This window comes from Rhodococcus sp. DN22 (genome assembly GCF_036669995.1).
GTDB lineage: Bacteria > Actinomycetota > Actinomycetes > Mycobacteriales > Mycobacteriaceae > Rhodococcus_F > Rhodococcus_F erythropolis.
Genome location: NZ_CP133326.1, coordinates 5,183,536 through 5,412,271, shown reverse-complemented (window position 1 = coordinate 5,412,271; position 228,736 = coordinate 5,183,536). Strand labels below are relative to the sequence as shown.

Here is a 228,736-nt window from a genome sequence, read left to right as displayed (position 1 = left end):
AGGGACACCCGCTGGGCGCGACGGGCTTGGCGCAGTGCGCCGAACTCACGTGGCAGCTCCGCGGGACCGCGGATGCGCGGCAGGTCGAAGGCGCTCGTATTGGCTTGCAACACAACCTCGGACTGGGCGGCGCGTGCGTCGTGACGGTCTACCGAGCCGGAACTTTGGAGAACTGATGGCTATCGATCTCGAGGTGGCGTTGGCCGCCGAACCGACTGTGCGCGAGGCGTCGTGGACCGATCGCGACGTCATGCTCTACCAATTGGGACTCGGGGCAGGGGCGAATGCTCTCGATCCCGCCGAACTGACCTGGGTGTACGAAAAGGGGCTGAAGGTACTCCCGACGTTTGCAATGGTTGCAGGCCAGGGAGTTTCGGCGGGTGTACTGCCCGCACCGTCGATGAGTATGCCGGGAATCGACATCGATCTGCGAAAGATCCTGCACGGTGGGCAGTCGCTGGCACTTCACGCGCCCATCCCGTCGACGGGTGCTGCCCGTATTTCCTCTCGGGTCGCCGATGTCTGGGACAAGGGTAAGGCAGCTGTGATCGTTCTCGAGACGGCGGCCGAGGACCTGGACGGGAATCCGTTATGGACCACCGGAATGCAGATCTGGGCGCGCGGCGAAGGTGGATTCGGCGGCAACGCCGGACCCGAAGTTGTTGCCGGGGTGCCTGATCGAGCGCCCGACAAGGTACTGACGTCGAGCACGAGTCCCTCACAGGCGCTGGTGTACCGACTCAGTGGAGACATGAACCCGCTGCACGCTGATCCCTCCTTCGCGAAGATGGCGGGCTTCGATGCACCGATTCTGCACGGCCTCGCGTCGTACGGCATCGTCTGCAAGGCCGTGGTAGACGGGATTCTCGACGGAGATCCGACGCGGGTGAAGAACTACTCGGTGCGGTTTGCCGGTTCGCTTTTCCCCGGCGAATCCATCACCACCTCGGTATGGCAGGACGGCAACACACTGACGTTGGCGGCGACGTGCCCCGAACGCGAGAACTCCCCGGTTCTCACGCACGCAACAATGGAGATCAACTGATGGACCTCGGTTCGCACCCCACAGCAGCGACACATCCGGGCGGCACGATTCTGACGTCGCCGCCGCAGGACGCCCCGGTCGACCGGGCCACGGCAGCAGCGCGTCGCGTTGTCGACGCGATGCTGCGCACCGACCGCGGAAACGCCAATTTGGACCGGGTTGCGGAGGAGCTCAACAGCATTGCCGAGCATCTCGAACAGCACTCACCCGAGGTGGCCGAGCGGTTGATCGACATGTGGAACGGTGAGGGCGTGACTCGTCACGACCCCGTGACCGGCCCCGAGAACGCCATCGCGCCGCCGCTCGTACTGGAAGGGCTCGCTGACGGGTCGGTGCAGGGAGTGGTCACGTTGACGCTGCCGTACCAGGGCCCTCCCGGCCATGTGCACGGCGGTGTTTCGGCGCTGCTGCTCGATCACGTTCTCGGCGTCGCGAACGCCTGGGGTGGAACTTCCGGCATGACAGCACAATTGAGCACTCGGTACCATCGCCCGACTCCGCTGTTCGAGCCACTCACGATCAGCGGCAAATTCCTGTCCAAGGACGGCCGCAAGATTCACACCGTCGGTGAGATCAAAACTGCGGACGGCGAATTGTGTGTGTCGGTAGAGGGACTGTTCATCGACAAGACCGTGCCGCGCCCCAGGTAGGGGCTTCGCCCCCGTGCGCCTTTTTGGTAGTGGGAACTACCAAAAAGGCGCACAGGGGTTCTGACGAAGGAGGGCCCAGTGGGCAAGCTCGACGGACGTGTAGCAGTGGTCACCGGTGCCGGTATGGGCATCGGGCGCGGAGTGGCGGGCGCGTTCGCGCGTGAAGGCGCGTCGGTGTTGGTTGCCGAGATCGACGAGGCAGCGGGCCTCGAAACCACCCAGTGGTTGCGGGACGAATGGGGCGCGGAGGCGGAATTCGTCCGGACCGACGTCACTGACAAAGCTCAGGTTGTTGCCATGGTCGACAAGTCCGTCGAGCGGTTCGGACGCCTCGACATCCTGGTCAACAATGCTTGGCGGACTTTCGGTTTCGCTCGGCTCGAGAAGATGACCGACGAGCAATTGCGCGGCGGTTTCGACATGGCAGTGATGGCGGCATTCTGGGCGATGCAGGCTGCCCTGCCGGAACTGGAGCGTCACGGCACGGGCCGCGTGATCAACATGTGCAGCCTCAACGGCGTGAATGCTCACATGTACTCGGTGCAGTACAACGCGGCGAAGGAAGCATTGCGAACCCTGACTCGCACTGCCGCCCGCGAGTGGGCTCCCAAGCAGGTGAACTGCAACGTCATCTGTCCCGGTGCGCAGAGTGCGGCGTACAAGCGTGTCGCCGAAGCCAATCCGGAGAACGTGGCAGTGATGGCCGCACAGAACCCGATGGGGCGGATCGGCGATCCCCTCGACGACATCGGCCCCGTTGCGGCCTTCCTGGCAAGTGACGACAGCCGTTACGTCACCGGCAACACCCTCTTCGTCGACGGTGGTGGGCACATCAACGGCGTGCAGTGGGCGCCGACCGTCGACTGATCGACGGCGACGCAGCCGGTGTATCCGGCGTCTATTTGGCCGTGAACCCGGCGTCGACCGGCAACGCGATACCTGTGACGTATCGAGCCTGATCCGAAACCAGCCAGGCTATCGCGTTGCTGACGTCGGCAGCTTCGATCAACTCGACGTTCAAGAGGTTGCCCACGTCGGCTCCGCTCGATGTCGGGGAGTCCGCAAACAGCTTCGCGACCGCGTCGTTGACGACCATCGGTGTATTCGCGCCAGTCGGGTGCACGGAGTTGACACGAATATTGTGGGGAGCAAGCCAGTGCGACCACGTGCGCCCAAGCCCCACGATGGCGTGTTTACTCGCGCAGTAGCCGTCGGATCCGCCGGTGCCGTCACCTCCACGACCGACAAGTCCCAGAGTTGATCCGGTAAGTACTATTGCGCCACCTGTACCTTGTTCGATCATCGCGGGCGCTGCGGCCTGGACGGTATTCCAGACGCCGAATAGATTGACCTCCATCTGGTCGCGGAAGGCGCGAGCATCGTCGATATCCGGGGACATCATGCCGATACCGGCGTTGGCCAGGACGATGTCGACGCTGCCCAGCTCCGCAATTCCTTCGGATACCGCAGTTCGCAGTGCGGACAGATCGCGAACATCCACTTCTCGCGCGACGATACTTCGTCCCAGGTTCTCGACCGCTGCTGTTGTCTGCCGCAAATCGTCGGCGGTTCCCATCGGGTAGGCCACCGATTCGATCTGACGGCAGATGTCGAGCGCAATGATGTTCGCGCCCTCCTGCGCCAATCGCACGGCGTGGCTCCTGCCCTGACCTCGGGCGGCCCCGGTGATCAGTGCGGTTTTGCCTTCCAACTGTCCGGGCATGCGTGCTCCGTCCGTCGTGAATCATGATTACTCGGTCATGAGTACTGACCCGAGGGGACGGCGAAATTCGTCGCCGGCGACGTAGTCTGAGTTCAGTTACAGCGGGAACTCGCTTCGGAAGAGAAGAGGCTCGGGATGTCCGATTGGGTGAAGAAGGTCGAAGCTGAAGCCAAAGGGCTCCTCGCCGAGGCGGAAGAAGAGCTGACCGTCCTCGAAGGTGTCGACACCATAGATCCGCTTGCCGACGACGATCCGGCACCAGAAGACGGCACCAAGCCGACGTCAGACTGACCCTGCGACCCGTCGGCGCGCCTCGACACCGCTCGGTATCTCAGAACGGTGGCGGGTCGTCCCCGTAGTCGATGGGTTCTCGGCGGGCTCGCGGTGATTTCCGCCGCTTATATTGAACGTGCTCCTCTGCTCGTTTCTGTATCCGTCGGCGCTGGCGATTGCGTTCACTCTGGATACGGGCAGCTTTGTTCTCCGCCTGGGTCCGCCGATTTCGACCGCCCTGGGGCGGTGTCGGTTCGTGCGATCCAGCCATCAATCCTGCGGGTCGCGTTCGGTAACAATGCCCGGTCGGAGACGTCAGCGACATGGTCCGATCCTCGTTCGACGTGAACCGCCACCGGTCGGAATGCTTGAGGCGATGATGGTTGCGGCAGAACGCACTCATATTCGACGCGATCGTTTTACCGCCGCGTTCGGGGTCGCCATGATGGAACGGTTCATTGTGGTCCAGATCGGAATTCCAGGCCGGGACATCACAATGCAGCCATTGGCAGCTGCCCGCGATGATCCGTAACCAGGTATCGAGAACGGCGCCCGGTCGGTAGACGCGCGCCGAAGCAGACACCGGCTCTACGACGTCATCAGCAGGTGCTCGGACGTTTCGAATTACGGCGTCACGGGCGATATCGCGAGCATGCTCAGCGCTGATCACCCCGTACCCGTCGAGGTGGGCGGGCTCGCCGCCACCGTGCAGAGTGGAATCAGTCATCACGACGTGAACCACGGGCCGACGAACGACAACACCACCGCTACGATCCTGCGGGCAATCAGCTCGGCCACAGTTGCACGGCAAGAATTGTGATCCGTTGGTCAACTCGAAGAGCGCGTCGGCTCGTCGCTGCTCGTACGTTCGTGAGTCGTTTCGGCATACCGACACTGCCAACTCGCGTAGTCGGCCGTCGAATGCCCGAGCCTGCTCTGCCGGAACGCTTCCCAAGATCTTTGCCATCCCGTCCTCGGCAGCGCTGACTCCGACGAACCGATCGGTGAGAGCACGGCGTCGGCGTTCTCGCATACCTTCCGGGTCCACCATCGCCACGATCCGATCGATCGCCGCTGTCAGTCGTCTTCCCGTCAAGCCCGTTCCGCCTGCTACTGGTGGGGCGAGAACCTGCTCGAGCAGTAGTCGTTCCACCTCGTCGATCAATTCGTCTTTCACGTTCGCGGTCGCGGAATCGATCAAACCAACTCGGTACAGATCCAACTCGCCACGCGCCATCGCCGCTCGAGTGCGATGCAGACGAGTCTTTAACGAGAACCCCAACCCGATCAGCTTGCCGGCAGCCGCGCGACCCATCGTCAGTGACGCACCGACTTCCGATTCAGCCAACTCGTGTGCGGTCGACGACCACGCACCACTGGCGACATGCTCCGAGCTTCGCCGCGAAAAGAACTCGGCAATCACAGCGAGCTTGCGTTCGACCAGCATCGCCTCGCATGCATGCAGATCGGTCATGAGATCAACCAGCGCACAATCAGTTTCGGTACCAATCAGCTGTGCTGAGATACCGAAGAGCTCTGTTGTCGGGTTGAACATGCATCGATCTTATTCGAATATGCGTTCGAATGGCGTCGAATTCTTGAATCAGTCGGAATAGTCGGTTTCCTGAATTTCAGTGCATCTCAAGGGTTAGTCGTAATGCTGTCAGCGGATCCGAGGCATCTCGACGCCCACGCGGACCAGGCCCTTCGGGGTTGACGAAGCGGCCCTCGTCCGAGCGAGTCCACTCGCGTACGGCCCATCTCTCCTTGATCGCCCAACGGCCGTCGCGTCGCTCCATGTGGTCGATGAACCGCGCACCACTGGTGAAGTTGATCATTCCGATGTCTTCGGGCCCGCCCCAGTGTGTGGACATCGAATATGCCTCGCTGATCGCGTGGTCGCCGTGCAGTTCGACCAGGTGGTTGCCGATGTGGTGCATCGTGCCGCCGATCGCGGAGAGTTTTGTTGTGGCCCAGGCGATGTACTCGTCGATGGTGCCGTCGAATCCGGTGTGATGGTCGATCGCGTCCGGGTGGTAGGCGCTGCGGACGAGATCGAAGTCGAGGCGATCGATGCCGCGGCAGTACGTCAGAACCACCTCACGAATTGCCTGCTTGTCGATGAGATCCTGCAGTGCCTGGTCCATGTCACGCCTCCTTGATGCTGGTCATCCAGTCGAGTAATTCCGGTAGTTCTTCGGCAGCGCAATCGAATACGGCAGGCCGAAGCACGACGGCAGACGCGCCGCGGTCGGACCAGTCCAGGACCTTGTCAGCGGTTGCCGAGAGGTCGACGGACCGATTGTCGCGCCGAACCGGCGCCGCAGACACTTGCACACGTGCGGTATCCGGCTCGCGGTCGTGGGCTTCGAACGTGTTGCGCAGCAATGTGACACTGTCGGTGAACGTTCCCAGGTCGGTCGGGTTCACGGTCCAACCGTCGGCGACGCGTGCGATGCGGTCGAAGTTCCGCCGGCTTGGTCCGAAACCGAAGAGCACCGGTATTCGGGGTTGGATCGGCAGCGGGAGGCTGTGGTAGTTCTCGAAGGCGAAGTCGCGTCCCTTGAAGGTGGCCGGAGCATTGGTCCACAGTTCGCGACACGCTGCGACAGCCTCCTCCATGCGCCCGAATCGCGCGTCGAAAGGCATGTTGGTAGCGGTGTATTCGGCTTCTTGCCAACCGACGCCGAAACCCATGACGGCTCGACCTTCGGACAATGAGTCGAGAGTTGCAACCTGTTTGGCAAGCACGGCGGCTGGGCGAACAGTGGCGATCAGAACCGATACTCCGAGGCGAGCACGTTCGGTCACCGCGGCGATGGAGGAAAGAAGTGAAATCGGTTCGTACCAAGGGTGATCCAACGGGAACAGGAAGTTGTGTTCGGCTACCCGCTGAGCGTGTGCTTCGGCATTGAACCCGAGATGATCGCCGGTGCAGATCAGATCGATCCCGGCACGGTCAGCACGCGCGGCGAAGTCCAGAACCGGGCGAATCTTGCCGTCGAACAGGGCCTCGAGGCCCAAGATGTTGACGCCGATTTCCACAGTCGTCGTTCCTCTACAGTGCCCGCTTGGCATGCGCGGACATCTCGCCCATATTGTCCAGACAGAAGAGTCTCGAGCTGAACTGCCACGACCCGTCGACGCAGGTGAAGCGATCGAAGTAGCGCCCCGCCAGAATGGGTTGCAGGGCAAGATCTTCGGTACCTTGGATGACCGTGACGTACGAGAGTGCCGTCGCTGATTCACCGTCGACTGCGATTCGCGTGTTGGTCAGCAGATGTTTGGTTCGTGGAACCGGCGGATCACCGTACATTCGAATGAAGCCGCTGCAGGCTGCGAACACTGCGTCGGCGTCGGACGAAATGAGCGTGGTGGCAACCCCGTCCGGCCCGCACTGCCCGTAGTCGGACGAGGCGAACAATGCAGCGACTTCACGCAATCGGCCCTGATCGATCAGATGCGTGTACTCGCAGAGCAGGTCACGGATCGCCGACTCGGCGACGATCCGTGACAGCTCCGCGGTCATACGGTGATCTCGCGCCGAACCATCTTGCCGGTTGCATTGCGAGGCAGCAGATCGCTGGTGATGCGCCACTTCGACGGCACCTTGAAATAGGACAGTCGCTCGGCGGCGTAATCACGCAGCTCCGCCTCCGTTGTGGCGGCTCCGGGACGCAGGACAACCACGGCGGACACTTCCTGGCCGAGGTCGGGGTGCGGCATGCCGATGACAGCGCACTCGATCACGTCGGGGTGTTCGTCGAGCGTCTGCTCGATCTCGGTGGGGTAGACGTTCTCGCCGCCGCGCAGGATCAGGTCGGAACGGCGACCGGTGAGACGGAGACGCCCGTTCTCGATGACGCCGAAATCGCCGGTGCGGAGCCAGCGTCCGGGGGCAATTGCCGACTCGGTCGCCTCGTCGTTCTCCCAGTATCCGAGCATGACGAAGGGGCTGCGTACGCACACTTCACCTTCGATGCCGTCCGGCAGCCATTCGCCGAAGGGATCGCGAATCTCCATCGAGACGGTGATGATCGGACGCCCGAGAGTGCCTGGGAATTCTTCGAGTTCGGCGCCGACGGCGACCGCAATGGCGGTGCTGCATTCGGTGAGGCCGTAGCTGTCGACCAGAGCATTGCGTGCGAACGGCACCTGCTCCTTGAGGCGTTCTTTGAACGCGGGCGACGACGGCGCGGATGCCAGCGAGAATGCAGTCAGCGAAGAGACGTCGTACTTGGCGATGTTGCCGTGCTCGAGTAGCCGCGATGCCATCGTGGGGACAGCACCCCAGTTGGTGACACGCTCGCGTTCGACCAACCCGAGCACCTTGTCGACGTCGAATCCGCCCTCGGTCAGGATGACGGCACTGCCCGTCGCGAGACGGGGAACCACCAGATTGTGAAGGCTGGCGATGTGGAAGAGCGGGGAGGTGAGTAGATAACGCAGTGGGCTCGGCTTGGAAGCGTCGTACTCACGGCCGGTGAATGCGGCGCCGATCGCGTCGCTGTACTTGTGGTAGTCGACGACGGCCATCACGTTGCGGTGCGAATGGAGTGCGCCCTTGGGGCGGCCGCTGGTACCACTGGTGAACAAGATGACGGCGGGGTCGTCCTCGTCGATGTCGGTGCTCGGCACGTCGGAGCCTGCATATTCCGCGATGAGCGCGGGCAGATCCTCTTCCATGGTGAGGACCGTGATGTCTGCCGGCAGTTCGGGGAGGGCGGCGCCGCGCTTGGCGTCCACGACCAGAACCTTCGGACGTGAGAGCTCGATCCCGTGGGTGACCTCGCGCGGAACCCACCAACCGTTGAGACCGACTGCGATCGCGCCGAGCGCCTGCGTCGCGAAGAACGTCATGACCCATTCGGGAGTGTTGGCAGCGAGGATGCCCACACGGTCGCCCTTGCGGACTCCGTACTTGTCCCGCAGAGCAGTTGCCAGCGCGGCAACGGAATCGGCATGCTCGGTGAACGAGATTCGACGATCGCTGGTGACGAGATAGTCGCCGTCGCCCCAGGCGCGAGATGCCGAGATCAGTTCACCGATGGCGTGACCGCGGTTCTTCATCACAGGCATGACGGTGCCGAGAACCTCTTCTTCGACGATCTCGAATGGCCCACCTGGACCGGTGAGGCGTGAGACCGCCTGGTCCAGAAGCAACTGCGGATCTGCGGGGGCAGTCATGGAATGGCCTTTCGTATTGTGGCGCTTTTCACGTCACAAAATCTCACGAGAAAATCATATCTGTGGCGGCGGTTACCACTGAGCGAGACTGGGACCGTTCCGGCTCTGAGGCGTCGATACGTTCGAGTCGTATCGCAGTTGGAGTAATCGACATTCCGATATCGACTAGGACACAGGACACGATGACGAACACCGCCACCGAAGCATCTTCGAATGCAGCTCTTGCAGCTCCTCAGCGCGAGGACGTCGCGCAGATGTTGATCGACCGTCTCGGTGATCAGCACCTGGGCCTGCGGACGCGGACGCAGGACTGGAGCTGGGACGAGGTGGTGCGCGAGAGCGCAGCGCGCGGCTCGCTGGCGAAGTCGCTTCGCGCGCCCGGACCGTTTCACATCGGAGTACTTCTCGAGAACGATCCGGAGTTCCTGTTCTGGCTCGGCGGCGCGGCCCTGATCGGGGCCACGATCGTCGGCATCAATCCGACCAGGCGTGGAGCTGAACTCGAGGCTGAGGTCCGGTACGTCGACTGCCAGCTGATCGTCACCGACAAAGCAGGCTACGAGAAGCTTGCCGGCCTGGACCTCGGGCTGACCGAAGATCGTTTCGTCCTCGTCGACGACGCGTCGTACCCGGACAAGATTGCAGCACATCACGTCGAGTCGCCTCAGATCGACCTCGGTGTCGACGCGTCGACGCTGTTCTTGCTTCTCTTCACCTCGGGCACCACCGGAATGTCCAAGGCAGTGCGGTGCAGCCAGGGGCGTCTGACGCGGTTGGCCTACGCGAACTGCGCCAAGTACGACATCGACCGCGACGACGTCTGCTACTGCTGCATGCCGCTCTTCCACGGCAACGCGTTGATGGCTCTGTGGGCGCCGGCCCTTTCGCAGGGAGCTACGGTCTGCCTCGTTCGTAAGTTCACGGCCTCGGGATTCATGCCGGACGTTCGGTTCTACGGCGCAACATATTTCACCTACGTCGGTAAGGCCTTGGGGTATCTCATGGCGACGCCGGAACTGCCCGACGACATCGAGAACACCCTCACCCACGGCTTCGGGACCGAGGCGTCGCCGGGGGACAAGGCAGAGTTCATCCGTCGTTTCGGTGCACAACTTTTCGAGGGATACGGTTCGAGTGAAGGTGCCGGATCAGTAGTGCTCGATCCGAACCAACCTGCCGGAGCGCTGGGCCGTCCCGCGAGCGAGAACATCGTCATCGTCGATCCAGATACGCGCGAAGAGCGACCCCGCGCAATTCTCGACGAGCACGGTCACGTGCTGAACCCCGACGAATCCATCGGCGAGATGGTCGACAAGGCCGGATCGAAGAAGTTCGAGGGGTACTACAAGAACGAAGACGCGATCGCCGAGAAGATTCGCCACGGTTGGTACTGGACAGGCGATCTCGGCTACGTCGACGAGGCCGGCTTCATCTACTTCGCGGGACGCAAGGGCGACTGGATCCGCGTCGACGGTGAGAACACCTCGGCTTTGATGATCGAGCACATCCTGCGTCGGCACCCCAAAGTGATTGCCACGGGTGTCTTCGCGGTACCGGATCCGCGTTCGGGTGATCAGGTCATGGCTGCGATCGAGGTCGCCGATCTCGCCGATTTCGATCCGGTCGAGTTCGCCGACTACCTTGCCGCGCAGGCGGATCTGGGTACCAAGGCAGCGCCACGATTTGTTCGCGTTTCGACCGACCTGCCCGTCACGGGCTCCAACAAGGTACTCAAACGTGAACTTCAAGCCGATCGCTGGCGGACCGACGAACCAGTGTTCCACTGGGTGGGCCGAGGCACTCCCGAATACACGTTGATGACCGAAGCTGACGTGGTGAACCTGGAGAAGGAGTTCGAGACGCACGGCCGCACGCGGTTCCTGTGAGTGAAGTTGCGCTGGTGACCGGCGCTTCCCGGGGGATCGGCCGAGAGTGCGCGCTGGCATTCGCGCGCGCCGGATTCGACGTTGCAATCACTGCTCGCACCGTTCGTGAAGGAGAGGGGCGGGCAGCCCCGCGAACGAGGCAAGGCGAGCAAGTGATTCCGGTGCCCGGCAGCCTGGAGACGACGGTTGCCGAGATCGAGTCCTTCGGTGTGCGCGCATTGGCCGTTCCGATGAACCTGCTCGATCTGGCATCCGTCCGCGGCGCCGGTGAACGGGTGCTGGCCGAGTGGGGACGTGTCGACGTGCTGGTGAACAACGCCTATGCGCAGACTGTCGGAAACATGGACCGGGTGCTCGACATCGAGATCGACGACGCTCAGGCGATGGCGATCGGGAATTATCTGCACCAACTCGCTCTGGTCCAGGTGATACTCCCGTCGATGATCAAGAGCGGCAACGGCGTAGTGGTCAATCTGGCATCGGGCTCGGCGACCATGGATCCGCCTGCGCCTCCCGGCGAGGGTGGTTGGGGTCTGTCGTACGCCGCGTCGAAGGCGTCGTTCGGACGTATTGCCGGAGCGATCAACTCCGAGTACCGAGACGCCGGAATCAAAGCGTTCAACCTGAGTCCGGGATTTGTCATCACGGAATCAGGGAAAGCCCGTGGTGGCGCGGACGCAATCGTGGACGCCGGATTTGCGGCCACACCGGCATCCGTACCCGCTGCAGCGGCGGTGTGGCTTGCAACAGATCCCGATGCGGACCGGTACCTCGGTCGCGTCGTGGATGGTCCGAAATTGATGGCGACACTGGAGGAAACGGTATGAAGCTCGGCGTGGTCGTTCCGGTCGAACTGGGTCGAAGCGGAGACCCTGATTGGATTCTGCAATTCGCCCGTGCGGCCGAGTCGCTGGGTTTCGACGAGATCTCGGCAGTGGAGCACTCGGTGGTCATCGCCGACACCGAGAGCGAGTACCCCTATTCTCCGACCGGCAAATCGCATCTTCCCGATGACTGCGACATCCCGGATCCGCTCGAACTGCTTTCGTTCGTGGCGGGTGCCACAACCACTTTGGGCTTGTCCACTGGAGTTCTGGTACTGCCCAATCACAATCCGGTAGTGCTCGCCAAACGATTGGCGACGCTCGATCGCCTTTCCGGTGGGCGATTGCGCATCTGCCTCGGCCTGGGGTGGATGAAGGAAGAGATCGAGGCGTGCGGCGGTGACTTCGAGCGCCGCGGCAAGGTAGCCGATGAGGCCATCGCGGTGATGCGTTCACTCTGGGCGGGCAAGGAAGCGGTCGATTTCGACGGCGATTACTTCTCGTTCAAGGGTGCATACAGCTGGCCGAAGCCGCACCGCGAATCCGGAGTTCCGCTCTACATCGGTGGACACAGTCTCGCTGCTGCTCGGCGAGCAGGCCGATTGGGTGACGGTTTCCAGCCGCTGGGACTGGCCGGTGAAGATCTCGACAAGGCCGTAGCAGCGATGAAAGCTGCTGCGGTGAAGGCAGATCGAGATCCTGCCGACGTCTCGCTGGTACTCGGTGCGACACTGCCCAGGCTCGACGAAGCGAAACTCGAGTGGGCACGCGGGTTGGGAGCCGATCGAATCGTGCTGTCCGCCAGTCGTCGTGGCACGTCGCTGGAACTGATCATCGACGAAATGGCCGAATGCTCGAAGCGGCTGGGGCTGAGTAACTAGGAGTGCGGGCGTGACCGGCAGCCATCGGAGCGGCTGCCGGTCATTGCTGTCGGAACGTCGATCAGTTATTGCTTGGTCAGCAATTTGCTCCGGAGCTTTGCGATCGTGTCGGCGTCAAGTTTCAGCACGTCCCGCGAAAACTTCTCCCACCCACCGAACTGGTCGCGAATCTTGTCGAGTACTGGCTGAATCTGGCTGGGACGCTGCTCCATCAACGGTTTCAACAGATCGACATCGATTCCTTTCGAAGACAGAAACGTGTAGGTCTGTTCGTTCTTGGCTTTGTTGTAGGTGTTCGACAGGACGAAGTCGTCGACGATGGTCTTGTCAGGAACACCCAGAATGCCGAGAAGTAGAGCTGTCATCAGTCCAGTGCGGTCTTTGCCTGCCGTGCAGTGGTAAGCGACTGCGGACTCGGAATCGGCGATGGTCCGTAGGGCTTGGGAATACCCAGCCATTCCGTCAGGCTTGGACAGTTGGTCGACGGCGCCGGTGTCGCTGATCCGGACGGCTTCACCGCCCCCGAGCACCTGCTCCACGATTGCAGGGTCACCAGATTTCAGGGCACTCGTAATCGCTGTGGCAAGAGCCTGAGTGCCGGCATCCAGGACTGCCGTGTTGACCACTTTCACGTTCGCGGGAACCTTGTCTGCTCCGTCCTTTGCGATCTCGCTGTCACCTCGGAAATCGACAACGGTCCGGATGCCTGCGTTCTCGATCGTTTGTTGATCGTCAGCAGTCAGATCGCTCAAGCGGTCGCCACGAAAAACCAGGCCCCACTTGACTGATCGGCCGTCGGCTGTCTCGTATCCGCCGACATCACGCACGTTGGCTGCGCCCTGCAGCGTCACGTGGCGGGTTGACGCGATGGTGGAAGTGCCGTCCTCGTCTATGACCTCGAAGTACCAGCGTGACAGTGGGTCGAGGCCGTCGACCTCAGTGGAGAAGCCGTCGACCGTGCCAATTTCCTTTCCTTCTGCGGCTGGGTTTTTCGGGTCGGTGGCGGCGAATACACGCACCTTTTCCGAGCCGCCGTGTTCCCAGACCAGTGAGTAGTGTCCGGCGGACGCTGATGTCACGTCGAGGTCGGTCGGCGTTTTCGCCGACTCGGCCTTGCTGCATGCGCCGAGTACGAGCATGAGTCCTGCCGCCGACAGCGCAAGAACTCGAGTTTTGCAAGTAGCCATGGGTCCTCCGAATCCAATTGGAAATCGGAGGCTACGCACCAGTGATCACTGTGTCGTGACCGTGTTGTGCAGAGCGGGAAAACTGCAGGCTGGAGTGCTTGTCGCCGATGATGATCAGGGATGGGCCAGCCCGTTCAGGAGCATCGCGCCGACAAAGATGGCACTGCTTGCGCGGGCGCTGCAGGACGGGTTGATCGCAATCGACGAACTCTGATCGAAGCGCGAGCGATCGGGTGCGTCGATCCGGGAGTCAGTCGAGGGCGGTGGCGTCGGTTGTCGGCGTCTTGGTGCCGGGAGTCGCTTCGATGTCGAGAACGACCTGGCTGTCGGTGGCTTCTTCGGGGAAGACGTACCGACGCATGGCCCACCAGCGGAAGGCCGTCGCCAGCAGGGTCCCGATGATCGATCCGCTGATGAAGTCCGCGAAGTTTTCCATCAACACCGACACCTCGGGTTGACGCAGATGGAACACGTACCGGGAGGTCCAGAGTGGTACCTGGTTGATGGCCAAACCGATACCCGCGACGATGAAGAACAGAGCGGCCTCGTGATGGCGCTGTCGACCACCGCGCTGCGCAAACGACCATTCGCGGTTGAGGACGTAGGACAGAACCGTCGCGATCAGGACCGCAAGGATGTTGGCCGTCACCGGGTGCTGAGGCAGAACCGTCCACTTGATGCCGAAGAACAGCACCGTGGTGACGATGAAGGCGATGCCGCCGACCACCAGGAACTTGAGCATTTCTGCGTGCGGCAGGACGCGCACGAGAACCCGCTCAGGAAGCCTATTGACCATCTTTTCGACAAACGCCATTGTTCGAGGCTAACCCTGAATACGACCGACGGCACAAATCGTCGATGCCCGTGTCGGCAAGATCATCAGAATCCGTACCCGAGAATTGCGGGCTTCTGCGCGTTGAAAGCGAAGTCGAAATTCAGGATCTCCTGCGGATCGGACGCGTGGAGTCGGTGCGCCGCCGCGAAGGTCTTGGCCTGGTGCTCGCCCAGGTACAAGCTGCTCAGGACATCAGAGGGCATCGTGATCGCAGGCACCGCGTCAGTGGCCGTACAGGTGGCCTTGCCGCCCTTGACCTGAAGTGCGAAGGTTCCGCCGGCCTTCAGGAACGGATCTTCGACCTTGACGACTGTGTCCAGGTCAGCAGCATATTCACGAGCCTCGAGAGCCGCGGGAACGTCCATGATGCGCAGCCACAGTCGATCGGAGCGCGTCGTCGTCCGGGCAAGGCGGTAGTCCGTGAGCATCAGCCGGAGTGGATCGGCAGGATGCTGGCGTGTCTCGATCCGGGTGACGAGGTCGAGGCCGCAGATCGTGCGCCACAGCGCCGCGTGCGCATCTTCGGTGATCGTCACGAACTCGTCGATCCGGGCGATGCTGTCGCGGCCCTCGCTCGTGTGCCGGTAAGCGATGTATCCGTCCGCGTGTGTCAGAAAGAACAGTCCGGAGGCGCCGTCACGATCCTCCGACGGGTCGGCGAACATGTGGTCCCAGAGTGGTTGCGGACGGACCTGCGCGCCGGGAGTCTGCAGTCGCCAGCGGTCGTAGATCTCGGGAAGAAGCGTCGAGGCAGCTTTGATGTCGACGATGGACACGCCACCGTTGTCGGGCACCTCGGGGCGGAATCGCGCGAAGCGGCGATCGAGGGTGATGCCTTCGCTGAAGGTGGCCGGGCCGTATCCGAAGCGGTTGTAGATGCCGGCCTCGCTGGCCGTCAGGGCGGCAAGCGGTGCTCCGGTCGACTCGATGTGGGCATGAAGCGCAGTGAACATCGAGCGTAGGACGCCACGACGACGGTGAGTCGGGGCGACGGATACCCAGGTGATTCCGCGCGTGGGGAGTTGGCGTCCGCCGGGCACGGTGAATTCCATGTCGATTTCGATGGCCACGCCGACGGGTAGGTCACCGTCGACGGCAAGGATGATGTCCTCGGGCTTGTAGAGCGCCTTCGTCAGTTCGCTGACCGCGGGAGACGGGTGAAAACCGAACCCCACCGAGTCGAGTAGTTGGAGAGCCGGCCAGTCACTCTCGGTAGCGGTGCGGATGGTGATCTTGTTTTCGGGGCTCACGTGTATCGACTCTGGCATAGATTGCGTGAAGACGCACATGAATATCGGGGCTGACGTTTCCTCACCGGCTCCCAGGGGTACCGCCCGACGGACCAGTCCTGCGGCACGGAGAAAACCGATACGGAGAAACACTGTGGCGATCACCGACATCAAGGAATATGCCCATCTGACCGAGGAAGACGTCGAGGCACTCGGGCGCGAGCTGGATGCCATTCGGCTCGACATCGAGGAGAAGCGCGGCGCGCACGACGCTCGATACATCCAGCGGACGATCGCGTTTCAGCGCTCTCTGATGGTGGCCGGCCGCATCGTCTTGTTCGCCAGCAAGAAGAAGCCTGCCTGGATTCTGGGGACTGCGCTCCTGGGGGTCGGCAAGATCATCGAGAACATGGAACTCGGCCACAACATCATCCACGGCCAGTGGGACTGGATGAACGATCCCGAGATTCACTCGAGCAACTGGGAGTGGGACAACACCTGCCCGTCCTCGGGATGGAAGCACTCGCACAACTTCACCCATCACAAGTTCACCAACATCGTCGGACTGGACAACGACGTGGGCTACGGAATCATGCGCGTCACGCGCGATCAAAAGTGGCACGCCGACTACCTCTTTCAACCGATCACGAATTTTGTGCTCGCGACCCTCTTCGAGTGGGGAGTGGCACTGCATCACCTCGAAACGGACAAACTCCGCAAGGGTGAGGTGAAGTGGTCCGAGAAATCGGAGATGGCCAAGGACGTCGGTAAGAAGATCGCGCGTCAGGTGGCGAAAGATTACATCCTGTTCCCCGCCCTGACCGGCCCCGCGTGGAAGACCACGTTGACGGCGAACGTCGTTGCGAACCTCATCCGAAACTACTGGAGTTACGCCGTCATCTTCTGCGGGCACTTTCCCGACGGTGCCGAGAAGTTCACGCTCGAGGAATTCGAGAACGAATCGCGCGCTCAGTGGTACCTACGACAGATGCTGGGCTCTGCCAACTTTCATGCCGGTCCCGTCATGGCCTTCATGAGCGGCAACCTCTGCTACCAGATCGAGCATCACTGCTTCCCGGATCTGCCGAGCAATCGGTACTCGGAAATCGCGGTGCCGCTGCGGGACTTGTGTGACAAGTACGACCTCCCGTACACGACCGGGCCGCTGTGGAAGCAGTACGGATTGACTCTGCGCACCATCTGGAAGTTGTCGCTGCCCAACAGGTTTCTCTCGGCTTCCCAGGACGACGCTCCGGAGACGCACTCGGAGTTGAAGTTCCGCATCCGAGGCGGAATCAAGGAAGTGTTCGGCGTCGATCCGCAGACCGGTAAGCGGCGCGGACTGCGAACAGCGATCGCGATGGTCTCGAGCTGATCAGTTACCGCTTGTGCGCCATTGAACGAACCACGAGATCGCCGGTCGACTGGATTGCCTGCACCAGCACGATCAAGATCACGACTGCGACGAACAGCACCGGTGTGTTGAATCGTTGGTAGCCGTACTTGATTGCGAAGTCGCCGAGTCCACCGGCGCCGATGGCACCTGCCATGGCCGAGAAGCCGATCAGCATCACCGCCGTCAGGGTTGCTCCTGCTACCAATCCCGGTACGGATTCGGGCAGTAGCACCTTGGTGACGATGTCTTTGTCGGTGGCGCCCATGGACCGCGCTGCTTCGACGCGTCCGGAATCGACTTCACGCAAGGCGTTCTCGACGACGCGCGCAAAGAAGGGCACCGAACCGATGGTCAGCGGGACGATCGCTGCCGTGGCGCCGAGCGCTGTTCCGACGATCGCCCTCGTTGCCGGGATGAGGAGCACCAACAAGATGACGAACGGCAGCGAACGGCCGATGTTCACCACGGTGCCCAGAACCGAATTGAGGACGCGGTTGGGACGGATTCCGTCGGGCGCGCTCGCGTGCAACAGAACACCGAGAGCGATACCGATGATCACGGTGAGCACGAACGAGACACCGACCATGTAGAGCGTGTCGAGTAGGGCTTCCCATGCTTCGCCCAGGGAATCCTGCCAGGACGTCTTGTTCATGAGAACGTCACCTTCACTCCGCGCTGCGAAAGATGTTCTTCGACAGACTTTCTTGTCTCTTCGTTGCTGACGAGTCCCGTGTGTGAGGCGAACTCCACGCGAAGGCGACCGACCTGATGGGATCCGATGTCCTCGATACCGCCGGAGATCACGGTGACGTCGACGTCGAGATCTCGTGAGAGTTGGGAAATCACGGGTGAGGTGGACAGTGAATCGACAAAGGTGAGGAGCGCCGGAATTCCGGTCTTGGACGTTCGTACCGTTCCGGTCGGCAGTAGCGCCTCTCCGAGGGGTGAGTCCGGGTCTGCGACCAGTTCGGTGAGCGTTCCCTCGTCGACGATGCGGCCCTGATCGATCAGCGCAGCGCGATGGCAGATCCGTCGAACCACGTTGAGCTCGTGGGTGATCAGAACAATGGTCACACCGAGTCGTCGATTGAGATCGGCGAGCAGGTCGAGGATCGAATCGGTTGTGTCCGAGTCGAGGGCGCTGGTGGCCTCGTCGCACAGGAGGACGTCGGGTGAAGCCGCCAAGGCTCTCGCGATGCCGACGCGTTGTTTCTGGCCGCCGGACAGTTGCGAGGGGAAGGCGTCACGTCGGTCTTCCAAGCCCACCAACTCGATCAGCTCGTCGACGCGGGCACGTCGATCTGCCCGCGAGTATCCCGCCACTTCGAGAGGGAAGGCGATGTTGGCGGCGACCGAACGGGAATGCAGCAGGTTGAAATGCTGGAACACGACACCGATCCGCTTGCGTGTGTCGCGCAGTTGCGCTGGGCTCAACGCGGTCAGATCGGTGTCGCCCAACAGAATCCGGCCACTGGTCGGGCGTTCGAGCAGGTTGAGGCAGCGCAGCAAAGTCGACTTGCCGGCGCCGCTCTTGCCGATGATGCCGAAGATTTCGCCGTCTTCGATTTTCAGGGATACGGAATCGAGTGCATGCAGAACTTGTGTGCCGCTGCGGTATTCCTTGGAGACCGATTCGATCGAGAAGACCATGACGGGTCTCGATCAGGTAGCGCTGGCCGGAATGACCGAGCCCTGATAGGTCTGCTCGATGAACGTCGCGACGTCGGCGGACGTCAATGCCTCGGCCAACTTCTGTACTCGCGCATCGTTTTCGAGCGAGGTGCGTACGGTCAGGACATTGGCGTACGGGTTGCCCTCGGCCTTCTCGAGCACCAGGGCGTCCTTGGCCGGGTTGAGGCCACCTTCGATTGCGTAGTTGCCGTTGATGATTGCGAGATCGACATTTCCGTCGTCGAGCGTGCGCGGCAGCTGCGGGGGATCGACCTGGGTGAACGTGAGTCCCTTGGGGTTGTCGATGATGTTCTTCTCGCTGATCTGCGTGATGTCGGTGCCGGGGGCGCCCAACTGCTGATCGAGCTTGATCAAACCGGCCTGCTGCAGCAGGTACAGCCCACGGGCGAAGTTCGTCACGTTGTTGGACAAAGCGACCGTTGCGCCCTGGCGCAGGTCGGCCACGTTGGTGACCTTCTTGGAATATGCACCGAGGGGCTCGACGTGGACCTTCGCCACGGCGACCAGGTCGTCGACACCCTTTTCCTTCGACCACGATTCCTGGTACGGCACGTGCTGGAAGAAGTTGGCATCGGTGTCTCCGGCTTCGAGCACCTCGTTGGCGTCGAGATCGCCGGTGATCTCGCTGACCTCGATCTTGGTGTCACCGAGCAGGCCCTTTTCTTCGACGAACTTCAGGATCTCGGCGTGCGGAACCGAAGAAGCGACGATGCGAAGAGGTGCGTTCTCGTCGGAGGAGTTGTCGCTCGAGCACGCGGCTACGGTTCCGACTGCGACGGCGGCCACTGCGAAGGCAGCGAGGAATCTTCTGGTGCGCGAGCGTGACATGTGAATCTCCAAGACATAGCCGAACGCACGCCGAGATGGCGTGACAGTTGCTGAACGCTAGCCCGGTAAACCTCCCGTGAGGAGATACAGAATCACCGCGATTTTTTCATGTACCTATTGTCCGAGCAGGATGACCGGAACGTCCTCGGCAAAATCGACTACCAGTTCGCGACGCGAGAACAGCCAGGTGCCGTCGATCTTTTCGAAGCTGTCCTGGTAACGAATCTCGATCCGGTTGTCCCGGTGGCCCTCGCCCCGCGGATAGATGTGGTGAGCGGAGCAGTAAGCCTCACCGTGTGCGGTGGTGGGGCCGTCGAGGTCGAGGATCTGCTGCTCGACGATGTGCCGGGTCGAGTGCAGATGTGAGACGGCATCGACCACCGAACTGCTGACGACGGAGTTCCCACGTATCTCCGTCGGCGCACCCGTTCCGTTCAGTGCCGGCGGCAAGACGAATGCCACGTCGTCAGTGAAGAGAGCCGCAAGTGCAGTGGTGTTTCGGCGGTCGACGGCCTGTGCGTACCTGGCGGCCAAGTCGGTGAGAGCGACGCGATCCGAGGAGTCCATGCGCATATCTCACCCTATGTGACGCCGCTCATGTTTCGGCTTCCCGCTCATCGAGACACTCACAGCGCCCACCTGGGCATCTGGTTAGCGTCCAGGCCAAGAGTTGCCAGCCATGAATGCCATAGGAGAAACAGCGATGGATCTGAGGGAATCGCCCGAGCAGCAGGAGCTCCGCAAGGAGTTGCGCGCGTACTTCGCGGCGCTGCTGCCGGAAGAGAAGCGTCGCGCGGCCGGCGAGCAAGGTGTGGGTGGCGAGTACTTCCGCGAGATCGTGAAGTTGCTGGGCAAGGACGGTTGGCTCGGTATCGGCTGGCCCAAGGAATTCGGTGGACAGGGACGCTCCATCGAAGAGCAGTTCGTGTTCTTCGACGAGGTTCAGCGCGCAGGTCTGCCGTTTCCCTTCGTGACGGTCAATACCGTCGGACCGACGTTGATGAAGTACGGCACCGAAGAACAGAAGGAACGTTTCCTGCCCGGCATCCTGGCCGGCGACATCGTCTTCGCAATCGGGTACACCGAGCCCGAGGCCGGCACCGACCTTGCGTCACTCAAGACTCGTGCGGTTCTCGACGGTGACGAGTGGATCGTCGACGGCAACAAGATCTTCACCAGTGGCGCCAACACTGCCGACTACGTGTGGCTGGCCTGCCGCACCGACGCGGATGCCCCCAAGCACAAGGGAATCTCGATCCTGATCGTCCCCACCGAGGATGCAGGCTTCGAGTGGTCACCGATCAACACCGTCGGCGGTTTGATGGTGACGTCCACGTACTACTCCGGCATTCGAGTTCCGTCGAAGGACGTTGTGGGCGAGGTCAACGGCGGCTGGCAGCTCATCACGGCTCAGCTCAACCACGAGCGAATCGGCCTGGCGGCCATCGGTGGTCGCACGTACGGTCTGTGGAACCTGGTCCTGGACTGGGCCAAGGAAAACGGCGCCATCAACATCCCGTGGGTGCAACAGGACTTCGCTCGCACACACGCCAAGCTCGAGGCCATGCGACTGCTGAATTGGAAGATGACGGCAGCCGTCGCACAGGACACGCTCTCCGGAGCCGACGCCGGTGCCACCAAGACGTACGGGACCGAGACTCACGTCGACGTCTACCGCACCCTGCTCGGAATTCTCGGCTCCGCCGGTCGCATCCGCCCCGAGTCTCCGGGCGCTCTGCTTGCCGGTCAGATCGAGCAGATCTCGCGTCAGGGTGTCGTGAACACCTTCGGCGGCGGCGTCAACGAAGTTCTGCGGGACATGGTCGGCACCATCGGCTTGGGACTCGTTCGCGAAAAGAGGGTCAAGTGAGCGACATTTCGGCGCAACTCGACGCTTTTGTAGGCCAGACGCTTGTTCCCACCACCTGGGGGCCAGACGAGGTCAACATCCCCATGATCCGGCATTGGGCCGAGACCATGGGCGATATCAACCCCGTCTACCTCGACGACGACGCTGCCCGCGCCACCGGTCGTGACGGCGTCGTCGCTCCCGCTCAGATGCTTCAGGTCTGGATCATGCGGACCTTTACCGACAAGATGGCGGGCAACGACCCGTCGCAGGTGTGGACCGATCTGATCGCCACCCTCGACGCAGCCGGCTACAGCTCTGTCGTGGCCACCGATTCCGATCAGGAGTTCTTCGCCGAACTGCGCCCAGGCGATCGCGTTAACTACACCGAGGTCATCGAGTCGATTTCGCCGGAGAAGAAGACCGGCCTCGGTGTCGGACACTTCGTCACGACGCTCAAGACCTACCGCAACGGTGACGATCAGGTTGTCGGCACCCAGCGGTGGCGGACGCTGCGGTTCAAACCTCAGGAATCTGCTGCGCCCGAAGCTCCTCGTGCACTGCGTCCGCGTCCGGCTCTCAACGCGGACAACGCTTTCTGGTTCGAAGCGGCCAAAGAGCACCGTCTGGTGATCCAGCGCTGCACGTCCTGCAAGACGTTGCGTCATCCCACCGGCCCGATGTGCGGCGAGTGCCAGTCACTCGAGTGGGACACGATCGACGCGTCGGGGCGTGGCACGGTGTACAGCTTCGTGGTCAATCATCACCCCAAGATCGACGCGTTCGACTACCCGCTCATCGTTGCGGTAATCGAACTCGAAGAGGGAACCCGATTGATCGCCAACATGGTGGGTATCGCGCCCGAAGATGTCGTGGTCGACATGCCCGTGGAACTTGACTGGATCGACGCCGACCCGGATCTGACGCTTCCCGCGTTCCGGCCGGCCGTACGCGAGGAGCACTGATGGACTTCAATTTCAGCGAAGAGCAGGAAGCAATTCGCGCACTGGCCGACGAGGTCTTCACCAGCAAGGCAACGATCGAGCGCACCAAGGAGATCGAACTCTCCGCTGAGCGCGTCGACCGTGAACTGTGGCGTGAGCTCGCGAGCACCGGGTTGCTCGGTATCGCCCTGCCGGAGGAGTTCGGCGGCGGTGGCCTCGGCTTGTCCGAGCTGTACGCACTGCTCGAACAGCAGGGACGTCACGTTGCGGCCGTGCCGATCTGGGAAACGACCCTTGCAGCATTGGCTGTCAACGAATTCGGCTCTGATTCCCTTCGCGCCGAACTCCTTCCGGGAGTTGCCGACGGCAGTCGATTCCTGACCGTCGGTCTCGAAGAGTTCGGTCCGTACACTGGCGGCGACCCACTGACCACGGCTGAGCAGGACGCCGACGGCAATTGGACTCTGACGGGTGAGAAGGCAGTAGTGCCGATGACTCACGTCGCGAACCTTGCTCTCGTTTCGGCAACCGCTTCCACTGGTACGGCACTGCTGCTGGTCGACCTGAGTGCCGAGGGAGTGACGCTCGAACAGACGCAGTCCACCAGTTGGGAGATCTGTGCCAACGTCACCTTTGCCGGTGCCCCCGCGCAGCTGATCGGTGCGGCTGACGGCACCACGGTTCCGTGGCTGATCGACCGCGTTCAGCTGGCATTGGCCGCAATCCAATGGGGCGTCGGGTCGGGTGCAGTCGCGCAGGCCGTCACGTACCTGAACGGCCGCAAGCAGTTCGGCCGTCCGCTGGCGACCTTCCAGGCCGTCAATCATCAACTCGCTGACTGCTACATCGATCTCGAAGCGATGCGCGTGACACTGTGGCAGGCCGCCTGGCGCATCTCCGAGGGACTGGATCTCGGCACCTCGGTACTGGTCGCCAAGTGGTGGGCTACCGACGGCGGACAGCGCGTCGTGCATCGCACCACGCATGTTCACGGCGGCATGGGCGTCGACACCGACTACCCGGTTCACCGTCACCTGTTGTGGGGCAAGCAGATTGCTGCCACCCTCGGTGGTTCCAGCTCCGATCTGGCGCGTCTGGGTGCGCAGCTCGCATCCGGTGTGGAGGTGCTCGCATGACCGTACTTGCCGGTCGCAGTTACGCAGACGTCGTTGTCGGAGAGGCATTGCCCGAGTTGGCGATCCCGCTGACCCGCACGTTGATCGTCGCCACGGCAATCGCCACTCGCGATTTTCAGGACGTGCACCACGATCCGAGCCTGGCCCAGGAGCGTGGCTCGAAGGATGTCTTCATGAACATCCTCACGAGCAACGGTCTTGTCGGTCGATACGTCACGGACTGGGCCGGATCTGCATCGACCCTGCGCCGCATCGCCATTCGTCTCGGGGCGCCCAACTACCCGGGTGACACCATGACGATGACCGGTGAGGTCGTGTCCAAGGAAGACGGAGTGGTCGTGGTCAAGGTGCAGGGTGCAAACAGCCTCGGCAACCATGCATCCGGCACCGTCGCAGTCGCTTTCAAGGAAGAGGAGAGGCCCTGATGGCGATCAGCCCACTCTCGGGAGCCGCCGCCATCGTCGGCATCGGATCCACCGAGTTCTCCAAGAACTCCGGCCGCACCGAACTGCAGTTGGCGTGTGAGGCCATCGTCGCGGCACTCGCTGACGCCGGTATCGATCCGTCCGAGGTCGACGGTCTGTCCACCTACACGTCGGAGACGAACGGCGAAGCGATCGTGGCTCGCAACTGTGGTCTCGGCGAGCTGAAGTTCTTCTCGCGCATTCACTACGGTGGCGGCGCTGCGTGTGCCACCGTGCAGCAGGCGGCCATGGCAGTTGCGACGGGTGTTGCCGACGTCGTGGTTTGTTACCGCGCCTTCAACGAGCGCTCCGGTGTGCGCTACGGCCTAGGGCAGCACGATCGCCCCATGGACAGCACCGCGGATCGCGCGGCATATGCGTGGATGACTCCGCAGGGATTGTCGACTCCCGCTCAGTGGGTCGCCATGTTCGCCCGCCGCTACATGCACCAGTACGGTGCGACGAGTGAGGACTTCGGACGAGTTGCAGTGGTGGCGCGCAAGCATGCCGCCAACAACCCGGCTGCTTGGTTCTACGAGCGTCCGATCACGCTCGAGGACCATCAGAACTCGCGCTGGATCGCCGAGCCGCTGCACCTGCTCGACTGCTGCCAGGAAACCGACGGTGGCCAGGCATTGGTCATCGTCTCTGCCGAGCGCGCAAAGGATCTGGCCAACAAGCCCGTCGTCATCAAGGGCGCCGCTCAGGGCAGTAGCAAGGATCAGCACATGATGACCAGCTACTACCGGCCCGACATCTCCGGTATCCCGGAGATGGGCCTGGTTGCTCGTCAGTTGTACGGCCAGAGCGGCCTGACCCCTGATGACATCAACGCCGCGATTCTGTACGACCACTTCACTCCGTTGGTGCTTCCCCAGCTCGAAGAACTGGGCTTCTGCAAGCCAGGCGAAGCAAAGGACTTCATCCGCGAAGGCAACCTCGAGATCGGTGGACGCCTGCCGTCCAACACTCACGGTGGTCAGGTCGGCGAGGCGTACCTGCACGGTGTCAACGGAATTGCCGAAGGTGTGCGACTGGTGCGAGGCACGTCGACCAACCAGCCCGAGGGCGTCGAAAACGTATTGGTCACAGCCGGAACAGCAGTACCCACCAGCGGTCTCGTTCTCGGCGCTGTTTGAGAGAGGAAAAGACAGTGACAACTTCGAAAGCTGCGAAGACCGCCGGCGATTGGCGTGGAGCCGATCTCGGGACCCGCACCGTGTCGTACACCGAGCGCGACGCGATCCTGTACGCACTTGCCGTGGGCGCCAAGGCGACCGAGCTGGACCTCGTCTTCGAGGATCAGCTTCGGGTACTGCCGACCTTTGCTCTGACGCTGGCGCAGTGGGCTCCCGACGCTCTGGGTTCGGCGGGCGCCTTCGACACCTCGACGGCACTGCACGGCTCGCAAGAGCTGAAAGTGCTTGCTCCGCTTCCGCGTAGCGGTGACGTGACCTTGAAGGCTTCGGTCGGCGAGGTGTGGGACAAGGGCGCAGCGGCCGTGTTCGAAGTGAAGGTGGAGTGCGAATACTTCGTCGCGACCTGGTCACTTTTTGCCCCCGGTGCCGGTGGATTCGGCGGAGAACGTGGACCCTCACGTCCGGCGGAGCCGACCGGCGAGCCTTCGTTGACCGGTGTGTTGACCACAGCGGAGAACCAGACGGCGATGTACCGGCTCCTGGGCGACAAGCACCACATCCACATCGATCCCGAGGCTGCGGCGCGGATCAACCAGCCGCGTCCGATCATGCACGGCCTGTGCACGTTGGCCGCGAGCACGCTCGAGCTTGCCCGGGTCGCCGGAGTGCATCCGGCGGACCTCGTGAGCCTCGAGGGTCGATTCGCTGCGGCAATCCATCCGGGTGAAGCGCCGTCCATCGTTGCGTGGGGAACTCCCGACGACCTGGCCTTCCAGGTCACCAAGGGTGATCAGGTAGCGATTTCCGGTGCACGAGTGAGCTTCTCCGCTCGCTAGTCCCTCCAGACTCAACTGCGGGGTGCTTGACCCCTCGTCGCGCCCCGCAGTTGTTCACACGAAGAAGCAGCCCCCGAGCGAATCCGCTCAGGGGCTGCTTCGTATTTGTTTCAATCCTGGTGGGTCGCCATGTAGCGAGCCGGGTACTCACCGCCGCCGTGAACGGCGATGTCGGCGCCGTTCACGTACGAGGAGAGCGGGCTCGCCAGGAACAGGCAGGAGTTGGCGATATCGGCCGGCACGGCCATGCGCTCCATCGGAATGGTCCTGGTGACCGCAGCGCCGCCGTCGGCGCCGTAGACCTCGGCGGCAGCCTCGGTACGGATCAGGCCGGTGGTGATGTGGTTGATCCGGACCTTCGGCGCCCATTCGAGGGCCAATGCCTTGGTCAGAACGAGGAGGCCTGCCTTGGCTGCGCTGTACGCCGCGGTTCCGGGCTGCGGGTCGATCGCCGAGACACTGCCGATGTTGATGATGGCACCGCCGTCGTCCTGAGTCTGCATCACTGCATTTGCGGCCTGGGCAACGTTGAAGGGTGCCAACAGGTTCAGGGCCACGATCTTCTCGACGAAGCGGGGTGACACCGTCGCAGCATCGGCATCGGGGGAGCCGCCGGCGTTGTTGACCAGGACGTCCAGACGGCCGAAGCGCTCGACGGCATCCTGGACGAGGGCTGCGGCGTCGGCGGGATCGCGGACGTCCGTGGCGCGAAAGGCTGCGCTACGACCGTCGGCGGTGGGTAGGTTTTCGGGCTCGTTACGGCCACAGACCAGCACGTTCGCACCCGCGGCGAGGAAGGTTTCGGCGATGACGTAGCCGATGCCTTTGGTGCCGCCGGTGACGATCACCGAGCGTCCGCTGAAATCGACGGGGTTGGGCAGTGTCACGGTGGAGCCTTCCTGGTGCGGTGCCGAGCTGAATTGCCGCCCAATGTGATTGACGCGACGTGGTCGCACACCTTAGGGTCAAGCAAGTGCTTGGTTGTTTTGTAGGTCGAGTGTAGACGACAAACAGCGGCAGTCACCAGAATCGACCGGTCCCTCCCGCAAAAGGGACCTCTGCGTCGACGGACATTGGAGTAGTCACATGGGCAAGCTCGAAGGCAAAGTCGCACTCATCACCGGTGCGGGTCAGGGAATCGGGCAGGGGATTGCCCTGGCCTTGGCCAAAGAGGGCGCCGTGATCGCCGTTGCCGGCCGCACCGAATCCAAGTTGCACACCACGTGCGGACTACTGGCTGACATCGGTGCGCGCGGTGAGGCGGTGGTCTGCGACGTCAGCAAGAAGGACGACATCACCGACGCCGTGGACCGTACCGTCGAACTGTTCGGCGGAATCGACATCCTGGTCAACAACGCCAACGACTGCAAGCCCGGCCCACTCTTGAGCGTGCTCGACGAAGACTTCGAGCGTTCCTTCGCGACGGGGCCGCTCGCCACCCTGCGCATGATGCAGGCGTCGTACCCCCACATGAACAGTCGTGGCGGTGGCGTCATCATCAACATGGTCACCTCGGCGGCGGTGCGCTGGGATGCCAGTAACTACGGCGCTTACGGTTCCATCAAAGAAGGCATGCGCTCGTTGACCCGCGCTGCGGCCTGTGAATGGGGCAAGGACAACATTCGCGTTCTCAATGTTGCCCCGCACGCCAAGACTCCCGCGTTGCAGTGGTGGATGGACAAGAATCCCGAAGAGGCAGCGGCATTTGTCGCAGGTATTCCGCTGGGACGCGTCGGAGACCCCGAGACCGACATCGGTCGTGCCGTCGTCTTCCTCGTCAGCGAAGACGCCGGGTACCTCACGGGTGCCACGATCCCGCTCGACGGCGGCCAGTCGCGCTGGGGCTGACCGCCATCGACCCGATCAGGTCATCACGGCGCCGCCGTCGACGGCAATCGTCTGGCCGGTGACGTTGCGAGCCTTGTCACTGAGCAAGAAGGCGACCATCTCGGCGATGTCTCCGGGCGTCTGAGCTCGACCCATCGGAACCATCTGTGCGACAAAAGAATCGAAGACGTCAGCATCGGAAACATCTGTGAGCGAGGGATCGCGTCGACGCAGTTCCTTGATGGTTCGAAGCCACATGTCGGTGAGGATCAGGCCGGGCATGACCGTATTCGAGCGAAGTCCTCGAGTCGCACCGATCCGGGCGACGCTGTGACTCATCTCGATCACGGCGGCCTTCGACGGTCCGTAGTGCGCGAGCATGTCACCGCCCAAGCGGGCACCGATCGACGCGATGTTGACGATCGCTGCCGGACCCTCGGTTCTGCTCACGAATTCGCGGCACATCAGGAAGCTGCCCTTGGTGTTCACCGCAAAGGTGTTGTCCCACTGGTCTTCGGTGATCTCGAGGAACGGAGTGAAGACGCCGATTCCGGCGCCGTTGACGAGTGCAGTCGGGCTTCCGGCCGATGCAGCCACGTCGAAGGCGTTCTTGACGTCACCTTCACGTCGAACATCGCATCGTGCCGTGTGGACTGCTACGCCAAGGCTTTCCAGGCGTGCTGCGGTGTCGGCGAGTGCGGCCTCTTCGATGTCGAGGAGAAGCAGGGTGCCGAAGTCCTCCGCAAGGCGCTCGGCAATAGCGGCGCCCAACCCGGCAGCTGCGCCGGTGACAATGGCTACGGGCGCGCTCACGGCAGGTGCGTTTCGAGCAGTGGGGCAAGCAGTTCGGCTGCGCGCGCCGCCGTGATGACTTCGCTCGGGTCCACCTTGGTCACGACTTTCGAAGCAGAATCTTCGTAGACATGCTCACCGATGAGTCGCCCCTGCTCGTCGTACGGCCAGACAAATGCCAAGGTCCGACGCACGAGATACCAACCGTCGGGGTCGATGTCCGACGACTGTTCGGGGGCTGCGGGGGTGGATCCACCCGATTCGTGCACCGCGCCGAACACCCCGTCTCCCAGAATCGATCCTGGGACGAATTGACTGAAGAGAGTCTCACCCGAGAATCCGCTGTCGGAGACCGCGAAGTCGGACTGTCCGGTCCACATGACAAGGGTGTCCGTCTCGGCGAGTGACTGGTAGAAGTTGGTGACGGCGTCCATGCCGTCGAGGACAATCGACTGCCCGTCTTCGAACAACCGGTAGACGGGTTCTTCGACGGTCATGTCGGGCGAGAGGATTTCCTTGTAACGACCGGAGACCTCGAGCAATGCGTGGCGCCGGTAGTTTCGGAGGATCTTCTGGTGCCGCGGATTGTCGATGGTTTCCAATTGCTTTTCGACGCCATCCATCATGTGGACGAATTCGTGCTCGTACTTGCTCATCACATCTCCTGGTTTCGCGGATTCGGCGGGCTGTCCGGATCTGCGACAACTGTGACCTGACGTGGCATTCGCTGTACATGTAGAACTTCGTTCGACAATTGCCGGTTTGCTTAACTCCGCTGTTCAGATACCGTGATGGTCATCACTTTGCTGGCGAACAGCGGCCTAAGACAACCGAATGGACGGTAATGAAAAAGGCGAGAAGAGGTGAAGATCTGAATCTGCGGTTGGTGTCCTCGTTGCTCGTCGTCGTGGCGGAAGGGCACTTCGGCCGAGCGGCAGACCGGTTGTTCGTCACGGCGCCTGCTCTCAGTCAGCAGATTCGTCGACTCGAGGAACAGGTGGGTGTCGAGTTGGTTGATCGCAGTTCGCACCCGGTGGTGCTCACCGCCGCGGGTGAGGTGTTCGTCGCGGATGCGCGGCCCGCTCTCGAGTTCGCCGTTCGCGCGATGAACGGGCTCGACGCACTCGAGCGTCGGCGGGCCAGGCGGTTGCGGATCGGATTCATCAACGGGGCGGCCGGAAGTTTGGGACGTGCGGTGATCGATTCGTTGCATGCGGAGGTGGAGCTGGTCCAATTGGACTGGTCCCAACAGGTTTCCGCGGTGGCGAGCGCGACCGTCGATGCCGCCTTCGTGCGCCCTCCACTGCCGGTGCTCGACGGTGTGGTGCTCGAACGGATCGGCGTCGAACCGCGGGTGGTGGCCCTGCCTCGAGGACACCGACTGGCGGGCCGTACGAGTATCGAGATTTCTGAAATAGATGGGACTGTGCAGGTTTCGAGTGACGGTGCGCCACCCGAATGGGTGAAATGGTGGTCGGTGGACCCGCGCCCGAGTGGTGTACCCGTCCGGTACGGTCCCTCTGTCCGCACGATGGACGAAGCGCTCGAGGTTGTCGCCAACGGTCGGGCGGTGGTGATAACGGCAGCAACCATTGCCGAGTACTACACCCGCTCGGATATCAGTTTCGTGCGCATTTCCGACATCGAGCAGTGTTCGATCGATCTGTGTACCCGCGAGGGCGACAGCAGTCTGGCAGTGATCGAGCTACGCAAAGCTGTTTCAGCCCTCGGTACCGCCAGGTGATTGCCGTGTCCTGATGTGATGCGCATGTACTCGGATGAAATACGCATTCTTGCCGTCTTCGTTTTAGTCAGATAGACTAAAACTATGAAAACGATCAGCACGGCACTTGAAATCGTCGAGGCAGCACGAGTTTCGGCCGATGTGTTCGGGGGAGACTCCAGCGATCTCGACACCCGTCGCGCTGCAAAGCGTCGTTTTCATCGGCTCGCCTCCGCCATTCATCCGGACCGGGCGAAGCCCGAAGATCGGGTGCGATACTCGGCCGCGACATCTCGGTTGAACGAGCTATACCGCAGTTGGACAGCGGAGTTCGAGCCGGCAGATTCTCGGCCCGTTTATGTCGGCGAGCGGGGCGAGTACACGTTGGGTGGACTGGTAGCGCGCGGCTCGGTCGCTAACCTGTACCGGTCCGATGCCGGTGTCGTACTGAAGATTCCGCGAGACCCTCGGGCGAACTCGATGATCGAGGCCGAACGGAATGTGTTGACGGACATCGAGAATTCGTGCGAAGCCGGTTGGGCAGTCTCGTACTTCCCGCGATTGATCGATCAAATCACCCATGTGGGCAGCGGCACGAGACGTCAGATCGATGTGTTGGACGATCTGACCGAAGGTTTTGTGAGTCTCGCCGACGTCCGTGAGGCGTATCCAGGTGGCCTCGATCCACGGGACTGGGCGTGGATGCACCGACGGCTACTTCGGGCTCTGGCAGCAGCGCATGCGACTGGTTGGGTGCACACGGCGATTACCGCGGAGAACGTGCTGATCGAGCCTGATCGGCACGGGGTGGTGCTGGTCGGCTGGTCCTTTGCCACCCGTACGGGCAGCCGCCCGGTGGCGACGATCGGTTCCGATCGTGATTCGTACCCACCGGAACTCGGCGAAGGAGCGTCTCCGGCCTGGGACGTCTACATGGCTCATCATTTGATGCTCCGAATGCTGGGCGAGCAGACCCACGAACGGATGAAGGCGTTTGCCGACGGCAGCATGCAGGACAACCCGAGATTGCGTCCCGACGCGGTCGACCTACTGGGTGAGTTCGACGAACTCCTCGATCTTCTCTATGGCCAGCGGACATTTCGTCCGTTCGCAGTTCCATCCACGAAAGGACAGTGATTGTCATGGGCTACGGATACTGGGACGACAACACCTATTTGGCGGGCAAGACTTTTCGTGCCGCACGCGGTGTCGACGATTTCGGTTACACCGATTCGCTTCGGTCGCGTCCGCGAAGCAGTTGGAAAGCGGACCCGACCCTCGACCCCTTCGGCGTCGACAAGCGTGAATGCCGAGACTCGGCCGGGCACCCCGATTCTCTCCCGATAGCAGTGCTTTTCGATGTCACCGGCTCGATGGGCGCTGTTCCGCGAATCATGCAGGACAAGCTCGGAAAGCTGCACGGGCTGCTGCAACGCAAGGGATACGCGGATGATCCGCAGATTCTGTTCGGTGGTATCGGCGACGCCGATTCCGATCAGGTGCCACTACAAGTCGGTCAGTTCGAGTCGGGTAACGCGATGGACGAGCAGCTTCGGACGATCTTCCTCGAGGGCAACGGTGGCGGACAGAAGTCGGAAAGCTATGAATTGGCAGCATATTTCATGGCGCGCCACACCAGTACGGATGCCTGGGAGAAGCGCGGAAGGAAAGGCTACCTCTTCATCATCGGCGACGAGCTGAACAAGCCGCGGCTCTCGGCTCGTCACATCCGTTCGGTGATCGGGGACAAGGTACGTCAGGACGTATCGGTCTCGTCGATCTACCGTGAACTCGAAGAAAGATGGAATGTCTACTTCGTTCTGCCAGATCAGTCGTCGTACTTCAACGATCCGGAAATCGCGGATCACTGGAAGAAGTTGCTCGGTGAACGCTTCGTCAAACTCGACGACCCCGCTGCGGTGTGCGAACTGATCGCGCTGACGGTCGGAATCGGCGAGGACCGCATCGACCTGCGTGACGGACTGGCGGATCTCCGCGACATCGGTTCAAGAGCTGAAGCCGAGACCGTCGGCAAGGCTCTCGCTCTAATTCCAGGGCGCAGCACCGCGACGGTGGCCGGGTTGCCCCACGATCTCGGAACCGATACGGACGATGTCGATTTCGCATAGAAGGAGAGCATGATGGAGCCGTTTGAAGACCGCGATATCGTCGTCGTAGACCTCGGGTTCGGAGATGCGGGGAAGGGAGCAACCGTCGATTGGCTTTGCTCCGACCAAGCCGATTTGGGTGTGGCCGCAGTGGTCCGGTTCAACGGTGGGGCACAGGCAGCGCACAACGTGACGGTCGGCGAGCGCCACCACACGTTTTCGCAGTTCGGTTCGGGAACGCTGTCCGGCGTCCCGACGTTTCTCTCGAGATTCGTGTTGGTCGAGCCCATCGCGCTCGCCCGGGAGGCGCGTGCTCTGGAAGCGCTCGGAGTTCGAAATCCGTTCGATTTGATACGGATCGACGCGCGCGCATTGTTGACGACGCCGATTCACGTGGCCGCCAACAGGGCTCGTGAGGATGCTCGCGGCGGTAACCGACACGGCTCGTGCGGCAAGGGGATCGGTGAGACCGCGGCGTATGCGCTCGAAGTTGCGAATGCGCCTACGGTGGGAGACTGCCGGCGACCTGACTCCTTGCGTCGTAAGTTGTCGACGATGGCCACATTTTACGGACCGTTGATCGCGGAGAGTCGCCACGGTTTTCCGCCGATCGACGACATGGTCGACATGTACGCGGAATTCGGTGCCGTCGTGGACATCGCCGACCCGGATGCGCTGGGCGCGTTGGGTGCCCGTGGTCGTCTGGTATTCGAGGGGGCACAAGGTGTCCTTCTCGACGAGTGGCGGGGGTTTCACCCACACACCACGTGGTCGACGGTCGAACCGTCCAACGCGCGAGCGATGATCGACGAGTTGGGCCGGGACAGTTACGTACTCGGCGTCACCCGCACGTACATGACACGACACGGAGCTGGGCCCTTCCCGACGGAGGATCCGGAGCTGGCGAAGGTGTTGCCCGAGCTGCACAACGGGACGGGTGAGTATCAAGGCGGATTCCGGATGGGCCACCTCGACGAGTTGTTGTTGCACTACGCAATCGAGGTGAGCGGTGGCGTCGACGGTTTGGCGCTTACTCATCTCGACGCGATGGATCGCGCGCGGGCTGCAGGCGTCCCGATCCACGGGGTGCACGCGTACGAAGGATTGCCGTTCGTTCCGGTCGGAGAGTGGAAGGATCTCGATCACCAGCAGGCGCTGACAGATTCCCTGAAAGCCGTAGGGGTCGTGCCGAAGGAACTTCCGGCCGACCCGGAGGATTTCGCCCGGTATCTGAGCGAGGAAATGGGTGCGCCGGTAGTGCTGACCGCGAACGGTGCCGACCGGGTCGATCGTCAGATGCGATGCCCAGTGCCTGCATGATGGACGGTGTGGACCAGTCACTTGTCTCGATCGATGTCATCGCGCTCCGGTTCGGCAATCCGGAACCCGGGATGTTGCGATTTGCCGTCACTCCGCGGCAAGCGGAGCCGTACACCGGGCAGTTGGCGCTGCCCGGTGTACTGCTGGGCGCCGGTGAGCGGTTGCAGGACGCCGCCAGGCGAGCCGTGACCACCAAGCTCGGAATTCCCGACGAGAAGATCCTCGTCAGCGGTCAATTGACCGTGTTCGACGAACCCAATCGAGACCCCCGCGGTCCGACGCTCTCGGTGACCATGTGGGCAGTGATCTCGTCGGACGAGGTGCCGGGTTCGGCCGAATGGGTGAGCTGGGACAACCCGGGGGACCTTGCGTTCGACCACAATCGGATAGTCGCCGATACCCGCCCGATCCTTGCTGACACCCTGTTGTGGCGAGATCAGGCATTCACGCGGGCACTACTGGGTCCGTCGTTTCCGGCGTCGTACGCGCTGGCCGTGGCGGAGGAGCTTTCCGGTGTGCGTCCGGACCCGGGCAATTTGAACCGGACGCTCAAAGCGTTGCCAGGGCTGGAACGTACGGACGAACGAGTCCGGGTCAGTGCCACCGGGCGACCCGCGGTGGTCTGGGCGTGGACCGAAAACAGCTGACCTACTTCAGAAGTTGCCCCGCGCGGCCTGCTCACGCTCGATCGCTTCGAACAGGGCTTTGAAGTTTCCCAGTCCGAATCCCAGTGAGCCGTGGCGTTCGATGATCTCGAAGAACACGGTGGGACGATCTCCGATCGGCTTGGTGAAGATCTGAAGAAGATAGCCGTCCTCGTCGCGGTCGACGAGGATGCCTCGCTTCTGCAATTCCTCGATCGGAACTCGAACCTCTCCGATACGCGCGCGCAATTCGGGATCCTCGTAATACGAAGCCGGAGTAGAGAGAAACTCGATTCCTTCGTCGACCAGAGCATCGACTGCTCCGAGGATGTCGTTGGTCGCAAGCGCGAGATGCTGAGCGCCGGGACCTTGATAGAACTCGAGGTACTCGTCGATCTGTGACCGCTTCTTCGCGATGGCAGGTTCGTTAAGTGGGAACTTGACTCGGTGATTGCCGCTCGAGACGACCTTGCTCATCAGCGCGGAGTAGTCGGTGGCTATGTCGCCGCCCACGAACTCGGCCATGTTGGTGAATCCCATGACCCGGTTGTAGAAGTCGACCCACTGGTCCATCTTGCCGAGTTCGACGTTGCCGACGACGTGGTCGAGGGCCTGGAAGATGCGCTCGGGCGCGCCGTCACGCTTGCGGTACGACGACGTCCGTTCGACGTATCCGGGAAGGTAAGGGCCGGTGTAGCGGGAACGGTCGACGAGGGTGTGCCGAGTCTCGCCGTACGTCGCGATGCTGGCCAGGCGAACGGTGCCGTGCTCGTCGGTGACGTCGTGCGGTTCGCTCAACACCGTCGCGCCTTGGGTGATGGCGTGTGCGATGCACTTGTCCACGTCAGGGACGCTGAGCGCGATGTCGCGGATACCGTCGCCGTGACGGCTGTGATGTTCGATCAGCGGACTTGCCGGATCCACAGCACCTTTGACGACAAACCGCACGGCCCCGCTTTTGAGTACAAACGCGTGGTGGTCGCGGTTTCCCGTCGACGGGCCTGAATAGGCCACCAATTCCATGCCGAACGCAGACTGGAAGAAATGTGAAGTCTGCGTGGCATTTCCGACGATCCATTCGAGGCCGTCCCAACCGCTCACGGGGAAGGGATCGTGATCGCTGTCGTACTCGACCAGTCCGACCAGCTGGCGTAATTGCTCCAGATCCAGGCCGGCCAACTGTTCGTCGTCGGTGAGAGTCTGTTCGACGGTCATGGTGAGTCCCCTCTGAGTGCGATGTACACAGCGCGGTGCTCGAGTTATGTTCGGCACTGCCAGTACAAACAGATAAGTCCTTCAGAGGTTGGGTAGTCAACGGAGGTAGTTGAAAGTAGACACAGCGCCGGAATGCGAAGATGGTGGCACTGTTTTGTAGGCAATTTGCATAGTTGAACGACGAGTGGAGCAGACGTGAATCTCGACGCAGTGGATCTGGCTCTGTTGGACGCGATGAACAAGCACCCGAGAGCCGGTGCGTTGGAGCTTTCGCGTCAGGTCAAGGTTGCGCGGGCGACAGTGCAGGCGAGATTGAAAAGGATGGAAGATGCGGGCGTCATCGCCGGATACGCGCCGCACATCAATTTGGCTGCAGCGGGTTTCGGAGTACAGGCATTCGTGACTTTGCAGATCGCCCAGGGGGCGCTCGACACCGTCACAGCGGAACTCGAGGCAATCCCCGGTGTGCTCGAAGCCTTTGCCACCACCGGCTCCGGCGACGTGCTGTGCCGGATTGCCGCTGCGTCGCACGAGGATTTGCAAGCGACGCTGCTCGAACTGAATCGGTCGGGGATAGCCACCCGGTCGACCAGCGTCATGGTTCTCTCGGTTGTGGTGCCACTCCGGTCGATGCCCCTCCTGCAGACTCTGCAGTCGGAGCAGACGACCAAGGCCCCGGCGTACCGACGAGGCGGTCAGTCTCGCTGACGACCCGGAGCCCAGAATCCCAGAACGATCGCGGATACCCACATGATCGAAGCGAGCGTGAGTGCTCCTTGATCCATGCCTTTGATGAAGGCTTCACGGGCGAATTCGGCCAACTGGGCACCCTGCGGCCCGGCTGCTTCGGCGACGTGGAGAGCGGCGGCCAGAGAACCGGATACCGGCTCCTTGGCCGGTTCGGGTAGCAAGTCGACCGCGGGCTGGACGTGATTTCCGTAGCCGGCGGCGAGGATACTTCCCGCCAGTGCAACGCCGATGGCGGAGCCGATCTCACGGGTTGCGTCGTTGACTGCTGAGGCAACCCCCTGTTTGGAGTCCGGTGCGTTGGAGACGATGGCAGCAGTGGCGGGGGTTGTCGACAAACCCAATCCAATGGCGGCCACTACCAAGGGAACACAGACTTCGGCATAGGTCGAACTGGCATCCAAGCGCGTCAGGAGTGCAATTCCGGTTCCGAGGAAGGCAACCCCGGTGGCGGTGAGAGCGCGAAGGCCGATACGCGGAATCAGTAGGGGAGCAACCACGGACAGCGCCATCACCGGCACAGCGATCGGCATCAGGGCGAGCGCCGATTGCAGGGGGGAGTAGTCGAGCACCAGTTGGAGATACTGCACGATCAGGAAGAACAAGCCGAAAGTCGCCAGGAATTGCAGGGTCAGTGACGCTGCGCCGCTGCCGAATGCGCGATTGGCGAACAGTCTCACGTCCAGAAGTGGATGGCGAGTACGTAATTCGACCCAGCTGAATACCGCGGCCATGGCAATTCCGCCGACCAGCAACGCGAGAACTACCGGATCGAGCCAACCACGGGCCGGCGCCTCGATCATCCCGAGGACGAACAGCCCGATCGAGCCGGCGATCAGCGCTGTACCAGGTAGATCGAGTGGAGTTGCCTCCGTGTCCTTCGACGTCACGATCGTGAACGACACCACGAGGATGAGAACTGAGACGACGGCCAGGCTGACGAATATCGAATGCCACGACCATTTTTCGAGGAGCAACCCGGAGACGACAAGTCCGGCGATTGCACCGGACCCTGCGACGCCGGACCAGACTCCGACGGCGCGGGCACGCTGCGTCGGCGGGAAACCTGCAGTGAGTAGAGACAGCGTCGCCGGCATGACAAATGCGGCGCCGACGCCGGAGATCACGCGGGAGACGATGATCCACGACGGTTCGTCCGCGAAGACCGGAATCGACGAGCCGGCAGCAAAAACGAGTAGTCCGAACATGAGCAGTTCTCGTCGACCGTATCGATCGCCGAGTGCGCCCGCCGGCAACAAGAGACAAGCCAGCGTGAGCGTGTACCCGTCCACGATCCACGTGAGCTGGCTCTGTGTTGCACCGGTATCGCGGGCCAAGTCGGGAAGGGCCGTGTTGAGAGCGGCCATCGCTGCGACGACCAGCGCGACGGCGCAGCACGCGACCGTCAGCATCCAGATCTGTCGGATGGTCCACGTGGACTGTTCGAGCGTCGTATCGCTACTCACGAAACCTCCCGATAGAAACAAGACCATCAGTATCGTTACAAGAACAGCAGTTCCACAACCCCCAAGTGGGTATAACTGAAGTTGTGACGGTGGGAATCGACAAGCAGGGAATCGAACAGCAGGGAAACGACGAGGACCCGCGCAAACAGCGTTCCAGGTCCAGGTTGCTCGACGCAGCGACCACGCTGCTGGCAGAAGGCGGCGTCGACGCCGTGACGATCGATGCCGTCACCAAGTTGGCCAACGTCGCGCGTGCGACGCTGTACCGCCATTTCGACAGCGGCACGGAGTTACTCGCCGCGGCATTTGCACGTCTACTGCCGCCGGTGCCGGAGATGTCCGGTGAAGGCGATCTCCGCGCGCAGTTGCTCGAGTTGTTGACCAGTCAGGCCAAGGCCATCGAAAGCGCACCGATCCAGGTGACGGCGATGTGCTGGCTCGGCTTGGGGCCGGAACTGAAGGGTTATTCGAGCGTCGATGCTCTGTCCACGGACAAGCCCGAATTGCGATCGCTGCGCCAGACGGTTTTCGAGCAGTACCGACACGCGTTCGATCGGATCCTGCGCTCGCCGGACGCGATCGACGCGTTGGGGGAGTACGACTACGACGTCGCACTTGCTCAGTTGGTCGGACCTTTGGTGCTCACCAAGCTGGCCACGCTGACGCCTCTCGGGGAGGCTGCGTGTGAGCAGATCGTGGACGACTTTCTGGCTGCACGCGGAGTGTCGAGCTGAGAGCTCACGGCTCCAGATTGCGGCGTAGCACGTACTGCTCGAGCCTGTCGATGCCGCGCACTCGTCGCGGACGTAGGTGCCGCAGTTTGAAATTGGCGTCCGAGCCGAGTTGGGTGGCCAACTCGGAGTCGATCAGCACGGTGCCGGGACGAGCAGAGCTGGTGAGGCGCGCGGCCTTGTTGACCACCGAACCGTAGAGATCTCCGAAGCGAACCAACGTCGGCCCCATGGCCAGGCCCACCCGAAGCTGCGGATCGTCGTGATCGGCGAGGACCGCCTGCTGGATCTGCAAAGCGATCTCGGCTGCGTGATGAGGACTCTCGGCGGCAAACATGACCTCGTCACCGACGGTCTTGACCACCCAGCCGTAGTTGCGACCGATGATTTCGGTGGACGCGGACTCGAACCGCTCGAGCAGATCGTTGAGTTCGGCGGAGTCGAGGCCGCGGGTCAGCGAGGTGTACCCGACGATGTCGGCGAAACCCACGACCAGAACACGACTCGCTACTTCTTCGCCCGGGTTTCCGACGTTGCGGCCCGTCGACGACGCGACGTGGCGCTTCCACACGTACGTCTGCAGAGATTCGACAGCAGGAATGATCTCGGCGCCGAGGCGCAGAACGATCTTCCGGATCGCTTCGGGCTCGTGATCTGCCGAGTCGGCGAGCTGGTCGATGATGTGTGTGCTGATCAGCGAGACCTGCCACTCAGCCAACCTCGACATCGACTGCCCCAGTGAACGGGCGGCAGCCACCTCACTGCTCTGCGAGATGACTCCTCGATTGACCATGTCGATGATCGTCTTGAGGGCGTTGGCGTCTTGCTGGGTGAACATGACGGCGTCGGGATCCTCGTCGACGGCAAAGCCCATCGCGACCCACAAACGATCGGCACGCTCGCGTGTCACACCGGCGAATTCCGCGATCTGCGATTGCGTGAAGCAGCGCGGTCCGCCGAGGAGGGACTCCTCGATGTCGGCTTGAATCCGGCTGAGCAGATGAGCATCGACGTCGACCGGATCAGCAGTGTGAGGTTCGGCAACGTGAGATTCAGCAGGGGCGGGTTCGGTGACCTCGTCGATCCACTCTGACTCCGAACTGCTCACCGTGCTCCTTATTGCCGCAACGAATTTCTGTCCACCATCTTCCACGCGGTGCCCCGAGAACAGTACTGAATTGGCCGAACCGTCTACGGATCCTCGGGCTCAGGCGGGCGGTGAGAGTCAACACGTCGGTGGCTTGTGCAAGAGTTGCCCCGAGAAAAGCACTGTCGATACCGAAATGCACGAGATACTTCTGAAAGGACCTGCGCATGCCACCCCGTAGACGTTCCGGCGCTGCCGCATCAACGCCGGATCACCTCACTGCGGACAATCTGGCAGCGCTCGCCACGGCTGTCGCCGAAGGCAAGCGCGCCACCGTCTATCTGCGCGAGGCGACTCCCAGCTTGGGGATCGAAGCCGGTACCTCGGCGAAAGTCGTGTCGGTGGACGGCAACACCGTGATGATCCGCCCCAAAGGCGTCAACGACGAATTGCCTTTCGAGGCAGAGGAATTGCGCATAAACCGCGTCTCCGCGGCACCGGCCAAACCGGCGCCACGGCCCAAACCAGTTGTGGAGTCCGAGCCCCTGATGGAGCCACTCGTAGAGCCTGTTCGACCGAAGCCGCGTGCGCAGCCTGCACCCGCTCCGGTACCGACTGCCACTGCTGCCCCTGCCGCGACACCTCGTCCGGCCGTCAAGCGTGCGAAGAAACTGCCGGCCGGTATCAGCGTCACCATCCATGCCGGCGCGGACAACGACTGGAGCGTGACGGTCACACAGGGCGCCAAGCGTCCGGGCAAAGCAGTTCCGGTCGCACCCGATGCGGTCGAGCGAGCTGTCCGCGAGTTGGGTGAGCCCACCGCAATCGAGGCTGTCGAGTCCATCATCGTCGCTGCACGGGACATGGCTGCAGCGCGAGTCGACGAGTTGAGTCGTCAGCTCGAGGAGGCACGCAAGATGCTCGAAGCGCTCGGAGCTACCGACTAGAAACGCTGCGTAGGTCCGCACTTTCCGGGGTATGCGTTTTTTGCAGCGGGGAGATTACCGGCGGAGAGATTGTGATGTTGCAGCGAATTGTTTCGGCTCTGGCAGCGTTGGTCTTGGCACTCGGACTCGGGTTCATCGTCAGCAGCAACGCTGTTGCTGCACCCACGCCCATGGGTGGTGGTTCGGGCATCATCATCGACAATCAGCTGGTCTGTACGTTGACCACTATCGGTCACGACAACGGCGGCAGACTCGTAGGTATCACCGCAGGTCACTGCGGTGGTCCTGGATCGTTCGTGATCCCGGAAAGCAACGAGGACGCAGGCGTGGTCGGCACGTTCGTCGAGTCGAACCCGGACCTGGACTACGGGGTCATCCAGTTCGATCCGGGCAAGGTCACACCAGTTCGAACGGTGGGCGCGGCAACCATCACCTCGATCGGCGCTCCAGCCAGCTTCCCGGCTACAGCCTGCAAGGAAGGCCGTACGACGGGCACGACCTGCGGCGTCGTCTGGGGAGACCTGAGCGCCGACGCATCCACCTGGACTCAGATCTGCGTCGACCACGGTGATTCGGGAGCCCCGGTCACGGTCGGGACGACGCTGGTCGCGATGGTCAACGCCTACCTCTGGGTGCCGTGCCTGGGGCCGGAACTCGGCACCAACATGACCTCCATCGTGGACACGATCAATGCCCACGGAGGTGTCGGCGCCGGGTACCGGCCGATCTAGCGGCGGGCTGGGATCAGCCGCACACTGCTCCACCCGAGGCTGATCCCACGAGCTTGGAGTACTTGGCCAACACACCACGTGTGTAGCGAGGCGGCAACGGCTCCCAGCCCTTCTTGCGGGCTTCCAATTCGGAGTCGTCGACCAACAATTCGAGTTGTCCGGTACCCACGTCGAGCCGGATCTGATCGCCGTCGCGAACGAACGCGATGGGACCGCCGTCGACGGCCTCGGGCGCAACGTGTCCGACACACAGGCCGGTGGTGCCGCCCGAGAATCGTCCGTCCGTCAGCAGCAGGACGTCCTTGCCGAGACCCGCGCCCTTGATCGCGCCCGTGATGGCCAGCATCTCGCGCATGCCGGGACCACCCTTCGGGCCTTCGTAGCGGATGACGACAACGTCACCGCCGGTGATGGTGCCGTCCTCGAGAGCATCCATCGCGGCGCGCTCGCGTTCGAAAACCCGTGCAGTGCCGACGAATACATCAGACTCGAATCCTGCCGACTTGACCACCGCGCCGCCGGGCGCGAGTGACCCCTTCAAGATCGTGATGCCTCCGGTGGGGTGAATGGGCTTGTTCATCGCCCGCAGGACCTTGCCGTCGGGATCGGGCGGGGTGATGTGCGCGAGATTCTCCGCCACGGTCTTACCGGTGACGGTCAGGCAATCTCCGTGCATGAGTCCCGCGTCGAGCAATGCCTTCATGATCACGGGGACGCCGCCGATACGGTCGACGTCCGTCATGACGTGCTTTCCGAAAGGCTTGACGTCGGCGAGGTGCGGGACCTTCGCGCCGACGCGAGCGAAGTCGTCGAGCGTCAGCGGGACGTACGCTTCGTGCGCGATCGCGAGGAGATGGAGCACCGCATTGGTGGATCCGCCGAATGCCATGACGACTGCAATGGCGTTCTCGAATGCTTCCTTGGTGAGGATGTCCCTGGCGGTGATGCCTCGACGCAGGAGCTCGACAACGGCTTTGCCGCTCTCGCGGGCGAAGCCGTCGCGGCGACGATCCGGTGCGGGCGGTGAAGCGCTGCCGGGCAGCGACATTCCCATGGCCTCGGCGGCGCTGGCCATCGTGTTTGCCGTGTACATGCCGCCGCACGCGCCTTCGCCCGGGCAGATCGCCCGTTCGATGGTGTCGACGTCGGCGCGGCTCATCAGCCCACGCGAGCAGGCGCCAACCGCCTCGAACGCGTCGATGACGGTGACTTCCCGCTCACTGCCGTCGGAAAGTTTGGCGACGCCGGGGAGGGTGGAGCCGGCGTAGAGGAACACGCTGGCGAGGTCGAGGCGGGCCGCCGCCATCATCATGCCGGGCAACGACTTGTCGCAGCCGGCGAGAAGGACCGATCCGTCGAGACGCTCGGCCTGCATGACGGTCTCGACGCTGTCCGCGATCACTTCACGGGAGACGAGGGAGAAGTGCATGCCCTCGTGCCCCATCGAAATGCCGTCGGAGACGGAGATAGTGCCGAATTCGAGAGGGAACCCGCCGGCTTCCCGTACGCCCTCCTTGACGGCCTTGGCCAGGCGATCGAGGGACAGGTTGCATGGCGTGATTTCGTTCCAGGACGAGGCGACGCCGATCTGCGACTTGACCCAGTCGTCGTCGCCCATTCCTACTGCACGCAACATGCCGCGCGCTGCGGTCTTTTCGAGTCCGTCGGTGACGTCACGACTTCTGGGCTTGATGTCGGGTTCGGTCATTTTCCAAGCATAGGCGTCAGCGGGGTGTGTTTCCGGCAGACGAGCGACTCGACTTGCCGACAAACGCCGTCCGTCGTGAATAGACTCGTCGCATCGCAGTTGGGGCTGAGTGTGCAGGTGATTGACGTACAGGGGGATTCACGTGGAGTCGGAACTGACTTCGGCTTTCGGATTTGCAGTTCTGGCCGCCTTCTTGACCGGTAGTGGTGTCTTCCTGGTCGTTCTGACGGTTCTGCACGAGATTGCCCGGTGGAAGGGCCGCTTCGTATCGGTGTGGGTGACTTTCTTTGCCGCTCTGCTGATACTGCCCATCCTGTTCGGCGCGTTGATCGCAGGTTATTCCGCGTTCTCCGAGGTCGACGGGTCCGAGGCTCTGCTTCCGCCGGCGTTCTGGATCCTGATCGCGGCCGGGGGTGCACTCGGCGGTTACATCGGAGTCAAGGTCGGTGTGGTTCGAGGCTCGGCCCTCGATTACCGGTTGTAATCGGGATCGACTCGATCAAACTTCCAGAGAAGCGCAGGCGAAGCCTGGGTGAACATCCCGAAGCTCTCTTGAACGCCCGTTCAGGTGCGGGTTCACTCCTAGCGTGCACACGAATGCCTTCGATCGAATATCCAGACGTGGCCTGCTGCAGGGATCGGCGGCCCTCGCCGGCGCAGTAGGTCTCGGTGTCGCTTCGGCGAGCCACGCCGGTGCCGAGGTTCCGGGTGGCAGCCCGGGCTTCGCGCACGGCGTGGCATCCGGTGACCCGTTGCCGGATGCGGTGATCATCTGGACCCGCATCACCCCGACGGCAGACGCGACGCCCGGTTCCGGCGTCGGGCCGGCGGTGACTCTCAACTGGCAGGTCGCGACCGATGAGGGGTTCGCGAGCGTCGTTGCGTCCGGAAGTGTTGCTGCTTCGGCGGATTCCGATCACACCGCGAAGGTCGACGTCACCGGACTCGATTCGTCGACGACGTACTGGTACCGATTCACTGCGGGTTCGGCTGTTTCTCCGGTGGGCCGCACCCGCACGGCTCCGTCGAACTCGGCAGATCTCGATCGTCTCCGCTTCGGCGTGGTGTCCTGCTCCAACTGGGAGGCGGGGTATTTCGGTGCCTATCGTCACCTCGCATTCCGCGAAGACCTCGACGCGATCATCCACCTCGGTGACTACATCTACGAGTACGGGCAGGGGGAGTACGGCGCGAGAAACGGATCCGTTCGCCTTCACGAGCCGGCCCACGAGATCATTTCGCTGGCCGACTACCGAATTCGGCACGCGCAGTACAAGACAGACCCGGATCTGGCAGCTCTGCACCTGAAGCTCCCGTTCATCACCACGTGGGACGATCACGAATCGGCCGACAACGCGTACCGGGACGGCGCCGAAAACCACACTCCCGGTGTCGAAGGTGACTGGGCAGATCGAAAGGCCAACTCGGCCAAGGCATATTTCGAGTGGATGCCCGTCCGCCCGTCGGGTAGTGGTTCGAGCGTTCAGCTGTATCGTCGGTTCCGCTTCGGGAATCTGGCCGAGATCTCGATGCTCGATCTGCGTACTTACCGCGACGAGCAACCGACCATGAAACAGGTCGACGATCCGTCGCGCACCATTACCGGACGCGCACAGATGGATTGGTTGACCAACGGAATCGTCACCTCCCCGACGCAGTGGAAGGTCGTCGGCAATCCGGTCATGATCACGCCCTGCGTGTTCCCGCCGCTGGAACCGGCGACCACCGCGGCGTTGACCGAACTGGTGGGTGTGCCGCAGGCCGGTGTCCCGTACAACACGGATCAGTGGGACGGGTACACCGCCGACCGCACCAGGCTTTTCGACGCGATCACCTCGAACGGTGTGGACAACACCGTCTTCATCACCGGTGACATCCACACGTCGTGGGCCTGCGACCTACCGACCAACGCCGCCAACTATCCGGGTGGGCCGACCGTCGGCGCCGAGTTCGTCGTCCCGTCGGTGACGTCGCCCAATATCGACGACATGCTGAAAGTGCCACCGCGCACGGTAACCGTTGCGGCAGAAGAAGCATTCAAGGCCGTGAACCGACACGTGCGGTACGTCGAACTGGATTCGCACGGCTACGGCGTATTCGAAATCGCCCGCGAAGGTACTCAGATGGACTGGTACTACGTCGACGATCTCACCAATCCGCAGAGCAATGCGCACTACGCCGTGAGCTACCGTCTTCCGGCAGGCGCGGGCAGTAGAGTCTCACCCACCTCGGCCGCCCTCGATCAGGCCTCGTACCGACCAGGAGTCGACCAGTGAGTATCGAAGTTTCGCGTCGTAGCGTTCTGATCGGTGGAAGTGTTGTCGCCGGAACGGCATTGCTCGGAACGCCCGCTCGCGCGAGTGTTCCCACCAGCGCCGGAATCCCAGACCTGGACGTGCATGTCATAGTCGTAGACGGCATGCGGCCGGACGAGCTGCGATCGGAGCTCACCCCGACGCTGACCGGGCTTGCGGCCGGCGGTATCCACTACCCGGACGCCAGTGCCATCACGATCGCAGAGACGCTGCCGAACCACACGGCGATGATGACGGGAGTGCTGCCGGCGCGTTCGGGTGTACCCGCCAACTCCGTCTACGATCCGGCCATCGACAAGAAGCGTGACCTCGATCGGCCTTCCGACCTGCAGGCATCGACGGTTCTGGATCGGGTGCGCACCGAACTCGGATTGACCACTGCGAGTGTGCTGTCGAAGCGCTACCTGCACGGGTTGTTCGGTGACCGCGCCTCATTGGTGTGGGATCCGCAGCCGCTCGTTCCCGGTACCGAGCATGCGCCGGACAACTTCACGATCGACGCCTTGATCCGTATCGTCGGCGGGAACTCGCCGCGGCTCTCGTTCACCAACCTCGGTGACGTCGATCGGGTCGGGCACCTGGATCTGTCCGGTCCGTCCATCCGGATCGCTCGCACGGCTGCACTTCAGAACACCGACAACCAGGTTCGCCGCTTCGTCGACTTCCTTCATGACACGGGTCGCTGGAATCGGAGCATTCTGATCGTGTTGGCCGACCACTCCATGGACTGGTCGGAGCCCGCGCGGCTCATCGGCTTGGATCGACCGCTGAACGCGGACCCGTTGCTGGCAGGCAAGATTCGAATCGCCCAGAACGGTGGCGCAGACCTGATCTACTTCATCGGACCCGATGGCGAACGGGCGGAAGCCGTCAGCCGGATTCAGCAGATCGTGGATGGTGTGGACGGCGTCGAATCCAGCCACCTCCCCGCCGAATTCGATCTCGGCACCAATGCCGGTGACGTCGTTGCGTTTTGCGCTCAGGGCTGGCGGTTCAGTGATCCGACTCCACTGTCCAACCCGATTCCCGGCAACCACGGCCACTTCGTGACACTGCCCATTCCGTTCTTCCTCAGCGGCGGACATCCCGCTCTGGACGGTGGACGGAAGATCGACACGCAGGCTCGCACGATCGACGTCGCGCCGACGGTTGCGGCTCTGCTCGGCCTCGGTGCACCTGCCGGCGGCTGGGACGGCGTCGCCCGCACGACGGGTGTGTCGCTGAACGTCTAACGAGGATCGCGACCGGTCAGGGCAATCAGCTTGTCCTGCAACGACGCATCGTCCGGGAGGTCGACGGGATCGGAGAAGAGTCCGCTCTCGGCGAGCATGTCGCGCTGCCCGTCGAGGTCGGACCAGACGGCCTCGACGAGGTCTGGATCGAGCCGCTCGTCTGCTCCGACCGCTCGCGCAAGGTCCCAGGTGTGGATCGTGACGTCCGAGGTCTGCTGGCGCAGATAGGGTTCCACCTTCACCGTGCCGTACGAGAGGTGAACGTGGGCACTGAGGTCCGTCGATTTCCACGCTTTGATTGCGGCATCGGAGTACTTCTGCCATTCGGTCCACAGGTCGTCCCCGACGGGAACGATGTCCGGTGTCGCCTCGCCGACCGTCAGTCCGGCCAGGAGCGGCGGTACCCACTGCTGCTCCTCGATGACGTGGCGGACGAGGTGTTCGACGTGCCAGTCGGAGTCGGGCGTGGGTGCGTTCCAGTCCTCGACCGCAGCGAGTCGTGAACCGAATTCGCGGTGGGCGGTGAGTACGAGTTCGAGCCAATCGAATGCCATCACTCGAGGGTAACCCGATCAGCGTGACGTTAATCGGTGCGTGAGGCTTCGATTCGGTGAAGACTGTCGGGGTTGTCGCTCAGTCGAATCGAGGAGTTTTCATGACCGTCCCCACCGTCACTCTGGCCGAAGGTCTCACTGTCAGCGCCCAGGGATACGGCGCGATGTCCGTCGCCCCGGTCTACGGCCCGGTGGATCCGGCCGAGGCGCTCGCCACGCTGCACCATGCGGTGGACATCGGGATCACGTTCATCGACACCGCCAACGTGTACGGCGAGGGCTCGAGCGAGCGTGCGGTGGGAGAGCTTCTCAAAGACCGCCGGGACGAAGTGCAGTTGGCGACCAAGTTCGGTCTGGTCGGCAACATCGCCAACGGTCAGCGCGGGATCAACGGAGACCCGGCTTACGTGCCGCGGGCACTCGACGAGTCTCTGGGACGACTCGGCGTCGATCATGTCGACCTCTACTACTTGCACCGGGTCGACCCGAACGTGCCGATCGAAGACACCGTCGGCGCGATCGCGGAGCAGGTGAAGGCGGGCAAGGTCCGCAACATCGGCCTGTCCGAGGCGACCGGCGATGAACTGCGTCGTGCGTACGGGGTGCATCCGATCGCGGCGATCCAGTCGGAATGGAGCATCTGGAGTCGGGACGTCGAGAACAAGGTAGTACCCACCGCCGCGGAACTCGGAGTCGGATTCGTGCCCTTCTCACCTGTGGGCCGAGGCTTCCTGGCGGGATCGTTCGATGCGGAGACGCTCGGTGACAACGACCTGCGCCGACGCTTCCCCCGCTTCTCGGACTCCGCACTTCCCGCCAATCAGAAGGTTCTCGACGTGGTCCGCGCCGTCGGTGAGGAGCTCGGCGCGACGCCTGCACAGGTTTCCCTGGCATGGCTCGATGCCAAGGGCCGCCAGTACGGGTTGCCTTCCGTTTCGATTCCCGGCACTCGGTTCGCTGCACGAGTCACCGAAAACGCCGGAGCGTTGGACATCGTTTTGAGCGAAGACCAGATCGCTCGCCTCGACTCCCTCGCCGCGATCACCGAAGGCTTCCGTTCGGCCGATCTGAATTGGGTGTCTCAGGGCCGCGAATAATCATGTCCTGAGCCTTGCGAAAGACAGGAGTAACATACAGACCCGATGAAAAAAGTGTGGTTGGTCTGGGGTGTCGGTGTTTTTGCCTACGTGATCGCCGTGCTTCACCGCACTTCGTTCGGCGTCTCGGGTCTGTCTGCTGCTGATCGGTTCTCGATCTCGCCTAGCGTTCTGTCGAGCTTCGTCGTGCTGCAGATCGTCGTGTACGCCGGCATGCAGATTCCGGCGGGAGTCCTCCTCGACCGCTACGGTTCGCGGATCATGATCGCAGTCGGTGCGTTCATCATGATGTCCGCGCAGTTGGCTCTCGCCTTCACCGAATCGCTGCCCGTCGCGATCGGTGCACGTATTGCCGTCGGTGCCGGGGATGCACTCACCTTCATCTCGGTGTTGCGGTTGGTACCGCAGTGGTTCCCGCCCCGGCAGGTGCCGTTGGTCTCGCAGTTCACGGGCATCCTCGGTCAGCTGGGCCAGGTGATGTCTGCGCTTCCGTTCATGTTGCTGTTGTCCGGACCGGGCTGGACTTTTGCCTACGGCAGCGCTGCCGCTGTCGGACTGTTGGCGTTTGCACTGGCGTTGAGTGTCATCCGCGACGCGCCTCCCGGTGCCGACGTGGTCGCCGTGCCGGCCGGCGCCAAGGAGATCGGGCGACAGATCAAGACGGTGTGGATGCGGCCCGGCACCCGACTCGGGTTCTTCAGCCACATGGGGACTCAGTTCTCGATCACGACGTTCGCGCTGCTGTGGGGTGTGCCGTACCTGAAATCGGCTCAAGGCCTCGACTCCAGGACGGTCGGCTCGCTGCTGACGCTGTCGGTCATCTCGGCAATCGTGGCCGGCCCGATCCTCGGTATTCTCACCGGTCGCTATCCCATGCGTCGATCGTGGTTGGTTCTCACCATCATGGTGGCCAGCGCGCTCATGTGGACGATCGTGCTTTCACGAAGCGAACCGTCTCCGCTCTGGTTGTTGACGATCCTGGTGGTCGTCATCTCGGTGGGTGGGCCGGGTTCGGTGATCGGCTTCGACTACGCGCGTACGTCCAACCCGAGTTCGGCGATGGGCACCGCGCAAGGCATGGTCAACATCGGGGGATTCCTCGCTTCCCTCATCGTGATTCAAGTGATGGGCGTCATCCTCGGACACATGGGCGGGTACACGTTCGACGGATTCCGTGTCGCCTGGATGGTGCAATATCCGGTTTGGATTCTCGGTATCGTCGGTGTGCTCGTCACCCGAGGCAAAGCCCGGCGAGCCCTCGCAGCAGAAGGCGTACACGTACGGCCGATTCGCGAAGTCATTCGTCGTAACAAATAACTCGATCGCATCGGGTAATTCATCCCCTGCGGGTGAGGTTCCCAAGCGTCCGAGCCACCAGGCTTGATGGATGAACGACGCAATGAACATCGGACCGGTCGAGCTCGTGGTGCTGGCATTCCCAGGTTCAACTGTGGATCCTGAAGCTGTCGCCGCGCTGCAGAACGTGGTGGAACGAGGTTTTGTCACTCTGCTCGACCTCGTGTACATCGCCAAGGACGCGGACGGACAGGTGTCGCAAATCGATGTCGACGAAGATCTCACCGACATCGGACTGGCGATTCTGTCCATCGAAGCCAAGGCATTGATCAGTGACGAGGACCTGGACGTGGTCCGTGAGTCACTCGAACCAGGAACGTCCGCCGCAGTCATCGTCTACGAGCAGACGTGGGCGCGTGAGCTCGCGTCGACGGTTCGCGGTGGCGGCGGCGACGTAGTCCTTCACGTTCAGATACCGCGCGAGGTAGTCGTCGCAGCGGTCGAAGCAGCATTTCAGTAGCGACAATTACCCAAGGAGTTCGGCATGGTTTTTCGAGGTGGACGCAGAGGGCGGCCGGGGTTGCTCGGCACGGTGGCGCGCACGGCGGTAGTGGCTGGAACCGCAAAGGCGACGTCCAACGCCATGGATCGACGGAGTCAACGAAAGGCCAGCGAGCAGCAGCAGGAATATCAGCAGGAGTACCAGCAGCAACAGCCGCCGCCGCAGCAGCAGGTCGCCCCCGTGCAGTCCGTTCCCCCTTCAGGCGCAGACGATCTGGTCTCCAAGCTGCAGGAGTTGGGACAGCTTCATCAGTCCGGCGTGTTGACCGATGCCGAGTTCGCGGCGGCAAAGGCGCAGTTGCTGAGCTAGCCCTGCTGTTCTCTTCAATTGCGGCAATGCGCATTGCCGCAATTCGGCGTGAAAGGCTGACTTATGATCGACCCACGTGCGGCATCGGCCGCAATCGAAGCCGCGAACGCCCGAGTCGCCGAGACTCTACCGTTCTCCGACGACGCCGACTTCACCGAGGCGAAGCGGGGTTTCGTCGCCGCGCTCGATCCGGGGCTGGTTGCCGATTCGGACGGGAAAGTCCTGTGGAACAACGATTCCTACGCCTTCCTTGACGAGGACTGCCCGCCAACGGTCAATCCGAGCTTGTGGCGTCAGTCGAAGTTGGTCGCCAAGCAGGGACTCTTTGCGGTGACGGATTCGATCTATCAGATTCGCGGACTTGATCTGTCGAACATGACGTTGATCGAGGGAGATACCGGAATCATCGTCATCGATCCACTGATCTCCCGGGAAACCGCTGCTGCCGGGCTCGCGTTGTACCGGGAACACCGTGGTGATCGACCAGTAGTCGCGGTGATCTACACGCATTCGCACATCGACCACTTCGGCGGGGTCAAAGGTGTGACCACCGACGACGACGTCGCCGCCGGGCGATGCGTGATCGTCGCACCCACCGGGCTCGTGGAGCACGCGGTCGAGGAAAACGTCTATGCGGGAACGGCAATGGCTCGACGTGCGGCCTACATGTACGGAGCGGCCTTACCCCGAGGTCCCCGAGGTAGCGTCGGAGCCGGGTTGGGGCAGACCACCTCAACCGGCACACCGACGCTCATTTCGCCGACGGTGTCGATCTCGAAGACAGGTCACACGGAGACGATCGACGGCGTTCGGATCGAATTCCAGATGACGCCCGGAACCGAGGCCCCGTCCGAGATGAACTTCTACTTCCCGGATTTGCGCGCACTGTGTATGGCGGAGAACGCAACTCATACTCTCCACAACCTGCTCACGCTTCGCGGTGCCCTGGTACGAGATCCTCACGTCTGGTCTGCGTACCTGACGGAATCGATCAATCGTTACGCCTCACGATCCGACGTTCTGTTTGCGTCCCACCACTGGCCGACGTGGGGGACCGAACGGCTCACCGAGTTCCTGTCATTGCAGCGCGACCTCTACGGGTACCTTCACGATCAGACACTTCGTCGAATCAATCAGGGGTGGACCGGTCTCGAGATCGCCGAATCGATCGAGCTGCCACCTGCATTGGCGCAAGCGTGGCACACGCACGGGTACTACGGTTCCGTCAGTCACAACGTCAAAGCCATCTACCAGCGATACATGGGTTGGTTCGACGGTAACCCTGCGCATCTGTGGGAGCATCCACCCGTCGAATCGGCCAAGCGTCACGTGGAGTTCATGGGCGGATCAGCAGAAGTGTTACGGAAAGCTCGGGAATCGTACGAGCGCGGCGACTTTCGCTGGGTTGCGCAGGTGGTGAACTACGTGGTCTTCGCTGAACCGGACAACGTCGAGGCCAAGAATCTGCAGGCCGATACCTTCGAGCAACTCGGGTACGGCGCCGAGAACGGCACCTGGCGGAACTTCTACCTCACCGGTGCATACGAACTGCGCAACGGCTCAGTGGGGACGCCCACGGTTGCCGCGGCGCCCGACATCACCGCAGCGCTGTCGGTAAGTCAAGTCTTCGATGCAGTATCGCTGCGCGTGGATGGAGTGCGCGCAGCGGGCTCGCACATCGTCGTCGATTGGAACATCACTGACGAAAACATCGTTCACCGAACGGAACTCAGCAACGGAGTTCTGATCCATTTCGACGTGGAAGGTGGGTCTGCAGATGCTGGGTCTGTGGATGCGATGTTCAGTTTGAGTCGTCTCGGCTTGCTCGGTGTGCTGCTCGGTGGTGCGGACTTGGGTGCCGAGATTGCGAATGGAACCATCTCGGTTTCCGGCGACCCGGCGAAGCTCGCAGAACTTGCCGGATACCTCGACGAGCCGGATCCGAACTTTGCGATAGTCACTCCGACCTAGCGCTGTATCAGTCGTGAACGAGCCTGTACTTCAATAGGTCTCGAGCCACCCACCTGTTTGAAGTTGTCCGGTTTGTCTCTGGTTATCGAAAGTATGTTCGATTAAGCTTTGAGTATGGACAGTCGGGGAGCGTGGCAGCTGGACGGTGAGGGCCTCAAGAGTGAGGTTCTGGCTCTGGTGCGCGTCCGGCACGAGCTGCAATCGCGGATGGTGTTGCTGATCGTGGAAATGTTTTCCCGTGAGGTTCTCGGCGGGAAGGGTTTTCGGGCGATCGCGCAGTGGTTGCACGGGTCGACGAATCTGGAGATCGGTGAGTGCAGTCTGCTGGTCGGGTTGGCGCGGTTGTTGATGCTCGAACCCGTTGTGGGCGATGCGTTTCACCGTGGTGACGTGGATGCGTTGAAGGCGCGGCAGGTTGCGTCGTTTTGTCAGCATCCGCCGAAGAACATGACGCCGGCGGATGTGGACAAGGCTCGCGGGATCCTGCTTGGCCTGGCGTCGCAGAACATCGCCGATTGTGATGCGGTGCGAGCAGCGATCCGCCGAATCGAGAAGCAGTACGGCAAGCGCGAAGACGGGGTTCCGGTGGGTGAGGATTCGGAGCGTAACGAGTTCTACGCGTCGAAGGGCCTGTACGGGCGGGTGACCGTGAAGGGTGATCTGGATGCTGTGAACGGGGCGCGTCTGATCACGTTGTTGTCGAGTCTGTCTGCGCCGACGCCGGAGAAGGACGGGGTCAAGGACACCCGCACGCCGGCGCTACGGCGGGCGGACGGGTTTTGCGAACTACTGCGGCGGTACGAGCGGGCGGGGTTGGGTCCGATCGAGGGCGGGGTGAAACCGCACATCACTGTGACTGCGTCCGCGAAAGACATGACAGACCGCAAGGCGCTGAAAGACCTCTTGCCGTCGACTGAAGAACTGGGTTTCGCGTGGGCGGATTGGGTGGGTCCGATCAGTATCGACACGGCCCGGATGTTGGCGTGCGACTGCACGGTCACCCGGATCTTGTTGGACGAGAGTGGTGTTCCGCTCGCCTGCGGTAAGGAAGCGAGAACAGCAACGGTGCCGCAGCGGCGGGCGTTGGCGGTTCGTGATGGTCGGTGTGCGTTTCCGGGATGCGGGGCACCATCGGGGTGGTGCGATGCCCATCATATCGTTCACTGGAACGATGGTGGCCCAACGGATCTCGAAAATCTGGTCTTGTTGTGCGGTCACCATCATCGGACGCTGCACCACACCGAATGGCGGGTCGAGATCGGCCCCGATCGGAAATCGGTGTTCTATCCACCGATGTCGATCGATCCGTTCCAGCGGCCGATCGGCGGGAACAGCCCACCGACAGCGGCGTGAACCGCGACAACTGACGAATACGCCGGGGCACAACCATGCCCCGGTGCTTGCTCAATCCAGTATTTACTCAAGACAACGTGATGTCGGCAATCAGGCCGTAGTGATCGGATCCCTCGATCTCGATCCGTTCCAAGGATGTCGCCACGGCGCCTTTCGTGATGATGTGGTCGATACCGACCACCGCCGGATACCGCTTGTCGGTCGGATAGGTCGGGATCAGGCCGGAACCCAATTGGTCGGCGGCGCTGGTGTATCCGTTCGTGAGAAGATTCCGGAACTGTTTGTTCGAGTACGACGCGTTGAAGTCGCCGCTCACTATCACGTTGTCCCGCCCGGCGACTTTGTCCATGTAAGACCCGAGCCTTCGCTGCTCGTCCGCCCACACCGAAGCCGGTGAGATGTACGCCGGTGCCGGATGCACGGCGAACAATGTGACTGGCTGCGCCAAGCCGACATTCAGTTCTGCGGACAGCGTTTCGGGTGAGAATCCGTCGAGGCTACGCGGATTGGAGAGTGGAAAGCGACTGTAGATTCCTGCCCCGCCACCACCGTCGGTGTACGGGACGAGGAATTGGTGGCTCAGAACCTCGTCAAGCCCGGCGGCTTCGAGCGCGTCGGCTTCCTGGTACGTCAACTCCTGGACCGTCACCACGTCGACCTCGCGTTCGCGGACCATCGCCACAAGCGACTCCGGATCCGCTGCACCGACCATCAAGTTGGCCTGCATGATTCGAATCGATGGACCGTTCGCAGACGTCGACTCCCCAGTTCCGCCGATGTACAGCGGGCTCACAGACCATCCGAACAACCCAAGGACGAGGATCGAGGCGGCGCACACGATCCACTGACGCCCGATACCCGAGACGACGGCACCGATCAGCGGAGCAATCATCAACAAGGGCGCCACTGACGCGAGAACGATCACGATGTTGTGATCGACGTCCAACTGAGTTGCGATCAAGGCAACCAAACCAGTCACGATGCCGGCCACACCGGCCACGGCCGAAAGGCGGCGAAGAACCAGTCGACGAGGGGTCACGGCATCGGGTTGCATGACGTCCATGGAAGCAGAAGAGCGTCGTAGCTCCGGGAAACTGCAGGTGGAGTCGGTGTGCCCTACTGTTTGCGCCCTATTGTTGCGGATACGGAAGGTGGCTGCTGCTGTTCTCACTGACGGAGATCGAGCGGCCGAGTTGGGGGAAGGCGCGTTGAGAGCACGCTGGCCTGTCACAGACTTTGCACCCCGCGCCGATCGGCACGATGGTCGCGGGGTCGTCCGTCTGAATTCCGTGTGAGTAGACCATGCGATCGGCGTAGCCGATGTCGCAACCGAGTCCGACGGCGAAGTTGCGCTCGGGTGCGAGGTACCCGAGTCCGCCGCTGTGGGTAGTGCGCGCCACCCAGAGGTATGTCCGGCCGTCGGGCATCTTCGCGACCTGAGTGAGGATGCGACCTGGGCTCGCGAATGCCTCGTGGATGACCCACAGCGGGCAGCTGCCTCCGACTCTGGAGAAGTGAAAGGCGGTAGCAGACTGACGCTTCGAGATGTTTCCGGCGCGATCGGTTCGGACGAAGAAGAAGGGGATGCCGCGTTGGCCATGACGCTGGAGAGTGGACAACCGGTGGCAGACGGTCTCGAAGCCGACCTCGAACTTGAGGCTGAGCAGGTCGATGTCGTACCGCAAGGCCTCAGCGGATTGCAGGAATTGGGTGTACGGGAGTAGCAGTGCGCCGGCAAAGTAGTGTGCGAGTCCGACGCGAGCCAGCGCTGCGGACTCGGCGCTCAATGATTCATCCTCGGCGACAAGGGAATCGATCACGTCGGCCTGCGTGAAGAAGGCCAACTGCATTGCGATCTGGAACGCGCGTTGTCCTGCCGACAGACGACGGGCGAGTGTGAGGACCGACTTGTTCGGATCGTAGTAACGCTTGGGGCCGAGCTTGTCGGGTTCGTCGGTACGGATCGTCACGGTGACGCCGTGCTGATCGCGAAGTAGTCGTGCCAGTTGCAAATCCACTGCGCCCACGGACAATCCGTTGTCCAGGAACATCTGTTCGGCAGCGTCGTCCAGAACGGCGATGTGATTCTTTCGGTCGTAGAAGAAGTCCCGAACTTCCTCGTAGGGCATCGGTACGAGTGACACATCGGATGCTGGTTCGCCGGACAACTGCGTCGAGAACTGGTCCAACTGCTCTGTCGCGGCGTGAAGGCGGCGGTGCAACATCACGAGGGTGCGTCCGACCGCCGGCATGCGGGCCACCAATTCGTCCACCTCGGCCAGAGATACGTCTCCAGATTCCGAAGTTTCGGCCAAGGCGTGATGAACGTCCGCAACCAGGCGTGCGTCGGAATCGGAGGCGAAGAATTGCACGTCGAGATCGAACTCGGCGTTGAGCTTGAGAAGGACGGGCACCGTCAGCGGTCGTTGATCGTTCTCCAGTTGATTGACATAGCTGGGGGAGAGTTCGAGTGCCTTCGCCAGTGCGGACTGTGACAGGTTTCGTTCCTCCCGCAGCCGTCGCAGCCGCGCTCCCGCGTACATCTTCTTCATCGAATCTCCTCGGTGCCGATCGCGTTCACCCTACCGAGAAGCTATTCGCAACATTCGCAACATTGCAGCATTGTCATTGCACAAATAGGCAATTGCGAGGGCCTATCCCGAGGTGAATGAGCTGCGTAGCGTGCAAATAGATACCGAAGAACGTGAGAAGAGGACCGATGAAGACGCATCTCGTACGCACTCACCGCTCTGCCGAAGAGTTCCCCAAGGAAGACCACCTCGCGTGGAAGATCGCGGAAGTTGCGACGGATTCCGTCGACGTCACCGACGCCACATCCGACATGATCGTCAACCGGATCATCGACAACGCGGCAGTTGCCGCAGCTTCCCTGGTACGCCGTCCCGTGGTGAATGCGCGGGCGCAAGCACACTCGCATCCGTATACGCCGGGCTCCACCGTGTTCGGTATCCCCGGTACGTTCTCGCCTGAATGGGCCGCCTGGGCCAACGGTGTCGCGGTTCGTGAACTCGATTTCCACGACACGTTCCTCGCCGCCGAGTACTCGCACCCCGGAGACAACATCCCGCCGATCCTCGCCGTCGCTCAGCACACCAGCCGTGACGGTCGAGACCTGATTCGTGGTCTGGCGACCGGCTACGAGATCCAGATCGACCTGGTTCGGGCTATCTGCCTGCACGAGCACAAGATCGACCACGTCGCACACCTCGGCCCCTCGGCTGCGGCAGGTATCGGAACTTTGCTGGGCCTGGGGACCGAGACGGTCTACCAGGCAATCGGCCAGGCGCTGCACCTCACGACGGCGACACGTCAGTCCCGCAAGGGCGAGATCTCCAGTTGGAAGGCGTACGCGCCTGCGCTGGCAGGCAAGGTTGCCGTAGAGGCGGTCGACCGCGCGATGCGCGGTGAGGGCGCACCGTCACCGATCTGGGAAGGCGAAGACGGCGTCATCGCCTGGTTACTCGGTGGCCCGGACAAGGAGTACCACGTTCCGCTGCCCGGTTCGGGTGAGGCGAAGCGCGCCATCCTCGACTCGTACACGAAGGAACACTCCGCGGAGTACCAGAGCCAGGCGCCGATCGACCTCGCTCGCCGGATGCGTTCTCGCGTCGGTGATCTCGACCAGATCGCGTCGATCGTCCTGCATACCAGTCACCACACCCACGTCGTCATCGGCACCGGTTCCGGCGATCCGCAGAAGTTCGACCCGACCGCCTCGCGTGAAACCCTCGACCACTCGGTGATGTACATCTTTGCCGTTGCGCTACAGGACGGTACGTGGCACCACGAACATTCCTACGCGTCCGAGCGTGCACAGCGCGCGGACACGATCGAGCTGTGGAACAAGATCTCCACGCGCGAAGATCCCGAATGGACACGCCGTTACCACTCGACGGATCCGGACGAGAAGGCTTTCGGTGCTCGCGCCGAGATCACCTTGAAGAGCGGCGAAGTCATCGTCGACGAGCTTGCGGTGGCCGATGCGCACCCGCTCGGCGCACGTCCGTTCGCTCGCGATCAGTACGTCGCGAAATTCCGCACCCTCGCCGAGGGCGTCATCGAGCCGAGCGAACAGGACCGCTTCCTCGATGCGGCTCAGCGCGCCGCCGAATTGAAGGCAGGCGAACTCGATCAGCTGACCTTCACCGTTTCCGAAGACGTTCTCGCTCGGGCTCCCAAGGTCGCCAAGGGACTTTTCTGATGTCGGGCCTCATCGCAGCAGCGACGTCTGCAGCCGACAAGCGGATTGCCTTCCGGGCGGGGCTGACGTCCGGAAAGATTCAACGACTCCCGGGTGCGATCAATCCGCTGACAGCCAGACTGATTCAGGAAATCGGGTTCGAGGGTGTCTACGTTTCAGGTGGTGCGTACTCCGCCGGATTGGCGCTTCCCGACATCGGACTGACCACCTTGACCGAGGTCGCCGGCCACAGCAAGCAGATCGCGCGCGTCACGGACCTCCCGACGCTCATCGACGCCGACACCGGTTTCGGTGAACCTATGAGCGCGGCCCGCACGGTCACGATCTTCGAGGACGACGGAATAGCCGGTCTGCACCTCGAGGATCAGATCAACCCCAAACGCTGCGGGCACCTCGACGGCAAAGCAATTGTGCCCACCGAAGACATGGTTCGCCGTGTTCGTGCTGCAGTGTCGGCGCGTCGTGACCCGAACTTCGTCATCTGCGCGCGCACCGATGCTGCCGGAATCGACGGTATCGACGCGGCGATCGAGCGAGCAAAGGCCTATGTGGATGCCGGTGCCGATCTGATCTTCACCGAAGCTCTTGCCACCGAGGCCGACTTCGAGAAGTTCCGCGCAGCAGTCGACACTCCGCTCCTCGCCAACATGACCGAGTTCGGGAAGTCGAACCTCATTTCGGCGAAGACATTGGAAGAGATCGGTTTCAACGCCGTCATCTACCCCGTGACCACCCTTCGGCTGGCGATGTTCGCTATCGAAAAGGGTCTGCGCGAGATTTTTGCGGAGGGCACGCAAGAAGGACTGCTCGGCGAAATGCAGCATCGCAGCAGGTTGTACGAGATTCTCGAGTACGAGCGCTACAACGAATTCGACAGTGGCATTTTCAATTTCAGCTTGGAGGGGAGTAGGACATGACCGAACAGATTCCGACGATCTACAAGGGCTTGGCCGGAGTTGTCGTCGATACGACGGCTATCTCCAAGGTAGTGCCCGAGACGAATTCGTTGACGTATCGCGGTTACGCAGTGCAGGACCTTGCCGCGAACTGCAGCTTCGAAGAAGTTGCGCACCTGCTCTGGTACGGCGAACTGCCGACTCCCGAGCAGCTCGAATTACTCTGCCTGCGTGAGCGTGCGGCCCGCCGTGCCGACCGCTCACTGCTCTCGCTTCTGACCAAGATGCCGGACAACTGCCACCCCATGGATGTTGTCCGCACGGCGATCAGCTACCTCGGCGCCGAGGATCCGGCGGAGGACGACAACTCGGAGAAGGCCAATCTGGCCAAGGCGCTGCGGATGACAGCTGTGCTGCCGACCATCGTCGCAGCCGATTTCCGCCGCCGGCGCGGTCAGGATCCCATCGCGCCGCAGTCGGACCTGGGTTTCGCCGAAAACTTCTTGAACATGTGCTTCGGTGCTGTTCCGGAGCCGGCGATCGTGAAGGCCTTCGAGGTCTCGCTGATCCTATACGCGGAGCACTCCTTCAACGCCTCGACGTTCGCCGCTCGTGTTGTGACGTCCACACTTTCGGACATCTACAGCGCAGTGACCGCTGCTATCGGCACGCTCAAGGGCCCGTTGCACGGCGGTGCAAACGAAGCTGTCATGCACGACATGCTCGAGATCGACGACCCCGACCGCGCCGAAGCCTGGATGTCGGAGAAGTTGGCTGCCAAGGAGAAGGTCATGGGCTTCGGGCACCGCGTCTACAAGAACGGTGATTCGCGTGTTCCGACCATGAAGCAGGCCCTCCTCGACGTCGCGGCAGCGACCGACGGCGAGAAGTGGGTGCAGATGTACGAGATCCTCGAGAAGACCATGGTCAGTGCCACCGGAATCAAGCCGAATCTCGATTTCCCCACGGGCCCTGCATATTTCCTCATGGGCTTCGACGTCGAGATGTTCACGCCGATCTTCGTGATGAGCCGCATCACCGGATGGACGGCGCACATCATCGAGCAAGGGCAGTCGAATGCACTGATCCGGCCGCTGAGCCAGTATTCGGGCGTGCCACAGCGCACAGTCGTGGCATGACACTTTTTGCTGTCGTGGCATGACGCCCCTTTGATACTGCGTCGGCGAGGTTCGGTTCTGGCATCACCGTCTCCTGGCCTCGTCGACGCTTCTCCGTTCGCACTATCTGCAACTTTGCATCGAGAATTCGCAAAGATATTCAAGTGCAATGTGTTTCGACTTTTCTCTACCGGAAATAACGTGAGTGTCATGACTGAAACGCACGAAGAAATCTTGATCATCCGTCGTGGCGAGACCCTCGACGTCGTGTTCAACCGGCCGGAAAAGCGCAACGCATTGACCCCGCAGATGTACGACGCCATTGCCGGAGCCTGCCGGCGCGCCGACTCCGACCGCGAGATTCGGTTACTCACTCTCCGAGGTGCTGGGGGAGAGGCGTTCTCGGCGGGTTCCGACATACGCCATTTTCAGACCTTCTCGAGTTTTCACGACGGGCTCGACTACGAAAGCCGGTTCGTCGGCGTGCTGACCGAACTCGAGAGAGTGCGGGTTCCCACGCTGGCGGTCATCGACGGTGTGTGCGCGGGAGCCGGGCTGTTGTTAGCGGCAGCGTGCGATGTGCGGATCGCGACGCACGGGTCCCGCTTCTGCCTCCCGATCGCGCGCACGCTCGGAAACTCGTTGTCGGTCCATTCCGTGGCGTTGCTGGCGGACAGGATCGGCAGTTCGCGTCTGATGTCGTTGGTGGCTCGGGCGGGGGTCATGTCGAGCGACGAGGCTCTGCGGAACGGCTTCCTCAGCGACTGTGCAACAGAGACCGAGTTCGCGAGCCTGACTGCCCAGGTATCTCGCGATCTACTTGCCGCCGCCCCGATGACCGTCTGGACTATTCGGGAGTCCCTGCGACGCATCAGAACCCGAGTGATTGCCGACAACGATGATCTGATGAGCATGATCTACAGCAGTGACGACTTCAAAGCCGGCGTCGACGGTTTCCTTCGCGGGGAACGACCTCTCTGGGCCGGCGTGTAGTGCGTCAGTAGAAGCAACGCTTGCGTTGGAGCGCGCTCTAACCCCTAGCGTTGCCGACCATGACAACAAAGACCTGGATCATCACCGGAGTTTCTCAGGGTTTCGGCCGTGAACTCGCACTGTCTGCACTTCGATCGGGGGACGCGGTAGTCGCTGCAGTTCGTCGTCCCGAGTCCGTTGCAGATATTGCGTCGGCGAATCCGGATCAGTTCTCGGCGGTGACGTTCGACGTCAGAGACACCGCAGCGGCTCCGGGCGTCGTCGAATATGCGCTCGAGCGTTTCGGTCGCATCGACGTGCTGGTCAACAATGCCGGTCGTGGGATGGTCGGCGCGGCGGAGATGGTGGACGATTCGACCTTGCGGGATCTCATGGAACTGCACCTGATCGGACCCGCCGCGATGGTGCGCGCCGTCCTCCCGTCGATGCGAGTGCAGGGCAGCGGGACGATCGTGCAGATGAGCAGTCAAGGCGGCCGTATGTCGTTTCCCGGTGTCGGGGCGTACTCGGCGTCGAAGTTCGCTCTCGAGGGTTGGTCGGAGGCTCTCGCCGGTGAGGTCGCGCAGTTCGGCGTTCGGGTGATGATCGTCGAGCCCAGCCGATTCCGTACAGCATTCAACACGCCTGGCGTTCTGAGCTTCGCCGAATCATCATCGGAATACCGTGATTTGCTGGATCCCGTTCTGCGGGACATGGCGGCCGCAGACGGTGTTCAGGAGGGTGATCCGGAGAAAGCAGCACAGATCATCACCTCGCTTGTGCACAGCGAGAATGTGCCACTTCGTTTGCCACTCGGAAAGGAAGCCGTGGAGCGTGTCTCCGCGTCGTATCGGAAGAATCTCGCCGAGGTATGCGTCTGGGCCGACCTGGCTCGCAGCGCCGATTTCGCGGATGCTGCCGGACCCGTCCGTCCGTTCTAGGCTGAGAAGATGGCTACCGAAGACTTGATGCGTAAGGCACTCGAGGCACTTGGGGAAGTGGACGGGCCCATGTCGATCGAGGTGATTCACCGACTCGTCGATGCAGGGGACGTTCAGGAGCCGATGTCGATCGCCGAAGTCTCGGACCTGCTGGATGTCTCGGCACATACGCTGCGCTACTACGAGAAGATCGGTCTGGTCGAGGTCGATCGTGACTCGAGCGGACATCGTGTGTACGGTCCGGAATCTGTTCGCAGGCTGGTGTTTCTGACCCGCATGCGCATCTCGGGTATGGCGATTCGCGACCTGCAGCACTACGTCGAACTGGTCGACGCCGGTGAAGGGACAGTTCCGGAGAGGCTCGACATGCTGCTCGAACACCGGGACACCGTTCGTCGGCAGATCAAGGAGCTCACGTTGTCTTTGGCTGCGACGGAGTACAAGATTGCGACGTACGGCGGGCGGACCGGAGAGCAGGAGTGATCCGTTCAGTGGATGTGAGTGGCTGTTTTCGTGACTCGCCCTCTTCTGATTCCGATCGAGACGAACGCGCCAATCAGGGAGACGATGGCGCCCACCCACATCGTCGTCTGCAGCCCATACATGAATGCAGTCTCTGTCGCTGATCGCAGTGTGAGGGAAAGAGCCGGGTCAATTTCTGTCACGACTGGTGTGGTGCCCTGGGCGACGGCGCGAACCGCATCTTCCGAGACTCGATCGACTATGAAGTCGGGAATGACGTTGCCCAGTAGTGTTTCGTGGAACTTTGCTGCGGATGCCGCCGCCATCACGGCTCCGAGCACTGAAGTTCCGAGGATACCGCCAACTTGAAGTGAGGTCTGATGGACGCCCGCGGCAGGTCCGGCGTCTGCGACGTTCGCATTCCCTAGGATCGCTTGGACTGACGCAGTCATCACAAACCCGATTCCCAGGCCCAGTACCACAAACGGAATGGCCAGAGAAAGGTAGCTTCCGTGTGGTTCGATGGTGGTGAACAGTAGGAATCCCACTGCGCTGAGCAACATTCCCATAAACAAGGGCGGACGTGCGCCGTACCGTTTGATGATCCAACCGCAACTGCTCGAAGCGATTACATTCGCGATACTCATCGGGAGGATGTGGAGTCCAGCGGCCATGGGGGAGTCACCGTTGATCTGTTGCAAGAACAAGAGAATGAAGAACAGTGAGCCGACAAGCGCAAAGAAGGAGATGATTGTCAGGATGACTCCGAGTGTGATTGACCGGTCAGCGAATAGCCGAAGCGGCACCAAAGGATCCGATGCGCGTCGCTCCGCTTCTACGAAGGCCAAACCAGTGACGGTTCCACCGACCAGCCACCCGATGACATGCCAATCAGTCCAACCACTTTCGGGGGCTTTTATAAGTCCATAGGTTATGGCGAGGAGTGAACTCGTCAGCAAGATCGAACCCAGGACGTCGAACTTTACAGTCCGTACGACCCGGCCCTTGGGGAGCAGAAACAATCCTGTAGCGAGGGAAATCGCCGCAACGGGGACGTTGATCAAGAAGGCCCATCGCCAGCTGGTGTGCTCGATCAGCAATCCGCCGATCAGGGGGCCGGCGGCGGATGAAGCGCCGATCAGCGATGCGAAGACCGCAAGCGCCTTCGGAAGTGTTGCCTCGGAGAAGAGGGACCGAAGCAACGCCAGAGCGTTGGTGACGATCAGTGCGCCGAAAATTCCCTGGCCGAGTCTCGAGAAGATCACCATTTCTACACTGTGCGCCAGGGCAATTCCCGCTGATGCCAGCCCGAAACCGACGATCCCTGAAAGGAATACAGATCGTCGTCCGAAGCGATCGCCCAACCTTCCCGCGAGAACGAGCGTTGCCGCCATCGCGAGCAGATAGATGTTGGTAATCCATTGCAAACCAGAGAGACTCGCGCCTAGATCGACGACAAGAACCGGATTGGCCACTGCCGTTATCGTGCCGTCGAGCGAAACGATGAGAACGCCGAGTGCGATCGCAGTCATGGCGACCCAGGGATTGGAGTCTCGAGGTGGATCGGTGACTGGGAGTGCGTGGATTTCAGTACTGCCAGTAGATGTCACTGAGGTCTACTACTTTCTGATCGATCGGAGTTCTTCAGAGGTTGATCATGTGGCCGGCGAGGCCGTGGATCGCTTCCTGCAGTGCCTCACTGAGCGTGGGGTGGGTGTGGACGTTGCGTGCCAACTCGTTGACCGTGAGGTCCCACTTCTGGGCCAAGGTCAGCTCGGGCAGCAGTTCCGAAACGTCCGGTCCGATGAGGTGCCCGCCGAGCAGTTCGCCGTACTTCTTGTCGGCGATCAGCTTGACGAAACCGGTCGGGTCACCGAGACCGTGTGCCTTGCCGTTGGCAGCGAACGGGAAGTTCGCGACCTTGACGTCGTAGCCCTCGGCCTTGGCCTGCTCCTCGGTCAAACCGAACGAGGCGACCTGCGGCTGACAGAACGTCGCACGCGGCATCATCCGGTAGTCACCGAGTGTCTGCGTCTCCGCGCCGCCGATGGTCTCGGCAGCGACGACAGCCTGAGCTTCTGCGACGTGCGCGAGCTGCAGCTTGGCGGTGACGTCACCGATGGCGAAGATGTGCGGGACGTTGGTGCGCATGTAGTCGTCGATCGCGATGGCGCCGCGATCGGTCAACGCGACACCGGTGTTCTCGAGACCGAAGCCCTCCACGCGCGGTGCGAAGCCGACGGACTGCAGAACCTTGTCGACGACCACGGTCTCGATCTCGCCGGACTTGTTGTCCTTGATCGAGACGGTGACCTTGCTGCCGTCGTCGCTGATGGACTGCACAGCGGCACCGGTCTTGATGGTGACGCCGAGCTTCTTGTACTGCTTGGCGATTTCCTTCGAGACGTCGGCGTCCTCGTTGGGCAGTGCCCGATCGAGGAACTCGACGATCGTAACGTCGACGCCGTAGTTCTTGAGGACGTAACCGAACTCCATGCCGATCGCGCCGGCACCGACGATCAGGATCGAACCCGGAAGGTCACGGGTGAGGATCTGCTCTTCGTAGGTCACGACGTTCTCGCTCAGCGAGGTGCCGGGCAGCAGCTTGGTGTACGAACCCGTCGCGATGATCGCGTTGTCGAACGTGATCGTCTCGGTGCCACCCTTGCTCAGCTCCACGCTGATGGTGTTGGCGTCGACGAACGTGCCCTTGCCGTCGTACTCCGGGATCTTGTTCTTCTTCATCAAGAAGTGAATGCCCTTGACTCGCCCGTCCGCGACCTTGCGGCTGCGATCGAAAGCGGAGCCGAAATCGAAGGACACGTCTCCGGACATGCCGAACGTCTTCGCTTCTTTCGTGAAGATGTGCGCGAGTTCGGCGTTACGGAGAAGCGCCTTGGACGGAATGCAGCCGACATTCAGGCATACACCGCCCCAGTACTTCTGCTCGATGATGGCGGTGCTCAGGCCCAGTTGTGCCGCGCGGATAGCAGCGACGTACCCACCGGGGCCGGCTCCGAGGACAACGACGTCATAGTGTGAGGTCACGATAATTCTCAGATAGTCGATTCAGATCAGGTCAGTGCTTCCACAGACTGGGGCTTTCGGCCGTGCGGCATGAGGAGAGTCGCGGCGAGTCCGACTATCGCCAGACCTGCTGCAACGAAATAGACTGTTGTGTAGCCAATTCCAGCGTAAATAGGCGTTCCGTCGGCAACCGTTGCAATGTTCAGGGCGAGGATGGCAAAACCAATCTGTACAGCAACAGCACTGCCGACGGATCCCACCACATTGACCGTCGAGGCTGTGACGGCCTGCAGTCGAACCGGCGCGGCGGCGATCACCAGGTTGGGTATTGCCGCACTGATCAGACCGGCCCCGAATGCATATACCAAGTATCCCAACAGTATCGGCCAGAATTCCTTGTGGGAGAGGGCGAGTGATGCGGAGCCGATCGCCATCAAGGCGAAGCCGATCCAGTTCGGCAGGCGTGCGCCCCGACGTTCTGCGATTATGCCGACAAGCAACCCCATTGCGACGGTGGCCACGCCGGCCGGTGTGGTCAACCGCGCCATGTAGCTTGCGCTTTCCCCCAACCCGTAGGTAACGCCGAGGGCGATGGGTGTCTGAACGATGAAGGACAACAAGACGAATTGGAGAACGATGACGGCCTGGCCGGTAAATTGCGCGACCAGTGTCGTCACGACAGCGCGACCACGCAGCACCGCAATGTCGATCAGTGGGTTCTCGATTCGCTTTTCGTATCGAGCCCATCCGATGAAAATTGCCACCGCGGCGATGGCGCAGAGAAGTGTCTTCCACGACGTCCAGCCCCACGTTCCGCCTTCGCCGATGCAGTACAGGAGGAGTGCGATCGAGAGCCCGAGCATGATCCCACCAACCCAGTCGATGGACGTTTTCACTCGGATCGGGGACTCGGGAACAACGAGCATGACCAAGGCACCCAAGAGCACAGGGAAGAGTGCCAATGCGAAGAACACTCCGCGGAATCCGAAATTGTCGATCAAAACTCCGGCAATGACAGGACCGGTGATCGTGGTGACACCAATTCCAGCGGTTGTCATGCTGACCGCCATCGCCAGCATCCGCTTCGGGAAGATGTCGCGCATCAGCGAGTAGGTTATCGGCACGATTGCAAGACCGAGTCCTTCAACGGTACGACCGACTAGTACTACGGAAAAGGTCGGCGCGATTGCGACGATCAGCGAGCCTGTTGCCATGCAGGCGGTTGCGATCAGAAGCCATTTCTTCTTGCCGTCTCGATCTGCGAGCTTGCCGATCAACGGTGCGCTGATAGCGCCGGAGAGTGTGAACAGTGTTGACACCCAAGCGATGTTCGAGGTCTCGAATGAACCGGCCATGCTGGGGAGTGCAGGCGTCACCAGATTGAACGCGTATGCGACTTCTTCGGACAGAAGGCAGAGGATCAGGAGGATTCCGACCCAGCCGGCGGTTGATCGATTTCCCACGCCTTCTATCGCGAGAGTGGGGTTTTCGGAGGAAGACTCCGATGGAGTCGAGGAAGGATTATCCGTGGATGGAGCGGTCATCGTGGCTCCTGCATCTTTCTGACGGGAAGACGGGGCAGTGAGCGGGACAGTCGGCGCGGCGAGTGTGCAGACCCACTGAAGCATTTTGTGATGTGAGGCACAGTAAAATGGATCGATTGATTCTGTCAAGTGATCCACTAAATTTTTCCCGAGAAAATTGCAAAAGCGCGCACGGAGACGGCGCGTTCTGTGGGTGGTGGATCCGCAACCCTACCCGGGAAGATCCATCCACAAAGCTAGGTCCGGGTTGGATCCATGAGTGACTCGAGTCCGCCTGCGACAAAATCCGCCAGTGTGTCGAATCGACCGTTGGATAGCGCGCGAGATCCCTCGATGCTTGCGTCCGACCATCGTGCCGCCATCACGATCAGCGTGTTCACGGTGAGTGACCAGTTCAGTTCGATCGCGGTGTCGTCGGCTGAGGGGTAGGCGCGTTCGAGTAGTTTGCGCAGCAACTCTGCTGTGTCGTCCTTGACGGGGAATAGCCGAGGATCGTTGGCGAGGCTGAGTTGGCCACAAATAGTCAGCCACCGAACACCTTTGTCAGGTTCCTGATCGAGGAACTGGCGATACGGCAGTGCCAGGAGATCGACGATCTGCCTCGCTGTCGGAACGGTGTCGGAATCGACCATGTTCTTGGCCAGGCGATGAATGTGCGCGAGCACTTCGGCGCCGGAGTCGAGGAGGACGGCGTCGAGGATCGCGTCCTTGGATCCGAAATGATAGTGCGCGGACGCTGCTCCCAATCCGGCTTCGGCATTGATCGCTCGAATCGAGACGGCCTCGACTCCCTCTGCTGCGAACAGCTTTGCCGCTGAGTCGATCAGAGCACGGCGAGTTGCTGCGCCGTCGCGTGGACTGGATCGTGGCATTTCCGCAACCTTTCGGTTTGTTGACCCCATCATATCGCGATGTCGCGGCCTGATTTCCGGCCTGCTGACCCGGTGATGTCTGAGTAGATCTCAGTCGATTTAGAGAATGCACTTGATTGAATCATTTGATCCACATATGGTGATGTGACAGCAGCCACACGAATGGCAATCGATGCCGGGTTGTCAAAGGCGCGAACCTCGTACTTGCATGTCGGACTGTCAGAAGGAGATCGGAATGGCCACGCACACAAGCGAACAGCTGACCGAAGTAGTGGAACCGGAGTCACTCGACCCACGGTTGGCGATCGACATTTTCACCGTCATGGCCCGTGCGCGTGCGATCGAGGACGCGGTGCAGATTCACATCCGGGACCACGGATTTGCCGGATTTTGGCATCCGGGCAAAGGGCAGGAAGGTGCTGTCGCTGGAGCGGTGGCAGCCATGCGAGACGACGACTATCTGTTCTATCAGGGAAGAGGAGCCACATGGCCGCTTGCCAAAGGGATGGCGATGGGGCCGATCATCGGTGACCTGCTTGGAAAAGTGACAGGTTCTACCGGCGGAAAAGGCGCCGGGGTTCCTCACTGGGCAGATCCGGCGCTCGGAATCATGGGGGAGGGGGCGACGCTCGGATCGGTGTATCCGGTGGCAGCAGGCGCGGCGTTGTCGGCGCAAATGAGAGGCACCGGGCAAGTTGCGCTGGCTGACTTCGGCGACGGAACGGCGGCACGTGGCACCTTCCATGAAACTCTGCTCGAGGCATCGCGGTGGAAACTACCGCTGGTCTACTTCTGTGAGAACAATGGAATCTCGGTAACCACCTCTTTTGAGTCTGTAAGTCCGACAAGCACTATCGCCGAACGGGCGTCTGCATACGGGATTCCGGGAGTTCGCGTCGACGGTCACGACGCCGTCGCTGTCTACCATGCGACACAGACCGCGATCGATCGAGCGCGCGATGGTCATGGGCCGTCGTTGATCGAGGCAGTCGTCACCCGGGTCGGCGGACACTGGGAAGGCGACGCGCAGAAGTATCGCCCGGAAGACTTCCTGTCGACGTACCGAGATCCGTTGGACATCATGCGTTCTCGACTCGATGCTTCACTGGCCGACCAGATCGTCGCCGCAGCACGTGCGGAAGTTGCCGAAGCGCTCGCCGAGGCAGAAGCCGCTCCTTTGCCTGACCCCTCCGTTATCATGAAGGACGTTTTTGCATGACTATCACTGACGACACGTCTGTCAACCGCACGGCTCCGGAAACTACGGTGCAAAGCTACGAGGCCGCACAGGGTGCGGCGATTGCCGAAGAGATGCGCCGTGACCCCTCGGTGTTTCTCATGGGGCAGGACATTGCCTCAGGCGGGTTCTTCGGCGGAACCCGAGGCCTGGTAGAGGAATTCGGCCTGGACAGGATCCGAAACACCGGAATCACCGAAGCATTCATGGTGGGTGCAGCTGCCGGTGCCGCCATGACCGGAATGCGTCCGATCGTTCAGTTGGGGTTTGCAGACTTCAGTTTGATCGCCGGGGACGAGATCTTTCAGAAACTGGGTAAGTGGCGCCATATGCACGGTGGTCAATTCGAACTTCCCGCTGTGATCATCATGCCGATCGGGCCGAGCGGTGGTGCAGGACCAGAACATTCGGGTTCGATGGAGATGCTACCGATGCATTTTCCGGGACTCAAAGCAGTTGTCCCGTCCAATCCTGCCAACGCGAAAGCCCTACTCAAGGCCGCAATCCGGGACCCAAATCCTGTTCTGTACTACCCAAGCAAGCAGCTCAACTTCAAACGGGGTGAGGTATTCACCGATCCCGAGTACGTAATGCCCTTGGGTAAAGCATCGATTCCACGGCGTGGCGACACAGTGACCGTCATCAGCTATGGATGTATGGTGCCTCGCTCGCTCGAAGCAGCACTCGTGCTGGCTGCGGAGGGTATCGAACTCGAGGTCGTCGACCTGCAGACGCTGGTTCCGCTGGACCACGACACGATCATCGCGTCGGTGATGCGGACCGGGCGGGCGATGATCGTTCACGAGGCGCCGAGAACCGCTGGTCCTGGCGCCGAGATCGCTGCGCTCATCCAGGAGCGTTGCTTCTACTGGCTCCACGCTCCGATCGCGCGTCTCGGTTCTGTGGATGCGCCTATTCCGGCGAGTCGGTTCCTCGAAGATCATTGCTTCCCAAGTGTTTCCGACATCATCGAGACGGCCCGTCACCTGGTTCGCGACTAATTACTCGACTACGAGGACATTCACCATGCTCACACTATTCGACGTCCACATGCCCCACATGGGGTCGGTGGAATTCGCGTTGCTCACCGAATGGCTGCTCAAGCCTGGGGACAGGGTCGCCGAGGGCGATCCGCTTTGTGAGGTGTCGACCGACAAGGTCGACACCGAAGTCGACTCGCCAACTTCGGGAATCCTCATCAGCTACGTTGCCGCAGTGGATCAGGAGGTTCCTGTCGGTGACGTCATTGCTCGATTTGCCTCACTCGACGCCGACCCGGTAGCCGTCGCGCAAGCCATTGCCGGTGAAGATGCAGTCGGTGAAGATGTCGCGCCGGCGGCGCCGACATCGGGTCCGATCGCGGGTCCGTTCCCGATCTCGCCGGATCGGGCTCTCGAGAGCGCGGCCCCGACAGTCGCCGCCGAGGGTTCTCGCCCACCCAACGATTCACTGGTGTTGGCTGCGTCGTGGTTCTCTCCGGTCAATCGTCCGCCCGAAGGAAGTCGACGCCTCCGCCTCGATTCGGGCTCGACTGATATGTCGCTGGAGAGCAAGAGCGAATTCTTGCCGGGAGCCAGGGATCGAGTACCGGAAGATGCTGACACCGTGGCGATTCCCGCCGGATACGAGGCGGTGACCTACACGGCTATCGAACACACTCGCCTGCGTAGGGCAATCGCCAAGAATCTGACAGAATCGTGGAATACGGCTCCTCAATTGACGGCGCAGGTTGATGTCGATTTCACTGCGGTCTCAGTAGCCCGAGCGAAGATCAACCGTGAGAGATCAGCTCGAGGTGAAGGGAAACTCAGTTTCCTTCCCTTTGTCGGTCACGCACTGTGCCGGGCGCTCGCAGACCACCCGGATGCCAATGCCACGTTCACGGACAAGCACCTCGTGCGATGGAACACTGTCAACCTGGGAATTGCCGTGGACACTCCGGACGGACTGATCGTCCCCGTCATACGTGATGCGCAGAATCTCGAACTGGAGGCACTGTCGGACGCAATAGTCGCGACCAGTAGTGCGATACTCTCGGGTTCCGCGCAGCCGGAGGATCTTTCGGGCGGAACAATTACGATCAGCAACTCGGGAAGTGTCGGCGGCGTGGTCTCGACTCCGATCCTGACTCGTCCGCAAGTTGCCTCGATCGGTCTCCCAGCCATCGTGCGTACCCCCGTCGCGCGAAAGAGCGTCGACGGTGAATCCGAGCTCCTCACCATCAGGCCCATTGCACGACTCGGATTGACCTTCGACCACAGGGCATTCGACGGCGCCGAAGCCTTGCGCACGCTGATGTCCGTACAGAAGTATCTCGAACAATGGCCGACAAAATCGTAGGCACTTCTCGACGTGAGGACATCAGATGAGGGCAGCAGTGCTTCGAGGTGGAGACGTCATACTTGCCGACATTCCGGAGCCGTCACCGGGACCGAATCAGCTTCTGGTGGAGCCGATAGCCACCGGGATCTGCGGCAGTGATCTTTCGGCCTGGCAGCACACCGATGATTTCCTGGCTGCGCATCGTGAGGCGGACGTGCCGGGAGCGCTGTTCGATCCGGCGCACGATGTTGTATTCGGACACGAGTTCACTGCAACGGTGACCGAGTTGGGAACCGGAGTGGTCGACTACGCAGTCGGTGACCGTCTGGTGGTTCTGCCGTGGGTCGTTGACGACGATGGATTGACTCATACAGTCGGATACTGCAATTCGAAGCCGGGAGGGCTGGCTGAAAGGGTTGTTATCCAGGCTGGAGGGCACCTGCACATCCCTCCGGACGTGGATCCGGTTACCGCTGCAGCGACCGAACCTCTCGCTACTGGTGTTAACGCCGTGCTGCGTTCACGAATCGTTGCCGGCGCCGCCGCAGTGGTGACCGGTTGCGGGCCTGTGGGACTCGGCGCAGTCATCGAATTGGCGCAACGTGGCGTTCACCCCATCGTCGTATCCGACCCTTCGGAACTTCGACGAACTGTGGCTTTGGCGTACGGGGCCGATGTGGCAGTCGATCCGAGGCACTCGGATCCACTGAGCACACTTGCAGGAATGATTCCGGCAGATACCGAAGTATTTGTCTTCGAAGCATCCGGAGCGCGGAATCTACTGGGTTCCTTGATGTCTGTCGTTCCACCGTTCACACGCATTGTGATTGTCGGATCGGCAATGGAGCACGAGTCGATTCGACCCGTAATCGGGATTCTCAAGAATGTGAGTTTGGAATTCGTGGGTGGTCCGGGGCGTGGAGAACATACGTACCAAGCGTTTTCCCGAACTTTCGAACATATCGTGGAGCGTCGTTTCGATCCGGGATTGATGGTCACGGGCTTTGCCGGGCTGGATGCGGTGAGTGAGGTGTTCTCTGCGCTGCGCCCGGCCGCGGGTGACGAGATAGAGCACGTGAAGGTTTTGGTTCGGCCCGACCTGCCCGCCGGTGCGGGTGTGGTGCGTTGTGGCGTCGAGTAACGGACTATGGGATGAGGACGTTGTAATGAATGAGGTTGAATCAATAGCGGAGAGCGAGCAGTTCAACGCCGACTTGGTTCGGTCCAGGTTGGTCGAGATGGGCGAGTTGGGTACGGGCGAGGAACTGACTGTGCGACTATTGGCAGGCGGTCGATCCAACCTGACGTTCGAGTTGGCGAGTAAGTCGAGAAGATGGATTCTGCGTCGTCCGCCGATCGGTCACCGTCTGGAGACTGCTCACGACATGGGTCGGGAAGTGACCGTTCAGCGAGCCCTCGCGGAAAGTGCTGTCCCGGTTCCGCGGATCGTGTTCTCCGAGGAGTTCGACGCGACATCGGGTGGAAGTTTCTACGTCATGGACAAGATCGAAGGTCAGGTGTTGCGAACCGATGACGACTTCGCTTCCGTGGACGAGGGCAATCGCTCCGAGTTGGCGCATCGCTACGTCGATTGCCTGGCTGCACTGCACACGCAAGACTTTCGTAGCCTGGGTTTGTCTGGTTTCGGTAGGCCGGAGGGTTACCTCGAGCGCCAGGTACGGCGATGGAGCAAGCAGTTGGCGTCGTCGAAGTCCCGCGATCTTCCGATGTTGGAAAAACTGGGGGCGCGGGTCGCGTCGTCGATTCCGGGGCAGTCTGCAACCTCGATCGTTCACGGCGACTTTCGATTCGACAACATGATTGTTCGGTTAGGTGCCCCGTCGGACATTGTCGGAGTGCTGGATTGGGAGATGTCAACACTGGGTGATCCGTTGACAGACTTGGGTTTAGTCCATCTGTTCTGGTCGGGATGGGCGGGTATCGATAATCCGATTGCCGGGACGCCCTCTGCGCATGAGGGTTTCCCCTCGTTCGACGACCTTGTCGAAAGATATTCCCTAGGTACCGGGTTCGATACCGATGCGCTGCAGTGGTATTCGAGCTTCGCATTCTACAAGATGGCAGTGATTCTGGAAGGCATCCATCTTCGCTTCGTCAATGGGGAAACAGTCGGCGACGGTTTCGAGGACATCGGCTCGATGGTCGTTCCTTTGGCAGAGCGCGGGCTCTCGGCACTTGCGTAGCCGAAAATTGTTGTGAAACAGTAATTTCTGATCTCGGTCGTACTCGGCCCACGAAGGGTGAAGGTGTGTGACATGGACTTCGAGTTCGACGCGAAGACTATTGATTTGAAGGAACTCGCGTCGGCATTCATGGACGAGTTCGTTTTTCCTGCAGAGCATTTCTTCCACGACAACCCGGAAGCTGGGGATCGGCAGTGGGAGCGTCCGGCGGTGATGGCGGAGCTGAAGGAACACGCGAAGGCGCGGGGGTTGTGGAATTTGTTTCTTCCGCACGATCCGCGTGGTGCGGGACTGTCGAATCTGCAGTACGCACCGTTGGCCGAGGTAACGGGTTGGAGTCCTGAGGTTGCGCCGGAAGCGTTCAACTGCAACCCGCCCGATACCGGGAACATGGAGTTGCTGACGCTGTTCGGGACTGAGGCGCAGAAACATCGGTGGCTCGATCCGTTGTTGAACGGTGACATCAGGTCGGCGTATTGCATGACGGAGCCGGATGTGTCGTCGTCTGATCCCGCGAACTTGACCTGCTCAATCACTGATGAGGGTGATTGTTGGAGGATCAATGGACGTAAGTGGTGGTCGACCGGCGCGATGAGCAGCGATTGTGCGTTGTTGATCGTGATGGGGGTGTCAGATCCTGATGCGGATCCGCGGTCGCGCCACAGTTTGGTTCTGATTCCGCGTGAGACTCCCGGCGTGCGTATTGTCCGGGGGCTGAAGATGTTCGGCTTCACTCACGGTGCCCATGGCGGTCACGCGGAGGTGCATTTCGAGGACGTGCTTGTTCCCAAGGACCACATGCTCGGCGAGCGTGGTCGGGGGCAAGCGTTGGCGCAGGCCAGGCTTGGTCCGGGGCGCATTCATCACTGCATGCGCATGATCGGGATGGCAGAGCGTGCGATCGAGTTGATGTGCCGCCGGGCGAACGAGCGTGAGGCCTTTGGTAGGTCTTTGGCGGATCAGGGGATCATTCAGCATTGGATTGCGCAGTCCCGTGTGAAGATCGATCAGTTGCGGTTGTTCGTTCTGCGGACTGCGTGGTTGATCGACACAGTTGGGGCGCGTGAGGCGCGTACGGAAATTTCGGCTATCAAGGTGGCTGCCCCGGATGCTGTGGGTTGGGTGATCGACAAGGCAATTCAAGTGCACGGCGCCGGCGGAATGACGCAAGACTATCCGCTGGCGATGTTGTGGGCGCAGGCTCGGACCATGCGTTTCATCGACGGCGCTGACGAGGTTCATCGGATGGTTGTCGCGTCACGAGAATTGCGCCTTCATCGATAGCGGTCCGGGTTTCACGAATGACGAATCGATGCCGAATGGGGATAACTGGTGGGAATGCAACTCCCATTCGATATCGGTGAGATTCGACGGCGTCTGATCGACTGTGGCGAGTTGGATCGGTACTCGCGATTCAGTGCTAACAAGGTTTCCAGTTCGCCGCCGGGTCAGGCCTACTCCTTGACCAGCGGTGAAGGAGCATGGATCTTGCGCTGTTCGTCGAGCAGTGATGACAGTCTTGGAACACGAGGAATTCGAGCGGAGGCCACTGCGCTGCACATGCTCGAAAAGAGCAGCATTCCAGTACCTCTCCTTGTCTACCGGGACGAAGTCTCTGGATTGGTCGTCTCTCGACGGGTGCATGGATCATCTCTCCGGACCGACATTCAGTTAGCCGACGTCGAGATCGGCGCGAGAAGCCTGGTAGCGAACTCATTTGCCGACACGCTTGCCGGGATTCATTCGCTCGAAGTCGGCCTCAACGGTGTGAGTGCTCTCCCCGGGATGTGCGGGGAACTGCACAACTACTTGTCCGAGATTGGAATAAGGCTCGCTCGGCACGAATTGAGTGTGAGGCCTGCGTTGAACGCGCTCCTCGATTCCCTCGCGCGATCGGTGCCGGCGCCGCAGAAGCCCTGCTTGCTCCACGGCGAATATCGTCTGGATCGAACGATTTTCGACCTCGCCGACTCCCCACTATTGCGCGCAGTGACAGATTGGCGTCGAGTAGGTTTCGGTGACCCGCTGTTGGACGTTGGTATCGCTTACGTTTTCTGGGCAGGTTTGAGAGGAATTCGCAGCGTTGTATCGGGTTGCCCTTCAGTTCATTTCGGATACCCGGCATTCGAGCAGTTGTTGTCCCGGTATCGAAGGTCAGTTACCTTCGATGTCGATACACGCGTGTTGCCGTGGTTCTACTCGGTGGGGTTTCTCGAGGTTGCTGCACGTGTGCTCGAACTGTGCGATGAGAGACGCGAATGGCTCTCGAGCACAAATAGATTCGGCGATGTGTCGGCCTTGGTGACACCATTGATCACCCGCGCAGTTGCAGCCTTGGAAGGCAGTCACCTTGCCGCATCTTTTGTGCTCACGCGATGACAGAGACCCAACGAATGCTTGGAGGAAAGTCGTGACGCACGACAATCGAACCACCGGGGAGGGGCGCAAGCTGCTCCGTCTCGAGATCCGAAACGCGGAGACGCCCATCGAACGCAAACCCAACTGGATCAAGACCCGAGCAAAGATGGGCCCCGAGTACACGGAGCTCGAGGGCCTGGTCAAGCGTGAAGGTTTGCACACCGTCTGCGAGGAAGCGGGCTGCCCCAACATCTACGAGTGCTGGGAAGACCGCGAAGCCACGTTCCTGATCGGCGGCGAGCAGTGCACACGCCGCTGCGACTTCTGCCAGATCGACACCGGCAAGCCCGAAGCCCTCGACCGCGACGAGCCCCGTCGCGTCGCGGAAAGCGTTCAGGCCATGGGCCTTCGGTACTCCACGATCACCGGCGTCGCCCGCGACGACCTCCCCGACGGCGGCGCCTGGCTCTACGCCGAGACCGTCCGCAAGATCCACGAACTCAACCCGGGCACCGGCGTCGAGAACCTGGTTCCGGACTTCAACGGCAAGCCCGAACTGCTCGACGAGGTCTTCGCCTCACGCCCCGAGGTCCTCGCACACAACCTCGAGACCGTCCCCCGCATCTTCAAGCGGATCCGTCCGGCGTTCCGGTACCAGCGCAGCCTCGACGTCATCACCGCAGCACGCGACTACGGACTGGTCACCAAGTCCAACCTGATCCTCGGCATGGGCGAAACCCCTGAAGAGGTCACCGAGGCGATGGCAGATCTCCACGCCGCCGGTTGCGACATCCTCACCATCACCCAGTACCTGCGCCCCTCGCCCCGGCACCACCCCGTCGAGCGGTGGGTCAAGCCCGAGGAGTTCGTCGCACACTCGAAGGCTGCAGAAGAGATGGGCTTCGCCGGCGTCATGGCCGGTCCGTTGGTTCGCTCGTCGTACCGCGCCGGCCGCCTGTATGCGCAGGCCATGGCACATCACGGCCGTGAACTTCCCGAGGCGCAGCGTCATCTGACCGAGGGCGGCGACGCTTCCTAGGAGGCCAGCTCACTCATCGCACGCCTCGTCGTCGATATCTAGTGCGCCGACGTCAGTTCGATACAGGAATTGGGCGACTCAGGTACGCGAACGGGCATCGCTCATCCGATCGAGCCCACTTTCCATGGATACTGCCAGTCGCTCGAGTGCGGCAAGGACCTTCCCCCGGTCCCGGCCGAGTTGGGTGAACAATTCACCGTGAGCGGCGAGTTCGCGAGGAAAGACGTCGTCGACGACAGCGTTTCCCTGGACCGTCATCGTGATCAGTGCAGATCGCCTGTCTTCGGGATTGCTTGTGCGGGAGACGAGTCCTCGCTTCTCGAGTCGCGCGAGTGCCTTGCTGACCCCGGCCCGAGACATACCGAGGCGTTCGGCGAGACGAATCGCGGTGACCGGTTCCTCGGCGTATCGCAGTGGCACAAGCAGTTCCACTTCCGACACGGTGAGATCCGCGGTTTGGTATACCGGTTCGACTGCTAGTTCGAGAAGCGCCGTAATCCGTTTGAGTTGCGCGACTACTTCCATGGGCGAGGTGTCGAGGTCGGGATTGTTTTCGGCCCAGAGGTTGCAGGTACGGGAGCGGAGTGTTGGTTCGTTCACGATTCCTCAACGTTGTTAACCGGTAAACAAATTTGCTAGATTGCCAGAATAGCCCACCGTCTCGGGTGGGACGATCTGCGGACTGGGGGAGCACATGAGGTTCGACGTGGTGATTGTCGGTGGCGGTGCGGCGGGGTTGAGTGCCGCGCTTGTTCTGGCTCGGGCTCGGCGGCGAGTGATGATCGTCGATGCAGGTAACCCGCGCAATGGTGTCTCCGAGCACCTGCACGGGTACCTGACGCGGGATGGTGAGAGTCCTACGCAATTACTTGCGGCCGGCCGCAAGGAGGTTCTCGAGTACGGCAGCGAAATGACGACTGGCACCGCAATCCGAATCGAGCGCACGGACGACGGTGGATTTCTTGTGCAAACCGACGCGACTGCGTCGCTGGAGGCACGGACTGTTCTGGTTGCTACTGGGTTACGTGACGAGCTGCCGAACATCGCTGGGCTGCAAGATCGCTGGGGCGTCGACGTTCTGCATTGTCCCTACTGTCACGGGTACGAGGTTCGAGATTCCCCGATCGGTGTGCTCGGTGGTGGCAATAGGCCGTTCACCATTCATCAGGCGTCGTTGGTGCGTCAATGGTCGGAGGATGTCGTCTTCTTTCCCAACCGTATCGAGCTGACGGGAGCCGAACGGGAGCGGCTGATTGCCAGGGGGATTCGCATTGTCGAAGGCGATGTGGCTGGCGTGTCGGTTGGCGATGGTCGATTGGACGGCGTCGAACTGGCCTCCGGTCAGGTAATTCCGCGAAGCGTAGTGTTTGTCGGCCCACGGTTTGTTCCGCGAGGCGATCTGTTGACTGACCTGGGGTGTGAAGCCGACGAAAATGGTTGGGTGGTAACTGATCCTGCAGGCAGCACAAGTGTGCCTGGAGCCTGGGCCGCGGGGAATGTGTCGGATTCTCCGGCGCAGTTGATCACCGCCGCCGCTGCCGGATCAAAGGCTGCGATTGCACTGAATCACTATCTGCTCGAGCAGGATATCGTGCGAGCGGTTGCGATCGCAGCCGAACTTCAGCCGAGTGAAACCGGAAGCAACCCTCGCGGGGTCTCTTGAGCGATCTGGTTCAGCGCAGACTCCAACGTCGGAAATTGATACTGGAAGCCGCTGTCCGCGAGCACCCCTGGTGAAACCCAGCGACTCTTCGTTACCAGTTCAGCCTCGGTGCGGATGATTCGTGCGCCGAACTCGAGCATCCAGCCCGGCGTCGGAAACCCATATTGTCGGCCAAGTTTCGCTCGTACCATCCGCATCATGTCGGTGTTGGTTACCGGATACGGGGATGCGATATTGACCGGGCCTGAGATCTCCGGATTCTCGTAGACGTGGATGATCGCGCGAATGACGTCGGCGATGTGAATCCAGCTGAACATCTGTCGGCCGTCGCCCATTCGTCCGCCGAAGCCCATTCGGGCGAGGTTGACGAACGGATTGATCGCCCCACCGCCGGCTCCGAGGACGATCGACATCCGAAGTGCCACTTTGCGAACAGGCGTTGGGGCTGAGAACAATTCGTGTTCCCACGCTCGCGCGACCGCTACGGAGAATCCCTTTCCCAGCTCTCCGTTCTTCTCGTCCATCGGTCGATCCCGCGCGTCTCGATAGATCGTGCCGGTACTGGCATTCGCCCAGAGCGAGGGTGGCTGCGGTGTACGGGCCAGTGCGCGACCCAACAGTGCGGTCGTTTCCACGCGGGAGGAGAAGATGTCGTCGGCATTGCGCTTGTTGTAGCGGCAGCTCACGGAGCGGCCGGCGAGGTTGACGAGCAGATCCGTGCCGCTGAGTACATCGGCGACGCCGTGCTCGTCGGACCACGTGGCATCGCTCGTTCCTCCCCGGCCGATCGTCCGAACGTCGACCCCGTTGGATTCGAGCGTTCGAAGAAGGTGTTGGCCTACGTAACCCGACGCACCACAGACAACAACGGTCTTCATGGTTTTGTGTTCCCCTCTGCAGAAACGACTTTTGTCATCAGGGCGGCGACATCGCCGACCAGACCTCGTGCCACTGGCAGCCGGGCGAGTGTGAGCGCTTTGGCGATGATCGGTACCAGGCCGTCGACCAGGGATCGGGTGCGCGTTTGCCCCGGAGATGAGTCGGTAACCCAGTGCAGCGTCACGCCCAGATAGCTGAGCCACAAGAGTGTGGGGAGCTGGGTCTCCAATGACGACGGCGTCTTCTGCTTCGACGCCGCCAGTGCTTGGCGCATCAATTCGACGGCGATCGATCTCGCATCGGTCGACTCGGCCGAGAACGGGCTGGACTGTGATGTGGTGGGCAGGGCAACGTGCAGAAACGTGCTGCCGAAGCCGTGATAGGGCCCCATGACATCGAGTCCGGTGTGCAGAACAATCCTGAGATTTTTTGTCAGTGACCCACCTTCGCGAAGGAGTGGAAGCGCCCGCGCGCGGTGATCGCGTTGGATGACGAGATACAGCTCGTGAACCAGTTCGTCTTTACTGGCGAAATAGTAGTAGGCGTTCCCGAGCGAGACCTCTGCCTCATTTGCGATCTTGCGCATGGTCGTCGCTGCGAAGCCTTCGTCGCGGAAGAGCCGCAATGCTGTTTCCACCAGCTTTTCCCTGGTCTCGATCCCGCGACTACTCATCGACACTCCTTCTTTGAACATGTTCAAGTGCAGCGTACGCCCTGGAGTTGAACACGTTCAAGAGTGGATCTGTTGCGGGAAAGATAATAAGCGCGCATACTAAATGTATGAATGAATGTGCTTTCGGTTCGCCAGGGGGCCGGCGATGAATGCCTGGTTAGGGGTTGTCTCTGCCGAACATGTGCGTCGCGCAGTGGATCTCGGTATCGCACAGATCGGGCACGGAAAGAGAGCTGGTTTGGTACGGATGAAAGCAGGTGACGTGCTTGTCTATTATTCGCCGGTCGAGTCCATGGGCGACCGAGATCCGTTGCGCGAGTTCACAGCTCTCGGTGTGATCGAAGAGGGTGAGATCTGGCAGGCGGACGAGGGGTGTTTCAAGCCGTTTCGGCGGCGAGTTAGGTACGAACAGTTCAACCCCGTTCCTCTCGACGCAGTCCGGAGTCGATTGGCGCTGACCTCGGCACCGAATTGGGGGTATCAACTCCGGCGTGGCTTGATTCCGTTGGATGACAACGACGTCGAGGTTCTGCGTTCGACGACGAGCTGACACACTGGCGCTGTGGCGAAGAAACTGGAAACCGACTTCGAGGACGCGGACGAGAGTCCCGGTCTGATGTTGTGGCGTGTCACCAATGCTTGGCAAGCCTCGATTCGCGCGGCGCTGCGACCTTTCGACCTGACCCACGTGCAGTTCGTTCTGCTCGCCGCACTGACCTGGCTGGATGCAGAGACGCCGATAACTCAACGCGGTCTTGCCGAGTACGCGCGCACCGACGCGATGATGACGTCACAGGTGATTCGGACCCTCGAATCCAAGGGGTTTGTCGAACGACGTCCACATCCGACCGATGCTCGTGCTCGCTCGCTTGCCGTCACGCCGGTGGGTGCGGCCTTGGCCGGCAGGGCGAACCGCGCGGTGGAATCTTCGGACCGGGAATTCTTCGCCGCTCTGGGGGATCGTCAGGCGGCCTTCGTTGCGATGCTCGGCGCGCTTGATCGACGGTAACAACCCTCAGTTTCGAGGAGGTTGCTCTGTAGTTCTTTGCAGCAGTGCGTATTTGGCTTCCAGTCCGTCCAGTAGGGATTCCAGCGCGAGTTCGAAACTGGCACCGTCGATTTCCGCAGCACGCTCACGCAACAGATGTGCTCGCGTGAGGTGCGGGTAACGCTCGGCGTAGATCGCAGGATCGTCCACGAATCCGCCGGAGAACGTCGCCGTCGCAGCACCCATGACCACGTACTTGACGGAAGCGCCGATCAGCGTTGCCGTGCGCTGTGGCCATCCGGCGCGCACCAGTCCGCCATGGATGGCGTTCGCGCGATCGAGGGCGATGGGCCTGACGCTCGGACCGTAGGCCAAGTAGGGAACGATATTGGGATGCTTGCCCAGGGCGGCGTGGTAGGACCGCGCCCACGTGCGTAGCGCGCCGCGCCAATCGTCGGAGTCGAAGCCGCTCACGTCGACGGACTCCATGATGACGTTCGCGACGTCGTCGAGTAACTCGTCCTTGTTGGCGTAATGGCTGTACAGCGACGGTGCCTGTACGCCGAGAACAGTGGCGAGTTTGCGCATCGAGAAGTCGGTCAAACCGTGCTCGTCCACCAGTTTCAGGGCGGTGTCCCTGATGATCGGCTTACTCAGTAGTGGAACCCGCGGTCGCGCCATCGCCCAGAACCCTTTCGTCTGAAAGTACTGGACAACCTTACACTGTGAGTTTATTATCCAATTAACCTAACAGTGTTCGGGAACGTGGAGGATCAGATGACACGGGTGTTCGAGAACAAGTCCGATCTCCTGGGGGCGGTCGGTGAAACGCTGGGCTCGAGCGAGTGGGTCGAGGTCACCCGCGAGATGGTCCATCAATTTGCCGACGCGACCGGTGACCATCAGTGGATTCACGTCGACGACGTAAGGGCAAAGCGTGAATCACCTTTCGGTGGACCAATTGCGCACGGGTATCTGACGCTCTCACTCCTGCCGCTTCTGTCGAAGTCCGTGTATCGCATCGACGGCGCGAAAATGGTCGTCAACTACGGGTCCGACAAGGTTCGATTCCCGAGTCCGGTGCCAGTCGGGGCCAAGGTTCGAAATACCGCAGTGCTCTCCGCAATCGAAGAATTGCCGAACGGTTCACTACAGAGTCAGATCACCAACACCGTCGAGATCGAAGGCGTGGGCAAACCTGCCGTCGTTGCGCAGACCGTCGCGCGAATCTTGTTCTGAAATCCTGCAAGAAGAAAGCAGACTCCACATGAATCTCGAACTGACCACTGAGGAAGTTGCGTTCCGCGAGGAGATGCGAAAGTTCTTCACCACCGAATTCTCGCCCGAACTTCGAGCACGTGCAGCCGGATTCGGAAAGCTGACTCGTGAGGACATCGTTGCGGGTCAACAGATTCTGAACGCACACGGGTTGGCGGTTCCACACTGGCCGGTCGAATGGGGTGGCAAGGACTGGACTCCGGTTCAGCGCCACATCTATTCCGAGGAAATGCAGTTGGCGTCGGTACCCAACCCGTTGCCGTTCAACGTGAGCCTGGTTGGGCCCGTTATCGCTGCCTTCGGTTCGCAGGAGCAGAAGGAGAAATTTCTCCCCGCTACGGCCAACGCCGATATCTGGTGGTGCCAGGGTTTTTCGGAACCAGAAGCCGGTTCGGATCTCGCTTCACTCAAGACGGCCGCTGTCCGTGACGGCGCGGATTACATCGTCAATGGTCAGAAGACGTGGACTACTCTCGCGCAGCACGCCGAGTGGATCTTCTGTCTGGTTCGTACAGATGCCAGTGCTCAGAAGCGGCAGGCCGGAATTTCGTTCTTGCTCATCGATCTGGCAACTCCCGGCATCACGGTTCGCCCCATCAAACTGATCGACGGCAGCGTCGAGGTCAACGAGGTGTTCTTCGACAACGTCCGCGTCCCTGCGGAGAATCTTGTCGGCGAAGAGAACAAAGGCTGGGACTACGCCAAGTTCCTGCTCGGCAACGAACGCACGGGCGTCACGCGGGTCGGGTTCTCCAAAACTCTTGTCGCCACGGCAAAAGAGAAGGCGCGGGAAGTTCGCGTTGGAACCGGCACCCTCCTCGATGATCCGTTGTTCGCGGCTCGGTTGGCTGAGCTGGAAAACGAACTGCTTGCACTGGATCTGACTCAACTGCGAGTTGTGGCGAGTTCGGCAGACGGCAAGCCGAACCCGGCGTCCTCGCTGCTCAAGCTCCGCGGCTCCGAATTGCAGCAGGCAGCAACGGAATTGCTGATGGATGTTGCGGGTCCGGACTCGTTGCCGGTGAATACGGTCGAGATCGACTCGCCGGAGTGGGCGCAGCAAGCGGCGCCGCGCTACCTGAACTACCGGAAGGTTTCCATCTACAGCGGATCAAGTGAGGTGCAGCGCTCCATCATTGCCTCCTCGATTCTCGGATTGTGAGCATCTGACATGAATTTCGAACTCGACGACGAGCAGACGATGCTTCGCGACACGACGCGTGAATTGCTCAACCGCAGCTACGACGCGGAGAAGCGTAACGCCACCTCGGCCACTGACGAGGGATGGAATGCCTCGGTGTGGAAGCAGTTCGCCGAGCTCGGGCTGCTCGGCCTGCCATTCGCGGAGGCCGACGGCGGGATGGGCGCTGGGCCGGTCGAGACCATGGTCGTGATGACCGAACTGGGCCGCGCGCTTGCACCCGAGCCGTATCTGGGTGGTGTTCTGATCCCCGGCGGTTTGATCGCGGCTGTTGGTTCGGCAGATCAGCGGGCGCGGCTCCTGCCGGCGCTCAGCGACGGGACCACTCTGTCGGCCTTCGCGCATACGGAACCCGGCACGCGCTGGCCGGTCGCCACTGTCACGACCAATGCATCGCAGGAGGGATCGGGGTGGACGATCACCGGCGTCAAGAACCCAGTTCTGCAGGGCGACAGCGCGCACGTCGTGATCGTCAGCGCCACACTTCCAGGCGGCGGCCCCGGGCTCTTCCTGGTGGATGCGGAGGGCCCAGGTGTCACACGGAGCACGTACGCCACCCACGACGGCCGTCGCGGTGCGCAGTTCACGTTCACCGATGCCGCGGCCGAACAGCTTGGTGAGGGCGGCGATGTCACGGAGGCGATCGTCGAAGCAGAGGTTCGGGCGCAGGCAGCTCTGTGCGCCGAGGCGATCGGGATCATGACCGAAGCTCTGCGACTGACGACGGAATACCTGAAGCAGCGCAAGCAGTTCGGTGTTCCGCTCGCGAAGTTCCAGACGCTGACTCATCGTGCGGCCGACATGTACGTGGCGCTTGAACTGGCGAGCAGCATGAGTCTGTACGCCACCATGGCCATCGCCGACGGAGTGATCGATCCGACCATCGCGTCGCGAGCGAAGCTGTCTGTCGGTCGCGCCGCGCATCAGATCGGTCAGGAAGCAATTCAGATGCACGGTGGTATCGGTATGACAGCCGAGTATCCGGTCGGGCACTACGTCTCGCGGCTGGTGGCCATCGAACACACTTTGGGCGCATCGGACGATCACCTCAGGGTGCTGGCCGCCGGCGTCTCGAACTATTCGATGGTGAACGTCACCGAGTAGATCGGTGGTGAAGATAACGGGAGGTCACGCGCAGGTCGCGTGACCTCCCTTTGTCCGTGCGGGCGCCGACCCCCGGTATTCGAGGTCAAGTAAAATTCCTGTGATCAGTCCGAGAAGAGAAAGGGATCGAAGTGACCGCGCATACCGAGCAGCTCGAGTTCCAAGCAGAAACACGTCAGCTGCTGGATCTGATGGTTCATTCAATCTATACGAACAAGGACAGCTTCCTTCGTGAGTTGATCTCCAACGCTTCGGACGCGCTGGACAAGCTCCGCCTCGAGTCTTACCAGGACAAAGACCTCAACGTCGACGTCTCCGATCTGCATATCGTGATCGACATCGACAAGGCAGCACGCACCCTGACCATCCGCGACAACGGCATCGGCATGTCGCGTGACGAGGTCGTCGACCTGATCGGCACGCTCGCCAAGTCCGGCACCGCCGAGGTCCGTCGCAAGCTCAAGGAAGCCAAGGATGCAGCGGCATCCGAAGAACTGATCGGTCAGTTCGGCATCGGCTTCTACTCCACGTTCATGGTCGCGGACAAGGTCACGCTGCTGACCCGCCGCGCCGGTGAAGATCACGCGACGCGCTGGGAATCGACCGGCGAAGGCACGTACACGCTCGAGCATGTGAACGAGGCACCGCAGGGTAGCTCCGTGACCCTGCACCTGATGCCCGAGGATTCCGAGAACGGCCTGCACGACTACACGTCGGAATGGAAGATCAAGGAACTGGTCAAGAAGTACTCCGACTTCATCGCGTGGCCGATCCGCATGGATGTCGCTCGTACGTCGACGCCGGCCGAGGGCGAGGAGCCCGAGGTCACCATCGAGACCGAGACGATCAACTCGATGAAGGCGCTGTGGACTCGCTCCAAGGACGAGGTGTCCGAGGACGAGTACAAGGAGTTCTACAAGCACGTCAGCCACGCCTGGGACGAGCCTCTCGAGGTCATCCCGATGAAGGCCGAAGGTACTTTCGAATACCAAGCGCTGCTGTTCATTCCGTCGACGGCGCCGTTCGATCTGTTCATGCGTGAGCGCAAGGCCGGCATCCACCTGTACGTCAAGCGCGTCTTCATCATGGACGACTGCGAAGAGTTGGTGCCCGATTACCTGCGCTTCGTCAAGGGCGTGGTCGACGCACAAGACCTCTCGCTCAACGTCTCTCGTGAAATTCTGCAGCAGGACCGGCAGATCGCTGCCATCCGTCGTCGTCTGACCAAGAAGGTCCTCTCGACCATCAAGGACATGAAGGCGAACGAGCCGGAGAAGTACTCGACTTTCTGGACCGAGTTCGGACGCGCGCTCAAGGAAGGCCTGATGGCCGATGCCGACAACCGCAAGACGCTGCTCGACATCTCGTCCTTCGCCTCGACCAACAGTGAAGAGGGCGTGACCACTCTCGCCGAGTACGTGGAGCGCATGAAGGACGGTCAGGAACAGATCTACTTCATGACCGGCGAATCTCGTCACCTCATCGAAAGCTCGCCGCACATGGAGGCTTTCAAGGCCAAGGGCCTCGAGGTTCTGGTACTCACCGACCCCGTGGACGAGATGTGGGTCGACGCAGTCTCGGACTTCGACGGCAAGACCTTCCAGTCGATCGCCAAGGGCGAGGTCGACCTCGACACCGAGGACGAAAAGAAGGCGGCCGAGGCCGAGCGCGAAGAGAAGGAAAAGGAATTCGGCGCGCTACTGACGTGGCTGACCGAAACCCTGTCCGACGACATCAAGGAAACGCGTCTCTCGACGCGCCTGACCACGTCGGCTGCCTGCATCGTCGGCGACGCGTTCAGCATGTCGCCGACACTCGAGAAGATGTACAAGGCTTCGGGTCAGCCTGTTCCACACAGCAAGCGCATTCTCGAGCTCAACCCGGAGCATCCGCTTGTCTCGGGTCTGCGGGAGGCGCAGGCCGCCAATGACAATGCAGAGAACCTGACGGAGACGGCTCAGTTGCTCTACGGCATGGCGTTGCTTGCCGAGGGCGGTGAACTGAGCGATCCGGCGCACTTCACGCGCCTGCTGGCCGATCGTTTGGCTCGCACAGTCTGATCTCGTCTAGCTCGCTCGAACTCCCGGCACTCACCTTCATCGGTGGGTGCCGGGAGTTTTTTCTTGATCGTTTTCTAATGAGGACCGTTTCTGTCCGCAATAACTTCTAACGTAGTTCTCACAGGGCACGAACCCACGAGCGAAGGAAACATCATGAACGCACCGATCACCACCGTCACCGGCGAGCGCGCGGATCTCCTCCAGAGCCTGCGTCGGCATCGTGAATTCCTTCTCTTCACCGTCAAGGACCTCACCGACGAGCAGGCCGCTTCGAGGCCGACCGTGAGTGAACTGTGCCTCGGCGGATTGATCAAGCATGTGGGTCAGGCGGAAAAGGGATGGGTCGACTTCATTCTGGAAGGGCCGGCCGGACTTGGTGGGGACTTCGACCCGACCCAGTGGTCGGAAGAGATGCAACAGGAACGAGCGAACGAATTCGCCATGGTCGAGGGTGAAACCTTGGCAGGCATCGTTTCCGAGTACGAGGGGATCGCGGCCAGGACCGACGAGTTGGTGGCCTCGCTGGACAGCCTCGACATCTCGCATCCACTGCCGTCGGCGCCGTGGTTCGAAGCGGGAGCTCGCTGGTCAGCGCGGCGCGCATTGCTGCACATCATCGCCGAGACGGCCCAGCATGCGGGCCACGCGGACATGCTTCGCGAAGCCATCGACGGTTCCAAGACGATGGGTTGATGGATGGATTGATCCACCGGGATGTTTACACATCACACAAATATGTAACACTAGTGTCTATGAGCACCGAAAAGTCTGCCTTGCAACCGCCGATGCAGTGGGACGCCTGGGGCGATCCGGCCAAGAAGCGTGAACTGTCGGACGCAGTCACATCATTGTTGACCGGATTTCTCGGTGTCTCCGCACCGACTCGATCGCGTCTCGCCATCGAAGACGTCCAGGTGGCTCCGTCCGCTATGGCCCAGTCGCATGTCGAAGCGCTGTCCGGGCTGGTCGGGGCCGAGTACGTCAGTACCAAGGATTCCGATCGAATCCTTCGGGCCGGTGGCAAGAGCACCCCGGATCTGCTTCGCCGTCGTAGCGTCGAGCCGCAGGACGCACCGGACGCAGTCGTCACTCCAGGGACAGACGCAGAGGTCGAGCAGGTTCTCCGATACTGCTCTGCCAACCGGATCGCAGTGGTCCCGTTCGGTGGTGGCACCAGCGTCGTCGGCGGGCTCGATCCCATTCGTGACGGGTTCGACGCAGTTCTTTCTCTCGATCTGCGCAGGTTCGATCAGCTTGTCGGGTTGGACGAGGAATCGGGCATTGCGACGTTCGGCGGCGGAACTACCGGCCCACGGGCCGAGGAGCTTCTGCGTGAGCACGGTTTCTCGGTCGGGCACTTCCCGCAGAGCTTCCTGTTCGCCACTCTGGGCGGGTTTGCCGCAACCCGGTCTTCGGGGCAGGCGTCGGCTGGATACGGGCGCTTCGAGGACATGGTCCAGGGCCTCACTGTTGTCACTCCGAGTGGTGTGATCGAGACCGGGCGTGCGCCGGCATCTGCCGCAGGCCCCGATCTGGGTGAGCTCTTTGTCGGCTCCGAGGGCACCTTCGGCGTCATCACGCACGTGCGTGTGCGGGTTCACCGTCTGCCCGAGAGCACCGTGCGCGAAGGGTGGAGCTTCCCCGACTTCGCCACCGGCGCAGCCGCATTGCGTGAGCTGGTCCAGGAAGGATCGGCTCCGACAGTATTGCGGTTGTCCGACGAGGCCGAGAGTGGCGTGAATCTGGCGACCACCGACAAGATCGGCGAGAACGCCTTCACCGGTGGTTGCCTCGGCATCACTACCTACGAGGGCACCGCTTCGCACACCGCTGAACGGATGGCGGAGGCCCGCGCAATTCTCACCGCTCACGGCGGCACGTCGCTCGGTGAGGAGCCCGGAAACAGCTGGGAACACGGGCGATTCGATGCGCCGTATCTGCGTGACGCTCTGCTCGACGTCGGCGCACTGTGCGAAACCCTCGAGACGGCAACCACCTGGGGTAACCTCGCGAACCTGCGCTCCTCGGTCACCGAGGCGCTGACCAAGGCTCTCGTCGAGCAGGGGACTCAGCCGCTCGTGATGTGCCACATTTCGCACACCTACAAGACCGGTGCTTCGCTGTACTTCACCGTTGTCAGCGCGCAGACCGAGGATCCGATCGCTCAGTGGCACAAGGCGAAAACTGCCGCTGGCGATGCGATCATCGCCGCCGGTGGCACGATCACCCATCACCACGCTGTCGGCGCCGATCACCGCCCATGGATGAAGGACGAGATCGGTGAACTGGGCGCGAACATCCTTCGCGCAGTGAAGAATGCAGTGGACCCTGCCGGCATCCTCAATCCTGGAAAGCTGATTCCGTGACCGAAACCCGCAGTCAGATCGAGAAGGTTACCGTCCTGATCAATCCGATGGCGGGACATGGTCACGCGCCTGCGGCAGGACGCAAAGGTGTTGCGCGACTGCGCGCTCGGGGAGTTGCCGTCACCGAGATCATCGGAACCGACGCCGACGACGCCAAGAAATTGGCCCGTCGTGCGATCGAAGACGGTACCGACGCGCTGGTGGTGGTCGGCGGTGACGGTGCCATCAGCATCGGACTGCAGGCTGCCGCGTTGACCGAGACGCCCATCGGGCTCATTCCGGCAGGCACCGGCAACGATCACGCCCGTGAGTTCGGCATTCCCACAGTCGATCCCGAAGCAGCCGCCGATGTGATCGCCGACGGCGTCGTGCAGCAGTCCGACCTGGCGAAGATCACGCTGGCCGACGGTTCCGTCGTCTGGTCGGGAACGATCATCGCGAGCGGATTCGATTCGCTGGTCAGTGAACGGGCCAATCGGATGTCGTGGCCCAAGGGACCGATGCGCTACAACTTGGCGATGCTCGCCGAGTTGGCGAAGATGAAGCCGCTGCCGTACCGGATCGAACTCGACGACGAGGTCATCACGGTGGACGCGACGCTCGTGGCTGTCGGCAACGGCCGCTCGTACGGTGGCGGCATGCTCATCACTCCGGGCGCGTCGAAGTCTGATGGGTTGCTGGATCTGACCGTCGTCGGGCACGGTTCGAGGTTGCGTCTGGTGCGCCTGTTTCCGCGGGTGTACAAGGGAACTCACGTCTCCTTGGATGCGGTGCAGACGTATCGGTCGAAGAAGGTGCGGTTGGTCTCCGAGGGCATCATCGCCTACGCGGACGGCGATCGGGTGGGGCCGTTGCCCATCACGATCGAGGCAGTTCCCACGGCGCTCAACATCTTGACGCACACTCGGATCTGAGTCGGTTCTGCCGGGCACTAGGTAGCGGTGGTGTCAGACTTCTCGGATGAACGAATCGACGAAGTCGGCGCACCGCCGCGCTGCGTGGACGTTGGAGAAATGGCAGCTAGCCATCGACATCCCGTTGACCGCTGCGGCCTGCCTGTTCTTGGTGGCGTACGCGTACCAAGTGCTGGCGCAACCGACGGGCCTTCCACATCGTCTGACCGAATGGACGATGTGGGCTGCGTGGGTCGTTTTTGCCGTCGACTACGCAGTTCGCCTGTGGTTGGCACCTGCCCGCGGTCGCTGGTTCGTCAGGCATCTCTTGGACTTGGCGATGGTGGTGTTGCCCATGCTGCGTCCGCTGCGCCTACTTCGGTTGGTCACACTGCTTGCGATAGTTCACCGCTCGAGCGGGCAAAGCTTGCGTGGACGGGTGGTTATTTACGCCACTGGTGCCACGGCCTTGCTGATCGGTGTCGCGGCGCTGGCCATGCTCGATGCCGAGCGTCACGCGCAGGGCGCTGCCATCACGTCGTACGGAACGGCATTGTGGTGGGCGATGGAGACGGTCACGACCGTCGGTTACGGAGACATGGCGCCCGTTACCACGACCGGGCGCATGATCGCCGGAGCATTGATGATCGGCGGAATTGCGTTGCTGGGCATCGTGACTGCCACACTCGCTTCCTGGTTGGTCGAGCGCGTGGCGGAACAGGACGAGGCATCCCAGGCCGCGACGCGTAAGCAGGTGGCGGACCTGTCCGAGGAAGTCCGAGCCTTGGCTGCCCGCACGCACCGGGTTGATCTCGCGTCTGTCGATACCGATTCGCTGCGTCGTGAATTGGCGTCGAGGGGAGTCGTGGCGCAGCACGCGTCTTCGGACAACTGACATGCATCGCAGCGAACAATAGAACGATGGTCTGATAATCTTGCGTGATGGTGGCGACCCACGGATTTCAGCGCGCGCGCAGGCCTGAGCAGATCGAAGCGCGTCGGTGCGCGATTCTCGATGCGGCCCGCGCGATGCTCGGGTCCAGGCCCGTCGCCGACATCAGCCTGCGTGAGCTCAGTGAGAGCGTCGGACTGGCGAAGTCCAACGTGCTTCGCTACTTCGACAGTCGCGAAGCCATCTTTCTCGAAGTGCTCGACGAGAACTGGGTAGCTTGGTTGGACGGGTTGTCCGAGTCGTTGACTCCGGCCGGTGACGAGTCACCGTTTGCCACTGAAATCCATGTGGCATCGACGGTTGCGGAATCGCTTGTCGCACAGCGTTTACTGTGTGAGTTGATGAGCGTCATGGCAGGTGTCCTCGAAAGAAACATCTCCGTCGACTTCGCCCGTGACTTCAAGAGGCGGGCGACGGTCAACTCGGGAAGGTTTGCGTCGCTGGTTCATTCGCAACTGCCCCATCTCTCGGAGGGCGACGTCGCTCAATTCGCCAAGGTGACCCTGGTGATTGTTGCAGGCTTGTGGCCGACTGCCGAGCCTGCCGAATCCATGGTCGTCGTACTGAACGAGATGCAGGCGCCCCCTGCTGCCGACATGTTCGCAACCGGCCTACGTGAAGGTCTGATCAATCAGCTCGTCGGGCTGTCGGCGCGAGCGGCAACCCGAACGAGCTGAGCCCGTTCAGGCGCTGTGCAGCGTCAGGACGGTGATCTCGCTCGGTGCGAACACGCGGAATGGTGGACCCCAGAACCCGGTTCCGCGGCTTGTGTACAACTGCGTGCGGTCGCCGTGACGGGTGAGCCCGTGCACCGACGGTTGATCGAGTTTGACCAGAAGGTTGAACGGCCAGATCTGTCCGCCGTGGGTATGACCGGCGAGCTGCAGATCCACTCCCGCGGAAGCGGACTGAGTTACCTGCTTCGGTTGATGGGCGAGCATCAGGATCGGCAAATCGGGGTCGGTGCCGGCAAGGGCCATATCGAAGTTCGCGCCGTGACCGTCGAGCTTTGATCCCAGAGCGGTGGCGTCGTCGACTCCGGCGATGACCAGGTTGTCGCCGCCCTTGGTGACGACGAGGTGCCGGTTGTGCAGGGCATCCCAGCCGATCGAGGTCATGTAGTCGAGCCACTCCTGAGCCTCGTGGAAGTACTCGTGATTCCCGGTGACGTAGACACGAGCGAGTCTGGCTTCCACCGACGCGAGTGGGGTGGCTTGGCCGAGGCGCTGCTCCACTGTTCCGTCGGCAATGTCGCCGACGTGGGCCACGATGTCGGCGTCGAGTTCGTTGACTGCCGCGATCACGCGCTCGGACCACTTCTCGCGATTGATCGGGCCGAAATGGGTGTCGGTAATTGCGACTACCCGAAGCTTGTCCATTCCCGCTCCGAGGCGAGGGATGGTGACGTCGACGTGCTTGATCCGTGGCAGTCTCATGGCTTCCCGATAGCCCCAGATCAGCAGAACGGCCGAGGTGATCAGTGCCGCAACGGCGACGATTCTCGATCGAAGCGGGTCATCCACGCCGCCGACGAGCAATCCGAGCCTCAGGACTTCACCGAGCAGGGTCCACACGAACACGACCCAGATGATTCCGAGGAGGGCGTCGCCGACCAGGCGAACTGGATCGCGGTCAGTGTGTCCGTGGCTGAGCATCATGGTGGCAGGCAGGGTGATCAGGAGGGCGGCAAATAGAACGGTGCCGAAAACTGCCACCGCTGTCGGCCAGTCCGGCCGGACGAACAAGCTCCACCACGGGTACACGAACAACAGAGCCAAGATCGACGCGACAATCGCGGATATGGCAACGATCCGCAACGGTCTGCGGCGCGGAACTCGAGCGACGTCGGTCGCCTGGGGTGTAGTCACCCCGTCCAGAGTAAAAGTCCACTGGTCTATTAACAAGGGGACGGTGGTCCGCTATCGGAATGTCGGTGTTCTCGGATAGGTTTCCGAACGTTGAAACTCGGCCAGTGATCAGGTGGGTGGCGCATGGAGAAGTACGACGTCAAGAAGGCATACAAGGATCTCTATTCCCCCGGGCGCCGCGATTTTGCCCTCGTGACCGTCCCGCGCTTCGGCTACTTCGCCGTCGACGGTCACGGTGATCCCAACACTGCCACCGAGTACTCCGAGGCGCTCGAAGCGCTGTATTCGGTGTCCTACGCGACCAAATTCGCGAGCAAGAAGGAACTGGATCGCGACTTCGTCGTGGGCCCGCTGGAAGGGTTGTGGCGGGCAGATGACCCCGAGGTGTTCGTGACGCGGGACAAGTCGTCGTGGGATTGGACGATGATGATCTCGCAACCGGAGTGGATCACGGAGACGGAACTGTCTGCGTCGATTGACGCAGTCCGGGCCAAGGCAGTGCGGGCCAAGAAGGAGATTGCCGCTCTCGACAAGGTCAGGTTTCTCGAGTTGGAGGAAGGTCTGTCCGTCCAGATTCTTCACGTCGGCTCGTACGACGACGAAGCTCCCACCCTGGACCGGCTGCACAACACGTTCATCCCGTCGAACGGCCTGAGCTTCAACGGCGATCATCACGAGATCTACCTCAGCGACGCTCGCCGGACGCCGCCCGAGAAACTGAAGACGGTTCTGCGTCAGCCTGTTTCGAGGTAGTGATTACGGCTCGAGGCCGCGCAGCTTCTCGAGGTCGCGTCGCTCGCGTTTGGTCGGTCTGCCGGCGCCACGATCACGTCGCGGAATGGACGCGATCAGTTCGGGCGGTGGTGGGGGCGGCGAATTGTCCTGCAGGCAATCGGCGGCCAGCACGGCGCTGACTCGCTTCGTGATCGGCTTGACCACGACGACGATGCGCTCGATGCCGGATACACGCACCCGCACCTCGTCGCCGGCTTTCACCTGCTGAGCTGCCTTTGCCGACGTTCCGTTGACCCGAACGTGTCCCGATCGGCAGGCGGTCGCCGCCTGCGAGCGTGTCTTGAACAGCCGAACCGCCCACGTCCAGCTGTCCACACGAACACTGATCGCGTCGGAAGGGAGATGAGCTGGCACGCACTCCAGCCTACCGACGAGTGCTCACAGACCCTGCGCGCGGATGCCCGAGTAGGCGCGCGGCGCGTACCGCAGTTGTAGCGGCAGCAGATGCCAGAATCGATCTGGACGGCCATCGTGGGGCGTGAGGTCAGACGCCACAGCCACGTCGGAACCTTCGGAGCCGGTGCGATGTCGTGCTCGGCGATGCGCGTCGACCATTTTGTGGTGTGGGTGTTGATCAGGTGGTTGTCGAGCATGTCTTCCCAGTACGTGCGAAAACTCGCGTAGTCGTCGAAAGCCGGTCGATCGGTGAGACCGTAACAACGCCACCAGGTTACGGCCTCACGGACAAGCTGGTCCTTCTGCTCCGGTGTGAACTTCTTGTATGCAAATCGTTCGTTGAAATCGAGTATCACCTCGAAGAACGTGACGTGAGTCCACCAGAAAGTGTCAGGAGCGAGGGCGTGGTAGCGCCCGCCGGTTTCGTCTGTTCCTTTGAGATCGGTGTGGAAGTTGCGAACGAGCGTGCCTGTGCCCTCTTCGGTCCGGTCGTACACGACCCCGTAGATGGGAGGAAGTGAGCGGAACAGGCGGTCGAGCGGATTGTCGAAGAAGTTCGAATGATCTTGCAGCGCTCCACTTACCGCGGGGTGCATGTTCTGCAGTGTGCCTGCGCGTCCGAGATACAGCAGACCGCGAACGTCGCCGAAGTGTGTCCACGTCAGGGAACCGGGGCCGATCGGATCGGCTCGTAGTTCCCGGGGCTCTGGTCGCGCCTGGGGCTTAGGTCGACGAGTATCGGTGTCCGGATCGCTGCTCATCTGGTTGACCCTCCGCCTGCGCTCATGTGACAACGGTTGTTGTCACATGATGACTTTTGCTGCGCCGCGCGAATTTGTCAATGGATTCGGCTAGATCTGCCCGAAAACAACTCCGGCCCCTCACCTGCAACAGGTGAGGGGCCGGAAGAGTGAAGCGGTCGGACTCAGGCGTATTCGTAGAAGCCGCGACCGGTCTTCTTGCCGAGGCGACCGGCGTCGACCATGCGGCGAAGCAGCGCCGGCGGAGCGTAGTGCGGTTCTGCGAATTCCGCGTACAGCGACTCCGCTGCTGCGAGAGCGATGTCGAGACCGACGGTGTCGAGCAGCGTCAGCGGGCCCATCGGGTAGCCGCAGCCGCCCTTCATGGCCTCGTCGATGTCTTCTGCTGTGGCGTAGCCGGATTCGAGCATCCGGACAGCCTGGCACAGGTACGGGATGAGCAGAGCGTTGACGATGAAGCCCGAACGGTCGCCCGCGCGAACCGTCTTCTTGCGCAAGGTGTTCTTGGCGTAGTCGGTGACGGCGAGAACGGTCTCTTCGGACGTCGTCAGGCTGACCACGATCTCCACGAGCGGCATGACCGGCACGGGGTTGAAGAAGTGAACGCCGACAACCTGGCCGGGGCGCGAGGTGGCCTTGGCGATCTTGATGACGGGGATCGACGACGTGTTGGTCGCCAGAATGCCTGCAGGCTTGACGATCTTGTCGAGCTTGCCGAAGATCTCGTACTTGAGAGCTTCGATCTCGGGAGCAGCTTCGATCACCAGATCGCGATCGGCGAACTCTTCCATGTCCAAGGTGACGCGGACGCGTGCGATCGCGGCGTCGGCGTCTTCCTGGGTGATCTTGCCCTTGGCGACGCCGCGGTTGATCGACTTGGCGATCCGTTCGCGAGCAGCGGCGGCAAATTCTTCTTTGGTTTCGAGCACCAGTACCGAGCTACCGGCTTTTGCACAAACTTCGGCAATGCCGGCACCCATGGTGCCGCCGCCGATTACGCCTACGAGTTCCACAATTCTCCTCAAAAATTAGGGGCAAGCCCCTGTGCGCCGTTCCGGTAGTCAGAACTACCAGAAAGGCGCACAGGGGCGCGAAGTGCCTTACTTCAACAGCGCACGCGACATCACGACGCGCTGAATCTGGTTGGTGCCTTCGTAGATCTGCGTGATCTTGGCGTCGCGCATCATGCGCTCGACCGGGAAGTCGGTGGTGTAGCCGGCGCCACCGAACAGCTGCACGGCGTCGGTGGTGACCTCCATGGCAACGTCCGAAGCGAAGCACTTCGCCGCAGCGGAGATGAAGCCGAGGTTCTTCTCGCCACGCTCGGCGCGTGCTGCGGAGGTGTAAACCATCAGACGTGCGGCTTCGACCTTCATCGCCATGTCCGCGAGCATGAACTGAACAGCCTGGAAGTCGCTGATGGACTTGCCGAACTGCTTGCGATCCTTGGTGTACGCCAGCGCCGCGTCGAGTGCGCCCTGGGCCAGGCCGACAGCCTGAGCACCGATGGTGGGACGCGTGTGGTCGAGGGTCTCGAGTGCCGTCTTGAAGCCGGTGCCCGGTTCGCCGATGATGCGGTCGCCGGGGATGCGGCAGTTCTCGAAGTACAGCTCAGCGGTGGGGGAGCCCTTGATGCCGAGCTTCTTTTCCTTCGGTCCGACGACAAAGCCCTCGTCGTCCTTGTGGACCATGAAAGAGGAGATGCCGTTTGCGCCCTTGTCGGGATCGGTGACAGCCATGACGGTGTACCAGGTGGACTTGCCGCCGTTGGTGATCCAGCACTTGGAGCCGTTGAGGATCCAGTCGTCGCCGTCAGCCTTTGCGCGGGTACGCATCGAAGCGGCGTCGGATCCGGCTTCACGCTCGGACAGTGCGTACGACGCCATTCCGCCGTTCACGAGGTCCGGGAGCACCTTGGACTTGAGCTCTTCGGAACCCTTGAGGATCAGGCCCATGGTGCCGAGCTTGTTCACAGCGGGGATCAGCGAGGAGGATCCACAGACGCGGGCGACTTCCTCGATGACGATGCAGGTGGCGACGGAATCGGCGCCCTGGCCGTCGTAAGCCTCGGGAACGTGGATGGCGTTGAAGCCGGACGCGTTGAGAGCGGTGAGCGCTTCCTCGGGGAAACGTGCGTTCTCGTCGACGTCCTTGGCGTACGGCGCGATTTCCTTCTCGGAGAGTCCGCGGATAGCAGCCCGCAGTTCGTCGTGCTCTTCGTTCAGTGCGAAGAGATTGAAATCCGGGTTTCCTGCCATGGGAACGCTCCTTGGTGAAGGTGGCTTGAAGGCGGTCGGTGCGGCTCCGGCGTTACCAGCGAGATTCGCGGACAGACCGGTGCCAATGACCCCAGTCAAACACGGCACTGAGTGCCAGGTCAAGGGATGGGTGTGTGAAGTTTCGGTGCACGAGCAGTGTCAGCCGAGTTGTTCGTGGATTTTTCTGCTGATCTCATCAGCGGACGTGCCCGGGGCAAAGGCTACTACCAGCACGGACTTCGATTCTGGCGTGCTGGTCTTGGACCCGGGTGCCACGCCGTACGTCCGCCGAACGTCGAGCAATGCCTGACTTAGTGCATCAGCTGTGGCGTCCTCGTCGCCTTTGATCATGCTTCGCAAGAGGTAGTTGTGGCACGCGGTGACAGCTGCGGCAAAACCGACAACCTCGAGGACAGGTTCGCGGGGCACAGCGCTGCGCAGGTAGTCGACGAAGAGGCGCTCGTAGCGGAATCCGGTGACGAGTTCGCGGTCGCGAAGAGCCGGAACATGCTGTACGACGCGGTATCGCCGCATCGACAGGTCTCGGTTCCTGCGGAAGAAATCGAACACCAGTCCCGCGGCCTCGCACACGGACGCCCAGGGGTCGGCGGAATCGGACGCGAGGAACTCTGCGACGTGTTCGAGGAGGGACTCGTGATCGGCGAAGATCACGTCTTCCTTGGAGCGGAACTGCCGGAAGAACGTCCGACGCGACACACCGGCGGCAGCGGCGATCTGCTCGACGGTGGTGGCTTCGTACCCGTTCTCCGAGAACAACCGGATCGCTTGAGACGCGACGTGTACCCGAAACTGTGCGGGGTCAGTTCCGGGTACATCGGAGCGCTCGGTCATGGATGCAAGTATCCAGGTTTCGTCGGCGTCAGTTGTCGGCGCGTAGCTGGAACTTGAGAACCTTGCCGGTGGGGGTGCGAGGAAGGTCGAGCGGGAAGACGATGTCGCGGGGAACCTTGTACCCGGCCAGCAAAGTGCGGGTGTGCTCGACGATGTCTTCGGCGGATGCCTGTAATCCCTTGCCCAGCACCACGAATGCCTTCGGGCGCTCGCCCCACTTCTCGTCCGGAACGCCGACGACTGCCACGTCGATCACCGCGGGGTGACTCATGATCGCCTGCTCGACCTCGACGGTGGAGATGTTCTCGCCGCCTGAGATGATGATGTCCTTCGCGCGGTCCTTGAGCTGGATGTATCCGTCGGGATGCATGACGCCGAGGTCGCCGGAATGGAACCAACCACCGGCAAATGCTTCGGCTGTCGCGGCCTCGTCGCGGTAGTACCCGAGCATCACGTTGTTGCCGCGGAGCACGATCTCACCCATGGTCTGGCCGTCGGCGGGGACGTCGTTCATCTCGGCATCGACAACGCGAGCATTTTCGGCCTGCACCATGCCGACTCCCTGACGCGAGAGAAGTGCGGCGCGCTCGGACTGCGGCTTGTCGTCCCAGGCTTCCTGGTATTCGCAGATCGTGTAGGGGCCGTACACCTCGGTGAGGCCGTAGACGTGAACCACGGTGACACCGATGTCTTCGAGTTTTCCGATGATCGTCGGTGACGGGGGAGCGCCGGCGGTGGTGATGCGCAAGGCGTCGACCTTGTGGGCCTGGTCTGCGTCGGCGATGGTGGAGCAGACGGTAGGAGCGCCGCACAGATGTGTCACGCCCAGATTGTCGATGGCGTCCCAGATCGCATCGGCGCGGACCGCGCGCAGGCAGATATGTGTGCCCGCGGCCTGAGTGACGGCCCACGGCGTGCACCACCCGTTGCAGTGGAACATCGGCAGTGTCCACAGATACTTCGTCGCTCCGTCGAAGCCGTTGTGGAATGTCTCGCCGAGCGAGTTCAGGTACGCCCCGCGGTGGGAGTACATGACGCCCTTGGGTTTTCCGGTGGTACCCGAGGTGTAGTTGATGGCGATGCACTGCTGCTCGTCGTCGACGCCCCAGTGCAGTGGCTGATCGGAGAGAGCTTCGCCTTCGGCAATCAGATCGGCGTACTGCCCGGTGACGATTCCGGTGGGAACGTCCGGATAGGGGACGGTGGAGTCCGGGATCTCGACGATCTCACGCAGGCTCCCCACGTTTGCCTTGGACGAGGTGACCGAACCGACGAATTCGGAGTCCACGAACAGGATCGTGGTTCCCGAGTGATCGAGAATGTATTCGAGTTCGGGACCGGCGAGGCGTGAGTTCAGGGCGATCAGGACCCCGCCGGCGAGGGGGACGGCAAAATGCGCGAACAGCATCTCGGGTACGTTCGGCGCCAGGTATGCAACGCGGTCACCGGGCTGAATGCGTTCACGCAGGACGCGGGCCAGAGCCGCGACCTCGTCACCGAACTCTCGGTACGAGTAGGTCCGGTCGCCGTGAACGACGGCGGTGCGCTCGGGGAACACCGCGGCGCTGCGCTCGAGAAAGCGCAGCGGACTGAGCGGGGTGTTGTTGGCTGCAACAGCTGTCGGGACAGACACGGTTCCTCCGAAGGCGACGTGGCACGGTTGGTGTCACGATAAGTGTGATCGGCACTACAAATGGCCTGGATGCACGCTATTGCCCAGCCAAAGGTGCCGCTACCCTCTGAATTGGGTACGTGGAGGTGAGAGTGAGCAGGGTACTGAGACCGAGCGACGACGACGCGTTGCGCGCCGAACTGCGTCGGCTGCACCCCAAAACCGAGTTGCCGGTTCTGTTCGGCGGCTGCGTCAGCGACCGGTCGCTGACCATCACCGGTCACGTCGGCACGCGCAGCAACATCCTGCGAAACCTGCGGATCGACGCCGAATGCGGACTCGGCGGTCGGGCGATCGCAGAACAACGACCGGGCGCGGTCCAGGACTACGCGAACTCGTCGCACATCACTCACGACTACGACTATGAAGTGGGTACCGAAGCGATTGAATCCTTGATGGCAGTCCCCATCGTCGTACGCGGGGTTACTCGCGGAGCGATCTACGGAGGACTGCGTGCCAACCTGCCGATCGGCGACGTGATCGCAGAGACGATGATGCGATCGTCGTACGCGTTGGCCCGAGAATTCGAGATTCGCGACGAAGTGGATCGTCGGGTGGCGATGCTCGATACCGCTGCGGTGGAACATGGTTCGAACCGCGATGCCCAGATATCCGAAGGGTTGACCGAGAGCGTCCTGGCGCTCGGCGAGATCGCGGCGAACCTCGAGGACATGGCTCTCAGCGCGCAGGTCCTCGCGGTCGAGGCAAAGTTGCGGGCGTTGGCGTCGCCGAAACCTTCCGCGAACACTCCAGTCGCGAACACCGTTGTCCTGTCGCCACGCGAGCGGGAGGTGATGGGGTACGTCGCTCTCGGACTGCGCAATGCCGAGATCGCCGAGAGGTTGTCCCTGAGCGTCGAAACGATCAAGACGTACATGAGGAATCTGATGGGAAAACTCGACGTCCGCAGTCGTCACGAAGCGGTCGTGGAAGCGCGGCGGCAAGGTTTGATTCTGTGAGGGCTTGATTCTCTGATCGGTCCCGCCAAGCGGAATTTCGGAACTGCGTCGCCACTCCGGTTGATATGACGGACCTCACTATCGGCAGAGTTCGACACGAGTGATGAGGGCATCGATGCAGGATTTGTTCGACAACAACGACATGACCGGCCTGGCCGAAGCGATCAAGAGCGGCGACGTCTCCGCCAAGGAAGTCCTCGAGTTCAGTCTGGACAGGCTCGACGAGCGCAACCCGGCAGTCAACGCGGTGATCAGTGAGCGCCGAGAGGAAGCGCGCAACGAGGTATCAGGCGGCCTGCCGGATGGTCCACTGCAGGGCGTCCCGTTCGTGATCAAAGACCTCGGCATGGACGTCGCAGGATTGCCGAGCACCAATGGATCTCGATTGTTCGCCGACGCTGTGGCAGAAAAAGATTCGACGCTCGTCGAGCGCTACCGCCAGGCTGGTCTGGTTGTCATCGGCAAGACGAACACCCCGGAGTTCGGCAAGAACGCGAGTACCGAACCTGCGCTGTTCGGACCCACCCGTAACCCTTACGCCCTTGATCGTTCGCCCGGCGGATCTTCGGGTGGCACGGCTGTAGCTGTTGCCGTCGGGATCGTGCCAGGCGGGCATGCCAGCGACGGTGGTGGATCGATCCGTATTCCCGCATCGGCCTGCGGCCTGGTAGGCCTCAAGCCGAGCCGAGGACGTACTCCGACGGCACCGGCGCGCACGCTCTTCTCGTCGCCGATGAGTGTTCATCACGCGCTCACCCGAAGTGTCCGCGACACTGCGCTGCTTCTCGATCTGTCCGCCGGGCCGACAGTGGGCGATCCTTACGTGATCCTGGCGCCGAAGCGGCCGTACATCGAGGAAGTGGGTGCCGATCCCGGACGGTTGCGGATCGGTCTGAGTAACGCTCTTCCTGACGGCACACCGGTGGACCCGGAGTGCTCGGCCGTCGCGACCGGTGTTGCCGGCCTGCTCGAAGAACTCGGTCACGATGTCACCGAGAGTGCCCCGAACTTTCCGCTCGATGCGCTCACTGCCGGGCTGTCGGTGTTGATGGGCATTCCGATGACGATCGAGGTCGACGAACGACTCGACGCCCTGAACCGCGCGATCCGCGACGACGACCTCGAGCCGATGGCGCGGATGATCTACGACCGCGCGAAGTCCGAAAGTGCGACGAACGTCGTCAAGGCGTTGCAGGAACTCGAGCGGGCCGCCCAGGTGATCGGTGCGTTCTTTGTCGATCACGACCTGTTGCTGACTCCGACGATGGCTCGGCCGGCAGCTCCGCTCGGTCTGCTCGATACGGCGAATCCTATGTCGATCTGGGAGCATTCGGCCGGGTACAGCGGCTTGACCAGTCCGTTCAACAGTTCAGGTCAGCCGGCGATTTCCTTGCCGATGGGTCATGACTCGGCCGGCGTTCCGATCGGCGTGCAGTTGGTCGGCGCGTTCGGCCGTGAAGATCTGCTGATTCAGGTTGCGTCGCAGCTCGAAACAGCCCGGCCGTGGTCCATTGCGCCGGTGTGGCCGCCGGTCCCGGCGTAGCGCGCGGTCGTCCGAGCCGGGGAGGACGTCAGGCGATGATGCGAATCGGCCACTGGCCGTTCACATCTGCCACGTCCCTCCCTTGGCTGAGAAGGTACTCGGCGAAATCGCGTTGCCGCTCTGCGTGCCAATCGGCTTGATCGACCATGAGATCGAGCCCCAGGATGTCGGGGAACCTCACGGCCAACTCGCGGGCCAACGCTGCCGCAGCTTTGGCATCGGCCTCGGCTTCGTGCGCCGACTCCAATGAAATTCCGTAGTGCTCGCACACGGCCGCAAGCGTTCGCTTGCCCTTGCGCAACGTATCCATCGCCCGATCGATTACGTACGGATCGATCACCAACCCCGGAACGAATGCAGGCTTGCCGATGCGCAGACCCTCGGCATGCATGACCGTCAGATCATAGGAGGCATTGAACGCCACGACGGCGTGATCGCGCGCCCAGGAATTGTGCAGAGCCTCGCGAATCTCTTCGTAGCCCTCGGAATAATCCTGGCCGTGTTGCGCCGCGAACTCGGTGCTGATGCCGTGAATATCCGAGGCGCCGGCGGGGATCTCGACGCCGGGATCGAGTAGCCACGTGCGTGTTTCGACACTCGAACCGTCGATCACCGCGACGCAGGCACTGACGATACGAGCGGTCGACGGATCCCGCCCCGTGGTCTCGAGGTCGAACGCGCAGATCGGGCGATCGGACCAGCTACTCATCGGGGGCCTTTCGGTGCAGAACGTCATGTCCGAATCACTATGCACCTCCCTACCGACACAAACGACGAACAGCCACCTCCGGGGTGAAGGTGGAGGTGGCTGCTGCGTGACTGTGTGACGGACCTACAGAATCTCGGTTCCGACCGTGAAGCGATCCATGACGTCTTCACGTGGAGTCACACCGAAGCCCGGTCCCTGCGGCACAGCGATGTGGCCGTCCTCGATGACAAACGGTTCGGTGATGTCCTCCTTGTAGAAGCGATCGGAAGCCGAGATGTCGCCGGGCAGCGTGAACCCGTCCAGCGCCGCGAGGGCCGCGTTGGCGGCGCGGCCGATTCCGGTCTCGAGCATTCCGCCGCACCACACCGCAATACCGTGTGCCGAGGCGAGATCGTGGATGCGCTTGGCTTCCAGATATCCACCGACACGGCTCGGCTTGATGTTGATGACCGAAGCGGCACCGAGCGTGATGGCATCCGCCGCATCCTTGGCCGACTCGACCGACTCGTCGAGGCAGATCGGAGTCGAGAGGGACTGGGCGAGCTTGGCGTGCTGCACCAAATCGTCCTCGGCCAGCGGCTGTTCGATGAGGAGCAATGCGAATTCGTCCAGGCGGCGCAGCAACTGCGCGTCGACGAGGGTGTACGCGGCATTCGCGTCGACCTGCAGAGGAACGTCGTAGCCGAACTCCTTGCGCACCGCAGCCACGGGAGCGATGTCCCAGCCCGGCTTGATCTTCAGCTTGATTCGCACGTAACCCTGCGACAGATAGTTGCCGACGGTTTCGAGTAGCTGCGGAATGCTGTCCTGGATGCCGACGGACACTCCCGAGGGCACCCGAGTGCGAGTGGCACCGAGGTACCGAGCGAAAGACTGTCCACGAGCCCGCAATTCAGCATCGAGGATTGCCATTTCGATAGCCGACTTCGACATCTGGTGACCCACGACGTGGTGAAGTACGCTGCCGACCGTCTCGGCCGAGAGCGGCTGATCCGACTGCGACTTACGCAGCGTCGGAACGAGATACTCGCGAAGCATCGCCCGCGCACCAGCGGTGTATTCGGAGTTGTAGTACGGATCGCTGAGCGAGCCGCACTCGCCCCAGCCGACGGTCTCCACCGGACCGTTGGGGCCGTCGGTGGTGCCGCTCACTTTCAGGACGAGGGTGTTGCGCTCGAGCTGGGTGCTGAATGACGTGGTGAAGGGGGAGACGAGAGGGATGCGCAGTTCGCGCAATTCGACGGACTCAATGTGCATGGACTTGCTCTTCTCCGGTTGTCTCGCAGATTTTCGTGAACATGTAATAGCCGCTGGGGTCGAAGCCGGTCGATTGCCATTCCTTCGAGGCGATCAGTGGTTCGAGGTACTCGCGAAGCGCGTGTCGCCAGGCAAAGGCAGAGGCGCGGTCGACTGTTCTCAGATGCTCGATGTCTCTGGGTATTCCGACTGCGATATCGACGCAGTCGGGTGGGATCGGGAGCATTCGAGGCGTACCGTCTTCGGTGGGTTGAAGCACCTTGAATGTATCATTCACGGCCACAGTAGAACTCGGAGATCCACCGACGTCGAGGTCCCAACTGACGAGCATACGATCGCTGGCGTCGCCTGCATTGATTCCGTCTGCCATCGACCCGTAGAAATCCGGGTTGTATTCGGCCGGTTCGGCTCCGAGACGCTGAATGTTGAAATAGGCATTTCGTGCGACCAGTGGATCGAAGGTCCACCGGATCGTCTTGACGCCGCGCTCGATGCACCAGTCTCGCTGATGATGCTTGAGGGCGCGGCCGATTCCCTTGCCTGCGTGTCCCGGTAGTACTCCGGCGATGTGTGAGTGCAGAACCTCGCCGAGAGGCTCGACGAAGAATCCGACGCAACCACCGATCATTTCGCCTTCGGAAAAGGCTCCCACCACGTAGTGACCACCGTGGTGAAGCGCAACCAACATCGCAGTGCCGAAATGAGCCGGTCCGGGACTGGTAGCCCAGATCTCGTCGAAAACGGCGGATAGATCGGCTATTTCGCGGGTATCGACCAGTTCTCGAAACTCAACCGCTTTGCTTTTCGACACGAGGGCCCCCTTCAGACGTGATCGAACGAATAAGGCCCGCAACCAACGCCGTCCTCGGAGCGATTGCGGACACGAGCGCATGCTCGGTCTCGGCGTGTGCACCGCCGCCGACGCCACCGAGGCCGTCGAGGGTGGGGATACCGATACCGGCAGTGAAGTTTCCGTCCGAGGCTCCGCCTACGGCGAGGCCGACGGGCGGAGTCAGATCATGCTCGAGCGCAACGCGTTCCGCCAACGCCAGCAACGGTGCGGACATCGTCCCTTCGAGAGGTGGACGGTTGACACCACCCGAGACCGTGACTACGGCTTCGGGGTGGATTGCCTGCAGGGCTCGGATATTCGCATCGACGCGCTCCTGCTCGGCGGCGCTGGTTGCGCGCACGTCCACGTCGACGAAGGCTTCTGCCGGAACGGTGTTGGTTGTGGTTCCGGCTGAAATGACAGTCGGGGTGACGGTGGTTGCCTGTGCCGGCGAGGACAAGTCGTTGATCGCGATCACGAGACGAGCCAGTTCTACTGCAGCGTTGATGCCTTTTTCCGGCTCCAGCCCGGCGTGGGCGGCGCGACCGGCAACATGGATCCGATACAGCGACACTCCCTTGCGGACAGTCTTCAGTTCGCCACCGTCACCGCCGGCCTCGAGAACCAGTACCGCGCCTGCCGCAAGTTCCTCGATGAGGGACCGCGACGTGGGTGAACCGATTTCTTCGTCACCGGTCACGAGGAGTGTGATTCCGTCGAGTGCATCGTCGCCGTGCAGCTCCCGGACGATAGCGAGGGCGTGGATTGCCTGAACGACACCAAGTTTCATGTCGAGTCCGCCCGGACCTCGGAGCGCTCCGTCGGTGACGGCTGCGGGCAGGCGTGTCAGGGTGCCGATCGGCCACACGGTGTCATGATGACCGAGCAGCATCAGCCGCGTCGGTGAGCTGCCGAAACGGGTCACCAGATGGGTACGGCCTTCCGTCACTATCGACTCCGGTGTCACGCCGAGTCGTTCGTGGACAAGGTCTGACGTCCACTTCGCGCTGCGGGCAACAGCTTCGAGATCGTGTGACGGCGACTCGACTTCGATGAGCGCGATGGCGTCTTCGAGGATCTGAGGAAGTTGGCGCTCGGCCAGATCGCGGAGAATGGTCATCGGTTGTTCACTCGCGGATACGCGCGGCTTCCGACGTGTAGCAATTGTGTACTCCCGTTGTCGAAGAAAGTGATCCGGATCCAACCCGCTGATTGAGGTAGTTGGGTCGCGAATACTCCAGGGTGAACTTCGATCAGGCTGAGAGAGACGGACTCTGCGCTTTCGGCGGTGACCGAAGGGTCGATGTGATCGGTGCGGCGGGCGGTCAGGGAACCGCCGGTCCTTTCCAAGACGAAATCGGCTGCGGCATCGCGGTACAGGCCGCACAGCGCATCGAGTTCTTCAGGTGAGGACGTGACGCGGGTGTGGGGGTCACCAGGCGAGAATGCCGGTGTCACACTGACGCCGCCTATGGAACCGATTACTTCAGCCAGAAGATCGCCGGAGAGAGCGTCCATTGCTCCACCGTTGGCCATCAGGACCACGGCTAGACCGCACGACGGCACCACTCGCAAGAACGACTGCTGGCCGAGAGTTCCGCCATTGTGGCCATGAGCCAGTACCCCGCCCCAATTATGCAGCAGCCACGTGGTTCCCATGATGTCCGCTGACGACACGTCACCGATCTGGCGGCGCTCCTCGAGCATCGCCAGATGGGTGGACCGCTGAAGCAGAATCGGATCCTCGCGCATCGAATCCTGCGCGAACAGAAGAAGGTCCTCGGCGGTGCTGTTGATGAGACCGGCGGGGCCCATCGAGCGAGGGATGAGGAATTGTGGTGTCTGCTCGAGGTCGTCGGCAGCGCCGACGTGCCCGACTGCAGCGCGGTGCAGTGCCGTCTCCTCAGGCAGGGTCGTGGTTTTGGTCAGGCCGAGCGGTTCGATGATCCGCTCGCGCAGAACCGCGTCCCAACTCTTACCTCGGAGAACCTCGATGATTCGTCCGGCGATCACGAAGCCGGTGTTGCAGTACGACCAATCGGTGCCGGGGGCGAAGAGCTGCACCGTTGATTTCAGTGATGCGACGTATCGCTCGACGCAGTCGTCGCCGCGCCCGCCGTCGATGAAAAGGTCACCGTCGATGCCACTGGTGTGAGTCAACAGGTGGCGAGTCGTGACCGTTTCGGTGGCTACCGCGTCGGCAACTGCGAAGTCCGGCAGGATGTTCCGGACAGGTGAGTCGAGATCCAGCAATCCTTCTTCGACGAGCTGCATGATCAGGGTGGCCGTCCAGACCTTGCTGATCGAACCCATCTGGAACAGCGTGTCGGGCGTAGCCGCGACGCCGGTGCGGGTACTGACGACACCGGACGTGACCACGGTGCGGGAGAATCCGCTGCGGGTTGTGGTCAGAATTCCCAGTGAGGCGCCGGGCACCCCGTACTTCGCACTCAGGGTGTCGAGTCGGTACTGCCAGTAGTCGGGATCGACCGTGGTCAGTGCGGGCTTGGGGGAGAGGTGCCGTTCGATCCAGTCGACGAGACGAGTGCTGTACTCCAGTCGGTGGGACGGCCGACCCGTCAACACGAAGGCATGTGACGCGTCCGGGAAAACCACCAACTCGGTCGGGGTGCCGGCCAAACGCAGTCCACCGAACCACTGTTCGGCCTGGTTGACCGGGCAACGGACGTCGCTGCCGCCGTGAAGGATCAGCGTCGGTGTCGTCACCTGGGAGACTCGCCCCAGCGGCGAAAGTTCCTGTACCCGAGATGACTGCGGGTCGAATTCGACCGTCTGCAGCAAGATGCCCTCGTCCGAGGGGCCGGCCGTGTTCGCGATGTCGCAAACGAGACCACCGGCGACTGCGACGGCAAACCGATCGGTGACGGACGTCAGGGCGCACGTCATGAATCCGCCGTAGCTGTAGCCCGTGAGCACCAGTTGCTCCGGATCGGCCATCCCCTCGGTGACAAGGGTTTCGACCGGTTCGAGCAGGTCGGCACGATCCGCCTCACCCCAGCCGTCCCGCACACCGTCGAAGAAGTCGTTTCCGTAGCCGTCACTTCCGCGCGGATTGATCATCAAGACCGTGAATCCCAGCGCGACCAGTTCCGCGTGGTATGCGTGCATCACGGTGGGCGTTCCGGTCCAGGCATTGTGTGGTCCGCCGTGGACGTCCAGAACCAGCGGGCCGGCGCCCGTGACGTTCGGGTCGCGCAGGATCCAACCCTGAACACGGGTGCCGTCGCTGATGTCGAACCAACGCTCGGAGGCGACTGGAAACGCGACGGAAGTTGTCAGTTCCGTGTTCAATTCGGTGACGGTTTCGACTGCACGAGTCTCGAGGTCGATGACGGCGACCTCGCCGAAGGATGTCGCCGTTGCCAGCGCGACGACGGCTCGCCCGGACGTCAGGGCAAGGCCTGAGACCACTGTCTGCTCGCCGGTGAGAAGTGGTGAGACGGAGCCTGATCCGAAATCGACCTTGTGCAGTTCGGTGGAGCCGTGGTTGCGGATGCAGAAGACGATGTCGCCGTCGGCGGTGAAACTCGGTGCGCCACCGGGATAACCGGTCCCGCCCGGCATGACGTTTCGGTCGAGTCCGGACGTCAGGCTGCGGTCTTCCACTCGCTGGTCGCGGTGCAGGACAAGAAGTTCGTTGTTGTGAATGATCGGTGTGTACCAACCGACGGCTACGACCGCGTCGCCGGCAGGTGTCCATGCAAGTGGTCCTGCGAGGCCGCGTGCGTGCCCCAACATCCGCGGAGCGGAGGCGAGATCAGTCAGCGATACGGTCCAGGCGGAACTCGCCCGCGTCAGATCGGCGTCGCCGTCCATCGCCGCGGTGAAAGCCAGTTCGGTGCCGTCGGGACTGTACGCGGGATGCGAAGCGTCCCAATCGCCGTCCGTCAGCTGCCGTAGTGAGCCGGCGGCCAGATCGAACTCGAACAAGTGCGCCCGAACGCTGCCCCGGACACCGGATCCGTCGACCTTGTAGTTGAGGCGCTTCGCCACCAAGAGGCATGACGATCCGGCGGCAGTGCGGTCGACGGGGGCGCTGAAGGCGATCCGAGCGCCGTCAGGAGAGAACACCGGTGCCCCCGCGCCGAGCGGGAGCTGCGCCGTGGTGGTCAGCTGTGTTGCCGGACCCCCGGTGGCGTCGACCTTCCACAGTTGTGGTGTGCCCGAGGAATCCGGCCGAACGAAGACCAACAGCGTCGAAACGGGATGCCAAGCCGGCGAGGTGTCGGCAGGTCCCGCGGTGAGCTGTAGTTGCGGGGAAGCCAACCAGATCGAGTGCTCGTTGGTATCCGCAGCCGGATTCGATTCGGTACGTACGTATGCAATGCGTCCCGACGCCGATACGGCGATGCTGGTCGGTGTAACCACGGACGCGTAATCCTGGATTCTCGCCGAACGACGTTCTTCGGCACGGGCTACGGCTGCGGGAGAGTCGAGAGTGGTCGGCGTTGTCATTGGAACATCGGCTCCCCGAATGTCGGGATCGCGGACAACAGCTTTGCCGTGTACGGCTCCTTGGGCGAATCGATCACGTCGAGAACCGGCCCGTGCTCGACGATCTCGCCGCCGAGCATGACTGCGACGTGGTCACAGACGTAGCGGATCACCGCCAGGTTGTGACTGACGAACAGAACCGTCAGACCAAGCTGCTTCTGCAGATCCACCAACAGATTCAGAACCGCGCCCTGCACGGACACGTCCAGAGCGGAGGTGATTTCGTCGGCAAGCAGAACTGCCGGTGCGGCTGCCAAAGCCCGCGCGAGGGCAACGCGTTGGCGCTGACCACCCGACAACGACGATGGGTATTCGTGCGCCTTCTCCACCGGCAGTTGGACGGTGGTGAGGAGTCGAGCGACCTCGGCAGCGCGGTCGCCGCGGCTGCGCCGAGCTTTGTCACGACGCTCGGTGGACCGCAGCGCCTCGGCGAGTGACTGGCCGATGGTCATTCGCGGGTCGAGGCACGAGTACGGATCTTGGAAGACCATCTGGATCCGGTGGCGCAGACGAGCCGTCGCGCCGCGGGCGTGAGCGACGTCCACACCGTCGAGAAGGATCTGGCCGGAACTGGGCTCGGCCAGGCCGACAGTTGCTCGCGCCAGTGTCGACTTTCCGGAACCCGATTCACCGACGAGACCGACCACCGATCCGGAGGGGATGTCGAGATTGATGTTCTTGACGGCGTGGAATTTTTTCGAACCGCTACCGAGGTGGACGTTGACGTCACGGAATTCGAGTCTGCTCATCGGATCTCCTCTGCAACAGCCAACAGTTCTTCCAACTCGATGTCGGCGGTGCTCTCCTCGGCGTCGAGGCTCTCCACCTGCCAGGCTTCGTCGACGGTGGCAAGCGGCTTGTCGCGATCGGTGCTCATGGTGGGGACCGCGGCGATCAGCGCGCGGGTGTACGGATGCTTTGCACGGCCGGCAATCAGATCGTCGACTGCGATGTCTTCGACGATTTCGCCGGCAAACATGACGAGGACACGGGTGCACATGCCGGTGATGACGGCCATGTCGTGCGAGATGAGAAGGATTGCGGCGCCGGTTTCTTCGCGAACCTCGTGGAGCAGCCCGAGGACCTCACGCTGAACGGTCACGTCGAGCGCAGTGGTGGGTTCGTCCGCGATGATCAGAGCGGGCTTACCCATCAGACCCATGGCGATCATCGCGCGCTGACGCATACCGCCGGAGAACTCGTGGGGGTACTGCTTCGCACGCCTGGGCGCGTCGGGGATCTTGACGGCGTTCAGTCGCTCGACTGCCGCCTTCTTCGCGTCGGCCTTGCTCATACCTTCGTGGAGCCAACCGATCTCGGCGACCTGGTATCCGACCTTGAGAGACGGATTCATGGACGACATCGGATCCTGGAACACCATCGCCATACGTGTGCCGAGTTGGCGGGCAACCTTGCGCGAAGCCGCGTCGTCCGGCCGCTTGCCGTCCTTCATCAGCACGGTGCCGTCGAACTCGATGAGCCCGGCGTCGACCACGGTGGGGTGGTCGGTCAGCTGCGCGATTGCCATGCAACTCAGTGACTTTCCGGACCCGGATTCACCGACGATGCCCACGGTTTCGCCGCGGTGAACTGTAAAACTGATGTTGTCGACGGGGCGACGCCAGTCGTCACCCGCGGGGACTGCGACGGACATGTTGCGGACGGTCAGTACCGCGTCTTCGTCGGTGGGCGCCGAATCGGCCTGGGCAGTTTTCCGGTTGATCGGCTTCCACTTCGGCAGGCGACTGCTGATCGGGCTGCGAACTCCCGCGCCGCGAGCAATGGCCTCGCCGAGCAGCGTGAAGGTCAAGCCGGCGAGCACGACGGCGATGCCGGGGGCGAGTGCGGTGGCCGGGTTGACGAAGATCTTCGACAGACCTTCGTTGAGCATCCGGCCCCAGTCGAATGCAGGCGGCTGAATGCCCAAGCCGAGGAACGAGAGTCCGGCGAAGACCACCAGGCCGCTGCCGACAGCGATGCTGGCATTGACGATGAGTGGTTCACGGATATTGGGGAGAATGTGGCGGAACAGCAGCCCCGGCTTGGTAACCCCGAGGATGCGTGCTGCGTCGATGAAGTCGCGTCCGTTGACCGACGAAGCCAGTGCGTACGTCAACCTCGCGAACGGCGAGGCCAGGGCGAGACCGATGGCGATCACCGCGCTGCCAGCACCCTGTCCGAGAACGACCAACAGGAAGATCGCGAGGAGCAGTCCGGGGAATGCGATGGCGAAGTTGAGGAATGCCACGACCATTCGTCCGACCCAGCGGGGAGCGAGCGTCGGGAGCGTACCGAGTATCAGGCCAATTGTGACACCGAGTGCGACGGCTCCGAGAGCCATGAGCACCGACAGTCTCGCGGCGGTCATCGTGCGGGCGAAGACGTCACGCCCGCCGGCGTCGGTGCCGAAGATGTGCTCGGAACTCGGTCCCTGAGAGAGTGCCTTCGGGTTGGCTGCGACAGCGGCGTCACCCCAGATCATCGGTCCGAAGATGACGAGGGCGATCAGAGCGGTCAGGAAGGTGAGGGCCAGGATTCCCAATGGGGTGCGGAACGTTCCGACGATCCAGTGTCGTCGCGGGGGCGTCTTGGGGGCCGCAGTGGGGGCCGTAGGTGAGGTGCTCAACTCAGTTCTCCCGAATTGTGGATCGTGGGTCGATGAGAGCGAGCACCACGTCGACGATGAAATTGATGAGAAGGACGATGGCGCCGTAGATCACGACCAGTGTCTGGGCGAGCGGGTAGTCCTTCTCGGTGATGGACTTGACCAGCGCCATGCCCATGCCGGGCCAGGCGAAGATGCTCTCGATGAGCACGGTGCCGGCAATCAGACCACCCAGGAGGAGTCCGGCGAGCGTCAGCGTCGACGTCATGAGGTTGGGCATTGCATGACGGAAGTAGATTCGTGCCACGGGCATTCGCTTGGCGCGCGCCGTACGGATGTAGTCCATGTCCAACACGCCGAGCGCCTCTGCACGGACGATGCGCGACATCGAGGCGATGGCACCGATCGACATGGCCGCGACCGGGAGGATGTAGCTTTCCGGTCCACCTCGGCCGGCGACGGGCAGAACAGGGAACGTGACGGCAAAGAGGTAGACCAGCGCCGTACCGAACATGAACTCGGGGATCACGGCGATGGTGCCCGACGTTGCGGTGTAACCGATCTCGACTCCGCGTCGTCGACCGTTGCGGGTCAGTGCAGCGAAGATGAGGCCGATCGGAATGCCCACTAGCAGCACCGTGACGACTGTGAGTACAGCCAGTTCGAGTGTTGCCGGTAGGCGGGACGCGATCACCTCGAAGACCGGAGTCCTCAAGGTGATCGAGTCACCGGGATTCCCGCTCAGCAACCCGCCGACGAATCGGAAGTACTGCTGCCACAAGGGAAGGTCGTAACCGAGCTGAGACCTCGTTGTCTCGACCAGTTCGACCGGTGCGTTCATTCCCAGTGCCAACCGAACCGGGTCTCCCGGAATCAGTTGGAGCATCAGGAACGCCGCAGTCACCAGCGCCCAGAGTGAAATCACGAAGGTGCCGAAACGACGCAGAAGATATGCGGGCCAGCTGTCGGACTCGAGCCACTTTGCTCGAGCCTGAGGCGCCGCTTCTGGTTTCGCGGCTTCAATAGTTTGACTCATGGGCTGTCTTTCCGGAGGGCGGGATGCTGGGGCGGGAAGATATTTCAGAGTGGGCGGACGGCCTACTGGTAGAGACGCAGCGCAGAACCGTTGAGCGACTTGCCGAATGAGAGTCCGGCCTTGTTGAAGTACACGTTCATGACGGAGTCTGCGAAGGGCACGGCCGCGATCGTCTTGGTGAGCTCCGACTCGGCGTCGGCCCAGGCGTCACAAGCGTCGCTACCGGTCAGACCGGAAGCCTTGGTGGCTGCTGCTTCGTAGGCGGGGTTGCTGACCGATCCGAAGTTCTTGCCTGCTGCGGGAACCGGCCCGGCAAAGTACGCAGTGAAGGTGCTGGGCAGCGAGGAGTTGACCTGGACCCAGGCGATGTCCCAGGCAGAGTTGTCCTTGCCGCTCAGAATGACGTCGATGATCTTGTTCGAGTCGCCCCCGGTCACCTCGACGTTTGCGCCGAGTTCGGACCACGCCGACTGAGCAAGTTCGGCCGCCGCGTTGCGCGGATCGTCGGTGCCGTCGTACACGAGACGGAGATTGAGCGGCTTGCCATCCTTGCTTCGCTTGCCGTCAGCGCCGGCGGTCCAACCAGCGCCGTCCAGTGTTGCCTTGGCGGCAGTGAGGTCGAAGTCCGGAATGTTGCCTGCGACAGAGTCGTAAACGCAGGCGCGCGGTTCGACGGCGACGAGGCTGGTTGCCCGGACCCCGTGTCCGGCGGTGATGACCTGAGTGAGGTCGTCGAGATCGACCGCTTGGATCAGGGCCTTGCGCACTGCGGGATCGCTGGTGGGATTACTCGCGATCTGGTTGAAGTACATCTGGCCTGCCGGCAGTGGCCGACCGACGGAGTCCAGATTGGCTGCCGCGACGCGGTCCTTGTCCGGACCGGCGATCGGAGCTGCGTTGAGTTCACCCGAGAGCAGCTGATTTGCGGCGGTGCTCACGTTCGGCGACATGGCGGCGACGACCGTCTTGGGGACGCCCGGGGTGTCGGAGGTCGTGCCGTCGGGGCCCCAGTTGTAGCCCTCGCGACGCTGGAACGTGTAGTGGTCGTTGGCGGCAACTTCGGTGACTTCGAACATGCCGGTGCCGAGCGACTTCTTGTTCGACGCTGTCGGATCTTTCAATCCGGCCTCGCACAGGATCGGCAGGCGACCGACGTTGAGAAGAAGGAACGGGCTCGGCGCCGGAGTGGTCACCGTGACAGTGCGCGTTGCAGGATCGGCAGTCGCAGTGGCGCCGGTCGGCACGGAGGACCCGCGCAACTGTGAACCGTTGTCCGGGTTGGCCACGAAGTTGATGTTGTCCGCGACGGTCTGCGGTGTCAGCGTCGATCCGTCGGTACAGGTCACCCCGTCACGGATGGTGAAGGACGCCGAGGTCGGGGTCTCCTCCCACTTCTCCGCCAACCACGGTCCGACTTCACTGGTATCGGGATCCTGGTAGATCAGGTAGTCGTACGCCAAACGCGACAACTCGGCGGTCGCCGAGGCGGCCGACATGATCGGGTTGAGAGCACCCGGATCGGCCTGCAGGGCGAAACGGAAGGTCCCGTCGGTGGCCGGTTCACCGCCACTGGCGCCCGAGGACGTGCCTCCCGAGCCACAAGCAGACAACACAAGCGTGAGCCCTGCGGCTGCCGCAAGTGTTGGATAGAAGCGGTGTTTCATGGTGCCTCCGTGATGGAGCAGGGGCCCGAGCGAAAAACGTGAGGGCGCGGTTGAGTGTTGACTGCTAAATCTTGGCGCATGACGTGACGCGCATCTCTGTCGATCCTCACGAAAATCGGGTCGATTTTCGTCCGCTCCCACGAAAACCGTCAGGATCAGTGAATACCTGTCCGTATACCGACAGCGACCGGCGAAACACGACGATTTCCCCGGTCGCTACCGGCGGTCTACTGGTACAGGCGCAGGGCCGAACCGATGAAATTGCGGCCGAATGCAAGACCCGCATTGTTGAAGTAGAGAGTCGTGATCTTGTCGGCAAAAGGTACCGCCGAGTTTGCTTTGATGATCTCGGACTCAGCGTCTGCCCAAGCGGCACAAGCGTCCTCGCCCGTCAGCCCGGAAGCCTTGGTGACGGCTGCGTCGTAGGCCGGGTTGGAGATCGACGCAAAGTTCATTCCCGCAGCGGGTACCGGACCGGAGAGGAAGGGGACCAACATGCTGGGCAGCGCGACGTTGATCGGCTCCCACGCGACATCCCACGCCGTGTTGTCCTTGCCGCTGAGTGCGACATCGAGAATCTTGTTCGAGTCTCCACTGGTGAGTTCAACGGTGGCGCCCAGGTCGTTCCAGGCGTTGACCGCGACGTCGGCAGCAGCATCGGTCGCGTCGCCGAACGTCTCGTAGACCATCCGAATTCGGAGTGGTGTGCCGTCCTTGCTGCGCTTACCGTCCGCGCCGACCTTCCAGCCCGCAGACTCGAGAGTTGCTGCGGCCGCACTGGTATCGAAGTCCGGTAGGTTTCCGGCGACAGAGTCGTAGATGCAGGCCCGCGGTTCGATGGACACCATCGTGGTCGATCGGGTTCCGCGGCCGGCGGTGAAGATCTCGGCGAGGTCGTCGAGATTGAGAGCCTGGACCAGCGCCTTGCGAACGGCAGGATCGCTCGTCGGATTGCCGGGACTGTGGTTGAAGAACATCTCGCCCGCTGGAGCAGGCTGCTTGACGGTGTCCAAGTTCGCGGCGTTCATGCGGTCCTGATCGGGGCCGGAGACGGCAGCGGCATTCAGATCACCGGACAACACCTGGTTGGCCGCTGTGCTGTTGTTCGTGATGATGGATGCGACGACATTCTTGGGCACACCGGCAGTGTCGGAGGTAGTGCCGTCCGGTCCCCAGTTGTATCCGTCGCGCCGAACGTAGGAGTAATGGTCGTTGGCGACTGCCTCGGTCATCTGGAACATGCCCGACCCGAAGGTCGTCTTGTTTGCCGCCGTCGGATCCTTCAACCCGGCCTCGCACATGATCGGTATTCGCGCCAGGTTGAGAAGCAGGAACGGAGAGGGTTCCGGAGTTGTGACCGTTACGCTCCGGGTCGCCGGGTCGGCGGTGGCAGTTGCAGTTGCCGGTGCGTACACCCCGCGGAGAGCGGATTTGTTTGCTGCGTTGGTGATGAAATTGACGTTGTCGGCGACGGTCTGGGCAGTCAGAGCGGATCCGTCGTTACAGGTGACGCCGTCGCGAATGGTGAAGGACGCGGAAGTGGTTGTCTCTTCCCATTTCTCGGCGAGCCACGGCTTGGTTACGCCGGTATCGGGATCCGGATGGAGCAGATAGTCGTAGCTCAGACGCGCCAGTTGGTGCGCCGGCGAAGCGGCGGTCATCAGCGGATTCAGAGCGCCGGGGTCGGCCACGAGAGCCAATTTGAAGGTGCCGTCCGTGACGGGTTCACCCCCACCCGAACCCGATGAGCCACCCGTTGAGCACGCGGTCAGGGCAAGAACGGTGCCAGTTGCCGCAGCCAGTAGTGCGTAGGACCGTTGTTTCATGGTGCCTCCGGAAGGTGTGGTCCCGCCCGAGTGACGCGAGGTCTGTCGGGTCAGGAGCAAAAAACGATTGCTTGAATCCTCACCCAACAAAAGGAGGAGAACATCGTCCGGATTTACGAATGTTTCGTGAGACTTGGTAGATCGCTACAACATTGTCGGATGGAAGAGACGAATCTGGAGCATCAGACTGAATCGCGTCTCGGGGTCGTCCAGATCGATGCCGGCAATTCCGGCAAGCTTCTTGAGGCGGTACCGGAACGTGTTGACGTGGATGTGAACCAAGGACGCAGCAGCCGGAATGTCACCGAACGTGTCGAGCCAGGCGCGGAGCGTGTCGACAAGGTTGATGTCGTGACTGCGGTCGTACTCACGCAGTACCGCGAGCGGACCCGATGCGGTCTCGTTCTCGTCCGCCAGGGCGTCGGAGAGGCGCAGAAGTAGGGAATTGATCTGCACGTCGTCGGCGCACGCGACGGTCCGGCCCGAAGAATTCCACGTCGACCTCAGAACGCGAAGCGCTCGGTCGGCTTCGTCGCGTGACTTCTCCAGCGTCATCACGTCGGCCACTGTCGCACCGATTCCGATGACCACCGACTTTTCCGAACGGGAACGGTCTGCAAACTCCGACGCGATCCGACGCACGTAGTCGTCGTCGGTCTGATGCCGGGTGTGTGGGATGACGGCGTAGACGGTGCCGCCGATCGCTGCCGCCACCGACAACGGAAATACTTGGTCGAGATAGGTATTGAGTGTCAGGGCCAGTTGATCGACATCGGCTTCGGCCTCCAACGATGCACCGGCGCCGCTACGGAAGCCGGCCGCAAGTACGTTTGCCTTCGAGCGGCCGTAGCCCAGTCGCTCGGCCGCTTCCTTGGCCGAAGTGCCGCCACTCAGTAACGTGATCACCTCGCCCAACCTCAGCCGTCGTGCCGAATCCGCGGCCAGCTTGGCGCGAAGTAAACTCATCGCGGCCACGCCCGCCGCCTCGACGAGCGTTTTGACCTGCAATTCGTTCGGCTCCTCGTCCAAGATCACCCAGATCGAACCGAGGATCTGCGATGCCGCATGTATTCGCATGCCGACGCGGGGCCTGACGCCCGGCCCGATACCCGGTAGAAATACCGGCAGGGTAGAGCCGTAGATCTTGTTGAAATACCCCATTGACCTGAGCCGATCGGAATAGTGCTGCGGCACTTGATGTCCGAGGACACTCTGCTTACGTGCCTCGTCGCCGAAGGCTTGATCCGCCGAGAACGCGAGGATCCGGCTCGACTGATTCTCGATGGTGACCGGGCCGTTCAATACCTGAGCGATCGAGTTGGCAAGATCGAACAGGTCGGCGTCGGCGGCCGACGTGCGGTCCCCGTTGTTGCCGGATTCGAGGATCTCGTTGATCAACGACGCGCTTTGCAGCCAGCTTGCATCCTTGACCATTCCGAGGAGTGCGACGTCGGTGTCGGCCACCGCCTTCTCGACGAGGCCGTCGAAGTCCAGGGGCTCTTTGACGATCAGCGCTACCGCACCTGCCGAGCCGTATTCTCTTACCGCCGTTGCGATATCGGCCGAACCTGCGAGACCTGCGCCGAGTACGACGGCGCCCGCACTGTCCTGGGTAGCTTCGGACCCTTCGTGCAGGGTCACGCGGCTGACAGTGCGGGCGCCGTCGACGGTGTCGCCACCGCTGAGGAACGTCATTCCCAGTCTGTCGACGATGTCGACGATCGATACTCCCGTAGGTGTGGTCACCACCACACCTTAGGGGGAGCGGGGTCGATCAGTTGTCTGGTTGCCCGGCTCAGTTGCTGGGCTGCTCCGCCACGGCCTTCTCGACGAACCGGCGGGTCTGATCGAACGCCGCGGGCACCTGGACGGAATCGGTCATGTCACTGATCTCGGACCACCGTTCGGCGACGACCTCGGGGGAGAGTGCGCCTTCGGGGATGTAGACGCCCTGCGACTCTTCCATGCGAGCGATCGCGAAGACGCCGGCGCCGGCGCTGAGGATGGTCTTCGTCGGTGCGTCATCGGAGACCATGAACAGTGCGCCGGGTGAAATCGATTCGGGTGCAAGCAGAGCGAGAGTCTTCTCGTCGAGGAGGTCTTCGGTCATGCGGGTCGCGGCGGTCGGGGCCAGCGAGTTGACGCGGATGCCCTTGCGTTCGCCCTCGATGGCGAGAACGTTCATCAGGCCGACGACGCCGGACTTCGCGGCGCCGTAGTTCGCCTGGCCGAAGTTGCCGTAAATTCCCGATGCCGACGTCGTCATGAGGATGCGTCCGTAGTTCTGTTCGACCATGTGCGGCCAGACTGCCTTGGAACAGATGACGGAACCCATCAGATGCACGTCGATGACTTTGCGGAAGTCGTCGAGCTCGGCCTTGATGAACGACTTGTCGCGCAGGATTCCGGCGTTGTTGATCAGGATGTCCACGCGGCCCCACTTGTCCACGGCCGTCGCGACCATGGCGGCAACGGCGTCGACGTCGGTGATGTCGCAGTGGTCCGCGATGGCCTCGCCGCCCAGCTCGACGATTTCCGCCACTACTTTGGCTGCTGCGGTATCAGCGCCGCCACTGCCGTTGACCGAGCCACCCATGTCGTTGACGACGACGCGTGCGCCGCGTGCGGCGAGGGCCAATGCGTGTGAACGGCCGAGTCCGCCGCCTGCGCCCGTGATGATCGCTACCTTGCCGGAAAAATCCAACGACATTGGAAAACCTCTCTGATCTGGGATACTACTCAGTATTACTATGCGATGGCGTGGAAACAGTCAAGGGCCGGCAGGCAGTGTGAATGGGAGTGGAAGTCGAATGAGTAGTGATCTTCCGGACGTGCGATCCGCGATCATCACCAGCGCCGCCGACGCCTTTGCCGAAGACGGTTACGCGGCCACGACTGTAGATTTACTGGCCGATCGAATCGGCGCCACCAAAGGTCTTGTCTACTACCACTTTCGTTCCAAGTTCGACATCTACCTGGCAATCTACGAGCGCGGGATGAGCCTGCTCCGCGCTGAGGTCGAGTCTCGGATGGGCGGGGCAGAAAGCGGCCTCGCGCGTCTCGAAGCGATGTCGCACGCCCACCTGGTCAATCTCATGACACATCTCGGGTACCACCACACGATCCACCAAGGCGTCCGGGGCCAGATGAACTCCGCGCTCAAACCGAGACAACAGCAAGTCCTCGTGGAACTGAATTCGCTGCGACTCGATTACGAGAATCTGTTCGTCGACGTGATGACCGAAGGTGTCGCGGATGGTTCCATTCGTGCGGGCTCACCTCGAATGGCGGCAAAAGTCCTCCTCAGCAGTCTCAACGGCATCGACCTCTGGTACCGAAGGCGTGAAGGGCAGACGTTGGCGGAGACGGAGTCGTTGGCGGACCAGATCGTCGAACTGTTGATCGGCGGATTGCGCGCTGCGAACTGACTGAAAGCTGCATTCGTCGAGCGGGTTTCCTCCGACCGGTTCGTGCTGTCCTGCGGCTTGTCGTTCGGTTTGTCGTGCTCTGACAGTCGGGGTAGCATGTTGGCGTCGTGCGCGGACTTGCGTAGGAATTCAGGGAAGAGGAGGTGTGGCTGTAGTGCGTGGCCAACCTCCGAGTACCAACTGAAGCTGTAGCCGCCCGGGTTGATCCGGTATTTTGCTGCAGCTTCATCGTGTGTTCATCGGCTTCGGCTTTGCTGTGAAGCAAGCGTCGTCGTTCACTCTTCCCTCGAAAGCTGTTCAGCATGCGCGAATTTCGTCGTTCACGTTCGGTACTGCCACGTCGTTCCGCGGGGCTCGGTGACTCACATCCCGGACACTCGCGTGCCGCACGCACCGTCGTCAAGGCGGCCCCGCCCGAGGCGGTGGCGCCCGTCGAATCGACCGTCGTCAACAGCGGCGTGTACCGCGACGGCGAGCGGATAGCGTCACCGTCCACGCTGGCGGAAGCACTGTCATGCCTTCCGGATTCGCAGTCGATGGCGTGGATCGGCATGTACCGGCCCGACGACGCCCAGTTGTATGCCGCTGCACAACATTTCGACCTCCACGAACTGGCGGTCGAGGATGCGATCGTCGCGCACCAGCGCCCCAAGCTCGAGCGCTACGGCAAGACACTGTTCGTGGTGCTGCGTGCTGCGCGGTACCGCGACGAGACCGAGCGGGTCGAATTCGGCGAGTTGCACATCTTCTGTGGTCCGAACTTCATTCTGACCGTCCGTCACAGTGAATCGCCGGATCTGTCGGCGGTGCGGACTCGCATGGAGAACGATCCTGACCTGTTGCGGTTGGGTACCGAGGCCATTCTCGACGCAGTCGTCGACGGGTACGCCCCGGTGGTGGCCGGACTGCAGAACGACATCGACGAGATCGAAACCGAAGTATTCAGTGGCGATCCCGGAGTTTCGCGTCGCATCTACGAACTGACCCGTGAGGTGATCGAATTCCAGCGGGCGACGCGTCCGCTGCTGGGAATGCTGCGTGGGTTGTCGGCAGGGTTCGACAAGTACCACACGGACGAGGAACTCCAGCGATACCTGCGCGACGTCACCGACCATGCGACGACGGTGGTGGAGCGGGCCGACGGCTTTCGTCAGTTGCTCGGAAACATCCTCACGGTGAACGCAACTCTGGTGTCGCAGAACCAGAACGAGGAGATGCGCAATCTGACGCAGGCGAGCTACGCGCAGAACGAGGAGATCAAGAAGGTCTCGGCGTGGGCGGCAATTCTCTTCGCGCCGACGCTCATCGGAACCGTGTACGGAATGAACTTCGACGACATGCCGGAGCTGCACTGGCACTTGGGCTATCCGTTTGCACTCTCGATGATGTTCCTGACGTGTGGAAGTCTCTACACGATCTTCAAACGTCGGGGCTGGTTGTAGAAAGCGTTGGTGTAGAAAGCGCTGTGCGCCTTGACAACCGAGATCGGTTGGCAAGGCGCACAGGTGTTTTTCGGGAGGGCGCTCGAATCAGAGCGTTGCGACGCAGACCGTGAACTTACGTTCCGGGTGCTCGAATCCCGAGTCTGCCCCCGAACCGCATTCGTCGATCGACGTGGAGTTCTGCAGAATTTCGACGACCTCGACGACGTTGGTGCCGCTGGTATCCGAGCATTCGATGCGGGCGGGCTCGTCCATTCCGCTGCCGAGATCCATGCATCCGCCGACTACCCAGTCGACGTCGAGACAGACAGCGCCCTGCTCGTCACCCGCGAGGGTCTCGTAGTAGTACGAGTCGACGTCGGAGGCACACAGATCAGAGGTGGGAACCTTGGCGACCACCTTGTAGTTGGAATCCTTGCTACCGCAGTCCGCGTTGTCGATTTCTGCGGCCGTCGTGGTGCCTCCGAGCTTGACGCAATCACCGATCGACACGTCGATGTCGACGTCGCCGCCGTCGTCCGAGCCTTCCTGGCCGGTGATCTTCGAGGTGGTCGGGGCCGCGGAGGTAGTGGTCGAATCGGCAACCGAGGAAGATGATTCCGCAATGGCTTTCGGCTCGATGTCGGAACCGCAACCGACGGTGAAGGCGGCGATTGCAGAAGTTGCGATCACCGCAGTGCAAAGTCGCCGGACGATTCCGGACATAAGGACCCCTTTGTTGATTCTTGGATAATTCTGTTGGTTCGTGGATTGTTCGGGACCTATTCCAATACATCGGTAGTCGAATTGCCAACCGGACTGTCAGTATGGGTAGGTGGAGCTACCCCTGATGCCGCCGCTTGCCCCGATGCTCGCGAAGGCTGCGGCCACTGTGCCGCCTCAGCCCGAGTCCGGTGACCCGACGTGGTCGTACGAGCCGAAATGGGACGGATTTCGAGCAATCATCTTTCGTGACGGTGACGAAGTGGTGCTCGGGTCGCGAGGAGGAAAGGACCTGGCGCGGTACTTTCCCGAAGCGGTGGAAGCTGTCAAGTCTGAATTGCCCGAAAAATGTGTCGTGGACGGAGAACTGGTGGTTCCCCGTGAGATCGACGGTGTGACGCGTCTGAGTTGGGAAGCGCTCTCCGAGCGGATTCATCCCGCCGCGAGCCGCGTCGCATTGTTGTCGGAACAGACGCCAGCGCAATTTGTCGGGTTCGATTTACTGGCGCTCGGCGATCGCGACGTCTCGATCGAGGACTTCGGGGTCCGACGTGCGCTGCTCCTCGATTGCATCGGTGGCGGGCCGAGTTGCCACGTCACGGCAGCGACGGCAGACAGCGCCGAAGCAATGGCCTGGTTCGAAACCTTCGAAGGCGCGGGTCTCGACGGGGTTGTCGCCAAGAAGCTGGCGGGACCGTACCTGCCGAACAAGCGCGAGATGATCAAGGTGAAACACGCCAGGACCGCGGATGTCGTACTGCTGGGCTACCGTCCCCACAAGAGTCAGCCAGGTATCGGGTCGATGCTTCTTGGTCTGTACGACGGTTCCGAATTGAAGATGGTCGGTGGCGCTTCTGCTTTCACCGCGGCGCGGCGGATCGAGTTGTTGGCCGAACTCGAACCTTTGCGCCTCGGGGACGACGTTGTAGCCGAGGGAGAGGCCAGCCGGTGGAGATCGGCCGCAGACCGCTCCTGGATTCCGCTTCGTCCTGAGCGGGTGCTCGAAGTGGCGTACGACCAGATGGAAGGGGAACGCTTTCGGCACGCTGCACGATTCCTGCGCTGGCGTCCGGACAGGGTGCCCGACGAATGCACATTCGATCAGTTGGAGGTTCCGGTGCGATACGACTTCGCGGATGTTCTTGCAGGCGGTAAGTGATGGCGAGCCCGGCAGAGGAACTGGACGTCGACGGGATCGCGGTCCGATTGTCGAGCCCGGACAAGATCTACTATCCGCAGTTGGGTGAGGACGGCGGAACCAAACGGCATCTTGTCGAGTACTACCGAACGGTGGCGCTGCAGGGTGCAGCGTTGCGGGCGCTCCAAGATCGGCCCACGCATCTTCAGCGATTCCCCGACGGCATCGAGGGCGAAGAGGTTTACCAGAAGCGGCTGCCGGCAAAACGGCCCGAGCACGTCGAATCCTGCGAGGTCACGTTCCCGTCGGGTCGCAAGGCCGACGTCCTTCGAGTGCGAAGTGCTGCGAACATCGTGTGGGCCGCCAATCTCGGGACTGTCACGTTTCATCCCTGGGCCGTGCGGTGCCCGGACACCGACCACCCGGACGAACTCCGCATCGATCTCGATCCGCAACCGGGGACCGGGTTCGACGAGGCCGTTGCCATCGCGGACGAGGTCCTTCGCCCTCTGCTCGCCGAGTTGGGATTGGAAGGATTTCCCAAGACGTCCGGTGGCCGAGGCCTTCACGTCTACATCCCGCTCGAGGCGCGCTGGGATTTTGTCGAGGTCCGTCACGCGGGTATCGCCCTTGCTCGTGAAGTCGAGCGTCGTAGTGTCGATCGCGCCACAACCGCGTGGTGGAAGGAAGAGCGGGGTGAACGGATCTTCATCGACTTCAATCAGAATGCCCGTGACCGGACGATCGCGGCGGCGTATTCCGCTCGTAAGACGCCGATCGCAACTGTGTCGACGCCGGTGACCTGGGACGAACTGCGCGACGTGCATCCAGACGACTGCACCATCGCCACGGTTCCCGGCTTGCTCGCCGATCGTGGTGATCCGATGGAAGCCATGCACGACAAGGCCTTTGCCCTCGATGTTCTGTTGGAGATGTGGGAGAAGGATCTGGCGGCAGGACTGGGCGATCTGCCGTACCCGCCGAACTATCCCAAAATGCCCGGTGAACCCAAACGTGTTCAACCGAGCAAGGACCGCGATCGGAAGAACAAAGACGGGTAGCGTCAGCGGCGGACATATCGGGTAATTCGATCAGACGTCGAATGTACGGTCACGTCGAATGCACTGTGGGGGTTGGATATGGATCGCCGGAAAATGCGAGCAGCAAGCTTAGCGGTGGGCGGCGTGATTCTTGCCGCCTTCGGATTGTCACTCGGTAGCGGAACAGCGTCAGCCGCGACGTTGGATTGTTCGGCGCGCGGGCAAGATCAGACGATCGTCGACGGGTCATCCGCATGCCGAGCGGTGGCAGATGCCTCCAGTTACGCGATTTCACACGTCGAGGGCGACGGCGTCGGCGTCGCGGATTCTCGAGACGGCGGCAGGTCGGCAGGCCTCGGCCTCTTCGGCGGCGTTGCTGCGGCGGAGTCACGCGGTGGGTTACTTGCCGCCGTCGCGTACGGCCCGGGTTCGCTCGCACTCGGTCGCACCGACTCCTCACCATTTGCCGTCGTGCTCAGCGGACCTGGCGGCAGAGCGGCAGTGGGTGACGCGGACGTCGGGGCGATCTGCTCAGGTGGTCCCACCCTTGTTTTCAATATCGCCACAGGTCAGGGATGTTTCAGCGACGGCACTTCGACGTGGGTCACCCCGTGAGGGCACCCCGGCCCTGAGCCTCTTGCGTGACAGTGGTCACAATGGTGTCAAGCTCCTGCCACCGATCGGGTGACCGGACAACTTGATCAGCGGGGATCGGAGGACGCGATGACTCCCAGTGCACGACGGGGTTCGCTCGCCCGGGTGGAGGTGCCTTCGCGCACCGAGCTGTACGTGGACCGGCGATTCCTTCCCTTGGCCGACCGCTTTTTCGCGATGTATCGCCAACCGCAACAAGGCGGCGGCGCGCTGGTCGTGTACCTGGGAGGCGAGAAAGTTCTCGACATCTGGGCCGGCAATGCCGATCGTGATCGGCGCTGGGACCACGACACGGTGTCGCTGTCGTTCTCGACCGGCAAAGGCGTCGCCAGCACCGTCGTTCACCGACTCGCCGAACGTGGGTTGATCGACTACGACGCCCCGGTTGCTCGGTACTGGCCTGAATTCGCGGCGGCCGGCAAGGACAAGATCACCGTCCGTGAACTGATGTCACATCGCGCGGGCCTTCACCGAGTTCGCGGCTTGATGCCGCATCCTCTCGACCTGATGGACTACGACGCGGTCGTTGCCGCCCTGGCTGCCGAGAAACCGGATCCGCGTCGGCTTCGAGGCCCCGGCTATCACGCTGTGACCTACGGCTGGTTGGTAGCCGAACTTGTGGCCAGGGTGTCCGGTCAGCCGTTCATCGACGTCGTACAAGCGGAGATAGCCAAGCCCCTCGGAGTCGACGAATTCTGGTACCGCGTACCCGAAACCGAGCGTCCACGGATCGCGAAGCTGTTCCCACATATCAACCCTGCCGGCTTGAACTGGGCCTTCGCGTCGACCGTGCTCTCACACGTCGGTCCGACTCGCGGACTCGCGGAGGCCGCGATGCCGGACGGTTTCGACGTCATGGTGCGCAACCCGGCTGTCCACGACGCCGTCATGCCGGGCTGGAACGGAGTGTTCAGCGCGCGTGCTCTCGCGAAGATGTACGGCGCCATCGCGAACGGCGGCGTGATCGACGGGAAGCGGTTCCTGAAGGAATCGACCATCGAACAGATGTCGACCATCCAGACTCGCGATCGGGATTACGTGCTGGCGGTGCGGCCCAACTGGACTCTCGGTTACCACCCGCCGATCATTGCCGCGCGGCGGCAGCCGCGGAATGCGATAGGCCACTACGGAGTCGGCGGTTCAGGCGCGTATGCGGACCTGTCCAGCGGACTCTCGCTCGGTTTCACCACCAACAGGTTGGGTAGTGCTGTGACAGCTCTCGGTGATCTTCGCCTTGCGAGGCTCGGCGCCGAGGCGCAGGAGTTGGTTCGTCGAATCTGACACGAAGGGAATGCCATGAGCAGCAACGTGTACCGGGTGACCGAGATCGTCGGCTCGTCCACCGAGAGCAGTGACGCGGCAATTCGCACCGCCATCGCCCGGGCGAACGAGACGGTGCGCAACCTCGAATGGTTCGAGGTGGTGGAAACTCGCGGCCACATCGAGAACGGCGCCGTGGCGCATTTCCAGGTCACGTTGAAGGTCGGCTTCCGGCTCGACGGCGACGAATCCTGAACCGTTCTTCATGACTGTTGATCTCACGGCAGCCGTCGGGTTCATGGCGGGACATGCCAGGACTCTCGATCGGCATCGGCTGAATTTGATTCTCGGACAGGGTGACCGGGCCGCGGCTTGTGCGGCCGTGGACGGTTATCGCAACCCGGACGGTGGGTACGGCTGGGGACTCGAACCGGATCTTCGCTCGGCAACCAGCCAACCTGGCGGAGCGCTGCATGCCTTCGAAGCCTTTGCCGACATCGGAACGCCGACGCCCAGAGCGGTCGAACTGTGCGACTGGTTGCAGACCAATTCGCTGGCAGGCGGCGGTTTACCCTTCGCCTTCCCGATTGCAGACCCAGCCGGGTGTGCGCCCTTCTGGGTGAGCGCGGACCCGTCGGCGCCGTCGTTGCAGATCACCAGCATCGTGTGTGCTGCAGCGGCTCGCGTTGCCGAATTCGACGAGGCCGTCGCCGAACATCCGTGGTTCGCCTCTGCCGTTCGATATTGCCTCGACGCGATCGACGGGGCCGATTCTCTGCATGCCCTCGAGCTCGCCTTTGCCTTGCAGTTTCTCGACGCGGTTCACCGGAACAGTCCCGAAGCGTCGTCGTTGGTGAGCACTCTTGGTTCGCGTATCCCGGCTGACGGCTTGGTTCACGTGGACGGGGGAGCCGAGGGCGAATTCATGCGGCCCCTCGATTTCTCACCGCTTCCCGGCGGCCCGACCCGCGCGTTGTTCGACGCATCAGTGATCGAGTCCGAACTGTCTGCGCTCGCTGCGCGACAACATGGCGACGGCGGTTGGGCGGTGGATTTCGACAGCTATTCGCCCGTCGCGGCGTTGGAATGGCGAGGTCACGCCACCGTGCAGGCGGTGTGGCTGCTGAAGCGCAATGGGGTGATCTGAAAACGATTCTCGCGCCAAATTGGAACACGTTATAGTCTGGGAACCAGTTCGAGCTTCGTGTTTCAGGGATAGGGGAATGTCATGGCGTATGTGATCACGCAGCCGTGCTGCAACGACGCCTCGTGTGTTGACGTGTGTCCGGTCAATTGCATTCACCCGACACCGGACGAAGCCCCGTTCGCGACCACCGAAATGCTCTACATCGATCCCGACACCTGCATCGATTGTGGTGCGTGTGTGGACGAATGCCCGGTCGAGGCGATCTTCCCGGACAACGAACTCGACGAGGACGACGCGCCGTACCTGCAGATGAACGCGTCGTACTTCGAGAAGCATCCGATGGGCCCGGATTGGCCCGAGCCGATCACGATGGCCAAGATCGATCCCGAACTGGGAACGCTGAAAGTGGCGATCATCGGCTCCGGCCCGGCCGCCTGCTACGCGGCGATGGAACTGACCGGCAAGCCTCGCGTCGAGGTCGACATGTTCGATCGACTTCCCACTCCCTACGGATTGGTGCGCGCCGGCGTGGCTCCGGATCATCCCGGAACCAAAGGCGTCACCGATCAGTTCCGCGCCGTGGTCGCGAAAAAGACCGTGCGCTGCCACTTCAACGTCGAGGTGGGTACCCACATCTCGCATTCGGAACTGTTGGACCATCACCACGCAGTGATCTACGCGGTAGGCGCTGCCGGGGATCGCAAGCTCGAGATCCCGGGCGAGGATCTGCCGGGAAGTCACGCTGCCACCGAGTTCGTCGCCTGGTACAACGGCCACCCGGGATATGCCGATCGGACTTTCGATCTGTCCGGCGAGCGAGCGGTGATCGTCGGAAACGGCAACGTCGCACTCGACGTCGCACGCATCCTGGTGACCGACCCTGACCAGCTTGCGAAGACGGACCTCGCCGAGCACGCATTGGAAGCGCTGCGGAACAGCAAGATTCGTGAGGTGGTCATTCTCGGGCGTCGTGGGCCGGCGCAGGCCGCGTACACCAATCCCGAACTGTTGGCGCTCGGACAGATGGCGAACGTGGACGTAGTCGTCGACCCGATCGAAGCCGAACTCGACGAGGCCAGTCAGGCGTTCGTGGACAGCGATGCCGCCGAGCCGTCCGTCCTGCTCAAGGTCAAGCAGGCGCAGGAATTTGCTTCGCGTACCGCAGATCCTTCTCGCAAGCGGATCGTTCTCCGGTTCCTCACCTCTCCCGTCGAGGTCCTCGGCGACGGTGCAGTCTCACAGGTGCGGATCGTGAAAAACGAATTGGTGGCAACGCCGACCGGTCAGCTCTCCGCCCGGCCTACCGAAACCGAGGAGACGATCGACACTTCACTGGTGCTTCGGTCGGTCGGATACCGCGGCACACCGATGGCCGATTTGCCCTTCGACGACGCTCGCGGCGTGATCCCCAACGAGAACGGCAGAGTAATCGACACCGAGACCGGCACGCCGATCCCGGGTGTCTACGTCGCGGGTTGGATCAAGCGCGGACCGACTGGCGTGATCGGCACCAACAAGTACTGCTCCGCCGAGACCGTGTCGATGATCTTCGACGACTTCGCTGGTGGGCGCCTCGCCACCCCGACCGAGGATGCCGACAAGTTGCAGGTTTTGTTGGCAGACCGGTCGCCGGATCAGGTGGACTATCAAGGTTGGCAGCGGATCGACAAGGCAGAACGCGCATCCGGTGCCGCAACCGGACGGCCGCGAACCAAACTCATCTCCATCGAATCCATGTTGGCGGCTGCCCGGAGCGAGGGATAGCAACGTTTGGGCGAACATCCGAATTGCTCGATTGCCGCTTTTGTGTGTTAATGACTATGGAAATGTGCGGTTTGCTCTCTTCGGCGTGCTCGGGTGTGTAGGTGTGCTCCGAGCGGGTGCGTCCGAATGGTGCATCGGCAGCGGTACCAGGCGGGTATCGATGCCGGCCGCGCAAAATCCACGTGAGTACGTGGTCAGTCGAGCGAAGGTAGTGACATGGGCAGCAAACAGGGTCGTCGGACGTCACGGGTTGCCGTGGCAATCGTCGGAGCAGTGGCCGCCGGCCTCGCTCTGGCCGGACCCTCAGCGGCTGTTCCGCTCTTTCCCGGTGGACCCGACATCCCGTTGCCCGTGATCCCCGGCGTTCCGTACCTCGACCCGGCAATTCCGGTTCCGGGCATCCCGGGTACGCCGATCCAGGCGCCCATCGGCGTCCCCAACTTCTCCGCTCCGTCGCTCAATCCGTCCGCGGGCGAGACCGTCGGTATCGCGCAACCGATCATCATTCGATTCAACGAGGCCGTCGGCGACCGTGCGACGGCCGAACGCGCTATTCGCGTGACCACCGATCCGCCGGTCGAGGGCAGCTTCTACTGGATCAACGACAGCCAGGTCCGTTGGAAGCCGACACAGTTCTGGCCGGCGAACATCTCCGTGACCGTCGACGCCGGTGATTCGCACTCCACGTTCAACATCGGTGATGCGCTCGTCACGGTCGCGGACGACAACACCAAGCAGGTCACGGTCACCCGCAACGGCGAGGTCGTGCGCACCATGCCGACGTCGTTCGGCAAGCCGGGCCACGAAACACCGAACGGCACGTACATCGTCGGCGAGCAGTTGCGCGACATGTACATGGATTCGTCCACGTACGGCGTTCCGATCGATTCTCCCGAGGGTTACCGCACCTACGTCGAGTACGCGACGCGAATTTCCTACAGTGGCATCTTCGTCCATGCAGCTCCGTGGTCGGTTGCGCAACAAGGTTTCACCAACGTCAGCCACGGCTGCCTCAATGTCAGCACCGAGGACGCCAAGTGGTTCTTCGAGAACGCAGGCAAGGGTGACCCGGTGATCGTGCAGAACACCGCAGGTGGAGTCCTCAGCGGCGCCGACGGATTGGGCGACTGGAACCGCTAGACATCGACGAGGAAGGCCCTGCGCGAGAAGTATTCGCGCAGGGCCTTTTTCGTGTCGCGTTCAGCTCGAGTGTCTTGTACGTTCACCATTCATTCGTTGCGGGCGGTCAGACTGCCTCAGTGAGATCGAGTCCGGAAAGAACGCTGCCCACATCAGGCAAGCCAGGTCTGTGGGGCAGACCATGGCGTGATTACGCGCTGTTCGCGCTCTTGGTCGGTCCCAATCTCGCGTTGCTGATCTTGTTCACCTATCGCCCGCTGGTGGACAACATCCGACTTTCGTTCTTCGACTGGAACATTGCGGACCCGAAGGCGACGTTCATCGGGCTGAGCAATTACCGCGAGTGGTTCGGACGAAGCGACACCTGGCAGATCGTCACCAACACAGTGGTATTCACATTGGTCACAGTGGTGGGTTCGATGGTCATCGGTTTGGCGTTGGCCATGCTGCTCGATCGCAAGCTCGTCGGGCGAAACCTGGTCCGGTCGGCCATCTTCGCGCCGTTCGTGATCTCCGGTGCAGCGATCGGTGTCGCGTTTCAGTTCGTCTTCGACCCCAACTTCGGCCTGATCCAGGATCTCCTGCACCGTGTCGGACTCCAATCGCCCGACTTCTATCAGGATCCCCACTGGGCGCTGTTCATGGTGACGGTGACATACATGTGGAAGAACCTCGGGTACACGTTTGTCATCTATCTCGCTGCACTGCAAGGAGTTCGGCAGGAGCTGAACGAAGCTGCCGAAATCGACGGCGCCAAGCCGTGGACCAAGTTTCGCCGGGTTCTCCTACCTCAGTTGCGCCCGACGACGTTCTTCCTCTCCATCACCGTCATGCTCAACTCGCTCCAGGTCTTCGACATCATCAACGTCATGACCCGTGGTGGCCCGCTGGGTACGGGGACGACGACGATGGTCTACCAGGTGTACAACGAGACGTTCCGAAACTTCCGGGCGGGCTACGGTGCGACGGTTGCCACCATCATGTTCCTGATCCTGCTGATCATCACCGTCTACCAGGTTCGTGCCATGGATCGGGGAGAAGAGAAATGACAGCGGTAGAGGAAAAGAAAAGCGCTGCTCCGACTTCCGTCGTTAGGCCGGGGCCGGACCGCAAGAACGTGGACCGGCGTGAGGTCGGTGTGAAGATCCTCGGCTATGCGGCAATGGTGATCGCGTTGGTCATCATCGTCCTGCCGCTCTACTGGATCGTGATGACCTCGTTCAAGGAGCGCCCGGAGATCTACACGCAGCCGGCAACGTGGTGGCCGTCGTCGCTGCATCCCGAAAACTATTCGGAAGCAACCACATCGGTCCCGTTCTGGATGTTCTTGCGGAACTCGATAGTGATCACGACGATTCTGTCGGCGGCGAAGTTCGTTCTGGGGACTCTCAGCGCCTATGGGTTGGTGTTCCTGCGCTTCCCGGGGAAGAACTTCGTCTTTCTCGGAATCATCGCCGCATTGATGGTTCCGAACCAGATCACCGTGATCTCGAATTACGCGCTCGTGGCAGAGTGGGGCTGGCGTAACACGTTCCAGGGCATCATAGTTCCGCTCGCGGGTGTAGCCTTCGGTACGTTCCTCATGCGCAACCACTTCCTCTCGATCCCTTCGGAGATCGTCGAGGCGGCGCGGATGGACGGAGCCGGCCACTGGCGGTTGCTCTGGCGCGTGGTGCTCCCCGTTTCCGGACCCACGATGGTGGCGTTCGGCATCATCACGGTGGTCAACGAATGGAACGAGTACCTGTGGCCGTTCCTCATGTCCGACGATTCCTCGGTGGCGCCGCTGCCGATCGGATTGACCCAACTGCAGAACAACGACGGACTTACCAACTGGGGTCCGGTCATGGCAGGAACGGTGCTGACGATGCTACCGATCCTGGTGATTTTCCTTCTGCTGCAACGACACATGATCAAGGGCCTCACCTCCGGTGCGGTCAAGGGCTGACAGCTTTCCCGTCACATTTCTTTCTCGAGGAGCAGTAATGGCAAACATGAACAGGCGCGGATTCTTGAGCCTCGGCGGTGCAATCGCCGCCGGCGCCGCACTGACCGCGTGCGCGGGATCCGGCGGGTCGAGCGCTGATGCTGCGGGAACATCCGGTGCGTCGGGTGATTCCAACACCATCACCTTCTGGTCGAACCATCCGGGTAAGTCCACCGACGTGGAGAAGGAACTGATCAACCGCTTCCAGACCAAGTACCCGGACCTGAAGGTCAACTTGGTGGACGGCGGCAAGAACTACGAAGAGGTGGCACAGAAGTTCAACGCTGCCCTCTCCGGTGGAGATGTGCCCGATGTGGTTGTGCTGTCGGATGTCTGGTGGTTCAACTATGCACTGGCCGGGGCAATCGAGCCGCTCGACGGACTCTTCTCCGAGGTGGGGGTCGACTCGGCCGACTACGTCGATTCACTGCTCGCCGACTACCTGTTCCAGGGCAAGCACTATGCGCTTCCCTACGCGCGGTCGACGCCGTTGTTCTACTACAACAAGGCGGTCTGGTCGCAGGCAGGTCTTCCCGACCGTGGGCCGGCGACATGGCAGGAGTTCGACGAGTGGGGACCCGAGCTGCAGAAGGTCGTGGGCAACGGCAAGTTGGCACACGGGTGGGGCAACGCGAAGGATTACCTCGGCTGGACCTACGAAGGCCCAATCTGGACGTTCGGCGGCTCGTACTCCGACCAGTGGAATCTGCAGCTCGACAACGAGAAGACCATTGCCGCAGGGCAGTTCCTCTCCAGCATGATTCACGACAAGAAGTACGCCGCGGTCTCCACTGACATCGCAAACGAATTCGGTACCGGCATTCTGGCGTCGACCATCGCGTCGACGGGCGATCTGTCCGGCATCAAGAAGACTGCCAACTTCGACTTCGGCACCGCTTTCCTCCCGGCAGTGGACGGAACTCCCGGTTGCCCCACCGGCGGTGCCGGGCTTGCCATCCCGTCCAAGATCTCCGATCAGCGTAAGAAGAACGCGCTCAAGTTCATCGACTTCATCACCAATGGTGAGAACACGGCGTACTTCTCGCAGAACGTCGGCTACATGCCGGTCCGCAAGTCGGCAACCTCGGAGCCGAGCATGAAGGCGTTCCTCGACGCGAACCCCAACTCCCGTACCGCTGTGGATCAGCTCTCGCGTACGCGCTCGCAGGACTACGCACGCGTGTTCGTCCCGGGTGGGGATCAGATCATCGGCACCGGACTCGAGCAGATCGCTCTCCAGAAGGCCGACGTCGCATCGACATTCGCCGGCGTTGCCACGCAGTTGCAGCAGATCATCGACCGGCAGATCACCCCCAAGCTGCCGAAGTAGTAGGAGAGAACACTCATGGCCAACGTGCAATTCGCGGGAGTCACGCACCGCTACGAAGGAACCGATCGACCGGCAGTCGACCGTCTCGACCTCGACATCGCCGACGGTGAGTTCCTGGTACTCGTAGGACCTTCCGGTTGCGGTAAGTCCACCAGCCTGCGAATGCTCGCCGGTCTCGAGTCCGCGTCGGACGGTCGGATCGAGATCGGCGGCACGGACGTCACGCACCTCGCTCCGCGAGCACGTGACGTCGCCATGGTGTTTCAGAGTTACGCGCTGTACCCGAACATGACCGTCGAGCAGAACATGGGCTTCGCGCTCCAGAATGCCGGAGTGGGAAAGACGGAGCGCCGGGAGCGGGTACTCGAGGCCGCGCGGATGCTCGAACTCGAACCCTTGCTCGGACGGAAACCGGCAAAGCTGTCGGGCGGGCAACGTCAGCGAGTTGCCATGGGTAGAGCCATCGTTCGCCATCCCAAGGTGTTCTGCATGGACGAACCACTCAGTAATCTGGACGCCAAACTGCGCGTCAGCACACGGTCGCAGATCGCCGCCCTACAGCGTCGACTCGGCACCACGACGGTCTACGTCACCCACGATCAGGTCGAGGCGATGACGATGGGGGACCGAGTGGCGGTGATGCTGGACGGTCGCTTGCAGCAGGTGGCGAAGCCGCGCGAACTCTACGACAACCCCGTCAACACCTTTGTGGCCGCCTTCATCGGATCGCCCGGCATGAACCTGATCGAAGCGCCGGTCGAGGGAACCGTCGCAGTGCTCGGTGATCTGCGGATTCCGCTGCCCACCGGGGCGTCCGAGCGGGAGCGGGTCGTCGTGGGAGTGCGCCCGGAATCGTGGGATCTGGTGGGAGCGTGGCGAAAGGGCTCGCTGGCCGTGGATGCCGATCTGCTCGAAGAGTTGGGAGCCGAATCGTTCGTCTATGCAAAGGGTGCCCCGGATTCGCAGTGGCAGAGCCGATCCGGTCGAATCGTCATTCGCGTCGACCGGAAGATGTCGGTGGCACCGGGGGAGTCGCTTCATCTGCTGCCCAAGGCCGGCGAGGTGTACTTCTTTTCCGCGGAGACCGGAGTACGTCTGTAGCGATACTGTGTGCGGCATGACCGTCGCACGTTCGCTGTTGCTGTTCGTACTCGCCGCGCTGCTCGAAATCGGGGGCGCGTGGTTGGTGTGGCAGGGAATTCGCGAGCACAAGGGATGGATCTGGGTGGGGCTCGGCGTCATCTCGCTCGGCCTCTACGGTCTGGTCGCCACCATGCAACCCGATGCGAACTTCGGGCGCATCCTCGCCGCGTACGGCGGGATCTTCGTCGCAGGTTCACTGCTGTGGGCGGTGGTGATGGACGGATTCCGCCCGGATCGTTTCGACATCGCCGGTGCGCTGATCTGTCTGGTCGGCGTCGGGGTGATCATGTACGCCCGGTAGGCCTTCGGCCCCGTGCGCGCTCAGGGAGTCCAGGGGGTCCTCGAGCGCGCACAGGGGCTTGCCCCTGCTACCAGATCTTCACACGCTTCTCCGGCTCCAAATACAGTGCGTCACCGGGCTTGACGTCGAACTCCTCGTGGAACGTGTCGAGGTTGCGGACGACGCCGTTGCACCGGAACTCCGGCGGCGAGTGCGGGTCGACGGCCAGACGGCGAAGCGCTTCGGCCTCACGGGCCTTCGTGCGCCATACCTGCGCCCACCCGAAGAACACGCGCTGCAAGCCGGTGAGTCCGTCGATGACCGGAGGTTCGATACCCTCGGTCGCGATCTTGTACGCCGCGATCGCGATCGACAGGCCGCCGAGGTCGCCGATGTTCTCGCCGATCGTGAACTCGCCGTTGACGTGGTGGCCCGGCAGTTCCTTGGGCTCGAACTCGTTGTACTGCTCGATGAGAGCCTTTGTGCGCTTGCCGAATTCGCTGCGGTCCTCGTCGGTCCACCAGTCGACCATGTTGCCGTCGCCGTCGTACTTGGCGCCCTGATCGTCGAACCCGTGACCGATCTCGTGGCCGATGACGGCGCCGATGCCGCCGTAGTTGGCAGCGTCGTCGGCTGCCGCGTCGAAGAACGGCGGCTGGAGAATGGCTGCGGGGAAGACGATTTCGTTCATGCCCGGGTTGTAGTAGGCGTTGACGGTCTGCGGCGTCATGAACCACTCGTCACGGTCGACGGGGCCGCCCAGCTTGGCCAGGTCACGGTCGTACTCGGCGGCGTATCCGCGACGGTAGTTGCCCACCAGGTCGGTTGCCGAGATCTCGAGTCCGGCGTAGTCGCGCCACTTGTCGGGGTAACCGATCTTCGGGGTGAACTTCTCGAGCTTGGCCAATGCAGCCTCACGAGTCTGCGGGCTCATCCACTCGAGGTCGGAGATGTTGCGGCGGTACGCCTCCTGCAGGTTTGCGACCAGTTCCAGCATGCGGGTCTTCGCCTCTGCGGGGAAGTGTCGATCGACGTAGAGCTTGCCGACGGCCTCGCCGAGCAGATCCTGGACCAGGCTTACCCCGCGCTTCCAGCGCTCACGGTTCTCTTCGGTCCCGGACAGTGTGGTGCCGTAGAAAGCGAAAGTCAAGTCGACCAGGGCCGAATGCAGGTAAGGGGAGCGGGCATGAAGCACCTTCCACGCCGCCCATGCCTTCCAGTCGTCCAGTGACTCCGACGCCCAGAGTGCGGTGAAGGTGTGCAGGAATTCGGGCTGGCGGACCACGATCTCGGCGAACTTCTCCGAATCGGCGCCGAGACCGGACAGCCAGGCCGCCCAGTCCAAACCGGGGTTCTGCTCGGTCAGTTCCTCGAAGCCCACCAGGTTGTAACTCAAATCTGCGTCACGACGCTTGACGACGTCCCAGTGCCCGGCCGCGATCTTCTTCTCGAGTTCGAACACACGCTGGGCGTCGTACCCGACGCCGGCCAGGGTGAACATCTTGTCGATGTGCGCGACGTACTTCTCGCGGATCTCCGCGTAGTTGTCCTCGCGGTAGTACGACTCGTCGGGGAGGCTGATTCCCGACTGGCTGAAGTGGATCAGGTACCGCTCGGAGTTCTTGGCATCGGTGTCGACGTAATGCGAGATGGCACCGCCGACGCCGACGCGCTGGTGGCGTCCGATCACGGTGGCCAGCGACGACCGGTCCGGCGCATCGGCGACGGCGTCGAGCTCGTCGTCGATGGGGCCGAGGCCTGCGGCCTCCACGGCGTCGGCGTCCATGAAGCTCGAGTACAGGTCGCCGATGCGCTGTGCATCGGTACCGGCGGCCGAGTTGGACTCCGCGGCTTCGGTGATGATGGTCTGTACGTCTTCTTCGGCCTTGTCGTAGAGCGTCCGGAAGGCCCCGTCGACTGCGCGGTCTGCCGGAATCTCGTATTCGGCGAGCCATTTTCCGTTGACGTGGACGAACAGATCGTCCTGCGCCCGTGTGTCGCCGTCGAGGTGGGTGAGGTCGATGCCTGAGCGATGAGCCGTGGTCATTTCTCCATCCTTACACGATCATGACGAACTGCTCGGTGTGTGCGCGATCGCTCCACGCCGAGTTCATCTCTTGTGCTGGGCAACGTCGGTATGGCATGGCACGATCGAATACGTGACCAGCAGACCTGCCGCAGATCCGCACCTGCAGGACCTCGCGCGACTACGACGTGTGCGAGACCGTATCGACCGGGAGTACGCGCGGCCTCTGGACGTGGAGGCGCTCGCGCGGGGAGTGAACATGTCTGCGGGGCATCTCAGTCGCCAATTCCGTCAGGCATACGGAGAACCGCCGTACGCCTACCTGATGACCAGGCGAATCGAGCGAGCGATGGCGTTACTGCGGCGCGGAGACCTCAGTGTCACGGACGTCTGCTTCGAGGTCGGTTGCAGCTCTCTCGGCACTTTCAGCAGCAAGTTCACCGAATTGGTGGGGGTTCCGCCCAGTGTCTATCGGCGCGAGGCCGAGCAGTCGACAGCAGGAATGCCGTCCTGCGTGTCCAAACAAGTCACCAGACCGATCAGGAATCGAGAAGCGCAGACCGCGCAGCCGCAATTAACGTGATCGCCATGGACATCACCATTCACTCGAGTTTCCTTCCGCAGGACGACCCTGAAGCCGCCCTGAACTTCTATCGCGACACGCTCGGCTTCGAGGTTCGCAACGACGTCGGCTACGACGGGATGCGTTGGATCACGGTGGGGCCGCCCGGCCAGCCCGGCACCTCCATCGTGCTGCATCCGCCGGCCGTCGATCCCGGAATCACCGACGAGGAGCGCCGCACCATCATCGAGATGATGGCCAAGGGCACCTACGGCGGACTTCTCCTGGCCACCAAAGATCTGGACGACACGTTCGAGCGGCTTCAGGCCGGCGACATCGACGTCGTCCAGGAACCGACCGAGCAGCCGTACGGCGTTCGCGATTGCGCCGTCCGGGACCCAGCGGGAAACCTGATCCGTATTCAAGAACTGCGCTGAGCCCGTCAACTGCGCTGAGACCGTCGGCGATCGACTGACAGATGGAGACACGATGACTGCCTTGCACACCGCAGACAGCCACGATTTGATCCGCGTGCAAGGCGCGCGGGTGAACAACCTCGAAGACATCAGTGTCGAGATCCCGAAGCGGAGGCTGACGGTATTCACCGGCGTCTCCGGTTCGGGGAAGAGTTCGCTGGTGTTCAGTACGATCGCCGCGGAATCGCAGCGGATGATCAACGAGACCTACAGCGCTTTCGTTCAAGGATTCATGCCGACGCTCGCGCGGCCGGACGTCGATGTTCTCGACGGCCTGACCACCGCGATCATCGTCGATCAGCAGCGGATGGGAGTCGACCCGCGCTCGACCGTCGGAACCGCCACCGACGCCAACGCGATGCTCCGCATCCTGTTCAGCCGTCTCGGAAAGCCTCACATCGGTTCGCCTCAGGCGTTTTCGTTCAACGTGGCCTCGATCTCCGGAGCAGGCGCGGTCACGATGGAACGCGGCGGACGTCAGACGAAAGAGCGTCGCAGCTTCAAGATCACCGGCGGCATGTGTCCGCGGTGTGAGGGACGAGGGGCGGTCAACGATTTCGATCTGACCGCGTTGTACGACGACACCAAGTCGCTCAACGAGAGTGCGATCACGGTCCCCGGCTACAGCATGGAGGGTTGGTACGGCCGGATCTACCGCGGCTGCGGTTTCTTCGATCCCGACAAGCCGATCAAGAAGTACACCAAGAAGGAACTGAACGATCTGCTCTACAAAGAGCCGACCAAGATCAAGGTCGAAGGCATCAACCTGACGTACACGGGTCTGATTCCGCAGATTCAGAAGTCGTTCCTGGCCAAGGACGTCGACGCGATGCAGCCCCACATCCGGGCTTTCGTCGAGCGGGCGATCACGTTCACCACCTGCCCCGAATGCGACGGGACGCGACTGAGCGAGGGGGCGCGGTCGTCGAAGATCAAGGGCGTCAACATCGCCGACGCCTGCTCGATGCAGATCAGCGATCTCGCGGAATGGGTCAGCGGACTGAAGGAGCCTTCGGTCGCGCCGTTGCTCACGACGCTCGGTGAAACGCTCGACTCGTTCGTGGAGATCGGACTCGGCTACCTCAGTCTCGATCGGCCGTCGGGAACCCTCTCCGGCGGTGAAGCTCAGCGCACCAAGATGATTCGTCACCTGGGTTCCTCGCTCACCGACATCACGTATGTTTTCGACGAGCCCACCACCGGCCTGCATCCGCACGACATCGCGAGGATGAACGACCTACTGCTGCGCCTGCGGGACAAGGGCAACACCGTGCTCGTGGTCGAGCACAAGCCGGAGACGATCGTGATCGCCGATCACATCGTCGACCTCGGTCCGGGTGCGGGTAGCGCCGGCGGAAACGTCTGCTTCGAGGGCACCGTCGACGGTTTGCGTGCCAGCGACACCGTCACCGGCCGTCACTTCGACGACCGGGCCGCAATCAAGGAGACCGTTCGCGAGTCCACCGGAGCAATCGAGATTCGTGGAGCGAACTCACACAACCTGCAGGACGTCGACGTCGACGTACCGCTCGGCGTCCTGGTCGTGGTCACCGGTGTCGCCGGGTCGGGCAAGAGTTCGCTGATCCACGGCTCGCTCGCGAAACGCGAAGACGTGGTGTCGGTCGATCAGAGCGCGATCCGCGGCTCGCGTCGGAGCAACCCGGCGACGTACACGGGGCTGCTCGACCCGATTCGCAAGGCATTCGCCAAGGCCAACGGCGTGAAGCCGGCGCTCTTCAGTGCCAACTCCGAGGGCGCCTGCCCGACGTGCAACGGCAACGGCGTCATCTACAGCGACCTGGCGATGATGGCCGGCGTTGCCACTCGCTGCGAGGAGTGCGAGGGCAAGCGCTTCCAAGCCGAGGTACTCGAATACAAATTCGGTGGCAAGGACATCAACGAGGTTCTCACGATGTCGGTGGCCGAGGCCGAGGAGTTCTTCGGCGACGGTGAGGCCAAGACCCTCGCTGCGCACAAGATCCTCGTCCGACTGGTCGACGTGGGGCTCGGATACCTCACGATCGGCCAGCCGTTGACGACGCTGTCGGGCGGTGAGCGTCAGCGCATCAAGCTGGCAACCCACCTGGGTGAGAAGGGCGGCGTGTACGTCCTCGACGAGCCGACCACCGGACTGCACCTGGCCGACGTCGAGCAGTTGCTCGGCCTGCTCGATCGACTGGTCGATTCCGGCAAGTCAGTCATCGTGATCGAGCACCACCAAGCGGTGATGGCACACGCAGACTGGATCATCGACCTCGGCCCTGGTGCGGGTCACGACGGCGGTCGGATCGTCTTCGAGGGCACTCCCGAGGAGCTCGTCGCCGACGGCTCCACCCTCACCGGAAAGCACCTCGCGGCATACGTCGGCAGCTGACCGGGCTCCTACCTCAGGCGTCGATACCCAGGTTGATGACGGCGAGGTAGGACCCGTCCGACTGCTTTTCGACGGTCATGAGGCCGGTGTCGTCGTAGATGCCGTCACTGGCGTTGTTCGTGTTGTTCTCACGACCGGTGTGCTCGCTGTACGGGGACTGCGAGTACACCTCGTCGAGAAGGGTCTCGTCGAAGAAGGTCTGCGACGTGAGGACCGTCTTCTTGTCGATGTGAACCTTGACGTGGATGTGGGTGGTGCGGCCCATGTACCAGCCGGGGAAGATCGTGGTGAACTGTGCGATGCCGTTTGCATCGGTGGTCTGCGCCCCGCGCAGATAGGTGCCGTCGTCGGTGGTGGTGGCTTCGGTGTCGCCGACGCTGTACGAACCGTCGGAGGTCTCACCGGACCCTCCCATGCCACCGCCCATTCCGCCTCCGGGTGCACCTGACGGAGGTTCACCCATCCCGCCGGCCGGGGGAGTTCCGCCGCCACCGCCGCCGCCGTTGGCGCTCAGCGAACCGGATTCGAAGCCGGAGTACACGCCGCCGGCGTCGCAGTGCCAGATCTCGACGACGGCGTTACTGACCACGCCGATGCTGCCGTCGACGTTGCACTGGCTGTTGTCCTGCACGCGCATCGCAACCTGCAGCGTGGTGCCCGGACGGTCCTCGCGGATGTCGCCGCGAATGGAGTCGACGTCGAACCAGTAGGGACCCTGCGTCTCTTCCTTGCTCATGACACACTGCGGTGCTTTGGCCAGAAGTGCGGTGACAGCGTCGCCGGACGTGGCCGCTGCGGAAGTGCCGGAAGTGGTTGTCGTCGACGCAGCCGCAGCCGAAGTCGTCGTGGCGGTGCCACTGTTGCCGGAGCACGCTGCGATGAGCCCGCCGAGACTGATGGTTCCGCCGAGGGCGAGAGCCCGCCGACGGCTCACGCGCAGCCTGCTCGCTTCGATGTCTTTGTTCACGCCGCTGTACCTCCATTGTGTGGGCTGTTGTCTCAATGGTGGACGGGCGACCTGGTGCGGAACTGGTTATCCGCTGTGAACTTGCTGGGAGAGCATCTGAATGCTCGAAGTGGCCCGCACATAGACCTGTCCGCCGGCGTCGACGATGCGAGTTTCGATCAGCGCGAGCCTGCGCCCGGCACGAATCACGGAGGCCTCGGCGCGCAAGACCGGCCCGCCGATGTCGGGTGAGCGCAGGAAGTCGATCTTGTGGTCGAGGACGCGATAGTCCTGGTCGACGCGGGTCAGGGTCTGGGCAGACAGGCCAGTGATGGCGTCGACTGCCGAGATGAGGACACCGCCCTGAACGGCGCCCAACGGGTTGGCCATCCAGGCCACGGGTGCGAACTCACCGACGACGGAACCCGGGGTCACGTCGACGACAGCAAGATCGAGGAGACCGGCGAGTGGACCGCGTTCGAGTTTGCCGTCGCGGATTCCTTCGACGACGTCGGACCCGGACAACCCGCTCAGGTTGCTTGTCTTCTCCGGCGTCGGGACGGGCAGCGGCTCGCCCTCCACGTAGTCGTCGATTCCCACGACGGGGGGACGCGAGACCACCATGGCGCGACCGGCCATCACTGCCAGAAGGGTGCCGTTCTCGTCGCGAAGTTGCCCGGATGCGAGTCCGACGCCGTCGTCGAGATGCACGAGTGTTCCGGTGGCACCGACGTCCGCGACGTCGGGGATGTCGGCGCCCGCACTGACCGTGACCTGCGCGAGCACGGACTGATGGCCCGAGGTCAGTCCCGAGTACACCGCGCCACCCATGGCACCGTCGATCATGACTCCGATGGAACCGAGCACGGTCTTGCCACGGTGATCGTGGAATCGCTTGCCGACGGCCTGCGCGAAGGCCAGGTCCCCGGGCTCGACCGAAACGGCGCGCACACCCATCAATGTGTTGAGTGGGTCAAGCTTCTTGACGGGCGCGGCGGAGTTGTCGATGCTCATCCGTCGAGTATCTCCAGCGCGCCGAGTCCTGCCGAGACCGGGTCTCAACCACCGATACGTGAATGCATCTCCCAGACGAGGACTTCGGCCCCGGCGTCGGAGGTCAGCTGCTGGCCACCCGAATCGCTCAACCGGACAGCATCGCCCTCGTACAGTGTGCCGACGCCCTCCATCTCGGCAGTGCCCTGCGCGACGAAGACGTGCAGGAACCGTGCGCCCGGAAGATTCACGGAGGTGCCCGGCAGAATGCGTGCGACATGCATGGCGGCGTTCTTGTTGTTGATGCGAATCGCCGAATGATCCTTGTAGCGCTCCATCCCGGAGGCAACCGGGATCAGACCGCCGCGCAGCAGTTCGTCGTCGATCTCGAGCTGTTCGTAACCGGGGGTCAGTCCACCTTCGTCCGGTACCACCCACATCTGAATGAAATGCACGGGGTCGGAATGCTGTTCGCCGCCGATACGCCACGAATCGTTCTTCTCACTGTGCATGATTCCGGTACCGGCGCTCATGCGCTGGGCGAGTCCCGGATAGATGACGCCGGTGTGGCCGATGGAATCCTGGTGCACGAGCGAACCGCGAAGCACCCAGGTCACGATTTCCATGTCCTTGTGCGGATGGGTGTCGAAACCGGTTCCCGCCAGTACGGTGTCGTCGTTGTTGACGAGCAGCAATCCGTGATGAGTGTTGTCCGGATCGTAGTGCTGTCCGAACGAGAACGAATGTTTCGAATCCAGCCAGGAGACGCGGGATTTCAAGCGATCGCCGGAGCGGTGCACATCGATGTGCGGTGTCGTCCGTGGGGCCTGTGCTCGACCAGATGCCATGGCTCCTCCTTCTGTACCACCGGGATCCACCACAATCGGGATCCGCCACTACCGGCGTCCACCCTACGACGAACCTGCTGTGTAGTCCGAACATTGGGCGTACTCGGTGGTGTCGTCAGTTCGTCGACGCGTGCATCTCCCACACGAGTATCTCCGCATCGCCGATTCCCTCGACTCGTTGACCGCCAGTATCCTTGAGTCGCAACGAATCTCCCGGACCGAGCAATCCGACTCCCTCGACGTCGACAGTGCCACCGGCGATGAAGCCGTGCACGTACGGCGCATCCGGGAGAGATACCGACCCACCGGTCTCGAGGCGAGCAACATGCAGTGCCGCATGTTTGTTGTGCAAGCTGATCGCGCTGTGGTCGCGATGCGCGGGCATCCCCGACGCCAGGGTGATCAGGCCACCGCCGTCGAGTTCGGAGTTGATGTCGAGTTCCTGATAGCTCGGAGTCACTCCGGATTCGTCCGGGGGTATCCACATCTGGACGAGGTGAACGGGCTCGGTGACACGTGAGCCGTCGGCCCGGAAGCGATCGTTGCGCTCGGAGTGCAGGATTCCGGTACCGGCGCTCATTCTCTGCGCGAGTCCGCGATGGATGACTCCGGAGTGCCCAGCGGAATCCTGGTGAACCAGAGATCCGCTGAGCACCCACGTCACGATCTCGGTGTCGCGGTGCTGATGAGTGTCGAAACCGTAGTCGGCTTCGATGATGTCGTCGTTGTTCACCAACAGAAGTCCGTGCGCGTACGCGGCGTGATCGAAGTTTCCGGCGAAGGGGAAACTGTGACGCGCCGTGAGCCAGCCGTAGTTGAGATGCGCACGTTCGTCAGCTCGCTGGACGACTACCGACGACATGTCAGCTCAGCGTCTCGTGTGCCGCCGGGATGGATCCCAGGCGTCCGGCCTGGAAGTCCTCGAAGGCCTGCATGACCTCGGACTTGGTGTTCATGACGAACGGCCCGGCCATCGCGATGGGCTCACGAATCGGTTTGCCGCCGAGGATGAATACCTCGAGAGATTCGGTCCGTGAATCCTGGCGATCGGAAGCGGCGACGGTGATGGAGTCACCGCGTCCGAAGACAGCTGTCTGTCCGACACGAATGGGCCGACGCTCGGCCCCGACCGTGCCTTCGCCGGCGAGGACGTAGACGATCGCGTTGAACTCGGGGTTCCACGGAAGCGTCAGGCTCGCACCCGGGGCCACAGTCGTGTGGGAGAGCGCGATGGGTGTGTACGTCGATCCGGGTCCGGCGTGGCCGGCGATGTCTCCGGCGATGACGCGTACCAAGGCTCCGCCGTCCGGCGAGGAAAGCAGGGCCACCTTGTTACCGGTGATGTCCTGGTACCGCGGCGCTGCCATCTTGTTGTCGCGAGGCAGGTTGACCCACAGTTGGACGCCGTGGAACAGGCCGCCGCTGAGGACGAGGTGCTCCGGCGGAGTTTCGATGTGGAGGATGCCGCCACCCGCGGTCATCCACTGGGTGTCGCCGCCGCCGATAATGCCACCGCCACCGTTGGAGTCCTGGTGCTCCATGATGCCGTCGATCATGTAGGTCACGGTTTCGAAGCCGCGGTGCGGGTGCCACGGTGTGCCCTTGGGTTCTCCGGGTGCGTAGTTGACCTCGCCCATCTGGTCCATGTGGATGAAGGGATCGAGGGCGGAGAGGTCGATGCCGGCGAAGGCGCGGTGAACGGGAAAGCCTTCACCTTCGTATCCGACCGGTGCGGTGGTGATGCTCTTGACGGGGCGGTCGACTGCTGACTCTGCCGGCTCGTCGAGACGGGGCAGGGCCAAGATGTTCTCGACTGTCACAGCAGGCATGTCGTACTCCTTGTATCCGTGAAGCTGATGTCAGGTAGTTGATTGTTCAACTATCTCATTCGGAGTCAACAAAGTCGAGCCCCGGGTATTCCCGGGGCTCGACTGGTGTTCGGATCAGCGCAACATGCTGCCGAGGGTTTTTGCCGCTGCCATGACCTCGGCGCCCAGCGCTGCTTGGTCCTCGGAGTCGAAGACGGAAATTCCGAGGCTGGAGATGGCGTCGCGGCGTCTGCCGGGGATGACTGCCGAGATTCCGAGGACGGACGGGATGACCTCGCCGACGGTCACTGCGTAGCCGCGTGCGCGTGCCGCCGTCACTTCCTCTCGTTCCCCGCTCGTCGGCGGGAGTGAGGCAAGGATGGAAAGCCCGGCGGAGCCGCGGTCGATCGGATCGACCTGCCCTGGATGAAACGCGACGTGAACCTTGGCGCTGCGCGGTTCGACCACCATCAGCGCGCGCACTTCGGTATCGCTCTCGCGGACCACCAGGTGCGCTGTCGCCTCGGTGGCCTCGGCAAGTTCTTGAAGTATCGGGCGAGCGAGAGTGCGCAAATCCTGTTCCACCGGTTCGGCGAGGGTGACCAGGCCGGCGCCGAGAGTGACGCGCTTGAAGGAGTCCTTGCGGCACAGGTGATGAGCCTCGAGCGTGCGGATCAACCGATGTGCGACAGTCCGGTGGACTCCCACTCCGTCGGCAATGTCCGTGACTGACAAACCGTGCGGATAGGACGTCAGGAGTTCCAAGATCTCGAGTCCGTGGTGCAGCGTTTTCGACATGCTCGAGTCCACTTGAACTGCGCTTTTGCGCGGTCGGTGTTCCTCGCTCAGCTCTGACATCAAATCCCTTTCTTGACGTTTGTGAGGTATGCCACCTACGCTTTGAACATATCGCACAGTTTGTGCGATTATCGCACACTTTACGGAGCTGCACAACCTTCGGGTGGATGCAGCACAGCGTGTTCGGAGAGAACCTTCATGAGCAACTACAGCGTCGTGGCAACGGAGGATGTTGCCGCAATCCACCAGCTGTACGGCCACCAGAGTCATTGCATAGACTCTGGGCGCCAGCAGGATTGGGCGCAGACATTCACCGATGGCGGTGAGTTTCATTCCCCCAGTTATCCGGAACCTGTGGTCGGTTTCGACGACCTTGCGGCTTTTGCTGCTCGCTTCTTCGCTGCGGCGGAAGCTGCCGACGAGGTGCATCGCCACGTTCTGACCAATCTCGTCGTCGAGGCGGTGGACGAGAGTGCTCTCACAGTGCACGGGTACCTGCAGATCGTTGCCACCGCTCGCGGCGGAGACTCGCGACTGGTGCGGATGACAACTGTCACAGATCACGTGGTTCGGGTCGGTGAGGAGTGGAAGATCGCCCGCCGCACCGTTTCCCGCGACGACGCGCCCCGAGCGTCCGAACAAGCTTGAAGTACCGAAATGTTTCTTGCACAACAATATTCAGTAGGAGAAGTACATCATGACCGAAAGCTCTGACCAGACGAACCCGGGCCGTACCGTTGTGACGCAGATGTCGGCGGTGTACCCGGAGTTGGCAGGCAAGGTCGCAGTGGTGACCGGCGCGGCTCAGGGGATGGGTGCGACGTTCGCCGAAGGACTGGCAACACGCGGCGTACATGTCGTCGGCGCCGACATCAACGAAGAGCAGATGCTCGCCACGGCCGCACGAATCAACACGGACCTCGAATCGAATGCACTGGCGGACAAGCCGGGTCGCGTCGTCGGAGCTCGGGTCGACGTCACCAAGCCCGACGAGCATGAATTGCTTGCGCAGTTGGCGTTGAAGGAGTTCGGCCGGGTCGATTTCTGGATCAACAATGCGGGTATCTTCCCGTTTGCGCTGGCCGAGGAGATCACCCCGGAGCAGATCGGCGCAACGCTGAGTGTCAATGTCGAAGGAGTGCTCTACGGTGCTCAGGCGGCGGCACGTCACCTCGGTCCCGGCGGCGCCATCGTCAACATGTCTTCGGTGTCTGCGCTGCGTGTGCGGAAGGGGAGGGGCGCATACTGCACGTCGAAAGCTGCCGTTGCGCACCTCACGGAGTCTCTCGCAGTGGAGTTCGGCGACAAGGGGATTCGGGTCAACTCCATTGCGCCTGGCTACATCGACACGGCGATGACGAAGTGGGTTCAGGAAGATCCGATCGCGCTCGCGAACGCACTCGACTCGGTACCGCTGCATCGTCTGGGCTCGCCCGAAGAGGTCTTCGGCCCGCTGCTGTTCCTGCTCTCGGACAGCGCGCGTTACGTCACCGGGCACAGCATTGCGGTGGACGGTGGTTCGCGGCATGTCTGAGTCCACGACATATCCCGGCGTCGTTCTCGTTACCGGCGGTGCTGCCGGGATGGGAGCGCATCACGCGCACACTCTCGCCGCGCGCGGTTCGCATGTCTGCATTGCCGATGTTTCGGATTCATCCGGCGTGGTCGACGACATCGTCGCCGCAGGCGGATCGGCATCCGCTCATCTTCTCGACGTCACCGATGCCGATGCCTGGGACCGGGTTGTCGACGAAATTCGCACCACCCGTGGGGAACTCGGCGGACTGGTCAACAATGCCGGCATCTCGCGTCGGCTCGAATTCATGGACACCCCGAACGACATCTGGGAACTGACCATGAAGATCAACCTCTTCGGCCCGTTCTACGGTATGAAGGCGGTGGCGCCGCTGATGCGCGAGAGTGGTGGCGGATCGATCGTTAACATCTCGTCCATCGCCGGTCAGATCGGATACTTCTCTCCGGCTTACTCGTCGAGCAAGTGGGGTCTGACCGGTCTGTCGAAGTCGGCCGCAGGCAACTTCGCGCAGTGGGGGATTCGCGTCAACTCGGTGCACCCGGGACTGGTCGGTACGGCGCTGCTCGGCGGCGCGAACGACTTCGTCGCCGCGTCACTGAAGTCGGTTCCCTTCGGACGCATGGGAACTCTCGACGAGATCACCGAAGCAGTGCTGTTCCTGCTCTCGAACAGTTCCACCTACACCACCGGTACGGAACTCACTGTCGACGGCGGGTTGGTGTCGAACGGTCTTTACCACCGCATCATCGCGGAGACTGGAGAACTTTCATGACCGAACACTGGGACGTCGTTGTCATCGGTGGCGGCGGAGCAGGTCTCGCCGCTGCGGTGTCGGCAGCTGAAGAAGGCGCATCCGTTCTGCTGTTCGAATCCGAAACCGAACTCGGTGGATCCACCGCGCTGTCGGCCGGCATCTTCACGGCCGCCGGAACGAGCGTGCAGGCCGGCCTCGGCGTCGACGACTCGGCAGAGAAGTTCTTCCAGCACTACATGGACCTCAACCAGTGGATGCTCTCACCCGGATTGATTCGTGCGTTCTGCGAAAACGCCGGTCCGACACTGGAATGGCTCATCGGACTCGGCGTCGAGATTCCCGCGACGATCTCGGGTAACGCTCACCAGCCGGGACTCGCCCAAGCCGGCGTCGAGGACGTCTGGCGCGGCCACGTGCCCAAGGACCAGGGATACGGACTGATTCAGGTGCTGGACAAGGCTCGTCGTAAGCACGGGATCGAGGTCATCTTCGGAACACGGGTGCAGAAGCTGATCGAGGAAGACGGTCGGGTTGTCGGCGTTGTCGCCGACGACATCGAGGTGCCTGCGGGCGCCGTCGTTGTTGCCTCCGGTGGATTCGCGCAAGATCCGGGTTTGGTGGAACGCCACTTCCCGGACGCGAACAAGGCCGGAGAGGCCTTGTTCGTCGTCGCAGCCGAGGGGAGCCGCGGAGACCATCTTCGTTTTGCCGAAGACCTCGGTGCTTCCCTGGCGGGCGACGGCTGGGGTCTGATGCTGCCCACCGTCTACTTCCAGCGATTCCACCACTGGCAGGCCGGCTTTCCGCCGAAGTCGCGGATCTACGTCAACCAGGACGGCCGTCGTTTCATGGACGAGGACAGCTCGTACGCGGTCTCGACCGGCATCATCGACCATCAGGGTGGATACGGTTGGATGATCTTCGACGAGGACGCTCGCGTGAATCTGGCTCCAGGATATGCGGATTGGAATCCCGAACGCATCGAGGAAGAAGTTGCCGCCGGTGGCACGATTCGTGCGGACACGATCGAAGACCTCGCAGTGGCTACGGGTGTTCCGGTTGCGACGTTGGCGCAAACCCTGCGTCGATGGAACGACCAACTGCCCAGCGGTCACGACGACGACTTCCTCCGCCATCGCACGTTGCGGAACAAGGGTGCCGTCGGCAATCCGGATCCTATTGCGACAGCTCCGTTCTATGCCGCGAAAATCCTTCCGGCAGAGCTCGTCTGTACGCATGCGGGAATGGAGATCAACACCGATGCGGCCGTCCTCGGCAGCACCGGAGTACCTATCGAGGGTCTGTACGCCGCAGGTGAGGCCGGCGCCGGAATCCTCGGACTGAGATACGTGGGCGGCGGCAATGCGGTTGCCAACGCTTTGACCATGGGCCGCGTAGCGGGACGTAATGCGGCGAATTACACCAGGACCAGCGCTGAGAGCGCACCGGTCCATTCCATCGCGCACTCCTGACGTCCGACGTCTGCGCGGCACCGAATCCAGTCAGTATCCAATCCAGGCAGGGAACAACATGTCAGAGAATGAGACCATGGCGAGAGCCGAATCCACCGAGGGCAGCAGCGTGGCAACCGAACGACAGTCGACGACGAAGGTAATTCGCGCGGCCATCGTCGGTACCGTCGTCGAGTACTACGACTTCGGTATCTACGGATACATGGCCACGACGATCGCCGCGCTGTTCTTCGTTTCCCATGACCCGAACGCAGCACTGCTCGGTACCTTTGCAGCATTCGCCGTGGCCTTCTTCCTACGCGTGCCCGGCGGCATCTTCTTCGGCCACATCGGCGACAAGTACGGCCGCAAGAACGCGCTGTCCTGGACCATCCTCCTGATGGTTCTCGCGACAGCCGGAATGGGCCTGCTGCCGACTTACGCCACGTTGGGTGTGTGGGCGACGTCCATCCTGGTTCTGGCTCGTTGCCTGCAGGGCTTCGCGGCCGGCGGTGAACTCGGCGGCGCCAACGCGTTCGTCTCCGAGTCCGCTCCCAAACGGTGGCGTGCGACGCAGACCTCGATGGTCAATACCGGCACCTACCTGGGTTCGCTGGCAGCTTCGCTCATGGCCCTCGGCTTGACGTCGGTGTTCTCGCAAGAGCAGATCCTCGAATGGGCTTGGCGTATCCCGTTCCTGCTCAGCCTGCTGATCGGTGGCATCGGTATCTGGATCCGCAGCCAGATGGAAGACACTCCTCAGTTCGAAGAACTGCAGGACAAGGGTGAGACCAAGAAGCTTCCCATCCGTGAGTTGCTCAGCACCTCCGGTGGCAGCGTCGTCAAGATCATCCTGCTGGGCGCACTCATCACCGGCGGTTACTACATCGCCTCGGTGTATGCCGCGACGTACCTGCAGACCACCGGCGGTCATTCGTCGCGCGTTGCTTTCCTTTCCACTTCTCTTGCACTGGTTCTCGGCGTCATCACGTTGCCGATCTCGGGATACATGGCAGACAAGTACGGGCGTCGGCCGGTGCTGTTCGCCGGTAGTGCCGCCGCAGTGGTTCTCGGAATCCCGATGTTCATGATGATGGCCGGTTCTGGCATCTGGCAGGCGGTTGTCGGTCAGTCAGTGCTCTTCATCTGCGTTTCCGTTGTCAACGGTGCTTCGTACGTGACCTATGTCGAAATGCTGAAAGCATCTGTGCGGTACAGCGGTCTGGCATTGGGTAACAACGTCACCAACATGTTCCTCGGTGGCACCGCGCCTTTCATCGCCACCTATCTCATCAGCTTGACCGGTAACTCTCTCGCTCCGGCTGGATACTTCGTCTTCTGTGCGGTGATCACCCTCGTCACGGTCTTCTTCATCAAGGAGACCAAGGGTGTTGAACTGCAGGTTGATTGATCATCGGGTAGAACAGGAGCCTGACCGTGTCCCTCGCTGACAAGCAAGAAATCACCGAAGTTCTGTATCGCTACGCTCGGGCCGTCGATCGGAAGGATTTCGACAGCGTGGCCCTCTGCTACTTCGACGACGCGATAGACAACCACGGTGGTTACATCGGAACCGTCGACGGGCTGATCGAAGACATGAAGCTCAGACACAAGACGATCGACTCGTCGATTCACTGCATTTCCAACATACTGATCGACGTCAACGGCGATGTCGCTCAGTGCGAGTCGTACTGTTTGTGCTTTCTGCGGCAAGAGCGTTCCGGTACGGATACGGTGCAGACGCTTGCGACGATCAAATGCCGTTACGTCGACAGGTTCGAAAGGCGCCACGGTGAATGGCGAATCGCCGATCGGATTGTCGTGTTCGACGAATCCCGTGAAGACGTGATCGAGAACATCCTGTCCACGGACTGGGTGACGCAACGTCGATCCTTCGACGATCCGGTGTACACCAGGACGCCTTGACCAGTAGTGCAGACGAAGGCCTTCACACACATCGTGTGTGAAGGCCTTTCGCCTGTTCACTTCTCGTGTCAGCCCACTGCGCCTGGTGCGGCGACCTCGGTCAAACGGCCGTCCGAGAGCCTGAGCCAGCGTTCGACCTTGACCTCGGCCAGGAATCTCTCGTCGTGGCTGACCACCACGAACGCCCCCTGATATGCATTCAGGGCACTTTCGAGTTGAGCAACGCTCACCAAGTCGAGGTTGTTGGTCGGCTCGTCGAGAAGAAGCAGCTGCGGGGCCGGATCGGCGAAGAGAACGCACGCCAATGTAGCCCGCAGTCGTTCACCGCCCGAGAGTGCAGCGACGGGAAGATGAGCACCCGCACCCCGAAAGAGGAAGCGCGCCAGGATGTTCATGCGTTCCGGTGCCGGTAGGCCTGGAGCAGACAAGGCAAAGTTCTCTGCGACGGTGCGTGCGGGGTCGAGTAGGTCGAGCCTCTGCGACAGGTATGCCACTCGACCGTCGGCTCGCGTGATCTCACCGGAAGTCGGCGCCACATCCCCGTTGACGATGCGTAGCAACGTCGACTTTCCGACGCCGTTCGGCCCGGTCAACGCGATACGCTCCGGTCCTCGAATGGCCAGGTCGATTCCGGAGTCGGCGAAGATCGCATGATCACCGAACGCGAATTGCATTCGCTCACCGAGGAACACCGTCCGGCCGGCGGGTACATGTGTGCCAGGCAATTCGAGTGAAATCGTCTGGTCGTCTCGAAGAGCGCGGCCCGCTTTGTCGAGTCGGTCCTTCGCCGCGTCGACCCGGGCGAGGTGTGTCTCGTTGGCCTTGCCTGCCGACTCCTGAGCATTGCGCTTCATGGTCCCCGCAAAGATCTTGGGCAAGCCCGCGTTCCCGAGATTGCGGGCAGCGTTACTTGCGCGTCGCGAAGCACGTTCTCGGGCCTGCTGCAGTTCGCGCTTCTCGCGCTTGACCTCTTGCTCGGCGTTGCGGATGTTCTTCTCCGCCACTTCGCGAGCCGAGCGTGCCGCGGCTTCGTAGTCGGTGAAATTGCCACCGTAGAAGCTGATCTCGCCGCTGTGAAGTTCGGCGATGCGGTCCATGCGGTCGAGTAGTCCTCGATCGTGACTGACCACCAACAGACAACCACTCCAGTCGTCGAGAACGTCGTAAAGCCTGCGGCGCGCGTCCAGGTCGAGGTTGTTGGTGGGTTCGTCGAGGAGAAGGACATCGGGGCGTCGCAGGAGTTGCGCCGCCAGTCCGAGCGAGACGACCTGCCCGCCGCTCAGAGTGTCGAGGCGACGATCGAACGTCATGTCGGCCAAACCGAGTCGACCGAGTTGGGCTCGCGTTCGTTCCTCGATATCCCAGTCGGACCCGATTGTCGTGAAGTGTTCTTCTCGTGTGTCCCCGGATTCGACTGCGTCCAACGCAGCGAGCGTCGGGGCGATGCCCAAGACCTCGGCAATGGTCAGATCGCCCGTCAGTGGCAGGTCCTGCGGAAGGTATCCGAGAACGCCGTCGACGGACACACTGCCGGCGCGCGGCCGCAACTGGCCGGCGATCAATCTGAGCAGAGTGCTTTTCCCGACGCCGTTCTGGGCCACCAGCCCGGTTCGGCCGCCGGGCACGGTGAATGACAATTCGTCGAAGACCGGAGTGTCGTCCGGCCAGGCAAAAGACAGATTCGAGCAAACGATGTAGGTATCGGACATGAATAGACCTCAGGTGTTGTGCGGGCGCGGCAACGCTGCTCCGCGAAGAGTCGGGTAAGTGAACGACAACATGGCCACGACGGCAGCGCTCCGAGGCGTCTGCCGGTGGCCGTCATGCCCGGTTTTATCCGGAGATGTCGAGTTCACCAACCATGTCTGATCCTTTTTGGTCTGTGTTGTTTCATCCGACGATAACAGGAGCCGGTATCTACATACGAGCAATACCGGCGCAGAGAAGTTCGACCAGTCGTCGATACACCCGATCCGGGTCGGTGCCGGCCGGTTGTCCCTCTACCGATTCGAGGATGCAGAAGCCGTGCAGCGCACTGCGAAGAGACCACGCCGCCTGCTCCGAATCATCCGGGCTCAGACCGTATCCCGCGATCACCTTGTTGATGACGTCGACCACCTCGCCGACGGCGGAGACCAGATCGGGATGCGGAGCAGTGGGGTAGCGGTCGGTGATGGCGTAGAGCCCGGGGTGTACTCGGACGAACGCACGCCATGCGTCCGCGAGCGCCATGACGGCGTCGTCGCGCGAGAGACCGACCGCGGCGGCACGCAGTTGTTCGGCGAGAAGGTTGCGTGCGAGGAGGCTGAGTTGATGGTGGACGTCGTCGACCCCGTCGACGTGTTTGTACAGCGCTGACTGCCGGACGTCGAGGGTCTCGGCGAGTTGACTCAGTACCAGAGCGTCGGCGCCTTTGCTGTCGACGAGATCGGCTGCGGCAGCGATCACGCGTTCACGGGTAACCGGAGTTCTCATGCACGCATCTTCCCTGTATGACAGGCTTCGCGTCGGTGATACATTATCACCATGAGTGATGAAGTATCGCCACGCGAGCCGTCCGGCGATCAACTACGCCGTCGTGACCTGCGCGTAGTCGTCACCGGTGCATGCATCCTCGGGTTGACCTCGGTGCTCTACGAACTCTCAGGAGTGTCTCCGTCGACGGGTGCATTCTTTCGGTGTCTCTATGCGCTCATCCCTCTCGGCATGCTCGTGCTCGTTCAGCGTCGTCGGTCACCCCGGCCTTCGGTCTCGGCGCCCTGGATCGTGAAGTCTCTACTTGCCGGCGCGTTCCTCGGAATCGATCTGGTGCTCTGGCACGAGTCGATTCATTCGATCGGGGCAGGTCTTTCGACTGTGATCCTGAATTTGCAGGTGCTGTTCGTCGCAATCCTCGGCTACGTTGTCCTGCGCCAACGGATCGGCCGGGAACTGGTCGCCAGCCTTCCGTTGCTCTTTGTCGGAGTTGCTCTGGTAGCCGGGACGAGCACAACGCTCACCGGGTCGAATCCTGCTGTCGGAGTGTCGTTTGCCGTGATCGCCGCAGGCGCGTACGCGGTCTACATCTTCCTCATGGGTCTGGCTACTCGGGCGGCGGGCAGAACGGCGTTGCCGATGTTCGTCTCGACGGGAGCCACTGCCCTCACGGCAGGTGCATACGGCCTCGTGAGTGGAACTTTGGATCTGACCCCTTCGCTCGTAGCTCAAGGCTGGCTTGTGCTGCTCGCGTTGGTATCTCAGGTGATCGGGTGGCTGCTGGTAGCCAGCGCCAGTCAGCGTCTGCCTGCAAGTGCAGTCGCCGCCAGCCTCGTGTTGCAATCGGCGTCAGCACTGTTGTTCGGCGCAGTGCTGCTTGCACAGACCCCAACTCTCGTCCAACTTGCGGGTGCCGGAATGATTTTGGCCGGAGTGGTTGTGGCGACGCGGATACCCGCGAAGAAATCCTCGACGACTGTTGTCGGAAAACGAATGGAGACAAGCGTATGACCACGGCGGCTGACCACATCTACATCAACGGCGACATCAGGGCCATGGACGGTGCGGTCGGCGATAACGCCACCGCTGTGGCAGTCAAGGACGGCAGATTTGTCGCCCTCGGAACTGACGCCGAGATCTCGGCGCTGACCGATTCCGAAACCTCCGTTGTCGATCTCGCCGGAGCGGTGGTTGTGCCGGGGTTCATCGAGACGCACCTTCATCCGATGATGTGGGGTTTGATGCTCAGTGGGGTCGACGCAACGACGAATACGTGCCCGACCATCGAGAAGTTGATCACGGCGTTGGCCGCGCGGGCCGCGATCACACCACTTGGCGAGCCCATCGAAGCGTGGGGCTTCGACGACAGCCTCGTGGCGGAAGATCGAGGCCTGACCGCGGTTGATCTGGACAAGGCTTCCACCGATCATCCGATTCTGGTGCGGCACTTGTCTGCTCACGGAATCTATGTCAACTCGGTCGCACTGCAGAAGGCCGGGATCGATGCCACCACGGTCGATCCGGAGGGTGGTGTCATCGTTCGAGACAGCGACGGTGTACCCACCGGTGAACTGTGCGAGGTTCCGGCAATGTCTCTGGTGCACGGACTTGTTCCGGATATGAACCCGGATGCGTCCAAGATCGCGATGCTGCGGGCGCAGGAAGTCATGGCGTCGGTGGGCGTGACGAGTTTCCACGACATGTACGTCACGGCCGAGATGTACGAGGCGTACCGGCAACTCGACGCCGATGGTGACTTGAGGCTGCGTGCGCGCCTCTATCTCGGCCACGGGGTTCACGATCAGTTGGGTGAACTCGCCGATCCGACCGAGCGAGTTCGTGTGGGCGGCGTCAAACTCATTTCGGACGGGTCGATTCAGTTGCACACCGCTGCGCTGACCGCGCCGTACCACGATCTGGGCGGATGCCACTGCGGCGGAATGGCAATCCCGGCAGGTGCGCTCGGGGCACTCGTCGAGGAACATCACGCTGTCGGCCGACACGTTGCGATTCATACCAACGGTGATCAGGCCATCGATTTTGCATTGGACGCAATTGCAGCGGCACGGACGGCGCACCCGGACATCGAAGTTTCGCATCGACTCGAGCACGTTCAGACGTTGCGGGAAGATCAGATCGCGCGGATGGTCGAACTCGGGGTGGTGGCGTCGATCTTCGTGAACCACGTCTACTACTGGGGTGACCGGCACCGCGATCGTTTTCTCGGACCGGGTCGCGGCGAGCTGATCAGCCCCGTGGCGTCGGTCGTGGCGGCGGGGCTTGCCTACGCGCTGCATTGCGACTGCCCTGTCACTCCAGTGAACCCGCTCTTCACGATGAACACCGCCGTACATCGTGTGACGCGAGAAGGTCACGTTCTGGGTGCGGAGCAACGGGTTTCCGCGTCCGAGGCGCTGGCCGGCTACACAAGCGCAGCCGCTCGTCTCACCGGTGAGTCATCGGACAAAGGTCGGATAGCGGTGGGACTTTTGGCGGATTTTGTTGTGCTCGACGGAGATCCGCTGCGCAGCGATTCGACAGACTTGAATGAACTGTCGGTCCTGCGCACGGTTGTCGGCGGTGAGACCGTCTTCGAGGTGTAGGGCCTCCGCCTTAGTTTGTTGCTCGATTGTCGCTGCTTTCAAAGCGGAGGCAATCGAGCGATCCCCAAAACAAACCAAAAGTTTGTATAACTTGTTTCAGGTGGATTTCCGACTGTATGGACCATCCGGGCGAAGGTTACTTCAGCAAACGGGTTGCAACAAAGTGCTGCGTCTTTTAAATGATCCAGGTGAGAGGCGATTCTGTAGTCAAGTTCAGGTTTCAACAAGGTTCTGGACATTCGACCAGCTTTTCGCCAAAAATTCCTGATACGTGTGGTAAAAATCTAAACGACGCAAGCGGACGTCGACAGCACGAGAGAGGAATGACCCGTTCGCGAGAACGGCTCGCAATCTTTCCGCAACATGCTCTCGCTCTGCACTTACCGCTACGACCCCTCACTGACCACGGATGAACGAAACCCTCTGCCCGTACCAGGGCGCACATGACTGGATCCGACCAGCTTTCTCACCCTGCAAGCTCCCCGCCACGGGGACCAGACGAAAAGAGTGTTCTCCATGAACAAGGCAACCAAGGGCGCAGTCGCGGCCGGTGCAGCAGCACTTCTCCTCGCCGGTGGCGCGGGAACCATGGCGGCGTGGAACGCAAACGCACCGATGACCGGCGGAACGATCAACTCAGGTCATTTGACGCTGACAGCGTCGGGAACTCCCACCTGGTCAGTGAATGGCACGGCCCTCGCGCCTGGCGCAATCGACACCTACAAGGTAGTTCCAGGCGACAAGGTTGTGTACTCGGGCAAGGTCACCATCGGCGCTGTGGGTAACAACCTGAGCGCGACGTTGAAGGCCGACCTGTCCTCAATCGGAGGAACCTCCACCTTGCCGACCGAGATGGCGCCTGTTGTGACCGCCAGCGTCGGTGCCGCCACCCTCCCGACCAACGGAACCGGTGTTGCGATCACGTCCGCTAACAACGGTGATCTCGTCGATGTGAATGTCTCGTTCGACTTCACCAAGGCTGCTGCAACCAATGGTTCGCAGGATGGTTCGATCAGCTTGGCGAACTTCAACGTCACTCTCGATCAGGCATAAGTCTTGCGTAAGCACTACCGTTGGTGGGCAACCGCCGCCGCGCTGGTCATCGGACTGATCTTCGTATCGGTGCAGCAGACCAGCGCGCGGTGGACGGCCGCTGAAACACTGTCCGGTGGCACGATCCAGTCCGGGATCCTCGACCTGACGGTGGGCAGTGCCGGGAGCGGCCAGAGCAGTTACCACTTCACTGCTCTGGGCGCCACCGGTATGTTCCCCAACGCATATGCACAGGCTCCGTTGACAGTTCACAACTCCGGTAGCGTTCCACTCAATTACCGGATCCAGAACGTCACGCAGTCTTCCGCTGATGTTCCGCTCGCGTTGGTAGTGACGCCAGTGGCTACCGAAGCCGGTTGCCCTGCCCAGGGCGCAGCTGCCGGCACCGCGATCTACGACGGTCCCATGGTCGGCGCTCAGGTACCGACAGCTTCGGGATGGCGCACGGTTGCTGCCGGCAGTACCGAAATCTTGTGCCTGCGTGGCACTGTCGGTCCTGACGTCGCATCGGGTGTTTCCACGAGCGTGCATTTCTCGTTCGAAGCGGAGTCGGTATGACGCACGCAGTGAAGGGTTCTGATCAGAGAACCGGCGCCTGGTGGTGGATCCGCAATATTGTCTCGTGGGCTCTGCTGCTGGGTGTTCTGGCGATTCTGTTGTCGACGGTCGTTGTTCCACGTTTGACGGGGTCGACGCCCTTCACTGTGTTGACCGGTTCGATGCAGCCCACCTATCCACCCGGCACCCTTATCGTGGTGAAACCGCAGGACGCTGCCCAATTGCAGGCAGGTGATGCGATCACCTACCAAATCGAGTCGGGGAAGCCCGATGTGGTTACGCACCGAATCACGATGGTGCGACTCAACTCCGCCGGTGATCTCACCTTCGTCACACAAGGCGATGCAAATCCGATAGCGGATCAGAATCCCGTTGTACCGGAGCAGATTCGCGGCAAGGTGTGGTACAGCGTGCCGTACATCGGGTACGTATACAACGCCATCACGGGGCAGATGCGCTCGGTGATGCTGACGGTTGTCGTCGGCGCACTGTCGATCTATGCCGTGTTCATGTTCGTCGGATCGGTCCGTGACCGTACCCGGCGACGTTCTGCGTCTGCAGACCCCCAACCTTCCGAACCGAGTGCGCCGGCGCCTCGAGTTGAGCAGCAAGAAAGGCACAGCCATGTCTAAGCACGAGGAGCAGCAGGCGCCCGCCTCGCTCGGTACACGTCTGGTCGGGGGCGCAACCAGCGGCCGCGCACGCGCGATCATGTCGGTGGGAATTGTTCTGGGCCTCGGTGCCGTTGGCACTCTTGCTGCGTGGACTGACAACGCTACAGCGACTTCCGGCGTATTCAGCACCGGTTCGATCGAGATGAAGCTCAACGGTGACCCGGGAGATCCGACTGCTTACGGCTTCACCGCGTTGACCAAGACGGGCATGATGCCCGGCGACAGTGTCACGGCAACTCTGCCTGTACAGAACACTGGCGCGGCACAGTTCAAATACACCATGGCAGCAACCGCAACAGGCGAGGCCGCGCTTGCCCCGTTTATGAAGGTGACTGTTCTCGATCAGAGTTGCACAACCCCGATTGCCGGCCCGGTCGGCTTGTCTACGACTGCCGCGACTCCGATCATCACAACAGGACGTCAGTTGGCTGCGAATACAGGTTCTGAGACGCTGTGCTTCAAGGTTGCGCTCGATACGGGAGTGCTTTCGGCACAACAGAACAAGTCGATCAATGTTTCATTCCAGTTCGCGGCGACGACAGCCTGAGGTGACCATGTCTGATCACACAACTCCCGGCAGTTCGAGATCGGCACGTGCCGGTCGCGAACTCGCGCTGACAATAGGGGCGGTGGCTGGACTCATCTGTGTTCTCGCCGCCGCGGCATCGATGCTGTTCGGCATCAAGCCGCTCGTCTTTCGCTCGGGTTCGATGTCTCCCGAAATCACCACTGGCTCCCTGGCATTGGCCCGAACCGTGCCCGCCACCGACCTCTCAGTGGGCGACATCGTAAGCGTCGTCAACGGACAGGGCACGCGCATCACACACCGCGTGTACGAACTTGACCAGCAGGCTGGTAACTCCGTCACGGTGACTCTCAAGGGTGACGCAAATGCCAAGCCAGACGTGGAGCCCTACTTCGTCACCGAAGCCGACCGCATTTTCTTCAGCGTCGGGGGCCTGGGCTACGCAATTGCTTGGCTCTCCAGCCCACTCGCGATCTTCCTCGGCGGAGCGTTGGTCGGCGGATTGGTGATCATTGCCTTCCGGCCCAACTCTCGCCGCAAGGATTCGGATGACGGTCCGAGTGGAGGAGTTGGCAGTGTGGACACGGAAGCCGCTGCAACGATGGAGTTTCCGATGGTTTCTTCGAACAGCGGGACAGGCGGACATCGCTCGGCGTTCTCGCTCCGAAAGCTTGCGGTTCTCGGTGTTTCGGCATTTGCACTGATCGGTGTTACGCAGGTGAGCGGCACCGCAGCGGCCTTCACAGACACTGCCGTCGCAACGAGTGGTGCCATTACCGTGAGCGGGAAGATCAATCCCGCAACGAGCAGCGTCAGTTGCACGACAAACGGCATAGGTGGCTCTCAATCGTCCACTGTTAAGTGGAGTCACATAGGTCCCCAATATCGCTACGAGGCGCGGTACTACAACGGAAACTCGTTGATGAAAACATGGGGATACGATCCCGGTGTTGGTGCCGCAGTAGGAACCCAGGTCTCATCCACTATCTACTACACAGATGCTGGTTACAGCGTTTTCAACTCATACACGTACACGCTTCGCATCTACACGATCAACCGAATCACGGGCGAATCGTCAACGGACTGGCGAGGGTGGAACCTACGCCAACCTGCGTCTCAGACAAGCATCTATTGCCAAGGTGAGGCAGGCTCGATCGCCGGCGCGGCTGTCGCTGAAACTGAGCAGCTTGCTCGCGGAGTTGCTCCGACAACCGCGACGGCTGCCGAGACCACCACGTCCAGTACACCGACAACGACAGGCACGTCGACGACGACTCCCACTACGGCTGACGTGACAACCACGACCGGTCCCACCACAACAACGGAGACCTCGACCCGCACTACGACTCAGTCGACAACTCCGACAACGACAACGGATGCAACGACGACAACGGATGCAACCACGACAACCAGCACGACCACGAGGGAAGCGCCGGTGGCATTGGGTGCGGCCGAGACGTCGCTGACTGGCTACGACGCAACGTTGATGCAGGACGGTGCCAGCGTCGCGGTGGTGGTCACCGACAGTTCGGGTGCAGAAGTGTCGAGCATACCGGTGAGCGCCACTGCAACCGTGATGTGGCAGTCCGATGCAGACGAGCTGTGGATCGTGGACGGCGCCAACGTCTATCGCGTCAACGCCGCAACAGGGGTCTCGGAAAAGAACCCCTCCGGCGAAGCTCCCGCAGAGATCGCTGCCTGGATCGACGGGCAGAAGTGATGAATATAGAAGAGACGGAATTCGGGAACGGGAGAGTTCGAATGAATAATCGCATCGTTCCCGCAAGTCGATGGAATACGCGACGTACCAAAATGATCGGCACATCGCTGGTCATGCTCGGAGGGGCGGCATTCCTGACTGGCTGTGCTGATACCGGCTCATTGGGTTCGTCCGGCGGCGGTAAGCCCACCACGACCACGTCCGTTCCGGCCACAACTACGCCTGTGGTGACTACTCCGGTCGAATCCGGTTCGTTGGCGCTGAAAACCGTCACCGCACCTAGCTGGACGGATCAGAACGGTCCGATCGATCTGTCGACGATGGTTGTCGTGCCGGGCGACGTTCTGACCTACCACGCCAGTTTCGCGTTGGAGATCAAGGGAACTGGAATGAAGGCAAAGCTGTCGACCAGTGATCTGGGTGTCTCCGGTGGAGCTGCGCTGGTTGCCCAGCTGAAGCCGGTCACCGAAGTCAAGCTCGACGGGGTGCCAGTGCCTGTCGGTGCCGACGGAACTGTGGTCAGTACGGCGAAGGACGGCAAGATAGTCGACGTGGCAATACGTTTCACCTTCGACAAGGATTCCGCGACAGCGTTGTCGATGGATCAGTCGTTGAACTTGGCGCGATTCGACGTGAATCTGGTGCAGATTCCCGCATGATGTCGGTGCGGACAACACGAGCGCTGTAGCTGTTCAGAAGTGAGGCCGGGTAGCAGATTTGCTACCCGGCCTCACTTTGTGAATTGTTGTAGGGGGCGGTTATCCGATGAATGTGACCGACTTGCCGAGCGATCCGACATCAAGCGATCCGGAGCTGGCAGATCCGGTCTTCACTGATCCGGTGTCGAGTGAACCGAAGCTCGCCGACCCCAAATTCAGGGAACCGAAATCGAGTGATCCGGTTCCGCCGGGCGTGACGGGTGTATCGGTGGAATCGAGTGTGAGGTCCACACTCCAGTTCGGCGTAATACTGCCGTTCTGCGAAGAATTCCCTGCCTCGACGGGCATTCCGATCACGAAGGCAACCTTGGCACTTTGGCCCGGTGCGAGGCGGACCGAGTTCAACTGGGTCCCTGGTGTGGCGGCATTGCCGGTGGCGGTGAGCGGATTGCCGGTGACGCCGTTTACGTCGACACGAAGGAAGGCTTCCATGCCGTCGCTGATTTCGTAGTCTCCGACGTAGAAGTGTGCCTCACCTGCGCGGTCCGATGCGTTTCGGACGTAGAATGTGGTTGTGTTGGTCCCACCCGGGATGAGTATGTCTGTGCTCCAGACGATTTTGGAAGTATCTCCCCAGGTCGAGTTGTCTGCGGAGTACTCGATGATTCCACTCTCACCGTCCGCTGCGTGAGCGAGCGACGGCATCAGTGCTCCGCCCACCAGTGCAAGTACGAGGGCCGTGAGTATCCCTATGACTGTGCTCCATAGCGCGCCAGGCTTTCGAGATGAGTAACTGGTAGTTTTCATAACCCGAATTCTAGTCGGACAAACGTCCAAGCGTGAGGAGTTGTGAGAGTTAACTGTCTGTTGTGCAACCATTTTCGGAAGTTTGATCAATAATCTGCGAGGGAGCTGAAAATGAACTGTAATCGGAGTGGATGCGACACGTAGATTGGGGCGCGGATAGCTGGACGATCGCTTGTCGAGTGGGTTTCGATGCCGACTATTCGGGGTAAAAGATTCTCATCTGCAATGGCTTCAGTCGCTGCAGAGATGTTGATTCGGAATTTGGATTTTCTCCCAGATTCAGTTATCTTACTGCAAAGTAGGTAGGATTCGGCAATCGATCGGGGCGGTGCCGACCTGAGTACAGGGATCGATATGCGGATGAACCTGGGGGCAGGTGTTCGGCGACGTCGTTGGGCGCGCGACGTATTGGCAGCCGCGACGGCATGTGCGCTGGCGATGTCCGCGTTGCTCTCGGTACAGATTTCAGCGTCGGCGTCCGAGCTGGACGAGTACGTGAATTTGCCTTTGGTGAATCGGAATGCCGAACACGGTCCGGGCGGTGTCCATCCCGCGTTGCCGACTGATCTCGGCACCTTGCAAGCCCTTGTGGAAGAAGCCCGCGCCAGTGGTCGCAGTCCGGAATCCTATGCGGCCTTGCTGTTTCAGTATCGATTGGTCGCTGCCACGGAAGCCGCCGGAATCGATCTCTCATCGTGGAATCCGCGCGCCGGAGTGTCGGCTAATCGCACGAACCTGGTGAAGTCGTACCGCTACTACGAGGATCTGCAACTCGGTCACCCGGAATTGCAGTGGGCGGGCATGGGCGGACAGGTTGGTGCGGACTTCGGCGGAGGACTGATCGACTTCGAACTGATGGCGGACATGTACTCGTTTCCGAATCTGCAATATGTTGCCAATTCGATAGTTTCTCAGGTCACGGATCAGGTTGGCGTGCAAGCGCTGAACCAATTGCCGGCAGGGCTGCGCGCGCTCGCCGCGGTGGGCAGGAACGTCACGGCGGACGACTTGGATTATGTGCTGGGGATGATCCTGGTGATGCAGAAGAACATCTTCTCGGATCTGATGCCGATGCATCAGGCATACGTGGATGAAGGACTTCCCGCGCTGGAGGAAATGCAGAGTGCCGGAATGTTCGGTCAGGATGTCATGGACGCCTGGCGTGATGTAGCTTCCGGCGATTCGAATCGGATTGCACGTGGGAACGTAGCACTGCTCCAACGTGAGCAAGGGGTGATCATCCGCGACCAGTGGGATACCGTGCGCGCCTACAAAGGTGATGTGGGAGAAGCGATCACCTACGCATCGACCGTTGCCGGCTCGCCCTCGGTCGCCGGCGTGGTCCCGCCTCGCTCGTTCCGGCCCCTCGAGTTCACGACGACACTTGCCGACGGACGCACCGCGACAGTGACACTGCCCCTCCCGGATTGGAACTGGTCGGTGTACGAGGAACGGTGGGACTACATCACCTCACAGCTCTTGCCGAAGTACCGAGTGATGGTCGAAGAAGATTGGCCACGGCTCGTAGCCACATTGAGTGTTCCCTACGAAATTCAATTGGAGAGTCACCGCCCGATGGTGACCCTCCCACAAACGCTCGAATCGGCCCTCTCCAGTTTGAAAGTGACGGTTCAGTGATGTCGGGTGCCAGATTTCGAAGGTTTTCCCCGCTGGTAGCGCTGACCGTTGCGCTGGTTCTGCCTGCGACTGCTGGGGCCGAGGCCCCAGGCAGTGGTGTTCCAGACGATGCGCAAGCTCCGGTATCCCAGGAGTTTCGGACCGATACTCCCACTCTGGGAGAGATTTTCAACGGGTTCACGGTCGGTGCGCTCAGGTCGGGGGAGTTCGCGTCGGAAGAGGAGATCTTCACTGCGCTCACCGCCGATGATCCGTTTTACGACGAGCCGGTGTTGATCGGCGTCGAGCGTCCCGGTGACCTCCTGAAGTCGAAGAAGGTGGATGTACTGTTCACGGGATACAAACCGGGACAGCTCGACGCCTACAAGATCATGTACGTCACAACCGGAATCGACGGTTCGACGCCGGTGGTGAGCACCGGGATCATGATGATCCCGATCGACGGAACACCGGCATCGGAGAAGAAGATCATCAGCTATCAGGAGGCCAACGACAGCGTCGGCGGCTACTGTCATCCGAGTTCACACTGGACCGGCGGCGATCCGCTGGACGGCGCCTCCTGGTCGGCCTTGGGTCCGCTGGCGCTGATGTTCGGAAAAGGTTATGCCGTAGTAATTTCCGACGTCGGGAACAACGGAGACCGTGATCCCCACGGGGTCTTCGCGGGCAAGTTCGCGGGGCACGCGCAGTTGGATGCTGTGCGCGCAGCATTTCAGCTGCAGGATTCCGAGCTGAATCCTGAGGCGGAGATTGCGTTGTTCGGAATCGCTGGTGGTGGAGTCGGTACTGCATTCGCCGCCGAATCTGCGCAGTCCTACGCACCGGAACTCGACATCGTCTCGACAGTCCTCGAGGGAATGGTGATCAAGCCCCGAACATTCATGGAGACAACAGATTCCTCGGTCGGCGCAGGCTTCGGATTTGCGACGCTCCTCGGTCTCGAACCGTGGTATCCCGAGATGAAGTTGAACGACAAGCTCAATCCCGTGGGCCGAGCGATTGCCGACGTGTACCGGGATGAGTGCCAGATGCCGGCGTACTTCACGCTTCCGTTCGTACCGCTGGCGAGCCTTTTCGAGCCGGGGATCGATCCGATCACAGAACCCAGTTTCCAGCGCGCGTACGACGACAACGTACTGGGCCACGGTGCTCCGGCGTCGAAGGTATTGATAACGTCGTGCGCAAAGGACGACTCCCCGATGTCACTTGTACCGGCAGCTGATGCGCGAGAACTGGCGGACACGTACAGGAGTGGAGGGACCGACGTGAGCTACCAGCCCACCGACTGCAGTATGGACCGCGCATTCACGAATCCATACGGTTGGGGAACTGATCTGTTCGGAATGCAGACGATCGACTGGATAGCCCACAATTTCGACAACTGAGTGAAACTATCCGGTGACAGCGAGACACAAACTCTGATGGCGGCGTACGAACATGCTGGGGACCCAACGGGGTGGGGATTCGGAATCGATTGTGAAGTGCGCACTGTTTTCGAGAAGGACTGCGATCGCGATCTTTGCTTCCAGACGAGCCAGCGCGGCCCCGACACAGAAATGTGCTCCTTTGCCGAAGGCGAAATGTGCTCGGGGATTGACTCTGTCGAGGTTCATCACCCGTGGTTCGACGAACGACTCGGGGTCGCGGTTCGCCGAACCCCACAGCAGTATGAGATGACTGCCGGCGGGCAGTGTCATGCCACCGAGTGTCGTGTCCGCGTTGACATGTCGGTGATGTCCGCGAAAGGGTGACTCGAGCCTGAGCGTTTCTTCCAGGAACGCGCCCACGAGTAGAGGGTCCTCGCGCAGCTGCGTCTGAATCTCAGGTCGCTCGGCGAGCAACCGTGCAGAGTTGGCGATCAGTCCGGCGGTCGATTCGCCACCCGCACCGACGAGTTGCACCAACATCAGCACGGCCACGTCTTCGCTGAGTTCGCCTGCGTCACAGCAACGGACGAGGTCTCCGAGTAGATCATCCACCGGGTGAGCCCGTGCCTCACGAAACTTGCTGTAGAGGTACCCGGTGAGTTCGGCCGCCGAGGTGACGACGCCTGTCAACCGTTCTGCGGTCACGATGCCGCTGAGAAGTTCGGTGCTGTCGTACGACCACGCCAGCAATTGGGGGACGTCGTGTGCCGGCAGGCCGATCAGCGTGGCAACCATCTGCAGCGGCAGCGTGTCCGCTACCGACGTGACCCATTCGATCCGTCGACCGTCGAAGCCGTTGTCCCACAACTGCTGCGTGTACTCGGTCATCACCGGCTCGAGTGCTCGTATACGTTTGGCGACCAGTGTCGGCAAGACAAGTTTGCGCTGGTGTTGATGGTCGGGCTCGTCGGCAGTCGCGAGAACGTGAACAGCTTGGCCGCCGCCGTTCATGTCGAAGGTCACGGCCGAACCGTCCGGTGTACGAACCAGCACGCCGGTGAGGTTGTTAGAGAAGTCGCCGGTACGGGAAACGGCTTCGGTGACCAATTCCCACGTGGACACCAGATAGAAGTCGGTATCAGGAATGCGGTACACGGGGTGCTCGCGCCGGAGTACGTCGTATAGCGGGTACGGGTCGTCGATGTTCGACGGCAGGAAAGGGTTGATGTCGAGCGTCGATGGTGTCACGAAGGGAAGATTTCACGGCCGTCGAGGAGAAGTCAACAGGTGGAACATGCCTCTGAACTGGCATTTTGAGAAAATCTCACGCACTTCAACCCCCTCGTACTTCTTCCAGGTCAGAGGCTCGCGGCCTTCCATAGCCTTGAGATTTCTGATTGAATCTGTCTCAGAGTGAGACGAGGTGACGGAGAGTGACCGGTGCAAACGAGCGCCGCGCCGCCGACTGGTTGGCCGGCGGTAACCGCCGTGAACTCGCAACCGAGCGCATCTTCGCGGCTGCGGCAGAGCTGATTCGAGAACAGGGATTCGATAGGTTCAACGCCGACGACGTCGCTGCCCGCGCAGGCTGTTCGAGGGCAACGCTCTACCGCTACGTAGGTGGCAAGTCCGCGATCCGCGAGGGGTTGTTGTCACGAGGCGCGGCATCCGTGGCGAGCCAGGTCGCAACCGCCGTCGAATCACTGCACGGCGACGAGCGCATCGTGGAGTCGATCCTCGTCGCCGTCGACGCGATCAGATCCGACGCTGCCATGAGCCACGGCCTTGCGGCAGCGCGGGCCAACGGAATCGACGAGTATCTCGTGTCCTCGCCGTTGCTCCCGCGTACTGCACTGGAACTTGCAGGATTGGATCCTGAAGGTCAAGAGTCGCAGTGGGTGGTTCGGATCGTGTTGATGCTGTTGGCGTGGCCGCTTGCAGACAGAGCCGCCGAACGAGGGATGGTCGAGTCGTTCATCTACTCCTGAGCGGGATTCCGTGTTCGTGAACGGTGCATCGGATCGTCGCTGCTGTAGACGGTTCGGTTCATTGCTTCATTCCTCGGCTCGGTACTCTGAGCTTGTCCGCTGCCGCGAAGGAGAGAGTCACGATGGTCGTACGCAGGCCCCGCGACCGTAAGCAGCAGATTCTTGCGGCTGCAGGTGAGCTTTTCCGTGAGCACGGTTATCACAACGTGTCTGTCGCTCAGGTGGCTGCTGCAGTTGGAATCACGGCACCTGCGCTCTATCGGCACTTCAAGAACAAGCCGGATCTCCTCTACGCCGCGGTCAACGCAGGCATCGAATCGCTCTACGATCGGGTCGCAGGTGCCGAGGATCTGAAAACACTGATCACCGAACTTGCGGCATCGGTGTCCAAACGTCGGGGTCTGTCGCTCCTGTGGCAGCGAGAGGCACGCTATCTGCCTGACGAGCAACGTGAGGAAATGCGTTCGACCCTCAAGAGTGCAGCTTCGCGCGATGCAGCGCTGATCCGAATTGAGCGTCCCGACCTCGACGAGGAAGACAGCTATCTGCTCGCCTGGGCTGTCATCGCAGTCTTCAACAGTGTGTCTTCGCATCGAGTGTCCTTGCCGAGGCGTCAGATGGAACTGCTGCTTGTCGAGTTGGCAGACCGCGCTGCATACGCGGAACTGGGTCGCTCAGAAGTGAAAGTCGTGGCGGCAACGGGTCACCTGCCCGTTGTGATACCCAGACGTGAACTCTTGTTGACCGAAGCAATTCGGCTGTTCGACGAGCGTGGATATCAAGCAGTCAATACCGAGGACATCGGTGAGGCTGCAGGGACGACAGGCCCGAATGTGTACAACCACTTCGATGCCAAGATCGACCTGCTGATCTCCGCGGTCGCGAGGGGCGGCGAGCGTCGCCGGCTCGGCGTTGCACAGGCTCTCGGCGCCGCAACCGGCCCGGAGGACGCGCTGTCCGGATTGCTTGCCGCACATATCGATTTCGCGATCAACGAGCGTCATTTGATCGGGTTGTTGATCAGCGAACTCGACCAATTACCGGACAAGTTCCGCCGCACGTGTGAACAGAATCAACGTGAGTACGTCGCGCTATGGGTCAAGATGCTCGAAGAAGTCCGTCCGGGCCTCGAGTCCGCCACCGCCAGGATCACCGTCAATGCCACTTTGACAGTTGTGGAGAACGCCGTCCGAATCGGCCGGCTTCGCCGTCGCGACGACCTGTCGGACAGACTCTTCGAGATCGGCTGCGCCCTGCTGCTGGGCGCATGAAAAATTCGGGTAAGCGCCACGGGCGGCGGATCGACTCACGAAACTGATCGGAGACGTCATGCGTTTCGACGCAACAGAACTGACGATCGAGGAGCTTGCTCTTCAGGCTGACGTGCGGGAGTACCTCGACAAGCGACTCACCCCCGGTACCTACTCGCTCGGACTCGGGATGGCCGGGGCGGTGGATCCGGTGTTCTCGCGAGATCTGGGTCGACGTGGGTGGCTCGGCATGTCGCTGCCGAAGGAATACGGCGGGGGCGGACGGTCAGCAGTGGATCGATTGGTCGTCGTCGAAGAACTTCTCGCGCGGGGAGCGCCGGTCGGCTATCACTGGATCGGAGACAGACAGTCGGGTCCGAGCATCGCCGCCAACGGCACGGAAGAACAGAAGCGGTACTTCCTTCCCGGTATCGCGAGCGGTGAGTTCTCGTTCTCGATCGGGATGAGTGAGCCCGACTCGGGTTCGGACCTGGCATCGGTGCGCACTCGCGCCGAACGTGTCGATGGTGGCTGGAAAGTCAACGGCACCAAGATCTGGACCACCGGCGCCTTCCACGCCACACACATACTCGCCCTGCTTCGAACCTCGGCAGACAAGCACAACGGACTCACTCAGCTGATCGTCGATCGCGACAGCGAGGGTCTGACCGTCTCACCCATTCCGTTCATCGACGGTAGTGAGGACTTCTGCGAGGTGTCGTTCCAGGACGTTTTCGTGCCGGATTCGCGTCGCCTCGGAGACGTCGGAGCGGGCTGGGGACAAAACACCGGTGAACTCGCACTCGAGCGAGGTGGCGTCGACCGTTGGATGTCGCTGATGCCGGTCCTCGAGAACTTCGCGGCCAACCAAGCAGCGCAAGGCGGTCCAGCTGCCCTCGCCGATCTGGGCTCGATTACCGCACGCTGCTGGGCTTTTCGCGGGATGTCGCTGTCCATCGCACGGATGGTCGACGCCGGTCGCTCGCCGGTCACGGAGGCCGCGCTGATCAAGGAGATGGCAACACGCTTCGAACAGGACTGTGTTGCGACCGTCGCGCGGCACCTCGGCCGGGCTCCGGACCTTGCATCCGACGATCCGTACGAGTCGCTGCTCGCCCGGGCCGTGCTGGTGGCGCCGTCGTGGTCGATTCGCGGCGGTACCAACGAAATTCTCCGCACCGTGATCGTGAAAGGGTTGGACCGATGAATTCGGGGTCACAGATCAACGCGTATACATTCGACGCCGACCTCGAATCGATGGTCGAGCAATTTTTCGCCGAGAAGTCCGGCACCGAGGTGGTAGCGCAGGCGGAGATCGGCGGTCTGCCCGCCGGATTATGGAGCGCGGCAGTCGAACTAGGGTTACCTCTGGTCGGTCTTCCCGAATCGGTTGGTGGTTCCGGTGGCTCGCTCCTCGACGCCGTGACTGTCCAGCGCGCGGCGGCGAGGCACGCTGCGCCGCTGCCGCTCGCCGAGACGTACCTCGCGGGCAGGCTGGCAACAGCGGGCGGGTTACCCGTGCCCTCCGGAATCGCAACGGTCGCCCCGGGTTCGCCGCGCGACGATGTGCGCCGGACCGACGACGGTTTCCTGTCGGGAACCTTTCACGACGTGCCGTGGGGTAGTGCCGCATCAGTGCTGGCAGCAGTTCTCGGTGATCGCGTCGTACTCCTTGACATCTCCGACGCCGAGATCGGTGGCGGGACGGATCTTGCGGGGCAACCGCGTGAGAGCCTGACGTTCTCCGAAGCGCGGACCATTGACGGCGACAACCCGGTCGATGCCCGGATTCTCAGCAAGCTCGGCGCGTTCTTGCGCTCGGTGCAGATGTCGGGAGCGATGGAGTCGGCGTCGACGTTGACCCGGCGCTATGTGTCCGACCGGGTGCAATTCGGTAGGCCCGTCGCGCAGTTTCAAGCAGTCCAGCAGCATATCGTGACGCTTGCTCAGATGGCTTCGATGTCCACGCTGGCCGTCGATCGCACTGCACATGCACTCATCAGAGGCGACGCCGACTTCGAAGTGAGCGCAACCAAATTGGTGGTTTCGCAGAATGCGCTCGTGAGCGTCCGCGCCGCCCACCAGGCACACGGTGCAATCGGCATGACCCGCGAATACCGATTGCAACAACTGACGCGTCGACTGCACGCCTGGCGATCGGAGTTCGGCGACGAAATCGCGAGTGCGACGCAACTAGGAGAGGCCGTAGCGGCGTCGCCGTCACTGCACCGCTTGATCACCGACCCAGAACCGACATTGAAGCTGTAATCCTGACCGTCGTAAAGGATTACGTTGCGTTGCAACGAAGATCGCGCTTCAGCACCTTGCCTGCTGCCGACAGCGGCAATGCATCGACGAATTGGAAAGTGCGCGGAGATTTGTATCCGGCTATCAGCGTTTTCACGTGAGCGCGCAGTTCGTCGGCGTCGGCGTCGAAACCATGCCGAAGGACGACCACGGCATGGACACGCTCGCCCCACTGGGCATCGGGCAGACCGATCACGGCACAGGCCGCGACGGATTCGTGTTGTGCCAGAGCATTTTCGACCTCGGTGGAGTAGACGTTCTCGCCACCGGTGACGATCATGTCCTTGATGCGATCGACGATGAACAGGTAACCGCGGGCGTCGAGGTATCCGGCGTCGCCGGTATGCATCCACCCGTCGCGGAGCACTTCTGCGGTCTCCTTCGGTTTGTTCCAGTATCCGAGCATGACGTGGCTGCCGAACGTGACGATTTCGCCCACCTTGCCGGGTGGGAGTTCCGAGCCGGCCGGATCGACGATTTTCACCTCGCAATGAGGGAGCGCGCGACCAGCGCTGCGGAGGAGATCACCACCTTCGAGGTGATCGGCTGGACTCAGCATGCTGATGTGCGCGGTTTCAGTCATCCCGTAGCCCTGAGCGAAGGAACTGTTGGGGAACATTTGCATGACCTGCCCGAGAAGCGTCGGAGATATGGGCGAGGCGCCGTATCTCAGGATCCTGACGCTGGACAGATCGTAGGTGGTTGCGTCTTCGCCCGTTTCGTTTTTGTGGGCGACCAACATCTGGAGCATTGTCGGCACCAGACCCACGGTTGTCGGGCGATAGCGGTCCACGGCCTCGAGGAACGTCCGTGGGCTGAAGTTCGCTACGAAGACCTGGGTTCCACCCATCAGCGACTGAGCCAACCATCCGACGATCCCGGCAATGTGAAACAGAGGGTTCACCGCGAGGTTCGTTCCGTTGCTGATTGCCACGCCGCCTGCCGCGAGAGTGCCCAGCGCCGAGGTCATCAGCGCTTGATGGCTGATCATCACGCCCTTCGGCACTCCGGTGGTCCCGCCGGTGTAGAGGAGTAGTGCAAGCGTGTCGCCGCCGACGCGCAGATCGTCGACCGGAATCGCCTCCGCGATCACCCGTTCGTAGTCGAGCATTCCGTCCGGAACTCGGTCGTTGCCGCAGTAGACGACAGTGGTCAGGCCTGGACACGCCTCGCGAAGGGTAGATCCGACGGAAGCAAAATTCTCGTCCACGAGTAATACCGTCGACCCTGAATCTTCCAGGGCGTACCTGATTTCCGCCGTGCTCCAGCGAGAATTGACCGGACTGGCCACTGCTCCGAACCACCAGCAGGCCAGGAGCGCCTCGTGGTAATAGTCGGAGTTCGATGCCAAGATCGCGACTCTGTCACCGGTGCGCAGGCCCAACGTCTGCAGCCCGCCCGCGAGCCTCTTGATCCGGTCGACCGATTCGCGAGACGTGCGCACTCGGCCGTCGGAGATCGTCATCACCGCTTCGGGCGACGCTCGTAGGGATCGGTGAACGAATTGAGTCAGCTGCATGCGATTCCTCCTGCGAGTGTGCGGCGAGTGCTCTGACTCGGATCAGTTCCGGCACTGATGCTATTGGCCTGACAATTGCCCTCACCCACCGCCTGAAATCATGCCCCACTCCGATGCAATCTAGACGATTGTCCAGTTAACTCTGACGATTCCATCCTGCCGTGGGGTGATTTCTGCGAGAGTGTCGAACATGCGAGCAATCCTGGTAGCCGGTATGAGTGCGTTCGTGGCGGTCGTCTCGGCGCCCTCTGCCGGCGCCGAAACGACTACGAACCAAGTGCGCTCGTTTTCCGAGACCACGTCAGTCGGGGTCCACAATTCCTACGAGAAGGCGACGTTTCCGTACTTCGCCGACGCTTTGGATTCCGGGGCGTCGTTGCTCGAGCTGGACCTGTGGACCAACGTGGGCGGTCCGGACTGGCGTGTGTCGCACATGAATCCGGTGGCGAGCGAGAGCAACTGCGTCGGCGCTCAGGACGCATCCGGGTTGCGAAGCGGTCTACGAGATCAGGGATTCCGTGGATGCCTGGCAGATATGCGGGCGTGGCACGAGGCCAATCCCGAGCACCCGCCGGTGATGATCAAGTTGGAAATCAAGGACGGGTTCACTGCCGGGTACGGACGTGGGCCCGCGGATCTCGACGCCCTGATTCTCGGGACACTCGGAGACGCGGTTTTCACGCCGGCCGATCTGATGGGGGACTCCTACTCCACCCCGGATGCCGCCGTCACCGAGCGTGGATGGCCGAGCACCTCCGAAATGGCCGGGAAATTTCTGTTCGAGCTGATACCGGGAACGATCGAGGAGGGAAACCCTCTCGATACGGAGTGGACGGACCGGCAGTATGCGACGCACCTGCGAGATCTGTCCTCCGCCGGGCTCGTCGAACTCGGGGCCGCCTTTCCCGCTGTTCACCGTGCATCACCGGGAGACCCACGTCTCGACCGCTATACCGACCCGGGGATCCGTCCGTGGTTCGTGATTTTCGACGGCGACGCTCTCGACTACACCGCCGGAGTCGTGGATCCTAGTTGGTACCACGATCGCGGCTACCTGCTCGTCATGACCGACGCGCACAAGGTCGCTCCGCAGATCGACGGAACCCATGCCACCGAAACCGAGGCGAGCGAGCGTCTCGACCTGTTGGCCGGGCAGCACGCAAGTTACATCACCGCGGACTGGTCGAGGTTGCCGAACGTACTGTCCACCGTGGTGCCGCGTCGGTGATTTTCGAATGGCCGGATCGTGAAGAGCGAGATCTGACGGGCGGCAATTCTCAGGAACAGGGTGCAGGATGGGTTCATGCGCACTGTCACGTGGAATCCCGAAGTCTACGGCCGCTATTCGGGTGAGCGGTCACGCCCGTTCGTGGACCTGGTGTCACGGGTGGCCACCGAAGACCCGACGCGGGTAGCCGACCTCGGCTGCGGATCAGGCACCCTGACCGCGATGCTCGGGGAAAGATGGCCGGACGCCTCGGTATCCGGATTCGACTCGTCTCCCGAAATGGTCGCGCAGGCCCCTACAGACCTACCGGGAAACGTCACCGTCGAGTTGGGGGACATCATGTCCTTCGACGCCACCGGTTACGACGTGGTCGTCAGTAACGCTGCATTGCAGTGGGTTCCGAGCCATCGCGAGCTGATCGACCAGTGGGCGGACACCCTGGAATCCGGATCGTGGCTGGCGTGGCAGGTGCCGGGTAACTTCGATGCTCCGTCCCATGCGCTCATGCGAGATCTCGCGGAATCAGCGGAATGGAGTGAGCGACTGGGTGGCGTCCTACGCGGCCCGGAAGGCGTCGACAGTCCAGTTCAGTACGCGCAGCGTCTCCAAGAACACGGATTCGACGTCGACGCCTGGGAGACGACGTACGTACACGTGCTGGCAGGTGCCGACCCGGTGCTCGGATGGGTACGGGGGACGGGGTTACGGCCCGTGCTCGACGTTCTCGGCGAAGCTGACGCTCCGGAGTTCGAGCGTCAGTATTCCGATCTGCTGCGGGAGGCCTACCCCGCAACAGCCGCCGGAACGCTCTTTCCGTTCCGGCGAGTGTTCTGCGTCGGACGCAAACGGTAACTACTCGGCTGGGTTGCGGTCAGCCGATCACTGCGCCGTGACAAAGCCTTCCGAGACCAGCCAGTCGCGGGCCACGTCCGCCGGCTCCTTGCCGTCGACGTCGACCTGCCGGTTGAGCTCGGTCATCACCTCGTTGGTCAGTCGCTCCGAGATCGGTGCCATGACTTCTGCTACCTGCGGATGTGCTTCCGCGAAGTCCTTTTTCATCACCAGTGCCGGATTGTATTTCGGGAAGAACTGGAGATCGTCGTCGAGCAGAACGAGATCGAGTGCGATGATGCGACCGTCGGTGGTGAACACCTCGCCGAACTTGCACTGATCGCCATCGGCTGTCGCCTGGTAGATGATGCCGGTCTGCAGGATCTGGCGTTGGGCACGAGAGGCGTCGAAACCGTATTTCGCTGCCAGGCCGGGATATCCGTCCTGGCGGACGTTGAACTCGGTCTCGACGCACGTCACCGCAGCTCCGGGATCGGATTCGACCAACTTCGCGTAGTCGGAAACGGTCTTGACACCGGTCTTCTCAGCGGTCTCCTTGCTCATCGCCAATGCATACGTATTGTTCATCGGCGCCGGATCGGTCCACACCATGTCGTTCGCAGCAAGGTCCGCATCGCGGACGGCCTCGAACTGCGCCTGCGAATCGGGAAGCGGTGTCTCGTTGCCGAGGTAGTTGATCCAGCCGGTTCCGGTGTATTCGTACGCAAGATCGATCTGGCCGTTCAACTGTGCGTCACGGGTGCTGTTCGAGCCCTGGATGTTCGTGAGGTCTCGAACATCCGCGCCCGCAGCGGCCATCGCGAATTCGATGACGTACCCGAGCACGATCTGCTCGGTGAAGTCCTTGGAGCCGACGGTCATCTTCACACCCTCGAGCTCCGGAACCGGCTCGATGCTGCCGGGGCCGACGGCCAGGGGCAGTGCGCCACCGGACTCGAGACCACATGAAGCGACAAGTGTGAGGCCGATCGTGGCAACCGCGAGTTTCCAGCCCCACGTTCTGGTGATCGAAGTCTTGGTCATCGCAATCCCTTGGGCCCGAGATAGGTTTCGGCGAGCGCGCCGAGCCAGTCGATCAGCAAGGCCAACGACACCGCCAGTACGGCACCGACAACGAGGGTGACGTTGTCGCGGAGCTTGTATCCGGTGTCGATCAGAATGCCGAGTCCGCCGGCACTGACCAGGAAGCACAGCGTCGCGGTACCGACGGCCAGAACGAGCGAAGTACGCAGTCCTGCAAGGATGTACGGGACGGCCATCGGGAACTCGAGTTGACGTAGGACCGTGAGCGAAGACATTCCCTGCCCGCGCCCCGCATCGATCAAGGTCTTGTCCACTTGCTGGTAGCCGAGGATGGTGTTGCGCAGCACCGGAAGCAACGAATAGAACGCAATGGGAAACACGCCGATCCAGAAGCCGGTCGTTCTTGTCGCGAGATAGAACAGCACGAGCAGGCCGATGGCAGGCGCTGCGGCTCCGATGTTGGCTATTCCCACGAAGAACGGTGCCAGGCGGGTGAATTTCGGCCTGGTCAGCAGGGTTCCGAGTGGAACCGCGATGGCGACGACGATGATGACCACGGCGGCGGTGATCAGTACGTGCTGCCAGGTCAGAGTGACGATGTTGTCGAGGTTGATGCTCGCCTTCTGCGTCGCGTTGAGATCTCGGCTGAATGCCCAGATCAACACGCCCGCAACCAGGATCAGGACGATGACCGGCTGGACATACAGTCGCATCCGTTCCGCACGGCGCGTGGCGGCGTTCTCGGCCGCACCCAGATCGGGGGCGTCCGGTTCCATCTCAGGCGCGGAGACGCGCTCCTCTGTCGTGGCAGTCATGTTCAACCCTCGACGTTCTCGGTGTCTGGCTCTTCGTCGTGGTCGTGCGCATGCTCCTCGCGCATTTCGGAGAGATGGCTGACCAGTGTGTCGATGGTGATGAGACCGACGTACTCGCCACGCCGTCCGGTGACCACGGTGGACGCATTGCTCTCTGCGAGAAGAGCTTCCAACGCATCCTGCAGGGTGGACTGGATGGACACGGCTTCGCCGATCTCGTTACCGACACCTCGAAGAGTCGACGCATGGGCGAGGTGGCCGGGCGAGACCCAGCGAAGCGGCCGTCCGCGCTGATCGAGAATCAGGGCCCACTTCCACTTACGCGCTGCGAGTGCGGTTCTCAAATCATCGACCGAATCGGTTTCGCGGGCGGTGAGGCACTGCTTGAGTTTGATCTGGCGCACGCGTGTCAGGGTCAGCTGCTTGAGCGAGGCGTCCGCCCCGACAAATCCGGCGACCATGTCGTTTGCGGGATTGGCGAGAATCGCTTCCGGAGTGTCGTACTGCATGATGCTGGACTGATTGCCCAGCACGGCAATACGGTCACCGAGTTTGACTGCCTCGTTGAAATCGTGCGTGACGAAGACAATGGTCTTACCCAACTCCGACTGCAGACGCATCAGTTCGTCCTGGAGCAGGCCGCGGGTGATCGGATCGACGGCACCGAAAGGTTCGTCCATCAACAGCACCGGAGGATCGGCAGCCAGCGCCCGCGCCACGCCCACACGCTGTTGCTGCCCGCCGGACAATTGGCGAGGGTAGCGGTCGCGATAGGTATCGGGATCGAGGCCTACGAGGTCGAGCATCTCGTCGGTGCGCGCTGCGATACGTTTCTTGTCCCAACCGATCAGACCCGGGACAGTCGCGACGTTCTTCGCAATCGTGAAGTGCGGGAACAAGCCTGCCTGCTGGATCGAGTACCCGATGCCACGGCGGAGCTTGTCCGGGTCGATCGACAGCGCGTCCTTGCCGTCGATGGTGATCTTGCCGGAGGTAGGTTCGATCAGGCGGTTGATCATGCGCATCGTCGTCGTCTTGCCGCAACCCGAAGGTCCGACGAAGACCACGATTTCACCGGCCGGAACAGTCAGCGAAACATTGTCCACCGCTGCAGCTTTCTGGCCCGGGTACCGCTTGGTGACGGACTCCAGGACGATCTCGACCCCGGATACCTTCTGATCTGTGGATACGTCAGACGGAATGGTTTCAGTCATTGCAGCCCCTTCGAAGTAGTGAGACGACCGATGACGACGTAGATTCCGTCGAGAATCAGAGCGAGAATGACGATCAGTACGGTGCCGACCAGCGCTTGCGGAACAGCATTCGGGCTACCGACACGCGAGAGTCCGGAGAAGATCAGGTTTCCCAGACCAGGACCTTTGGCGTACGCCGCGATGGCGAGGATGCCCATGAGCATCTGTGTACTGACCCGCATGCCGGTGAGGATCGACGGCCACGCGATCGGTAGCTCGATTCGACTCAGTACGTGCATGCGATTCATTCCGACACCGCGGGCTGCGTCCGTGATCGCCGGGTTGACTGCATCCAGACCGATGATCGTGTTCCGAATAATCGGGAGCAGGGCATACAAGATCAACGCGGTGATCGTGGGAGCGACGCCGAGACCGAGAATCGGAATGAGCAGTCCGAGGAGGGCGAATGAAGGAACCGTCAGGATCGTGCTGGCCAACGCCGTAGCGATGGAGGATCCCGCCGGGCTCCGGTAGACGAGAATACCGATGATCACGGCGGCAATCGTCGCGATGATCACGGACTGGATAACTGCTGAAACATGTAGGTACGAGTCGGTCATCAATTGTTGTCGTCGTGCAACGACAAAATCCCATAGGGCGCCCATATTTCCGAACCCACTTTCTTCGGACTTCTGCTCGCTCGAACGTCTTCCCTCGACACCGACCGGCGCACAAGGGCTTTCCCCGCAGCCTCCGTAGGCCGAGGGGTTTCCCTCGACTGTCGTCCAAAAACTGAGATACTGCAACTAATTCCGATTGCAGCGTGTCGGATGTTGTTCTGGACGTGAGATTTTGCGAGACGCGGGTATGTACCCACTGCGAGCAGAGTTGAAACGCGCTGGAGATGGCAAAGCGGGAGAGTTCCGCAGAACTCTCCCGCATTGCTTGATTTGTCCGAATTGGCCTCAGGCCCAGCTGAGCGCATCCTCATCGGAGAGGCGCGGCAGACGATCGAACCAGGGGTTCTCACCGGGATGGCCGATGTTCACCACGAGGATCGTCTTGAAACGTCCGTCTGCGAAGAATTCGCCGTCGATGCCGTCGGCGTCGAACCCGGCCATCGGGCCGGCGACCAGACCCTGTGCGCGAATCGCGAGGATCACATAGCCGGCCTGAAGTGCGGCATTGAACCGACTCGTCGAACTGGCGGCGGCCTCGTCGGATTCGAAGTAGTCCTTCATCTCCGGGCGAATGGGGAACAGGTTGGGGATGTGCTTGTAGAACTCGGTGTCCACCGCCAGAACGGCAACTGCAGGAGCAGCCTCGGTCTTGGCTTTGTTGCCGTCTGCCATGTGCTCGACGAGGCGTGCTTTGCCCTCCTCGGTACGGACGAACAGCACACGTAGCGGATTGGTGTTGGCCGCGGTCGGTGCCCACTTCGCGAGCTTCCAGATTGCAGTCAGTTCGTCGTCGGTCACAGGTTCGTTCGAGAAGGAGTTGGCGGTGCGAGCCGCAGTGAAGAGGAGTTCACGGCCGGCTTCGTCGAGTTGCTGGGCGGTGAATGGGGTGGCTGCGTCGAGAGACATCGGGGGTTTCCGTTCCGTGGTAGCTCGACCGAGCATCACCCGGTAAAGCTAGTTGCTAGTAAAAAAATAGTGCCTACGGATACGTTAGCACTGTGGCTAGGATGGTGGGGTGGCAAGCAAGAGCGAAGCGGGACACGAGCCCCGCGCATGTGACGGGGCTCTGGCCCGCGCGTTCGGCTTCCTGGGCAAACGGTGGAACGGCGTCATTCTCGGCACGCTGCTGAACGGGCCGGCGGGATTCTCCGAACTCAAGCGCGCGGTGGGCGGGATCAGTGATTCGGTGCTCTCGGAACGCCTGACGGAGTTGACAGGGGCAGGCCTGGTGACGAGGAGCGTCGATGCAGGTCCGCCCATCGCCGTGGAGTACGAACTCACAGCGTCGGGGCAGGCGCTGCTCCCCGCTCTCAGTGAACTGACAACGTGGGCCGCCGAAAATCTGCCACCCGAGAGTTGCTCGAACTGAGCGCTAGCTCGAACGGCAGTTCAGCGACTGCGCGGGTCCTGTTTCTGCCAGTTGTTATTTCCTTACCGTTTTTCCCGGGCGATACTGGCCGAACATTTGTCGGTTCGGGGCTGCCTGGGGACGCCGGGTATGGCTCTTTTTGTGCTGCTGTTCGCATGGCTGAAGGAGAACGGCCGCCCGGTGTTCTCGACGACTCGACCTATCAATCGCCTGACGGACTTCGAAAATTCGGCCGGACGAAGTCGGAAGTGTGGTTCCGGAACAAGAAGGCATACAACGCCTCTCGGATTGACGACGCCGCGGTCGAGGCCGCAAACGGGTAGTTGGTGCGGGTGGCTGGGCAGATGTCGCCGCCACGGGTGGTGACGTGTCTGCGTTCGGAAGCGCAGACAGATTGGCCGGCATCTCAGGGTCTAGCGCCTGTGCCGCGAGATTCGGGCCGAGTCAGTGGAAATCTGCGCCGGCCGCGCAGGTACGACCGCAGGCTGTTGCGGGCCTTCTATCTGTCCGCGCAGCACAGTATCCGGCACAACGCTCAGTCGTAGGCTTTTTGTACCCGCAAACGGGCCGAGGGGCAGTGTCATACGCAGGCGGTTCTTGCGTTGGGAGGCGGAGACTGAACGTGTGGTGGGCGCTCCTCCGCGATAACGCGATCTATCAACTTGGACCGACTACCGTCGCGGCTGCGTGAGCGCCCTAGCGACTAACGCAGTGCGGTAGATGTATGTGCGCCGGGGGAGTGTGGCTCGTAGCGCTGAGAATCCACGGTGTTGAGACATGTCCGAGCCCGCTATGGTTTCCGGTGATGGACCGGCCGTCGATGCTGCCTGCACCCGAGGCCACCGCCGGCTGAAGGAGACGGAACTGTGCTGCATCTGCGTGTCATCTCGCCGAGTGAGCGGACCGGAGATGTGCTGAACATGTTGGCCGCCGAACCTGGGGCTACTCATGTGACACTCGCACTCAGAGCCGCTGTCGATCCGCCGGGAGATGTGATCGAGGCCGATGTAGCCCGCGCATGCGCGAACGACGTGCTTGCCGCGTTGACTGCTCTGGACCTGGTGAGGGCTGGCGGTATTTCGTTCGAGCCGGCGGGAACCATGCTGTCCTTCTCCGCAGAACGGGCGGACACTGCGGCCCCGAGAAGACCCGACGAGACAGTGGTGTGGGAGCAGTTGCTCGGTCAGGTGCGCGAAGGTGCCCGACTGACTCCGGCGTTCCTGGCCTTCCTGGTGATCGCGTTTTTGCTCTCGGCAGTCGGTGTTGCCACGGCGTCGCCGCTGACCCTGGTCGGTGCAATGGTGGTGGGGCCGGAGTTCCGGCCGCTGGCAGCGCTTTCAGTGGGTCTGGTACGTCGAGACAAAGATCTCGTGCGAAATTCGATTCGTACCCTCGCGATCTCGTTTCCGGCCGCGATGGCCCTCACCGGCCTGGCTACCTTGCTGTGGATTCGTCTGGGCTGGGTCGGAATCGGCGATGTCGAGAACGCCCGCGCATTCGACTTCATCTACGAGGTGGGGCCGTTCTCACTGGTGGTAGCACTGCTGGCGGGAGCGGCTGGCATGCTGGCAACGGTCACCTCTACCTCTACGGTCCTGGTGGGGGTGTTCATCTCGGTGACGACGGTGCCAGCTGCGGGATTGGCGGTCGTTGCGGTCTTCGCAGGTAAGTGGAATGTCGTGCTGAGTTCGCTGGCTCAGCTCGGTGTCAATCTGATCGGTATCGTGCTCGCTGGAGTAGTTGTGCTGCTGCTGTTCTCGTTGCCCCGATCCGGCCGCCAATGGAAATCAGTCACGCGCCGGGACGCCAGGCCTGGCACATCGCCGTAGGCGCCTGACCCACTGCCGGAACTGGACTTTCGAGGCTTCAGGCTGACAGCTGTCTTGCGGATCGGTGGGAATGTCTGCGCCGACAAACGTCGCGACAAACAGATCCGGCATGCGAACTGTCGGATCTGGGTACCGCTGTCTGTACCGATCATGGCTTCCAGGCTGGTTGCAGCGACTGGAAAAGGGGATCAATCGAGACGCAACCGATTGGCCGCGTGACTTCACTCAGACCCTTCGGACCTGCAGCGCCGACGGCTCTGCCGGAGGAAACGGCCTACCGCAGTGCTTGACAAGACTTGTCGAGATTCTCCTTGGTAGCGATGAAACATCTACGCAACGTAGATGCAACGTAACCAAAACTAGTGTTCTGGATCACACAGTGTTCGCGTGGTCGAGAGGCCTTTGGTCACGAATCTGTGGGCAGAACGGGTCCTGGTTCGCTACCGGTGGTGGATGAGGACAAGGTTCCGCGGGTTGAGCACACAGCTCGCGGAACCGCCCCACCACACGCCCCGACGAGGGCACCGGCCGACAGGAGTTCAGGTGTCCGTAGTTGCGGAAGTCTCGGCGATCGATTTCGCGGAGACCGAATTCGATTGGGCACAGCGATCGACGCTGATTCGTGAAGTCGACCCACTCGTTCCGGGGCCACCATCCTTGGCGATGTGTCTGAGCGAACCGACGCGCGGACTGGTCGACATCGCTTCACTGCTTCTCGCGGCTCCGTGGTTGCTTCGATCGCCGCGTGGGGACGGGCATCCGGTCCTCGTTCTCCCCGGATTGCTGACTTCGGACGTTTCGACTCTCGCCTTGAGGACATACTTGAGCTTTCTCGGATACCGGGTTCACGGTTGGAATCTGGGTCTGAACACCGGTCCGACGGCGACGGTGGTCGACGGACTGCCTGCCGCATTGGCCGAGGTAGCAGATCGATACGAGCAGAAGGTGTCGGTAATTGGCTGGAGTCTGGGCGGTATCTACGCTCGAAAGCTGGCGAGGGACCTGCCGGATTCGGTGCGTCAGGTAGTGGCACTGGGAAGTCCTTTCGGTCTCACCAGTCTGGAGCAGACGAGAGTCGGATCTCTCTACGCTCGTTTGTCCGGCAATCACGCGATACTGCCTCCGGTCGACGGCATCGAATCCGAACAGGGATCGCCTATTTCCGTTCCCGCCACGTCGGTCTACTCCAGGCACGACGGTATCGTTCCATGGCAAGCGTGCTGTGAAACCTCGGCAGGCCTGTCGGAAAGCATTGCGGTGCAAGGCAGTCACATGGGGTTGACCCACAACCCGTCGGCGTTGTGGACCGTTGCCGATCGTCTGGCGCAGGACGTCGACAACTGGCAACCTTTTGCGGCTCCGAAACGGCTTCGACGCATGTTTCCCTGCTGAGGTGCGAGGCTGAGGTCCGAGGCCGGGGTGTGGGGGAGAACCCTGAGTCCGACGCGGGGACGGACTCGTACCTGAGGACACACCGCGTCGGAAAAGATGGGTCCATGGCCTGATGCGCACAGGTGGATCGGCAGCGGATAGTGGAGGTCGACGCGGATGAACCGCGAGTTCCGTTGAAAGGAAACAACACATGACCTCCCCGATGAATACCCGCAAGCTCACCCGCGCCCGCTCGGGAGCAATGTTCGGTGGGGTGTGCGCCGGAATCGCTCGGTACTTCGGTTGGAAGTCGTCGACTGTCCGCTTGCTGTTCGTACTCTCGTGCCTGCTGCCCGGCCCGCAGTTTCTGATCTACATCGTGATGTGGATTTTCATTCCTCGTGAGCAGATCTGACCGAACCGCTCAACGGCGGCGGTCTTTCAGGCATTGCTTGGCCTCGTGCAATTCCTCCGAACTCAGTGGAGGAAGGGGCAGTGCGTCACGGTGCAAGCCCTCCGTGCGTAGGCCGTCGAGCATTACCGAGAGGTATCGACGCCACACGGTCGGGTTGACGGGCTGAGCAAATTCGGTGACTGCGCCCACCATGAAGATGAGGCCGAACAGGTCCGTCGGTACGGCGTCGGTGCGCAGCATCCCGGCCTCCTGGGCCCGGTAGAAGATCCTCTCGACCGACGGTTCGATGATGGATCGTTGGCATGCGACTTGCTCGCATCCCTCGTCGGTTCCGTTCAGGACGTCTTTGAGTCCGCGGTTGACCGACATACGGCTGCAGGCGAATTCGGCAAAGGTGACAAGTCCGTCCCACGGATCCGGATTGGCAAGTGACGCGTCCGCGGCCGCTGCCATGTCGGCGAAGTTCTGCTGGAAGACTCCGTCGATCAATTCTTCTTTGCTGGCGAACCGCCGATAGACCGTTCCGACGCCGACCCCCGCGCGCCGGGCGACGTCGTCGAGTGTGACGTCGATCCCTTCTTCGGCGAACAATTCACGTGCGGCGTCGATGATCAACTGCCGATTACGTGCAGCATCGGCGCGAAGGGGGCGCTCCATTGCGGTACTCATGTCCCCACTCTACCCGCCAAGTGGAGACAGCCTCTCCGTTTTGGTGTAGCGTTTTTGCTAACCGGAGAAGCCATCTCCGCATAGGTTGGGCGAGGGACTATGTCAGACATTGCTGAACGGACTGAATTCGAGCAGTCCTCAGCGCCTTCAGGGGACAACCACGCAAAGCGGTGGCTGGTTCTCGCGGTTCTGGGAATTGCGCAGCTGATGGTGGTCTTGGATGCCACCATCGTCAACATCGCGCTGCCTGCTGCGCAGCGCTCACTGGAGTTCGGTGATTCGGACCGCCAGTGGATCATCACGGCATACGCATTGGCGTTCGGCAGTTTGCTGCTACTCGGCGGTCGATTGAGCGACTTGTTCGGGCGCAGGCGAACTTTCATCGTCGGCCTGATCGGCTTCGCAGTCGCTTCCGCCATCGGTGGCGCAGCCGTCAACTTCGAAATGCTTGTTGCCGCTCGTGCCGGCCAAGGCGTATTCGGTGCGCTCCTTGCCCCGGCAGCCCTGTCGCTGCTGTCCGTGACATTCACGGATCCAGGTGAGCGTGCCAAGGCGTTCGGTATCTTCGGTGCCGTTGCCGGTGGTGGTGGCGCCATCGGACTGCTGCTCGGCGGCGCACTCACCGAGTGGGTCGACTGGCGCTGGTGCCTCTTCGTGAATCTCTTCTTCGCGGCGATCGCTCTGGTCGGAGCAGTCCTGTTGCTCGCGCCGCACACCAGTGACTCGCGACCCAAGCTCGACATCCCCGGAACGATCCTGGTGTCGATCAGCTTGTTCAGCATCGTCTTCGGATTCTCGAAGGCCGAGTCGGACGGGTGGAGTGCAACTCCCACTATCTCGTGGCTCGTTGCCGGCGTCGTGTTCATGGCGGCGTTCATCTACTGGCAGACCAAGTCCGAGCACCCACTTCTTCCGCTGCGGGTGGTCCTCGACCGAATCCGGGCGGGCTCGTACCTGGCGATCTTCCTTTCCGGCGCAGGCATGTTCGCAGTCTTCCTGTTCCTGACGTACTACATGCAACTGATCCTCGGGTACAGCCCGATCATGACCGGCCTCGCATTCATGCCGATGGTGTTCGGAATCGTGACAGCGGCAACGCTTTCGACAGCGGTTTTGCTGCCGCGCGTCGGTCCGCGAGTGCTGATCGTGAGCGGAATGGTCATCGCGGCGATCGGAATGACGCTGCTGGCCCAGATTTCCGTGGACAGCACCTATGCAGTACACATTCTGCCGGGGCTCGTCGTCACCGGACTCGGCATGGGCAGCATTTTCGCCCCGTCGATGCAGGGAGCAACTTCAGGCGTGCATCACGAAGATGCCGGCGTCGCATCTGCCACGGTCAACACGATGCAGCAGGTGGGCGGCTCGATCGGAACTGCACTGCTCAGCACGATTGCCGCCTCGGCTTCTACCAACTACCTGGTGGGCCGCGAGATGAATCCGCTGACTCAGGCGCAGGCCGCCGTCGAGAGTTACACCACGACGTTCTATTGGGCCGCAGGCATATTCGCGGTCGGTGCGGTCTTGACCGGACTGGTTCTTCGGAGTGGACTGCTTCCGGATTCGCCGGAAGGTGAACCGGTAATCGCCCACTGACAGCAAATTTCGGGGTCGACGCCGCAATGGCGTCGACCCCGAAATCGACTCAGCAGTTCTTCCCGGGCGTTGCCTGAAACCGATGAAGGACGTGATCGAGTTGCTCGGAGGACAGCGCCGGCACGGGCAGTTCCCGATGGTCGGTGCGGGACGCGCAGAGTCCGTCGATCATGAACCCGAGTGCGCGGCGGTAAGCCTGAGGGGCCTCGTCGCCACCGAACTTCTGGGCCATCTTGACGACCTGCATGAGAAGTGGAATGTCGTTGACTTCGAAGTCGCTGCGCAGGGTGCCCTGTTCCTTGGCGCGGTTGACAAGCACCGCAGTGTGTCGAGCGATCCCGGCGCGCGCGCGAGCGAAGGTGTCGGACGTGAAGCGTCCGTCCATCAGGAGATCGCCGAATCCGCGGTTGTCTGCCATGCGCAGAGAGATCACGTCGAGAAAGTAGACAAGACCTTCCCAGGCGTCGGGCATCTCTCGGGCGGTGGCGGCGATCGTTTCGATCTCGGAACACCGCGTGTCGAACAGTGCCTGGATCAGTTCGTCCTTGCTGGCGAACCGGCGATAGACGGTGCCGACGCCGACGCCGGCGTGCTTCGCGACGTCCGCCAGCGTGGCGTCGAGTCCTTGGGCAGCGAACACCTCGCGAGCGGAGTTGAGGATGCGCTCGAGGTTGGCCTTGGCGTCGGACCGAAGGCGCGGCTGTGAGCAGTCGGCCGAGGTCCCCGCATGAGAAGCGTCGGGGTGTGTTGTCGGCATCCTCACAGTCTACGGCACTAAGCGGAATGATCGATTCCGTTAGTGCTATATTACTAAGCGGAACGTGTGGTTCCGATTGTCCGTATGAGAGAAGCCGATATGAGCACGTCTGACATCTGGGTCGGGAGCAATCCGATCTCGATGGTGGGTACGCGGAGTGCAGGTTTCGCGGCAACGAGGCTTCGCGCCCTTGCCGGCGACGGCGCCTTTGCTCAGCTCGTTCGTTTTGCCCTCGTCGGCGGAGCCAGCAACATCTTGTACTTTGCCGCTTTTCTGGCGCTGCGCGGTGACGGAGCGCTGGTCGCCAACGCAGTTGGTGCGGTCTTGAGCACCATTCTGGCCAACGAACTGCATCGCCGGCTCACCTTCCACGCCGCGGATCGCGTCAACTGGTTCACCGCGCAGTGGGAAGGCGGTGGACTCGCACTGGTCGGGTTGATCGCCAGTTCTGCCGCCATCAGTGCGCTCGGCTTCCTTCTCCCAGGCGCCGACGGGCTTCCTCAAGCCGGGCTTGTGATCGCCGTGAGCGGAATTGTCGGTGGCCTGCGATTCGTCGCCCTTCGCGGTTGGGTGTTCTGAGCGGTTCTCGAATTCGGATCGGACTCGGCTCGTAGGGAACACTGAGACCCATGAGCCTTTCGATAGCCGACTCCGGCATCCGTCTGGCTGTGCTCTGCATCGTCATGGCACTTGTCGCCACGCTCGTCTACCGATTCACCTATCTCGGTAGCGTTCGGGTGGTCCCCGGTGCCCTCGCTCGTGGCGCTCTTCAGCTGGCTGCGATTTCGTTGATCCTTGCCGCCGCCTTGGCCCACATCTGGTCGGCGCTCCTCGTGCTCGCCGGCATGTTCGTTGCGGCGTCTTTCACCGCGGCACGACGCTCGAACGCGGGGACGTCCGGAGTTTGGCTGACCATCGCGTTGGCGTCGGGAATCGGTGTGGTTCTGCCACTGATGCTGCTGTCCGGAGTGGTTCCGCTGCAAGGCGTCGCTCTGGTGCCGATCGGCGGCATTGTTCTGGGTGGCGCGATGACTGCAACATCGATGGCAGCCAAACGCGGACTCGACGCCGTCGACGACCGGTACGGGGAAGTGGAAGCAGCACTGAGCCTTGGATTTTCCCAACGCGATGCGCGGTGGGAGGTAGCCCGCACCGCTGCCTCCGATGCTCTGCTGCCTGGAGTCGACCAGACGCGCACCGTCGGCCTCGTGACATTGCCCGGAGCCTTTGTCGGTGTGTTGCTCGCGACGGGATCGGCCGTTCAGGCCGGTGCTGTGCAAATTCTTGTATTGGCAGGGTTGTTGTTGGCACAAACCTGCTCGGTGGCCGTGGCGTTGGAACTCGTCGCCCGCGGTTTCGTCTTTCGAGGTCAAGCTGTCAGGCCTGCGCGAGTTCGTTGATCTTGTCGCTGCGAAGGACGCGGCCGGGAAGATCGGGGGTGTTTGCCGCGAGGGTGATCATTGCCCTGCCGATGTTTTCACTGGTGGTCACGCTGCTGGGCCACACCCTGCGTAAGAGTGGGTGGAGAGGCACGGAGATTTGATACGACCGTGTCGATTCGTGAATCGTCCATGTATTCGACCAGCACTCTGTTGCCGACCATCACAACGGAACGGACTGGAGATCATCCGGCCGGAATGGCCAACTGAACGCTTGACCTGCAATTATGAGTCCATTTTGATCCGACTCGCGACTAAAGTCCCTACAAACCGGCTGGACGGTTGGCTGAAAATAGTTTTATGGACGAAGGAGTTGATGAAATACACGTTCTCGGATCGGAGTCCGCCGGTCGAATGGTAGAGGCGTCGGCGATCATCGTTCTCGGTGCGCTCTGTGCAGTAGTCGCAGGTTCGGGTGTGTTCTTTGTCGTCGGATCGATTGGTGGCTTCGCCCGATTGCTCTACCTGGTTGTTCGTGGTCCGCTCAACTCTTGCTCGGTACCGGTGTCGAATGTCGAGCTGGCGCCTTCGAGAACGTCATGTGGTCGTTGATGCTCCCGAACGTCGAGTGAAGACGATCAAGGATGTAGTTCTGACGCATGTTCCACGGTGACTTCGATCCCTGCTTCGGGAACTGTTCCACAGCACGCATGACGTACCCCGACGCCAGGTCCAGGATCGGCCGCTGGTCCATCTCTTCGCTCGCGTGCGGCACGCACTTCGAATAGCCGCGCTTGTCCATCTCCGTCAGCAGTCGGCAGACGTACATCGACGTGAGATCTGCTCGCAGAGTCCACGAGGCGTTGGTGTAGCCGACGCACATCGCGAAGTTCGGTACGTCGCTGATCATCATGCCCTTGTAGACGTAACGATCACCGAGGGTGACGGGTTCGCCGTCCACTTCGATCGACATCCCGCCGCACGCTTCCATCTTCAATCCTGTTGCAGTGACGATGATGTCAGCTTCGAGTTCGCGACCTGACGCGAGACGAATTCCGGTCTCGGTGAAAGTGTCGATGCGATCGGTCTCGATCGAGGCCTTGCCGGATCGGAGGGCTTTGAACAAATCGCCGTCCGGTACGACGCACAAGCGTTGATCCCAGGGATCGTAGGTGGGTGTGAAGTGAGGATCGAGTGGGATCTCTTCCGGGAGTTGGCGACTGATCGCGAGGTTCAGCAACCGCTTTGCGCGCGCAGGACTGCGCCGGCACAGTTGGTAGAAACTCAGGTTCACTACGATGCTCTTCCATCGAGCGATGCTGTGCGCGAGTTGATTCGGCAGTACTGCGCGAATGGTGTCCGATAATTTGTCGCTGGACGGCAGAGCCAGAATGTATGTCGGTGATCGCTGGAGCATCGTGACGTGGCTTGCGTCCCGTGACATCGTGGGGACCAATGTGACTGCGGTGGCGCCGCTTCCGATCACAACGACCTTCTTGTCGGAGTAATCGAGTTCTTCGGGCCAGAACTGCGGGTGCACAACCTCGCCGGCAAACGATTCACGTCCGGGGAAGTCGGGGGTGTATCCGCCCTCGTAGCTGTAGTAACCGCTGCAGAGATAGAGGAAGTTACAGGTCAATGTTTCGTCTTCGTCGCCGGTCGTGACCGTGACTGTCCACGTCGAGTCCGCTGACGACCATGATGCGGCCGTCACCTTCCGGTTGTACCGAATCTTCTTGTCGATCCCGTTCTCTCGCGCGGTGTCGCGCACGTACCGGAGGATCGAATCACCGTCGGCGATTGCTTTGGCATCTGTCCACGGCCGAAACGGGTAGCCGAGCGTGAACATGTCGGAATCCGATCGGATGCCAGGGTATTTGAAGAGGTCCCAGGTTCCGCCACTGTTCGCACGGGCCTCGAGGATTGCGTACGACTTGCCGGGAAGCTCGGTCTGGAGTCGATACGCAGCACCGATGCCGGACAAGCCGGCGCCGACGATCAGGACATCGAGGTGTTCGGTGCTCATCAGTTCGGACTCCGTATCGATCGTGTGGGGCCACCGGGCAGACTAAGTGTTCGATCTCCACACTACTGAACGATGCTCAGTAAGGCGAGGATGACCATGTGATCGTCGGCGGTCGGATAGCCGCACACAGTGGTTTACCTGCGGCGTCGGTGAGGCCGAGGTCTCCGTGGAGCATGCCGGAAGCGTCGGCCTCCTCGGCGATGTGCTCGGGGATCGCGTCGAGCATCAGCTTTGCGAGCCGAAACATCTCGAACGTCTGGTCATCGGATACCGTCACCCAGGACAGGTAGATGAAGCGTCCGCGAGGTGGACCCTGGATGTATGGACCGAGTAAGTCCCAGGCACCGGACTTTCGCTCCAGACTCGCTGTCAGTTCCCATCGCACTGTCTCGGTATCTCCCGGTACGAGGTCGAGGATTTCGTGTGGCTTGCCTCGGCGCTGAACGCCGACGTGGATGTTGCTGCGCTCTTCGAAGGTTGCGGTTTCGGAACACTCACGTCCGGGCAGGCTGTGACCGGTGATGATGATCTGCATATCGACATCATGCTCTGCACAGGTCGGGAGGGGTTGGCGTGGTGAGTCGTTCGGGTAGAACCTCTGTTGCGGCCGTGGTGGCGAGCATTCTGTTGTCGGGTCTCGGGTGGGGGTCAGGTGTTGCAGTGGCGACGGCGGACGAACCGGAAGTCGCGGGCGCGCTGGAGTCCTATGGCGAACTCTCGGCCGCAGTGTTTCCGGTCGGCGCCGGTGAGACGCAGCGGGTCGTTTATCGAACTCTGCGTACCGCTGACAGATGGGGAGAGTCGTCAGGGTCCGTGTTTCTGCCGGAAGGCGCCCCACCGGCGGGCGGTTGGCCCGTCATCTCCTATGCCCACGGAACTTTGGGCAGTGCGGATCAGTGTGCATCCTCGTCGACCGGATTCGGTCCGGGCGAGATCGAACCGATCGAACGCTGGTTGGAGCAGGGGTACGCGGTGGTCGCTACCGACTACTCGGGAGTTGGTACCGACGGGGTGCTGGCCTATCTCGACGGACATGCCGCCGGGGCGAATGCCGTCGACATCGTGCGGGCCGCGCACGAGTTGTACGGCAATGTGCTGAGTCCGCGGTGGATGGTCGCGGGTTTGTCCGAAGGTGGTCATGCGGCGTACTTCGCGGGACACGATGCCACCACTCGTGCACCGGAATTGGATTTCCGTGGCTCGGTTGTCGTCGCAGGCCCCACACACATGGAAGGGCTGTTTCCGTTGGGCGGCCCGCTGTTTCCCGACATCGGTATCACCGGGCTGGTGGGATATGCGCTGTACGTCCTGGCTGGGATCGACGATCAACGACCCGAAGAGAACATTCGCGAGGTTCTCTCGCCGCAGGGGATCGAGTGGATGGAAAAGGCTCGGACACTGTGCGCCGGAGATCTCGGCCGACACATTCGAGCCGAACGAATCCAGTTGAGCTCGTTGTTTTCTCGGTCGGTATGGACGCCGCGCATGTACGACCTGTTCCGCGAGATGATGCAGGTGCCGGTCGACGGCTACGACCGTCCACTGCGCGTGGTGCAGAGCGTGTCGGACACAACGGTTCCTGTCGCCCTTACCTGGGCGCAACTGGTCGACATGCGTTCGCGAGGAACGCAGTTCGAGTATCAAGAACTCGCCGGAATCAGCCACGGTCAAACGACGGTCGCTTCGATGGACCAGACCATGGAGTTCGTCGATCGATTGATGAGGTGATGTTCGGCGGTGTTGTTGTTTCAGTGTGGTTGTTCAGCGCATACGTCGCGGCCCGTAATCGTGGCCACCGTTGGCGAACCACACGATTGCCGCAATCGCGTACAGGATGCAGACCAGGAGTAGTAGGCCGCCTGCGATCCACAGCGAGATCTGACCGAGCCGTTTCACTCGATCGGACGCATACCGCGACCCGGCCACATCGCCGTCAGCCCACAGCGGATACACGTTGAAGGCGTGCGTGAAAGCGGAGAAGGAAAGCGGCCAGAAGAACAGCAGCGAGACCACTGCCCAGCCCGCATTGACGGGTGGTCGAATCGGGTGCTGAGGAACGGATTGCTGGACAGTGGGTTGATCCGGGGTGGTCATGGGGGGCTCCTGACATGAGGTGGCCCTTTCGACGCTACTGCGATGGAGCTGAAGAATCACTGAGTGTGCGCGATCAGCCGTAATGCCAGTCGCGATCCATCCGTCGGAAGTACGGAAAGAGTGTGGCCTCCTCGAAATCGAGGTGCGACTGCATATGATCCGCCAATTCGGAGATTGCGGCGTGTGCCCGATTGACCGTGGAGGATTCGGTGCTCAGCGCGAGCGACGCACGCTTGGCTTCCGACACGATCTCCCCGACAAGCTTGTGTTCTGCCTGCAGTCGTTCGACCGCAGGGGCCAACTCGGGAAAGTTCCTGGTCATTACCGGGAACATTCGTTGATCTTCGATGGTGTGGTGCAGAGTCAGCGTGTTGCAGTAGAAGTCGCAGTTGACCCGTAGTTGCCAGACGAAATCCGCGATCGTCAGATTGTCGATCATCTCGGGTATCCGAGTCAGATCGGCGGTTTCGTCCGAAAACAGTTGCAGGGCATTCTCGAGTACCTCGATATCGGCTCGCAGAGGTTCGTGAACCTGACGTAGCTGTTCGATCATCCTCAGACCGGCAACTGTTGCCGTGTTGTGCGAATGAGGGGTGTTCACGTCAGCGCAACTCGATCCCGCTCCGCGAGCATCCTCGCTACCGGCAGGACGTCCTTTGCTGCCATCTCGATACGCTCGAATACCTCGGGGTTGAGGATAGTCGTTCCGTCGAAATCACCTGAGCTGAGATAGATCCCGACCGGAGCGGTCAGCGCTTGGAAGAAAGCGAACAGTGGACGCAGGGCATGGTCCAACACGAGAGCGTGGCGGTCGCTGCCACCTGTCGCAGCAAGAATCACCGGAGTGTTGGCAAGCGCGTACTGGTCCACGAGATCGAAGAAATGCTTGAACATTCCCGTGTACGAGCCTCGGAACACCGGTGACGCCGCGATGACGATATCGGCGGACTCGACTGCTGCCAGCGCTTCGGCGGTCACTGAGTCGACGTGATCGCGATCCAGAGCAGATGCAAGACCTGGAATCAGATCCACGATCTCGAAAACTCGTGTGTCGATCTGCTCGAAGTCTCCCAAGGTTTCGACGATCAGGTCGACGAGGGCACGAGTCTTGGAGGGTTTTTGAAGGTTGCCGACAACGGCAACAATTTTGAGCGGTGTGCTCATCGAAACTCCTATTTTTGGGACGACTTCAGTGATTCGATTTCCTTACGCACAACGGGGGCTACTTCGGTGCCGAGGATCTCGATCGCACGCAGCATGTCCTTCTGTGGCACGTTGCCGAACCCCATCTGGATCATGATGCGGTCATGATGGAACAGTTCGTACTGCGCCATCGTCTTGTCGATGATTTCCTGCGGGCCGCCGAGGAAGAACGCACCCGCGGTGGTTGCCTGCGCCTCGTATGCCCTGCGCGGCATGGGAACTCCGTTTCCCCGCTGATGATGATTCTGCATCCACCCGGCCTGGAAGTACGGGTACGACGTGTCGAGTGCTGTTTGCTTCGAGGTATCGACAAATCCTGGCGAAGCAATCGAGACAGCGAGCTTCTTCGGATCGTGTCCGAACTCCGCTGCAGCCCTGCGGTACAGATCGACGAACGGTTCGAACTGTTGGTAGCTTCCACCGATGATGGCCAGTGAGAGGGGCAGGCCCAGTTTCGCGGCACGGACGACAGAGGCCGGAGTACCTCCGACTGCGATCCACACCGGAATCTGACGGTCCGGGCGGGGCGTCACGTCACCGTCGATCAGTGGTGCGCGAAGTTGTCCTTCCCAGTTGATCGGGTTCTCGTCGCGCAGTTTCAGTAGTAGATCGAGCTTTTCGGCGAAGAGTTCGTTGTACTGGGACAGGTCGTACCCGAAAAGCGGAAATGACTCCGTGTACGAACCTCGGCCGGCAATGATCTCGGCACGGCCTTCGGAAAGCAGGTCGACTGTCGCGAACTGTTGGAACACACGGACGGGATCGTCGGAACTGAGTACGGTTACGGCGCTGGACAGCTTGATGTTGTCGGTAGCCTGAGCCATTGCCGCGAGCACAACTGCCGGGGCTGAGACTGCGAAGTCGGTGCGATGGTGCTCGCCGACGCCGAAGACATCGAGTCCAACCTGATCGGCAACGGTTGCCTGCTCCACCAAATGGCGAAGGTGGACACCGGGATTCATCATCGCGCCCGTAGTGGGATCTGGGGTGAGTTCACCGAAATGGTAGACGCCCAATTCGAAAGCCATGTTGTTTCTCGCTATCTGTTCGTGGGGGTGATGGAAAGCTGTCCTACGTGCGCATCGCATGCGCCGCCTTGATTGGTGTGATGTGTGGCAAGTCGGGAGAAGAAGCGTTCGAGTACCGGAAGCTCCTCGGTTTCAATGAGATCGGAGAAATATTCGGCGATCCCTCGCGTGTGTATGGCGGACGCTTTTCGAAGCGTCTTCTTGCCTGCAGGCGTCATCGATACCGTCACGACGCGTCGATCGTTGTCCGGTCTAACGCGCTCCACTAATCCGGCCTCGACCAATCGATCGGCGACGCGCGTCACGCCACTGGTGGTGACCAGGACCAGTTCGGCCAGATCGCCCATTCGGATCGTGTTTCCCGGAGCTTCGTGCAGTCGGAGCAGAACGTCGTACTGGCCAAGGGTGAGTCCGGTGGTGGTTCGAAGGTCCGCCTCCATCTTGCCGAGGATGACGCTGTGGGAGACGACGAGGTCGCGCCACACACGACCACGTACGTGTTCATCAGTTGTCATCGGTGACGCCCTCCATTTATTTGCGACCGCAAGTATTGCTTACTCAAATAATACGCGTGCGACCGTCGAACTATTCCCTGCTCTTATTTGCGCTGGTAGTGAGGTATTTACTCGAACGCATGTTCGAGTATGATTTGGGGAGGGGATCGGGGGATTCAATGAGTGTCTTGTTGTCGGACGTGGTGTCTGGTTCTGCGGTGGGGTTACGCGGACGTCTGTGGCGGTTGTCTGCTGCCGAGTTGCGCGCTGCTGCTGTCGAAGCGAGTGCGGAGATTCTTCGTCTCGAAGCTGTGCGTGTGGCGGTGGTGGACGAGTTGTCGTTGCGCCCGGATGATCAGGTGATTGCCAGTCGCGGTGTGGGTGCGTGGTTGGCGGCTAACACGATGCTGCAGGTTCGGGACGGGAAGAAGATCGCCGCGTTGGGTGCTGCTTTGCGGCCGTTTCCGGCGGTGGCTGCTCGGTTCGATGGCGGGGATTGCTCGTTCGAGCATGCCGTGTTGATCGTGGCGTTCTGTGAATCACCACCGAAGGGCATGCCGGAGGAAGCGCTCCCTCGCTGTATCGATTTGTTGTTGGCTGCCGCGTCCGGAGTGGAAGCGACAACCACGAAAGTGCGGAACGTGATCGCGACGTTAGAGCGCATTTTCGAATCGGATGAGATTCCGCCCGCCGAGGATGTGGATCGGAATGAGTTGCGGATCGCGTCGACGTTGAACGGTCGGGTGGTGGTGCGTGGTGATTTCGACGCCCTCACCGGAGAAATGCTGCTGTCGGCCCTGTCGAATTTGACGATGCCCACCCCGGCACCGGATGGAACCCCGGATTCTCGGTCGGCAGCGAAGCGGACCGCGGACGGGTTCGCCGAACTGATCCGCCGCTATCTCGATTGCGCCAAGACCGGTACCGATGGTGGTCAGCGTCCACACGTGAACGTGCACATCAATGCGCGTGATCTCGCTGAGCATCGGGATTGCGCCGCGTCGCCTTCTGATGTGGACGACGAAGGCTCACCCGATCTGGACTTGTCGGATCTTGATGTCGGGCACATGCCCTGGCTCGGGCCACTGTCCGTGTCACAGACCCGACTTCTCGGCTGCGACTGCTTCCTCTCCACCGTTCTGCTCGACGATCACGGCGCACCGCTCGATGCGAAACCAGGAAAGAGGTTGGTCAACGCCGAACAACGCGTCGCGTTGATCGCCCGAGACAAGGGCTGCGCCTTCCCGGGCTGCACGTGCGTGCCGGCGTGGACTGATGCGCACCATATCCGGCACTGGGCGAACGGTGGCCCGACGGTGATGAACAACCTGGTCCTGCTGTGCCGTTCACACCACCGGCTGATGCACCGAAAATCAGGGTTCGTCGGGAAATGGGAAATCCGAATCGGAGTCGACAACAAACCCTGGTTCATCCCGCCGCCCTCGATCGACCCCGGACAGCAACCCAGGCCGGCGAACACCACCTTCAAAACCTGAGAGGTCAAACCTCTTTGGCGACAACAGAACACGGACCGAGCACCGCATCGAAGGGATCCTCCGATGCGGTGCCAACCGGCCGTGGAGGAGTCGAATCAGTGCTTCGAGCGCTTGTGGCGGTACATCTCCGCATCGGCCGTATCCCAAGTCTCGGAAAGGCTTTGGGTCATGGAAAAGTCGGCTCGACCGATCGAACAACAGACGTCGGCATTCCGGAACGCCTTCTCCAAACACTCGAGCAGGTAGTCGACGGCGCGCGGCTGTGTATCGGGCAGAGCGATTCCGAACTCGTCTCCGCCCAACCGTGAAACCACCGCACCAGGGTGCGCGCACGCTGCCAAGATCTTGCCGGCCCTTTGAACGTATTCGTCGCCCGCGGCGTGGCCGAGTTCGTCGTTGATGGTCTTCATGCCGTCCAGATCGACGATGATGATAGCTCCCGGATCGGCGAATTGGCGGTACCGAGTTTGCTCGGCCTCGAGGATGCGATTCCACCCGCGCCGATTGAGAAGACCTGTCAACGGGTCGGTCTCGGCATCGAGTTGCGCAGTTTCGGCCAGTCGGACTGACTGCGCGCGCTGATAGTCGACATCGAGAATGGTTCCGAGAAGTCGGCACAGGAGATTGAGGAGGGCTAGGTTGTCCTCGAGTGCGGAGTCGCCCGCACTCGGGTCGGCGCCACACAGAGTGCCGAAGAGACTGCCGTCGTTATGGAGGATTGGGATGCTGACGTATGCGCCAATGCCTTCCCACCTGCCATCGCGGGACAGTGCGCGCACGAGCGCGCGATTCGATGAGACTGGCGGCGCATTTCCGAGTACCACCTCGCTGCACATGGTGTTTGGCCAAGCCCGGGTCTCGCCGACTTCGATGTGAAGTGGGTTGGGTGAGACGGTGAGAAAGATTTGATTGGACCCGTCGAACCGCGTGATCGACCACAGTGCCAGCGGAAGATATTCGTCGAGGTAGGACACGACCGAGCGACTTGCGTCGTCGAAATTCGTCAGAGGTGGCAAGAGTGGCAACATCGGGATGGTGCGCGCCTGGCCGTGCGGCATTTTTGACCTCCTGATCGACCCTAGGATTCTGTCGATGTTCAGGCTCTTGGTCCCGCGTGCGACAAATCTTCCACGAACAGTCTGCCTCAAGAATCCTCGCGATTGCTGAAAGTGTGCTGTGATTCTTCCGACCGCGGGGCCGTGGATTCTTTGGTGGCCAGCTAATCTTCCGGTATGGAGCTGGCGCGTGGAGCGAACACAGTCGTTGAGGGAACTTCGCTGAAGGTGGCGGTGAACGGTAGCGCCCCGGGCACGGTAGACCTGATGGTGTTCCAGCTCGACGAACGGAACAAAGTACGGGACGACGCAGATTTTGTCTTCTTCAATCAGCCGGTCTCACCCGAAGGCGCGGTGCGCTTGGAGCCCGGCGGCGTCATCGAAATCGACATTGCGAGGTTGCCCGCTGACATCCATCAGCTGAGTGTTGCCGTGGCACTTGATGCGGCGGCAAACGGAACCCTGTCTGCTGTCGGGGGCCTTGGGGTCGTGGTGGAGCAGGTTGGTTCCACCGCCATCGTGGCTCAGGCTTTGGGGTTGACGAGTGAGAGGGCAGCGGTTCTCGTCGAGATCTATCGCCGCGGCGCGGGCTGGAAGCTGCGAAACGTGTCAGCTGGCTGGGACAGCGGATTGGCGGACCTGGTAACAGCATTCGGAGTGTCGGTCGACGAGGAACCGCAGGCTCGACCCGCCGGCTCTGCTGAAACGACAGACGGCATTCGGACCGTGCCCGACGAAGCCAAACTCTCCATGGTGAAGCGGGAGAAGCTGGACCTCCGAAAGCGCGAAGTGGCCAAGGTCCTGCTGACGAAGGGTGGCAACGGAATTCGGGCACGGGTGGTCCTGGTGATCGACAAAACCGGAAGTATGGCCAAGCAGTACCGCACCAGAGTGGTGCATCGTGTTGTCGAACGCATGATTCCCGTTGCGATCCAACTCGATGACGACGGCAAGCTGGAGCCGTACTTGTATGCAGTCAGCTTCGTCAAACTCCCCGAGATCTCTGTCCATGACGCGGAAGAGTGGTCGGATACCTACCTGCACTTGCGCGGCTCGCACGGCGGATTCAACTATGACAAGATCGGCGCCGCAAATCGTGAAGTGCCGATCATGACTGAGATTCTTTCCGGCCTGACACGTGGTTCGGCGCCGACGCTCGTCCTGTTCTTCACCGACGGTGGCTTCAGCGAGCGCAAGGAAATCACGAAATTGATGCGCGAAGCGTCTGGGCTCCCGGCCTTTTGGCAGTTCGTCGGAATCGGCAAGGCCAACTACGGAGTGCTGGAGAAGCTCGACGACCTCGACGGCAGGGTGGTCGACAATGCCGGATTCTTCGCGCTGGACGACATCGACACCGTCGACGACGCCCAGTTGTACACCCGTTTGCTGAGTGAATTCCCGGATTGGCACAAGGCAGCTGTAGCCGCGGGCATCACAACGCCGTGATTTAGCTGGTCGAAACCAACTGCGGTGCATTCTCTTTCAAGAATTCGTCGATGTGCGCCCAGGTGGAGTCTCTCGCGGTGGGGCCGGCAACGAGCCCGAGGTGACTTCCCGGCGCCTTCTCGAACCGGACCGACGGCGCGCCGGTGAGGACCGACGTGATTGCTTCCACCGAAGCGATGGGTGCAATCACGTCAGTGGTGCCGCCGATCGCGAGAACGGGAACGCTCAGAGCTGACAGTTTGATCTCGCGTCCGGCAAGCGTGACGGCGTCGTTGTAGAGATTGTTGCCGAGCATGAGTTGTTCGCAGATCTGCTGAAAAGCCTTGCCAGGGTATCCAGGCATGGCTGCCATGAACTTGTCTATCGATTCCATGCGAGCCAGTGTCTCGGTGTTGTGGAGGTTGCGCATGATGAACCATGGCTTGAGAACTTCGCGCTGCAACGCCGTCACCTTGTAACTCGCCTGAACGAGTGGAGCAGGTAGTCCGCCGACAAGATTGGTCGCGGACGTGAGTGGGGTGTCGCCCGTGTATTTGCCGATCAGCCTCAAGGGGCTGATAGCGGGAATCTTCGTGTAATCGATTGGCGTTCCGATTGCCGTGATCGATGCGATCGGCAGGTCGGAGTGAGCGGAGCCCGTGAGCAGAGACATGGTCCCGCCGAGGCTCCACCCGATCAGCGAAACCGGTGCGCCGTCGTGTAGATCCGAGATCGTACGGATCGCTTCGGGGATGATGTCGTCGACCCAGGCCTCGAAACCCATCCCGCGGTCGGAGTACCGCATGGTCCCGTAGTCGAGGAGGTAGGGCGTGTTCGCCCCATCCAGTAGGTGTGCGGCGAGGCTTTGGCCCGCACGAAGGTCGTAGCAGTCGGCTGAAACCGCGAGGGGCGGTACGAGGAGAATCGGATTACCTCTTGGCCTCCACAATGCGCCGAAGCGATACAGATCGCGGTGTGGACCTTCGCTGATCAGTACGGACGGGGTGCGTTCGGTCTTCTCGACACCGTCGCCGAACGAGAGTCCCCATGCATTGCGTGCTGCGGTGTCCAGCGTCGGACGCCATGTCGCGATCAAACCACTGATATCGAGCACTGGTTCCCCTCGGAGACGAATCGGCGGACGGCCGAGTCAGCCGCGCTCGGTGTATGTTACCTGCCTTCACATACATCGACTTCGTGGGTGCAGAAACCCAGCTCGGCAACGGAGCCACCGTGCCGAGCTGGGGTGATCGGGGTGAAGCGGCAGTGATCAGGTGGGGACGATCAGGCGGGGACGATCAAGCCCGTCGCCGCCGTGGCCGTTGCGTAACGCTGTGCAACGTCTTCCCAGTTGATGACGTTCCAGTAGGCCTTCACGTAGTCGGCCTTGACGTTCTTGTACTGCAGGTAGAAAGCGTGCTCCCACATGTCGAGCATGAGCAACGGAACGATACCGATGCTGATGTTGCCTTGCTGGTCGGTGAGCTGCTCGATGACCAGGCGCTGCCCGACCGTGTCGTAGGCCAGTACCGCCCAGCCGGACCCCTGCAAAGTGGTTGCTACAGCGGAGAAGTGGTTGACGAATGCGTCGAAGGTGCCGAAGTGCTCGTCGATTGCGGCTGCCAACTCGCCCTCTGGCCGCTCACCGCCGTTGGGGGAGAGGTTCTTCCAGAAGATGGAGTGATTGGTGTGGCCGCCGAGGTGGAAGGCGAGGTTCTTGCTGAGCAGCGGCGCCTTCGCGGTGATCGTGCCGTCTTCGCGCGCAGCAGCCAACTGCTCGATTGCGCTGTTGGCGCCCGCCACGTACGTGGCGTGGTGCTTGCTGTGGTGCAGTTCCATGATCTCGCCGGAGATGTGCGGTTCGAGAGCGGCGTAGTCGTAATCCAGTTCGGGGAGAACGTATTCAGTCATGTGACATGCCTTCCTTTGAGGAAATGTTGTGAGTCGAGAGATTTCGATAGGTTCGATTGTGATAGACGAGCGGCGCTGACACGTGCTGCGGATCGATGACGTCGACGACGCGTGCAGTGACGATCACTGCGGCGCCACATGTAGTGGCATTCAAGGGAACCGCACGCAGGGCGTGGCCTGTCCCATGTAGGAACGGTTCACCCGTCGAGAGAAACGACCAGGGCATATCGTCTCCGAAGCGCACAGCGCCGCGGGTTGCGAACGTGGAAGCCAGTCGTTCGTTCGCCGAATTTGCCAGGTGAACAACAAAACTGCGGGCGGAAGCGATGACGCTCGCAGAGCCTCGCAACGACTGCAGTGAAAACGCCAGAACTGCAGGATCGGCGCTGATCGAGATCACCGACGACGACGTGATGCCGGCCGGGCCGTCATCGCCCGTTGCGGTGATGATCGAGACGCCGGCGGGATGGTTCCGGAACGCCTCGACGAAGGAGTTTCGGATGGACGGCTCCGCATCAACAGAGTCGTCCGAAACAGATTGGGTGCCAACCAGTTTTGTGGTCACTCCTCGCCCCTCTTCTGTCTCGGGTTTTGCTGCCGTTGCACTGTCTTGTGCAATACCGACGTTAAAACCTCGAGTGCAGTTGAGGTCAAGATGCTGTGGCGGACCTCACCGTCCGAGCTTGGCTGCCAGACGTTCCATGTATCCGACAACCTCGTCGGGGCTCTTGTCCGGAGTGCCGAACATTGCTTCGGTGACACCGATGTCTTCCCAGTGGGCGAGCTTCTCCGAATCGGGTTTGCCTGCCAGGACGGTTATTTCAGGCTCGCCGACTCTACCTGCTTCGGCCCAGATCTTTCGGAGCAGTTCCACGTTTCCGTCGATCTCCTGCTCGATGGGTGTGGTGATCCACCCGTCGGCAGACTTTGCGATCCACTTGAAAGTCTTCTCGTTGCCGCCGCCGCCCAAGAGGATGGGAGGACGGGGCTTCTGAACTGGTTTGGGCCACGCCCAGCTGGGTCCGTACTTCACGAATTGGCCGTCGTACGACGCTTCTTCCGTCGACCACAGTTCGCCCATGGCTTCGAGATACTCGCGGAGTGCGGTCCGGCGTTTGTTGGGCGGTACGCCGTGGTCGGCGAGTTCCTCTGCATTCCAGCCGAATCCGACGCCGAAGACCACGCGTCCGCCGGAAAGATGGTCCAGCGATGCGATGGTTTTCGCGAGAGTGATCGGATCGTGTTCGAGGGGGAGGGCCACGGAGGTGCCCAATCGGATGGTGTTCGTGACCGACGCGGCGGTGCCGAGGGCAACCCAGGGGTCGAGTGTGCGCATGTAACGGTCGTCGGGCAATTCTGCCGACTGGGTTCCGGGGTGATCGGAATCCCTAGATACGGGGATGTGAGTGTGCTCCGGAACGTAAAAGGCGTCGAATCCATTCGCCTCCGCCGCCTTTGCTGCATCGGCAGGGCGGATGCCGCGATCACTGGTGAACAGGCTGAGTCCGTAGCGCACTGGTTCTCCTTCGATGGTCCGTCGAAAAACTGTAACCTGTTGCATCTTCGTTCGGATAGGTTTCCAGCCCAGTAAATCGATTGCCGACGTGACCGGGGACGTGGTGAACTCGGGCGGACTTGTTGTGGGTCGAGAAGTGGATGCAGTAGAGGTGGATGCAGTAGTGATGGATGCAGCGGAGATGAATCGGTTGTCGTGGAATGCGGCGACCGTCGCTCACAACAGTCACAAAGGAGACCAGGCACAGTTCTTTCGCAACGGCGGGTCGACCTTGTATCCGGAAGAACTGGCGCTGCTCGGCGAGATCGACGGCTCCTCGATTCTTCATCTGCAGTGCAATTCCGGTCAGGATTCGTTGAGTTTGGCCGCTCTCGGTGCCGCGGTGACCGGCGTCGACATCGCGGATTCCGCGATCGACTTCGCCCGAACCTTGTCCGCGGAATCCGATATTGCCGCCGATTTCGAGCGTGCCGATGTATCTGCGTGGCTCCGCGCTGCTGCCGCTGGCCAGAGAAAGTTCGACCGAGTCTTTTCTTCGTACGGAACGGTGATCTGGTTACCCGATCTCGACGAGTGGGCCGAGGGGATTGCCGGTGTTCTGGCGCCGAACGGTCGATTCGTTCTGGTGGAGTTTCATCCGTTTGCCATGTGTTTCGACGAGAAGTGGTCGCTGACATACCCGTACGGAGGCGGGACTCCCGTGACCGAACCCCGTGGCGTGGGCGACTACGTGGCAGATTCGGCCGATCTCATCTTGCCAGGCGCTGAGGGAAACGGAGTCGAGAACTTCGAAAATCCTTTCCCCTCATGTGAATTCAACTGGTCCATTTCCGAGGTGCTAGGAGCTTTGCGGCGCGCCGGATTGACGCTCGAGTCCTTCGACGAGTACCCGTACGCCAACGGTTGGCAAGGATTCGAGGAGATGGCTGAACTCGGCGGCAAGCGTTGGGGAGTCCCGGCCGGACGACCCGAGATCCCGCTCATGTATTCGCTGTCGGTTCGCTTGGCCGACTGACGCCTATTTCCCCCGCATTTGCGGGTAATTGCAGACACAGGTAGTAATTACCCCCATGCCCTCGACGCCACTGACACGACGCATCGCCGTCGACCTGTGCCGTCTTGGTGCCAATTGCTGTTGCTGTTGATTCCTTCCGACTCTCCTGAGTGAGAATGGCGCCGCTCTGTGCGCCTTCGCCCCTGCATATGCGCCCGTTGCTGCATGTGTGCCGGAATTTTCCGTACGTCGAGGAAGAACAGCGATGTCGACTCCTGTCGAAGCAATAGAACCAACATCAGTCACGGAATCGAACCGTGAGCCGCGTCGGCCGTGGACTTCGAGTGCGACCACTGTCGGACTGCCGGTGCTTTCCGTGATCGCATTCTTGGCCCTGTGGCAGGTCGCTGCCGCGAGCGGCACCTGGAGTGAGACCTTCGTGCCGTTCCCGAGCACGGTCTGGCATGCCTTCGTCAACACGATGACCACGCACGACGGAGTGCGCGGCTACCAGGGCTACCTGCTCTGGGAGCACCTCTACATGACGCTGCGACGGGTGCTGGTCGGTGTGATCATCGGCGTCGGATTGGGCGTGATCCTCGGTTTGGCCATGGGATCGGTGACATGGCTGCGGAGCCTGCTCGAACCGTGGTTGACGTTCCTGCGCGCACTGCCGCCCCTGGCGTATTTCTTCCTGCTGGTGATCTGGCTGGGAATCGACGAGGCGCCGAAGATTACATTGCTGGCGCTCGCTGCTCTTCCGCCGGCAGCGGTGGCCACCACAGCTGCTGTGGTCGCGGCGCCGGTCGGACTAGTCGAAGCGGCCAGGGCCCTGGGAGCCTCACGGGCGCAAGTGATCCGGGACGTCGTCGTCCCGTCGGCCTTACCGGAAACTTTCACGGGCATTCGGCTGTCGGTAGGTATGGCGTACTCGTCGGTGGTCGCGGCCGAACTGTTCAACGGCATCCCCGGAATCGGCGGAATGGTCAAGGATGCAAGCAATTACAACAACACACCGGTCGTGCTGGTGGGGATCTTTGCCATCGGATTCTCCGGCCTGATCATCGACGGACTGCTGCGGGCTGCAGAGCGCCGCGCCGTTCCCTGGAGGGGAAAAGTATGACTGACAATCAGAAACACGCCAGCAGCAATCTGAAGCGCAGCAGTAATTCGACGCCCAATGAAGGAAGGGCTGCCCGGACGGCGTTCACGGTGCTGATCGGCGTCCTTGCCCTTGTTCTCGGTGCGTGCTCGGTTGATCATTCGGGCCAGGATTCGTCCAAGGAAACGATCCGTATCGCTTACCAGTCGTTCCCGAGCGGCGACTTGATAGTCAAGAACAATCGCTGGCTCGAAGACGCACTGCCCGAGTACAACGTGAAGTGGACGAAGTTCGATTCGGGAGCCGACATCAACACCGCCTTCATCGCCGGTGAAATCGATTTCGGCGCAATCGGTTCGAGTCCGGTTGCTCGTGGACTCTCGGCACCGCTGAACATTCCGTATCAGGTCGCGTTTGTTCTGGACGTGGCCGGCGACAACGAAGCCCTGGTGGCGCGCAACGCAACCGGAATCAAGACCGTCGCAGATCTGCGCGGCAAGAAAGTGGCCACGGCATTCGCCTCGACCGCGCACTACAGTCTGCTGGCAGCGCTGAACCAGGCCGGACTCAGTGCCGACGACGTCCAATTGGTGGATCTCCAGCCGCAAGCATCCCTCGCAGCCTGGCAGCGCGGTGACATCGATGCCGTCTACACCTGGCTGCCCACGCTAGACGAACTCCGTAAGGACGGAACACAGTTGATCGCCAGCCGTGAGCTCGCGACAGCAGGAAAGCCGACACTCGATCTTGGTGTGGTGTCGACTGCGTTTGCCAAGAATCACCCCGAGATCGTCGACACCTGGCGCCAGGTTCAGGCCCGCGCGCTCACGACGATCGCCACTGATCCGAACGCGGCAGCGGAAGCTGTTGCCGCACAATTAGGCGCCTCGAAGGAAGACGCGGCAGCGCAGTTGAAACAGGGTGTGTTCCTCACTCCGGAGCAGATCTCTTCGCCGGAATGGTTGGGCACCGAGGGCGCTCCCGGGAATCTGGCAGTGAACCTGCAGAGTGCAGCGCAATTCCTGGCCGAGCAGAAGCAGATCGACAGTGTGCCTGATCTGGCGGTCTTTCAGAATGCTCTCTATGTGAAGGGGCTTCCCGATGTCCTTGACCAGTAGCGTGACCGCACAGCAGGCCTCGGGTGGATTCGCCCCCGACCGCCCGGGCGCGATCCGAATCGACACCGTCTCACACAGGTACGGCCACGGTCGAGAGTCCGTCACGGCACTCGGGCCCGTATCGATCGACGTCACACCTGGTGAGTTTCTGGTTCTCGTCGGAGCGTCGGGTTGCGGCAAGAGCACATTGCTGCGGCTGATCGCGGGTTTCGAAAGTCCTTCCAGTGGAACGGTTCAGGTCTCCGGATCCGACCCGATTCCCGGGTCGAGTGCGGGAGTGGTGTTTCAGCAGCCACGGCTCTTTCCGTGGAAATCGGTGGGCGGCAACATCGATCTGGCACTCAAATACGCCGGCGTTGCGAAGAGCGAACGCGGGCAAAGGCGTGACGAGCTTCTCGACCGCGTCGGTCTGGTCGGCACTGCGGACCGGCGTATCTGGGAAATCTCCGGCGGGCAGCAGCAGCGGGTGGCAATTGCTCGTGCCTTGGCGGCCGAAACGTCGTTGCTCCTGTTGGACGAACCCTTTGCCGCGCTGGACGCCCTCACTCGCGAGCGTCTGCAGGAGGACCTGCGCAGTGTCAGTGCCGAATCGGGGCGAACAAGTGTCTTCGTCACTCACAGTGCCGACGAGGCGGCCTTTCTCGGCTCCCGCGTCGTAGTTCTGACAAGCCGACCGGGCAAGGTCGCGCTCGACCTGAAAATCGATCTGCCACGAACCGGCGTCGATCCCGACGATCTCCGAGGCTCACCCGAATACGCGGCATTCCGAGCCGAAGTCGGCCATGCGGTCAAGGTTGCAGCTGCAGCGTAGGTACCCTGCGCGTCGACTACCAGGTGGCCGCGTCGATAATAGGAAGGAGAACGTGCAGGACACGACGAACAAGGAGTGGTCATGGCAACTGAGGTGGAGTCCGGTGACCTCGTGCAGGCAGCCGGCCATGCGGGTCCGTGGACGGTAGTCGAAGTTCGCCAGGGGATGGCGCTGCTCGAACACAGTGACGGGCACAGGTTGTCGCGTCGAACGACGACGTTGACCGTCGTCCGCAAGGGCTCGGGCAAGAAGGCAACGGCCGTCGAAGACGGGAAGGACGAAAACGGATCGCCAACTCTGTTCGACTGAAACCGCAGCTCGACTGAAACCGCAGCTCGACTGATCTTCCGTCAGTTCGAGACGGCGTCAGCTGGAGAAAATGTCGTCTACGCGTTTGTCGAAGTATTCGGCGATTCGGAACGCCAGTGACAGACGCGGGTCGAAGTGTCCCTTCTCGATCGAGATGACGGTCTGGCGTGTGATGCCGAGCGCGTCGGCGCACGCTTGCTGTGACAATCCGGCTGCCGTACGAAGTTCTTGAAGGTTGTTGCGCATCAGATCTCGTCAGATCTCGAATGTGGGGTGCGGTCCCTCGACACTGCCCAGTACCGGATTCCGAAGTCGGCCAGACCGAGGGCTGTAAACATTACGAGCGGCAGTTCGGGAGCGCCGAAGACATTGTGCGCGATCAGCGCGATCCCCATGGCAGTGATCAAGTCGGTGAACGCGCCGAAGCCGGCCTTGCGACTCCATTCTGTTTCGACGGTGTCCTCGGGGTAGGCGGGGGCCTTGTCGTTCTCCGATGGAAAAAGGGCCCACGCCGACCCGATACAAGCCGGTGCCATGACGATTGCGAAGACGATGAAGGCCAACGTCTTCCGATCATCGGCGGTCAATGCTGCAAAAAAGCTGAAGGCTAGCGTTGCTGCGACGCCGATACCGATGATCAGGCTCCACCGTGCCGTGGTGCTCATGAAGCCTCCCAGGTGTAAGAGTTCTTTGACATGCCTGAGCGTAGGTCTACGTGCGCTGGATGTCAAAGAACTCTTACATCGCGCTGAGGGTCAAGCGACCCCGAACGGCGCTGCGTATGAAAACTTCCCCGTCTGATCGGGGCGGTGCGTGGTGAGGGTCCTGATCTGAAAGTGCTCGCCCCACTCGGCTTCCGGAGACTCGATCCCGGCGTCCGTGCTGGTGACGAACCCGAACTGCGGGTAGTACTCGGTGCTGCCCAGGAGGGCGAGCAGTGGCACGTCCAGAGCGTCGGACGCACCGATCACCGCGTGCATCAGCGCCGAACCGACGCCGCTGCGTTGGTTGTCCGGTGTGACTGCCAACGGGCCGAGGCCAACCGCCTCAACGGGACCGACCCATCCGCGTGTTCCGATTACGAAACCAACGATCTCATCACCGGCGACGGCGACAAGGGACAACTTCGGTAAGTAGTCGTTCGAGGCGAAGAGCTGACGTGTCAGTTCGATCTCGTAGGGAGACTCGCCGGGCGGCGCTTGGTCGGCAAACGCCGCCCCGAGCAGTGAATAGATTGCGTCACGGTCGGAAGAAGTTTCGCGGCGGATGTACATGGCCACGAAACTACCCGCTTCATCTCCGATCGTGCTCCTCGTTTTCGGCCTGACGTGCCACTCGCTTTTCGTAGTCCGCACGCCCGTTCGGATCTACCGATGTCAGCGCGCGGCGATCGTCGATCACCCGGCGTCCGATGTTTATCATCCATTCGGGTACTACAGCGTCGATGAGGTCCCAGCCCGCAAGGTAACGCGGAACAGTAGTTTCGGCCCGCCGGTGCGCGACCGTGTCGACGACAGCTTTGGCCACGACCTCGGGTTCAACCGTCGGCATGCCCTTTCCGAGTGGCACACCGGAGGAGAGCCCGGTGCGCACCGCGCTGGGCAGGATGGCGCTGACGCTGACGCCGGAATCTGCGAATTCGACACGAGCAGAGGCGGAAAGGCCCACCGCACCGAACTTGCTTGCGTTGTACACGGCCATTCCTGGCACCGGTAGCTTGCCTGCCATGGATGCGATGTTGACGACGTGGCCGCGTCGCCGATCCACCATGCCGGGCAGCACGGTGCGCATCCCGTGAATCGGGCCCCAGACATTGACGTCGAGGGTTACTCGACTGGTGGCGTCGGACTCGTCGAGGAAGCTGCCGAGCGGCATCACGCCCGCATTGTTGACCAGAATGTCGATGTGACCGAATTCGCCGATCACTGTGGAGACGAACACATCCCAGGATTCGCGTGAGGTGACGTCCAGAGCGTGCCCGCGGGCCCGTGCGCCGATGGATGTGGCGGTGTCGACGGCCGTCTCCTCGTCGAGGTCGCCGACGCAGACGAGTGCGCCGCGAGCTGCGAACAACTCCGCTGTGGCCCGGCCGATTCCGCGGCCACCTCCGGAGATGACGACGACTGCTCCGTCGAGATCGATCGGCGGGTAGGTGGTGCCGAAAAGGCTCATGTGGTGTACTCCGGTTCGGGGGGTGGTGGTGGGCTCAGCGGGGGTGTCGTCTGACGCAGGGTTGTCGGACAGCGTGTGGTTGTAGGCGTATGGATCGAAGGCCCGTAGCCGTCGACGCATGGCTCCTGACGACCACGGCCAGTTGAAGCTGTTGCGGCCGTTGACGTCGAAGAAATAGCTTTCGCAACCACCGGCGTTGTAGACCGTGGTACCCAATGCCTCCTGAACTTGAGAGTTGAAGGCTGCCTGTACTTCCGGGCGCACGTCGATGGTTTTCCAGCCGTGCCGACGAGCGTGGCCGATCGCCTGTGCCACATAGTTCAGTTGGGCTTCCAGAATCATGAAGGCCGACGTGTGTCCGGTGCCGAGGCTCGGGCCCAGCAGAATGAACGCGTTGGGGAATCCGCTGACGGCGGAACCGAAGTACGCCCGCGGGCTTCCCTGCCAATGATCGTCGAGTGATCGACCTTCTCCGTCGAATACCTTTGATGCAATGGGCATGTCGAGGATGTGGAAGCCCGTTCCGAAGATGATCGCGTCCACTTCCGATTCCACTCCGTCGGCTCCGATCACGGTGTTGCCGTGGATCTCTTCGACTGCGTTGGCATGGACGGTCACGTTGGGTCTGCCGAGGGCCGGGTAGTACGAGTTCGACATGAGTAGTCGCTTGCAACCGAGGGTGTAGTCGGGAGTCAGCGCCTTGCGTAGCTTCGGATCGCGCACCTGCAAGCGCAATTGGGCCGACCCGAGTTTCTGCACGATACGCAGGATCCACGGATTGCGGAACCCCAATCCAAGCGCTTCCATGATTCCGTATTCGATGCTGCGTAGAGCCTTGTGCGCTCCCGGTACGAATCGCATGACGGACCTTTCGATCCGCGGTACGTAGTGATCGGGTTTGGGAAGGACCCATTGAGCGGTGCGTTGGTAAAGGTGAAGGGCGGACACGTCGGAGACGATGCGCGGCACGAATTGGACTGCGGAAGCGCCGGTACCTACGACGGCGACGCGCTTTCCGGTCAAGTCGTAGTCGTGATTCCACTGCGAGGAATGAAACACCTCGCCCTCGAACGTTTCCAGCCCGGGGATCGCCGGCGTCAAGGGTTCGTTCCACGGGCCGGCGGCGGCTATCACGAAACGAGCAGTGAGTTCACCGCTGGAAGTTGTGATCTTCCAGAGTGATTGCGATGCGTCCCACTGTGCGGAGAGCATTTCGACCCCGAAGCGAACGTGCTTGTCGACCCCGTGGCGGACGGCCGTGTCCTCGATGTACTCGCGGATCTCCGGCTGCTCCGCGAACAGTCGGGTCCAATCCGGATTGGCGGCAAAGGAATACGAGTACAGGCCGGACGGGACGTCGCAGGCACAACCGGGATAGGTGTTGGCGCGCCAGGTGCCGCCGAGGGAGTCCGCTTTCTCGAGCAGGACAAAATTGTCGATCCCGAGGCGCTGCAGGTGAATTGCTGCACCGATCCCGGAGATCCCCCCACCGATGATCACGACCTCGAAGTGGTCAGTTCTGTTGTTCACTGAGTCTGCGCTTTCACTGGTGGGACGGGGTGGAGTGGAACGGGCGCGCATCGAGTTCGCGTTTCACGCTCGCACGTGTTGTACGTAGGGATGATTCGAAGGTGGCGAGCCGCCGTCGGCCGTCCATGAAGTTGGCGCCCATGACGGCGAGATCGTCGTCGGTGGCGTCTATGCGCAAGACCCTGGTTCCCGCAGCGCGCACCAGTTCGATTTCCCGGTCGAGGCCCTTGGACATGGAGTTCCGCAGGGCGCCGCGTTCGATACGGGCGGCGCCGCGCGCCGGCTTCAGTGTTCGAGATGCCATGGGCGCCAGTACAACCAGCTCGTCGAGTTCGAGGGGGAGCAGGAGGTCTACCGATGCCGTGGACGCCGCGCCGCCGTCGATGTACCTGACGCCGTCGATGGTGACAGGTGGGAACCAGCCGGGAATCGCCCAAGACGCTCGAAGCGCTTCACCGACTGTCGCTTTCGGAGCCCCCTGTGCCCCGAACGCGACCCGTCGCCCGGTTCTGTAGTCCATGGATACCATGTACGCGCACGGATGTGGGAGCCACGAATCGCCAGGGGCAAGAGATTCGGCGAGCGTGGTGAGCCAGGACGGGTCGCCGCCACCACGCGGTGCGATACCGCTCATCCGGCTCAGAACGGGAAGATCTCGACGTGTCACCAGTCGTGGATTGCCGATCCCCAAACTCGGAAGTGGCGGGATTCTTCCGGGCGCCGATGCTGTGTGGGCGAGGAGTTCGGGACGTGCGGCGGGCTCTCCGAGTTGCATGGCTACCAACTCGTCGACGCCGACTCCGCTGCCGAGCATTGTCACGAACTCGGCTCCGGCGGACGTGCCGATGATGGCGGTGGCTTCGCGGGGATCCCAGTCGAGGGCGTCCCGAACCGAGGCGAGGGCAGCAACGGTCCAGGCGAAGCCGAGGGTGCCGCCGCATCCGATTGCCAATCCCCGTCTAGGCGCGCTGTGTCGTCCGGACCCGGGCGCGGTGGTGCCGGTCACTTCTGAAGTCATATTTCGGAGACTATCAGTATCTGAATAACGTGGGTACCCCAAATTTGGGTTTCGGGAGTGCGCCTGCGGTGCGCTTCCGGTATTCGGCTACCGTTGGAATCTCGATACTCAGAACCGCGAGGAGGTTCCGATGGCGCGATTGACCAGGCAGGAAGCGCAGGCGATGACCCGCGAGACCTTGTTGGCGACGGCCGTCGAACATTTCCTCGATCGCGGGTACGCCGCCGCGTCGCTCGATCAGATCGCCGAGGATGCCGGTTATTCCAAAGGTGCGGTGTACTCGAACTTCAAGAACAAGGACGAGTTGTGCGCCGAGGTGCTCGGCCGAATCAGGTTGACCAAGGTCGGCGAGATCACCTCACAGCTCGGAGCCAATTCGACGCTCGACGACGCGGTGGCCGAGTTCGCGCGATGGGCCGAGCGAACCATCGGGGACAAGAGATGGACGTTGCTCGAAGTCGAGTTCTCGGTGCGATCGCGGCACAGCGAAGAGATCCGCGAAAAGATCGCGACGGGTGCCGATCAGGTGCGCGGATTGATTGCCGGAGTGGTGCAACATCTTGCCGAGTCCAACGGCGTGACGCCGGCACTGGACCCGAACGCCGCGGCACTGCGCATACTCAGCGTCGGAATCGGTTTGGGGCTACAGCGTGCGATCAGCCCTGAGCTGCCGGTTGATCCGCTGGTGGATACGTTGCGGGAGATTTTGCTGGGTGGGTGAGTAGAACGCGGAGCATTCCGCCGATCTCGGCGACGGCGGTGCGCGAACCGGCGCTCGGTCCCAGAATGTTGACGAAGCCGTGGATGAACCCGCGATAGCGTCGATCGGTCACGTGAACACCGTTGTCGCGCAATCGAGCTGCGTAGGCTTCGCCTTCGTCCCGGAGTGGATCGAATCCCGCCGTGATCACGATGGCCGGCGGCAGTCCGGTCGCGTCGGGGGCGCGTAGCGGCGACACCATCGGATCGAGTCGATCGGCATTGCTGCCGAGGAAGCTGGACTCGTAGAAGTTCATGTTGGCCTCGGTCAGGAAGAAACCTTCACCGAACGTCGTTCGCGAGGGGGCCTTCTCGTGAAAGTCGGTCGCGGGGTAGATCAACAGCTGCGCCGCCGGTGGGGTCTTGCCGTCGTCGCGGGCACGCAGCGCGACCGTTGCGGAAAGATGCCCGCCCGCGCTGTCGCCCCCGACAGCGATGCGCGTCGGGTCTGCGCAGAACTCGTCGGCGCGGTCGACGATATCGAGGTAGGCGGCATAGGCATCGTGTACCGGTGTGGGGAAAGCGAATTCGGGTGAGAGCCGGTAGTCGACCGAGATGACCCGTGCGCCGGAGGTTTCGGCCAACAGACGGCACGGGGCATCGTGGGATTCGATGCTGCCCTGTACCCACCCGCCGCCGTGGAAGTAGACGAGCAGAGCGCCGGTGTCGGCTGTCGGGACGTAGAGCCGGGCGCGAAGCGGGCCGTCGGCACCCGAAACGGAGATCTCCTCGGTGTGGACGGGCGTGGGCCTGCCGCCCATCATGATCGCGGTTCGGGTGAGATTGGCGCGAGCAGCGGCGAGTGACTGGGGATCGGTTGAATGCGAGGGGAGTGGCCGCGTCTTCGCGAGCGTGAGCAGAAGGTGTGCGTCGGCGTCGAGCGTGTTGCCCTCGATGACGACGGGTGGTCCGGTGATTCGACGTTTCACCGCGCTGGGCAGTGCGAATGCGGCTGCCACCAAGGATGCTTCGGCGCGATCTCGAATGCTGCGGCTGCTGGCCTGCTTCACGGATTCCGACACGTGGCGCAGACTACCAAGCATGACTACTGCGGCACTGTCGATCACGCAGATCGAGAACACACATCTGGTTCGGTGCGGTCACGCCAATTGGGTCCTGGTCGAAGAGGGGTCCGATCTGACCTTGATCGACGGCGGATATCCGGCCAACGGCACCGACGTCGAACGCTCGATCGAACAGATCGGTCACCAGCTCGGGGATGTTCGGGCAATTCTCGTCACTCACGCGCACATCGATCACATCGGTGGGATCGCGGACATCGTGACTCGGCTCGAGGTTCCGGTCCTGATGGATCCGTTGGAAGTGCCGCATGCGAAGAGGGAGTATCTGCAACAGTTGTCGCCGGCCGGAGTTCCGTTGCTGTTGTGGCGGCGAGGTGCTCCGAAATGGCTTCGCGACGTGATCGGAGTCGGCGCGTTGAAAGGTGCGGAACTGCCTCGGGCACAGTCCTTTGCGTCCGGTGGTGCGCTGGACGTTCCCGGTCGGATCGTGCCGATTCCCACTCATGGGCATACCGACGGCCACAGCGCTTACCTTGTTCCCGACGCAGGAGTGATCGCGTCGGGTGACGCTCTGGTGACCGGACATGGGACGTCGACCGTCGCCGGACCACAATTTCTGGTGTGCCCCTTCAATCATGACCGTGAAGCGACGGACCAGGCGTTGGACAATATCGCCGCTGTACCTGCCGGCGTGCTGTTTCCCGGACACGGTCCGGTTTACGAGGGCAGCATGACTGCCGCGGTCGAACAGGCCCGAGCGGGCCGGACAAGGATGCGTCCATGACTACTGTCGAAACGGTCGACGAAGGTGCGGTGCACGGTTTCCTTCATCGACCTGCTTCTGTGTCCTTCGCGTCGCCCGTCGCCACGCTTGCACTGACTCACGGCGCAGGAAGTAACTGCGACACCGTGCTGTTGCGTGCTGTTGCCGACGGCTTTGCTGCGGCAGGAGTGCAAGTTCTGCGCTTCGATCTCGCGTTTCGGGTGCGTCGAGCTTCGGGGCCTCCGCATCCGTCGCGTGCTGCAGAGGATCGCGCGGGCATTGCCGAGGTGATTGCTGCTGTTCGCAAGGACTACTCGGTGCCCGGACCCGTTCTGCTCGGCGGACATTCGTACGGCGGTCGGCAGGCGTCGATGCTTGCGGCGGAGAACCCGGGACTTGTCGACGGCCTGGTCCTTCTCTCCTATCCACTGCATCCACCGAAGAAGCCCGAGAAGCTCAGAACCGAACACCTGCCCGACCTGAACACACCGACCGTTGTCGTCCACGGTTCGAAGGACGAGTTCGCGACAACGGAGGAGATGCGGGCAGCACTCGCCTTGATTCCCGCCGCGACGCGTCTGGTGGAGTTCGAAGGAGCTCGACACGACTTGTCCGTGGTGAAATTTCCGGTGGTGGAGGAGACAGTCGCGGCCGCATCGGCGGTGTTTGCGTTCTGAACGCCCAGCGGGCGGTTGCCCGTGTCGGTGGTTCCTGGTGAGATCGAACCATGAGTGCTCAGCCGTATCAGCCCAGTGCCCTGTCCGACGTCACGGTGAGCGTCGACGGTGACGACACAGTCGTCAGCTTTCCTCGGGTTCTGCCGTATTCCGTCGAGAAGGTGTGGGAGGCGATCACCGACCCGGAGATGTTGGCGCAATGGACGCCGTACACCGCCGATCGGAACCTGAGCAGTACCGGTGATGCGGTGATCACCATGCTCACCGAGGACGGCGCCCCCGAAATGTCGCTGCCGGTCACCGTTCACGTCGTGGAGACCACTCGGCGGCTCGAACACGAGTGGGGCCCGGACGAATTGGTGTGGGACCTGACCCCGATCGAAGGCGGTACCCGCGTCGTGCTGACGCAGAGGTCGCGCGCCGAGGGGATGGCGTCGGCGCTCGCTGCGGGGTGGCATCTGTGCTTCGACGTACTCGATGCCCTTCTGGCAGGCGAGCCCTTCGGACCGATTGTGGGTGAACGGGCGCGCGAGTACGGCTGGGACGCACTCAACTCCGGTTACGCGCGACAGTTGGGCATCGACGAATCTCAGGTCTGGTAGCTGCTCAGAGTTTGCGACTGGCAGGCTTTCTGGTGGAGGCTCGCGCGATCAGTTCGACGGGAAGCTTCACGGATTCGACGTTCTTGCCGGAGATCAGTGCCAGTAGGTGCTCGAGCCCGGTCGCACCGATCTTTCGGGCGGGGGACCTGACCGTCGTCAGGGGCACCGGGAGTTGGGAGACAACCGGAATGTCGTTGTAGCCGACCAACGCAAGATCGTCGGGAATGCTCAACCCGAGATCACGGGCCACACCGAGTACGCCGATCGCGATGGTGTCGCTCACCGTGAAAACGGCGTCAGGGCGCGTGTTCCCACTGAGCAGTGTGGCAGCCGCATCGACACCCCCTTGAACTTCGAACTCGGAGGCCACTATTCGGTTCGGCGGCAGTTCCAGACCGGCTTCGGCCAGGGCATCGCGGAAACCCGCGACGCGTTCCCGCGACGTGCTGGCGTGATCCGGCCCCGCGATCACTCCGAGATCGCGATAGCCGCAGTCCAGTAGATGCTTCCCCGCGAGGTAGCCGCCGAGGCGGTCGTCGCCGCTGACAAAGGGAAGGCTTCGGTTGACGGATGACGTCGCCGAGTCGATGTGCCGGTTCAGCAGCAGGATCGGCAGTGAGCGCAGGGGGAGCGAGTCGACGAAATCGGTACCCGGCAGGTGAATGCTGCTCAGCATGAGACCGTCGACCTGTCGGCTCACCAGGAACTCGACCGCTTTGCGTTGCGCTTCCAGATCGTCGGGCGGGCTGGAGAGCAAGACGGAGTACCCGGCTGCGGTGGCGGCTTCCTCGATGCCTTGGAACATGGTGGCCACTACAACGTCTGTCAGTCTCGGCATCACGACGCCGATGGTGGTGGTCTTGCGGGTACGAAGGCTGGCTGCCCACAGATTCGGTTGGTAACCGAGTTCCTCGGCAACCTGACGAACTCGGAGTGCGGAGTCGGACCAGCCGTCGGCGGGCTCGGGCTGACGGAGGACCCGCGACGCCGTCGAGATGTGGACCCCGGCCTGGTCGGCGATTTCGCGCAACGTCGGCGGACGGCCGTTGCTGCGGTTCGACGGATCGGGCGTCATCTGCGTCGTGGCTCCTGGTGTGCGTCGGTCCTGAGTTGATTCGGTGTCGGTCGGCAGTTCGGGGATTGACGGGTGCGCAACCGGGCTCTACTCTAGGCGATGCAAACGATTGCGCAATCGTTCTCGCAAAGGATTGCGCCCGAGAACACTGGAGGCCCCGTGACCACGCCGCAGTCCCTGTCCGAGCTTTTTGCCATCGACACCCTGCTGGACGCCGAGGAGATCGCGATCCGCGACACGGTCCGCAAGATGGTCGACGATCGCATTCGCCCGCACGTAGGTGAATGGTTCGAAGCGGCAGCACTGCCGGCTCGTGAGCTGGCCAAGGAACTGGGCGCGCTCGGCGTACTGGGCATGCACCTCGAGGGCTACGGCTGTGCCGGGATGAGCGCCACGGCGTACGGGTTGGCCTGCCAGGAACTCGAAGCTGTCGATTCGGGCATTCGCAGCCTCGTCTCGGTCCAGGGCTCGCTCGCCATGTTCGCGATCCACCACAACGGAAGTGAAGAGCAGAAGGAAGAATGGCTCCCGCGAATGGCGGCGGGTGAAGCCATCGGCTGCTTCGGTCTCACGGAACCCGATTTCGGATCCAACCCCGGCGGTATGCGAACCAACGCCAAGCGCGACGGCGACGACTGGATCCTCAACGGCACCAAGATGTGGATCACCAACGGCTCCATCGCGGACGTCGCCGTGGTCTGGGCTCGAACCGACGACGGCGTGCGCGGATTTGTCGTTCCCACCGACACTCCGGGATTCTCCGCCCCCGAGATCAAGAACAAGATGTCGCTCCGGGCGTCGGTCACCTCGGAACTGGTGCTCGAGGACGTGCGTCTGCCTGCCTCGGCGATGCTGCCCAAGGCTCGCGGACTGTCCGGCCCGCTCGGCTGCCTCAACGAGGCACGCTTCGGCATCATCTTCGGGGCAATGGGTGCAGCACGTGACTGCCTCGAGACTGCGATCTCATATGCACGTGATCGCAAGGTCTTCGACAAGTCGCTCGCCGCGTATCAGATCACCCAGGCCAAGATCGCCGACATGGCAGTCGAATTGGGCAAGGGGCAGTTGCTCGCCATCCACCTCGGGCGCCTCAAGGACGCCGGGACGGTTCGCCCCGAGCAGGTCAGCACCGGCAAGCTCAACAATGTCCGCGAGGCCATCAAGATCGCCCGTGAATGCCGAACCATTCTGGGCGCCAACGGCATCACGCTCGAGTACCCCGTGATCCGGCACGCCAACAACCTCGAATCCGTTCTCACCTACGAGGGCACGTCCGAGGTTCACCAGCTCGTGATCGGCCGCGCTCTCACCGGTGAAGAAGCTTTCCGGTGACGGCAGACGCTGTCGGAGCGCTCGACGGGTTGGTGATCGCTGATTTCGGCCGCGTCCTCGCCGGTCCGTACGCCACGATGATTCTCGCCGACCTGGGTGCCGAGGTCGTCAAGATCGAGCGGCCGGGTGTCGGGGACGACACTCGCAGCTGGGGCCCACCGTGGGTGGGGGACGAGTCGAGCTACTTTCTGTCGGTGAACCGCAACAAGAAGTCGGTCACTCTGGACCTGCGCGAGCGCGAGGATCTGGAGAGTGCACGTGAGCTGGTTCGCAATGCGGACGTCGTGGTGCAGAACTTCCTGCCGGGAACGATGGACCGTCTGGGGCTGGGCTACGACGCTGTCCGAGAAATGAATCCGCGTGCGGTCTACTGCTCGATCAGCGGCTTCGGTGGCAACAACTCTCTGCCGGGATACGACCTGTTGATTCAGGCGGTCGGCGGATTGATGAGTATCACCGGACCCGATCCCAAGACTCCCACCAAGGTCGGTGTCGCGGTGGTCGACGTCATCACCGGTCTGCATGCCAGCGTGGGAATCCTTGCAGCGCTGCGCCATCGCGATCGCACAGGCGAAGGGCAGCACGTCGAGGTCAATCTGTTGTCCTCGTTGCTGTCCGCACTGGCCAACCAGTCGTCCGGCTACGTGGCCGCGGGCGTGGTGCCGCAGGCAATGGGCAACCGGCATCCGAGCATCGCACCATACGAGGTATTCGACACCGCGGACCGTCCGCTGGTCCTCGCGGTCGGCAATGATCGGCAATTCAGTTCGTTGACAGAGGTTCTCGGAGTTTCCGAACTTGCCGCTGATGCGCGTTTCGCGTCCAACAGCGACAGGGTTGCGCATCGAGAAGAACTGTTCGACGCCGTCACTGCTGCATTGGCCAAGGGCTCTGCGGACTCGTGGTTCGAGGCACTGACCGAGCGAGGTGTTCCGTGTGGGCCTCTCAACGACATCGCCGACGCGATAGCGCTGGCGGAACGGCTGAATCTCGATCCGGTGGTGTCCATCGACGACCCGCGTCGCGATGCACCGACTCGGCAGGTAGCCAATCCGATTCGGATGAGCGGCACGCCGGCAACCTATCGGTCGGCCCCGCCGCGGTTGGGGGAGGACAGCGTTCCCACTCCGTCCGGAGTCAGTTGACCCAAGCGAATCGGCCACCGGAATACCGGTGGCCGATCTGCGTGTGTGGCCGACTCAGCTGACCTTCAAGACCAGCTTTCCGGTGTTCGCTCCGGCGAAGAGAAGATTGAGGCTGTCGCCGAACGCGTCGATACCGCCGTCGACGACGTGCTCGCGAGCAGTCAATTCGCCACTCTTGATCCACTTTCCGATCTGCTCTTGTGCTTCTGCGTAGCGATCGAGGTAGTCGAAGACCACGAAGCCGGCCATCGTGGCGCGGTTGACGAGAAGTGACAGGTAGTGAGCAGGGCCTGGCTGAGGTTCGGTGGCGTTGTAGCCCGCGATGGCGCCGCAGATGACCACCCGAGCGCCGAGGCGCAGACGGGAGAGAGCGGCGTCGAGAATTTCTCCGCCGACGTTGTCGAAGTACACGTCGATACCGTCGGGAGCGTTGGACTTGAGCGCCTTGTATACGGATTCGTTCTTGTAGTCGATGGCGACATCGAAGCCGAGGTCCTCGGTGAGCCACGCGCACTTCTCCGGACCGCCGGCGATGCCGATGACCTTGCATCCGTGAAGCTTTGCGATCTGGCCGACCAGACTGCCGACCGCACCCGCGGCACCGGACACGACGACGGTGTCACCGTCTTTCAGCTTTCCGACGTCGAGTAATCCGAAATACGCAGTGACGCCGGGGAAACCGAGAGCGCCGAGCCAGGTCGGCAGGGGAGCGATCGATTCGTCGACCCGAGTGACGTCTGTACCGTCGGAAACGCCGTACTCGGAAGCGCCGAAGGATCCGGCCACGATGTCCCCGACCTGGTAATCGGGGTGCTGTGATTCGGTGATGCGTCCGACGCCGTGGGCGCGCATGACGGAACCGAGCTTGACCGGCGGAACGTACGACTTGACGTCGTTGAGCCAACCGCGCATCGCGGGGTCGAGGGAGAGGTATTCGACCTTGACGACAAACTCGCCCGGTCCGGCGGACGGGATCTCGGCATCGACGTATTCCCAGGTGGAAGCGTCGGGAAGTCCTGTCGGGCGGGCGGCGAGGCGTACTTGGCGGTTGGTCATCTCTCCCCTTCGGCGAAACGAATTGAACTTGAGGCCGGATTCAATATAGGTGATGGATCACGAACTGGGAAGAGTTGGATGAACCGATTGACGACTATGTATGTTCGGTCGATGAGCAATGTGGTCGAAGACGCGCCTGGTTGGTTCACTCGGGCGTTGGCAGCGCCGGTCGAGACGGGGTCGGTGGAGGTCGAGGGTGCCTCGGTGCACTTTCGGGCTTGGGGGCCGGCGGGGCCGGGAATCGTGCTGATTCACGGCGGCGCAGCCCACAGTCGCTGGTGGGATCACATTGCGCCGCAGTTCGCCGAGGGGCGCCGCGTCGTCGCTCTCGACTTGACGGGCCACGGCGACAGTGACACTCGCGACGCCTACGCGATGTCCCAGTGGGCTCGCGAGGTGCTGGCGGCGGCCGAGGCAGGGGGAATCGACGGCAAGCCGATTCTGGTGGGGCACAGTATGGGTGGGATTGTTTCTTTCGTGGCCTCGCATCTGCATGGCGAACTGTTGGACGGGGTTGTCATCATCGATTCTCCGCTCAAGGCGCGTACGCCCGAAGAGGAGGCGGCTCGACGCCAGAATGCGTTCGGCCCCAAGAAGGTTTATCCCACCAGGGAAGACGCGATGAGCCGTTTCCGCTTCGTTCCGCCGCAGGATTCGGGTCTGCCTGCGGTGCGTGACCATGTGGCGGCCACGTCGATGGAGGAAGTCGAGGGCGGTTGGTCGTGGAAGTTCGATCCGAATTTCTTTCTCCGAGTAGGCGCCGAAGATGTTCTCGACAGCGAACCACGTTGCCGCGTAGCCTATTTCCGAGCTCAGAACGGCATCGTGTCCGATCGACTCATGGAGCACATGCGCGGATTGTTCGGACCGGAGGCCATCGTGGCGGAGATTCCCGAAGCCGGACATCACGTCATGATCGATCAGCCGTTGCAACTCGTGACCGGGGTGCGAACTGTGTTGAGTGCGTGGTCCGTCGCAAGTCAAGTGCCGGTAAATCAAGCGGCAGGTAACGTCGAGGGAAGGGTAGAAGCATGAGCACGGAATTGACGCTCGAACCGAAAGTCGAAGCTGCACTGAAGTTGTGGCACACCATGATCGAAACCGGCGATCTGTCGGCGCTACCGACGATCGTCGCGCCCGACGCGCAGTTCCGATCGCCCACGGGATTCAAGCCGTACCAGTCCGCGGATGCCGTTGTGCTCATTCTCAATACGGTGATCCAGGTGTTCGAGAACTTCGAGTACCACCGTCAGTTCGCCGGAGCCAACGGTCGGCAGGTCGTGCTCGAATTCAGTGCGAACATCGGCGACAAAAGTCTCAAGGGAATCGACATGGTCGAATTCGACGAGGACGGCAAGATCGTCGATTTCGAGGTCATGGTGCGTCCGGCCAGCGGGCTCGCGGCTTTGGCTGCCGAAATGGGTAAGAGGCTCGGGCAGACGCTACCGACCTACAAAGCCTGAACTGAGTCCGGCCAAGGCTCAATTCGTACTGAATCCGCCGTTGGAGTGAAGGAGTTGTCCCGTAATCCAGCCTCCGGCGTCGGACATCAGAAACCGAACGAGGTTAGCAGTGTCGCCGGGAGTACCCAGCCGGCCGGCAGGAGTCTGGAGGGTTGTGGCCTGTCTGATCTCGGGTGTCATCCATCCTGTGTCGATAGGTCCTGGGTTGACGACGTTGGCTCGTATGCCGCGTGATCCAAGTTCGACTGCGGCGGCGATGACGATGCGGTCGAGAGCGCCCTTGCTGGCCCCGTACGGAAGATTGTGGGCCGCATGGTCGCTGGTGAGTGCGATGATCCGCCCGGCCACCTGACTGACGTCGCGCTGTTCCGGAAGCCGTTCAGCGAACGCTTTGATCAGCAGCCAGGAGGCGCGAGCGTTGACGGCGAAATGTCGTTCCCAGCTCTCGACGGTGGTATCGAGGATCGAGCTGTCGACGCTTTCGCAATGTGAGAGCACCAGCCCACGGAGGTCGTTCCGCGCTGCGGCAGCGTCAACGAGCTGATCGGCCACGTCGGGCGAGGCCAGATCTCCGGGAACCAGGTCGACACGGCTTCCGAGTGCGCGACACTTCTCGGCAATGTCTTGCGGATCGTGCGCTCCGCGCCCGAACCCGACGCGTTCGTCGTAAGGCTCCCAGTAGCCGATAGCAAGATCCCAACCATCCTCGGCAAGGCCCAATGCGAGGCTCGCTCCGATCGACTTGCTCCGACCGACACCGGTGATCAATACGGTCCCGCGCTTGTCAGACACTGCTCGCCTCCAGAGATGTCCTGCAATTCAAATGGGGTGAGGTCACTTCAGATGGAAGCATCACTGTAGCGGGCGAGCTGTCGCCTGTATCGAGCGAGCTGTCGCCGTGCCTCGACCTGACCTGTGTCTTGACACGGCGCTGGTCACAGCGTTTGACTGAGATGCAAGCTCGAGTTGATTCGCCCGACTGCGTTCCGGGAGGTTGACCTATGCGCGGCAATGGAATTGCAGGCAAGGCTTTCTCAGGCGAGGGCTGTAGACGTGGAGCACGGTCTCATCGCGGGACCGTCTCGGTTCTGGCTTTGGTTGGGGTGTGCGTACTTTCGTTTGCCACCACTCAGATGGCCGGCGCGCAACCGGTTGCAGAGAATGTCGATACCGGGTTCGTGATCCCTTTTGCCGGGGCACCGGTCTACGAGAGCGTCGCGCCCACGCAGATGACTACTCCGGATCAACTCAACCAGCCACTCGGTCAGCAGACTGCGGAAGAGATTGCCGCGCAGATCGGACTCGAGCCAGCCGACGCTTTGACCGAGGAGCAGTATCGCGATCTCATCTCCGGCGGAGGGGTCGGCGGAAATCGCGAGGACGCCGCGGTGATCGACGAATGCGCCCGGATTCTCACCAATACGAACGGGCGGCCCCTCTATTCCGGCACGACGCCGTCGGTTCTGGCCAGTTACGGGTTGTACGTGAATCCAGACGGATTGCTGGAGAGTCCGGCCAACGCGGATGCGCCGACGCGACAGGTGAATACGCTGATCGCCCCTGGCGGTTTCGTGGGCACCTGGTTGCGCAACAACGGTGCGACGCACACTCTGATTGCGCTCTATCAGTCGGCATACACGGTGCAGGCAGTCTACGGATTTGCAGCGCAGCAGATTTCGGGAGCAGCGCAGCTGGTGACCAACACCAAAGGCAATGTGAGTTCGGAAGTCGGCATGTCGATGGCGCCGCCGCTCTGGATAGTGAACTTCGCACTGCTCTACATCTTGAAGCCGTCACTGGCGGCAGCGATGCCTGCACACTGGGCTCCCATTCCGCCGGCCGTTGCCGACGCCGTGAAAGCGAGTCCCACCGGCCAAGTCGCTTTCAGCGACTACGCGTCCTATTTCGAGTGATCGGTCTGGCGGACAGCGCTCACGAACTTCTCGATCAACGCGTGGTCCTTGACGCCGCGGGAGGATTCGACGCCGCTGGAGACGTCGACGCCCCAGGCTCCGGTGGCATCGAGTGCGTCGCGAACGTTGTCCGGGGACAGTCCGCCCGCCAGGATCCACTTGCCTTGCGGGCGCGATTGCTGTTGGGCCCAGTTCCACGGCACCCCTGATCCGGCGTCTGCGCCGTCGATCAGGAGTTCGTCCTCGCCGAGGTCGAGATTGTAACCGTCGCGGACGTTGCTGGAGACGACCGCGCGGATGACGGTGAGGCCGGCATCGTGCAGCCGCTGCACTTGCTCGGCGTCGACAAGATCGTGAACCTGTACGGTGCGAAGCCCGGTGATCTTCGCGATCTCGAGGATCTGATCGATCGGGTTGCCGAGAAAGACTCCGATTGCACGGATGTGATCGGGAACTCGCGCGAGCAGAGCGACTGCGAGTGTGGGGTCGACTTTGCGGACGCTCTCGGCGAAGACGAAACCGATGGCGTCGACGCCCAGGCCCACCGTGAGGTCGACCGTGTCAACGTCGCGTAGGCCACAGACCTTGATGAATGTCACCTGATACAGAGTACTAGCGTCGTCGTCTAGCCTCGTGCGTGCGACATTTCTACGCGCGAGAGGCTTGACGTGGACTGGCTCTACCGAATCAGTTTGATCTCGGGACCGCTGCCGGTGATCCTGACTGTCCTTGGGGTCCTGGGTGGTGTGTGGCTGCTCGGTTCGAACGTGCGCTGGTACTACCGCAGAGCGGTGCCGATCGCGGGGCTGATTGCGCTGGTGATCATGATCGCCGTGTGGATCACCGTCGAAAAGGTGATCGTGCCGTTCCCCGATCCCATCGAGATGTCGATCTACGTGTGGATCGGTCTCGGTATCTACGCGCTGCTACTTCTCGGGCCGCGAATCAAGGCGGGCGGAACCGTCGCGAAAGCGCTCCTGTCCGTGATCGCGACGGTTCTGGTCGTCATCACTGCCGCGACGCAGATCAATCTGGTTTTCGCCGCGTATCCGACTGTGGGAATTGCGTTCGGACACGACGATTTCGACCGCATCTCACTCAGTGAAGTTCCCGGTCCGACCGATCCTGTTGTCACCGGCGATCCCACCGACACTGTGTGGAAAGCGCCGGAGGGCATGCCGATTCGCGGACGGGTCACGACTTTGCCTGTCCCCGGGACGATTTCAGGATTCTCCGCGCGCGACGCGCAGGTGTATCTGCCGCCGTCGTACTTCACCAATCCGCGTCCGCTTCTTCCCGTGCTCGTGCTCATGGCAGGTCAGCCTGGCAAGCCCGAGGACTGGCTCCAGGGCGGAAAGCTGACCGCGACAATGGACGCTTTTGCACGGGATCACGAGGGGTTGGCTCCAGTCGTCGTGATAGCCGATGGAACAGGGTCGCAGATGGCCAATCCGCTGTGCACCGACTCGTCACAGGGCAAGGTCGGCACGTATCTGGCAAAGGACTTGCCCGCTGCGGTGGCGAATGCGTTCCAGATCGACACGAATCCGCGAGCGTGGGCAATCGGCGGGCTCTCCTACGGTGGCACCTGCTCACTGCAGATGGCGACCAATTACCCCGAGGTGTACCCGACATTCCTCGATCTGTCCGGTCAATTGGAGCCTTCGCTCGGTGACCGACAGCGAACCGTCGACGAGATATTCGGCGGCGACGAAGCGGCGTTCGTGAAGGTGAATCCGATGGACCTGCTGGCGACTCGGAAGTTCCCGAACTCGGGCGGAGTGTTCGTCGTCGGAACAGATGACAACGAGTTCAAGCCGGGTCAGCAAAAGGTGTACGAAGCGGCCAAAGCGGCCGGAATGGACGCCAGGTATCTCGAGCTTCCCGGTGGTCACAGCTTTTCGGTGTGGTCGGCCGGCGTCGAGCAGGAGCTGACGTGGATCTCGCAGAGAATGGGACTGATCAGCTGAATCCTGTTCCGGTTTTGGAACGTGTTCTATATTCGGTGTGTGGCTGCCGTTCGGCAGTCTCTCGATCGTTCACCGACTGGAGTTCAGGCACATGTACGAGTGGTCCGACACCGACCTGATGTTCCGCGACGCCTTGCGGGGCTTTATCGACAAAGAGGTGCGACCTCACGTCGACGAGCTCGAAAGTGGTGCGCTGCCGCCGTTCGACATCATTCGCAAGCTGTACTCGACCTTCGGTCTGGCCGACATGGCACGCGAAGGCCTCGAGAAGTCGCTGGCACGCGAGCGCGGCGATGCGCCCTCCGGTGACGGTGAGAAGTCGAGCGCCTTCAGCGGCGCCGGCAGCATGGGCGTCGTGCTCAACAGCGAATTGGCCGGAGTCAGCCTCGGCCTGGTCGCATCGTTGGGTGTCAGCCTCGGATTGGCCGCCGGAACTATCCGCAGCCGCGGCACACTCGCGCAGAAGGAACGCTGGCTCCCCGGCCTGGTGACATTCGAGACCGTCGGCGCCTGGGCGATCACCGAACCGGACTCCGGCTCGGATGCCTTCGGCGGCATGAAGTCCTACGTACGCCGCGACGGCGACGACTACATTCTCAACGGCAACAAGACCTTCATCACCAACGGTCCGTACGCCGACGTGATGATCGTGTACGCAAAGCTCGACGAGGGCGATGCGTCGGTTGATCGTCGCGATCGCAAGGTGCTCGCCTTCATCCTCGACAAGGGCATGGAGGGTCTCACCCAGAGCCCGCCGTTCAAGAAGATGGGCATGAACTCCTCACCCACAGGTGAGCTGTTCTTCGACAACGTCCGCATCACCAAGGACCGTCTGCTCGGCGAGACCGAGGACAGCGGAAAGTCGGACGGCAAATCCAGCGCCAAGGAGAGCTTCGCCGCCGAACGCATCGGCATCGCGTCGCTCTCACTGGGCATCATCAACGAATGCCACCGTCTGAGCATCGAATACGCGAAGTCCCGCAAACTGTGGGGACGTGAGATCGGGCAGTTCCAGCTCATCCAGCTCAAGCTCGCCGAGATGGAGGTCGCTCGAATCAACGTGCAGAACATGGTCTTCAATGCGATCGAGCGCACCGCAGCCGGAGACAAAGTGAGCCTGGCGGAGGCGTCGGCGATGAAGCTGTACTCCTCGCGCGCAGCGACCGAGGTCGCGATGGAAGCCGTGCAGCTGTTCGGTGGAAACGGCTACATGGCCGAGTACCGAGTCGAGCAGTTGGCGCGTGATGCCAAGTCGCTCATGATCTATGCGGGCAGCAACGAAATTCAGGTCACCCATATCGCCAAGGGTCTCTTGGGCTGACACCGGTACGTTTTCGCTTGTCGGTCGATCGCAGCAGGAACCAGATAGTCTTGCTGCGGTCGGCGACACCGCGCCGACGGATCGGAGTAAGCAGTGAACGCGTCAGATCCCATTGCGTCAGATTTCACTGCGCCGGATCCCACCAATGTTCATCCGATGGCCGGGCAACCGCGAGTGGTGTTGCTGAGGCCGTTGATCGACAACCCGTTGATCGAGGTAGGGGAGTACACCTACTACGACGATCCGGAGTTCGCCGAAGAGTTCGAGACTCGAAACGTGTTGCATCACTACGGTCCCGACAAACTGGTGATCGGCAAGTTCTGCGCCCTGGCCACCGGTGTCACCTTCATCATGAACGGCGCGAACCATCGTATGAACGGTGTCTCCACCTACCCGTTTCCGATCATGGGCGGTGATTGGGCCAGGCACATGGATTTGGTGCAGGATCTGCCGTCACGCGGTGACACGGTCGTCGGGAACGACGTGTGGTTCGGCGGGAACGTGACAGTCATGCCCGGTGTCCGGATCGGTCACGGGTCGATCGTGTCCACTGGCGCCGTCGTAACGCGCGACGTCCCGGACTACGCAATTGTCGGCGGCAACCCGGCAACGGAGATCAAGCGCCGCTTCAGTGCCGAAGACATCGAGAAGTTGGTGCGAATTGCGTGGTGGGACTGGCCGATCGAGAAGATCACCCGCCACGTCCGGGTGATCTCGGACGGGAGTGTCGCGGAACTCGAAGCGGTCGAGTGATCTCCGCGCCCGCTAGTTCGTTCGTGTGAGCGAGTAGTTCCGGACATAAAGCAGGGCGGCCGCGAGAAGGCCGACGGCAAGACCTGTTGCGGTGAAGGTGATCAGGTTCGGCTCGAGGTCGAAGTGGATGATGGCCGATTCGGGGTAGGGCTTCTGCGGGTCACGAGGTTCGGGAAGGACCACCGAATAGAAGGTGGGCGGCCAGATTCGTCCGACAACGGCGACCGCGACTCCGTAGGCTGTGCCGAAAGCTGAAAGTGCAAGCGGAAGAGCAAATTTTCTACCGCGTGTGTCACGGGCCAGCCGCCATCCCGTCGCGTTCAGTATCGCCGAGACGGCAACGGCGACAGCGGTTCCGACTGTCAGAAACCACGCAGTTGCGGGGAACCAATGTGGTGCGTCAGAGTAGCTGTAGCCGTCGATCACCCACATGTATCCGGTCTTGCCGTCCTCCATCGGCGGCGGTGGTGGGGGTTGGATTCCGACATGATCTGTTCGCGTGGATGGCGTGGCAAATCGCCAGGCGAGCACTCCGAGGATGCTCAGGAGCAAGCCGGTCGCGATGAAAACTGCGAAGAGTGGTTCTGCAACACGGTCGCGCAGCGTTGTGAGTCGCATTCGACGATCGTCTCATCTCAGCCCGAGATCGAGAGTCTTTGTCGGTGGCTTCCATTAGCGTGTGCGCATGACTCTCACACTCGGCATGATCACCTTCGACAGTCTCGATCCCGGTCCGCTCGCAACGTGGTGGGCGGCGCAGTTGGGCGGAAACATCGTCGAGGAGAACGACGGTTGGTTCTACATCGTCGCGGTCCCTGACAGCGCCACCAACTTCGCATTCCAGAAGGTCCCGGACCCCACCGCCGGTAAGAATCGCATCCATCTCGATTTGGGGAGTCCGGATCTCGACGCCGAGGTGGCGCGGCTCGTCGAGGCCGGGGCAACCGAGCACCACCGCGAGAACATGGACGGTTTCCGCTGGGTGACGCTCCTCGATCCTGATGGGAATCAGTTCTGCGTGTCGGGTCCTCACGCCTGAGCTGACAGGTTCTGAGCTCGCCCGATTCCGCCCACTGAATTCGCGCCCGCTGATATCGCGGACACCTGTTCGGGCATGATGAGGGGCATGACTTCTCAGACTTCTCGGACGTCTCAGGCCGGGGCGGCTTCTCCGACCGGGGCCGACGCAGACGGCTTGTGCAGCTTTGTCGATTCGTCACCGTCGCCGTTCCATGTGTGCGCGACGGTGGCGACCGAGCTGACGGCCGGCGGGTTCGTCGAAGTCCACGAAACGCAGTCGTGGCCAGCCGAGCCCGGACGGTACTTCCTCGTGCGAGGCGGTTCGCTGATCGCCTGGAGCACCGAGGGTGTGGGAAGTACCGCTCCGTTCCGGATTGTCGGAGGTCATACCGACAGCCCGAACCTGCGGGTCAAACAGCATCCCGACCTCACTTCGGCCGGGTGGCAGATGGTGGGCCTCGAACCGTATGGCGGTGCGTGGCTGAACTCCTGGCTCGACCGCGATCTCGGTATCTCCGGACGATTGAGTGTCCGGGTGGGAAACACTGTGGAGCAGAAGCTGGTTCGCATCGACGACCCGATTCTTCGTGTTCCGCAGCTGGCTATCCACCTGTCCGAAGATCGCAAGGGTGTGACGCTGGATCCGCAGAGGCACGTCAACGGAATCTGGGGCGTGGGTTCGAAGCCCAAGTCTTTCATCGGCTTTGTCGCCGAGCGTGCGGGTGTAGCCG

Annotated in this window: 225 protein-coding genes and 3 pseudogenes (2 of these 228 running past the window's edge); 134 read left to right on the top strand and 94 right to left on the bottom strand. The window is 61.8% G+C overall.

Translation table 11 applies throughout. The annotated features are described in order from the left end of the window. The 4 genes from RA302_RS24810 to RA302_RS24795 all read left to right on the top strand — a co-directional run. A protein-coding gene (locus RA302_RS24810; protein WP_003940027.1) for a lipid-transfer protein crosses the window boundary here: on the top strand, positions 1–176 show its final stretch. Its footprint begins 1,027 nt before the window's first position; the window shows 176 of its 1,203 coding nt (coding positions 1,028–1,203); its start codon lies off the left edge, out of view; its stop codon occupies positions 174–176. Next, on the top strand, positions 176–1,045 hold the full coding sequence (locus RA302_RS24805; protein ID WP_030536989.1) for a MaoC/PaaZ C-terminal domain-containing protein: 870 nt from the start codon (positions 176–178) through the stop codon (positions 1,043–1,045). Before RA302_RS24810 ends, RA302_RS24805 begins: the two co-directional genes overlap by 1 nt. Then, complete coding sequence (locus RA302_RS24800; protein ID WP_003940283.1) at positions 1,045–1,695, top strand: PaaI family thioesterase; 651 nt, start codon at positions 1,045–1,047, stop codon at positions 1,693–1,695. The genes RA302_RS24805 and RA302_RS24800 overlap by 1 nt, the downstream gene beginning before the upstream one ends. 78 nt (positions 1,696–1,773) lie before the next feature. Further along, the gene (locus tag RA302_RS24795) at positions 1,774–2,562 is read left to right on the top strand and encodes a glucose 1-dehydrogenase (RefSeq protein ID WP_007732675.1); all 789 of its coding nucleotides are present in this window, start codon (positions 1,774–1,776) and stop codon (positions 2,560–2,562) included. A gap of 31 nt (positions 2,563–2,593) precedes the next feature. Here the strand turns inward: RA302_RS24795 and RA302_RS24790 are convergent, their stop codons facing one another. Continuing rightward, positions 2,594–3,418, bottom strand: a complete 825-nt coding sequence (locus RA302_RS24790; protein ID WP_003940537.1) for a mycofactocin-coupled SDR family oxidoreductase — start codon at positions 3,416–3,418, stop codon at positions 2,594–2,596. 135 nt (positions 3,419–3,553) lie between these two features. Between RA302_RS24790 and RA302_RS24785 the strand changes: the two genes are divergently transcribed. Beyond that, positions 3,554–3,709 (top strand): hypothetical protein, encoded by a 156-nt coding sequence (locus tag RA302_RS24785; protein WP_003940615.1) that lies wholly within the window; start codon positions 3,554–3,556, stop codon positions 3,707–3,709. A gap of 40 nt (positions 3,710–3,749) precedes the next feature. Here RA302_RS24785 and RA302_RS24780 read toward each other — a convergent pair whose 3' ends face one another. The 5 genes from RA302_RS24780 to RA302_RS24760 form a co-directional block, all read right to left on the bottom strand. Continuing rightward, positions 3,750–5,246: a DUF222 domain-containing protein gene (locus RA302_RS24780; protein WP_030536990.1), complete on the bottom strand. Its 1,497-nt coding sequence runs from the start codon at positions 5,244–5,246 to the stop codon at positions 3,750–3,752. 76 nt (positions 5,247–5,322) lie between these two features. After that, on the bottom strand, positions 5,323–5,838 hold the full coding sequence (locus RA302_RS24775) for a nuclear transport factor 2 family protein (protein WP_007732673.1): 516 nt from the start codon (positions 5,836–5,838) through the stop codon (positions 5,323–5,325). A 1-nt stretch (position 5,839) separates the two neighbouring features. Continuing rightward, positions 5,840–6,736: a TIGR03619 family F420-dependent LLM class oxidoreductase gene (locus tag RA302_RS24770; RefSeq protein WP_030536991.1), complete on the bottom strand. Its 897-nt coding sequence runs from the start codon at positions 6,734–6,736 to the stop codon at positions 5,840–5,842. Positions 6,737–6,749: 13 nt separating this feature from the next. Then, positions 6,750–7,220, bottom strand: a complete 471-nt coding sequence (locus tag RA302_RS24765) for a nuclear transport factor 2 family protein (RefSeq protein WP_030536992.1) — start codon at positions 7,218–7,220, stop codon at positions 6,750–6,752. Beyond that, entirely contained in the window at positions 7,217–8,878 is a 1,662-nt protein-coding gene (locus RA302_RS24760) for a class I adenylate-forming enzyme family protein (protein ID WP_007732670.1), read from the bottom strand. The genes RA302_RS24765 and RA302_RS24760 overlap by 4 nt, the downstream gene beginning before the upstream one ends. A gap of 182 nt (positions 8,879–9,060) precedes the next feature. On the opposite strand from RA302_RS24760, the gene RA302_RS24755 reads away from it, so the two are divergent. Genes RA302_RS24755 through RA302_RS24745 form a run of 3 tightly spaced genes read left to right on the top strand, consistent with a single transcriptional unit; the run spans position 9,061 to position 12,469 of the window. Next, positions 9,061–10,764 carry an AMP-binding protein gene (locus RA302_RS24755; protein ID WP_007732669.1) on the top strand — a complete coding sequence of 568 codons (1,704 nt, stop codon included), beginning with the start codon at positions 9,061–9,063 and terminating at the stop codon, positions 10,762–10,764. Beyond that, positions 10,761–11,591, top strand: a complete 831-nt coding sequence (locus RA302_RS24750) for an SDR family NAD(P)-dependent oxidoreductase (protein WP_030536994.1) — start codon at positions 10,761–10,763, stop codon at positions 11,589–11,591. The genes RA302_RS24755 and RA302_RS24750 overlap by 4 nt, the downstream gene beginning before the upstream one ends. Next, positions 11,588–12,469, top strand: a complete 882-nt coding sequence (locus RA302_RS24745) for an LLM class F420-dependent oxidoreductase (protein WP_030536995.1) — start codon at positions 11,588–11,590, stop codon at positions 12,467–12,469. Before RA302_RS24750 ends, RA302_RS24745 begins: the two co-directional genes overlap by 4 nt. A gap of 65 nt (positions 12,470–12,534) precedes the next feature. On the opposite strand, the gene RA302_RS24740 is transcribed toward RA302_RS24745, so the two are convergent. The 3 genes from RA302_RS24740 to RA302_RS24730 form a co-directional block, all read right to left on the bottom strand. Then, complete coding sequence (locus RA302_RS24740; protein WP_080712763.1) at positions 12,535–13,656, bottom strand: tyrosine-protein phosphatase; 1,122 nt, start codon at positions 13,654–13,656, stop codon at positions 12,535–12,537. A gap of 250 nt (positions 13,657–13,906) precedes the next feature. Continuing rightward, the gene (locus RA302_RS24735; RefSeq protein ID WP_003939753.1) at positions 13,907–14,470 is read right to left on the bottom strand and encodes a GtrA family protein; all 564 of its coding nucleotides are present in this window, start codon (positions 14,468–14,470) and stop codon (positions 13,907–13,909) included. A gap of 65 nt (positions 14,471–14,535) precedes the next feature. Next, positions 14,536–15,891 (bottom strand): enhanced intracellular survival protein Eis, encoded by a 1,356-nt coding sequence (locus RA302_RS24730; protein ID WP_080712764.1) that lies wholly within the window; start codon positions 15,889–15,891, stop codon positions 14,536–14,538. Between RA302_RS24730 and RA302_RS24725 the strand changes: the two genes are divergently transcribed. Further along, the gene (locus RA302_RS24725) at positions 15,875–17,095 is read left to right on the top strand and encodes a fatty acid desaturase (RefSeq protein ID WP_007732653.1); all 1,221 of its coding nucleotides are present in this window, start codon (positions 15,875–15,877) and stop codon (positions 17,093–17,095) included. The genes RA302_RS24730 and RA302_RS24725 overlap by 17 nt on opposite strands. A gap of 4 nt (positions 17,096–17,099) precedes the next feature. Here RA302_RS24725 and RA302_RS24720 read toward each other — a convergent pair whose 3' ends face one another. The 4 genes from RA302_RS24720 to RA302_RS24705 all read right to left on the bottom strand — a co-directional run bounded on the left by RA302_RS24720 (position 17,100) and on the right by RA302_RS24705 (position 20,209). Beyond that, the gene (locus RA302_RS24720; RefSeq protein WP_030536998.1) at positions 17,100–17,768 is read right to left on the bottom strand and encodes a methionine ABC transporter permease; all 669 of its coding nucleotides are present in this window, start codon (positions 17,766–17,768) and stop codon (positions 17,100–17,102) included. Continuing rightward, the gene (locus RA302_RS24715) at positions 17,765–18,766 is read right to left on the bottom strand and encodes an ATP-binding cassette domain-containing protein (RefSeq protein WP_030536999.1); all 1,002 of its coding nucleotides are present in this window, start codon (positions 18,764–18,766) and stop codon (positions 17,765–17,767) included. Before RA302_RS24715 ends, RA302_RS24720 begins: the two co-directional genes overlap by 4 nt. 12 nt (positions 18,767–18,778) lie before the next feature. Next, entirely contained in the window at positions 18,779–19,636 is an 858-nt protein-coding gene (locus tag RA302_RS24710) for a MetQ/NlpA family ABC transporter substrate-binding protein (RefSeq protein WP_003940478.1), read from the bottom strand. Positions 19,637–19,750: 114 nt separating this feature from the next. Next, complete coding sequence (locus RA302_RS24705; protein WP_030537000.1) at positions 19,751–20,209, bottom strand: nuclear transport factor 2 family protein; 459 nt, start codon at positions 20,207–20,209, stop codon at positions 19,751–19,753. 130 nt (positions 20,210–20,339) lie between these two features. Here RA302_RS24705 and RA302_RS24700 point away from each other — a divergent pair, with 130 nt between their 5' ends. Genes RA302_RS24700 through RA302_RS24675 form a run of 6 tightly spaced genes read left to right on the top strand, consistent with a single transcriptional unit; the run spans position 20,340 to position 26,004 of the window. Further along, positions 20,340–21,506, top strand: a complete 1,167-nt coding sequence (locus RA302_RS24700) for an acyl-CoA dehydrogenase family protein (protein ID WP_020970792.1) — start codon at positions 20,340–20,342, stop codon at positions 21,504–21,506. After that, on the top strand, positions 21,503–22,450 hold the full coding sequence (locus RA302_RS24695; RefSeq protein ID WP_030537001.1) for an OB-fold domain-containing protein: 948 nt from the start codon (positions 21,503–21,505) through the stop codon (positions 22,448–22,450). The genes RA302_RS24700 and RA302_RS24695 overlap by 4 nt, the downstream gene beginning before the upstream one ends. Further along, a complete protein-coding gene (locus RA302_RS24690) occupies positions 22,450–23,565 on the top strand; it encodes an acyl-CoA dehydrogenase family protein (protein WP_030537002.1) in 1,116 nt (371 codons plus the stop codon). The genes RA302_RS24695 and RA302_RS24690 overlap by 1 nt, the downstream gene beginning before the upstream one ends. After that, positions 23,562–23,990, top strand: coding sequence for a MaoC family dehydratase (locus tag RA302_RS24685; RefSeq protein WP_003940399.1), 429 nt, complete (start codon positions 23,562–23,564; stop codon positions 23,988–23,990). The genes RA302_RS24690 and RA302_RS24685 overlap by 4 nt, the downstream gene beginning before the upstream one ends. After that, entirely contained in the window at positions 23,990–25,168 is a 1,179-nt protein-coding gene (locus RA302_RS24680; protein WP_003940050.1) for a lipid-transfer protein, read from the top strand. Before RA302_RS24685 ends, RA302_RS24680 begins: the two co-directional genes overlap by 1 nt. 14 nt (positions 25,169–25,182) lie before the next feature. Beyond that, a complete protein-coding gene (locus RA302_RS24675; protein WP_030537003.1) occupies positions 25,183–26,004 on the top strand; it encodes a MaoC/PaaZ C-terminal domain-containing protein in 822 nt (273 codons plus the stop codon). Positions 26,005–26,114: 110 nt separating this feature from the next. Here the strand turns inward: RA302_RS24675 and RA302_RS24670 are convergent, their stop codons facing one another. Next, entirely contained in the window at positions 26,115–26,891 is a 777-nt protein-coding gene (locus tag RA302_RS24670) for an SDR family oxidoreductase (protein ID WP_003940546.1), read from the bottom strand. Positions 26,892–27,090: 199 nt separating this feature from the next. On the opposite strand from RA302_RS24670, the gene RA302_RS24665 reads away from it, so the two are divergent. Beyond that, entirely contained in the window at positions 27,091–27,852 is a 762-nt protein-coding gene (locus RA302_RS24665) for an SDR family oxidoreductase (protein ID WP_007732643.1), read from the top strand. Between the two features lie 15 nt (positions 27,853–27,867). On the opposite strand, the gene RA302_RS24660 is transcribed toward RA302_RS24665, so the two are convergent. Both RA302_RS24660 and RA302_RS24655 read right to left on the bottom strand, forming a co-directional pair. Further along, positions 27,868–28,644, bottom strand: coding sequence for an SDR family NAD(P)-dependent oxidoreductase (locus tag RA302_RS24660; protein ID WP_007732641.1), 777 nt, complete (start codon positions 28,642–28,644; stop codon positions 27,868–27,870). Continuing rightward, on the bottom strand, positions 28,641–29,279 hold the full coding sequence (locus tag RA302_RS24655; protein ID WP_007732640.1) for a hypothetical protein: 639 nt from the start codon (positions 29,277–29,279) through the stop codon (positions 28,641–28,643). The genes RA302_RS24660 and RA302_RS24655 overlap by 4 nt, the downstream gene beginning before the upstream one ends. 188 nt (positions 29,280–29,467) lie before the next feature. Between RA302_RS24655 and RA302_RS24650 the strand changes: the two genes are divergently transcribed. The 5 genes from RA302_RS24650 (at position 29,468) to RA302_RS24630 (ending at position 34,421) form a co-directional block, all read left to right on the top strand. Next, positions 29,468–30,367 (top strand): LysR family transcriptional regulator, encoded by a 900-nt coding sequence (locus RA302_RS24650; RefSeq protein WP_007732639.1) that lies wholly within the window; start codon positions 29,468–29,470, stop codon positions 30,365–30,367. A gap of 84 nt (positions 30,368–30,451) precedes the next feature. After that, entirely contained in the window at positions 30,452–31,483 is a 1,032-nt protein-coding gene (locus RA302_RS24645; RefSeq protein ID WP_030537004.1) for a hypothetical protein, read from the top strand. 5 nt (positions 31,484–31,488) lie between these two features. After that, on the top strand, positions 31,489–32,475 hold the full coding sequence (locus RA302_RS24640) for a hypothetical protein (RefSeq protein WP_030537005.1): 987 nt from the start codon (positions 31,489–31,491) through the stop codon (positions 32,473–32,475). Positions 32,476–32,487: 12 nt separating this feature from the next. After that, the gene (locus tag RA302_RS24635) at positions 32,488–33,774 is read left to right on the top strand and encodes an adenylosuccinate synthetase (protein WP_080712765.1); all 1,287 of its coding nucleotides are present in this window, start codon (positions 32,488–32,490) and stop codon (positions 33,772–33,774) included. Beyond that, complete coding sequence (locus RA302_RS24630) at positions 33,771–34,421, top strand: NUDIX hydrolase (protein WP_020909123.1); 651 nt, start codon at positions 33,771–33,773, stop codon at positions 34,419–34,421. Before RA302_RS24635 ends, RA302_RS24630 begins: the two co-directional genes overlap by 4 nt. Positions 34,422–34,427: 6 nt before the next feature. On the opposite strand, the gene hppD is transcribed toward RA302_RS24630, so the two are convergent. Next, positions 34,428–35,633, bottom strand: coding sequence for a 4-hydroxyphenylpyruvate dioxygenase (gene hppD / locus RA302_RS24625; protein ID WP_030537007.1), 1,206 nt, complete (start codon positions 35,631–35,633; stop codon positions 34,428–34,430). Between the two features lie 195 nt (positions 35,634–35,828). Here hppD and RA302_RS24620 point away from each other — a divergent pair, with 195 nt between their 5' ends. Continuing rightward, a complete protein-coding gene (locus RA302_RS24620) occupies positions 35,829–36,341 on the top strand; it encodes an Lrp/AsnC family transcriptional regulator (protein WP_003939810.1) in 513 nt (170 codons plus the stop codon). On the opposite strand, the gene RA302_RS24615 is transcribed toward RA302_RS24620, so the two are convergent. Then, entirely contained in the window at positions 36,329–37,873 is a 1,545-nt protein-coding gene (locus RA302_RS24615; RefSeq protein WP_030537008.1) for an MFS transporter, read from the bottom strand. The two genes, RA302_RS24620 and RA302_RS24615, sit on opposite strands and share 13 nt — an antisense overlap. A gap of 56 nt (positions 37,874–37,929) precedes the next feature. Between RA302_RS24615 and RA302_RS24610 the strand changes: the two genes are divergently transcribed. Next, positions 37,930–38,580, top strand: coding sequence for a TetR/AcrR family transcriptional regulator (locus RA302_RS24610; RefSeq protein WP_030537009.1), 651 nt, complete (start codon positions 37,930–37,932; stop codon positions 38,578–38,580). A gap of 4 nt (positions 38,581–38,584) precedes the next feature. Here RA302_RS24610 and RA302_RS24605 read toward each other — a convergent pair whose 3' ends face one another. After that, the gene (locus RA302_RS24605) at positions 38,585–39,577 is read right to left on the bottom strand and encodes an adenylate/guanylate cyclase domain-containing protein (RefSeq protein WP_208690623.1); all 993 of its coding nucleotides are present in this window, start codon (positions 39,575–39,577) and stop codon (positions 38,585–38,587) included. Positions 39,578–39,891: 314 nt separating this feature from the next. Here RA302_RS24605 and RA302_RS24600 point away from each other — a divergent pair, with 314 nt between their 5' ends. Then, positions 39,892–40,611: a DUF6319 family protein gene (locus RA302_RS24600; protein WP_030537011.1), complete on the top strand. Its 720-nt coding sequence runs from the start codon at positions 39,892–39,894 to the stop codon at positions 40,609–40,611. A gap of 74 nt (positions 40,612–40,685) precedes the next feature. Beyond that, on the top strand, positions 40,686–41,342 hold the full coding sequence (locus tag RA302_RS24595; protein ID WP_007732621.1) for a S1 family peptidase: 657 nt from the start codon (positions 40,686–40,688) through the stop codon (positions 41,340–41,342). A 13-nt stretch (positions 41,343–41,355) separates the two neighbouring features. Here RA302_RS24595 and ilvD read toward each other — a convergent pair whose 3' ends face one another. After that, positions 41,356–43,050, bottom strand: coding sequence for a dihydroxy-acid dehydratase (gene ilvD, locus RA302_RS24590; protein WP_003940201.1), 1,695 nt, complete (start codon positions 43,048–43,050; stop codon positions 41,356–41,358). A 142-nt stretch (positions 43,051–43,192) separates the two neighbouring features. Here ilvD and RA302_RS24585 point away from each other — a divergent pair, with 142 nt between their 5' ends. The 3 genes from RA302_RS24585 (at position 43,193) to RA302_RS24575 (ending at position 46,597) form a co-directional block, all read left to right on the top strand. Further along, positions 43,193–43,534: a hypothetical protein gene (locus tag RA302_RS24585; RefSeq protein ID WP_003940142.1), complete on the top strand. Its 342-nt coding sequence runs from the start codon at positions 43,193–43,195 to the stop codon at positions 43,532–43,534. A gap of 103 nt (positions 43,535–43,637) precedes the next feature. Then, positions 43,638–45,326, top strand: a complete 1,689-nt coding sequence (locus RA302_RS24580) for an alkaline phosphatase D family protein (RefSeq protein WP_003939836.1) — start codon at positions 43,638–43,640, stop codon at positions 45,324–45,326. Beyond that, positions 45,323–46,597 carry an alkaline phosphatase family protein gene (locus RA302_RS24575; protein WP_007732611.1) on the top strand — a complete coding sequence of 425 codons (1,275 nt, stop codon included), beginning with the start codon at positions 45,323–45,325 and terminating at the stop codon, positions 46,595–46,597. The genes RA302_RS24580 and RA302_RS24575 overlap by 4 nt, the downstream gene beginning before the upstream one ends. On the opposite strand, the gene RA302_RS24570 is transcribed toward RA302_RS24575, so the two are convergent. Continuing rightward, the gene (locus RA302_RS24570; RefSeq protein ID WP_007732609.1) at positions 46,594–47,151 is read right to left on the bottom strand and encodes a TIGR03086 family metal-binding protein; all 558 of its coding nucleotides are present in this window, start codon (positions 47,149–47,151) and stop codon (positions 46,594–46,596) included. The genes RA302_RS24575 and RA302_RS24570 overlap by 4 nt on opposite strands. Before the next feature lie 101 nt (positions 47,152–47,252). Here RA302_RS24570 and RA302_RS24565 point away from each other — a divergent pair, with 101 nt between their 5' ends. The 6 genes from RA302_RS24565 (at position 47,253) to RA302_RS24540 (ending at position 53,739) form a co-directional block, all read left to right on the top strand. After that, positions 47,253–48,248, top strand: coding sequence for an aldo/keto reductase (locus tag RA302_RS24565; RefSeq protein ID WP_030537012.1), 996 nt, complete (start codon positions 47,253–47,255; stop codon positions 48,246–48,248). A gap of 45 nt (positions 48,249–48,293) precedes the next feature. Beyond that, complete coding sequence (locus RA302_RS24560) at positions 48,294–49,565, top strand: MFS transporter (RefSeq protein WP_338478303.1); 1,272 nt, start codon at positions 48,294–48,296, stop codon at positions 49,563–49,565. 70 nt (positions 49,566–49,635) lie between these two features. Further along, positions 49,636–50,064 (top strand): DUF6325 family protein, encoded by a 429-nt coding sequence (locus RA302_RS24555; protein WP_007732604.1) that lies wholly within the window; start codon positions 49,636–49,638, stop codon positions 50,062–50,064. Positions 50,065–50,088: 24 nt separating this feature from the next. Next, complete coding sequence (locus tag RA302_RS24550; RefSeq protein ID WP_003939954.1) at positions 50,089–50,415, top strand: SHOCT domain-containing protein; 327 nt, start codon at positions 50,089–50,091, stop codon at positions 50,413–50,415. Between the two features lie 63 nt (positions 50,416–50,478). Beyond that, positions 50,479–52,386, top strand: coding sequence for an alkyl sulfatase dimerization domain-containing protein (locus tag RA302_RS24545; RefSeq protein WP_030537013.1), 1,908 nt, complete (start codon positions 50,479–50,481; stop codon positions 52,384–52,386). Between the two features lie 114 nt (positions 52,387–52,500). Then, a complete protein-coding gene (locus tag RA302_RS24540) occupies positions 52,501–53,739 on the top strand; it encodes an HNH endonuclease signature motif containing protein (RefSeq protein WP_243617341.1) in 1,239 nt (412 codons plus the stop codon). Between the two features lie 67 nt (positions 53,740–53,806). Here the strand turns inward: RA302_RS24540 and RA302_RS24535 are convergent, their stop codons facing one another. Both RA302_RS24535 and RA302_RS24530 read right to left on the bottom strand, forming a co-directional pair. Further along, the gene (locus tag RA302_RS24535; RefSeq protein ID WP_051721013.1) at positions 53,807–54,802 is read right to left on the bottom strand and encodes an endonuclease/exonuclease/phosphatase family protein; all 996 of its coding nucleotides are present in this window, start codon (positions 54,800–54,802) and stop codon (positions 53,807–53,809) included. A gap of 67 nt (positions 54,803–54,869) precedes the next feature. Further along, positions 54,870–56,291, bottom strand: coding sequence for a short-chain fatty acyl-CoA regulator family protein (locus tag RA302_RS24530; protein ID WP_003939891.1), 1,422 nt, complete (start codon positions 56,289–56,291; stop codon positions 54,870–54,872). A 167-nt stretch (positions 56,292–56,458) separates the two neighbouring features. Between RA302_RS24530 and prpD the strand changes: the two genes are divergently transcribed. The 6 genes from prpD to RA302_RS24500 all read left to right on the top strand — a co-directional run bounded on the left by prpD (position 56,459) and on the right by RA302_RS24500 (position 62,371). Beyond that, complete coding sequence (gene prpD, locus RA302_RS24525; RefSeq protein WP_030538048.1) at positions 56,459–57,961, top strand: 2-methylcitrate dehydratase PrpD; 1,503 nt, start codon at positions 56,459–56,461, stop codon at positions 57,959–57,961. Next, positions 57,961–58,878 carry a methylisocitrate lyase gene (gene prpB, locus RA302_RS24520; RefSeq protein WP_003940134.1) on the top strand — a complete coding sequence of 306 codons (918 nt, stop codon included), beginning with the start codon at positions 57,961–57,963 and terminating at the stop codon, positions 58,876–58,878. The genes prpD and prpB overlap by 1 nt, the downstream gene beginning before the upstream one ends. After that, entirely contained in the window at positions 58,875–59,996 is a 1,122-nt protein-coding gene (locus tag RA302_RS24515; RefSeq protein WP_020909098.1) for a bifunctional 2-methylcitrate synthase/citrate synthase, read from the top strand. The genes prpB and RA302_RS24515 overlap by 4 nt, the downstream gene beginning before the upstream one ends. Positions 59,997–60,185: 189 nt before the next feature. After that, a complete protein-coding gene (locus tag RA302_RS24510; RefSeq protein WP_030538049.1) occupies positions 60,186–60,968 on the top strand; it encodes an enoyl-CoA hydratase in 783 nt (260 codons plus the stop codon). A 59-nt stretch (positions 60,969–61,027) separates the two neighbouring features. After that, a complete protein-coding gene (locus RA302_RS24505) occupies positions 61,028–61,888 on the top strand; it encodes an SDR family NAD(P)-dependent oxidoreductase (RefSeq protein ID WP_030538050.1) in 861 nt (286 codons plus the stop codon). A 9-nt stretch (positions 61,889–61,897) separates the two neighbouring features. Beyond that, a complete protein-coding gene (locus tag RA302_RS24500; RefSeq protein WP_030538051.1) occupies positions 61,898–62,371 on the top strand; it encodes a MerR family transcriptional regulator in 474 nt (157 codons plus the stop codon). A 5-nt stretch (positions 62,372–62,376) separates the two neighbouring features. Here RA302_RS24500 and RA302_RS24495 read toward each other — a convergent pair whose 3' ends face one another. The 4 genes from RA302_RS24495 to RA302_RS24480 all read right to left on the bottom strand — a co-directional run bounded on the left by RA302_RS24495 (position 62,377) and on the right by RA302_RS24480 (position 67,793). Continuing rightward, positions 62,377–63,882, bottom strand: a complete 1,506-nt coding sequence (locus tag RA302_RS24495; RefSeq protein ID WP_037127420.1) for an MFS transporter — start codon at positions 63,880–63,882, stop codon at positions 62,377–62,379. Positions 63,883–63,994: 112 nt separating this feature from the next. Next, positions 63,995–65,398: a dihydrolipoyl dehydrogenase gene (lpdA, locus tag RA302_RS24490; protein WP_047269781.1), complete on the bottom strand. Its 1,404-nt coding sequence runs from the start codon at positions 65,396–65,398 to the stop codon at positions 63,995–63,997. 26 nt (positions 65,399–65,424) lie between these two features. Continuing rightward, entirely contained in the window at positions 65,425–66,921 is a 1,497-nt protein-coding gene (locus RA302_RS24485) for an MFS transporter (RefSeq protein ID WP_230587729.1), read from the bottom strand. A 236-nt stretch (positions 66,922–67,157) separates the two neighbouring features. Beyond that, on the bottom strand, positions 67,158–67,793 hold the full coding sequence (locus RA302_RS24480) for a TetR/AcrR family transcriptional regulator (protein WP_037127430.1): 636 nt from the start codon (positions 67,791–67,793) through the stop codon (positions 67,158–67,160). A gap of 235 nt (positions 67,794–68,028) precedes the next feature. Between RA302_RS24480 and RA302_RS24475 the strand changes: the two genes are divergently transcribed. The 8 genes from RA302_RS24475 (at position 68,029) to lipA (ending at position 76,953) form a co-directional block, all read left to right on the top strand. Continuing rightward, positions 68,029–69,012: a thiamine pyrophosphate-dependent dehydrogenase E1 component subunit alpha gene (locus tag RA302_RS24475; RefSeq protein ID WP_030538053.1), complete on the top strand. Its 984-nt coding sequence runs from the start codon at positions 68,029–68,031 to the stop codon at positions 69,010–69,012. Beyond that, positions 69,009–70,031 carry a transketolase C-terminal domain-containing protein gene (locus RA302_RS24470; RefSeq protein ID WP_007735418.1) on the top strand — a complete coding sequence of 341 codons (1,023 nt, stop codon included), beginning with the start codon at positions 69,009–69,011 and terminating at the stop codon, positions 70,029–70,031. The genes RA302_RS24475 and RA302_RS24470 overlap by 4 nt, the downstream gene beginning before the upstream one ends. 25 nt (positions 70,032–70,056) lie before the next feature. After that, positions 70,057–71,370, top strand: coding sequence for a dihydrolipoamide acetyltransferase family protein (locus RA302_RS24465; protein WP_030538054.1), 1,314 nt, complete (start codon positions 70,057–70,059; stop codon positions 71,368–71,370). 25 nt (positions 71,371–71,395) lie between these two features. Next, entirely contained in the window at positions 71,396–72,493 is a 1,098-nt protein-coding gene (locus tag RA302_RS24460; protein ID WP_007735420.1) for an alcohol dehydrogenase catalytic domain-containing protein, read from the top strand. 25 nt (positions 72,494–72,518) lie between these two features. Then, on the top strand, positions 72,519–73,556 hold the full coding sequence (locus RA302_RS24455) for a phosphotransferase family protein (RefSeq protein ID WP_030538055.1): 1,038 nt from the start codon (positions 72,519–72,521) through the stop codon (positions 73,554–73,556). A 72-nt stretch (positions 73,557–73,628) separates the two neighbouring features. Next, complete coding sequence (locus RA302_RS24450) at positions 73,629–74,840, top strand: acyl-CoA dehydrogenase family protein (protein WP_030538056.1); 1,212 nt, start codon at positions 73,629–73,631, stop codon at positions 74,838–74,840. Positions 74,841–74,894: 54 nt separating this feature from the next. Continuing rightward, entirely contained in the window at positions 74,895–75,935 is a 1,041-nt protein-coding gene (locus RA302_RS24445; RefSeq protein WP_030538057.1) for a phosphotransferase family protein, read from the top strand. A gap of 31 nt (positions 75,936–75,966) precedes the next feature. Further along, on the top strand, positions 75,967–76,953 hold the full coding sequence (gene lipA / locus RA302_RS24440) for a lipoyl synthase (RefSeq protein WP_070159868.1): 987 nt from the start codon (positions 75,967–75,969) through the stop codon (positions 76,951–76,953). Between the two features lie 78 nt (positions 76,954–77,031). On the opposite strand, the gene RA302_RS24435 is transcribed toward lipA, so the two are convergent. Then, a complete protein-coding gene (locus tag RA302_RS24435) occupies positions 77,032–77,553 on the bottom strand; it encodes a MarR family transcriptional regulator (protein ID WP_007731333.1) in 522 nt (173 codons plus the stop codon). A 94-nt stretch (positions 77,554–77,647) separates the two neighbouring features. Here RA302_RS24435 and RA302_RS24430 point away from each other — a divergent pair, with 94 nt between their 5' ends. Then, positions 77,648–78,616, top strand: coding sequence for an NAD(P)/FAD-dependent oxidoreductase (locus tag RA302_RS24430; RefSeq protein ID WP_037125744.1), 969 nt, complete (start codon positions 77,648–77,650; stop codon positions 78,614–78,616). On the opposite strand, the gene RA302_RS24425 is transcribed toward RA302_RS24430, so the two are convergent. Further along, entirely contained in the window at positions 78,574–79,494 is a 921-nt protein-coding gene (locus RA302_RS24425; RefSeq protein ID WP_030535152.1) for a TIGR01777 family oxidoreductase, read from the bottom strand. The genes RA302_RS24430 and RA302_RS24425 overlap by 43 nt on opposite strands. Next, on the bottom strand, positions 79,491–80,168 hold the full coding sequence (locus RA302_RS24420) for a TetR family transcriptional regulator (RefSeq protein ID WP_037125824.1): 678 nt from the start codon (positions 80,166–80,168) through the stop codon (positions 79,491–79,493). The genes RA302_RS24425 and RA302_RS24420 overlap by 4 nt, the downstream gene beginning before the upstream one ends. 145 nt (positions 80,169–80,313) lie before the next feature. On the opposite strand from RA302_RS24420, the gene RA302_RS24415 reads away from it, so the two are divergent. Next, positions 80,314–80,718, top strand: coding sequence for an EVE domain-containing protein (locus RA302_RS24415; protein WP_030535154.1), 405 nt, complete (start codon positions 80,314–80,316; stop codon positions 80,716–80,718). A gap of 12 nt (positions 80,719–80,730) precedes the next feature. Continuing rightward, positions 80,731–81,177, top strand: coding sequence for a MarR family transcriptional regulator (locus RA302_RS24410; protein WP_003940281.1), 447 nt, complete (start codon positions 80,731–80,733; stop codon positions 81,175–81,177). A gap of 6 nt (positions 81,178–81,183) precedes the next feature. On the opposite strand, the gene RA302_RS24405 is transcribed toward RA302_RS24410, so the two are convergent. Beyond that, a complete protein-coding gene (locus RA302_RS24405; protein WP_007731342.1) occupies positions 81,184–81,837 on the bottom strand; it encodes a TetR/AcrR family transcriptional regulator C-terminal domain-containing protein in 654 nt (217 codons plus the stop codon). A gap of 96 nt (positions 81,838–81,933) precedes the next feature. Here RA302_RS24405 and RA302_RS24400 point away from each other — a divergent pair, with 96 nt between their 5' ends. The 9 genes from RA302_RS24400 (at position 81,934) to RA302_RS24360 (ending at position 91,687) form a co-directional block, all read left to right on the top strand. Next, the gene (locus RA302_RS24400; RefSeq protein WP_030535155.1) at positions 81,934–82,395 is read left to right on the top strand and encodes a MaoC family dehydratase; all 462 of its coding nucleotides are present in this window, start codon (positions 81,934–81,936) and stop codon (positions 82,393–82,395) included. Positions 82,396–82,423: 28 nt separating this feature from the next. Continuing rightward, a complete protein-coding gene (locus tag RA302_RS24395) occupies positions 82,424–83,596 on the top strand; it encodes an acyl-CoA dehydrogenase family protein (RefSeq protein WP_030535156.1) in 1,173 nt (390 codons plus the stop codon). Positions 83,597–83,605: 9 nt separating this feature from the next. Next, complete coding sequence (locus RA302_RS24390) at positions 83,606–84,739, top strand: acyl-CoA dehydrogenase family protein (protein WP_030535157.1); 1,134 nt, start codon at positions 83,606–83,608, stop codon at positions 84,737–84,739. 131 nt (positions 84,740–84,870) lie between these two features. Further along, positions 84,871–86,799, top strand: coding sequence for a molecular chaperone HtpG (gene htpG / locus RA302_RS24385; protein ID WP_030535158.1), 1,929 nt, complete (start codon positions 84,871–84,873; stop codon positions 86,797–86,799). Between the two features lie 153 nt (positions 86,800–86,952). Then, positions 86,953–87,492: a DinB family protein gene (locus RA302_RS24380; RefSeq protein ID WP_030535159.1), complete on the top strand. Its 540-nt coding sequence runs from the start codon at positions 86,953–86,955 to the stop codon at positions 87,490–87,492. 92 nt (positions 87,493–87,584) lie between these two features. Then, on the top strand, positions 87,585–89,165 hold the full coding sequence (locus tag RA302_RS24375; RefSeq protein ID WP_030535160.1) for an FAD-binding oxidoreductase: 1,581 nt from the start codon (positions 87,585–87,587) through the stop codon (positions 89,163–89,165). Further along, positions 89,162–90,079 (top strand): diacylglycerol kinase, encoded by a 918-nt coding sequence (locus tag RA302_RS24370; protein WP_030535161.1) that lies wholly within the window; start codon positions 89,162–89,164, stop codon positions 90,077–90,079. The genes RA302_RS24375 and RA302_RS24370 overlap by 4 nt, the downstream gene beginning before the upstream one ends. 46 nt (positions 90,080–90,125) lie before the next feature. Beyond that, positions 90,126–90,953: a potassium channel family protein gene (locus tag RA302_RS24365; RefSeq protein ID WP_030535162.1), complete on the top strand. Its 828-nt coding sequence runs from the start codon at positions 90,126–90,128 to the stop codon at positions 90,951–90,953. A 47-nt stretch (positions 90,954–91,000) separates the two neighbouring features. After that, complete coding sequence (locus RA302_RS24360; RefSeq protein ID WP_030535163.1) at positions 91,001–91,687, top strand: TetR family transcriptional regulator; 687 nt, start codon at positions 91,001–91,003, stop codon at positions 91,685–91,687. A 6-nt stretch (positions 91,688–91,693) separates the two neighbouring features. Here RA302_RS24360 and RA302_RS24355 read toward each other — a convergent pair whose 3' ends face one another. Next, on the bottom strand, positions 91,694–92,878 hold the full coding sequence (locus RA302_RS24355; protein WP_030535164.1) for a metallophosphoesterase: 1,185 nt from the start codon (positions 92,876–92,878) through the stop codon (positions 91,694–91,696). A 123-nt stretch (positions 92,879–93,001) separates the two neighbouring features. On the opposite strand from RA302_RS24355, the gene RA302_RS24350 reads away from it, so the two are divergent. Beyond that, positions 93,002–93,631 (top strand): GyrI-like domain-containing protein, encoded by a 630-nt coding sequence (locus RA302_RS24350; protein ID WP_007731353.1) that lies wholly within the window; start codon positions 93,002–93,004, stop codon positions 93,629–93,631. 3 nt (positions 93,632–93,634) lie between these two features. Here the strand turns inward: RA302_RS24350 and RA302_RS24345 are convergent, their stop codons facing one another. The 6 genes from RA302_RS24345 to RA302_RS24320 all read right to left on the bottom strand — a co-directional run bounded on the left by RA302_RS24345 (position 93,635) and on the right by RA302_RS24320 (position 99,573). Further along, on the bottom strand, positions 93,635–93,988 hold the full coding sequence (locus RA302_RS24345; protein WP_021345505.1) for a S4 domain-containing protein: 354 nt from the start codon (positions 93,986–93,988) through the stop codon (positions 93,635–93,637). Continuing rightward, positions 93,871–94,830, bottom strand: a complete 960-nt coding sequence (locus tag RA302_RS24340) for an oxygenase MpaB family protein (protein ID WP_080712679.1) — start codon at positions 94,828–94,830, stop codon at positions 93,871–93,873. The genes RA302_RS24345 and RA302_RS24340 overlap by 118 nt, the downstream gene beginning before the upstream one ends. Before the next feature lie 164 nt (positions 94,831–94,994). Then, a complete protein-coding gene (locus RA302_RS24335; protein ID WP_020909078.1) occupies positions 94,995–95,843 on the bottom strand; it encodes a 3-hydroxybutyryl-CoA dehydrogenase in 849 nt (282 codons plus the stop codon). Between the two features lie 87 nt (positions 95,844–95,930). Continuing rightward, entirely contained in the window at positions 95,931–97,088 is a 1,158-nt protein-coding gene (locus tag RA302_RS24330; RefSeq protein ID WP_003939784.1) for an acyl-CoA dehydrogenase, read from the bottom strand. Between the two features lie 159 nt (positions 97,089–97,247). Further along, positions 97,248–97,940 carry a TetR family transcriptional regulator gene (locus RA302_RS24325; RefSeq protein WP_030535165.1) on the bottom strand — a complete coding sequence of 231 codons (693 nt, stop codon included), beginning with the start codon at positions 97,938–97,940 and terminating at the stop codon, positions 97,248–97,250. Between the two features lie 28 nt (positions 97,941–97,968). Next, positions 97,969–99,573, bottom strand: a complete 1,605-nt coding sequence (locus RA302_RS24320; protein WP_030535166.1) for an acyl--CoA ligase family protein — start codon at positions 99,571–99,573, stop codon at positions 97,969–97,971. 131 nt (positions 99,574–99,704) lie between these two features. Here RA302_RS24320 and RA302_RS24315 point away from each other — a divergent pair, with 131 nt between their 5' ends. Together RA302_RS24315 and RA302_RS24310 are read left to right on the top strand one after the other, a co-directional pair. Further along, the gene (locus tag RA302_RS24315) at positions 99,705–100,571 is read left to right on the top strand and encodes a response regulator transcription factor (protein WP_030535167.1); all 867 of its coding nucleotides are present in this window, start codon (positions 99,705–99,707) and stop codon (positions 100,569–100,571) included. 115 nt (positions 100,572–100,686) lie between these two features. Beyond that, complete coding sequence (locus tag RA302_RS24310; RefSeq protein WP_003940167.1) at positions 100,687–102,114, top strand: amidase; 1,428 nt, start codon at positions 100,687–100,689, stop codon at positions 102,112–102,114. A 28-nt stretch (positions 102,115–102,142) separates the two neighbouring features. On the opposite strand, the gene RA302_RS24305 is transcribed toward RA302_RS24310, so the two are convergent. From RA302_RS24305 to RA302_RS24250, 12 genes are all read right to left on the bottom strand, one after another. Next, entirely contained in the window at positions 102,143–102,823 is a 681-nt protein-coding gene (locus RA302_RS24305) for a 3'-5' exonuclease (protein ID WP_030535168.1), read from the bottom strand. A gap of 123 nt (positions 102,824–102,946) precedes the next feature. Then, on the bottom strand, positions 102,947–104,080 hold the full coding sequence (menC, locus tag RA302_RS24300; protein ID WP_030535169.1) for an o-succinylbenzoate synthase: 1,134 nt from the start codon (positions 104,078–104,080) through the stop codon (positions 102,947–102,949). Then, positions 104,070–104,891, bottom strand: coding sequence for a GNAT family N-acetyltransferase (locus RA302_RS24295; protein ID WP_030535170.1), 822 nt, complete (start codon positions 104,889–104,891; stop codon positions 104,070–104,072). Before RA302_RS24295 ends, menC begins: the two co-directional genes overlap by 11 nt. Then, positions 104,869–106,032, bottom strand: coding sequence for a M20/M25/M40 family metallo-hydrolase (locus RA302_RS24290; RefSeq protein ID WP_003939777.1), 1,164 nt, complete (start codon positions 106,030–106,032; stop codon positions 104,869–104,871). Before RA302_RS24290 ends, RA302_RS24295 begins: the two co-directional genes overlap by 23 nt. Further along, positions 106,029–109,388, bottom strand: coding sequence for a serine hydrolase (locus tag RA302_RS24285; RefSeq protein ID WP_030535171.1), 3,360 nt, complete (start codon positions 109,386–109,388; stop codon positions 106,029–106,031). The genes RA302_RS24290 and RA302_RS24285 overlap by 4 nt, the downstream gene beginning before the upstream one ends. Next, positions 109,385–110,176, bottom strand: coding sequence for an ATP-binding cassette domain-containing protein (locus tag RA302_RS24280; RefSeq protein WP_003940215.1), 792 nt, complete (start codon positions 110,174–110,176; stop codon positions 109,385–109,387). The genes RA302_RS24285 and RA302_RS24280 overlap by 4 nt, the downstream gene beginning before the upstream one ends. Further along, positions 110,173–112,053 carry a dipeptide/oligopeptide/nickel ABC transporter permease/ATP-binding protein gene (locus RA302_RS24275; RefSeq protein WP_225320135.1) on the bottom strand — a complete coding sequence of 627 codons (1,881 nt, stop codon included), beginning with the start codon at positions 112,051–112,053 and terminating at the stop codon, positions 110,173–110,175. Before RA302_RS24275 ends, RA302_RS24280 begins: the two co-directional genes overlap by 4 nt. Before the next feature lies 1 nt (position 112,054). Continuing rightward, positions 112,055–113,068: an ABC transporter permease gene (locus RA302_RS24270; RefSeq protein WP_003940249.1), complete on the bottom strand. Its 1,014-nt coding sequence runs from the start codon at positions 113,066–113,068 to the stop codon at positions 112,055–112,057. Between the two features lie 62 nt (positions 113,069–113,130). Continuing rightward, the gene (locus tag RA302_RS24265) at positions 113,131–114,732 is read right to left on the bottom strand and encodes an ABC transporter substrate-binding protein (RefSeq protein ID WP_030535172.1); all 1,602 of its coding nucleotides are present in this window, start codon (positions 114,730–114,732) and stop codon (positions 113,131–113,133) included. A gap of 227 nt (positions 114,733–114,959) precedes the next feature. Continuing rightward, complete coding sequence (locus tag RA302_RS24260; protein ID WP_030535173.1) at positions 114,960–116,558, bottom strand: ABC transporter substrate-binding protein; 1,599 nt, start codon at positions 116,556–116,558, stop codon at positions 114,960–114,962. Between the two features lie 144 nt (positions 116,559–116,702). Beyond that, positions 116,703–118,304, bottom strand: a complete 1,602-nt coding sequence (locus RA302_RS24255; RefSeq protein ID WP_037125831.1) for a helix-turn-helix domain-containing protein — start codon at positions 118,302–118,304, stop codon at positions 116,703–116,705. 49 nt (positions 118,305–118,353) lie between these two features. Further along, the gene (locus RA302_RS24250) at positions 118,354–119,268 is read right to left on the bottom strand and encodes an SDR family NAD(P)-dependent oxidoreductase (protein ID WP_007731375.1); all 915 of its coding nucleotides are present in this window, start codon (positions 119,266–119,268) and stop codon (positions 118,354–118,356) included. A gap of 100 nt (positions 119,269–119,368) precedes the next feature. Between RA302_RS24250 and RA302_RS24245 the strand changes: the two genes are divergently transcribed. Both RA302_RS24245 and RA302_RS24240 read left to right on the top strand, forming a co-directional pair. After that, positions 119,369–119,986, top strand: a complete 618-nt coding sequence (locus RA302_RS24245) for a TetR/AcrR family transcriptional regulator (protein ID WP_007731377.1) — start codon at positions 119,369–119,371, stop codon at positions 119,984–119,986. Between the two features lie 302 nt (positions 119,987–120,288). Further along, a complete protein-coding gene (locus tag RA302_RS24240; protein WP_030535175.1) occupies positions 120,289–121,428 on the top strand; it encodes a magnesium and cobalt transport protein CorA in 1,140 nt (379 codons plus the stop codon). A gap of 87 nt (positions 121,429–121,515) precedes the next feature. Here the strand turns inward: RA302_RS24240 and RA302_RS24235 are convergent, their stop codons facing one another. Further along, complete coding sequence (locus RA302_RS24235) at positions 121,516–122,133, bottom strand: hypothetical protein (RefSeq protein ID WP_007731384.1); 618 nt, start codon at positions 122,131–122,133, stop codon at positions 121,516–121,518. A 109-nt stretch (positions 122,134–122,242) separates the two neighbouring features. On the opposite strand from RA302_RS24235, the gene RA302_RS24230 reads away from it, so the two are divergent. From RA302_RS24230 to RA302_RS24170, 13 genes are all read left to right on the top strand, one after another. Beyond that, the gene (locus RA302_RS24230) at positions 122,243–123,289 is read left to right on the top strand and encodes an ATP-dependent DNA ligase (RefSeq protein WP_003940354.1); all 1,047 of its coding nucleotides are present in this window, start codon (positions 122,243–122,245) and stop codon (positions 123,287–123,289) included. Then, on the top strand, positions 123,289–124,329 hold the full coding sequence (gene ligD / locus RA302_RS24225; protein ID WP_030535176.1) for a non-homologous end-joining DNA ligase: 1,041 nt from the start codon (positions 123,289–123,291) through the stop codon (positions 124,327–124,329). Before RA302_RS24230 ends, ligD begins: the two co-directional genes overlap by 1 nt. A gap of 93 nt (positions 124,330–124,422) precedes the next feature. Then, entirely contained in the window at positions 124,423–124,923 is a 501-nt protein-coding gene (locus RA302_RS24220) for a DUF6764 family protein (RefSeq protein WP_050654843.1), read from the top strand. Between the two features lie 108 nt (positions 124,924–125,031). Beyond that, a complete protein-coding gene (locus RA302_RS24215; protein WP_007731391.1) occupies positions 125,032–126,243 on the top strand; it encodes a serine hydrolase domain-containing protein in 1,212 nt (403 codons plus the stop codon). 15 nt (positions 126,244–126,258) lie between these two features. After that, positions 126,259–126,477 (top strand): dodecin, encoded by a 219-nt coding sequence (locus RA302_RS24210; RefSeq protein WP_003939815.1) that lies wholly within the window; start codon positions 126,259–126,261, stop codon positions 126,475–126,477. Between the two features lie 10 nt (positions 126,478–126,487). Further along, a complete protein-coding gene (locus RA302_RS24205) occupies positions 126,488–127,369 on the top strand; it encodes a hypothetical protein (protein ID WP_007731393.1) in 882 nt (293 codons plus the stop codon). A gap of 81 nt (positions 127,370–127,450) precedes the next feature. Beyond that, the gene (locus RA302_RS24200; protein ID WP_030535178.1) at positions 127,451–129,133 is read left to right on the top strand and encodes an FAD-dependent oxidoreductase; all 1,683 of its coding nucleotides are present in this window, start codon (positions 127,451–127,453) and stop codon (positions 129,131–129,133) included. A 216-nt stretch (positions 129,134–129,349) separates the two neighbouring features. Beyond that, the gene (locus RA302_RS24195) at positions 129,350–130,273 is read left to right on the top strand and encodes a L,D-transpeptidase (protein ID WP_007731397.1); all 924 of its coding nucleotides are present in this window, start codon (positions 129,350–129,352) and stop codon (positions 130,271–130,273) included. A gap of 74 nt (positions 130,274–130,347) precedes the next feature. Next, positions 130,348–131,322, top strand: a complete 975-nt coding sequence (locus RA302_RS24190; RefSeq protein ID WP_003940557.1) for a sugar ABC transporter permease — start codon at positions 130,348–130,350, stop codon at positions 131,320–131,322. Further along, the gene (locus RA302_RS24185; RefSeq protein ID WP_003939837.1) at positions 131,319–132,221 is read left to right on the top strand and encodes a carbohydrate ABC transporter permease; all 903 of its coding nucleotides are present in this window, start codon (positions 131,319–131,321) and stop codon (positions 132,219–132,221) included. The genes RA302_RS24190 and RA302_RS24185 overlap by 4 nt, the downstream gene beginning before the upstream one ends. 37 nt (positions 132,222–132,258) lie before the next feature. Next, positions 132,259–133,590, top strand: a complete 1,332-nt coding sequence (locus tag RA302_RS24180; RefSeq protein WP_003940485.1) for an ABC transporter substrate-binding protein — start codon at positions 132,259–132,261, stop codon at positions 133,588–133,590. Between the two features lie 15 nt (positions 133,591–133,605). Further along, positions 133,606–134,691 (top strand): sn-glycerol-3-phosphate ABC transporter ATP-binding protein UgpC, encoded by a 1,086-nt coding sequence (gene ugpC, locus RA302_RS24175; RefSeq protein ID WP_007731405.1) that lies wholly within the window; start codon positions 133,606–133,608, stop codon positions 134,689–134,691. Between the two features lie 16 nt (positions 134,692–134,707). Continuing rightward, the gene (locus RA302_RS24170) at positions 134,708–135,034 is read left to right on the top strand and encodes a YnfA family protein (RefSeq protein ID WP_003940244.1); all 327 of its coding nucleotides are present in this window, start codon (positions 134,708–134,710) and stop codon (positions 135,032–135,034) included. A 67-nt stretch (positions 135,035–135,101) separates the two neighbouring features. Here the strand turns inward: RA302_RS24170 and RA302_RS24165 are convergent, their stop codons facing one another. Further along, the gene (locus tag RA302_RS24165; RefSeq protein ID WP_030535179.1) at positions 135,102–137,060 is read right to left on the bottom strand and encodes a M13 family metallopeptidase; all 1,959 of its coding nucleotides are present in this window, start codon (positions 137,058–137,060) and stop codon (positions 135,102–135,104) included. 112 nt (positions 137,061–137,172) lie between these two features. Here RA302_RS24165 and RA302_RS24160 point away from each other — a divergent pair, with 112 nt between their 5' ends. Genes RA302_RS24160 through RA302_RS24150 form a run of 3 tightly spaced genes read left to right on the top strand, consistent with a single transcriptional unit; the run spans position 137,173 to position 140,451 of the window. Then, positions 137,173–137,622 (top strand): helix-turn-helix transcriptional regulator, encoded by a 450-nt coding sequence (locus RA302_RS24160; RefSeq protein ID WP_030535180.1) that lies wholly within the window; start codon positions 137,173–137,175, stop codon positions 137,620–137,622. A 5-nt stretch (positions 137,623–137,627) separates the two neighbouring features. Beyond that, positions 137,628–138,038 (top strand): VOC family protein, encoded by a 411-nt coding sequence (locus RA302_RS24155; RefSeq protein WP_003940539.1) that lies wholly within the window; start codon positions 137,628–137,630, stop codon positions 138,036–138,038. A gap of 52 nt (positions 138,039–138,090) precedes the next feature. Then, complete coding sequence (locus tag RA302_RS24150; RefSeq protein ID WP_030535181.1) at positions 138,091–140,451, top strand: excinuclease ABC subunit UvrA; 2,361 nt, start codon at positions 138,091–138,093, stop codon at positions 140,449–140,451. Positions 140,452–140,464: 13 nt separating this feature from the next. Here RA302_RS24150 and RA302_RS24145 read toward each other — a convergent pair whose 3' ends face one another. The 6 genes from RA302_RS24145 to RA302_RS24120 form a co-directional block, all read right to left on the bottom strand. Further along, positions 140,465–141,418, bottom strand: coding sequence for an intradiol ring-cleavage dioxygenase (locus RA302_RS24145; protein WP_030535182.1), 954 nt, complete (start codon positions 141,416–141,418; stop codon positions 140,465–140,467). Between the two features lie 66 nt (positions 141,419–141,484). Then, positions 141,485–142,411 carry a hotdog fold thioesterase gene (locus RA302_RS24140; RefSeq protein ID WP_030535183.1) on the bottom strand — a complete coding sequence of 309 codons (927 nt, stop codon included), beginning with the start codon at positions 142,409–142,411 and terminating at the stop codon, positions 141,485–141,487. A gap of 44 nt (positions 142,412–142,455) precedes the next feature. Beyond that, a complete protein-coding gene (locus RA302_RS24135; RefSeq protein WP_003940511.1) occupies positions 142,456–143,238 on the bottom strand; it encodes a pirin-like bicupin family protein in 783 nt (260 codons plus the stop codon). 115 nt (positions 143,239–143,353) lie between these two features. Continuing rightward, complete coding sequence (locus RA302_RS24130) at positions 143,354–144,100, bottom strand: pirin family protein (RefSeq protein ID WP_003939960.1); 747 nt, start codon at positions 144,098–144,100, stop codon at positions 143,354–143,356. 1 nt (position 144,101) lies between these two features. Beyond that, positions 144,102–145,067: a pirin family protein gene (locus tag RA302_RS24125; protein WP_030535184.1), complete on the bottom strand. Its 966-nt coding sequence runs from the start codon at positions 145,065–145,067 to the stop codon at positions 144,102–144,104. 114 nt (positions 145,068–145,181) lie between these two features. Next, positions 145,182–145,904, bottom strand: a complete 723-nt coding sequence (locus RA302_RS24120; RefSeq protein WP_003939719.1) for a helix-turn-helix domain-containing protein — start codon at positions 145,902–145,904, stop codon at positions 145,182–145,184. A gap of 138 nt (positions 145,905–146,042) precedes the next feature. On the opposite strand from RA302_RS24120, the gene RA302_RS24115 reads away from it, so the two are divergent. The 6 genes from RA302_RS24115 (at position 146,043) to RA302_RS24090 (ending at position 151,512) form a co-directional block, all read left to right on the top strand. After that, positions 146,043–146,492 (top strand): nuclear transport factor 2 family protein, encoded by a 450-nt coding sequence (locus RA302_RS24115; RefSeq protein WP_007731417.1) that lies wholly within the window; start codon positions 146,043–146,045, stop codon positions 146,490–146,492. Positions 146,493–146,541: 49 nt separating this feature from the next. Next, the gene (locus tag RA302_RS24110) at positions 146,542–147,378 is read left to right on the top strand and encodes an SDR family oxidoreductase (protein WP_030535185.1); all 837 of its coding nucleotides are present in this window, start codon (positions 146,542–146,544) and stop codon (positions 147,376–147,378) included. Beyond that, on the top strand, positions 147,371–148,153 hold the full coding sequence (locus RA302_RS24105) for an SDR family oxidoreductase (RefSeq protein WP_030535186.1): 783 nt from the start codon (positions 147,371–147,373) through the stop codon (positions 148,151–148,153). The genes RA302_RS24110 and RA302_RS24105 overlap by 8 nt, the downstream gene beginning before the upstream one ends. Next, entirely contained in the window at positions 148,150–149,607 is a 1,458-nt protein-coding gene (locus RA302_RS24100; protein ID WP_030535187.1) for an FAD-dependent oxidoreductase, read from the top strand. Before RA302_RS24105 ends, RA302_RS24100 begins: the two co-directional genes overlap by 4 nt. 76 nt (positions 149,608–149,683) lie before the next feature. Next, the gene (locus tag RA302_RS24095) at positions 149,684–150,997 is read left to right on the top strand and encodes an MFS transporter (RefSeq protein ID WP_007731424.1); all 1,314 of its coding nucleotides are present in this window, start codon (positions 149,684–149,686) and stop codon (positions 150,995–150,997) included. 26 nt (positions 150,998–151,023) lie between these two features. Then, positions 151,024–151,512, top strand: coding sequence for a nuclear transport factor 2 family protein (locus tag RA302_RS24090; RefSeq protein ID WP_030535188.1), 489 nt, complete (start codon positions 151,024–151,026; stop codon positions 151,510–151,512). Positions 151,513–151,580: 68 nt separating this feature from the next. Here the strand turns inward: RA302_RS24090 and RA302_RS24085 are convergent, their stop codons facing one another. Both RA302_RS24085 and RA302_RS24080 read right to left on the bottom strand, forming a co-directional pair. Further along, positions 151,581–153,221 carry an ABC-F family ATP-binding cassette domain-containing protein gene (locus RA302_RS24085; RefSeq protein ID WP_030535189.1) on the bottom strand — a complete coding sequence of 547 codons (1,641 nt, stop codon included), beginning with the start codon at positions 153,219–153,221 and terminating at the stop codon, positions 151,581–151,583. A 208-nt stretch (positions 153,222–153,429) separates the two neighbouring features. Next, a complete protein-coding gene (locus RA302_RS24080; RefSeq protein ID WP_003940110.1) occupies positions 153,430–153,987 on the bottom strand; it encodes a TetR-like C-terminal domain-containing protein in 558 nt (185 codons plus the stop codon). 51 nt (positions 153,988–154,038) lie between these two features. Here RA302_RS24080 and RA302_RS24075 point away from each other — a divergent pair, with 51 nt between their 5' ends. The 8 genes from RA302_RS24075 (at position 154,039) to RA302_RS24040 (ending at position 161,780) form a co-directional block, all read left to right on the top strand. Beyond that, complete coding sequence (locus RA302_RS24075; RefSeq protein WP_030535190.1) at positions 154,039–154,998, top strand: DMT family transporter; 960 nt, start codon at positions 154,039–154,041, stop codon at positions 154,996–154,998. After that, positions 154,995–156,590 carry an amidohydrolase gene (locus RA302_RS24070; protein WP_030535191.1) on the top strand — a complete coding sequence of 532 codons (1,596 nt, stop codon included), beginning with the start codon at positions 154,995–154,997 and terminating at the stop codon, positions 156,588–156,590. The genes RA302_RS24075 and RA302_RS24070 overlap by 4 nt, the downstream gene beginning before the upstream one ends. Before the next feature lie 516 nt (positions 156,591–157,106). Further along, entirely contained in the window at positions 157,107–157,643 is a 537-nt protein-coding gene (locus tag RA302_RS24065) for an alternate-type signal peptide domain-containing protein (RefSeq protein WP_050654815.1), read from the top strand. Positions 157,644–157,646: 3 nt separating this feature from the next. After that, positions 157,647–158,201 (top strand): hypothetical protein, encoded by a 555-nt coding sequence (locus RA302_RS24060; RefSeq protein ID WP_030535193.1) that lies wholly within the window; start codon positions 157,647–157,649, stop codon positions 158,199–158,201. After that, a complete protein-coding gene (locus RA302_RS24055) occupies positions 158,198–158,833 on the top strand; it encodes a signal peptidase I (RefSeq protein ID WP_024488237.1) in 636 nt (211 codons plus the stop codon). Before RA302_RS24060 ends, RA302_RS24055 begins: the two co-directional genes overlap by 4 nt. After that, the gene (locus RA302_RS24050) at positions 158,826–159,422 is read left to right on the top strand and encodes a SipW-dependent-type signal peptide-containing protein (protein ID WP_030535194.1); all 597 of its coding nucleotides are present in this window, start codon (positions 158,826–158,828) and stop codon (positions 159,420–159,422) included. The genes RA302_RS24055 and RA302_RS24050 overlap by 8 nt, the downstream gene beginning before the upstream one ends. 7 nt (positions 159,423–159,429) lie before the next feature. Beyond that, a complete protein-coding gene (locus tag RA302_RS24045; protein ID WP_176742026.1) occupies positions 159,430–161,121 on the top strand; it encodes a signal peptidase I in 1,692 nt (563 codons plus the stop codon). Positions 161,122–161,213: 92 nt separating this feature from the next. Then, entirely contained in the window at positions 161,214–161,780 is a 567-nt protein-coding gene (locus RA302_RS24040) for an alternate-type signal peptide domain-containing protein (RefSeq protein ID WP_051720793.1), read from the top strand. Between the two features lie 99 nt (positions 161,781–161,879). On the opposite strand, the gene RA302_RS24035 is transcribed toward RA302_RS24040, so the two are convergent. Continuing rightward, on the bottom strand, positions 161,880–162,587 hold the full coding sequence (locus RA302_RS24035; RefSeq protein WP_141751473.1) for a hypothetical protein: 708 nt from the start codon (positions 162,585–162,587) through the stop codon (positions 161,880–161,882). Positions 162,588–162,941: 354 nt separating this feature from the next. On the opposite strand from RA302_RS24035, the gene RA302_RS24030 reads away from it, so the two are divergent. After that, positions 162,942–164,225, top strand: coding sequence for a hypothetical protein (locus RA302_RS24030; protein WP_030535198.1), 1,284 nt, complete (start codon positions 162,942–162,944; stop codon positions 164,223–164,225). Beyond that, positions 164,222–165,610: a lipase family protein gene (locus tag RA302_RS24025; RefSeq protein ID WP_030535199.1), complete on the top strand. Its 1,389-nt coding sequence runs from the start codon at positions 164,222–164,224 to the stop codon at positions 165,608–165,610. Before RA302_RS24030 ends, RA302_RS24025 begins: the two co-directional genes overlap by 4 nt. 6 nt (positions 165,611–165,616) lie before the next feature. On the opposite strand, the gene RA302_RS24020 is transcribed toward RA302_RS24025, so the two are convergent. Next, entirely contained in the window at positions 165,617–166,840 is a 1,224-nt protein-coding gene (locus RA302_RS24020) for a cytochrome P450 (protein ID WP_030535200.1), read from the bottom strand. A 185-nt stretch (positions 166,841–167,025) separates the two neighbouring features. Here RA302_RS24020 and RA302_RS24015 point away from each other — a divergent pair, with 185 nt between their 5' ends. The 4 genes from RA302_RS24015 to RA302_RS24000 all read left to right on the top strand — a co-directional run bounded on the left by RA302_RS24015 (position 167,026) and on the right by RA302_RS24000 (position 171,098). Next, positions 167,026–167,580: a helix-turn-helix domain-containing protein gene (locus tag RA302_RS24015; RefSeq protein ID WP_007731448.1), complete on the top strand. Its 555-nt coding sequence runs from the start codon at positions 167,026–167,028 to the stop codon at positions 167,578–167,580. Positions 167,581–167,702: 122 nt separating this feature from the next. Further along, the gene (locus RA302_RS24010; RefSeq protein ID WP_030535201.1) at positions 167,703–168,851 is read left to right on the top strand and encodes a TetR/AcrR family transcriptional regulator; all 1,149 of its coding nucleotides are present in this window, start codon (positions 167,703–167,705) and stop codon (positions 168,849–168,851) included. 58 nt (positions 168,852–168,909) lie between these two features. Continuing rightward, positions 168,910–170,037 (top strand): acyl-CoA dehydrogenase family protein, encoded by a 1,128-nt coding sequence (locus RA302_RS24005; protein ID WP_030535202.1) that lies wholly within the window; start codon positions 168,910–168,912, stop codon positions 170,035–170,037. Continuing rightward, the gene (locus tag RA302_RS24000; RefSeq protein WP_030535203.1) at positions 170,034–171,098 is read left to right on the top strand and encodes an acyl-CoA dehydrogenase family protein; all 1,065 of its coding nucleotides are present in this window, start codon (positions 170,034–170,036) and stop codon (positions 171,096–171,098) included. The genes RA302_RS24005 and RA302_RS24000 overlap by 4 nt, the downstream gene beginning before the upstream one ends. Before the next feature lie 19 nt (positions 171,099–171,117). On the opposite strand, the gene RA302_RS23995 is transcribed toward RA302_RS24000, so the two are convergent. Beyond that, a complete protein-coding gene (locus RA302_RS23995; protein ID WP_030535204.1) occupies positions 171,118–172,656 on the bottom strand; it encodes a long-chain fatty acid--CoA ligase in 1,539 nt (512 codons plus the stop codon). A gap of 190 nt (positions 172,657–172,846) precedes the next feature. On the opposite strand from RA302_RS23995, the gene RA302_RS23990 reads away from it, so the two are divergent. Next, positions 172,847–173,884, top strand: coding sequence for a phosphatidylinositol-specific phospholipase C domain-containing protein (locus RA302_RS23990; RefSeq protein WP_037125754.1), 1,038 nt, complete (start codon positions 172,847–172,849; stop codon positions 173,882–173,884). Between the two features lie 75 nt (positions 173,885–173,959). Beyond that, entirely contained in the window at positions 173,960–174,736 is a 777-nt protein-coding gene (locus RA302_RS23985; RefSeq protein WP_030535206.1) for a trans-aconitate 2-methyltransferase, read from the top strand. Between the two features lie 27 nt (positions 174,737–174,763). On the opposite strand, the gene RA302_RS23980 is transcribed toward RA302_RS23985, so the two are convergent. From RA302_RS23980 to RA302_RS23960, 5 genes are all read right to left on the bottom strand, one after another. After that, the gene (locus RA302_RS23980) at positions 174,764–175,759 is read right to left on the bottom strand and encodes a glycine betaine ABC transporter substrate-binding protein (RefSeq protein ID WP_003939988.1); all 996 of its coding nucleotides are present in this window, start codon (positions 175,757–175,759) and stop codon (positions 174,764–174,766) included. Continuing rightward, entirely contained in the window at positions 175,756–176,535 is a 780-nt protein-coding gene (locus RA302_RS23975; RefSeq protein ID WP_007731455.1) for an ABC transporter permease, read from the bottom strand. Before RA302_RS23975 ends, RA302_RS23980 begins: the two co-directional genes overlap by 4 nt. Before the next feature lie 41 nt (positions 176,536–176,576). Then, positions 176,577–177,788, bottom strand: coding sequence for an ATP-binding cassette domain-containing protein (locus tag RA302_RS23970; protein WP_007731456.1), 1,212 nt, complete (start codon positions 177,786–177,788; stop codon positions 176,577–176,579). Beyond that, entirely contained in the window at positions 177,785–178,432 is a 648-nt protein-coding gene (locus RA302_RS23965) for an ABC transporter permease subunit (protein WP_019745160.1), read from the bottom strand. Before RA302_RS23965 ends, RA302_RS23970 begins: the two co-directional genes overlap by 4 nt. A gap of 300 nt (positions 178,433–178,732) precedes the next feature. Next, positions 178,733–179,353 (bottom strand): malonic semialdehyde reductase, encoded by a 621-nt coding sequence (locus RA302_RS23960; RefSeq protein WP_030535208.1) that lies wholly within the window; start codon positions 179,351–179,353, stop codon positions 178,733–178,735. Between the two features lie 109 nt (positions 179,354–179,462). Between RA302_RS23960 and RA302_RS23955 the strand changes: the two genes are divergently transcribed. From RA302_RS23955 to RA302_RS23930, 6 genes and pseudogenes are all read left to right on the top strand, one after another. Beyond that, the gene (locus RA302_RS23955; protein WP_030535209.1) at positions 179,463–179,816 is read left to right on the top strand and encodes a helix-turn-helix domain-containing protein; all 354 of its coding nucleotides are present in this window, start codon (positions 179,463–179,465) and stop codon (positions 179,814–179,816) included. A 155-nt stretch (positions 179,817–179,971) separates the two neighbouring features. After that, entirely contained in the window at positions 179,972–180,139 is a 168-nt protein-coding gene (locus RA302_RS23950) for a hypothetical protein (protein WP_155277909.1), read from the top strand. A 26-nt stretch (positions 180,140–180,165) separates the two neighbouring features. Next, a pseudogene (locus RA302_RS23945) lies at positions 180,166–180,507 on the top strand (transposase); the annotation flags it as partial. A gap of 175 nt (positions 180,508–180,682) precedes the next feature. After that, positions 180,683–181,645: a DUF389 domain-containing protein gene (locus RA302_RS23940; protein WP_021332068.1), complete on the top strand. Its 963-nt coding sequence runs from the start codon at positions 180,683–180,685 to the stop codon at positions 181,643–181,645. Between the two features lie 543 nt (positions 181,646–182,188). Further along, positions 182,189–183,037, top strand: a complete 849-nt coding sequence (locus RA302_RS23935; protein WP_030535210.1) for an alpha/beta hydrolase — start codon at positions 182,189–182,191, stop codon at positions 183,035–183,037. A gap of 190 nt (positions 183,038–183,227) precedes the next feature. Continuing rightward, complete coding sequence (locus RA302_RS23930; RefSeq protein WP_003939828.1) at positions 183,228–183,431, top strand: PspC domain-containing protein; 204 nt, start codon at positions 183,228–183,230, stop codon at positions 183,429–183,431. Between the two features lie 9 nt (positions 183,432–183,440). On the opposite strand, the gene RA302_RS23925 is transcribed toward RA302_RS23930, so the two are convergent. Next, the gene (locus tag RA302_RS23925) at positions 183,441–184,100 is read right to left on the bottom strand and encodes a TetR/AcrR family transcriptional regulator (protein WP_080712681.1); all 660 of its coding nucleotides are present in this window, start codon (positions 184,098–184,100) and stop codon (positions 183,441–183,443) included. A gap of 99 nt (positions 184,101–184,199) precedes the next feature. Here RA302_RS23925 and RA302_RS23920 point away from each other — a divergent pair, with 99 nt between their 5' ends. Continuing rightward, positions 184,200–185,696: an MFS transporter gene (locus RA302_RS23920; RefSeq protein WP_003940566.1), complete on the top strand. Its 1,497-nt coding sequence runs from the start codon at positions 184,200–184,202 to the stop codon at positions 185,694–185,696. Positions 185,697–185,745: 49 nt separating this feature from the next. On the opposite strand, the gene RA302_RS23915 is transcribed toward RA302_RS23920, so the two are convergent. Further along, positions 185,746–186,453, bottom strand: a complete 708-nt coding sequence (locus tag RA302_RS23915; RefSeq protein ID WP_007731468.1) for a TetR/AcrR family transcriptional regulator — start codon at positions 186,451–186,453, stop codon at positions 185,746–185,748. Positions 186,454–186,594: 141 nt separating this feature from the next. Here RA302_RS23915 and RA302_RS23910 point away from each other — a divergent pair, with 141 nt between their 5' ends. After that, positions 186,595–187,032, top strand: a complete 438-nt coding sequence (locus RA302_RS23910) for a GtrA family protein (RefSeq protein ID WP_051720801.1) — start codon at positions 186,595–186,597, stop codon at positions 187,030–187,032. 50 nt (positions 187,033–187,082) lie between these two features. Continuing rightward, the gene (locus tag RA302_RS23905; protein WP_007731470.1) at positions 187,083–187,853 is read left to right on the top strand and encodes an ABC transporter permease; all 771 of its coding nucleotides are present in this window, start codon (positions 187,083–187,085) and stop codon (positions 187,851–187,853) included. Between the two features lie 523 nt (positions 187,854–188,376). On the opposite strand, the gene RA302_RS23900 is transcribed toward RA302_RS23905, so the two are convergent. Together RA302_RS23900 and RA302_RS23895 are read right to left on the bottom strand one after the other, a co-directional pair. Further along, on the bottom strand, positions 188,377–189,858 hold the full coding sequence (locus RA302_RS23900; RefSeq protein ID WP_007731473.1) for an NAD(P)/FAD-dependent oxidoreductase: 1,482 nt from the start codon (positions 189,856–189,858) through the stop codon (positions 188,377–188,379). Between the two features lie 76 nt (positions 189,859–189,934). Next, on the bottom strand, positions 189,935–190,393 hold the full coding sequence (locus RA302_RS23895; RefSeq protein WP_030535213.1) for a DUF5990 family protein: 459 nt from the start codon (positions 190,391–190,393) through the stop codon (positions 189,935–189,937). A gap of 38 nt (positions 190,394–190,431) precedes the next feature. On the opposite strand from RA302_RS23895, the gene RA302_RS23890 reads away from it, so the two are divergent. Continuing rightward, entirely contained in the window at positions 190,432–191,586 is a 1,155-nt protein-coding gene (locus tag RA302_RS23890) for a lipase family protein (protein ID WP_030535214.1), read from the top strand. Positions 191,587–191,619: 33 nt separating this feature from the next. Here RA302_RS23890 and RA302_RS23885 read toward each other — a convergent pair whose 3' ends face one another. The 5 genes from RA302_RS23885 to RA302_RS23865 all read right to left on the bottom strand — a co-directional run bounded on the left by RA302_RS23885 (position 191,620) and on the right by RA302_RS23865 (position 194,698). Beyond that, positions 191,620–191,952, bottom strand: coding sequence for a CD225/dispanin family protein (locus RA302_RS23885; protein WP_007731480.1), 333 nt, complete (start codon positions 191,950–191,952; stop codon positions 191,620–191,622). Positions 191,953–192,025: 73 nt separating this feature from the next. Beyond that, positions 192,026–192,553: a hemerythrin domain-containing protein gene (locus tag RA302_RS23880; RefSeq protein ID WP_030535215.1), complete on the bottom strand. Its 528-nt coding sequence runs from the start codon at positions 192,551–192,553 to the stop codon at positions 192,026–192,028. Beyond that, positions 192,550–193,116: an FMN reductase gene (gene msuE / locus RA302_RS23875; RefSeq protein WP_019745144.1), complete on the bottom strand. Its 567-nt coding sequence runs from the start codon at positions 193,114–193,116 to the stop codon at positions 192,550–192,552. Before msuE ends, RA302_RS23880 begins: the two co-directional genes overlap by 4 nt. A gap of 8 nt (positions 193,117–193,124) precedes the next feature. Further along, positions 193,125–194,183 (bottom strand): LLM class flavin-dependent oxidoreductase, encoded by a 1,059-nt coding sequence (locus RA302_RS23870; RefSeq protein WP_021332078.1) that lies wholly within the window; start codon positions 194,181–194,183, stop codon positions 193,125–193,127. Positions 194,184–194,194: 11 nt separating this feature from the next. Beyond that, positions 194,195–194,698 (bottom strand): MarR family transcriptional regulator, encoded by a 504-nt coding sequence (locus tag RA302_RS23865; RefSeq protein ID WP_338478210.1) that lies wholly within the window; start codon positions 194,696–194,698, stop codon positions 194,195–194,197. A 158-nt stretch (positions 194,699–194,856) separates the two neighbouring features. Here RA302_RS23865 and RA302_RS23860 point away from each other — a divergent pair, with 158 nt between their 5' ends. After that, positions 194,857–196,173, top strand: coding sequence for an HNH endonuclease signature motif containing protein (locus RA302_RS23860; protein WP_243617288.1), 1,317 nt, complete (start codon positions 194,857–194,859; stop codon positions 196,171–196,173). Positions 196,174–196,268: 95 nt separating this feature from the next. Here RA302_RS23860 and RA302_RS23855 read toward each other — a convergent pair whose 3' ends face one another. Next, complete coding sequence (locus tag RA302_RS23855) at positions 196,269–197,231, bottom strand: sensor domain-containing diguanylate cyclase (RefSeq protein ID WP_030535217.1); 963 nt, start codon at positions 197,229–197,231, stop codon at positions 196,269–196,271. Positions 197,232–197,405: 174 nt separating this feature from the next. Here RA302_RS23855 and RA302_RS23850 point away from each other — a divergent pair, with 174 nt between their 5' ends. Continuing rightward, a complete protein-coding gene (locus tag RA302_RS23850) occupies positions 197,406–198,674 on the top strand; it encodes a VWA domain-containing protein (protein WP_030535218.1) in 1,269 nt (422 codons plus the stop codon). Between the two features lies 1 nt (position 198,675). On the opposite strand, the gene RA302_RS23845 is transcribed toward RA302_RS23850, so the two are convergent. The 4 genes from RA302_RS23845 to RA302_RS23830 all read right to left on the bottom strand — a co-directional run bounded on the left by RA302_RS23845 (position 198,676) and on the right by RA302_RS23830 (position 202,080). Continuing rightward, the gene (locus RA302_RS23845) at positions 198,676–199,767 is read right to left on the bottom strand and encodes an alpha/beta fold hydrolase (protein WP_030535219.1); all 1,092 of its coding nucleotides are present in this window, start codon (positions 199,765–199,767) and stop codon (positions 198,676–198,678) included. Between the two features lie 170 nt (positions 199,768–199,937). Continuing rightward, positions 199,938–200,564: a superoxide dismutase gene (locus RA302_RS23840; protein WP_030535220.1), complete on the bottom strand. Its 627-nt coding sequence runs from the start codon at positions 200,562–200,564 to the stop codon at positions 199,938–199,940. Then, positions 200,557–201,129 (bottom strand): flavin reductase family protein, encoded by a 573-nt coding sequence (locus RA302_RS23835; RefSeq protein WP_003940431.1) that lies wholly within the window; start codon positions 201,127–201,129, stop codon positions 200,557–200,559. Before RA302_RS23835 ends, RA302_RS23840 begins: the two co-directional genes overlap by 8 nt. A gap of 105 nt (positions 201,130–201,234) precedes the next feature. Then, positions 201,235–202,080: an LLM class F420-dependent oxidoreductase gene (locus RA302_RS23830; protein WP_030535221.1), complete on the bottom strand. Its 846-nt coding sequence runs from the start codon at positions 202,078–202,080 to the stop codon at positions 201,235–201,237. Positions 202,081–202,168: 88 nt separating this feature from the next. Between RA302_RS23830 and RA302_RS23825 the strand changes: the two genes are divergently transcribed. The 5 genes from RA302_RS23825 to RA302_RS23805 all read left to right on the top strand — a co-directional run bounded on the left by RA302_RS23825 (position 202,169) and on the right by RA302_RS23805 (position 206,414). Continuing rightward, positions 202,169–203,095, top strand: a complete 927-nt coding sequence (locus tag RA302_RS23825) for a class I SAM-dependent methyltransferase (RefSeq protein WP_003940163.1) — start codon at positions 202,169–202,171, stop codon at positions 203,093–203,095. 244 nt (positions 203,096–203,339) lie between these two features. Continuing rightward, on the top strand, positions 203,340–204,197 hold the full coding sequence (locus RA302_RS23820) for an ABC transporter permease (protein ID WP_338478205.1): 858 nt from the start codon (positions 203,340–203,342) through the stop codon (positions 204,195–204,197). Beyond that, positions 204,194–205,294, top strand: coding sequence for an aliphatic sulfonate ABC transporter substrate-binding protein (locus RA302_RS23815; protein ID WP_007733783.1), 1,101 nt, complete (start codon positions 204,194–204,196; stop codon positions 205,292–205,294). The genes RA302_RS23820 and RA302_RS23815 overlap by 4 nt, the downstream gene beginning before the upstream one ends. Continuing rightward, positions 205,278–206,105, top strand: coding sequence for an ABC transporter ATP-binding protein (locus tag RA302_RS23810; RefSeq protein ID WP_007733784.1), 828 nt, complete (start codon positions 205,278–205,280; stop codon positions 206,103–206,105). The genes RA302_RS23815 and RA302_RS23810 overlap by 17 nt, the downstream gene beginning before the upstream one ends. A gap of 81 nt (positions 206,106–206,186) precedes the next feature. Beyond that, complete coding sequence (locus tag RA302_RS23805) at positions 206,187–206,414, top strand: hypothetical protein (RefSeq protein ID WP_030535223.1); 228 nt, start codon at positions 206,187–206,189, stop codon at positions 206,412–206,414. A 57-nt stretch (positions 206,415–206,471) separates the two neighbouring features. Here the strand turns inward: RA302_RS23805 and RA302_RS23800 are convergent, their stop codons facing one another. From RA302_RS23800 to RA302_RS23775, 6 genes and pseudogenes are all read right to left on the bottom strand, one after another. Further along, a complete protein-coding gene (locus RA302_RS23800) occupies positions 206,472–206,660 on the bottom strand; it encodes a helix-turn-helix transcriptional regulator (protein ID WP_003940277.1) in 189 nt (62 codons plus the stop codon). Next, positions 206,660–207,079: a hypothetical protein gene (locus RA302_RS23795; protein WP_030535224.1), complete on the bottom strand. Its 420-nt coding sequence runs from the start codon at positions 207,077–207,079 to the stop codon at positions 206,660–206,662. The genes RA302_RS23800 and RA302_RS23795 overlap by 1 nt, the downstream gene beginning before the upstream one ends. A gap of 90 nt (positions 207,080–207,169) precedes the next feature. After that, positions 207,170–207,688 carry an N-acetyltransferase gene (locus RA302_RS23790; RefSeq protein ID WP_003940356.1) on the bottom strand — a complete coding sequence of 173 codons (519 nt, stop codon included), beginning with the start codon at positions 207,686–207,688 and terminating at the stop codon, positions 207,170–207,172. 19 nt (positions 207,689–207,707) lie between these two features. After that, positions 207,708–208,544 (bottom strand): annotated as a pseudogene (locus RA302_RS23785) (SDR family oxidoreductase); the annotation flags it as partial. 93 nt (positions 208,545–208,637) lie between these two features. Then, a pseudogene (locus RA302_RS23780) lies at positions 208,638–210,167 on the bottom strand (NAD(P)/FAD-dependent oxidoreductase); the annotation flags it as partial. Beyond that, the gene (locus tag RA302_RS23775) at positions 210,130–211,134 is read right to left on the bottom strand and encodes a patatin-like phospholipase family protein (protein WP_042451435.1); all 1,005 of its coding nucleotides are present in this window, start codon (positions 211,132–211,134) and stop codon (positions 210,130–210,132) included. The pseudogene RA302_RS23780 and the gene RA302_RS23775, both read right to left, overlap by 38 nt. Positions 211,135–211,264: 130 nt before the next feature. Here RA302_RS23775 and RA302_RS23770 point away from each other — a divergent pair, with 130 nt between their 5' ends. Next, a complete protein-coding gene (locus RA302_RS23770; protein WP_030535226.1) occupies positions 211,265–211,855 on the top strand; it encodes a TetR/AcrR family transcriptional regulator in 591 nt (196 codons plus the stop codon). Here RA302_RS23770 and RA302_RS23765 read toward each other — a convergent pair. After that, a complete protein-coding gene (locus tag RA302_RS23765) occupies positions 211,791–212,915 on the bottom strand; it encodes an alpha/beta hydrolase (RefSeq protein WP_230587448.1) in 1,125 nt (374 codons plus the stop codon). The two genes, RA302_RS23770 and RA302_RS23765, sit on opposite strands and share 65 nt — an antisense overlap. A gap of 19 nt (positions 212,916–212,934) precedes the next feature. Here RA302_RS23765 and RA302_RS23760 point away from each other — a divergent pair, with 19 nt between their 5' ends. Genes RA302_RS23760 through RA302_RS23750 form a run of 3 tightly spaced genes read left to right on the top strand, consistent with a single transcriptional unit; the run spans position 212,935 to position 214,957 of the window. Continuing rightward, the gene (locus tag RA302_RS23760; RefSeq protein ID WP_030535228.1) at positions 212,935–213,699 is read left to right on the top strand and encodes an MBL fold metallo-hydrolase; all 765 of its coding nucleotides are present in this window, start codon (positions 212,935–212,937) and stop codon (positions 213,697–213,699) included. After that, positions 213,696–214,355: an alpha/beta fold hydrolase gene (locus RA302_RS23755; protein WP_003939749.1), complete on the top strand. Its 660-nt coding sequence runs from the start codon at positions 213,696–213,698 to the stop codon at positions 214,353–214,355. Before RA302_RS23760 ends, RA302_RS23755 begins: the two co-directional genes overlap by 4 nt. 50 nt (positions 214,356–214,405) lie before the next feature. Then, positions 214,406–214,957 carry an SRPBCC family protein gene (locus RA302_RS23750; RefSeq protein ID WP_030535229.1) on the top strand — a complete coding sequence of 184 codons (552 nt, stop codon included), beginning with the start codon at positions 214,406–214,408 and terminating at the stop codon, positions 214,955–214,957. Positions 214,958–214,961: 4 nt separating this feature from the next. Here the strand turns inward: RA302_RS23750 and RA302_RS23745 are convergent, their stop codons facing one another. Then, complete coding sequence (locus tag RA302_RS23745; protein ID WP_030535230.1) at positions 214,962–216,032, bottom strand: LacI family DNA-binding transcriptional regulator; 1,071 nt, start codon at positions 216,030–216,032, stop codon at positions 214,962–214,964. Between the two features lie 159 nt (positions 216,033–216,191). On the opposite strand from RA302_RS23745, the gene RA302_RS23740 reads away from it, so the two are divergent. Together RA302_RS23740 and RA302_RS23735 are read left to right on the top strand one after the other, a co-directional pair. Next, positions 216,192–217,364 carry an acyl-CoA dehydrogenase family protein gene (locus tag RA302_RS23740; protein WP_003939770.1) on the top strand — a complete coding sequence of 391 codons (1,173 nt, stop codon included), beginning with the start codon at positions 216,192–216,194 and terminating at the stop codon, positions 217,362–217,364. Next, positions 217,361–218,509 (top strand): CoA transferase, encoded by a 1,149-nt coding sequence (locus RA302_RS23735; protein WP_003939934.1) that lies wholly within the window; start codon positions 217,361–217,363, stop codon positions 218,507–218,509. The genes RA302_RS23740 and RA302_RS23735 overlap by 4 nt, the downstream gene beginning before the upstream one ends. A 54-nt stretch (positions 218,510–218,563) precedes the next feature. Here RA302_RS23735 and RA302_RS23730 read toward each other — a convergent pair whose 3' ends face one another. After that, the gene (locus RA302_RS23730) at positions 218,564–219,565 is read right to left on the bottom strand and encodes an NADP-dependent oxidoreductase (protein ID WP_003939765.1); all 1,002 of its coding nucleotides are present in this window, start codon (positions 219,563–219,565) and stop codon (positions 218,564–218,566) included. Positions 219,566–219,676: 111 nt separating this feature from the next. Between RA302_RS23730 and RA302_RS23725 the strand changes: the two genes are divergently transcribed. Then, positions 219,677–220,600 (top strand): alpha/beta hydrolase, encoded by a 924-nt coding sequence (locus tag RA302_RS23725; RefSeq protein WP_030535231.1) that lies wholly within the window; start codon positions 219,677–219,679, stop codon positions 220,598–220,600. Further along, positions 220,597–221,028 (top strand): nuclear transport factor 2 family protein, encoded by a 432-nt coding sequence (locus RA302_RS23720; protein WP_003940510.1) that lies wholly within the window; start codon positions 220,597–220,599, stop codon positions 221,026–221,028. The genes RA302_RS23725 and RA302_RS23720 overlap by 4 nt, the downstream gene beginning before the upstream one ends. A gap of 18 nt (positions 221,029–221,046) precedes the next feature. Here RA302_RS23720 and RA302_RS23715 read toward each other — a convergent pair whose 3' ends face one another. Continuing rightward, a complete protein-coding gene (locus tag RA302_RS23715; RefSeq protein WP_003940420.1) occupies positions 221,047–221,820 on the bottom strand; it encodes an SDR family oxidoreductase in 774 nt (257 codons plus the stop codon). Between the two features lie 209 nt (positions 221,821–222,029). On the opposite strand from RA302_RS23715, the gene RA302_RS23710 reads away from it, so the two are divergent. Beyond that, positions 222,030–222,941 (top strand): hypothetical protein, encoded by a 912-nt coding sequence (locus RA302_RS23710; protein WP_030535232.1) that lies wholly within the window; start codon positions 222,030–222,032, stop codon positions 222,939–222,941. Here RA302_RS23710 and RA302_RS23705 read toward each other — a convergent pair. Beyond that, a complete protein-coding gene (locus tag RA302_RS23705) occupies positions 222,929–223,540 on the bottom strand; it encodes a phosphoribosylanthranilate isomerase (RefSeq protein ID WP_030535233.1) in 612 nt (203 codons plus the stop codon). The genes RA302_RS23710 and RA302_RS23705 overlap by 13 nt on opposite strands. A gap of 69 nt (positions 223,541–223,609) precedes the next feature. On the opposite strand from RA302_RS23705, the gene RA302_RS23700 reads away from it, so the two are divergent. The 3 genes from RA302_RS23700 to RA302_RS23690 all read left to right on the top strand — a co-directional run bounded on the left by RA302_RS23700 (position 223,610) and on the right by RA302_RS23690 (position 226,985). Further along, a complete protein-coding gene (locus RA302_RS23700) occupies positions 223,610–224,911 on the top strand; it encodes an alpha/beta hydrolase-fold protein (RefSeq protein ID WP_030535234.1) in 1,302 nt (433 codons plus the stop codon). Between the two features lie 91 nt (positions 224,912–225,002). Then, positions 225,003–226,232, top strand: coding sequence for an acyl-CoA dehydrogenase family protein (locus tag RA302_RS23695; RefSeq protein ID WP_007733810.1), 1,230 nt, complete (start codon positions 225,003–225,005; stop codon positions 226,230–226,232). Positions 226,233–226,388: 156 nt separating this feature from the next. Continuing rightward, entirely contained in the window at positions 226,389–226,985 is a 597-nt protein-coding gene (locus RA302_RS23690) for a CatB-related O-acetyltransferase (protein WP_037125853.1), read from the top strand. A 12-nt stretch (positions 226,986–226,997) separates the two neighbouring features. Here RA302_RS23690 and RA302_RS23685 read toward each other — a convergent pair whose 3' ends face one another. Beyond that, positions 226,998–227,603, bottom strand: a complete 606-nt coding sequence (locus RA302_RS23685) for a hypothetical protein (RefSeq protein WP_030535236.1) — start codon at positions 227,601–227,603, stop codon at positions 226,998–227,000. 67 nt (positions 227,604–227,670) lie between these two features. Here RA302_RS23685 and RA302_RS23680 point away from each other — a divergent pair, with 67 nt between their 5' ends. Continuing rightward, positions 227,671–228,024 (top strand): VOC family protein, encoded by a 354-nt coding sequence (locus RA302_RS23680; protein ID WP_020970627.1) that lies wholly within the window; start codon positions 227,671–227,673, stop codon positions 228,022–228,024. Positions 228,025–228,111: 87 nt separating this feature from the next. Further along, positions 228,112–228,736, top strand: the beginning of a protein-coding gene (locus RA302_RS23675) for a M18 family aminopeptidase (protein WP_037125764.1). 695 nt of this gene lie beyond the right edge of the window; 625 of the gene's 1,320 nt are visible here — the first part of the coding sequence; its start codon is at positions 228,112–228,114; its stop codon lies beyond the right edge, outside the window.

Coding starts and splice junctions, on each gene's coding strand:
- RA302_RS24805 (WP_030536989.1), top strand. CDS start 176: ATGGCTATCGATCTCGAGGTGGCGTTGGCCGCCGAACCGACTGTGCGC.
- RA302_RS24800 (WP_003940283.1), top strand. CDS start 1,045: ATGGACCTCGGTTCGCACCCCACAGCAGCGACACATCCGGGCGGCACG.
- RA302_RS24790 (WP_003940537.1), bottom strand. CDS start 3,418: ATGCCCGGACAGTTGGAAGGCAAAACCGCACTGATCACCGGGGCCGCC.
- RA302_RS24785 (WP_003940615.1), top strand. CDS start 3,554: ATGTCCGATTGGGTGAAGAAGGTCGAAGCTGAAGCCAAAGGGCTCCTC.
- RA302_RS24780 (WP_030536990.1), bottom strand. CDS start 5,246: ATGTTCAACCCGACAACAGAGCTCTTCGGTATCTCAGCACAGCTGATT.
- RA302_RS24775 (WP_007732673.1), bottom strand. CDS start 5,838: ATGGACCAGGCACTGCAGGATCTCATCGACAAGCAGGCAATTCGTGAG.
- RA302_RS24765 (WP_030536992.1), bottom strand. CDS start 7,220: ATGACCGCGGAGCTGTCACGGATCGTCGCCGAGTCGGCGATCCGTGAC.
- RA302_RS24760 (WP_007732670.1), bottom strand. CDS start 8,878: ATGACTGCCCCCGCAGATCCGCAGTTGCTTCTGGACCAGGCGGTCTCA.
- RA302_RS24755 (WP_007732669.1), top strand. CDS start 9,061: ATGACGAACACCGCCACCGAAGCATCTTCGAATGCAGCTCTTGCAGCT.
- RA302_RS24745 (WP_030536995.1), top strand. CDS start 11,588: ATGAAGCTCGGCGTGGTCGTTCCGGTCGAACTGGGTCGAAGCGGAGAC.
- RA302_RS24740 (WP_080712763.1), bottom strand. CDS start 13,656: ATGGCTACTTGCAAAACTCGAGTTCTTGCGCTGTCGGCGGCAGGACTC.
- RA302_RS24735 (WP_003939753.1), bottom strand. CDS start 14,470: ATGGCGTTTGTCGAAAAGATGGTCAATAGGCTTCCTGAGCGGGTTCTC.
- RA302_RS24730 (WP_080712764.1), bottom strand. CDS start 15,891: ATGTCGGTGATCGCCACAGTGTTTCTCCGTATCGGTTTTCTCCGTGCC.
- RA302_RS24720 (WP_030536998.1), bottom strand. CDS start 17,768: ATGAACAAGACGTCCTGGCAGGATTCCCTGGGCGAAGCATGGGAAGCC.
- RA302_RS24715 (WP_030536999.1), bottom strand. CDS start 18,766: ATGGTCTTCTCGATCGAATCGGTCTCCAAGGAATACCGCAGCGGCACA.
- RA302_RS24710 (WP_003940478.1), bottom strand. CDS start 19,636: ATGTCACGCTCGCGCACCAGAAGATTCCTCGCTGCCTTCGCAGTGGCC.
- RA302_RS24705 (WP_030537000.1), bottom strand. CDS start 20,209: ATGCGCATGGACTCCTCGGATCGCGTCGCTCTCACCGACTTGGCCGCC.
- RA302_RS24700 (WP_020970792.1), top strand. CDS start 20,340: ATGGATCTGAGGGAATCGCCCGAGCAGCAGGAGCTCCGCAAGGAGTTG.
- RA302_RS24690 (WP_030537002.1), top strand. CDS start 22,450: ATGGACTTCAATTTCAGCGAAGAGCAGGAAGCAATTCGCGCACTGGCC.
- RA302_RS24685 (WP_003940399.1), top strand. CDS start 23,562: ATGACCGTACTTGCCGGTCGCAGTTACGCAGACGTCGTTGTCGGAGAG.
- RA302_RS24680 (WP_003940050.1), top strand. CDS start 23,990: ATGGCGATCAGCCCACTCTCGGGAGCCGCCGCCATCGTCGGCATCGGA.
- RA302_RS24665 (WP_007732643.1), top strand. CDS start 27,091: ATGGGCAAGCTCGAAGGCAAAGTCGCACTCATCACCGGTGCGGGTCAG.
- RA302_RS24655 (WP_007732640.1), bottom strand. CDS start 29,279: ATGAGCAAGTACGAGCACGAATTCGTCCACATGATGGATGGCGTCGAA.
- RA302_RS24650 (WP_007732639.1), top strand. CDS start 29,468: ATGAAAAAGGCGAGAAGAGGTGAAGATCTGAATCTGCGGTTGGTGTCC.
- RA302_RS24645 (WP_030537004.1), top strand. CDS start 30,452: ATGAAAACGATCAGCACGGCACTTGAAATCGTCGAGGCAGCACGAGTT.
- RA302_RS24640 (WP_030537005.1), top strand. CDS start 31,489: ATGGGCTACGGATACTGGGACGACAACACCTATTTGGCGGGCAAGACT.
- RA302_RS24635 (WP_080712765.1), top strand. CDS start 32,488: ATGGAGCCGTTTGAAGACCGCGATATCGTCGTCGTAGACCTCGGGTTC.
- RA302_RS24630 (WP_020909123.1), top strand. CDS start 33,771: ATGATGGACGGTGTGGACCAGTCACTTGTCTCGATCGATGTCATCGCG.
- hppD (WP_030537007.1), bottom strand. CDS start 35,633: ATGACCGTCGAACAGACTCTCACCGACGACGAACAGTTGGCCGGCCTG.
- RA302_RS24615 (WP_030537008.1), bottom strand. CDS start 37,873: ATGGTCTTGTTTCTATCGGGAGGTTTCGTGAGTAGCGATACGACGCTC.
- RA302_RS24600 (WP_030537011.1), top strand. CDS start 39,892: ATGCCACCCCGTAGACGTTCCGGCGCTGCCGCATCAACGCCGGATCAC.
- RA302_RS24595 (WP_007732621.1), top strand. CDS start 40,686: ATGTTGCAGCGAATTGTTTCGGCTCTGGCAGCGTTGGTCTTGGCACTC.
- ilvD (WP_003940201.1), bottom strand. CDS start 43,050: ATGACCGAACCCGACATCAAGCCCAGAAGTCGTGACGTCACCGACGGA.
- RA302_RS24570 (WP_007732609.1), bottom strand. CDS start 47,151: ATGGCATTCGATTGGCTCGAACTCGTACTCACCGCCCACCGCGAATTC.
- RA302_RS24565 (WP_030537012.1), top strand. CDS start 47,253: ATGACCGTCCCCACCGTCACTCTGGCCGAAGGTCTCACTGTCAGCGCC.
- RA302_RS24560 (WP_338478303.1), top strand. CDS start 48,294: ATGAAAAAAGTGTGGTTGGTCTGGGGTGTCGGTGTTTTTGCCTACGTG.
- RA302_RS24555 (WP_007732604.1), top strand. CDS start 49,636: ATGAACGACGCAATGAACATCGGACCGGTCGAGCTCGTGGTGCTGGCA.
- RA302_RS24550 (WP_003939954.1), top strand. CDS start 50,089: ATGGTTTTTCGAGGTGGACGCAGAGGGCGGCCGGGGTTGCTCGGCACG.
- RA302_RS24545 (WP_030537013.1), top strand. CDS start 50,479: ATGATCGACCCACGTGCGGCATCGGCCGCAATCGAAGCCGCGAACGCC.
- RA302_RS24540 (WP_243617341.1), top strand. CDS start 52,501: ATGGACAGTCGGGGAGCGTGGCAGCTGGACGGTGAGGGCCTCAAGAGT.
- RA302_RS24535 (WP_051721013.1), bottom strand. CDS start 54,802: ATGGACGTCATGCAACCCGATGCCGTGACCCCTCGTCGACTGGTTCTT.
- RA302_RS24530 (WP_003939891.1), bottom strand. CDS start 56,291: ATGAAGAAGATGTACGCGGGAGCGCGGCTGCGACGGCTGCGGGAGGAA.
- prpD (WP_030538048.1), top strand. CDS start 56,459: ATGAAGACGCATCTCGTACGCACTCACCGCTCTGCCGAAGAGTTCCCC.
- prpB (WP_003940134.1), top strand. CDS start 57,961: ATGTCGGGCCTCATCGCAGCAGCGACGTCTGCAGCCGACAAGCGGATT.
- RA302_RS24515 (WP_020909098.1), top strand. CDS start 58,875: ATGACCGAACAGATTCCGACGATCTACAAGGGCTTGGCCGGAGTTGTC.
- RA302_RS24510 (WP_030538049.1), top strand. CDS start 60,186: ATGACTGAAACGCACGAAGAAATCTTGATCATCCGTCGTGGCGAGACC.
- RA302_RS24505 (WP_030538050.1), top strand. CDS start 61,028: ATGACAACAAAGACCTGGATCATCACCGGAGTTTCTCAGGGTTTCGGC.
- RA302_RS24500 (WP_030538051.1), top strand. CDS start 61,898: ATGGCTACCGAAGACTTGATGCGTAAGGCACTCGAGGCACTTGGGGAA.
- RA302_RS24495 (WP_037127420.1), bottom strand. CDS start 63,882: ATGACTGCGATCGCACTCGGCGTTCTCATCGTTTCGCTCGACGGCACG.
- RA302_RS24485 (WP_230587729.1), bottom strand. CDS start 66,921: ATGACCGCTCCATCCACGGATAATCCTTCCTCGACTCCATCGGAGTCT.
- RA302_RS24480 (WP_037127430.1), bottom strand. CDS start 67,793: ATGCCACGATCCAGTCCACGCGACGGCGCAGCAACTCGCCGTGCTCTG.
- RA302_RS24475 (WP_030538053.1), top strand. CDS start 68,029: ATGGCCACGCACACAAGCGAACAGCTGACCGAAGTAGTGGAACCGGAG.
- RA302_RS24470 (WP_007735418.1), top strand. CDS start 69,009: ATGACTATCACTGACGACACGTCTGTCAACCGCACGGCTCCGGAAACT.
- RA302_RS24465 (WP_030538054.1), top strand. CDS start 70,057: ATGCTCACACTATTCGACGTCCACATGCCCCACATGGGGTCGGTGGAA.
- RA302_RS24460 (WP_007735420.1), top strand. CDS start 71,396: ATGAGGGCAGCAGTGCTTCGAGGTGGAGACGTCATACTTGCCGACATT.
- RA302_RS24455 (WP_030538055.1), top strand. CDS start 72,519: ATGAATGAGGTTGAATCAATAGCGGAGAGCGAGCAGTTCAACGCCGAC.
- RA302_RS24450 (WP_030538056.1), top strand. CDS start 73,629: ATGGACTTCGAGTTCGACGCGAAGACTATTGATTTGAAGGAACTCGCG.
- RA302_RS24445 (WP_030538057.1), top strand. CDS start 74,895: ATGCAACTCCCATTCGATATCGGTGAGATTCGACGGCGTCTGATCGAC.
- RA302_RS24430 (WP_037125744.1), top strand. CDS start 77,648: ATGAGGTTCGACGTGGTGATTGTCGGTGGCGGTGCGGCGGGGTTGAGT.
- RA302_RS24425 (WP_030535152.1), bottom strand. CDS start 79,494: ATGAAGACCGTTGTTGTCTGTGGTGCGTCGGGTTACGTAGGCCAACAC.
- RA302_RS24420 (WP_037125824.1), bottom strand. CDS start 80,168: ATGAGTAGTCGCGGGATCGAGACCAGGGAAAAGCTGGTGGAAACAGCA.
- RA302_RS24415 (WP_030535154.1), top strand. CDS start 80,314: ATGAATGCCTGGTTAGGGGTTGTCTCTGCCGAACATGTGCGTCGCGCA.
- RA302_RS24405 (WP_007731342.1), bottom strand. CDS start 81,837: ATGGCGCGACCGCGGGTTCCACTACTGAGTAAGCCGATCATCAGGGAC.
- RA302_RS24400 (WP_030535155.1), top strand. CDS start 81,934: ATGACACGGGTGTTCGAGAACAAGTCCGATCTCCTGGGGGCGGTCGGT.
- RA302_RS24395 (WP_030535156.1), top strand. CDS start 82,424: ATGAATCTCGAACTGACCACTGAGGAAGTTGCGTTCCGCGAGGAGATG.
- RA302_RS24390 (WP_030535157.1), top strand. CDS start 83,606: ATGAATTTCGAACTCGACGACGAGCAGACGATGCTTCGCGACACGACG.
- RA302_RS24380 (WP_030535159.1), top strand. CDS start 86,953: ATGAACGCACCGATCACCACCGTCACCGGCGAGCGCGCGGATCTCCTC.
- RA302_RS24375 (WP_030535160.1), top strand. CDS start 87,585: ATGCAGTGGGACGCCTGGGGCGATCCGGCCAAGAAGCGTGAACTGTCG.
- RA302_RS24365 (WP_030535162.1), top strand. CDS start 90,126: ATGAACGAATCGACGAAGTCGGCGCACCGCCGCGCTGCGTGGACGTTG.
- RA302_RS24360 (WP_030535163.1), top strand. CDS start 91,001: ATGGTGGCGACCCACGGATTTCAGCGCGCGCGCAGGCCTGAGCAGATC.
- RA302_RS24350 (WP_007731353.1), top strand. CDS start 93,002: ATGGAGAAGTACGACGTCAAGAAGGCATACAAGGATCTCTATTCCCCC.
- RA302_RS24340 (WP_080712679.1), bottom strand. CDS start 94,830: ATGAGCAGCGATCCGGACACCGATACTCGTCGACCTAAGCCCCAGGCG.
- RA302_RS24330 (WP_003939784.1), bottom strand. CDS start 97,088: ATGGCAGGAAACCCGGATTTCAATCTCTTCGCACTGAACGAAGAGCAC.
- RA302_RS24325 (WP_030535165.1), bottom strand. CDS start 97,940: ATGACCGAGCGCTCCGATGTACCCGGAACTGACCCCGCACAGTTTCGG.
- RA302_RS24310 (WP_003940167.1), top strand. CDS start 100,687: ATGCAGGATTTGTTCGACAACAACGACATGACCGGCCTGGCCGAAGCG.
- RA302_RS24305 (WP_030535168.1), bottom strand. CDS start 102,823: ATGAGTAGCTGGTCCGATCGCCCGATCTGCGCGTTCGACCTCGAGACC.
- menC (WP_030535169.1), bottom strand. CDS start 104,080: ATGCACATTGAGTCCGTCGAATTGCGCGAACTGCGCATCCCTCTCGTC.
- RA302_RS24290 (WP_003939777.1), bottom strand. CDS start 106,032: ATGACCATTCTCCGCGATCTGGCCGAGCGCCAACTTCCTCAGATCCTC.
- RA302_RS24285 (WP_030535171.1), bottom strand. CDS start 109,388: ATGACAACGCCGACCACTCTCGACTCTCCCGCAGCCGTAGCCCGTGCC.
- RA302_RS24280 (WP_003940215.1), bottom strand. CDS start 110,176: ATGAGCAGACTCGAATTCCGTGACGTCAACGTCCACCTCGGTAGCGGT.
- RA302_RS24270 (WP_003940249.1), bottom strand. CDS start 113,068: ATGAGTCAAACTATTGAAGCCGCGAAACCAGAAGCGGCGCCTCAGGCT.
- RA302_RS24265 (WP_030535172.1), bottom strand. CDS start 114,732: ATGAAACACCGCTTCTATCCAACACTTGCGGCAGCCGCAGGGCTCACG.
- RA302_RS24260 (WP_030535173.1), bottom strand. CDS start 116,558: ATGAAACAACGGTCCTACGCACTACTGGCTGCGGCAACTGGCACCGTT.
- RA302_RS24250 (WP_007731375.1), bottom strand. CDS start 119,268: ATGTCGTTGGATTTTTCCGGCAAGGTAGCGATCATCACGGGCGCAGGC.
- RA302_RS24245 (WP_007731377.1), top strand. CDS start 119,369: ATGAGTAGTGATCTTCCGGACGTGCGATCCGCGATCATCACCAGCGCC.
- RA302_RS24240 (WP_030535175.1), top strand. CDS start 120,289: ATGCGCGAATTTCGTCGTTCACGTTCGGTACTGCCACGTCGTTCCGCG.
- RA302_RS24235 (WP_007731384.1), bottom strand. CDS start 122,133: ATGTCCGGAATCGTCCGGCGACTTTGCACTGCGGTGATCGCAACTTCT.
- ligD (WP_030535176.1), top strand. CDS start 123,289: ATGGCGAGCCCGGCAGAGGAACTGGACGTCGACGGGATCGCGGTCCGA.
- RA302_RS24220 (WP_050654843.1), top strand. CDS start 124,423: ATGCGAGCAGCAAGCTTAGCGGTGGGCGGCGTGATTCTTGCCGCCTTC.
- RA302_RS24215 (WP_007731391.1), top strand. CDS start 125,032: ATGACTCCCAGTGCACGACGGGGTTCGCTCGCCCGGGTGGAGGTGCCT.
- RA302_RS24210 (WP_003939815.1), top strand. CDS start 126,259: ATGAGCAGCAACGTGTACCGGGTGACCGAGATCGTCGGCTCGTCCACC.
- RA302_RS24205 (WP_007731393.1), top strand. CDS start 126,488: ATGACTGTTGATCTCACGGCAGCCGTCGGGTTCATGGCGGGACATGCC.
- RA302_RS24200 (WP_030535178.1), top strand. CDS start 127,451: ATGGCGTATGTGATCACGCAGCCGTGCTGCAACGACGCCTCGTGTGTT.
- RA302_RS24195 (WP_007731397.1), top strand. CDS start 129,350: ATGGGCAGCAAACAGGGTCGTCGGACGTCACGGGTTGCCGTGGCAATC.
- RA302_RS24185 (WP_003939837.1), top strand. CDS start 131,319: ATGACAGCGGTAGAGGAAAAGAAAAGCGCTGCTCCGACTTCCGTCGTT.
- RA302_RS24180 (WP_003940485.1), top strand. CDS start 132,259: ATGGCAAACATGAACAGGCGCGGATTCTTGAGCCTCGGCGGTGCAATC.
- ugpC (WP_007731405.1), top strand. CDS start 133,606: ATGGCCAACGTGCAATTCGCGGGAGTCACGCACCGCTACGAAGGAACC.
- RA302_RS24170 (WP_003940244.1), top strand. CDS start 134,708: ATGACCGTCGCACGTTCGCTGTTGCTGTTCGTACTCGCCGCGCTGCTC.
- RA302_RS24165 (WP_030535179.1), bottom strand. CDS start 137,060: ATGACCACGGCTCATCGCTCAGGCATCGACCTCACCCACCTCGACGGC.
- RA302_RS24155 (WP_003940539.1), top strand. CDS start 137,628: ATGGACATCACCATTCACTCGAGTTTCCTTCCGCAGGACGACCCTGAA.
- RA302_RS24150 (WP_030535181.1), top strand. CDS start 138,091: ATGACTGCCTTGCACACCGCAGACAGCCACGATTTGATCCGCGTGCAA.
- RA302_RS24140 (WP_030535183.1), bottom strand. CDS start 142,411: ATGAGCATCGACAACTCCGCCGCGCCCGTCAAGAAGCTTGACCCACTC.
- RA302_RS24135 (WP_003940511.1), bottom strand. CDS start 143,238: ATGGCATCTGGTCGAGCACAGGCCCCACGGACGACACCGCACATCGAT.
- RA302_RS24130 (WP_003939960.1), bottom strand. CDS start 144,100: ATGTCGTCGGTAGTCGTCCAGCGAGCTGACGAACGTGCGCATCTCAAC.
- RA302_RS24125 (WP_030535184.1), bottom strand. CDS start 145,067: ATGCCTGCTGTGACAGTCGAGAACATCTTGGCCCTGCCCCGTCTCGAC.
- RA302_RS24120 (WP_003939719.1), bottom strand. CDS start 145,904: ATGTCAGAGCTGAGCGAGGAACACCGACCGCGCAAAAGCGCAGTTCAA.
- RA302_RS24115 (WP_007731417.1), top strand. CDS start 146,043: ATGAGCAACTACAGCGTCGTGGCAACGGAGGATGTTGCCGCAATCCAC.
- RA302_RS24110 (WP_030535185.1), top strand. CDS start 146,542: ATGACCGAAAGCTCTGACCAGACGAACCCGGGCCGTACCGTTGTGACG.
- RA302_RS24105 (WP_030535186.1), top strand. CDS start 147,371: ATGTCTGAGTCCACGACATATCCCGGCGTCGTTCTCGTTACCGGCGGT.
- RA302_RS24100 (WP_030535187.1), top strand. CDS start 148,150: ATGACCGAACACTGGGACGTCGTTGTCATCGGTGGCGGCGGAGCAGGT.
- RA302_RS24095 (WP_007731424.1), top strand. CDS start 149,684: ATGGCGAGAGCCGAATCCACCGAGGGCAGCAGCGTGGCAACCGAACGA.
- RA302_RS24085 (WP_030535189.1), bottom strand. CDS start 153,221: ATGTCCGATACCTACATCGTTTGCTCGAATCTGTCTTTTGCCTGGCCG.
- RA302_RS24080 (WP_003940110.1), bottom strand. CDS start 153,987: ATGAGAACTCCGGTTACCCGTGAACGCGTGATCGCTGCCGCAGCCGAT.
- RA302_RS24075 (WP_030535190.1), top strand. CDS start 154,039: ATGAGTGATGAAGTATCGCCACGCGAGCCGTCCGGCGATCAACTACGC.
- RA302_RS24070 (WP_030535191.1), top strand. CDS start 154,995: ATGACCACGGCGGCTGACCACATCTACATCAACGGCGACATCAGGGCC.
- RA302_RS24065 (WP_050654815.1), top strand. CDS start 157,107: ATGAACAAGGCAACCAAGGGCGCAGTCGCGGCCGGTGCAGCAGCACTT.
- RA302_RS24055 (WP_024488237.1), top strand. CDS start 158,198: ATGACGCACGCAGTGAAGGGTTCTGATCAGAGAACCGGCGCCTGGTGG.
- RA302_RS24050 (WP_030535194.1), top strand. CDS start 158,826: ATGTCTAAGCACGAGGAGCAGCAGGCGCCCGCCTCGCTCGGTACACGT.
- RA302_RS24045 (WP_176742026.1), top strand. CDS start 159,430: ATGTCTGATCACACAACTCCCGGCAGTTCGAGATCGGCACGTGCCGGT.
- RA302_RS24040 (WP_051720793.1), top strand. CDS start 161,214: ATGATCGGCACATCGCTGGTCATGCTCGGAGGGGCGGCATTCCTGACT.
- RA302_RS24035 (WP_141751473.1), bottom strand. CDS start 162,587: ATGAAAACTACCAGTTACTCATCTCGAAAGCCTGGCGCGCTATGGAGC.
- RA302_RS24030 (WP_030535198.1), top strand. CDS start 162,942: ATGCGGATGAACCTGGGGGCAGGTGTTCGGCGACGTCGTTGGGCGCGC.
- RA302_RS24010 (WP_030535201.1), top strand. CDS start 167,703: ATGGTCGTACGCAGGCCCCGCGACCGTAAGCAGCAGATTCTTGCGGCT.
- RA302_RS24005 (WP_030535202.1), top strand. CDS start 168,910: ATGCGTTTCGACGCAACAGAACTGACGATCGAGGAGCTTGCTCTTCAG.
- RA302_RS24000 (WP_030535203.1), top strand. CDS start 170,034: ATGAATTCGGGGTCACAGATCAACGCGTATACATTCGACGCCGACCTC.
- RA302_RS23995 (WP_030535204.1), bottom strand. CDS start 172,656: ATGCAGCTGACTCAATTCGTTCACCGATCCCTACGAGCGTCGCCCGAA.
- RA302_RS23990 (WP_037125754.1), top strand. CDS start 172,847: ATGCGAGCAATCCTGGTAGCCGGTATGAGTGCGTTCGTGGCGGTCGTC.
- RA302_RS23985 (WP_030535206.1), top strand. CDS start 173,960: ATGCGCACTGTCACGTGGAATCCCGAAGTCTACGGCCGCTATTCGGGT.
- RA302_RS23980 (WP_003939988.1), bottom strand. CDS start 175,759: ATGACCAAGACTTCGATCACCAGAACGTGGGGCTGGAAACTCGCGGTT.
- RA302_RS23975 (WP_007731455.1), bottom strand. CDS start 176,535: ATGGAACCGGACGCCCCCGATCTGGGTGCGGCCGAGAACGCCGCCACG.
- RA302_RS23970 (WP_007731456.1), bottom strand. CDS start 177,788: ATGACTGAAACCATTCCGTCTGACGTATCCACAGATCAGAAGGTATCC.
- RA302_RS23965 (WP_019745160.1), bottom strand. CDS start 178,432: ATGGGCGCCCTATGGGATTTTGTCGTTGCACGACGACAACAATTGATG.
- RA302_RS23960 (WP_030535208.1), bottom strand. CDS start 179,353: ATGTCTCTCGACGCAGCCACCCCATTCACCGCCCAGCAACTCGACGAA.
- RA302_RS23950 (WP_155277909.1), top strand. CDS start 179,972: ATGGCTGAAGGAGAACGGCCGCCCGGTGTTCTCGACGACTCGACCTAT.
- RA302_RS23930 (WP_003939828.1), top strand. CDS start 183,228: ATGACCTCCCCGATGAATACCCGCAAGCTCACCCGCGCCCGCTCGGGA.
- RA302_RS23925 (WP_080712681.1), bottom strand. CDS start 184,100: ATGAGTACCGCAATGGAGCGCCCCCTTCGCGCCGATGCTGCACGTAAT.
- RA302_RS23920 (WP_003940566.1), top strand. CDS start 184,200: ATGTCAGACATTGCTGAACGGACTGAATTCGAGCAGTCCTCAGCGCCT.
- RA302_RS23915 (WP_007731468.1), bottom strand. CDS start 186,453: ATGCCGACAACACACCCCGACGCTTCTCATGCGGGGACCTCGGCCGAC.
- RA302_RS23910 (WP_051720801.1), top strand. CDS start 186,595: ATGGTGGGTACGCGGAGTGCAGGTTTCGCGGCAACGAGGCTTCGCGCC.
- RA302_RS23905 (WP_007731470.1), top strand. CDS start 187,083: ATGAGCCTTTCGATAGCCGACTCCGGCATCCGTCTGGCTGTGCTCTGC.
- RA302_RS23900 (WP_007731473.1), bottom strand. CDS start 189,858: ATGAGCACCGAACACCTCGATGTCCTGATCGTCGGCGCCGGCTTGTCC.
- RA302_RS23895 (WP_030535213.1), bottom strand. CDS start 190,393: ATGCAGATCATCATCACCGGTCACAGCCTGCCCGGACGTGAGTGTTCC.
- RA302_RS23885 (WP_007731480.1), bottom strand. CDS start 191,952: ATGACCACCCCGGATCAACCCACTGTCCAGCAATCCGTTCCTCAGCAC.
- msuE (WP_019745144.1), bottom strand. CDS start 193,116: ATGAGCACACCGCTCAAAATTGTTGCCGTTGTCGGCAACCTTCAAAAA.
- RA302_RS23870 (WP_021332078.1), bottom strand. CDS start 194,183: ATGGCTTTCGAATTGGGCGTCTACCATTTCGGTGAACTCACCCCAGAT.
- RA302_RS23865 (WP_338478210.1), bottom strand. CDS start 194,698: ATGACAACTGATGAACACGTACGTGGTCGTGTGTGGCGCGACCTCGTC.
- RA302_RS23860 (WP_243617288.1), top strand. CDS start 194,857: ATGAGTGTCTTGTTGTCGGACGTGGTGTCTGGTTCTGCGGTGGGGTTA.
- RA302_RS23855 (WP_030535217.1), bottom strand. CDS start 197,231: ATGCCGCACGGCCAGGCGCGCACCATCCCGATGTTGCCACTCTTGCCA.
- RA302_RS23850 (WP_030535218.1), top strand. CDS start 197,406: ATGGAGCTGGCGCGTGGAGCGAACACAGTCGTTGAGGGAACTTCGCTG.
- RA302_RS23840 (WP_030535220.1), bottom strand. CDS start 200,564: ATGACTGAATACGTTCTCCCCGAACTGGATTACGACTACGCCGCTCTC.
- RA302_RS23820 (WP_338478205.1), top strand. CDS start 203,340: ATGTCGACTCCTGTCGAAGCAATAGAACCAACATCAGTCACGGAATCG.
- RA302_RS23815 (WP_007733783.1), top strand. CDS start 204,194: ATGACTGACAATCAGAAACACGCCAGCAGCAATCTGAAGCGCAGCAGT.
- RA302_RS23810 (WP_007733784.1), top strand. CDS start 205,278: ATGTCCTTGACCAGTAGCGTGACCGCACAGCAGGCCTCGGGTGGATTC.
- RA302_RS23805 (WP_030535223.1), top strand. CDS start 206,187: ATGGCAACTGAGGTGGAGTCCGGTGACCTCGTGCAGGCAGCCGGCCAT.
- RA302_RS23800 (WP_003940277.1), bottom strand. CDS start 206,660: ATGCGCAACAACCTTCAAGAACTTCGTACGGCAGCCGGATTGTCACAG.
- RA302_RS23795 (WP_030535224.1), bottom strand. CDS start 207,079: ATGAGCACCACGGCACGGTGGAGCCTGATCATCGGTATCGGCGTCGCA.
- RA302_RS23790 (WP_003940356.1), bottom strand. CDS start 207,688: ATGTACATCCGCCGCGAAACTTCTTCCGACCGTGACGCAATCTATTCA.
- RA302_RS23775 (WP_042451435.1), bottom strand. CDS start 211,134: ATGACTTCAGAAGTGACCGGCACCACCGCGCCCGGGTCCGGACGACAC.
- RA302_RS23770 (WP_030535226.1), top strand. CDS start 211,265: ATGGCGCGATTGACCAGGCAGGAAGCGCAGGCGATGACCCGCGAGACC.
- RA302_RS23760 (WP_030535228.1), top strand. CDS start 212,935: ATGACTACTGCGGCACTGTCGATCACGCAGATCGAGAACACACATCTG.
- RA302_RS23755 (WP_003939749.1), top strand. CDS start 213,696: ATGACTACTGTCGAAACGGTCGACGAAGGTGCGGTGCACGGTTTCCTT.
- RA302_RS23750 (WP_030535229.1), top strand. CDS start 214,406: ATGAGTGCTCAGCCGTATCAGCCCAGTGCCCTGTCCGACGTCACGGTG.
- RA302_RS23745 (WP_030535230.1), bottom strand. CDS start 216,032: ATGACGCCCGATCCGTCGAACCGCAGCAACGGCCGTCCGCCGACGTTG.
- RA302_RS23730 (WP_003939765.1), bottom strand. CDS start 219,565: ATGACCAACCGCCAAGTACGCCTCGCCGCCCGCCCGACAGGACTTCCC.
- RA302_RS23725 (WP_030535231.1), top strand. CDS start 219,677: ATGAGCAATGTGGTCGAAGACGCGCCTGGTTGGTTCACTCGGGCGTTG.
- RA302_RS23720 (WP_003940510.1), top strand. CDS start 220,597: ATGAGCACGGAATTGACGCTCGAACCGAAAGTCGAAGCTGCACTGAAG.
- RA302_RS23710 (WP_030535232.1), top strand. CDS start 222,030: ATGCGCGGCAATGGAATTGCAGGCAAGGCTTTCTCAGGCGAGGGCTGT.
- RA302_RS23695 (WP_007733810.1), top strand. CDS start 225,003: ATGTACGAGTGGTCCGACACCGACCTGATGTTCCGCGACGCCTTGCGG.
- RA302_RS23690 (WP_037125853.1), top strand. CDS start 226,389: ATGGCCGGGCAACCGCGAGTGGTGTTGCTGAGGCCGTTGATCGACAAC.
- RA302_RS23685 (WP_030535236.1), bottom strand. CDS start 227,603: ATGCGACTCACAACGCTGCGCGACCGTGTTGCAGAACCACTCTTCGCA.
- RA302_RS23680 (WP_020970627.1), top strand. CDS start 227,671: ATGACTCTCACACTCGGCATGATCACCTTCGACAGTCTCGATCCCGGT.